The following is a 201,261-nucleotide window of genomic DNA, read 5'->3' on the forward strand; positions in this document are numbered from 1 at the left end:
CAAGCCAGCGCCTCCTACAGAAGCCAGTTCCCACAGGCTGCCCGATCAGAACAGGTCGATCGGTGCCGCTTCGTCCGCCGGCAGCGGGCTGCCCGGGGCGTTGCCGCCATTGCCCAGTTCATTGACCGACGGCGGCGTGTCTTCGCTCTTGAACAGCTCGAAGTAGGCATTGGGCGTCCCCGGCGTTGCCGCACGACCGCTGACCGGATCGACCCGCAGGCTGAGGATGCCTTCCGGCTCCGCCTGGGTGTGCGGCGGCATGCCCTTGAGTGCGGCCCCCATGTAATCCATCCAGATCGGCAGCGCCACCGTGCCGCCGAATTCGCGGCGACCGAGGCTTTCGGGCTGGTCGAAGCCGGTCCAGACGGTGGTGATGTAGTCGGCGTTGTAGCCGGTGAACCAGGCGTCCTTGGATTCGTTGGTGGTACCGGTCTTGCCCGCCAGGTCACTACGGCCCAGGGCCAGGGCGCGACGGCCGGTGCCGAGCTTGATCACGTCCTCGAGCATGCTGTTGAGGATAAAGGTGGTGCGCCCGTCGATGATGCGTTCGGCGACGGCCGGAGCCTGGGCGGCCGGAGCCGGAGCCTCGCCCGTGCTGTTGACGGTAAACGTCGGCTGGCCCGGTGCCGCGATGCCGCTGCTGGCCGCTTCGCCGGTCGGTACGCTGGGCGGGTTGGCGACGAACAGGGTGTCGCCATTGCGGCTTTCGATCTTGTCGATCAGGTACGGCGTGATCTTGTAGCCGCCATTGGCGAAAGTGCTCCAGCCGGTGGCGATCTCCATCGGCGTCAGGGTCGCGGTACCCAGGGCCAGGGACAGGTTGCGTGGCAGGTCCTGCTTGTTGAAGCCGAACTTGGCGATGTAGTCGATGGTCTTGTCGACGCCCAGGCTTTGCAGCAGGCGGATCGAAACCAGGTTGCGCGACTTGTACAGCGCTTCACGCATGCGGATCGGGCCGAGGAAGGTGTTGGTGTCGTTCTTCGGTCGCCAGACCTTGTCCAGGTACTCGTCGACGAACACGATCGGGGCGTCGTTGACCAGGCTGGCTGGCGTGTAGCCGTTGTCCAGGGCCGCGCTGTAGATGAACGGCTTGAAGCTCGAACCCGGCTGGCGCTTGGCCTGCATGGCGCGGTTGTAGTTGCTCTGCTCGAAGGCGAAGCCGCCGACCAGGGCACGAATCGCGCCGTTTTGCGGGTCAAGGGAGACCAGTGCGCTCTGCGCCGCCGGGACCTGGCTGAATTTCAGGCTGTTGTCGGCCTGGCGCTGGACGCGGATCAGGTCACCGACCTGGGCGACATCGGACGGCTGCTTCGGTGCGGCGCCGAGGCTGTTGGTGTTGAGGTACGGACGCGCCCATTTCATGGTGTCCCAGGCGACGAGCTCCGGGCCGTTGCGGGTCAGCACGTGCAGGATGTTCTTGTCCACCTGGGTGACGATCGCCGGTTCCAGGCCGCTGATGGGGCGCTGCTTGCCCAGTTCCGCGATCCAGGCATCGGTGGTCTTGCCGGGCAGGCGGGATTCGGGGCCGCGGTAGCCGTGGCGCTGGTCATAGGTGATCAAGCCTTCCTGGACGGCATGGTTGGCCAGCTCCTGGAGGTTGCTCGGGACCGTGGTGGTGACGCGGAAACCTTCGGTGTAGGCCTCGCTGCCATAACGACCGACCATTTCGGCGCGGGCCATTTCGGCGATATACGGCGCGTTCACTTCCGGCGTCGGCACGTGATAGCTGGCGTTGATCGGCTCGACGATGGCGGCCTGGTAGGCGGCTTCGTCGATCTTGCCCAGCTTGTACATGCGCCCCAGGATCCAGTCGCGACGTTCCTTGGCACGGACCGGGTTGGCCAACGGGTTGAAGCGCGACGGGGCTTTCGGCAGGCCGGCGATCATCGCCATCTGGGCCAGGGTGATGTCACGGATCGATTTACCGTAATACACCTGTGATGCGGCTTCGATACCGTAGGCGCGGTTGCCCAGGTAGATTTTGTTCACATACAGCTCGAGGATTTCATCCTTGGTCAGCTGGCGTTCGATCTGCAGGGCAAGAAGAATCTCGTTGGTCTTGCGCGAGAAGCTACGCTCGCTGGACAGGAAGAAGTTTTTCGCCACCTGCATGGTGATGGTGCTGCCGCCGGACTGGATGTGTCCGCTCTTGACCAATTGGGTCGCGGCGCGCATCAGGCTGCTGGGGTCGACGCCGTAGTGATTGGCAAAGTTGTCGTCTTCGGCACTGAGCAGGGCGTTGATGAAATTCGGTGGAATGTCGGCGAAGCGGATGGGGGAGCGGCGCATCTCGCCGAATTCGGCGATCAGTTTGCCATCGCTGGTGTAGACCCTGAGCGGAATCTGCAACTGGATGCTTCTCAGTGTCTCCACGGACGGCAAGCCCGGACTAAGATAAAGAAATGCGCCGCTCAGGACGAGCAGCAGCCCGCAGAATACGGCGACGAAAGACCACCCGAAAAACTTCAGCAGACGAATCAAGGCTTGTGGATTTCCAGATAAAAGAATGGGTTAGGCGTCAGGCTAAATTCACAGCAAGCGCTGGTTCGACGGCTCGGAGAAAAACGTGGGCATTATAAGCATTTTTTGGCGTTGAGCGTCATTTGCGCTTATGTCAAGACTGCTATTAAATGCCCATCATCATAAAGGGTCCGTAAGTCGCGGATAGTAATAGGGAATCGGTAGTGCTTGGACTCTTTGGCAAAAAAGCGCATTCGCTCCTGGGGATCGACATCAGTTCCACCTCGGTAAAACTCCTCGAATTGAGCCGTTCAGGCAATCGATATCGGGTCGAGTCCTACGCCGTGGAACCGCTGCCGCCTAACGCCGTGGTCGAGAAAAACATCGCCGAGCTCGAAGGTGTCGGCCAGGCCCTGACGCGGGTGCTGCTCAAGGCCAAGACCAGTGCGCGCCATGTGGCCGTCGCGGTCGCCGGTTCCGCGGTGATCACCAAGACCATCGAGATGGATGCCGGGCTTTCCGATGACGACATGGAGAGCCAGCTCAAGATCGAGGCCGACCAGTACATTCCCTATCCCCTCGAAGAAGTGGCCATCGACTTTGAAGTCCAGGGTTATTCGGCGCGCAATCCCGAGCGTGTCGAAGTGCTGCTGGCCGCCTGTCGGAAAGAAAACGTCGAGGTGCGCGAAGCGGCCCTGGCGCTGGCCGGGCTCGATGCCAAGGTGGTGGATGTCGAGGCCTATGCCCTGGAGCGCTCCTTTGGCCTGCTCGCGGCCCAGTTGGCCAGCGATCACGACCGGTTGACGGTCGCGGTGGTCGATATCGGCGCGACCATGACCACCCTCAGCGTGCTGCACAACGGCCGGATCATCTATACCCGTGAACAATTGTTCGGCGGTCGCCAGCTCACCGAGGAAATCCAGCGGCGCTACGGCCTGTCCAACGAAGAGGCGGGCCTGGCGAAGAAACAGGGCGGCCTGCCCGACGACTATGTCGCCGAGGTCCTGCAGCCCTTCAAGGACGCCGTGGTCCAGCAGGTGTCGCGTTCCCTGCAATTCTTCTTCGCTTCGGGCCAGTACAACGATGTCGACTACATTCTGCTGGCAGGCGGCACCGCCTCCATTGCCGGCCTCGATCACCTGATCCAGCAGCGGCTCGGTACGCCTACCCTGGTGGCCAACCCTTTCGCTGACATGGCGTTGAGCAGCAAGGTCAATGCCGGGGCACTGGCCAGTGATGCGCCGGCCCTGATGATCGCCTGCGGTCTGGCGTTGAGGAGTTTCGACTGATGGCGCGGATCAACCTTCTCCCCTGGCGCGAGCAACTGCGCGAAGAGCGGCGCAAGCGCTTCCTCACGGCCCTGGTCGGTGTGCTGGTGGCGGCCGTCGGCCTGGTGCTGATGACTGACCAGTACATCAGCAACTCCATCGATCACCAGACCGCGCGCAATGCCTACATGAACAAGGAGATCGCCCAGCTCGATGCGCGGATCAAGCAGATCAGCGAGCTCAAGGCGCGTCGCCAGCAATTGATCGAGCGGATGAAGATCATCCAGGACCTGCAAGGCAACCGGCCGATCAGCGGGCGGATCTTCGATCAACTGGCGCGAACCCTGCCTGATGGCGTGTATTTCACGGAAGTGAAGATGACCGGCAAGACCATTGCGCTCACCGGCGCGGCGGAGTCCAACAACCGGGTCTCGGACCTGATGCGCAACCTCGATGCCTCCGATTGGCTTGAAGCACCGAGCCTGACCGAGGTCAAGGCGACGACCGCCGGCGCGGTCGACCAGGCGAACGTGTTCCAGCTGAGCGTGCGCCAGACCCAGCCTCCGGTTCCGGGGGCCGCCAAATGAATGTCTCCGAATGGCTGGAAAACCTGCGCAAGATCGACCTCGCCGATCTCGACATGCAAAACATCGGTTCCTGGCCGGCGGCGGTCAAGGGTGCCTGCGGCGTGATCGTCGCGGTCCTGGTGCTGACCCTGGGCTACAACTTCTATATCAAGGACCTGACCGACCAGTTGGACCAGCAACGGGCCACGGAAGTCACCCTGAAGGAGCAGTTCGCGACCAAGGCGCACCTGGCGGCAAACCTGGAGGCCTACACCCAGCAGATGCTCGACATGGAGGCGTCCTTCGGCGCGCTGCTCAAGCAACTGCCCAGCGACACCGAGGTGCCGGGGCTGCTGGAAGACATCACCCGTACCGGGCTCGGCAGCGGACTGGAGTTCGAAGAGATCAAGCTGTTGCCCGAGGTGGCGCAGCAGTTCTATATCGAGCTGCCGATCCAGATCACCGTGACCGGTGCCTACCATGACCTGGCAACCTTTGTCAGTGGCGTGGCCAGCCTGCCGCGAATCGTCACCCTGCACGATTTCGAGATCAAGCCGGTCACCGCGAACAATGGCAACAAGCTGCGCATGAGCATCCTCGCCAAGACCTATCGCTACAACGACAAGGGGCTGCAGAAATGAGCCGCTTGCACGGGTTGTGCGTAGCAATGGCCGCGGTGCTGCTGGCCGGTTGTGGCAACAGCAATGACTTCAGTGACCTGGATGCCTACATGCGTGAAGTGCGTGCGCGGCCGGCCGGCAATATCGAACCGACACCGAAATTCATTTCCTACGAGGCGTTTACCTACAACGCCTCGTCGCTGCGCAGTCCGTTCCAGCCGCCGGTCAAGATCGACCTGGTGAACCGCCAGAAAGGTTCCCACGAGGTCAAGCCGGACCCGAACCGGACCAGGCAGTTTCTCGAAGGCTTCAATATCGAGCAGTTCGAGATGGTCGGTACGCTTTCCAATGCCAGCGGTACCTACGCCTTGCTGCGTGGGGCCGGTGGCGTCCATCGTTTGAAAGTGGGTGATTACCTGGGACGCAACGAGGGTCGGATCGTGGCCATCACCGACTCCCAGGTCGAGGTGATCGAAATCGTTCCGGACGGTGAAGGCACCTGGCTGGAACGGCCGCGCACCATCCCTTTGAAAGAGCACTCATAGTGGAACTCGATATGAACAGGATTATTTCCACCTTCGGCATTTCGCTATGGATGGCGCTGGTGTCGCCGATGGTGCTGGCCGCCAACCTGAAGACCCTCGATGTGGCGGCGCTGCCCGGGGATCGGGTTGAGCTCAAGCTGGCCTTCGACAGCGCACCCGCGGCCCCTCACGGCTACACCACCGATCAGCCGGCGCGGATTGCCCTGGACCTGACCGGGGTGGCCAGCCAGTTGACCACCAAGACCCGTGACCTGGGCGTGGGCAACGCGCGCAGCGTGACCGTGGTGGAAGCCAAGGATCGGACCCGGCTGATCATCAACCTGACCAAGCTGGTGCCCTACAGCACCCGTATCGAGGGTAACAACCTGTTCGTGGTGGTCGGCCAGGGCGCGGCGCTTGCCGCTCCAGGCCAGGCCAGTGCCGCCCGGCCGGCGGCTGCGGTGGCGCAACCGGCGCGTGCGGCACCCAAGCCCTACGTAGCGGCGGGCAAGGCCATTCGCAATATCGACTTCCAGCGTGGCGAGCAGGGCGAAGGCAACGTGGTCATCGAACTCTCCGACCCGTCCATCAGCCCGGATATCCAGGAAAAAGGCGGCAAGATCAGCGTGGAGTTCCCGCGCACCCAACTGCCCGACCCCCTGCGTGTACGCCTGGACGTGAAGGATTTCGCCACGCCGGTGCAATTCGTCAATGCCACCGCCTCTGCCGATCGGGCGAGTATTTCCATCGAGCCGAGCGGCGCCTTCGACTATTCGACGTACCAGACCGACAACAAGTTGACCATCAGTGTCCGCCCGCTGACTGTCGACGACCTGCAACGGCGTAATGCCGAGCGGTTTGTCTACAGCGGTGAAAAGCTCTCGCTGAACTTCCAGGACATCGACGTGCGCTCGGTGCTGCAACTGATCGCCGACTTCACCAACCTGAACCTGGTGGCCAGCGACACGGTGCAGGGCGGGATTACCTTGCGCCTGCAGAACGTGCCTTGGGACCAGGCACTGGACCTGGTGCTCAAGACCAAGGGCCTGGACAAACGCAAGATCGGCAACGTCCTGCTGGTGGCGCCGGCGGACGAGATCGCCGCGCGTGAACGCCAGGAACTGGAATCGCAGAAACAGATCGCCGAACTGGCGCCGCTGCGCCGCGAGCTGCTGCAGGTCAACTACGCGAAGGCGGCGGATATCGCCAAGCTGTTCCAGTCGGTGACCAGTGCCGAAGCCAAGGGCGACGAGCGTGGCTCGATCACCGTGGATGACCGCACGAACAACATCATTGCCTACCAGACCCAGGACCGCCTCGACGAATTGCGGCGGATCGTGGCGCAACTGGATATTCCGGTGCGCCAGGTGATGATCGAGGCGCGTATCGTCGAGGCCAACGTCGGTTATGACAAGCAGCTGGGCGCCCGTTGGGGCGGCAGCATCTCGGGCGGCAACTGGAAAGGCAGCGGCGGTTCGCCGACGTTGTCGAAGTTGACTGGCCAGAGCGCCAGCACACCGTTCGTCGACCTGGGTGCAACCACGGCGACCTCCGGTATCGGCATCGGCTTCGTCACCGACAACACTATCCTCGACCTGGAACTGAGCGCGATGGAGAAAACCGGCAACGGTGAAGTCGTGTCGCAGCCCAAGGTGGTCACCTCCGACAAGGAAACCGCGAAAATCCTCAAGGGCACGGAGATTCCGTACCAGGAATCCAGCTCCAGCGGTGCCACCTCGGTGTCCTTCAAGGAAGCGTCGCTGTCCCTTGAGGTCACGCCGCAGATCACCCCGGACAACCGCATCATCATGGAAGTGAAGGTCACCAAGGACGAGCCGGACTACCAGAACGTGCTCAACAACGTGCCGCCGATCAAGAAGAACGAAGTCAATGCCAAGGTGCTGGTCAACGACGGTGAAACCGTGGTGATCGGTGGCGTGTTCTCCAATACTCAGAGCAAAACCGAAGAGAAGGTGCCATTTCTTGGCGATGTGCCGTATGTTGGCCGCCTTTTCCGCCGAGACATTGTCTCGGAAGCAAAATCCGAGCTGCTGGTATTCCTGACTCCGCGTATCATGAATAACCAGGCGATTGCTGTGAGTCGTTGATTCTGTGCGAAATTTGATTCTTGTTGGGCCTATGGGGGCTGGAAAAAGCACCATAGGCCGCTTGCTGGCCAAAGAGCTGCGCCTGCCTTTCAAAGATTCCGATAAGGAAATTGAACTGCGCACGGGCGCCAATATCCCGTGGATCTTCGATAAGGAAGGCGAGCCGGGCTTTCGCGATCGTGAGCAAGCGATGATTGCCGAGCTGTGCGCAGCCGACGGTGTGGTCCTGGCCACGGGCGGCGGTGCGGTCATGCGCGATGAAAATCGCCAGGCCCTGCACGCCGGCGGACGGGTCGTCTACCTGCATGCTTCAGTGGAGCAGCAGGTGGGCCGCACCGCCCGTGATCGCAACCGTCCGCTGTTGCGTACCGCCGATCCGGCCAAGACCCTGCGGGATCTGTTGGCGATCCGTGATCCGCTTTATCGGGAAATCGCCGATCTGGTGGTGGAAACCGATGAACGGCCGCCACGCATGGTGGTACTGGATATCCTTGAACGCTTGCAGCAGCTACCTCCCCGTTAAAGCGCAGGGCGAAATGCGCTATCCTCGACGCCCGCCATGCTCGGTGTCGGTCATGGCTCAAGGCCATTGGGGGGCGCCGGAAACGGACGCCGCCAACAATCGTTAATCCTGAGACTGGACGCCCGCGTCCATCTTCACTGTGGGGACACATGCAGACACTTAAGGTCGATCTTGGCGAGCGTAGCTACCCGATTCATATTGGCGAAGGGCTGCTGGACAAGCCTGAGCTACTGACGCCGCACATTGCCGGTCGGCAAGTCGCAATCATCTCCAACGAAACCGTCGCCCCGCTCTATCTTGAACGCCTGAGCCGTAGCCTGGCGGCCTATTCGGTGATCTCGGTGGTCCTGCCCGACGGCGAAGCCTTCAAGACCTGGGAAACCCTGCAACTGATTTTCGACGGCCTGCTGAGCGCCCGGCACGATCGCCGGACCACGGTCATCGCCCTGGGTGGCGGCGTCATCGGTGACATGGCCGGTTTCGCCGCGGCCTGCTATCAGCGCGGGGTGGATTTTATCCAGGTTCCGACTACCTTGTTGTCTCAAGTCGATTCGTCGGTGGGCGGCAAGACCGGCATCAACCATCCGCTGGGCAAGAACATGGTCGGTGCCTTCTATCAGCCCAATGTGGTGCTGATCGATACCGCGACCCTGAACACGCTGCCGGCGCGCGAACTGTCGGCGGGGCTGGCCGAGGTCATCAAGTACGGCCTGATCTGCGACGAGCCGTTCCTGACCTGGCTGGAAGAGCATGTCGATGCCTTGCGCGGCCTCGACCAGGCAGCCCTGACCGAGGCCATCGAGCGCTCCTGTGCGGCCAAGGCGGCCGTGGTCGGCGCCGATGAGCGCGAGACCGGGGTGCGCGCCACCCTCAACCTCGGGCACACCTTCGGTCATGCCATCGAAACCCATATGGGCTACGGTGTCTGGCTGCATGGCGAAGCCGTGGCGGCGGGGACGGTGATGGCGCTGGAGATGTCCGCGCGCCTGGGCTGGATCACCGACGCCGAGCGCGATCGCGGTATCCGCTTGTTCCAGCGCGCGGGATTGCCGGTCATTCCTCCCGAGGAGATGACCGAGGCCGATTTTCTCGAACACATGGCAATTGACAAGAAAGTGATCGACGGTCGTTTACGTCTGGTGTTGTTGCGCCGCATGGGCGAAGCCGTAGTGACCGACGATTATCCGAAAGAGGTTCTACAGGCCACGCTGGGGGCGGACTACCGCGCTCTGGCTCAGCTTAAAGGTTGATAAGATTCCGATGACTAGTTTGCATGCCGACGAGGCTTTCCTCGGCCATTATCAGTTGAGTCACGACCCTTTTGCTCCACGGGTGCCTGGCTTCAAATTTTTCCCGGCCCAGCGCAAACCGGTGCTGGGGCAATTGCATCACCTGGCCCGCTACAGCCAGTTGCTGCTGGTGGTGACCGGCCCGCAGGGCAGCGGCAAGACCTTGCTGCGCCAGGCGCTGGTGGCGAGCACCAACAAGCAGTCGGTGCAGAGCGTGGTGGTGTCGGCCCGTGGCGCCGGCGACGCGGTGGGTGTGTTGCGCCAGATCGCCCAGGCCCTGAATGTGGCCCAGGCCGAGATCGGTTCGATCCTGGCGCAGGTGGTGCAGTTGGCGCTGACCGGCCAGGAAGTCTATCTGCTGGTGGACGACGCTGAACAACTCGACGATTCCGCGATCGAAGCCTTGCTGGCATTGGCGGCTGGTGCGCCGGAAGGCCGTCCGCACGTCTTCCTGTTCGGCGAGTCGTCGATGATTGCCGGCCTGGAGCAGCAGGGCGCGGAGGAAGAGCGCTTCCACGTGATCGAGCTGCAGCCCTACACCGAAGAGGAAACACGCGAATACCTGGCCCAGCGTCTTGAGGGCGCGGGCCAGGGAATCGAACTTTTTTCCGCTGAGCAGATCACTGAGATTCACGAAAGCGCCGAGGGCTGGCCTGGCAATATCAACCAGGTCGCTCGTGACGCCATGATCGAGGCCATGATTGCCAGCCGCTCCGCGGTCAAGCGACCAAGTATGGGGTTCAAGATGTCGAAGAAATACGTGTTGGCATTATCCGGGGTGGTGGTGGTCGCTATCGCCGCGGCCTGGATGAGTTCCGGCCGCAGCAAGGCGCCAGTGACCGCCGGTACGCCGGCCAGCGAGCAGGCCCAGTTGCCGCTGGGGCAAACGCCGAAGCCGAATGCCGCGGGTGGTCCCGCGGTGGAGTTCGCCGGTAATTCGCAACCGATGCCGCTGCCGTTGGTCGGTCAGTCGCAGCCGGTGATGCGTGGTCCGCTGGCCGAAGCCGCGGGTGGCATGACCGAAGGTGACGACGGTGGTGCGCCAGCGGTTGACGGCGGTGTGGCCCAGCCGCCGACCGTCACCACCACGGCGCCGCCCCTCGGTGTTCCGGCCGGCCCGACCCCGACTCCGGCAGCCCGTCCAACGCCTGCCCAGGTCGCTGCGGCCAAGCCGGCAGCGCCTGTCGCCAAGCCTGCGCAGACACCGGTACCGGTGCCCGCCAAGCCGGTGGCCAAGGCCGAGAAGCCGGTCGAGAAGCCGGTAGCGGCCGCCAAGCCTGCCGCCGGTGGCAGCTGGTACGCCGGCCAGACGCCGAGTCACTACGTGGTGCAGATCCTCGGCACCAGTTCGGAAGCCACGGCCCAGAATTTCGTCAAGGAACAGGGCGGCGAGTACCGTTATTTCAAGAAAGTGCTCAACGGCAAGCCTCTCTACGTGATCACTTATGGCAGCTTCCCGAGCCGCGATGCGGCAGTTACTGCTATCAAGGCCTTGCCAGCGAAGGTTCAGGCTGGTAAACCTTGGCCTCGCACTGTCGCCAGCGTCCAACAGGACCTCGCCACAACTCGCTGATGATTCGGCGGCCTTACCCAGGCCGCCCTCCCGGCACCTCAAAATTTCCACCTGAGCGCGCAGCCTCAAAGCTGCGTGCCTTGTGGTGTCTGCGTCACGGTAGATTTGAGTCGTAGCGGTCAGAATTCAAAAATGTTTTGACTAGCACGAGATATCGCTTTAAACCTTTCATAAATGCGACATAGATTTGCGACATTTCGTCGCTAAATTTGTGAGCTTCTGTGTCGGTGTGTACAATGACCTCCCTTTTGCCCCTGCAAAGCCGGCGTACGTTCGGCGTGGATGGTAAGTGGTTGAATTGAAAAGAAATTTGCCTCGATAAGAGGCAGCCTGGTGAGAAAGTGTCTATGAAAGCAGGTCTGTACCAACCAGATGAATTCAAGGATAACTGCGGTTTCGGCCTGATTGCTCACATGCAAGGCGAGCCCAGTCATCACCTGTTGCAGACGGCCATTGAGGCCCTGACCTGCATGACCCACCGTGGTGGGATCAACGCCGACGGCAAGACCGGTGACGGTTGCGGCCTTCTGATTCAGAAGCCGGACCAGTTCCTGCGTGCCGTCGCCAAATCGACATTCGGTAGCGATCTGCCCAAGCAGTACGCGGTGGGCATGGTGTTCTTCAACCAGGACCCGGTCAAAGCCGAAGCAGCCCGCGAACACATGAATCGTGAAATCCTCGCGGCCGGCCTGCAACTGGTGGGCTGGCGCAAGGTGCCGATCGATACCAGCGTCCTCGGCCGCCTGGCCCTGGAGCGCCTGCCGCAGATCGAGCAGGTATTCATCGGCGGCGAAGGCCTGAGTGACCAGGCGTTCGCCATCAAGCTGTTCAGTGCCCGTCGTCGTTCGTCGGTGGCCAACGCCGCCGATACCGACCACTACATCTGCAGCTTTTCGCACAAGACCATCATCTATAAAGGCCTGATGATGCCGGCGGACCTGACCGCCTTTTATCCGGACCTCAACGATCCGACGCTGCAGACCGCCATCTGCGTGTTCCACCAGCGTTTCTCCACCAACACCCTGCCGAAATGGCCGCTGGCGCAACCGTTCCGCTTCCTGGCGCACAACGGCGAGATCAACACCATCACCGGCAACCGCAACTGGGCCCAGGCCCGGCGCACCAAGTTCGCCAATGACCTGATCCCCGATCTCGACGAACTGGGCCCGCTGGTCAACCGCGTCGGCTCCGACTCCTCGAGCATGGACAACATGCTCGAACTGATGGTGACTGGCGGTATCGACCTGTTCCGCGGTGTGCGCATGCTGATTCCGCCGGCGTGGCAGAACGTCGAGACCATGGACGCCGACCTGCGCGCGTTCTATGAATTCAACTCTATGCACATGGAACCGTGGGACGGCCCGGCGGGTGTCGTGATGACCGAGGGTCGCCACGCGGTCTGCCTGCTCGACCGCAACGGTCTGCGCCCGGCGCGCTGGGTGACCACCAAGAACGGCTATATCACCCTGGCGTCGGAAATCGGCGTGTGGAACTACAAGCCGGAAGATGTCATCGCCAAGGGCCGCGTCGGGCCTGGGCAGATCTTCGCCGTGGACACCGAGACCGGCCAGATCCTCGACACCGATTCCATCGACAACCGCCTGAAGTCGCGTCATCCGTACAAGCAGTGGCTGCGCAAGAATGCCTTGCGCATCCAGGCGACCATGGAAGACAACGACCATGGTTCGGCGTTCTACAACGTCGAGCAGCTCAAGCAGTACATGAAGATGTACCAGGTCACGTTCGAAGAGCGCGACCAGGTGCTGCGTCCGTTGGGCGAGCAGGGCTACGAGGCGGTCGGCTCCATGGGCGACGACACGCCGATGGCGGTCCTGTCCCAGCGCGTGCGCACGCCGTACGACTATTTCCGCCAGCAGTTCGCCCAGGTGACCAACCCGCCGATCGATCCGCTGCGTGAAGCCATCGTCATGTCGCTGGAGATCTGCCTCGGTGCCGAGCGCAACATCTTCGAAGAGTCGCCGGAACACGCCTCGCGGGTGATCCTCAGCTCGCCGGTGATTTCCCCGGCCAAGTGGCGCTCGCTGATGAACCTGGAGCGTCCGGGCTTCGAACGCCAGATCATCGACCTGAACTACGACGAGAGCGTCGGCCTGGAAGCGGCCGTGCGCAACATCGCCGACCAGGCCGAGGAAGCCGTGCGCGCCGGACGGACCCAGATCGTCCTCAGCGACCGCCATATCGCTCCGGGCAAGCTGCCGGTGCACGCGTCTCTGGCGACCGGTGCCGTGCACCACCGCCTGACCGAAAAAGGCCTGCGTTGCGACAGCAACATCCTGGTCGAGACCGCCACCGCCCGCGACCCGCATCACTTCGCGGTGCTGATCGGTTTCGGTGCGTCGGCGGTCTATCCGTTCCTCGCCTATGAAGTGCTGGGCGACCTGATCCGTACCGGTGAAGTGCTGGGCGATCTGTACGAAGTCTTCAAGAACTACCGCAAGGGCATCACCAAGGGCCTGCTGAAGATCCTCTCGAAAATGGGTATCTCCACCATCGCCTCGTACCGTGGTGCGCAACTGTTCGAGGCCATCGGCCTGTCCGAGGAAGTGGTCGGCCTGAGCTTCCGTGGCGTGCCGAGTCGGATCAAGGGGGCGCGTTTCGTCGACCTCGAAGCCGAACAGAAGCTGCTGGCGACCGAAGCCTGGAGCGCGCGCAAGCCGATCCAGCAAGGCGGCCTGCTGAAGTTTGTCTACGGTGGCGAATACCACGCCTACAACCCGGATGTGGTCAGCACCCTGCAAGCCGCCGTGCAGCAGGGCGACTACAGCAAGTTCAAGGAATACACCGCGCTGGTGGACAACCGTCCGGTGTCGATGATCCGCGACCTGTTCAAGGTGAAGACCTTGGACACGCCGCTGTCGATCAGCGACATCGAGCCGCTGGAGTCGATCCTCAAGCGTTTCGACTCGGCGGGTATTTCCCTTGGCGCCTTGTCGCCGGAAGCCCACGAAGCCCTGGCCGAAGCCATGAACCGCCTGGGTGCGCGTTCCAACTCCGGTGAAGGCGGCGAAGACCCGGCACGCTACGGCACCATCAAGAGCTCGAAAATCAAGCAGGTGGCGACCGGCCGTTTCGGTGTGACCCCGGAATACCTGGTCAATGCCGAAGTGCTGCAAATCAAGGTGGCCCAGGGCGCCAAGCCCGGTGAAGGCGGCCAGTTGCCTGGCGGCAAGGTCAACGGCCTGATCGCCAAGCTGCGTTATGCGGTGCCGGGCGTGACCCTGATCTCGCCACCGCCGCACCACGACATCTATTCCATCGAAGACTTGTCGCAGCTGATCTTCGACCTGAAACAGGTCAACCCGCAGGCGCTGGTCTCGGTCAAGCTGGTGGCGGAAGCCGGCGTCGGCACCATCGCTGCCGGCGTGGCGAAAGCTTATGCCGACCTGATCACCATCTCCGGTTACGACGGCGGCACCGGTGCTTCACCGCTGACCTCGATCAAGTACGCCGGTGCGCCGTGGGAACTCGGCCTTGCCGAAACCCACCAGACCCTGCGCGGCAACGACCTGCGCGGCAAGGTCCGGGTACAGACCGACGGTGGCCTGAAAACCGGCCTCGACGTGATCAAGGCGGCCATCCTCGGTGCCGAGAGCTTCGGCTTCGGCACTGCGCCGATGATCGCCCTGGGCTGCAAGTACTTGCGCATCTGCCACCTGAACAACTGCGCCACCGGCGTGGCGACCCAGAACGAGAAGCTGCGCAAGGACCACTACATCGGCACCGTCGACATGGTGGTGAACTTCTTCACCTACGTCGCCGAGGAAACCCGCGAGTGGCTGGCGAAGCTCGGCGTGCGCAGCCTCGAAGAACTGATCGGGCGTACCGACCTGCTGGAAATCCTCCAGGGCGAAACCGCCAAGCAGAATCACCTGGACCTGACGCCGCTGCTGGGCAGCGATCACATCCCGGTGGACAAGCCGCAGTTCTGCCAGGTCGACCGCAACCCGCCGTTCGACAAGGGCCTGCTGGCCGAGAAGATGGTCGAAATGGCCAAATCGGCGATCAACGACCTGAGCGGTGCCGACTTCTCCCTGGATATCTGCAACTGCGACCGTTCCATCGGTGCGCGGATCTCCGGTGAAATCGCCCGTGTCCACGGCAACCAGGGCATGGCCAAGGCGCCGATCACCTTCCGCTTCAAGGGCACTGCCGGGCAGAGCTTCGGCGTGTGGAACGCCGGTGGCCTGAACCTGTACCTCGAAGGCGATGCCAACGACTACGTGGGCAAGGGCATGACCGGTGGCAAGCTGGTGATCGTTCCGCCCAAAGGCAGTGCCTACAAGACCCAGGACAGCGCCATTATCGGCAACACCTGCCTGTACGGTGCGACCGGAGGCAAGCTGTTCGCCGCCGGTACCGCGGGCGAGCGTTTCGCCGTGCGTAACTCCGGTGCCCACACCGTGGTGGAAGGCACCGGCGATCACTGCTGCGAGTACATGACCGGTGGTTTTGTCGCGGTACTGGGCAAGACCGGCTACAACTTCGGTTCGGGCATGACCGGCGGTTTCGCCTACGTGCTGGACCAGGACAATACCTTTGTCGACAAGGTGAACCACGAGTTGGTGGAGATCCAGCGGATCAGCGGCGAAGCGATGGAATCCTATCGCAGCCACCTGCAACGCGTGCTGGACGAGTATGTCGAGGAGACCGATAGCGAATGGGGTCGTAACCTCGCCGAGAACCTGGACGACTACCTGCGGCGCTTCTGGCTGGTCAAGCCGAAGGCGGCGACCCTGAAGTCGTTGCTGTCCAGCACCCGTGCCAACCCGCAGTGATGCGCCTGAAGAGTTTGATGAGGTTTTTGTAATGGCTGAACGTCTGAGTAACGACTTCCAGTTCATCGATGTCGGGCGCAAGGATCCGAAGAAGAAACTGTTGCGTCAACGCAAGAAAGAGTTCGTGGAGATCTACGAACCCTTCAAACCCCAGCAGTCGGCCGACCAGGCCCACCGCTGCCTGGGTTGCGGTAACCCGTATTGCGAGTGGAAGTGCCCGGTGCACAACTTCATTCCCAACTGGCTGAAGCTGGTGGCCGAGGGCAATATCCTCGCCGCCGCCGAACTGTCCCACCAGACCAACACCCTGCCGGAAGTCTGCGGCCGGGTGTGCCCGCAGGACCGCCTGTGCGAGGGTGCCTGCACCCTCAACGACGGTTTCGGCGCGGTGACCATCGGTTCGGTGGAGAAGTACATCACCGATACCGCCTTTGCCATGGGCTGGCGTCCGGACATGTCCAAGGTCAAGCCAACCGGCAAGCGCGTTGCGATCATCGGCGCGGGCCCGGCGGGCCTGGGTTGTGCCGACGTGCTGGTGCGCGGCGGGGTGACGCCGGTGGTGTTCGACAAGAACCCGGAAATCGGTGGCCTGCTGACCTTCGGTATCCCCGAGTTCAAGCTGGAAAAGACCGTGCTGAGTAATCGTCGCGAAGTCTTCAGCGGCATGGGCATCGAGTTCCGCCTCAATACCGAGGTGGGCAAGGACGTGACCATGGAAGCACTGCTCGCCGAATACGATGCGGTGTTCATGGGCATGGGCACCTACACCTACATGAAGGGTGGTTTTGCCGGCGAGGACCTGCCGGGCGTCTATGACGCCCTGGATTTCCTCATCGCCAACGTCAACCGCAACCTGGGCTTTGAAAAGTCGCCGGAAGATTTCGTCGACATGAAGGGCAAGAAGGTCGTGGTACTCGGTGGTGGCGACACGGCGATGGACTGCAACCGCACCTCGATCCGCCAGGGTGCCAAGTCGGTGACCTGTGCCTATCGTCGTGACGAGGCGAACATGCCCGGCTCGCGCAAAGAGGTGAAGAACGCCAAGGAAGAAGGCGTGAAGTTCCTCTACAACCGCCAGCCGATCGCGATTGTCGGTGAAGACAAGGTCGAAGGCGTGAAGGTGGTCGAGACCCGTCTCGGCGAACCGGATGCCCGTGGCCGCCGCAGCCCCGAGCCGATCCCGGGTTCCGAAGAGATCATCCCGGCGGATGCCGTGGTCATCGCTTTCGGTTTCCGCCCGAGCCCGGCACCGTGGTTCGAGCAGTTCAGCATCCAGACCGACAGCCAGGGCCGCGTGGTGGCTCCGGAGCAGGGGCAGTTCAAGCACCAGACCAGCAATCCGAAGATTTTTGCCGGTGGCGACATGGTGCGCGGTTCCGACCTGGTGGTGACGGCGATCTTCGAGGGGCGTAACGCCGCCGAGGGTATCCTGGACTACCTGGGCGTCTGACCAGCATTCCAATATTGGAATGCGCTACCTGTGGGAGCTGGCTTGCCAGCGATGAACGATAACGCGGTGTACCTGATGATCGTTCCCACGCTCCAGCGTGGGTATGCAGCCCGTGACGCTCTGCGTCACGGAAGCGGACGCAGAGCGTCCATGGCGGCGTTACCACGCAGAGCGTGGGAACGATCGGAAGTCCAGTGTCGCCCTTGATACCCGCGACAAATTGACCCGATAGACAAAAGGCACGGCTCTTGCCGTGCCTTTTGCGTCGCGCTCTGAGAAAATGCCCGCACTTTTTTTCCGGATGCCGACATGACTGCCCTGAAGAACGACCGTTTCCTGCGCGCCCTGCTCAAGCAACCCGTAGATGTCACTCCCGTGTGGATGATGCGTCAGGCCGGTCGCTACCTGCCTGAGTACCGCGCCAGTCGCGCCAAGGCCGGCGATTTCATGAGCTTGTGCATGAACCCGTCGTTCGCTTGCGAAGTCACGATGCAGCCCCTGGACCGTTACCCGGGCCTGGACGCCGCCATCCTCTTCTCAGACATCCTGACCATCCCCGATGCCATGGGCCAGGGCTTGTATTTCGAGACCGGTGAAGGCCCGCGCTTCAAGAAAGTCGTCAGCACCCTGGCGGATATCGAAGCGCTGCCGATCCCTGACCCGCAGAAAGACCTGGGTTATGTCATGGACGCGGTCAGCACCATTCGCCGTGAACTCAACGGCCGCGTGCCGCTGATCGGCTTCTCGGGCAGCCCCTGGACCCTGGCGACCTATATGGTCGAAGGCGGCTCGTCGAAAGACTTCCGCAAGACCAAGGCGATGCTCTACGACAACCCTCAGGCCCTGCACCTGCTGCTGGACAAGCTGGCCCAGTCGGTGACCTCGTACCTCAACGGCCAGATCCTGGCCGGTGCCCAGGCGGTACAGATCTTCGACACCTGGGGCGGCAACCTGTCGGCGGCGGCCTATCAGGAGTTCTCCCTGGCCTATATGCGCAAGATCGTCAGCGGGCTGATCCGCGAACATGAAGGACGCAAGGTGCCGGTCATCCTGTTCACCAAGAACGGCGGCCTGTGGCTGGAAAGCATTGCCGAGGCCGGCGCCGATGCCCTGGGCCTGGACTGGACCTGCGACCTGGGCGAAGCCCGTCGCCGGGTGGGCGCCAAGGTCGCGCTGCAAGGCAACATGGACCCTACCGTGCTGTACGCCAAGCCTGAAGCGATCCGTGCCGAAGTGGCGCGGATTCTCGGCAGCTACGGCGAAGGTTCGGGTCACGTGTTCAACCTGGGTCATGGCATCACCCCGGAAGTCGATCCGGAACATGCCGGCGCCTTTATCAACGCCGTGCACGAGTTCTCCGCGCAATACCACCGCTGAGTGACCGACCACAGCCCCGTTCCGGCGGGGCATCCGGTCTTTCTTTCGATTCCCTCTGTTTTCTCCCGCCTTGTATCTTTTTTCTCCTGGAAAACGGGTTTTCCGGGGGGAGAGTTCCTTATTGCTGACCATTCCTTCCTCATAGTCGGAGTTATCCGACAGCTAAAAAACTAAATATTCGTACAATGCAAAGCCTGATTCTCATTCGGAAAGTTACAACGGCTCGTATTTAGACAGCTTCGCTGTAGGACTATTTGTTTTTGCTTGTGCGAATAATGAGAAATTTTCTCTCAAGGTCCTTGGCATTCTGGCGTCTTGTGTTTTTCAGGGTCTTATAGTTTTGAATTCATGGGGTTGATCATCATGAACATGATGTTCGTGATAATTAAGAGCAGTATCAATAAGGAAGAGGCGTGCCTCGCGCAGGGATAGTGTGTTTCATCGCCCAATATGACTCTGGAGTTGGATTGCATGATAAAAAGACTTTCAAATTCGGTATCAGGAAGGGCTTCTTCCCTGGCCATGCTGACGGCGCTTGTCGCTTCGCAGCAGGTGACGGCGCATGGTTACCTGAGTGATCCACCTTCACGGGCCTATGCCTGCCAGCAAGGTCTCAACAAGGACTGTGGCGGTGCCCAGTACGAGCCGCAAAGCGTCGGCGAGACATTCAAGGGATTCCCGGCAGGAGTGGGAGGTAGTCCGCTTCAAGGTCCCGTCGACGGCAAGATTGCCAGTGGCGGCTCCGCCAACTTTTCCGCGCTGGACACCCAGAGCGCGACGCGTTGGCACCTGAGCGAAATCAAGGACCGCGATATCGAATTCGCCTGGCAGTACACGGCGGCGCACCCGGCGACCAAACATGAATATTTCATTACCCGATCCGGCTGGAACCCCAATCAACCACTGAGCCGTGCCTCGTTCGACAGCACGCCCTTCTGTGCGGTCGACGGGCGAAACGCACTGCCGGTTTCCGGCGCCCGGCATGCCTGTGTCATTCCCGCGGACAAGACCGGCCAGCACATCATTCTTGGCGTCTGGACGGTCGGCGATACCGATGCGGCCTTCTACAACGTGGCCGATGTGAACATCCTGGCCGAGGCGGTCGCGCCGGACGGCTGGAACACCGTCGGCCACATCACGCCGGCTCCGGCCGCCTTGCTGGTGGGCGATGCGGTCAAGGCCCGGGCGTTTGGCGCCGAGGGCGAGATCAATGAACGACGTGTCGAGATCGCCATCGGTAGCGCCGAGGAAGGCCGACCCGAGAACTGGTCGTTCAAGCTGGCCGAGCAGATCAATCGCACCCAGGAGCTGGTCCGCGCCGGTGTGCGTGACGAGGACGGCAATATCCATCCGATCAAGGGCGCGAACAAGGTCTTTGCCAAGGCCGAGAGTGGCGTCAAGCGCTACGAGTTGCAGATGGAGCTGAAGGAAGATGCCGATGCCGACCTGCGCATCTCGGCGATCAGCAACGATTATGCGCTGGACAAGGGGCGGGTGAGCTTGCCCGTGCCGATCCTGGGCAATCGTCCGATGAACGTCGAGGTCACGGTCTTCGGTGCCGGCAACAAGCCGGTGGGTTCCACCACGCAGCAGGTTGAAGCCGGTGCGGCCTGGTTGAACGTGGATGTGCACAGCGCACCGGGTACTCATCAGCTCAAGCTGGTCGGTACTACGGTCGACGGCCGGACCACGCGGCAGGACCTGGTGTCCATCGAACTGGGCGGCGAAGGCAGCGACCAGGAATACGACGCGGTCTATCCGCAGGGTATTGCCGACTACAAGTCCGGCACTACGGTACTGCAGGGTGACAAGGTCTACGAGTGCAAACCTTTCCCGGCAGGGGATTGGTGCAAGATCAATAGTCACCACTATGTGCCAGGACATGGTTCCAATTGGCAGGATGCCTGGATGGTCAAGTAACACGAATATAAGTGGCCTGGGGCAACTTCTGGAGAAGTTGCTTCAGGTTCATGTGGCTGTTTTTTATTTTCGAGATTTATTGTTTTCAATTTTATTTGCGAGTGCCTCTTCTGGTTTTAATTGAGTGGTTTATATAAGTGATGGATTTATATCTTCGGATAGTGTGGTGGTATTTGTGAGTATGCAGAATGCAATTCTCTGGCGTATAGACTGGTGAATATCCGGGCGGGGAGATATACCACGGTCCTGCTGCGGATCCTACTATGCTCGGCACCGCTGATCTATGGCGCCTGGTTGGGCTGGCAGGAGTGGCTGTTTCGCCGGGAGCTGCCTCCGGCTCCGGTCTTCAACTTCATCGCGACAGCACCGGCACCAAGGCCTGAGCCTCTCGACCCGATGGCAGTGGCAACGGTGCTCGGCCTGTCGACCCCCGATGCTCTGGCCCGTAGCGCCGAGCCGCTGCAACTGCGTGCCAGTTTCGTCGCCAGTTCGGGCGTGTCCCGGGCGTTGCTGGCCGGGGCACAGGGGCAGCAAATCTATCAGGTCGGCGACCGTCTGCCCGGCGGCAGCGTCCTGCGCCGGGTCGAGGTCGGGCGCGTGGTGCTCTGGCGCAACGGGCGCGAGGAGTTGCTCGCCCTGGAGCAACCCGCCACGCGCCTGTTACTGGCGGCCGGCCACGGTGCTGGTACCGGTGCCGAGTCTTCCCTTTATCTGCGGCCAACCACCGCCAAGCATCAGAGTGAGTGAATGAACCCGTCCGCCGGAACCGCTGCGGGGTGCCTGATCGTCCCCGGCCTGCTGCTGTCGATGCTGCTTCTGGTCACTGCGGCGGGTGCCGAGGAGCCTCAATGGCAACTGGCGATGAACGATGCCGAGTTGCGTGATGTGGTCCGCGAGATGTCTTCGATACTCGGCACCACGGTGGTCCTCGACCCGCGGGTGCAGGGTCGTATCACCGTACTTTCGGAACAGGCACTGGATCGCGAGGGTGTGCGGCGGCTGTTCTATTCGGTACTCGATGCCCACAACTTCACGGTCATCGATGAAGGTGACCGTATCCTGGTCGCGCCGGTGGCGGATGCGCGCACCCGTGCCGGCGACACCGACAGCCGCAGCGCCCGGACCGGGCAATTCGTCACCGAGGTGGTGGCGCTGAACAACAGTGTCGCCACCGACGTCGCCGGGTTGGTGCGTCCGCTGGTATCGGTCAATGGTTATGTCGGTCCTTCGGCATCGGCCAATGCCCTGGTCATCACCGACGGGGCCGCCAACGTCCGGCGTGTCGCGAAGATCGTCCGGCAGCTGGACGCGGGCCACAAGAATGCCCATGCCGTCGTGCAACTGAAACACGGCCTCGCGGCTGACCTGGCCCGCGTGATGGAACAGTCCCTGGGCAAGCAGGGCGCCGAGTCGGGCAGCCAGGTGATTGCCGATACCCGCAACAATCGCCTGCTGCTGATCGGTCCCGAAGTGGTGCGCAAGCGCCTGGGCGAACTGGCGCGCTCGCTCGACACACCGGCGCCGACGCTCTCGGACAACGCCCGGGTGATTCGCCTGCGGCACAGCGATGCCCGGCAGTTGGCCGAAGTGCTCGATGCCATGGGTCAGGGGCTCGGCCAGGATGCCGGTGGCGCCACCAGCCGTGACTCGACGCCCGGCAAGGCCGTGGTCAAGGCCGACGAAAGCCAGAATGCGCTGATCCTGATGGCCGAGCCGGCTCAGGTGCGCACCCTGGAGAGCATCGTGCGTCAGCTTGACCAGCCGCGTTCGCAGGTGCTGATCCATGCGGCGATCGTCGAGATTTCCGGGGATATCAACGAAGCCCTCGGGGTGCAGTGGGGCGGCAAGTCCGGCAGCGCCAAGGGTGGGATCCTCTTTGCCGGCGCCAACATTACCTTGCCGAAATTCAGTGATCCCAAGGCAACCTTGCCTGACGGTGCGGTGCTACACATCGGCAATGATCGTTTTGGCATGCTGGTGTCCGCCCTGGCCAGCAATACCCGCAACAATGTGCTGTCCACGCCCAGCCTGCTGACCCTGGACAATCAGGAAGCGGAAATCCTCGTCGGCCAGAACGTGCCCTTCAAGAGCGGCTCCTACCAGCCCTCCGACGATGGCAACGGCAAGCCCTATACCACGGTCACGCGCCACGATATCGGGATCAAGTTGAAGATCCGCCCGCATATCAACGAGGGATCGACCCTGCGTCTGCAGATCGAGCAGGAAAACTCCGAACTGACCAAGAGTGCGGAGATTACCGATGATCTGATCACCAACAAACGCGCCCTGAAGAGCACCATCCTGGCCGACGATGGCGAAATCATCGTGATCGGCGGCCTGATCAAGGACAGCATCCGCAGCCAGGAAAGCGGTGTGCCGTTGCTGCGCGATATCCCGTACCTGGGCGCGCTGTTCCGCTGGAACAGTGAAAAACACGAAAAGACCAACCTCATGGTGTTCCTCCGGCCGAGCATCGTGCGCGGCAAGGAGGACCTGGTCGAGGTCAGTGCGCAGCGCTACAACCGGCTGCGGGACCTCAGCCGGCCTTCGGTGCGCCAAGGCAACTCGCTGTTGCTACCCAGCGATCCGCAGCAACTGTTCGACGGTCGCGACGGTGAAGCGGCAATCGATCTGCGCCGGGACAAGGCGGCCACACCATGACGCGACAACTGCCGTTCGGCTTTGCCCGGCGTTTTGGCGTGCTGCTGGAGGCGCAGGGCGCGACGGCGCTCCTGTCGATACGCGACGACACCCCACTGACGGCCTTGTCCGAGGCGCGGCGAATGCTCGGCCGGGAGTGGCCTGTGCAGGTGCTCGACGGGCCGACGTTCGCCGCTCGCCTGGCCGCCTGCTACAGCGATGGCCAGAGCGCCGCCGAGCAGGTCGCCCAGGGCCTGGACGACGAACTGGACCTGATCAGCCTGGCCGATCGGCTGCCACAGACCGCCGACCTGCTGGAGCAGGAGGGCGACGCGCCGATCATCCGGCTGATCAATGCCCTGCTCAGCGAAGCCGTGCGCGAAAAGGCCTCGGATGTACACCTGGAAACCTTCGAGCACAGCGTCTCGGTGCGCCTGCGGGTGGACGGCCAGTTGCGCGAGGTGCTCAGGCCAAGGCGCGAACTGGCGACCCTGCTGGTGTCGCGGATCAAGGTCATGGCACGGCTGGATATCGCTGAAAAACGCGTGCCCCAGGATGGCCGGATGGCCTTGCGGCTGGCCGGGCACGAAGTCGATGTACGGGTCTCCACCCTGCCTTCGGCCCATGGTGAACGGGTGGTGTTGCGCCTGCTCGACAAGCAGGCCGGGCGTCTTGAACTCGAGCGCCTGGGCATGCCGGCAGAAACCCTGGAGCGTTTCCGGCGCATCCTCGGCAAGCCCCACGGGATCTTCCTGGTCACCGGCCCGACCGGCTCCGGCAAGACCACCAGCCTCTACGCGGCACTGAGCCATCTCAACGACCAGACGCGCAATATCCTCACCGTCGAAGATCCCATCGAGTATCACCTACCGGGCATCGGACAGACGCCGGTCAATCCCAAGGTCGAGATGACCTTTGCCCGTGGGCTGCGGGCGATCCTGCGCCAGGACCCGGATGTGGTGATGGTCGGCGAGATACGCGACCGGGAAACCGCCGCGATTGCCGTGCAGGCGTCCCTGACCGGGCACCTGGTGCTCTCGACCCTGCACACCAACAGCGCGGCGGGCGCGGTGACGCGTCTGCTGGACATGGGTGTCGATGCGTACCTGCTGGCCTCGTCGCTGGTGGGGGTATTGGCCCAGCGCCTGGTGCGCACCCTGTGCCCCGCGTGCAAGGCGCCGGATGTCGTCGACAGGGCGGCCCGCCAGCGCCTCGGCCTGGACCCGCATGCCCCGGCGACGCTGTTCAGGGCCGTGGGCTGCGAGTTCTGCCAGCAGGGTTATCGCGGGCGGACCGCGATCCATGAACTGATCAGCCTGACCCCGGCCCTGTCCGGCTTGATCCACAGCGGTGCCGGTGAACCGGAACTGTCCAGGCAGGCCCGGTGTGTCGCGCCCAGCCTGTTCCAGGATGGGCAGCGGCTGGTCCTGGAAGGTCGCACCAGCCTCGATGAACTGCTGCGCGTCACGCAGGAGGACTGAGAATGCCGACCTTCGAGTACCACGCCCAGGACGCTCACGGCCGCCGCTGTCGTGGTCAACAGCAGGCCGAGAGTGCCCGTCATGCGCGGCAGTTGCTGCGCGAGCGAGGGCTGCTGCCTACCGAGTTGAAAGCGGCGCGAAGCCAGTCCGTCGCCTTCGGCGGCCATGGCGCCGGTACGCGGCTGGGTGCTGCTGAACTGGCGCTGTTGACGCTGCAATTGTCGACCCTGATCCAGGCCGGGCTGCCGCTGGAAGAGGCCTTGCTGGCGGTGGCGGTGCAGAGCGAAAAGCGTCGGGCTGGCAGCCTGCTGGCGGCCGTTCGCGGCCGGGTCATGGAGGGCTATGAACTGTCCTCGGCGCTGGCGGGCTTCCCTCGGGCCTTCCCCGAATTGTTCCGCGCCACCCTTGCTGCCGGCGAGCGCTCGGGGCACCTCGGGCAAGTGCTGGAGCAACTGGCCCACTACACCGAAGCCCGCCAGCAATCGCGGCAGAAGATCCAGCTGGCGCTGGTCTATCCGCTGATCCTGCTGCTGGCGTCCCTGGGCATCGTCGGTTTTCTGCTGGGCTATGTGGTGCCGGATGTGGTGCGGATCTTTATCGACGGCGGTCGTGAACTGCCCTTGCTCACCCGTGGGCTGATCAGCCTCAGCGATGGCCTGCGTGATTACGCGCTGTTGCTCCTGTCCGCGGCGGTCGGTCTGGTCCTGCTGCTGCGTGCTGCCCTGAGCCGGCAGCCGGTACGCCTGCGCTGGCATGCCTGGCTGTTGCGCGCGCCCCTGGCCGGCGGGGTATTGCGCGCGGTGGAGGCGGCACGTTTTGCCAGCACCCTGGCGATTCTCTGCAAGAGCGCCGTGCCCCTGGTGGAGGCCCTGGAAATCTCCGCCACGGTGATCGGCAACCTGACGATTCGCGGCCGCATGCTCGAGGTCGCCCGTTCCGTGCGCGAGGGCGGCACCCTGACCCGCGGCCTGGAGCAGAGCGGCGATATCCCGCCGCTGATGCTGCACATGATCGCCAGCGGCGAGCGCGCGGGCGAACTCGACAGCATGCTGGCGCGTGCCGCCGAGCAACAGGAGAAAACCCTCGCGGCCCGCATCGCGCTGGTCGTGAGTCTGTTCGAACCAGCGATGCTGGTGGTGATGGGTGGCGTCGTGCTGCTGATCGTCATGGCGATCCTGCTGCCGATTCTCAGCCTCAACCAAATGGTGAATTGACCCATGAAAACTTCTCGAACCTTGCGGCAACGCGGCTTCACCCTGATTGAAATCATGGTCGTGGTGGTGATCATCGGCGTGCTGGGCGCCCTGGTGGTCCCGCAGTTCATGGGGCGGACCGATCAGGCCAAGGTGACCGCCGCGCGCACCGATATCCAGGCCATCGGTACCGCGCTGGAGATGTACCGTCTCGACAATTTCAACTATCCCTCGACGCAGCAAGGGCTGGAGGCTTTGGTGCAGAAACCCTTGGGCACGCCGGAAGCGAAGAACTGGAGTCCCCACGGCTACCTCAAGCGCCTGCCGACCGATCCCTGGGGCACGCCCTACCAGTACCTGAACCCGGGCACCCGCTCCAAGGGTTATGACCTCTACTCCTTCGGTTCGGACGGTGTGTCCGGCGGCGAGGAACTGGCCGCCGATATCGGCAATTGGGGGAGTTGACCGATGCACGGGCGTTCGCGTGGCTTCACCTTGCTGGAGTTGCTGGTGGTCGTGGTGATCATGGGCGTGGTGGTCGGCCTGATCGGTTTCTCCATGAAGCCCAGCCCGGCCCGCCAGGCCCGCGATGAGGCCGGCGCACTGGTGCAACTGCTGCAACAGTTGCGTGAGCAGGCCGTGCTCGATGGCCAGGAGTTCGGCCTGCGGATCAATGCCGGTGGTTATCAGGTGGTGGTCTTCGAGCGTCCTGACTGGCGTTCGGCGGGCGCGCCTTATCGCTTGCCCGATGGTTTGTACTTCCGTCTGGAGCTCGAAGGGCGGCCGCTGAAACTCGGTGATCGGCTGAATCAGCCACAGTTGCTGGTGCTCAGCAGCGATGAAATGAGCGCGTTCACCCTGCACTACGAAACGGCGCAACGGCGCTGGCTGAGTGTCTCGGGAGACGGCCTTGGCGATCCGGCCATCGATGAAAGCTGAGCGTGGTTTTACCTTGCTGGAAGTGATGGTCGCCCTGGCGGTATTCGCTCTGCTCGCCGCCGCCGTATTGTCGGCCAGTCAATATGTGCTGCGTCAGGCCGGCATGTTGCAGGAGCGTCTGTTCGCCAGTTGGCTGGCGGACAATCACTTGGCTGAGCTGCGCCTGCAATCCGCGCTGGAGCCGGGTCGGCAGCAGTGGGTCCGGCATTTTGACCGGCGTGAGTGGCGCTTGAGCCAGAACCTGATACCGGCGTTCGACAAGCGTCTGATCAGGGTGGAACTGGAAGTCCGCCTCGGCGACAGCCCACAGGTGGTGCATCGCGGCACAGGGTGGTTGCCGATCGCGGATGCTGTGTCCCGGGATGAATAGGCAGGCTGGCTTTACCCTGCTGGAACTGGTTATCGCCCTGGCGATCTTCAGCCTGCTGAGTCTTGGTTGCTGGCGGCTGTATGACGGGCTGGTGCGGGTCCAGAGCCAGGTGTCGTTGCACGAACAGGCGTTGCGCAGGCTGCAACGGGCGATGGGTGTGCTCGAACGGGATGTCCTGCAGCTCGTCGTGCCGGTGGACACTCCGCCGCTGGTACTGCGCCAGAGTGTACTGAGCCTGCAACGGGGTAACTGGCGCAACCCGCTGGACCAACCGCGCAGCGAGCGCCAGGAAGTCAGCTATCGCTTCGAAGACGGCCTCTTGTGGCGCGACAGTCGCAGTCCCGAATTGGCGACTATCCAGCAGCAGGTCCTGCTCACGGATGTACGGCGATTGCAGTGGCGATTCTACGACGCGAAGGCTGGTTGGCGGGCTGATTGGCCGAGTACAGCCGGTCGGCCGCGAGCCCTTGAGATCACCTTGTCCGCCGGGCGCTTCGAACAGATCCGTCGGGTCATCCCGCTGCCGGAGGGCCCGTGATACCGGGGCAGCAGCGCGGTGTGGCGCTGATCACCGTGCTGTTGATCATGGCCCTGGCGCTGCTGCTGACCGCCAGTCTGCTGCGCAGCCACCACCTGACTCTGCACAGCAGCACCCGGCATATTCACCAAGTGCAGTTGCGCCAGTGGGCATTCGCGGTGGAAGACTGGGCGGCGCAGCTTCTGCGCAATACCGAACTGACAGCGTCACGGAACATCAATCTGGCCCAGGAGTGGGCACGGCCGCCGGTGGCTTTTGCGATGGCCGATGCCGACGTGCGCCTTGAGATCGAAGACCTGGCCGGACGCTTCAACCTGACCCCGCTACTCAGGCCCGGCAAGGCCGATGAGATCATCCTCGCTCGCTGGGCGCGGTTGCTGCAATTGCTGGACATTCCACCCATCGATCTGGCGCCGCTGCGCGGCACCGAGATCCGCGACCCGAGCCAACTGCGGCTGCTTCCCGGTGTGGACAAGGTGGGTTTGCAGCGCCTGTTGCCCTGGGTTGTCCTTTTGCCTGGCGACGCGACCCTGAATATCAACACCGCCGGAGCGACGCTGTTGTCGACGCTGGAAGGGCTGTCCGCCATCGAGGCTCAGGCGCTGGTCCAGCAACGCCCTGCCGAAGGTTACCCCGATGCCGGCGCATTCGCCCTGGCCTCCGGTCTTCAGGGGCGGGGTATTGCCAGCCATGGCCTGGGTGTCGACAGCCGCTGGTTCCGGGTCGCTGTGGACGTGAGCGCCGGACGCAGTCGCCTGCGGCTGGTCAGTGACCTTGAGCGCGATCCGAAAACCCATCGCGTGCGTGTGGTACAGCGCCGTTTCCCGCCTCCGACCGACAGTGAACCGCCGTCATGAACCATTGGCTTTATCTTTATCCCAGCGGGCTCGCCATGCCGGGTACCGACTGGCCGGTTGCCTGCTGGCGGGAGGCTGCCGAACCGCAAGACATGACTCTGGCTGGCGCTGCCCAGCTACTGGCGGGGCAGTCCGTACGAGTGGTCCTGCCAATGGAAGCGTGCAGTTGGTTACGCAGCGAGCCGTGGCCCGGGCGGCGGCAACCGACGGTCCAGGCGCTGGCCTATGCCATCGAGGAGCAATTGGCCGATGACCTGGACAACCTGCATATCGCCGTGGGCACGGCTGATCAGGCGCGTCGTTACCCGTTGCTGGTGATCGACAAGGCGCTTGTGCGTGGCATTGTCGATTTGCTGCGGGGATTGGACCTGCAACTCGCCAGCCTTCAGGTCGATGCCGAATTGCTGCCGGCTGACCGGGCCTACGGCGCCTGGTGGGGCGGTCGCTGGTTGCTGGGCGGGGCACTGGAAGCGCGCCTGGCGTTGTCGGAGTCGGCGCTGCAATGCCTGCGCCCACGATTGCCGGACGATCTCTGCTGGCTGGATCCGCAGCGAGCGCCCGAGATCAGCACGTTGCTGGGTTCGGGGCAGGGCACGGACCTGCTCCAGGGCGAGTTTCGACGCACTGCCGGGCGTTGGCCCCGGGCGCTGTTGCTGGTTTCGGCGTTGGCGCTGTTCGCCTTGTCCTGGGGTTTTACCCTGGCCCGCAGCCAGTACCTCGAAGATACCGCCGCGCATTTGTATGAGCAGAGTGTCCGGCGCTTCCAGGTGCTGTATCCGGAGCAGACCCGTATTGTCGATCTGTCGGCGCAGCTCAAGGCCCTGGGCGCTGCCGATACACAGCAGCCCCGGCAGATGGCGCGCCTGGTGCAACTGGTCGAACAGGTGATCGGTGGCAGCGCCGTCGAAGTGCAGCGTATCGAGTACCGCGCCGGTACGGGCTGGACGGTGTTGCTGGCGGCGAACAGCTTCACCGAGTTGGAGCAACTGCGCGAACGCGGGCGCCAAAGCGCGCTGCCGATCCATCTGGGCAGTGCAAGCAAGGACCGCACGCGGGTGCAGGCGGTGCTGACCCTGGAGGAAAATGGATGACCAGGCGTCTGCATATCGCGGTTCCGCCCTTGCTGAGGGAGCGCTGGCAACGCCTGGCCCGGCGCGAGCGCCAGCTGTTGATCGGCTTGGGTATTTTCCTGCTGGCGGTGGTGTTGTTCAGCGGCCTCTGGCAACCGGCGCAACAGCGCCTGACGCAGGCACAACGGCTGTATCAACACCGCTGGGCCCTGGCCGCCGAAGTGCAGCGTGCCCGCCCGGCAACCGTGCGCTCGACGTCGTCGCAACCGCTGTCGACCCGCCTCGGCGAGACTACGCTGGCCGCCGGACTTGAATTGCAGCAACTGGACCAGGATGGGCAGTCGCTGCGCGTGACGATCTCGGGAGAGGCCCTGGCCCTGTTCGGTTGGCTGGACCAGATCGAACGGGGTGGCGCGTTGTTGCAGACCTTGAGTCTGGAGAAGCGTGACAAGCTGCTGGAGGCGCGGGTGGTGTGGCTCACCGACTAGTGTTTACGCCCTGATCAGTTGTTCCGCATAGCGTGCGATAACGTGGCCGAACGATACTTGGCGGTCGTTTTCGAGCGAGCGGAAAAATGCGACAGTCCTATGCAGGTCCTCTTCGGTGGCATCGATCAGGAAATCGTTATCGAAGAAGCCCAGCAGTTGTTCTTCCCGGCGATTGTTGAGATAGGCGATATCTAGAGCCAGCACGTCGATCATTTTCGTGGCGCAGGCATCGTTGGCGGATGCTTGTATTTCGCCTGTGAGCCGGTAGCAAAAGCGCTGCTCGCAGTTTTCCTCGAGGGGCGAGATATGAAGCTCTTCCTCGAACCAGTTGTCCTTGCGATGACCGCAATGCAGCGGGTTGCCCGGCTTGGTTTCCCTGAGGCAGGAGGCGTGCAGGTTTTCGTAGTCCAGCGCCAGGTGCTCGAAGTGTTCCTGCGGCCGGAAATGCTCTATATGGCTGCTTTCCAACTCAATTTCCCGACCGCAATAGCAACAGGCATAGCGTTGTTCCAGTAGCAGTCGCAGGTGCAGATCGCGCTTCTGTGGGTTTTGCAGTGTTTCGTAGGTGGGCTGCCAATCTTCGTTTGCGCAGGCTTTCCAGTCGGTGAATGAAGCAGGTTCAGTTCCTTTGATCACTTGCCTCATTTGCCAAGTATCTCCTTGCGCTTTAGCAGGGCTTCGGCCCTGGCGAATTCGGGGAGGTCGGGGGCTTCTGTTTTCAGGTTGAGCAGACACGCCTTGGCGTCTTCCAGATTGTTGTTTTCCAGTGCGGAGAACAACGCGCTCAACAGGCTTTCTACTTCAGGTTCCCGTTGGGGGGCGCCCATGATTTCTTCAAGCACCCGGCTTGAGTCGAGTCCGTAGGAGACGCGCGGGTGCGAGCTGTCACCGTTGTCCAGCACGATGATTTCTTCCGGGCGCAGGCTACCGATGATCTGCGGCGAATGGCTGGCGGCGATGAACTGGACTTTCGGAAAGGCGGTTTTCAAGGCGCGGACGATAGCGCGTTGCCAGGCCGGGTGAAGATGGATATCCAGCTCGTCGATGATGACCACGCCCGAGGTGTTCTGCAGGACGTCCTTGCCCATATGCGGGTTGAGAATACACATGCGGCGGGCGATATCGGCGATCAGCGCGATAAGGCCGCGTTGGCCGTCGCTGAGGCTATTGAAGGGAATGGTCCTGTCAGAGCCTAGATCAACCAAAAGAGTTTGGGCTCTTAGGTCGTAGCGTAAGTCATGTGCCTCGGGGAGAGCAGTCTGGATCGCTCGATTCACCCAGGCCAATTCGTCGTCTAAGTTTGCAGGGTTGGGTGCAGCTTCCAGAATGTTTTGCATCCGCTCTAGCGTTTTACCGATGAACCAGCTTTCAAAATCTTTCAGGTCAGTAACTGCATTGGACCAGTTTGCATAACCATCAAAGCGAGATATTTTTTGTTGTGCGGCGTATTCGGCGGAAATGCCGGCACTTTCCCAGCGTCTGTTAGCGCGATAGAAAGCCAATATCGATAAGTCGATCAATCCTCCGTCGTCTACGTCCTCCACCAAATCATCGGTAGAAAGCCCAAGGCTGTCGTCACTAGTATCTGAATCCTTTTCCAGTTTTAGCACCACCCTCCATTCGTCAAGGCTCACAGCTTTGCCTTTGGCGTGTATGGACATTGGATAGGAGCGGTCTAAGCGGACTCTTCCTTCAAACTTGCTCATGACAAGACGTATATTTTCGACACCAAAGGATGTGGTAGATGTGTCGACTGTATTGCCATAGTCAATAAACGCGAGCGCCGCCGCCTGCAACAACGAAGTCTTCCCACTCCCATTGACCCCCACCACCAGATTGAACCCAGGCTGGAAGTCAAAGTGAGCGTCTTCGTAGCAACGAAAATTCTGGATATGCAGATGGTCCAGGCGCATGCCGGCTTCCCTTAGCAAAACGGACAGATGCGCTCAGTGTACCTTGGCGCGCCGCAACCGCTAGCGGCGCATTTGTCTCTAGGCTTTAACGTTACCCGCCAGCACCGGCAGCCGCGCCAGCTTCAGCGCCACCAGCAAGGCCAGCACCAGCAATCCACCGATAAACAGGCCGATACCGTTCCAGCCCGCGTAGTGCCAGGCCACGCCGCCCAGGGTGCCGGCGACGCTGGAGCCGACGTAGTAGCAGAACAGGTAGAGCGACGACGCCTGGCCCTTGGCTGTCAGCGCCCGACGGCCGATCCAGCTGCTGGCCACCGAGTGCGCGCCGAAGAAACCGAAGGTGAACAGCAGGACGCCGACAATCACCACCGGCAGTGGCATGGCCATGGTCAGCGCAATCCCCGCCAGCATCATCACGATCATCGCCCACAGCACCTTGCGCCGGCCCAGTTTGTCGGCCAGAGAACCGATCTGTGCCGAGCTGTAGATCCCCGACAGGTAGACGATCGACAGCAGGCCGACAAAGGCCTGGCTCAGGCCGTAGGGTTCGGCCAGCAGGCGATAGCCGATGTAGTTGAACAGGGTCACGAAGGCACCCATCAGCAGGAAGCCTTCGACAAACAGCCACGGCAGGCCGGCATCGCGAAAATGGATGGTGAAGCCATTGAGCAGGTTACGGGTATTGAGTTTGCTCGGGCGGAAGTTGCGCGATTCCGGGAGGATCCTCCAGAACACGGTCGCCGCGATCAGCGCCAGGCCGCCGATCACCAGTAGGGCGGTGTGCCAGCTGACGAAGTCGATCAGTACGCCGATGATCAGTCGCCCGCTCATCCCGCCGATGGCGTTGCCACCGATATACAGGCCCATCGCCAGGCCGATGTGCTGGGGATGGATCTCCTCGCTCAGGTAGGTCATGCCGACCGCCGCCAGGCCGCTCAACGACAGTCCCACCAGCGCCCGCATCAGCAGCACGCCCTGCCAGTTGGGCATGAACGCGCCGAGCAGGGTGAACAGCGCCGCGCCGAACAGAGCGATCACCATCACCGGCTTGCGCCCGAGGCTGTCGGAAATCGGTCCGGTGATCAGCAGGCCGATGGCTAGCATCGCGGTCGCCACCGAGAGGATCAGGCTGCTCTGGGCAGCATTGATGCCGTACTCCCTGGACAGCACCGGCATCATCGGCTGCACGCAGTACAGCAGGGCGAAGGTGGCGAAGCCGCCGGAGAACAGCGCCAGCACCGTGCGCATGAACGCCGGGGTGCCTTTTTCAATATAGGTATCGTTGAGTTGGGCGACAACATCGTCCAGCGCGCTGGGGGGAATTTCGTGGGCCAGTGGAGCGACAGCAGTTTTCACGGGGGACCTCGGGAGGAGCAGCCGGTCAGGTAATGGAAAAAGCATATAGCTGGCTAACTATTCTTTCCAATATATTGTTCGACCTGTTTGATAGGTTTTGCGACTCAATGAGGTGTTTATGGAATTGCGGCATTTGCGCTACTTCATTGCGGTGGCCGAGGAGCTGCATTTTGGCCGTGCCGCAGAGCTGCTGGGGATCTCCCAGCCACCCTTGAGCCAGCAGATCCAGGCGCTGGAGCAGGAACTGGGGGCGCGGTTGTTCGAGCGGACCAATCGTCGGGTCGAGCTCAGTGAGGCCGGTCGCCTGTTCCTGGAAGAGGCGCGGCTGGTGCTGGTGCAAGTCGACAAGGCGGCGGATGTGGCCCGACGCGCCCAGTTGGGCGAGTTGGGGGAGCTGAAGATCGGCTTCACCTCGTCGGCGCCGTTCAATTCGACGATTCCCCAGGTGCTCTTTGCGTTTCGCCAGTCCTTTCCGGCGGTGCACCTGAATCTGCGGGAAATGAGCAGCAAGATGGTCGCCGATGGACTGATGGATGAGTCGATCGAGGTCGGCCTGATGCGCCCGTTGCCATTGCCCGAGGCGCTGGATGTCGTCGAGTTGATGCATGAGCCGCTGGTGGCGGTGCTCAGTTCCAATCACCCGCTGGCAACGGGCAGCGAGGCTGGATTGCACCTGTCGGAACTGGCGCTGGAGCCCTTTGTGTTTTTCCCGCGCAGCTATGGCAGCGGGTTGTATGCGCAGCTCATGACCCTGGCGCGCCAGGCCGGCTTCAGCCCGCACTTTGCCCAGGAAGCCGGCGAGGCGATGACCATCATCGGTCTGGTGGCGGCGGGCTTGGGGGTGTCGGTACTGCCGGCGTCCTACCAGCGGATCCGCATCGACGGTGTGGTCTATCGGCCCTTGCTCGATCCGGATGCGGTGTCGGCGGTGTGGCTGGTGCAGCGCAAGGACCAGAAGTCGCCGATGGCCAAGGCGTTTGTCGAGTTGCTGACGCGGCAGACAAAGGATCAGGTCTGATTCTGTTGGGCTCATGAGAGATTTCAGACAGAGGGCGCTTATTCGGCTGATCCATCTTTTGTAGCCTAAAGTTCCGCTAGCTCTGCGCTTTGGATACCAAGTCACGACGTAGTAGCCAAAGCCCCGACGTTCTTAGCGCGGCTCTAACACCAAAGACCCAGCAGGGGTTTTCATGACGGTTAGCCGATGGTTGCTCCGCATTTCACGAAATTCGCAGTAAATTGGCGCTTTGTTAACGATCATGCTCGCTATGTGTTGCGGAACATCGTCAATGCTCATGCAGCCGTACTTAGCTAAATCTACCTGGTGAGCCTCCCAAATCAGGCCTGCCAGTCCTCCATGCTCTCCAGGCCCGGGGCCCAGGCGCGCCATTGGGCGATATTGAAGTTGATCACTGAGTGTCTTCCCGCCCCTGCGGGCTTCCTTGAACGCTACGGTTGGTTCCTTGACCGATACCAACCTTGGCGTGGCGCTGTGGCCGAGTGGCGCGCATTATCCCGGTGCGGCGGACTTGTAGCAAACAATTGGCTACATTTTGCACGATAAAATTTACAAATGGCGAGAGCGTCATGTGTCATATGGCCATTATCGATGTTTTCAGGGATGCGTCTGTCGGCTGTTTCCCTGGTTTGACTGGAATAGTCGAGGGTTTGCACCGCTATTGCTGATGATGAAGTAGTACTTGTCTCTCCGAGGTGGCGAAGCAGCGGCCAAGCCCTCTACACTCGATCATTCATTGATACACGGAGGTCTTGTCATGCGGCGTGTGGTGTTCAATCAGAAGGGTGGGGTCGGCAAATCGAGCATTGCCTGCAACCTGGCGGCGGTCAGCGCCAGCGAGGGCTATCGGACCCTGTTGGTGGACCTCGATGCCCAGGCCAACTCCACGCAATACCTGACCGGTCTCACCGGTGAGGACATTCCCATGGGCATTGCCGACTTCTTCAAGCAAACCCTCTCGTCCGGGCCGTTCTCGAAGAAGGGCCAGGTGGATATCTACGAAACCCCCTTCGACAACCTGCATGTGATCACGGCCACTGCCGAACTGGCCGACCTGCAGCCCAAGCTCGAGGCGAAACACAAGATCAACAAGCTGCGCAAACTGCTGGACGAACTGGCGGAGGATTACGACCGGATTTACCTGGATACGCCGCCGGCGCTGAACTTCTATGCGGTTTCAGCGCTGATTGCCGCTGATCGTGTGCTGATTCCCTTCGACTGTGACAGCTTCTCCCGGCAGGCGCTGTATGGCCTGCTGGCGGAAATCGAAGAGTTGAAGGAGGACCACAACGAAGGCCTGCAAGTGGAAGGCATCGTGGTCAATCAATTCCAGCCCCGGGCCAGCCTGCCGCAGCAGATGCTCGATGAGCTGATCGCCGAAGGCCTGCCGGTGCTGTCGGTGTACCTCAACAGCTCGGTGAAGATGCGCGAATCCCATGAAGCCAGCAAGCCGCTGATTCACTTCGACCCGCGCCACAAGCTGACCCAGCAGTTCGTCGACCTGCACAACCTGCTGGAAGACAACGCTTAAGCGGCGATCCCCTGGCTGCGCAGCCACGCCAGCAGTTGCGGCAAGGGGAATGCCCCGCTCTGGCGCGCAACTTCCCGGCCGTTCCTGAACAGGATCAGGCTGGGGATCGAGCGAATCCCCAACTGCGCGCTGAGTTGCTGGTTGGCTTCACTGTCGAGCTTGGCCAGTCGGCATTTGCCCGCCAGCTGGCCTGCCGCCTGTTCGAATATCGGTGCAAAGGACTTGCACGGCCCGCACCAATCCGCCCAGACATCCACCAGTAACGGCAGGTCGCCCTTGATCTGGCTGGCGTAGTCGCCCTGTTTCAGCTCGAAAGGTTTGTCCAGCAGGACCCCGGCCTTGCAGCGCCCGCATTTTGGCTGGTCGCCCAGGCGGTCGGCAGGGATGCGGTTGAGGCCGTTGCAGTGGGGGCAGGGGATCAACAGGGGTTCGGACATCAGAGGGGCTCCGGATAAGTGGCCAATGGTTCTCTATCTGGAGTCGTGGGCGGGTTTTATCAAGGCTTCAGGGGCTTGTCGCATACCCTCACATTTTCGCCGACCGGTGTTCTGTCCGGGAATCTAGTCTGGAAGAGCGTACCGTCAGTCGGATTTTATGTATATCAAATTGCGATATTTTGACGGCGAGCTTAACCTCCATAGCAATATGCGATAGGGAGATTGCATGCGTGTCATCACTGAGAAACGTATTTGGGAAGCCAAGGGCCGCTGGCCCGATTCGGCCTCTGCGCTGGATGCGTGGTATCGCCGAATCAAAAACTGTCATCCCGCCCATTTTGCGGCGATGAAGGCGATGTTTCCGGCCACGGACAAGGTCGGTGATTTCCATGTGTTCGATATCGGCGGGAACAAGTTGCGCCTGATCGCGGTGGTGCATTACACGGTGCGCCGGCTCTATATCAAGCAGGTGCTTGATCATCGCGAATATGACAAGGGTAAATGGAGGGAGGAACGGTGATGAGCGTCATGACCCAACAGGCTTTCGAGCATTGGCACTTTGTCGAGCCGCTGCTGCGCAAGCCGAAAAACGAAGCCGACTACGAGGCATTGGTCGCCATGCTCGATGAATTGCTTGAGCTGATCGGCGAGGACGAGTCGAGCCCGCTGATGAGCCTGGTGGATATCCTCAGCGATCACATCGAAGCCTATGACCAGGAGCACCGGCCGATGCCGGTGGCCAGTGGCGCCGATGTGCTGCGGGAAATGATGTGCGAGCATGGCCTGACCCAGAGCGACCTGCCGGGCGTGGGGCCGCAATCGGTGGTTTCGGAAATCCTCAGCGGCAAGCGTGAGCTCAATCTGCGCCAGATCCGCTGGCTGGCCGAACGCTTCGGGGTGCGCGAGCAGACCTTTATCTGAATGGGGCCGAACGCATGGCGTTCGGACCCGGTCGGCGGTTACTCCGCGTTCACGACGCTTTCCAGCGAAGCGTCGACCAGTCCTTTGCTCATCTCGACCAGTTGCAGCATCACCCAGTTGAGGGTGTGGCAGACATGCGGTTTTGCATCCTGGCTTTCTTCCGCGACCATGGCCGCGCCGTTGAGCAGCAGCGAGGCTTGTTCAAGGGCGTGCTGGACTGAAATGTCGGGGTTGACGCTGAACATATAGTCGCCGGTCAGGCTGCTGCCGAATGGTGTGTGGCGGGTTCTAGTGCTCGTGCAATCCTTCATGGTTGTACCTTCGCGTAAGGGTGGGTAGCCACTGAGTTCGCCGTCAAACGAGTTTGGGTGGCAGCTGTACGTGGGTTGACGGACCGGTTACGCAAAGAACCCGGCGCACTCGAAAGTGCCCCACGCACAGTTGCCATAAGCACGGCGATTCGAACACGTGGGTGTACGAGCGCGGTGAAAGACACTGAGCTTTGCGTAAATCCGGACCGTCAAATCCGATCACGAATGAGTCGTGAAGCCGCGAGGATAGGGACTGGAAAGCGACGGGTCAACCGCACGGGTTGTTACGAAGTTGATCGTTCCCACGCTTCGCGTGGTAATGCAGCCTGTGACGCTCCGCGTCACAAAGGCGGACGCAGAGCGTCCAGTGAGGTATTCCCACGCCGGAGCGTGGGAACGATCGGTCAGCGTCGTGTTCGGGCCTGAGTCATCACGACGAACAACTGATCTCCAGATGCTTGCCCCACTCCGGTGGCCGTTCGGCATAGGCTTGCATGCCCGGTTGTTCCTCGAACGGCTTGCTCAGCACCGCGTGTAGCCGTCGCACTTGCGAGTAGTCGCCGCCTTCCGCCGCATCGATGGCCTGCTGCGCCAGGTAGTTGCGCAGGATGTAGAGCGGGTTGACCGCGTGCATGCGCGCCCGGCGCCGGGTTTCGTCCTGGTCCGGTTCGCGGGCGACGCGGGCCTGGTAGCGCGCTGCCCAGGCATCGAAGCCCTTGAGGTCGATAAAGTCGTCGCGCAGGCGGGCCGTGGCCAGGGTCGCCGACTCATTGCCCAGGCGGCGGAAAAACAGGGTGTAGTCGACGCCGCCGACCTGCATCAGTTGCAACAGGTTTTCCACCAGCTTCTGGTCGTCATCTTCCGCCGTGGTCAGGCCGAGGCGGTGGCGCATCAGGTCCAGGTAGTGGGCCTGGTACAGCGGCAGGAACAACCCCAGGGTTTCGCGCAGGGCTTCGACGGTGATAAAGGGCGTCAGCGCCTGGGCCAGGGCGCTGAGGTTCCACTGGCCGATCGGCACCTGGTTGCTGAAGGAATAGCGCCCCTGGTCATCGGAGTGGTTGCAGATGAAATTGGCATCGAAATCGTCGAGGAAGGCGAAGGGCCCGAAATCGAAGGTGATGCCGAGAATCGACATGTTGTCGGTGTTCATCACCCCATGGCAGAAACCGTAGGCTTGCCATTTGGCGATCAACCCGGCGTTGCGTTCGACGATTTCCTTGAACATCGCCAGGTACGGCTCCGGCTGTTCCAGGCATTCGGGAAAGTGCTGCGCCAGCACCTGTTCGCCGAGTTGCTTCTGCTGCTCGGCTTGCTGGGTGTAGTAGAAGTATTCGAAGTGACCGAAGCGGATATGGCTCGGCGCCAGGCGCAGGACCATCGCCGCGCGCTCCTGCTTTTCCCGCCAGACCGGGGTGTCGGAGCCGATCACGCACAGCGCCCGGCTGCTGGGAATACCCAGGGCGTACAGGGCTTCGGAGGCGAGAAATTCGCGGATCGACGAGCGCAGCACGGCGCGGCCATCGCCCATGCGCGAGTAGGGGGTCTGGCCGGCGCCCTTGAGGTGCAGGTCCCAGTGTTCGCCCGCCTGGTTGTAGACCTCGCCCAGCAACAGGCCGCGGCCGTCGCCCAGGCGCGGATTGTAGGAGCCGAACTGATGCCCCGAATAGACCATCGCCCGGGGTTCGGCTTCGGCCCAGAGCTTGTGGCCGCCAAACAGCTGGGCAAACACCGGGTCTTCGGCGGTCGCCGGGTCGAGGTCGAGCAGCGCCATGGCCGCGGGGCTGGCGACGACAAGGCGCGGGTTGTCGATGGGCTCTGGCAGCACATGGGTGGAAAAGCCGTCACCCAGGCGGGCGAAGCGGTTATCGAAGGTCAGTTCGTCGAGGGCTTTCAACGGCCATCTCCAGCAGAATGTCCGAGCATTCTGCTGGGATTAGGTGTTCGGCGCTAGTCGAGCTTGCTCAGCGGCGACTGCTGATCCGGCGAGGCAGGGGGCTTGGGTACCAGGCTATCCGCTTCACCCTCGACCGGCACCAGCTTGTATTCCTGGCCATGCAGGTTCTTGAGATAGACCTCCATCTGCCGGAACGAGATGTTGATGTGTTCTTTCTTGAACTCGCGGTTGATAAAGCGGTTGACCTCGTCGATCACCGGGTTGCGGTCACCCAGGTCGCGCACGTGCATACGCAGTTCGTGGTCCAGGGTGCTTTCGCCGAAGTTGAGGAAATACACATGGGGCTCGGGCTCCTTGAGTACCCGCGGGTTGTCACGGGCGGCCTTGAGCAGCAGTTCCTTGACCCGGTCCAGGTCGGAGCCGTAGTCCACGCCGAGCTTGAGGGTCACGCGGGTGACGGTGTCGGTCAGCGACCAGTTGATCAGTTGCCCGGTGATGAAGGTCTTGTTCGGGACAATGATGTCCTTGCGGTCGAAGTCGGTGATGGTGGTCGCGCGGATGCGGATCTTGCTGACCGTGCCCGACAGGGTGCCGATGGTGATGGTGTCGCCGATCCGCACCGGACGCTCGAACAGGATCATGATGCCGGAGATGAAGTTGGCGAAGATTTCCTGCATGCCGAAACCCAGGCCGACTGACAGGGCGGCCACCAGCCACTGCAACTTGTCCCAGCTCACGCCCAGGGTCGACAGGGTGGAGACGAAACCGATGCCGGCGATGACATAGGACAGCAGGGTGGTGGTGGCGTAGGCGCTGCCCTGGGCCAGTTCGAGCTTGGACAGCACCAGGACTTCCAGCAGGCCGGGCAGGTTGCGCGCGAGGGCGAAGGTGATGCCGACGATCGCCAGGGCGCCGATCACGTTACCGATGGTGATCGGCACCATGCTCATGGCGGCGCCGGTGCCGCTGGTATATTCGTAGAGGGTGATGTTGTCCAGGTACGAGAACACCGTGATCAGGTCCGACCAGACCCAGTACAGCGCGGCGACGAAGCCGCCAAGCAGGGCCAGGCGGATCAGGCGCAGGGACTGCTGGTTGACCTGCTCGATATCCAGGGTCGGTTCTTCGACCACCGGTTCGCCATCCCCGGCTTCCTTGGCCGCCTGGCGTTTGCTCAGGGCGCGCTGGTAGGCCAGGCGCCGTGCCGCCACCGCCAGGCCGCGGACGAAGGTGGCTTCGATGACCAGCCAGAACATCAGCAGGTAGAGCGTGTTGATCAGCCGGTCGCTGAGCTTCAGGGCGGTGTAGTAGTAGCCGAAGCAGACCGCGACGAACAACGCGATAGGCAGCGCGGTGAACACCACGCCCACCAGTTTGCGGAACAGCGAGGCATTGTGGTGGTTCGGGCTGCCCAACAGCAGGCGGCTGAGCAGCCAGGCCATCAGCGCATAACAGGTCAGGACCACGGCGATGCCGAGCACGTCGTCGGCCAGCGAGGCGGGTTGGTGTTCGGCCACCGCCACCACGGCCACCAGCGCCATGACCACGAAGCCGAGGCGCCGGACCCAACCCTGGAGAAACTCGACCTGGGGTTTTTCCCAATGGAAATGCAGCTCGGCCACGCCGCCCGGCGCGAGGATCCGGTAGGCGGTGTAGAACACCAGCCAGGCCTGGGACATCTGCAACAGCGCGGCGCCGAGGTTGGCGTTCTGGCCGCGGGCGTCGATCTGCAGGGCATAACCGCAGAGCGCCAGGGCGAGGGCGATCGGCATCGCCAGCGACACGTTGACCAGGATCGCCAGCGGCGTATGCCACTGGCTGTCACGCTTGAAGTGGCCGATGTCCTTGTGGACCTTGGTCAGTCGCCCGTACAGGTAATTGCGTTTCCACAACAGTGCGCCGATCAGCAACAGCAGGGGCAGGAACAGCAGCGGTCGTTGCAGCAGGCCGTCGGTCAGTTCGCTGATGCTGGAGAGCCAGGGCAGGGTGGTGACCTGTTTTTGCAGGCGATTGGGCACGCCTTCCAGCCATTCCAGGTCCAGCGGCTTGTTGCTGGGGATCCAGAACATCTGCTCGTCCAGGGTCGAGCGCAGGCTCTGAGCGGTGCTGAGCAGCTGTTTCTGGTTCAGTTGCAGGGTGATGGATTCATTGAGCAGCGCGCTCAGCTCACGGTTCAGGCGTTCCAGCAGGTCGCTGCGGGTGACGGCGAGGTCGAGCAGGGTGCGGCGCAGTTGCGGGTTGACCTGTTCCGGCGGCTGGGTCGCCAGCAGGTTATCCACATAGGTGGACGGGCTGCTGATCAGCTCGCGCTGCTGGTTGACCTCGAACTGGTACAAGCGGATATCGGCGATCTCGTCCGCCAGGTCCTTGTCCACCTGCAGGCGCGGCAGGGCCTGTTTCTGCTTGTAGAGAATCTTCGACAGCAGCAGGCTGCCCTTGAGCACGCTGATCTGTTCGTCCAGGGCCTGGTCGCTCTGGGTCACGCTGTCGAGCTGCTGCTTGGTCTGCAGGTTCTGCTGGGTCAGTTCGTTGAGGCGATCGGTGCTTTTCAGCAAGTAGTCGGAAAGCTTGAGGTTGGTCGCGCTCTCGGTCGCCAGCAGGCTGCTGTCGCCGGCCTTCTGGGCTTCGATGGATTGCTGGGTGACGGTCTGCTGGGACTGGGCCAGGCGCTTCTGGTTGATCAGCGTCTGCATATCCTGGATTTCCTGCTCCAGGCGTGCGGTCTTCTCCATCAGCAGGTCGTGCTGGCTGTTGCCCAGGTCCTGCAACTGGCTGTTGCCCGCCAGCTCCTGACGGCGCAGGAGGATCAGGGCGTTGATCGAGGCCAGTTCGGCGTTCAACTGGTTGCGCTGATCGTTGCTCAGGGTCTTGCCGTTGTCCTTGCCCAGCTTCAGGGTGGTGTTGATCTGCTGGATGCGGGTCTGGCTGCTGCTGATTTCCGACTGCGCGCGCTCGGGACGGGTCTGGGCGGTGATGATCAGGCTGTTGGCATCGGCCAGGGCCTTTTGCAGATCGCCCTGCTGGGTGGTGCGCTCGGCCAGCAGTTGTTCGAGTTGCGGCACCGATTGGCTGGCATAGCGCTGGGCTACCGGGACCACCTTGGTGACTTTCAGGCGCGCCAGCTCACGCTGGTTTTCGGCGGTCTGGCGCGGGGCCTCGGTCACTTGCTGCTTGGTCGCGGTCAGGCGCTTGTCGTAGTCGTCGGCGCTCGACAGCCAGGTCAGGGTCTGTTGCAGCACCAGTTGCAGGGCTTTCTGATCGGCGTCAGGCAGCTTGCGGTCGGCAATCTTGTCCAGGCTCTGCTGGACCGACTCGCTGGTGGGCGGCTCGGCGGCCTGCAGCGCGCCGACGGAAAGACTCAGGCCCAGCAGGGCGGTAACGAAAAGAGAGCGCAAGAAGGACATAGGTACCGGTCGAGCAAGGTGAAGAGAGTGGGCAGTTTAGAGGAAGAGTCCCGGCCCCGGGCGACTTCCTTCGGGGAATCTGACGCCCACTTTGCCGATCTTGTTCCCGTCCATGACTGCAACCGTCCAGATGGTGTTGTTCCACTCCACCTGGTCGCCGACGATCGGTGCGCCGCCAACCTTGTGGGCGATAAAGTTGCCCAGCGGCGTGTTCGGGTCGTCGCCTTCGAGTTTCAGGCCATAGAGGGCCGCGACCGCGCCCAGCTGGGCGTCGCCTTCGAGGACAAAGTCGCCGAAGAAGCGCAGGTCGAGGCCGCGTTGCGGGGCCTGGCTGAACAGTTTGCCGAGGGCCGGCAGGTTGTGTTCGTGGCCGATGACACACAGCAGGTCGTCGACTTCCAGGGTGGTACTACCCGACGGATGGAGCAGTTGCTGGCCGCGGAACAGCGCGGCGATCCGCGTGCCCTCGGGCATTTTCAGCTCGCGCAGGGCGGCACCGATGCACCACTTCTCCGCGCCCAGACGGTAGACGAACAGCTCCCACTCGCTGGTGACATGCACTTCCAGGGCGGCCCGCGAGATCGGCGCCGGCTCCGGCGGTACCGTGACCTTGAGCAGCTTGGCGACCCATGGCAGGCTGGTGCCCTGCACCAGCAGCGATACCAGGACGATAAAGAACGCCAGGTTGAAGTACAGCTGCGCATGGGGCAGGCCGGCCATCAACGGGAACACCGCGAGGATGATCGGTACCGCGCCGCGCAGGCCGACCCAGGAAATAAAGGCTTTTTCCCGACCATGGAAGGCCTTGAACGGCAGCAGGCCGACCACCACCGACAACGGCCGGGCAAACAGGATCATCCACAACGCCAGGCCCAGGGCCGGCAGGGCGATGGGCAGCAGGTCGTGGGGCGTGACCAGCAGGCCCAGCACCAGGAACATACCGATCTGCGCCAGCCAGGCCATGCCGTCGAGCATGTGCAGGATGCCGTGGCGGCTGCGCACCGGGCGGTTGCCGATCACCAGGCCGCACAGGTACACCGCGAGGAAACCGCTGCCGTGCAGGGCGTTGGTCAAGGCGAAGACCACCAGGCCGCCGGCGATCACCAGGATCGGGTACAGGCCGTTGGCCAGGTTGATCCGGTTGACCAGTTGCAGCATCAGCCAGCCGCCGCCGAGGCCGATGATGCCGCCGATGCCGAATTCGCGAACAAGGTGGCCGAGCAGGCTCCAGTGCAGGCCGGTCTGGCCGCTGGCGAGCATGTCGATCAGGGTCACGGTGAGGAACACCGCCATAGGGTCGTTGCTGCCGGATTCGATTTCCAGGCTGGCGGTCACCCGTTCGTTGAGGCCCTTGCCGCCCAGCAGGGAGAATACCGCGGCGGCGTCGGTCGAGCCGACGATGGCGCCGATCAACAGGCCCTGGATGATGTTCAGGTCGAACAGCCAGGCGGCGGCCATGCCGGTCAGGCCGGTGGTGATCAGCACGCCCACCGTGGCCAGCGACAGCGCCGGCCAGAGGGCCACGCGGAAACTCGCGACCCGCGTGCGCAGGCCACCGTCGAGCAGGATCACGGCGAGGGCGAGGTTGCCCACCAGATAGGCTGTCGGATAGTTGTCGAAGATGATGCCGCCGCCGTCGACGCCGGCGGTCATGCCCACGGCCAGGATGATCACCAGGATCGGGATGCCGAGGCGCGAGGACAGGGAGCTCACCAGGATACTTGCGCCTACCAGCAACGCGCCGATCAAGAACAGGCTGTTGATGGTCGTCGCATTCAAAGGCAGTACTCCAGGAAAGCTAGAAAGGCGGTGCGCAGACTGACCATGCAGTCTGCGTGCCAGCGATTCTAACCTGTTGAAATGTACTGCTGTCAAAAAGCTTTAGAACCAATCGTCCTGCATCGACAGGCAGGTATCGTCGCGTGCTTCGAGAATCGCCAGCTCATGATGGCAGCCGGGCACCTCCCAGGTCAGGAAGTAGCGCGCGGCTTGCAGCTTGCCCTTGTAGAACGCCCGATCCGCCGGGTTGCCCCTGGCCAGGCCTTCTTCTGCCCGTACCGCCTGTTCCAGCCAGCGCCAGCCGATCACCGTGTGGCCGAACGCTTTCAGGTACAGCGCCGAGTTGGCTAGGCTGCTGCTGACCTTGCCCTGGGCCAGGTCGGTCAGCAGGCCGATGGTCACCGCCTGCAGGCGCGCCACCAGTTGTTCCAGCGGTTCGCGCAGGGCGTCCAGTGAAGTGTGCGCCGCGGCTCGTTTGGCGGTGTCGGCAATCAGCCGGATCAGTTGTTTCAGGCCGGCACCGCCATTCTGCGCCAGCTTGCGGCCCAGCAGGTCCAGCGACTGGATGCCGTGGGTGCCTTCGTGGATCGGGTTGAGGCGGTTGTCGCGGTAATACTGTTCCACCGGATATTCGCGGGTATAGCCGTGGCCGCCGAGGATCTGGATCGCCAGTTCGTTGGCCTTCAGGCAGAACTCCGATGGCCAGGATTTGACGATCGGGGTCAGCAGGTCGAGCAGTTCATGGGCCTGGCGCCGCTCGGCTTCCGACTCCAGGGTCGTGGTGTCGTCGAACAGCCGGGCAGCGTACAGGCCGAGGTCGAACGAGCCTTCGACGTAGGCCTTCTGGGTCAGCAGCATGCGCTTGACGTCGGCGTGCTGGATGATCGCCACCGGCGCGGTGGTCGGGTCCTTGCTGTCGGGCAGGCGGCCTTGCGGGCGCTCCCGTGCGTACTCCAGAGAGTAGAGGTAACCGGCATAACCAAGCATCACCGCGCCCATGCCGACGCCGATACGTGCCTCGTTCATCATCTGGAACATGTAGCTCAGGCCCTGGTGCGGCTTGCCCACCAGATAGCCGACACAGCTGCCGTTATCGCCGAAGTTCAGTGCGGTGGAGGTGGTGCCCCGCCAGCCCATCTTGTGGAACAGGCCTGCCAGCAGCACATCGTTGCGCGGGCCCAGGCTGCCATCGTCGTTGACCAGGAACTTGGGCACGATAAACAGCGAAATGCCCTTCACTCCGGGTGGTGCGTCCGGCAGCTTGGCCAGGACCATATGCACGATATTTTCCGACAGCGGGTGATCGCCGCCGGAAATGAAGATCTTGTTGCCTCTGAGGCGATAGCTGCCGTCGGGCGCCGGTTCGGCACGGGTACGGATATCGGCCAGCGACGAGCCGGCATGGGGTTCGGTCAGTGCCATGGTGCCGAAGAAGCGGCCGTCGATCATCGGCTGCAGGAAGCGTCGCTTCTGCTCATCGCTGCCGAAACTCTCGATCAGGTTCGCCGCGCCCATGGTCAGGAACGGATAGGAAGTCGAGGCGGCGTTGGCCGACTGGAAATGCGCGAAGCAGGCTTGCGACAGCAGCGTCGGCAATTGCATGCCGCCTGCCTCGAAGCTGCGCGCGGCGTTGAGGAATCCGGCTTCGAGGAAGGCATCCACCGCCGGCTTCACTTCCGGGATCAGGATCGCCTCGCCGTTTTCGTAGCGCGGTTCGTTTTCATCGTTCTTGCGGTTGTGCGGGGCGAAGAATTTTTCGGCGATGGTGCGGGCGGTGCCGAGGGCGGCGTCGAAGGTTTCCCGTGAATGTTCGGCAAACCGCTCGCGCTGGGTCAGGCCTTCGGCATCGAGGACTTCATACAGCTCGAAAGCCAGATTACGGGAACTGAGCAGCGTCTCGGACATGGCGGTCTACCTTTGATGGGATGGACCGAGTCTAGGTGGCTGAATGGGCAGTGCCTAGCAAGATTGATCTGGGTGATGGAGGGTCAAAGCAGTGACAGGGGCGTCGCTTGGGTTTGTAGTATTTGTCGGCGCGCGCGAGCGCCGTGTAGGGGTTTTTTCTGATATTTGAACGAATCGGTTGCCGTCAAAGTGGTCCTTCGAGTTTTTTTGATGGAGCGCTCCATGCTGGAAAAACTGTCAACCACCCCGTCTCTCAGCGTCGGGCCTTTGAGGGATGCCTTGCCTTCGGTCTTGTCCGAGTCGCTGAAAGCAGTCGCGAACAGCCCCCAGGCGTTTCAGAAAATCCCGGCGCAATTCGTATCGTCCGCTGCCGGCCCCGGATTGTTGTATGCCGAAGCGATTCAGGCCGTGGCGGACCGCTACGGCGTCGTGCTCGGCATTCGTGCGCCCAACCCCCTGAGTGCGAGCCTGCTCAGGGAAGGGTTTTCCTCGAAGAATTTTCACGTCAAGGCCAAATCCAGCAGCACCGGGCCGACAGCCGGTTTCATCCCGTTGAATCCTGCCTACTCGAAGGTGGCGTCAGGGCAAGTCGCCAGGCAGCAGCGCAGTATCGAGGGGGCATTGGCCGGCGGGGCGAAGGCGGTGAGCCTGATGTTGTCCCCGGCACGCGTTGAAGAGTTGCTGGCGACCGGGCACATGGCGGCGCGGGGCTCAGGCTATCGGGCCGAGTACCCGTCAGGTGCATCCGCTCATTTCAGTATCGACGCGAAAGGCCAGGTCTTCGACGAGGCCGGGCCGGTGAAGGTGTTGAGCAATCCGGGCAGCGACAGGGCGATCACGGCGGACTATGACCTGTTTTCGATTTATCCGCGCAGGGCCCAGGGTGACAACGTACGGCCGCTGCGGGTTGCACCGATGTTCGTGGGGAACGCCTGCGAGGAACTGAGACAGAGGGCCAGGCCGCTACTCACCGGGCAGCCCGCTTTCGACGGGGCGCAGGAGCATATGGATATGGGTAATATCCATCGTTTCGGCATCGCTATCGTGCAAGCGCTGAACCGGGAAATTGCCGGGGCGGGTTACACCGGTGGCAACCTGGTCTGGCACAACGATGAGACCGGCAATCCCTTTTCCCCCGGGTTCGATGCGCGGGATGCGCCGATTTTCTTTTTTCCCAGGGATCGCGGGAGTGGAGAGACGCCTCGGCCTCGACAGGTGTCATCCAGGGAGGAGTTGCTGGCGCTGCAGGGGCAGTTGAGGGGGGCGGGGTTTCAGGTTGAATACAGTCCCCGGTTCGGGTTCTGAGCGAGAGTGGAAACAGGCGCCCGTTGCGGGCGCCTGGTCTTTCAGGTGGTTCAGCCGATGGTCATCAGGCTGGCGTTACCGCCTGCGGCGGCGGTATTGACGCTCAATGCCCGCTCGATCACCAGGCGTTCCAGGGCAATGCCGGTTTCGCCCTGGGACAGGCCTTGCACGCCGACAATCGCCCCCGCGCGCTTGGCTACCTGCTGGCAGACCGCGCGCAACTGGTCGGAATGACCGTGATGCAGCACGGCATCGAAGATCACCTCGTCCTTCTGCCAGTCGGCCACCCGCTGGATGCGCGCCTGTACTTCTTTGGGCAGGCGGGTATACAGGGCCTTGCCCGGCTCGCCTTCCGGCCATACCGCCGAGCTGCCCACCGCCAGGACGGCGGCGAGTTGGACCAGCAGGTCCGCTTCGACGTCGGCCAGACACAGCACATGCTCGCGGGGCAGGATGGCATAGGTGTTGCGCTCGCCGGTCGGGCCGACCAGAGGGCGGGTAATGCCGCTTTGCGATTGTGTGGCGAAGCGGGTGCACCGTTCTGCCAGTTCCGGCAGCTGGTTGGCGCTTGCCCAGGCCTGCAGCGCGGTGAGTGGTTTGCTCATGGCATCGCGCAGGCGCACATCCGGTGCATTCACGGCATCGACCCGCACGAATGATTGCTCGATGGCATCGCTCGGTCGGGTGGACAGCAGGCGATACAGGTACAGCGGACCGCCGGCTTTCGGGCCGGTGCCCGACAGGCCTTCGCCGCCGAACGGCTGCACGCCGACCACGGCGCCGACGATATTGCGGTTGACGTAGACGTTGCCGGCATTGACGTTGTCGATGACCTTGGCGATGGTTTCGTCGATCCGGGTGTGCACGCCCAGGGTCAGGCCGTAGCCCGAAGCATTGATCTGGGCGATCAGTTGGTCGATTTCCTTGCGCTTGTAGCGCACCACGTGCAGCACCGGGCCGAAGATTTCCCGCTGCAGTTCGTCGAAGCTTTCCAGTTCGATCAGGGTCGGCATGATGAAGGTGCCGCGCTTGCATTCCTCGCTGTCGGCGATGGCCACCTGGTAGACGCTACGACCCTTGTCGCGCATGGCCTGGATATGTTTCTCGATGCCGGCCTTGGCCTCGGCGTCGATCACCGGGCCGATATCCACGGACAAGCGCTCCGGGTTGCCGAGGCGGCACTCAGCCATGGCGCCCTTGAGCATTTCGATCACGCGGTCGGCGGAGTCTTCCTGCAGGCACAGCACGCGCAGGGCCGAGCAACGCTGGCCGGCACTGTCGAAGGCCGAGGAGACGACGTCGATGACCACCTGTTCGGTCAGCGCCGAGGAATCGACGATCATCGCGTTCTGCCCACCGGTTTCGGCGATCAGCGGAATCGGTCGGCCCTGATTGTCCAGGCGTCCGGCGACATTGCGCTGGAGCAGGCGGGCGACTTCGGTGGAGCCGGTGAACATCACGCCCTTGACGCGATCGTCGCCGACCAGACGGGCGCCGACGGTTTCACCGCGGCCCGGCAGCAGTTGCACCACACCTTGCGGAATGCCGGCTTCGAGCAGCAGGCGCACGGCCTGGGCAGCGATCAGCGGGGTCTGTTCGGCCGGCTTGGCCAGCACCGGGTTACCGGCGGCCAGAGCGGCAGCCACCTGGCCGCTGAAGATCGCCAGGGGGAAGTTCCACGGGCTGATGCAGACCACCGGCCCCAGCGGGCGATGGGCATCGTTGCTGAAGTCATTGCGCGCCTGCACCGCGTAGTAGCGCAGGAAGTCCACGGCCTCGCGGACTTCGGCGATGGCGTTGGCGAAGGTCTTGCCGGCCTCGCGGACCAGCAGGCCCATCAGCGGCTGGATCTCGCCTTCCATCAGGTCGGCGGCACGCTCGAGGATCGCGGCGCGTTCGGCCGGCGGCGTGGCCTGCCAGATCGGCGCGGCGTTCAGGGCGCACTGGACGGCATTGTCGACGTCTTCGACCGTGGCTTCCTGGACATGACCGACCTGGTCACGGTGATCCGATGGGTTGAGTACCGCTGCCGCGGTTTCGTTACTGGACTCGCAGCCCAGCATCGGTGCGGCTTTCCAGTGGTTGTGGGCGCTGGCGAGCAGCGCGCAGGACAGCGAGGCCAGGCGATGTTCGTTGGCCATGTCGATGCCCGCCGAGTTGGCGCGCTCGGGGCCGTACAGCTCGCGTGGCAAGGCAATGCGAGGATGTGGCAGGCCGAAGCCGCCTTCCTGCAATGCCATCTGCTCGATGCTGCTGACCGGGTCGGCCACCAGTTCCTGGATGGAGATGGACTGGTCGGCGATACGGTTGACGAAGGAGGTATTGGCGCCGTTCTCCAGCAGTCGGCGCACCAGGTAGGCCAGCAGCGTTTCATGGGTACCGACCGGGGCATATACGCGGCACGGACGGTTCAGCTTGCCTTCGGACACCTTGCCTACAACCTGTTCGTACAGCGGTTCGCCCATGCCGTGCAGGCACTGGAACTCGTACTGGCCCGGGTAATAGTTCTGCCCGGCGATATGGTAGATCGCCGACAGCGTGTGGGCGTTGTGGGTGGCGAACTGCGGGTAGATGACTTCCGGCACCGACAGCAGCTTGCGTGCACAGGCGATGTAGGAAACGTCGGTGTACACCTTGCGGGTATACACCGGGTAGCCTTCCAGGCCTTCGACCTGGGCGCGCTTGATCTCGCTGTCCCAGTAGGCACCTTTCACCAGGCGGATCATCAGGCGATGGCGGCTGCGGCGCGCCAGGTCGATGACGTAGTCGATCACATACGGGCAACGCTTCTGGTAGGCCTGGATAACGAAGCCGATACCGTTCCAGCCGGTCAGTTGCGGTTCGAAGCACAGGCGTTCGAGCAGGTCCAGCGACAGTTCCAGGCGGTCGGCTTCCTCGGCGTCGATGTTCAGGCCGATATCGTATTGCTTGGCCAGCAGGGTCAGCGACAGCAGGCGCGGGTACAACTCGTCCATCACCCGCTCGTACTGGGCGCGGCTGTAGCGCGGGTGCAGGGCCGAAAGCTTGATGGAGATGCCCGGACCTTCATAGATGCCACGGCCGTGGGAGGCCTTGCCGATGGCGTGGATGGCCTGTTCGTAGGACGCCAGGTATTTCTGTGCGTCGTGTTCGGTCAGCGCCGCTTCGCCGAGCATGTCGTAGGAATAGCGGAAACCCTTGGCTTCGAAGCGGCTGGCGTTGGCCAGGGCCTCGGCGATGGTTTCGCCGGTGACGAACTGTTCGCCCATCAGGCGCATGGCCATGTCGACGCCCTTGCGGATCATCGGTTCGCCGCTCTTGCCGATGATGCGGCTGAGGGACGAGGTCAGGCCCGCTTCATTGTGGGTGGCGACCAGCTTGCCGGTCAGCAGCAGCCCCCAGGTGGCGGCGTTGACGAACAGCGACGGGCTGTTGCCCAGGTGTGGCTGCCAGTTGCCGGTACTGATCTTGTCGCGGATCAGCGCGTCGCGGGTGCCCTTGTCCGGGATGCGCAGCAGGGCTTCGGCCAGGCACATCAGCGCCACGCCTTCCTGGGACGACAGGGAGAATTCCTGCAGCAGGCCCTGGACGATACCGGCACGGCCGCCGGCGCTCTTCTGGTTGCGCAGCTTCTCGGCGATGCTCGATGCCAGTTTGTGCGTGGCGTCGGCCATGGCGGCCGGCAGGCGCGCCTGCTCCAGCAGCATCGGCACCACTTCCGGCTCGGGGCGACGGTAGGCGGCGGTAATGGCGGCGCGCAGGACTGATTGCGGGAGGATGCTTTCGGCGAATTCGAGGAAGCACTGATGGGCGTGGTCTGCCTGGACCTCACCGGCGTCGTCGCTGTCGCCACGGGTCGAACCGCTGAGTTCGGTCAGGGTTGCACCGCTCTCGAGTTTTTCCAGGTAGTTGAAAATGGCCTGCTTGATCAGCCAGTGGGGGGTGCGATCAATCGAGTGGGCCGCGGCTTTAAGACGCTCGCGGGTCGGGTCGTCGAGTTTGACCCCAAGGGTGGTCGTAGCCATTTTCTTATCCTCATGGTTGCCACTACGGCGTGGCATCAGCTGGCAGCAAGATTAGCTTCAGGGATAGCAAAGGTGCAACCGGGTGCAACCCTTTTTTAAGCGGAAAAAATCGATCGTGATCGGGAAAATTTTTCCGGTTGCCGTTCGTTGCCCTGGTTTGCAGCGTTTTAATTATCAGCGCCTGGGTTTTTGCTCCGAAAAGGAGCAAGAAACAGTCGGAAAAGGTGGAAATACCCCAAGGTGCAACTTAAACGGACAAAACAGGTTGCACCTTGTTTGTTATGTTTAATAGCATGCGCGACCAAGGTGCAACCTCCTACAAAGGGAGGCATCGACTGATGGTTTTCCTGGGGGAATATCAGTCATAAATGCCCGGTCCGCTCAGCCGTCTGACAGACAGCAGTCGTTGTGTCGGTCGCGGACCGCCGCTAAATAAAAACAATGCCAGGGCTTTTCAATGAGTGTAAGCAACCCAACCTTGATCACATTTGTGATCTACATCGCTGCCATGGTGCTGATCGGTCTGATGGCCTATCGCTCGACCAACAACCTTTCCGACTACATTCTCGGCGGCCGTAGCCTCGGCAGCGTGGTGACCGCGCTTTCGGCCGGCGCTTCCGACATGAGTGGCTGGTTGTTGATGGGCCTGCCGGGTGCCATCTACCTGTCCGGCCTGTCGGAAAGCTGGATCGCCATCGGCCTGATCGTCGGCGCCTACCTGAACTGGCTGTTCGTCGCCGGTCGCCTGCGGGTACAGACCGAGCACAACGGTGACGCGCTGACCCTGCCAGACTACTTCTCCAGCCGTTTCGAGGACCACAGCGGCCTGCTGCGGATCATCGCCGCGGTGGTGATCCTGGTGTTCTTCACCATCTACTGCGCCTCGGGCATCGTCGCCGGTGCGCGGCTGTTCGAAAGTACCTTCGGCATGTCCTACAGCACTGCGCTGTGGGCCGGCGCGGCGGCAACCATTGCCTACACCTTTGTCGGTGGTTTCCTGGCGGTGAGCTGGACCGATACCGTGCAGGCCACGCTGATGATCTTCGCGCTGATTCTCACGCCGATCATCGTGTTGCTGGCCACCGGTGGTGTCGATACCACCTTCCTGGCAATCGAAGCCAAGGACCCGGCCAACTTCGACATGCTCAAGGGCACGACCTTTGTCGGTATCATTTCGCTGATGGGTTGGGGGTTGGGCTATTTCGGCCAGCCGCATATCCTGGCGCGCTTCATGGCGGCGGATTCGGTCAAGTCGATCGCCAAGGCTCGCCGTATCTCGATGACCTGGATGATCCTGTGCCTGGGGGGTACGGTGGCGGTGGGCTTCTTCGGTATCGCCTATTTCTCGGCGCATCCGGATGTGGCCGGCCCGGTCAGCGAAAACCACGAGCGGGTGTTTATCGAGCTGGCGAAAATCCTCTTCAACCCGTGGATTGCCGGTGTGCTGTTGTCGGCGATCCTGGCGGCGGTGATGAGTACCCTGAGCTGCCAGTTGCTGGTGTGTTCCAGCGCTCTGACCGAAGACTTCTACAAGACCTTCCTGCGCAAGTCCGCCTCCCAGCTTGAGCTGGTCTGGGTCGGCCGGGCGATGGTGCTGCTGGTGGCGGTGATTGCCATCGCACTGGCGGCTAACCCGGAAAACCGCGTATTGGGCCTGGTGAGTTATGCCTGGGCCGGCTTCGGCGCAGCCTTTGGCCCGGTGGTACTGATTTCGGTGATCTGGAAGGACATGACCCGCAATGGCGCCCTGGCCGGGATCCTGGTCGGCGCGATCACGGTGATCGTCTGGAAGCACTTCAACCTGCTGGGCCTGTACGAAATTATCCCGGGCTTCCTGTTCGCCAGCATCGCGATCTATATCGTCAGCAAGCTGGGCAAGCCTTCGGCGCTGATGCTGCAGCGTTTCGACGCGGCAGAGAAACAGTTCCGCCTGGAACATTGATCGAAGCGAGTATTCGCTGATCGGCAAGCGGCCCGTCTCCCTGGAGACGGGCCGCTTCGTTTCAGGCGCGCAGTGCCTGTTGCAGGTCTTCGAGAAGGTCTTCGATCGCCTCGATGCCGACCGACAGGCGAATCATCTCCGGTTTCACGCCGGCCTTGGCCTGTTCCGTCGCGTTCATTTGCCGGTGGGTGGTGGAGGCCGGGTGGCAGGCCAGGGACTTGGCGTCGCCGATGTTCACCAGGCGCTTGAAGATCTGCAACGCATCGTAGAAGTGCACACCGGCTTCATAGCCGCCCTTGAGACCGAACGAAAGAATCGCCGAAGGCTTGCCCTTCATGTACTTGAGCGCCAGCTCGTGGTGCGGATGATCCGGCAGGCCGGCGTAGCTGACCCAGGCGACCTGGTCGTGGGCCTTGAGGAATTGCGCCACCTTGAGCGCGTTTTCGGTATGCCGCTCCATGCGCAAGGCAAGGGTTTCCAGGCCTTGCAGCAGCAGGAAGGCGTTCATCGGTGCGAGTGCCGCGCCGGTATTGCGCAACGGCACGGTGCGGGCGCGGGCGATAAAGGCTGCCGGACCGAATTTTTCCGTATAGACCACGCCGTGATAGGCGGCTTCCGGGGTATTGAGTCCGGGGAATTTTTCCGCATGATCGGCCCAGGGGAAGGTGCCGGCATCGACAATCACCCCGCCCAGGGAGTTGCCATGGCCGCCGACGTACTTGGTCACCGAGTGCACGACGATATCGGCGCCGAACCGGATCGGCTTGCACAGGATCGGCGTCGCCACGGTGTTGTCGACCATCAGCGGTACGCCGCTGGCGTGGGCTACCTCGGCGAAGCGTTCGAGGTCGACGATATTGCCCGCCGGATTACCGATGCTTTCGCAATAGACCAGCTTGGTGTTCTCGTCGATCAGTTCGGCGATGGCTTCGGGCGAGTCGTCGCGGGCGAAACGCACATCGACGCCGAAACTCGGCAGCAGGTGGGCGAACAGGGTGTAGGTGCCGCCGTACAACTGCGGGGTGGAGACGATATTGTCGCCGGCCCGGGTCAGGGTCTGGATCGCGTAGTGGATCGCCGCGCTGCCGGCGGATACGGCCAGTCCGGCGATACCGCCTTCGAGGGCTGCCAGGCGCTGTTCCAGTACATCGTTGGTGGGGTTCATGATCCGGGTGTAGATATTGCCCGGGACATCCAGGTTGAACAGGTCGGCGCCGTGCTGGGCGTTATCGAATTCGAAGGCGACGTTCTGGTAGATGGGCACGGCCACGGCCTTGGTGGTCGGGTCCGACTTGAAACCGTGATGGAGCGCAATCGTTGCGTCTTTCATAAAGTCTCGACTCAGTGAAATTCCATTAGTGAGCACGCCAGGCGGCTGCGGTCGCTCAATGGTCTCGTGTGTCTGAGTCGCCAATGACCTTGGGATCTACGTCCGTTATCGGACCGCAAACCGGCGCGCCAGTGTCCGATACTGGCGCGCGGTCGGCAAGTCACCCGGATTAAGCCAGCTCGTTGTCCGCCTGATTGACGAAGATCAGCACACCGATGATGGCCATGTAGAACCTGAAGGCGCCTTCCTGGCCGTTCCAGGTATGCGATTGCCACATCAGGAACCCTTCGCCGCCCACCACCATGAAGCCGAAGAACCAGACCAGGAAACCCACGGTAGCACCGCCGACGACCCATTTCCTGGCGCGGCCGAAGGTGGCGGCATCGGCCTTGCGCGCGCGCCACAGTGACAGTGCGCCCAGCGCCAGCAACACGGCGGTCAGGCCTTCGCCGAAGATGATCAGCCAATAGGCGGCGTGCCACAGGACCGGCGTGGTGATCGCGCGGTACATTGCGGCATTGTTGGGGAAGGTGGTGTCCATGCTCAGCACGTGGCTGACAAAGGCGAAGTTGGAGCCATAGTCGGTAATGTTGTTGAAGGTGACCATGAAGGCGAAGGCGGCGAGTGTGAGGCTCAGGACAATCTTGGCGTAGCGGACGGTCATGGTTTTCAGGTCCTTCGTGGGCGGGAAAGGGACGTTATCACGACCGATGGCCGGAAATATGTCAGCATCCGGCACCGCCGTTTGTACGTTGCGACCTGACGGCGGGTGGACCACAAGGTAAACTTCGCCTCCTTCGCAGGAGTCGCCATGAACTACCGTCACGCCTTCCACGCCGGCAATCACGCCGACGTCTTGAAACACCTGGTCCTGACCCGCCTGATCGCCCTGATGGCGCGCAAGGAACAGCCGTTCGCCTACCTCGACAGCCATGCCGGCATCGGCCTGTATGACCTCAAGGGCGACCAGGCCAGCCGCACCGGCGAATACCTGGAGGGGATCGCCCGCTTGTGGGGCGAGCAGGACCTGCCCGCGGTGACCGCCGATTACCTGCGCGTGCTGCATGAGATGAACCCGGATGGCGAATTGCGCTATTACCCCGGCTCGCCGGAACTGGCGCGGCGCCTGAGCCGTGCCCAGGACCGTGTGTTGCTCAATGAAAAGCACCCGGAAGACGGCAAGCTGCTCAAGGACAACATGAAGGGCGACCGGCGCGTGGCGGTGCACCTGGGTGAGGGTTGGCACGTGCCGCGGGCGTTGTTGCCGGTGCCGGAGAAGCGCGCGGTATTGCTGATCGATCCGCCGTTCGAGCAACTGGACGAGATGCAGCGCTGTGCCGCGTCGTTGAAGGAAGCCATTGGTCGCATGCGCCAGACGGTGGCGGCGATCTGGTATCCGATCAAGGATCAGCGTGCCCTCAAGCGTTTTTACCAGGACCTGGCGGGCACTGGTGCGCCGAAGTTGCTGCGTGTGGAGTTGCTGGTGCATCCGCTGGACACGCCGGCCAGCCTGAACGGTTCGGGCCTGGCGATTGCCAACCCGCCGTGGGGGCTGGAAGAGGAATTGCGCGAATTGCTGCCGTGGCTGGCGCAGAAGCTGGGCCAGAGCCAGGGTGACTGGCGGATGGATTGGCTGATTGCCGAGTGAGTGGCGTTTCTGCTCTTGGGTGTTCCCCCCAATACTGAAAACACCACCCACCCTGTAGGAGCCGGCTTGCTGGCGATCCGCCGAAGGCGGCCATCCACCCCGGATCTTCGGCGATAGCAAGAGCGCCGTCGCCGGCAAGCCGGCTCCCACAAGAGAGCGGTGGATCAGATCGGGCAGGTCACGCCAGTGCCACGGATCCCGCAATAACCTTCGGGGTTCTTCGCCAGGTATTGCTGGTGGTAGGCCTCGGCATAGAAGAAGGTCGGCGCCTCGTCGATTTCCGTGGTGATGCTGCCCAGGCCGGCCTTGGTCAATTCAGCCTGGTAGACCTGCGCGCTTTTCTTTGCCGCCTCCAACTGGTCCGGCTTGGTGGCATAGATGACCGAGCGGTACTGGGTGCCGATATCGTTGCCCTGGCGCATGCCCTGGGTCGGATCGTGCAGTTCCCAGAACAGGGCCAGCAGTTCTTCATAGCTGACGATTTCCGGCTCGTAGACCACCAGCACCACTTCGCTGTGGCCGGTCAGGCCCGAGCAGACTTCCTCGTAGGTGGGGTTCGGGGTATAGCCGCCGGCGTAGCCCACCGACGTGCTGTAGACGCCCGCACGCTGCCAGAAGCGCCGTTCCGCGCCCCAGAAACAACCCAGGCCGAAGATCGCGAATTCGACGTTGCCGGGGAAAGGGCCCAGCAGCGGGTTGTCATTGACGAAATGTTTGTCCGGGACCGTGATCGGGGTTTCGCGGCCAGGCAGAGCTTGTTCTTTGGTAGGGAGCACGTTTTTGTTCACCAGGATTTCCGAGCGCAAGACCATATCGCAGTCCTCTCAGTCAGGTTGGGATGAGCTGTAGCTTTGCAGTAGACCGACAGTGTGCCCGAGTGTTACAGCGCTGTCAGGCCAAAGGGCCGCGCGGATAACGTTTGAGCTGCCGGACCAGTTCGGTTCCGGGGATCGGTCGGTCGAACAGGTAGCCCTGGCCGACGTCGCAACGGTGGCGGCGCAGGAACGCCAGTTGCTCGGAGGTCTCGATGCCTTCGGCGACCACTTTGAGCTTCAGGTTGTGGGCCATGGCGATCACGGCCGAGGTGATTTCCATGTCGTCCTGGTTGTCCGGGATTTCATGGATGAAGCTGCGGTCGATCTTGATGATGTCGATCGGGAATTTCTTCAGGTAGCTCAGGGACGAGTAGCCGGTGCCGAAATCGTCCATGGCCAGGGTCAGGCCGAGCTTCTTCAACTGGTCGAGTTGCTGGCGGGTGTCTTCGGTGGCTTCCAGCAGCAGGCCTTCGGTCAGCTCAAGCTCCAGCAGCGACGGCGGCAGTTGCTCTTCCTTGAGGATGCTGGCGATGGACGCCACCAGGTCCGGATCGGAGAACTGCTTGGGCGACAGGTTGATCGCCACCTGCAGGTTGCCCAGGCCGTGGGCGGTCAGCTCCTTGCTCATGCGACAGGCCTGGCGGGCGATCCACTTGCCGATCGGAATGATCAGGCCGGTCTCTTCGGCGACGCTGATGAACTGGTCCGGGCGGATCATGCCCTTTTCCGGGTGGTTCCAGCGCAACAGCGCTTCCATCCCCAGCAGGCGTCCGCTGCGCAGGCACAGCTTGGGCTGGTAGAACACGTCCAGTTCGTTCTGGGTCAGGGCGCGGCGCAGGTTGTTCTCGACGAACAGCTTGTAGCTGGCTTCGGCGTTCAGCGCTTCGGTAAAGACCTGCACCTGGTGCTTGCCGTTGGCCTTGGCCTTGTGCAGTGCGAGGCCGGCGTTGCGCATCAGGGTCTGTGGGTCGCGGCCGTGCAACGGCGCGCTGGCCAGACCGACGGAGCCGGTGACGCTGATCAACTGGTTGTCGACGAACATCGGCTTGTCGAGGGTGGTCAGCAACTGGCTGGCGATCTGTTGGCCGGTTTCCAGGTCGGTATCGTCCAGCAGCACCGCGAATTCGTTGCTGGCAAAGCGCGCCAGGCTGCCGCTCGGGCTCAGGCTGTTGCGCAGGCGCCGGGCCAGGCTGATCAGCAGCTTGTCGCCGGTCTGGTGGCCGAGGCTGTCGTTGATTCGCTTGAAGTTGTCGATATCCACCAGCAGCAGGCTGATGGGCGAATCGCTGTCGCGGGCGAAGCGCTCGTCGAGGTTGCGGATAAACGCCGGGCGGTTGCCCAGGTTGGTCAGGTTGTCGGTGTAGGCCAGGCGTTCGATACGCTGCTGGGCGAGCTTGGTCTGGGTGATGTCTTCGTAGATGCCGATGTAGTGGGTCAGCTCGCGGTTGTCACCGTAGACCTTGGAGATCGACAGCTGGCCCCAGTAGGGTTCGAGGTTCTTGCGCCGGCTCTTGAACTCGCCCTGCCAGCTGTTGCTCTTGGCCAGGCTCGACGGTGCATCGAACAGCAGTTCACTGAGGTTTTCCAGGGCCGGCAGTTCGGAGAGCTTCTGGCCGTGGACTTCCTCGGTGCTGTACTGGGTGATGGCGGTGAAGCTCGGGTTGACGTACTCCACCACGCCGTCGCAATTGACCAGCAGGAAGGCGTTGGCGCTTTGCTCCACCGCGCGCTGGAACAGGTGCAGGGCGCTGGTGGCGGTGCGTCGGTTGTGGTTGTTGATGACCTGGGCGAACTGGTCCGCAAGCTCTCCGGCAAACGCGATTTCATCCGATTGCCAGGCGCGGGTCTGGCCGGTCTGTTCCAGGCACAGCACGCCGACCACCTGGCCGTCGATGCGGATGCTGGCGTCGAGCATGGCGTTGATATCCCGGGGCCGCAGGCGCTCGGCCATTTCCCGGGTGCGCGGGTCGCGAATGGCGTTATGGGCGTCGATGGCGCGGCTGGTGTGCAGGGCTTCCAGGTAGTCGGGGAAGTTGCTCGCGTCGATCACGTCCGGCAGCACGTATTCCTGGCTGGCGCGGTGATAGGCGGAGATCGGCACCAGGCGCTGGTCTTCGAGATTCCAGATACTCGCACTGTCGATTTCGTAGATATCGCAGGCGCTGCGGGTGATCAGCTCGGCAGCTTCCTGCAGCGAGTTGTTCAGGCTGTAGCGCTGGCGGGCCAGGCGCAGGATCAGGTCCTGTTGGGCGCGCACCCGGTCCAGGTGCAGCAGTTGTTCCTGCTGGGCGCGCTGGTTCAGTTCGAGAGCGATCTGCAGGCGGCTGTTCTGGGTTTCCAGGTCGGCCACGGGCAATCCCGGCTCCTGGCCGAGCAGCCCTTCGACCACCAGCAGGTAGCCGCGCAGCAGGTGGCGGTTGTGCTGTTTGTAGGCTTCGCCGAGCTCCAGCAGGGTCAGCGGGCCCTGGGCGGTATGCAGGGTGTAGCGGATCAGGTAATGCGGGGTCTCGACCAGTTGCGCCTGGATCGCGTCGTGCAGGCGATAACGGGCCTCGGGCTCCATCAGGCTGGCATAGGGCGAGCCGACCAGGGCGCAGAGCTCGATGGCCGGCAGGCCGAACTGGCGTTCACAATTGGGATCGAGAAACAACAGCGCCCAGCTTGCTTCATTCAGCCGTTCGAAACGCAGCATGCCGAGCCGCGAGGGCACCGGTAATTGCGTCACTACCTCGGCCGCCAATCTATTGGCGACATCGGGTTGGCTTTTCATTGAGAGCTCGCTTCAAGAGTACTGATCACGCGGGGTAATGACCCTTTTTCTGGCGCGTTGGGCAAGGTTGCATTAAGCGGGTCGGGCTGACAAGCAGAACAGTGGCTCCGTGCCTTCAATGTATCGGCCGGGGTGTGAAAATCTTCAGAAAAGGGCGATGGGCGGAGGGCGATCGGTGTTCTACCCCGTACCTTTGAACGGTACCTTTGCGCGGGGCCGCACGACGGGCAAAAAAAGCCCCGCCAATGGCGGGGTTGAGGTACGAGCGTGGCGCTCGGAAATCGCTCCGACGACCCGGCTTCCTCGCGAGAGAAAGCCGGGTTGCGGGTTACAGCAGGATAGTACGGATATCCGCCAGCAGGTCGCTCAGGCGCTTGGTGAAGCGCGCTGCCGCGGCACCGTTGATCACGCGGTGATCGTAGGACAGCGACAGGGGCAGCATCAGCTTCGGCTGGAAGGCTTTGCCGTCCCAGACTGGCTGGATGGTGGCCTTGGAAACGCCGAGGATCGCCACTTCCGGTGCGTTGACGATCGGCGTGAAGCCGGTGCCGCCAATGTGCCCGAGGCTGGAGATGGTGAAGCAGGCGCCCTGCATGTCGTCGGCGGAGAGCTTCTTGGTCCGGGCCTTTTCAGCCAGGGCAGCCGCTTCGGCAGCGAGTTGCAGCAGGTTCTTCTGGTCGACGTTCTTGATGACCGGTACCAGCAGGCCATCCGGGGTGTCGACGGCGAAGCCGATGTTGACGTACTTCTTGCGGATGATCGCCTTGCCGCTAGGGGCCAGCGAGCTGTTGAAGTCCGGCAGTTCCTTGAGCAGGTGGGCGCAGGTCTTGAGCAGCAGCGGCAGGATGGTCAGCTTGACGCCAGCCTTCTCGGCCACGGCCTTCTGGGCTACGCGGAACGCTTCCAGCTCGGTGATATCCGCCGAGTCGAATTGGGTCACGTGTGGCACGTTCAGCCAGCTGCGGTGCAGGTTGGCGGCGCCAGCCTGCATCAGGCGGGTCATCGGCACTTCTTCGGTTTCGCCGAAGCGGCTGAAGTCCACGACCGGGATCGGCGGGATGCCTGCGCCACCGGTTGCACCGGCAGCGGCGGCCGGGGCTTCCTTGGCCTTCTGCATCATCGCCTTGACGTAGACCTGCACGTCTTCCTTGAGGATGCGACCGTGCGGGCCACTTGCGCTCACCGCGTTCAGCTCGACGCCGAATTCACGGGCCAGCTGGCGGACTGCCGGGCCGGCATGCACCTTGGCGCCGGAGTTGGCCGGTGCGGTGACTGCTGGCGCGGCGGCTGGAGCCGCTGCAGCAGGCGCCGGAGCAGCGGCCTGGGCCGGAGCGGCAGCTGCGGCAGCCGGTGCGGCAGCCGCGGCTGGAGCTGCGCCCTTGACCTTCAGTTTCAGGATCAGGTCACCGGTGCCGACTTCGTCGTCCAGCTTGATCGAAACGCTTTCCACCACGCCGGCAGCCGGCGAAGGGATTTCCATGCTGGCCTTGTCGGATTCGAGGGTGATCAGCGATTGATCGACCTCGACTGTGTCGCCGGCCTTGACCGAGACTTCGATGATCTTGGCCTTGCCCGACGAACCGATATCCGGCACGTGGATGTCCTGGACGCTGTCGGCTACCGGAGCGGCCGGTGCAGCGGCTGGCGCTGGAGCGGTGGCAGGCGCGGCGGCCTGGGCCGGAGCCGGAGCAGCAGCCGGAGCGGCGCCCGCGACTTTCAGGACCAGGATCAGGTCGCCCGTACCGACTTCGTCGTTGAGCTTGACGCTGATGCTCTCCACGACGCCGGCAACCGGCGACGGGATTTCCATGCTGGCCTTGTCGGACTCGAGGGTGATCAGCGATTGATCAGCCTCGATGCTGTCGCCGACCTTGACCGAGATCTCGATGATCTGGGCCTTGCCCGACGAACCGATGTCCGGCACGTGCACTTGCTGGGTCGAAGCGGCGGCAGGAGCGGCAGCCGGTGCCGGCGCAGCGGCTGGAGCCGCCTTTGCGGCAGCAGGTGCAGCGGCCGGCGCAGGTGCCGCGGCAGCGGCGCCCTCGACTTCCAGCTCAAGCAGTTCGTCGCCTTCTTTCAGGCGGTCGCCCAGCTTCACTTTCAGGCTCTTGATGATACCGGCCTTGGGGGCGGGCACTTCCATGCTCGCCTTGTCCGACTCCAGCGTCAGGATGCTCTGGTCGGCTTCGATGCGATCGCCGACTTTGACAAACAGTTCAATTACTTCACCTTCACCGCTGCCGATGTCAGGTACGCGAATGAGTTCGCTCACAGGGTGTCTCCTCAGCAGTCCAGTGGGTTGCGTTTTTCCGGGTCGATCCCGAACTTGACGATGGCTTCGGCCACCACCTTGGGTTCGATGTCGCCACGGTCAGCCAAGGCTTCCAGGGCTGCCAACACCACGAAATGACGGTCGACTTCGAAGAAGTGACGCAGCTTCTTGCGGCTGTCACTGCGGCCGAAACCGTCGGTACCCAGGACTTTGAATTCCTTGGATGGGACCCACTGGCGGATCTGTTCAGCAAACAGCTTCATGTAGTCGGTAGAAGCGATCACCGGACCTTTGCGGCCGTTGAGGCATTCTTCGACGTAGCTCAGCTTCGGCTTCTGGCCAGGGTGCAGGCGGTTGCTGCGCTCCACTGCCAGGCCGTCGCGGCGCAGTTCGTTGAAGCTGGTGACGCTCCATACGTCGGCACCGACGTTGAATTGCTCGCGCAGGATCTTCGCCGCTTCACGTACTTCGCGCAGGATGGTGCCGGAGCCCATCAGTTGCACGTGGTGAGCCGCTTCCTTGGTGTCTTCCTCGAGCAGGTACATGCCCTTGATGATGCCGTCTTCCACGCCGGCCGGCATGGCTGGCTGCTGGTAGGATTCGTTCATCACGGTGATGTAGTAGAAGATGTCCTGTTGCTCTTCGGTCATCTTCTTCATGCCGTCCTGGATGATCACCGCCAGCTCGTAGCCGTAGGTTGGATCGAAGGTGCGGCAGTTCGGAATGGTGGCGGCCAGGATATGGCTGTGACCGTCTTCGTGTTGCAGGCCTTCGCCGTTCAGCGTGGTGCGGCCGGCGGTACCGCCGATCAGGAAACCACGGGTACGGCTGTCGCCGGCAGCCCAGGCCAGGTCGCCGATACGCTGGAAGCCGAACATCGAGTAGAAGATGTAGAACGGCAGCATCGGCTGGTTGTGGCTGGAGTACGAAGTACCGGCAGCGATGAAGGAGCTCATGGCGCCCGCTTCGTTGATGCCTTCTTCGAGGATCTGGCCCTTCTTGTCTTCCTTGTAGAACATCACCTGGTCTTTATCGACTGGCTCGTAGAGCTGGCCGACGGAGGAGTAGATGCCCAACTGGCGGAACATGCCTTCCATACCGAAGGTACGGGCTTCGTCCGGGATGATCGGGACGATGCGCGGGCCGATTTCCTTGTCCTTGACCAGTTGCGCGAGGATCCGCACGAAGGCCATGGTGGTGGAGATTTCACGGTCGCCCGAGCCGTCCAGGATCGCCTTGAGGGTATCGAGGGACGGGGTCGGCACGCTGAAGCTCTGGGCGCGACGCTGTGGCACGAAACCGCCCAGTGCGGCGCGGCGCTCGCTCAGGTAGCGGGCTTCGGCGCTGTTTGGCTCGGGCTTGAAGAACGGCAGGTTCTCCAGTTCTTCGTCCTTGACCGGGATGTCGAAACGATCGCGGAACAACTTCAGGCTGTCGACATCGACTTTCTTGGTGTTGTGCGCGGTGTTCTTCGCTTCGCCGGCACCGGTGCCATAACCCTTGATGGTCTTGGCCAGGATGACGGTCGGTTGTTCCTTGTGGTTGACCGCTTCGTGGTACGCCGCGTAGACCTTGTACGGGTCGTGGCCGCCACGGTTGAGCTTCCAGATCTCGTCGTCGGACAGGTCGGCAACCATCGCCTTGAGTTCAGGCGTGTTGAAGAAGTGCTCACGGACGAACGCGCCGTCCTTGGCCTTGTAGTTCTGGTATTCGCCGTCGATGACTTCGTCCATGCGACGTTGCAGGATACCGTCGACGTCCTTGGCCAGCAGTGGGTCCCAGAAACGGCCCCAGATGACTTTGGTGACGTTCCACTGGGCGCCACGGAACACGCCTTCGAGTTCCTGGATGATCTTGCCGTTGCCGCGAACCGGGCCATCGAGGCGCTGCAGGTTGCAGTTGATGACGAAGATCAGGTTGTCCAGCTTCTCGCGGCCGGCCAGGGAGATGGCGCCGAGGGATTCCGGCTCGTCGCACTCGCCGTCGCCCAGGAAGCACCAGACTTTCTGCTTGCCTTGCGGAATGAAGCCACGGGCTTCCAGGTACTTCATGAAGCGTGCCTGGTAGATCGCCTGGATCGGGCCCAGGCCCATGGATACAGTCGGGAACTGCCAGAAATCAGGCATCAGCCAAGGGTGCGGGTAGGACGACAGGCCCTGACCGTCGACTTCCTGGCGGAAGTTGTTCATGTGTTCTTCGGTGATGCGGCCTTCCATGAACGCACGGGCGTAGACGCCTGGCGAGGTGTGGCCCTGGAAGTAGATCAGGTCGCCGCCGTGTTCGTCGGTCGGGGCCTGGAAGAAATAGTTGAAGCCGATGTCATACAGGGTGGCGCTGGAGGCGAAACTGGAGATGTGACCGCCCAGGTCAGAATCTTTCAAGTTCGTGCGCATTACCATGGCCATCGCGTTCCAGCGCACCAGCGAGCGAATGCGGCGTTCCATGAACAGGTCGCCAGGCATGCGTGCTTCGTGGGTGACGGGAATCGTGTTGCGGTAAGGCGTGGTGATGGCGTAGGGCAGTTGCGAGCCGCTGCGGGTCGCGAGTTCGCCCATACGGGTCATCAGGTAGTGAGCACGGTCTTCGCCTTCTTTGTCGAGAACCGATTCCAGGGCGTCCAGCCATTCCTGGGTTTCGACGGGATCGAGGTCTTGCATGGCTTGCTCCAGGGCGGAAAGGCTTCCAGAATCGGTTGCCTGAGTTTGCGACTGGCCTTGTGGGCAGACGACATAAATTCTTGGATGGTCCGGAGGTTGTTCCGGGGGTTCTGTAGTTTTACTACAAATCGTCAAGCATTTCAGCCTTCTGAATGTATAGACGAGTAGTAAAACTACAGATCAGCGAGCGAAAACTTCCTATTACGTTGTGAGAAAAATCGATATTGTTGGTCGAAAATAAACATTATCAGGTGGGCGCTTGATGCTGGCTGCCAAGAAAAACCGATTATCAGCTATTTCTAACTTTTGTTCGACAGTCCTTTTCAGAGCGTGTTTCTCGCCATCACAGTTTGCGGCTGCTTGTTCGCCGATCAAGGATAGACCATGAGCCTACCTGCACTGGCCGTTTTACCGGCCATTCTCCTGCCTTTTGCCAGCCGTGCCGAGCAGTCGCTGCGTACTGCCGTCGCCGCGCTGGACGACGATCACGGCCTGGCCGGCTGGTCGCCCGAGCGCTGGGCGGACTTTGCCAGGGTCAGCGCCGCGAGCGACTTCTTTATCGAGCAGTCGGTGCGTGATCCCTTGATGTTGCTGGAGTTGGTGCAGTTCGGCGACCTGGACCGCGGCTTCGCCCCCGGGGAGATGTGTGGGCAGATCGCCGCCGCAGTGCAGCAGGCGCAAAGCGAGGATGAGCTGGGGCGCCTGTTGCGACGCCAGCGGACCCGCCAGCAGGTGCGGATCATCTGGCGCGACCTGACGCGCCAGGCGGATCTGGTGCAGACCTGTCGCGATCTTTCCGACATGGCCGATGCCAGTATCGACCAGGCCTACCAGTGGTTGTACCAGCGTCATTGCCAGCAGTTCGGCACGCCCACCGGTCGGCGCAGTGGCGAGCCACAGCAGATGGTTATCCTCGGCATGGGCAAGCTCGGTGCCGTGGAGCTGAACCTGTCCTCCGATATCGACCTGATCTTCGCTTATCCGGAGGGCGGCGAAACCGTGGGGGTAAAACGCCCGCTGGACAACCAGGAGTTTTTTATCCGCCTGGGGCAGCGGCTGATCAAGGCGCTGGACCCGATTACCGTCGACGGTTTTGTCTTCCGTGTCGATATGCGCCTGCGGCCCTACGGTTCGGCCGGGGCGCTGGTGCTGAGCTTCAACGCGCTGGAGCAGTACTACCAGGACCAGGGGCGCGACTGGGAACGCTACGCGATGATCAAGGCGCGGGTGGTGGCCGGCGACCAGGTGGCGGGCGTGCAGTTGCTGGAAATGCTGCGGCCGTTCGTCTACCGGCGTTACCTGGATTTTTCCGCGATCGAAGCATTGCGCACCATGAAGCAACTGATCCAGCAGGAAGTCCGTCGCAAGGGCATGGCCGAGAATATCAAGCTGGGCTCCGGTGGCATTCGCGAGGTCGAGTTCATCGCCCAGGCGTTCCAGCTGATTCACGGCGGGCGCGACCTGAGCCTGCAGCAACGGCCATTGCTGAAGGTCCTGGGTACCCTGGAAGGCCAGGGGTACCTGCCGCCGGCGGTGATTGCCGAGTTGCGCAACGGCTACGAATTCCTGCGCTACACCGAGCATGCGATCCAGGCGATTGCCGATCGCCAGACCCAGATGCTGCCCGATGATGAAAAAGACCAGGCGCGTATCGCCTTCATGCTCGGCTTCGATAGCTGGACGGCGTTCCATGAGCAATTGATGTACTGGCGTGGTCGGGTCGACTGGCATTTCCGTCAGGTGATCGCCGATCCGGACGAGGAAGACGGCGAAGAATGCCAGGTCGCCGTGGGCGGAGAGTGGTTGCCATTATGGGAAGAGGCCCAGGATGAAGAGGCCGCCAGTCGCCAGTTGGAAGAAGGTGGTTTCAAGGATGCGCCCAAGGCGCTGAAGCAGCTTGCGGCCTTGCGCGGCAGTCCGCAGTTGCGCGCGATGCAGCGCCTCGGTCGCGAGCGCCTCGATGCCTTTATTCCACGGCTGCTGGCCCAGGCGGTCGAGCACGCCGATCCGGACCTGGTGCTGGAGCGGGTGCTGCCCCTGGTCGAGGCGGTCGCCCGGCGTTCCGCCTATCTGGTGCTGCTCACGGAAAACCCCGGTGCGTTGCGTCAGTTGCTGACCTTGTGCGCCGCCAGTCCGTGGATTGCCGAACAGATCACCCGCTTCCCGATGCTGCTGGACGAATTGCTCAACGAAGGCCGGCTGTTCAAGCCGCCATTGGCGCCGGAGCTGGCCGCCGAATTGCGTGAGCGCCTGACGCGGATTCCCGAGGACGACCTCGAACAACAGATGGAGGCCTTGCGCCACTTCAAGCTGGCGCACCGGCTGCGGGTTGCGGCCTCGGAAATCTCCGGCAGCCTGGCGCTGATGAAGGTCAGCGACTACCTGACCTGGCTCGCCGAGGCGATCCTCGAACAGGTGCTGGCCCTGGCCTGGCGCCAGACCGTCGGCAAGTACGGCTCGCCGCAGCGGGCGGACGGCACCCTGTGCGATCCCGGCTTTATCATTGTCGGTTATGGCAAGGTCGGCGGGATCGAACTCGGGCACGGATCGGACCTCGACCTGGTGTTTATCCATGACGGCGACCCGAATGCCGAGACCGATGGCGCCAAGCCCATCGACACGGCGCAGTTCTTCACCCGGCTGGGGCAGCGGATCATTCACCTGCTGACCACCCAGACCAACTCAGGCCAGCTCTATGAAGTGGATATGCGCCTGCGGCCATCCGGGGCTTCCGGCCTGTTGGTCAGCTCCCTCGGAGCCTTCGAGCGCTATCAGCAGAACGAGGCCTGGACCTGGGAACATCAGGCGCTGATTCGAGCCCGGGTGTTGGTGGGTTGCAAGGACGTCGGCGGTGCCTTCGAGAAAGTCCGCGCGGCGGTACTGGGGCGTGAGCGCGACCTGCCGACCCTGCGCCAGGAAGTCAGCGAGATGCGCGCCAAGATGCGTGACAACCTCGGCAGCAAGGCGACCGTGGCCGGCACCGCGGCGAATGCCTTTGACGCCACGGCGCCGTTCGACCTCAAGCAAGACGCCGGAGGTATCGTCGATATTGAATTTATGGTGCAATACGCGACCTTGGCCTGGTCGAAAGAGCACCCGGCGTTACTGCGTTACACGGATAATATCCGCATTCTCGAGGGCTTGGAGCAGGCCGGGTTGATCCCCGCGACCGATGCCGCCCTGCTGCGCGAGGCCTATAAGGCCTACCGTTCCGCCGCCCATCGCCAGGCCTTGCAGAAAGAAGCCGGTGTCATCGGCGGCGACCAGTTTGTGGTCGAACGGCGCGACGTGATGCGGATCTGGGCTGAGCTGGGACTGAGTTAGTACTAAGCTAGGACGGCCATACGCAAAGACCGGGGAGGCCACAGGCCTCCCTGATCGTTTCCGGGATATTTATGAAAATTCTCATCGTTGGGCCCAGTTGGGTCGGTGACATGGTGATGGCTCAGACACTGTTCCAGTGCCTGAAACAACGCCACCCGCAGTGCGAGATCGATGTGCTGGCCCCCGAGTGGAGCCGCCCGATCCTCGAACGCATGCCCGAAGTGCGCGCGGCCTTGAGCTTTCCGCTCGGCCACGGTGCCCTGGAGCTGGCCACCCGGCGCCGGATCGGCAAGTCCCTGGCCGGCCAGTATGACCAGGCGATCCTCCTGCCCAACTCGCTGAAGTCGGCGCTGGTGCCGTTTTTCGCAGGTATCCCGAAACGCACCGGCTGGCGCGGCGAGTTCCGCTACGGGCTGCTCAATGATGTACGCAGGCTGGACAAGGAACGCTATCCGCTGATGATCGAGCGGTTCATGGCCCTGGCCCATGAGCCGGGGGCCGAGCTGCCGACGCCTTATCCGCGGCCGTGTCTGCGCATTGATCCGGCCAGCCGCGCGGCGGCATTGGGCAAGTTTGAGCTGGCCCTGGATCGCCCGGTCCTGGCCTTGTGCCCGGGGGCCGAGTTCGGTGAGTCCAAGCGCTGGCCGTCCGAGCACTACGCGAAAGTCGCCGAGACGAAGATTCGCGAAGGCTGGCAGGTCTGGCTGTTCGGTTCGAAGAATGACCATGGGGTGGGCGAAGACATTCGCCAGCGGCTGATTCCCGGCCTGCGTGAAGAAGCGGTGAATCTCAGCGGCGCGACTTCGTTGGCCGAGGCCATCGATCTGTTGTCCTGCGCCGATGCCGTGGTGTCCAACGACTCCGGCCTGATGCACGTGGCCGCGGCGCTGAACCGCCCGTTGGTGGCCGTCTATGGTTCGACCTCCCCGGGCTTTACCCCGCCGTTGGCGGACAAGGTGGAAATCGTCCGGTTGGGCCTCGATTGCAGCCCGTGTTTTGACCGGACCTGCCGGTTCGGGCACTACAACTGTCTGCGCCAGCTGATGCCGACACCCGTGAACGAAGCCTTGCAGCGCCTGCAGGGCGCCCCGGTCGAGGTCGAGTAAGTTGCGAGTATTGCTGGTCAAGACGTCTTCCCTGGGGGACGTGATCCATGCCCTGCCGGCCCTCACCGATGCGGCCCGGGCCATTCCCGGTATCCGTTTCGACTGGGTGGTCGAGGAGGGTTTCGCTGAGATCCCGAGCTGGCACCCGGCGGTGGACAAGGTGATTCCGGTGGCCATCCGGCGCTGGCGCAAGAACCTCTGGCAGACCGTGAAAAGCGGCGAGTGGAAGCGTTTCAAGCAAAGCCTGCGCGCAAACAAGTATGACCTGGTGATCGATGCCCAGGGCCTGGTGAAAAGCGCTTTCCTGACTCGCTACGCGAACGCTCCGGTAGCCGGGCTGGACAAGCAGTCGGCCCGCGAACCCCTGGCCAGCCGTTTCTATTCCCGGCGCCTGGCGGTGGCCCGTGGGCAGCACGCGGTCGAGCGGGTGCGGCAATTGTTCGCCGTGGCACTGGGTTATGACCTGCCCAAGGGCCTGGGCGACTACGGCCTCGACGTCGACAAGCTGGTGGCACTGCCGCGCAGCAAGGTGCCGTTCGTGCTGTTTCTCCATGGCACCACCTGGGACACCAAGCACTGGCCCGAGGCTTACTGGCGCGAACTGGCCGAACGCATGGGGCAACTGGGCGTCGAGGTGAAACTGCCCTGGGGCAATCCTGTCGAGAAGGCCCGTGCCGAGCGTATCGCCCGTGGTCTCAAGCACGCGGTGGTACTGCCGAAGCTGAACCTGGCCGGGGTGGCGAAGGTCCTTGCCGACGCCAGTGCCTGTGTCGCGGTGGATACCGGCCTGGGGCATCTGGCCGCGGCGCTGGATGTGCCGACGCTGTCGCTGTTCGGCCCGACCAACCCGGGCCTGACCGGTGCCTACGGCAAGTCGCAGATCCATCTGGCGAGCAACTTTCCCTGCGCGCCCTGCCTGCAAAAGAAATGCACCTATGTGCCGACTACTGAAGACCAGCAGCGCTTCGACCTGAAGCGCGAATGGCCGCTGTGTTTCACGCGGCTCAATCCCGAGCGTGTCGTCAGCCGACTGAGCGCGTTGTTACTGGCTGAGGAGCGACACTGATGCAACTGGCTTTTGTCCTGTACAAGTACTTTCCCTTCGGCGGCCTGCAGCGGGATTTCATGCGCATCGCCCTGGAGTGCCAGCAACGTGGTCATCAGATTCGTGTCTACACGTTGATCTGGGAGGGCGATATTCCGCCAGGTTTCGAAGTGCTCGTAGTGCCGGTCAAGGCATGGTCCAACCATCGGCGCAACGAAAAGCTCAGTGCCTGGATGGCGGCCGACCTGGCCAGGCGCCCGGTGGATCGCCTGATCGGTTTCAACAAGATGCCCGGCCTGGACGTGTATTACGCCGCCGATGGCTGCTTCGAGGACAAGGCGCAGAACCTGCGTCACTCCCTGTACCGTCGCTGGGGTCGCTACCGGCACTTCGCCGAATACGAACAGGCGGTGTTCGCCAAGGGGGCGAACACCGAAATCCTGATGATTTCCGAGGTCCAGCAGCCGCTGTTCATCAAGCACTACGACACGCCATTGGAACGTTTCCATCTGCTGCCACCGGGGATTGCCCAGGACCGTCGGGCACCGGCCAATGCCGCCGAGATCCGTGCCGGATTCCGCAAGGAATTCGAGCTGGCGGATGACGACTATCTGCTGGTGCAGATCGGCTCCGGGTTCAAGACCAAGGGTGTCGATCGCAGCCTCAAGGCCCTGGCGGCCTTGCCGTCGGCCCTGAGAAAACGCACCCGCCTGTTGGTCATCGGCCAGGATGACCCCAAGGTATTCCAGGTGCAGAGTGCCGCGCTGGGGTTGGGCGAGCACGTGCAGTTTCTCAAGGGGCGCAGCGATATCCCGCGTTTCCTGCTGGGGGCCGACCTGTTGATCCACCCGGCCTACAACGAGAACACCGGCACCGTGTTGCTGGAAGCCCTGGTCTCCGGGCTGCCGGTGCTGGTCAGCGCGGTCTGCGGTTATGCCCACTACATTGCCGAGGCCGATGGCGGCCTGGTGCTGGATGAACCTTTCGAACAAAACCAGCTCAATCAATACCTGAACCGGATGCTGTCCGACGAGACGGCACGCATGGCATGGAGCCGCAACGGTCTGGCCTTCGCCGAGACGGCCGACCTCTATAGCATGCCGCAGCACGCGGCGGATGTGATTCTGGCGGAGCAACACCGATGAAGTTGATCCTTGCCGAGCCCTTCAAGAGCCTCTGGGCCGGACGCGACGCGTTCGCCGAAGTCGAGCGGTTGCAGGGCAAGGTTTACCGTGAGCTGGAGGCTCGTCGGACGTTGCGCACGGAAGTCGCCGGACGTGGCTATTTCGTGAAGATCCACCATGGCATCGGCTGGCGCGAGATCTTCAAGAACCTGTTGACCGCGAAAATGCCGGTGCTGGGTGCCGGCCAGGAGTGGCGGGCGATCCAGTGCCTGCACAGCGCTGGGGTGCCGACCATGACCGCGGTGGCCTATGGCGAGCGCGGCAGTAATCCGGCCGGCCAGGATTCGTTTATCGTCACCGAAGAGCTGGCGCCGACCATCAGTCTCGAGGACTATACCCTGCAATGGCCCGTGCAGCCGCCCGAGCCCCGGCTCAAGCGTGCGCTGATTGCCGAAGTAGCGCGCATGACCGGTGGCATGCACCGGGCCGGACTCAACCATCGTGACTGTTATATTGCCCATTTCCTGCTGCACACCGACAGGCCGGTGATGGCCGCTGACCTCAAGCTTTCGGTCATCGACCTGCACCGTGCACAGGTTCGCCCGAGCATCCCGCGTCGCTGGCGCAACAAGGATCTGGCGGGGTTGTATTTCTCGGTGCTGGATATCGGCCTTACCCAGCGCGACAAGCTGCGCTTCCTGCGGGGCTATTTCCGCCAGCCGCTGCGTCAGGTCCTGCGTGACGAGGCGGCGTTGCTGACCTGGTTGGAAAGCAAGGCCGACAAGCTGTACAAGCGCAAGCAGCGCTACGGGGACGCACTCTGATGTCGGGGTGGAAACTGGAACCCGAATACGCGGCGCTGGCAGATGATTTTGGCAGCCTCGAGGCGGTGTTCGCCCTTGAGGGAGAGCATCTGACCCGCGATCCGCTGTCCGAGGTCATCCGGGTCAACCGTGATGGAGTCAACTACTACGTCAAGCGCTACACCGGCGCGGGCAAGGGCTTGCGTCAGTACCTCGGCAGGCCCAGGGTGCGATCGGAGTGGCAGAACCTCAAACGTTTCGCCAAGTGGGGTATCCCGACCGCCGAAGTGGTGGGATGGGGACTTGAGCGGCGGGGCGCGGCCTATCACCGTGGTGCGATGATCACCCGTGAGCTGCCCAATACCGAGGATCTTTCGGCGTTGGCCAATCGCAACGATCCGTTGTTGCGCGACCGTGCCTGGGTCGATGGCATCAGCCGGCAGTTGGCGCGATATACGCGGACCATGCACGATCAGCGTTTTACCCATAACGACCTGAAGTGGCGCAACCTGTTGGTCGATGACCAGGCCCGGCTGTTCCTGATCGATTGCCCCAACGGCGAGTTCTGGCGCGGCTTCTGGTTGCGCTACCGGATTACCAAGGACCTGGCCTGCCTGGATAAAGTCGCCAAGTATCACTTGTCGGCCACCCAGCGCCTGCGTTTCTACCTGCAATATCGTCAACGCACCCGGCTGAATGCCGCTGACAAAAAGCGCATCCGGCATGTGTTGAGATTTTTCGAGGGACGGGAATGACCGATTTCCTGGCGGCAACGGACCGCGCATTGCTGGAGCGTAACGGCCTCGGCAACTTTGATGCCTTGTGGGCTACCGAGCTCGATGCGGTGGATGAGCCCAACACCAGCGGTGGCGGCTGGAGCAGCGTGTTTCGCCTTGAGCTGGAGGGCCAGGGGTTCTACCTCAAGCGCCAGAGCAATTACCTGACGCGGACCTTGCACAGCCCGTTGGGCGAGCCGACCTTTGCCCGCGAGTTTCGCAATATCAGTCGTTACCAGCAGTTGGGTATTCCGGCATTGCAGGCGGTGTTCTTCGGTGAGCGCAATGTGCGGGGCGAGCGCCGGGCGATGTTGCTGACCCGCGCGCTGGATGGCTGGAACGACCTGGATTCGCTGCTGGAACAGTGGGCGCAACTGACGCTGGATCAGCGCCAGGCCATCCTGCGTGCCTGCGGCCAACTGGCCCGGCAGCTGCACGCCTTGCGCCAGGTCCATGGCTGTTTCTATCCCAAGCATATCTTTTTGCAGGCGGCGGCTGACGGTTATCAGGCGCAGTTGATCGACCTGGAGAAAACCCGGCCGTTGCTGTTCGGCCGGCGTGACCGGGTCAAGGATCTGGAGCCCCTGTTGCGTCGTGCGCCGATGTGGAGCGAGGGCGAAATCCGTACCTTGCTGGCGGCTTATCTCGATCAGCCGGTGGACAGTTCGCTGGTGGACACCTGGCTTCAGCGCCTGGGTGCGCGTCGCAGCAAAAAAGGAAATCGTTGATGCGTTTGTCCGAGTTGAAGTCCGCCGGGCGTACGCCGGTTCTGCCCTTGAGCATCGAACTGGCGGACGCCGCCGGCCCCGGGCAGTTGCAACTGCTCAGCCTGTTGCGGGTGCTACCCGGCCAGCGTTATGTCGGGGCCGGGGTCTGGCGCGGACGCACGGTGCTGGCCAAGCTGCTGGTGGGCAGCAAAGCGGCCCGGCACTTTCAACGGGAATTGCGGGGTGTTCGCCTGCTCGCCGAACAGGGACTGACCACACCACTGCTGCTGGCCGACGGTTTGCAGGAAGGTGAGGGCGGTTGGTTGCTCTTCGAGTTCCTGGAAGGTGCCGAGAGCCTGGGCGAGGCCTGGAAACGGGTCGAGTCGCTGCCGGTCCTGGCGGATGAACAGCAGCAGGTACTGGGCGAGGCCTTGAGCGCCATTGCGCAGATGCACGGCAAAGGTGTGTGGCAGGAAGACCTGCACCTGGACAATCTGCTGCGCCATGGCGGAAAACTGTATCTGATCGATGGCGGTGGTGTCTGTGTCGAGCAGGCCGGCCAGCCGTTGTCGCGGCAGAAAGTGCTGGAAAACCTCGGGGTGTTCTTCGCGCAGTTACCCAAGTCCTTCGAGCCGTTTATCGAAGAGTTGCTGGTGCATTACCTGCTGAGCAACGCCGAGCACGCCTTGCCGCTGGAGGCCTTGCTCAAGCAGGTCGAGAGAATTCGTGGCTGGCGCCTGAAAGACTTCCTCGCCAAGGTTGGGCGCGAATGCACGCTGTTCAGCGTGCAGCGCGGGCCGTTCGCCCTGCGTGCCATCCGTCGCGAGGAAGAGGCCGCCATGCTGCCGGTACTGGCCCAGGCTGATGTCTTGCTCGACCAGGGGCATCTGTACAAGACCGGCGGCGCGGCCAGTGTCGGCCGGGTCGACGCGGGCGGGCGCACGCTGGTGGTCAAGCGCTACAACATCAAGGGCTTCGCCCATTGGCTCAAGCGTTTCTGGCGCCCGAGCCGCGCCTGGCATTCCTGGCGCGAAGGCAATCGCCTGGCGTTTCTCGGCATCGCCACGCCCAAGCCGCTGGCGGTACTGGAGCGGCGTTTCTGCTGGCTGCGCAGCCGGGCCTACCTGGTGACGGAGTATCTGGCCGGTCCCGATATCATCGAGCGCTTTGCCCCTTATGTGCAGTCCGGCGCGGCGCCGGAAGCGGAACTCCAGGCCCTGGACCAGTTGTTTGCCGAGCTGATCCGCGAGCGTATCAGCCACGGTGACTTCAAGGGCCACAACCTCTTCTGGCACGAAGGTCGCTGGGCGCTGATCGACCTGGACTCGATGTGCCAGCACCACTCCAGCAGCGGCTTTGCTCCCGCCTATGCCCGCGACCGTGCGCGCTTCATGCGCAACTGGCCCGAGAGCAGCGCCTTGTACCAGGTCATCGACGCGCGGCTGCCGAAGGTCGGCGCGCCGGCGAACTGACCACGGGATCGCTCCGGCGCTTTGCTCAGGAGCGATCAGCAGCCGCTAGAGGCTTGCCGCTGCTTTTACGCTATAATCCCGCCCTTTAGCTGTTTCTCGCCCCTTGCGAGATCACATTTTCTCAGGCGCACTGCCGCCTGCATGCAGACTTTAAAGAGGCTAGACCCCTGTGGCATTGACGATTCTTGGCCTGTCCGGCGCCCTTAGCCATGATCCTTCCGCAGCCCTGTACATCGACGGCAAGCTGATTGCGGCCGCCGAAGAAGAGCGCTTCGTACGCGATAAACATGCAAAGAACCGCATGCCCTACGAATCGGCGAAGTTCTGCCTGGAGCAGGCCGGCATCAAGCCGTCCGATGTTGACGTGGTGGCGATCCCGTTCGCCCCGATCAGCCTGTTCGGCAAGGCCCGCTGGCACTACGCCAAGCGTTACTGGTATGCCCCGGATCGTGCCCTCGACGCGATCCTGATGGGCAACCGCCGCTACAAGCGCTATCGCAACAAGATCGTCTGGTGCCTGGAGCAACTGGGCTTCGATCCGAAGAAAATCAAGATCGAGCCGGTCGAACACCACCTGGCCCACGCCTCCAGTGCCTATCACTGCTCCGGCTTCAAGGAGAAGACCGCGATCCTCGGGATCGACGGCAAGGGCGAGTACGCCACGACCTTCTTCGGCTACGGCGAAAACGGCAAGATCCACAAGATCAAGGAATTCTTCGACCCGGACTCCCTGGGCGGCCTGTATGGCGCGATCACCGAGTTCCTCGGCTTCGAAATGCTCGACGGCGAATTCAAGGTGATGGGCATGGCCCCTTACGGCGATGCGAGCAAGTACGACTTCTCGCGCCTGGCCTCGTTCGAGAACGGTGAATTGGTGATCAATACCGACTACGCCAACGTGATCGGCCTGCGTCGCTACAAGGAAAAGGGCAAGGGTTTCTACTTCTCGCCGAAACTGATCGAATGGCTGGGGCCGAAGCGCGAAGGCGATATCGCCGACGAGCCGTATATCCACTACGCGGCCAGCATGCAGGCGCTGTTCGAGAAGCTCGCGCTGCAGATGATCGACCATTACCTGGGTGACGTCCTCAAGGAAACCGGCAAGCTGGCCTTCGCCGGCGGCTGTGCGCTGAACGTCAAGCTGAACCAGAAGATCATCGCTCGCGACGACATCAAGGAGCTGTTCGTGCAGCCGGCGTCCGGCGATGCCGGTACGGCGGTCGGTGCGGCGGCCTATGTGTCCCACGCCCGCGGCGTGCCGGTGGAGAAGATGGAACACGTCTATCTCGGCCCGTCCTACAGCAACGAAGACGTGATCGCGGCGTGTGCCCGTCATGCCAATGCGCCGAAGTGGCGCAAGCTGGACAACATGCCCGAGCAGATCGCCAAAATCATGGTCGACGGCAACCCGGTGGCCTGGTTCCAGGGGCGCATGGAGTTCGGTCCGCGTGCCCTGGGCGGTCGTTCGATCATCGGTTGCCCGAGCATTGCCGGCGTGGCGGATCGGATCAACCACCAGATCAAGTTCCGCGAGCGCTGGAGGCCTTTCTGCCCGTCGATGCTCGACACCGTCGCTCCGCAGATGATCAAGATCGATCATCCGGCACCCTTCATGACCTTCACGTTCGAAGTGGCGGAGGAGTGGAAGACCCGGGTGCCGGAAGTCGTCCATGAAGACGGTACATCGCGGGCCCAGGTACTCAAGCGTGAGTACAACCCGCGCTATTACGACATGATGAAGGCCCTGGAAGTCCTCACCGGCAACGGCGTGTCCCTGAACACCTCGCTGAACCGTCGCGGCGAACCGATGATCTGCTCGCCGACCGATGCCCTGAACATGTTCTTCGGTTCCGACCTGCAGTACCTGATCATGGAGGACATCCTGGTGGTCAAAGACGGCGCGGATGCTTATGACTCGCTCGGCTGAGCGCCATGTCCTGCAGCTCTGCCACGGTTATGACGGGCCGTTCCTCGACTGTGCCCGTCAGTACGCCAGCCTGTTCAGTGGTACTGGCTATCGGGTGACCACGGTGTTCCTCACCGGTGCTGCCGATGCGGAGGTCGCCGCTGGCTGCGCGTCCGACGAGGTGCTGTTCATGGAGTACAGCTCCAGGGCCATTCGTGGCCTGAAGCTGGGGGCGATCCGCGACCTGCGCAAGATCGCCGCTTCGCGCAACTTCAGTTTCTGCATCGCCCACCGTTTCAAGCCGGTCTATATCGCCCTGCTCGGCACGGCGCTGCCGGTGATCGGCGTGCACCATGCCTTTGGCGACTACGTGCGGGGCAGCCGCCGGCTGTTCGCGCAGCTGTTTCGCCGCCGTCTGAGTCTGCTCGGCGTGTCCGATGCGGTGCGCGACGATATGCGCAAATGCCTGCCGAAGTGGCCGACCGGACGGATCCGCACGCTCTATAACCGGATCGATATCGAGGCTCTGCAAGCCACTCAGGTTACCGTCGCCGAAGCGCGTGAAGCCCTGGGGCTGCCGGTCGATGCCTGGGTGGTCGGCAACGTCGGCCGCCTGCACCCGGACAAGGACCAGGCGACATTGATCCAGGGATTTGCCCGGGCGCTTGAGCGCTTGCCGGCCAACAGCCGGCTGGCGATTCTCGGTACCGGGCGCCTGGAGCAGGACCTGAAGGAACTGGCCGGTGAACTCGGGATTGCCGAGCAAGTGCTGTTCCTCGGCCAGATCCCGGAGGCACGGCGTTATTTCCGCGCCTTCGATGTGTTTGCGCTGAGCTCCGACCACGAACCGTTCGGCATGGTCCTGCTGGAGGCCATGGCCGCTGGCGTTCCGCTGCTGGCAACCGCCTGCGGCGGGGCCCGGGAAGTGGTCGAGGGCGTGGGCATCCTGTTTCCTCTTGGCGATGCCGAACATCTGGCCCAGGGCCTGCAACACCTGGCCGCGCTCGATGACGAGCAACGCCAGGCCTGTGCCGGCCTGATGCTGGCGCGCCTGCACGAGCGATTCTCGGATCAGGCGGTCCGCGAGGCGTTCTGGCGTCTGCCGCAAGTCACCGACCTGACCGCGGAGGCCTGATGCTCAAGCGATTCCAGGGCTGGCGCGAGCGTGGCTGGTCGGTGGTCGATGCCAAGACCTATGCGCAGGCCTGGCAACGTTTTGGCGGCAGTGTCGCGACGCATCCGCTGGTGGTCGAGCGTCTGGCACAGTTGGCGCAGATCCCCGTGCGTTACCTGGCGTTCGAGCAGGGCGACGAACTGAAGGCCGCGATTGCGACCTGGGGGCGTGACCTGGCCCTGTCCAAGGATGTGCTCAAGCGCCATGGCAAGAAGGGCCTGTTCGACCTTGGCAACGCCGAGTTGATCTTGCCCGCCGCCGCCGACGCCCAGGCTCCCCTGCGTCATCGCGGGCGTTATCTGTCCGAACTCAACGGCGGACGTTTCAGCACCCTGCAACCGCAAGCCGAACAATTGGCGATGGCGCGTACGCCGGAAGAGCTGTCGAAGAAATTCCGCTACAACCAGCGCCGCGAGCTGCGCCTGCTGGAAGAGGCGGGCGGCGTGGTGCGCCCGGTCGGCGAGTTCTCCAGTGTCGAACTGGCGGCGATCTACTGCGATCTCTTTCAGCGACGCTGGGGCTTTCCGGCCACCGGAGCGGCACGCATGGCCGAGGTCATCGAACTGCTGCGCGAGTTGTTGATCGGCTCGGTGATCTTTCTCGACGATGCGCCGATCGCGGTCCAGTTGGTCTATCGCGTCGAGGCGCCCGAGTGGGTCAGCGTCGAATACATTAATGGCGGTGTCGATCCCGAGACCCGTTCGTTCAGCCCTGGCAGCGTGCTGAGCTTTCTCAATACCCAGAGTGCCTGGGAAGACGCCCGGACCCTGGGCAAGCCCCTGCGCTTTTCGTTCGGGCGGGCGGATCGCGAGTACAAGGATCGTTGGTGCAACCCCGTGCCGGTATTCAAGGTATGAGTCGTAAACAGCAATTGCTCAAGCGCCATCGGCGGACCAAGCGCCTGGCGTTGTTGATCAGCCTGGTGTTGCTGGTCGCGGTCGGCCTGCTGGTGACCTGGTGGTTGCCGCTGGTGCTCGCGGTGCTCGCCTGGGTCGCCCATGAAGCCTGGTTTGCCGATCATCTGTTCTATTCGCCGGGCGACGATTATCAGTACGCATTTCCCGAGGATAGCGAACGCCTCGGCGCTCGCCTGGAGGCTGGGGGGCTGAAGCTCGAGGTACCCTTGAGCCTGGTCGGCGATGAAACCCTGGTCCTGGCCGTGCGGCTCAAGAGTCGCTGGCTGGGGCGTTTTTGCGATCCGGCGGTGGAGATCCAGGGGGATGGGTTCGCGGATCGTCAGACGTTCGAGCGCGGAGTCAACGGCCTGCGTTATCTCAATCTCGGCGGGTTCGCATCGGCATTGGCGACGGGTTCGCTGCGCCTGCGTGGACGTTTCTGTCGCCTGCTCGGCGAGCCGGTCCTGTGGGTTTTCCGCCAGCCGGACCTGCGACGCCAGCGGGTCATGGTGATCGCGCCCCATGCCGACGATGCCGAGCTGGCGGCCTATGGCTTCTACAGCCAGGCCGACGAAACCTGGGTGGTGACCCTGACCGCCGGTGAAATCGAAGCCGAATATTACCAGGCGATGGGCTTGCCCCGCGCTGAAGCGGCACGGCTCAAGGGGCGCCTGCGCGCCTGGGACAGCATCGCGGTGCCGCGTTGGGCCGGTGTGCCGGAGGCGCACTGTGTGCAACTCGGCTACTTCTGCCTACAATTGCCGGCCATGCAGGCCGCTCCGGATCAGCCGGTTGCATCCCGCGAGGCGGATCTGGGCGATATCCGTCTGTTTCGCCAGTTCAACCCGTTTGCGTTACCCGGTGATCGGGACGGTGTTCCCAGTTGGAACAACCTGCTGGCCGACTTGCGTGAGTTATTGATGCGGGCCCGCCCGCAAGTGATCGTCCTGCCGCACCCTTCTCTTGATCCGCACCCGGATCATATCTGTGCCCAGGCGGCGGTCATGGAGGCTCTGCAAGGGCTGGAATGGCAGCCGACGACGCTGCTGGGGTATGCCAACCATCTGCATGACAATGATCGCTGGCCCATGGGCGATTCGGGAGCGGGCATTGCCTTGCCGCCGGTGTTTGATACGGCACAGAGGTTGCAACCCTATTGCCTGCCGCTGTCTCTCGAGCAGCAACGTGACAAGGCAATGGCGTTGGGCATGATGCATGACCTGCAGCCGCGTGCCCCTTTCAAGCGCCGGTTGCGGCGGTCGATACAGTGGCTTCTGGCCAGTAGGGTACAATCCCCCTACGGCGAGAATGAGTTCTTTCGTAAAGCGGTCAGACGGCATGAGCTGTTCTGGTTGCTGAAACGTCAGTGACGTCGTCCGGGGGCATAGCGTTGTCCCTGAATTCCAGAAGCTTACAGTGAGTTCCAAGTGATCAATCCATCCCCGCGCATTCTGTTTATCATCCCTTATTTCGGGCGTTGGCCGTTCTGGATGCCGTTTTTCCTGGAAAGCTGTCGTCACAATCCGGATATCGACTGGTTGTTGTTCAGCGATTGCGGGACTCCGGAAAATCTGCCGCCCAACGTTACCGTCGAGGCGATCAGCTTCGGCGATTACTGCCAGTTGGTGTCGCGTCGGCTGGGTATCGATTTTGCGCCCAAGGCCGCCTACAAGCTCTGCGATATCAAGCCCGCGCTGGGTCATATCCATGTCGACCGTCTCGAGGGCTATGATTTCTGGGCCTTCGGTGATATCGACCTGGTGTTTGGCAACTTGCGCGAGTATTTCACCGCCGAGCGCCTGGCCGGCTACGATCTGTTCTCCACTCACGAGCGGCGGGTCGCGGGGCACTTGTGCCTGATGCGCAATACCGCGCGCAAGCGCGAGTTGTTCATGCGCATCGAAAACTGGCGTGAGCGGTTTACCGATGAAAAGCACCACGCCCTGGACGAAGGCGCTTTCAGCCGTATTTTCCTGTGGCGCAAGAACTTTCCCAGGCCGCTGTTCAAGCTGGTTGGCAAATTCAATCCCTGGCGGCGACGCAGTGAGTTCACGGAGTGTTTCAGTACGCCGGGCGGCGTGATCAAATGGCACGACGGAACCTGCAACTTTCCTCATCACTGGTATTGGCGCGAAGGGCGTCTGACCAACGACCGTGATGGTGATCGCGCTTTTCCGTATTTTCACTTCGTGTGCTGGAAGCGCAATGAGTGGTCCAGACTGCCCGAGCCCGAACCCGAGCAGCTCAAATACCTGGCCCTGGAACCGGCATGGATCATCGATGCGACAGGGTTTCAGCGGGGAGATTTATGAGTCAACGTTTCAAGGTCCTGCAATTGCAGCCTGACTACAACGTCAAGTCGCACGATTTTGCCGACCTGGCCGAACAGATCGTCAAGGCCCTGCCTACCGAGCGCTTCGAGGTCACGGCCGCGTTTCTGCGTGGTCGGCCCGGACCGGGCGCAGCGGTGAGCCGGGCCGATCACTCGGTGTATTTCGAGTTCTCCGACAAGTCGCTCAAGGGCATGCGTCTCAGGGCCATGTGGCAGTTGTACAAGTTCTGCCGCAAGGAGCAGTTCGATGTGGTGGTGTGCAACCGTTTCAAACCGGTGAACATGCTGCTGCAACTCAACCGCTGGTTGAAGATTCCCCTGTGCATCGGGATCTCCCACGGCTTTGGCGAATATGACCGTTTTTACCGGCGTCGGCAGACACAAGGACTGATCGATAAAAGCTGGCGTTTCGTGGGCGTTTCACCCGCCGTGAAACAGTACCTGCTGGATTGCCGGTGCGGCTTTACCGAGGCCAACACCTATGCCATCACCAACGCGATCGATATCGAGCAGGCCGAAGGCCTGCAGCACTCGCGCGAACGGTCCCGGGAACTGCTCGGATTGTCGCCCTCGACCCGGCTGATCGGCGCCCTGGGGCGCCTGGTGCCGGTCAAGGGGCATACCTATCTGCTCCAGGCCTTTGCCGCGCTCAAGGACAAATACCCGGACACGCAACTGGCAATCATCGGCGCCGGCCGTGAGGAGGGGCGCCTGCAGCAGGAAATCGAGCGTCTCGGCCTGGGCGGTCGTGCCCATCTGCTGGGCTTTCGCGAAAATGCCCTGCAATACGTCCGGGCTTTCGACATCTGGACCATGCCTTCCCTCGCCGAGGGCCTGGGCCTGGCGTTGCTGGAGGGCATGAGCGGGCACCTGCCGGTTATCGCCTCCAACGTCCCTGCCATGTTGCCGTTGATCCAGGGGGCCGGTGGCCTGGCGGTGGAACCGGCCAATGTGCCGGCCCTGATCGCGGCGCTGGACAACTACCTGGGGCTTGCGGATGACGAACTGCGGGCCAAGGGCGAGCAGGCCTACCGTTATCTGCAGGACCAACACGATATCGAGGTGTTCCGTCGGCAATACCTGGATTTGATTGAATCAGGCCTGGCCGAGGCCGGTAAGGAACATCCATGACAGACACCCAGCCTCTGGTGACGGTGATCATCGCCTCGTACAACCACGCTCCCTACATTGAGCAGAGCATTCTCAGTGTGTTGAACCAGACTTACCCGAACATCGAATTGCTGGTGGTCGATGACGGTTCCACCGATGACAGCGTCGAGCGTATTCGTCGACTGCAGGCGGAGCATGGGTTCGATTTCCAGGTCCAGAAGAACCAGGGCCTGACCAATACCCTCAACGGAGCGATTGCCCGTTCGCATGGCAGTCTGATTGCACCGTTCGGTTCCGATGACATCATGTTGCCGGAGCGTATCGCGGTCCAGGTCGCCTATATGGAGGGCAAGCCCGAGGTCGGGATCTGTGCCGGCAATATCGAACTGATCGATTCCGAGGGCAACCTGTTCCCGGAGAAGCGTCAGCGCCGTGACGTGCCGTTCCGCCGCCTGGATTTCGATGACATGTTCCTCGAGCGCAAACCCTATCCGCCGGCTCCGACCTTGTTGATTCGGCGCGAGGCGCTGGAAAAGGTCGGCGGGTTCGACCCGAAGATCCGCCTGGAAGACCTGCTGATCGAGCTGAAGATTACCCACGCCGGCTACTTTATCGACGGGCTTGGCGTTGTTATGGCGCGTTATCGCAAGCACGCCACCAACTCCTACAAGAACCACCGGTTCATGATCGACAACATCCTGCGTTCCTATGCGCTGTTCAGTGAACATCCGTTGTATGAGGCGGTGCGCTACAAATTCCTCAACTCGATGTTCCTGAAGACCTCCAATCGCGACCGCAAGCTGGCTCGTGAGCTGTTGGCACAGATTCCCTTCAAGGCCTGGACCGGAAAAACCTGGCGGGCCCTGGCACGCCTGTATTTTTCCCCTCTGGAAAAAGATTGAGCGGAGCTTGAGGCATGGGGTGGATTCAGCGTTTTCTCGATAAGCGGGCCAAGCGGGCCATCCGCAAGTTACCGAAAATCGAACGGGGGGCCGCGCGCTTCAAGCAGCGTTATCCCGATTATGGCTTTGGTCGAGGCAGTTACGGACTGCCTCAGGTACATGACTGGCAGGAAGGCTCGACCCTGAATATCGGTGCCTATTGCTCCATTGCCGAAGGGGTGCAGATTTTTCTCGGTGGTCATCATCGGGCTGACTGGGTGACGACCTTTCCGTTTCCGGCCATGGTTTCCTAGGCCGCGCATATCGGTGGATACAGCGGCACCCACGGTGAAGTGACGATTGGCAGCGATGCGTGGCTGTGTTCCAACTGCACGCTGCTTTCCGGTGTCACCGTCGGCAGCGGGGCCATCGTGGCGGCGGGTGTGCTGGTGACCCGGGATGTCGAGCCTTATGCGGTGGTCGGTGGCAATCCGGCGCGGTTTCTGCGCTGGCGTTTTCCCGAAGAGCAGCGCCAGGCATTGCTGGCGAGTGCCTGGTGGGATTGGCCGGAAGAAGAGCTGCATGGCCTGTGTGACAGGTTGTGCAGCGATAACATCGAAGGGTTTCTGCAATATGCTCGACAGCGCCAGGATTGATGGCTTGTCGATGATGCGCAGCGCCGGACCCGGCGCTGCGCGGGTTCATCAGGCTCTTTCTGCCTGGCGCAGGAGCAGGGCTTCCTTGTGCAGGGACGCGGCCGATTGGTCGGAGGCCGTCGAGGCATAACCCTTCAATAGTGCCGGTAGCTGTTCTTCGAACAGCCAGCCACGATCTTCCTGGTAGCGTTGCATGTGGCGCAGGTTACGCTGGCGCAACGACTGTCGCAGCGGCGAAGGGTAGATCCGCATGTCGGCCAGATCGATCAGGCCAAACTCGCCGTCATCCATCAGCAGGACATTCCCCAGGTGCAGCGAGCGGAAGTACACGCCACGTTCGTGCAATTGCCCGAGGAACTTGCCAAAGCGCTCGACCAGGGCCTCGCGTACCGCCGGGGCAGCCATCGATTGCAGCACCTGGCGCAAGGTCTGGCCCGGAAGGGGGTCGTATTGCACCGAGCTGCTGCCGTCTTCCAGTTGGTGCAGTCCGAGAATCACGGGGGTCGCAATTCCCAGGGGCCGCAAGCGCTCGCTGTTGATCGCGAAGCGTTCCGACAGTGGGTTGAAAGCGCCGGAGCTGTAGCAACGGCGACGGCGGAACAGTTTTAGAAAACTGCCGTTTTCCAGGCTCAGGACCTTGGGGCCGAGGCCGTCTTCCTCGATGATCTGGGCGTTTCGACTCAGCTCGGCGAACCCTGCGGTACTAAGCGACTTTACCGGCCTGTCCAGCAATCGATGGCTGCGCCGTGCAACGGTCAGGGCCAGGATCAGGGCGAGAGGAATCCAGAGCAGGTACCAGTGTTCTTTCGGCCGTGACAACGTCCCGCCACCTTCGGTAAGACCGGCGCCGATACCGAACACCAGCCAGCTGGAGGCGAGCACGAAGAGTGGCTGGGCCCGTTGCCGCCAACTGCTGAACAGGCCCCAGGCGAGCATGAAGATCCAGGGGATGAAACCAATGATTCCGGCGTAGAAGAGCACGCCCAGGGCGAAGTTGTGGGGCTCGCTCAAGTTGTAGCCGGTTCCGGGGTCGATGCTCAATTCCGCGTTATAGCCGTGGCCGATCCAGGGGTGGAAGGCGATCTGTTCCAGGGTCATGCGCCAGAGTTCGAAGCGGAACGAGTTGCCGCGTTCGAAGAGCATTTCGGAGAAAAACGCGAAGACGGCGGTGCCGCAGACCAGCATGGCTCCCAGCACCATCAGCGAGCGTCGATTCCAGCAGATGAAACTCAGCCACAGCGCGGCAAGTGTCAGTGCTACCAGCGGCGTTCGCGAACCTGTCGCGATCACCGCGCAGAACATGATGGCCAACGCCGGCAGGCTCAGCCACAGGGTCTGCGGCCGCTTGCACGTCATGCTCAGGCTCATCCAGTAGGCACAGAAGAAACCAAAGGCATGGGAGCTGAGCAGTGGGTTGTCGAAAGCCCCTGCGCCGATCATTCTCAGTTCCGGGGTGTGGATCCGCCAGAAATGAAACAAGTTGTACAGGGTCGCGATCAGGGCAATGGTCGCGGCGCTGAAGATCAAGGGCTGCAGACTGTCGGGACGGTAACGCACCAGCAGGCTGCAGCCGATGAACAGCATCAGCGTGTGCAATGGCGGCTTCGTGTCGCCCAGCGCATCCGGTACGGGCGGGCTCCACAACAAGCTGAGGATGGTCCAGAGCACGAAGGCCAGGATGCCGATGAATAATGGCTCGCGCACCAGTTCCTTCAGCTCGCGAGGACGAAGCAGGATGGCTATCAGGGCCGGGGCACTGAACAGTGCATAGTAGATCTTGTGATGCACGCCGCGGCCAGGAAGGAAAAACAGGTCGCTTAACAGCAGCAGGTAACCCAAGGGCAGCAGCCACAGACAGATAAAGTCGAAAACTCGATTCGAGGTGTTGTTCAAGCTGCTGAATTGCATGCTAAAAAGTTCATTCCATAGAGTGAAAGGCCATACTAACGTACTGGCTATTTAATGTCGTCTGCCGGGCTGATGGGGGCGTTGAACCAAGCGGCTGCCAGTACAGCAGAGAAGCTGTGCTAAAGTCAGCCTCCTTTTTCAATTACCGCCGCGTGATATGACCGACTCCAGTCTCTCCGCAAGCCCGTCAAGCTTGAAAATCTACTTCCGCCTGCTGGGTTATGTACGGCCTTACATCGGCCTGTTCATGCTCAGCATCGTCGGCTTCCTGATTTTCGCTTCGACGCAGCCAATGCTGGGCTACATCCTCAAATACTTTGTCGATGGCCTGTCCAATCCCGACGCCGCACTCTTTCCCACCGTGCCCTATCTGCGCGACCTGAAGCTATTGCAGGCAGTGCCGTTGCTGATCATCCTGATCGCCGCCTGGCAGGGCCTGGGTTCCTACCTGGGCAACTACCTCTTGGCCAAGGTCTCCCTCGGCCTGGTTCATGACCTGCGGGTGCAACTGTTCAACAACCTGCTGACCCTGCCCAACCGCTACTTCGACCAGCATAACTCCGGTCACCTGATTTCGCGTATCACCTTCAACGTCACCATGGTCACCGGGGCGGCGACAGATGCGATCAAGGTCGTTATCCGTGAAGGCATGACGGTGATCTTCCTGTTCGCCTCGCTGCTGTTCATGAACTGGCGCCTGACACTGGTGATGGTCGCCATCCTGCCGTTGATCGCAGTCATGGTACGTACGGCCAGCAAGAAATTCCGCAAGCAGAGCCGCAAGATCCAGGTGGCGATGGGCGACGTGACCCATGTGGCATCGGAAACCATCCAGGGCTATCGCGTCGTGCGCAGCTTTGGTGGCGAAACCTATGAACAGAAACGCTTCCTGAATGCCAGCCAGAGCAACACCGACAAACAACTGCGCATGACCCGCACCGGGGCGATCTACACGCCGATGTTACAACTGGTGATCTACAGCGCCATGGCGGTACTGATGTTCCTGGTGCTCTACCTGCGTGGCGACGCATCGGCGGGAGATATGGTCGCCTATATCACCCTGGCAGGACTGTTGCCCAAGCCGATCCGCCAGTTGTCGGAGGTCAGTTCGACCATCCAGAAAGGCGTGGCCGGTGCCGAGAGTATTTTCGAGCAACTGGATGTCGAGCCGGAAGTGGATCGTGGCACCGTCGAGCGTGACCTGGTCAAGGGGCGGCTGGATGTGCGTAACCTGAGCTTTACCTATCCGGGCACGGACCGGCTGGTACTGAATGACATTTCGTTCAGCGCCGAGCCTGGCCAGATGGTGGCCCTGGTGGGGCGTTCCGGCAGCGGCAAATCAACCCTGGCCAGCCTGATCCCGCGGTTCTATCACCACGAAACCGGTGAAATCCTGCTCGACGGGGTTGAAGTCGAAGACTACCGCCTGCTGAACCTGCGTCGACATATCGCCCAGGTGACCCAGCACGTGACACTGTTCAGCGATACGGTGACCAATAACATCGCTTATGGCGACCTGGCGGGAGCACCTCGCGAAGACATCGAGAAAGCCGTCGCCGATGCCTACGCCAAGGACTTTATCGATCAGTTGCCCAAGGGCCTGGATACCCAGGTCGGCGAGAACGGTGTCCTGCTCTCCGGAGGCCAGCGCCAGCGCCTGGCAATCGCCAGGGCCTTGCTCAAGAACGCACCTTTGCTGATTCTCGATGAGGCCACCTCGGCGCTCGATACCGAGTCCGAGCGGCATATCCAGGCCGCTCTGGACAAGGTCATGAAGGGGCGCACCACATTGGTGATCGCCCACCGGCTGTCGACGATCGAAAAGGCCGATCTGATCCTTGTCATGGATCAGGGGCGCATCGTCGAGCGTGGTACTCATTCTCAATTGCTGGAAAAGAATGGCTACTACGCTCGCCTGCATGCCATGGGGCTGGATGAGCCGACTTCTGCTGGAACGGCGTGAACCAGGCGCCCGGGAGTGAATGATTCACTCCCGGTCAGGTCCGACGTGCAATGTGTCAGGGCTTTGTATCGGGAAATTTACACGGCTTGACCATCGCTAAATATTTTCAGACACCTCGATTGTTATGGTTTCGCAACGAACCATTGATATCAACGGAAGGGCTATCCCTTTCGCGCAGGTACTGGAATGTTGCAGCGCTACTTATGGAAACTCATGCCCAAGCCTCAGCGGGAGTTCCTCCTGGGGCGCTTGTCGGTCGTCGACCGGCAGGTCGTCAACAAGGCCATGTCCGGCAACGTTCAGTTTCCCGAGCTGTTTACCGAGCGTTCCTGCCTGTTCATCCATGTTCCCAAGTGTGCGGGCAGCAGCGTCTGCGGGGCGCTGTTCGGTGGCTGGCGCCCCGGGCATCTGCCATTGCACTGGTATGAACATCAGTTCCCCGAGCAATACGCCAGCAGTTTCAAGTTCGCTTTTGTGCGTGACCCCCTGGAGCGTGCCTACTCGGCCTATGCCTTTCTCAAGGGCAACGAACCTTGCCGCCGGGATATGGCTGCGCGCCACCTGGTGACTTCGTACCGTGATTTCGACGACTTCGTTCATCGTTGGCTGCACCCCGAGAACGTACAGAAGCAAATGCATTTCGCTCCCCAGACGGACTTTCTCGTGGACTCGCTCGGACACCTGGCGCTGGACTTCATCGGCTACCAGGAGCATCTGGAGCAGGACTTCCGATCTGTCTGCGAGCGAATGGGTATCGACTCAACACTGCCTCACCTCAATCATTCACGCCAACGACGTCAGGAGCCGGTCAGGGATTTCTGCTCGGTGAAAACCCGTCGACTGGTACGTCGTGTCTACCAACGAGACTATGAGCTACTGGGCTATGAATAGACTGGCAACGATCCCCCTGGAAAAACCGCAGATCCGTCCCTATACCCTGGCGTTGTCAACGCTCGAGCGGGCTGCGATCAAGCATCAGCGACCGTGCTGCATCTGGCTCACAGGGCTGTCGGGCTCCGGCAAGTCGACCTTGGCCAACGAGCTGGAATTGCAACTGAACCAGCGCGGCCTGCACACCTTCCTGCTCGACGGCGATAACGTGCGCAACGGTTTGTGCAGTGACCTGGGGATGTCGGCCAAGGCCCGCAAGGAGAATATCCGTCGTGTGTCCGAGGTGGCACGGTTGATGGTCGATGCCGGGTTGATCGTGATCGTCTCGGCAATCTCGCCGTTCCGGGCTGACCGTGAGGTTGCCAAATCGCTGTTCCGGCCGCAGGAATTCTCCTGCGTCTATGTCAGCACGCCGTTCGATGTCTGCGCCCAACGCGACCCCAAGGGACTGTACAAGGCGGCGCTGGCGGGTCGGATCAAGGACTTCACCGGCCTTGACAGTCCTTACGAGGCGCCGCTGGATGCCGACTGTGAAATTGATACGACGTCGATGTCCCTGGAAGATTGTACCCAGGCACTTTTGGCATTTCTGATCAATAAACGCTCAATTTCCGACGGCGAGGCCAGTCACTTGAAGCCATAGAACTAGCCTGCGGCAACCCTGTGTTAATATCGCGCCCCTGTTCATTTTGTATGTGGGTTGCTCCATGAAGTTGTCCATGCCGCGATTCGATCAAGCCCCTGTCTTGGTGGTCGGCGATGTCATGCTCGACCGTTACTGGCATGGTGGTACCTCACGGATTTCCCCTGAGGCGCCGGTACCGGTAGTCAAGGTCGAGCAGATCGAAGACCGCCCGGGCGGTGCTGCCAACGTTGCACTCAACATTGCCGCCCTCGGCGCGCCGGCTTCCCTGGTGGGTGTCACCGGTGACGACGAGGCCGCCGACAGCCTGGCCAACAGCCTCAAGGGCGCGGGCGTGCGGGCGTTGTTCCAGCGCATTGCGCACCAGCCGACCATCGTCAAGCTGCGGGTCATGAGCCGTCACCAGCAACTGCTGCGCATTGATTTCGAGGAGCCGTTCGCCACCGACGCCCTGGCGTTGGGGGCTGAAGTGGATGGCCTGCTCGAAGGCATCAAGGTGCTGGTGCTGTCCGACTACGGCAAGGGTGCGCTGAAAAACCACCAGGCGCTGATCCAGGCGGCGCGTGCCCGGGGTATTCCGGTGCTCGCCGATCCCAAGGGCAAGGACTTCTCGATCTATCGTGGAGCCAGCCTGATCACGCCGAACCTCAGCGAGTTCGAAACCATCGTCGGCGGTTGTGTCGACGAGCATGAACTGGTCGCCAAGGGCGCCAAGCTCATGCAGGACCTGGATCTTGGCGCCTTGCTGGTGACCCGTGGCGAGCACGGCATGACCTTGCTGCGTCCGGATCATCCGGCGCTGCACCTGCCGGCCCGGGCCCGTGAAGTGTTCGATGTGACCGGTGCCGGCGATACCGTGATCTCCACCCTGGCGGCGGCGATCGCCGCGGGCGAGGAATTGCCGCACGCGGTGGCCCTGGCCAACCTGGCGGCGGGTATCGTGGTCGGCAAGCTGGGGACGGCGGCCATCAGTGCGCCGGAACTGCGTCGCGCCATCCAGCGTGAAGAAGGGTCCGAGCGCGGTGTGCTGGGGCTTGAGCAACTGCTGTTGGCAGTGGATGACGCCCGGGCCCATAACGAGAAGATCGTCTTCACCAATGGCTGCTTCGACATCCTGCACGCCGGTCACGTGACGTACCTGGAGCAGGCGCGGGCCCAGGGCGATCGACTGATCGTCGCGGTCAACGACGACGCTTCGGTCAGTCGCCTGAAAGGTCCGGGGCGGCCGATCAACAGTGTCGACCGACGCATGGCGGTGCTGGCCGGTCTCGGTGCGGTGGATTGGGTGATCAGTTTCCCCGAAGGCACTCCGGAAAACCTGCTGACGCAGGTCAAGCCCGACGTGCTGGTCAAGGGCGGTGACTATGGGATCGACCAGGTGGTCGGTGCCGGTATCGTCACGGCCTACGGCGGCACGGTGAAAGTGCTGGGCCTGGTGGAAAACAGTTCGACGACGGCGATTGTCGAGAAGATCCGCAGCAACTGACACGTGCCAGGCCCGCCCGACGGCCCTGTGTCGACGGTCCTACAGGGGACGTTTTTTCCTGTCAGCGCCGGGCCTTGGCCGGTACGATCTTGCGCAGGATCTGCCGGGCCTTGCCGGTCAGGCGCTTGAGTTTCGAGTCCTTCTCCACGGGCGCCAGCCCTTGCTGGCGTACCCAGTCCTTCCAGCGAATACGCTCATCACGCACCAGCCAGCCCTCCTGCCGGGCAAAGCTTTCCGCCAGGTACAGGCCGCGGGTGCTCGCCGCAACCAGTTGGTCCTTCTTCAGGGTGTACAGCTCGGCACAGGGCTGTCCGTCTTTCAGCGGCATCAGGTACAGGTCTGGACGCCCGCGATCCAGACGGGCCACCAGTTCATCGTTTTCCAGTCGCTCATCGACATGGAACAGACTCAGGGACTTGGCTTCCCTGGGCACATCCAGCCGCAGGTCGTAGATCAGTTGCAACGACGCGGTGGGCAGGTGCACATAGGCCCGTGGTCGCTCCATCAACTGTTGCGCGCCACAGCGCACCGGCAATGCCGAACCCGACAGCGGCGTCAGGCGAAAGGGCAGCGCCTCGCGGTAATGCAAGGCCGCGGAGTAGGGCGCCGGCAGCCAGGTGTCGTTGAAGCGTCCGCTCAACCAGCCTTCCGGGGTCTCCAGTAGGCACTCCTCGGCGATCTCCTGGATGGCGGTGTGCAGTGGCAGGTTCAGTTCCTGCGCCGGGACATAACCGGAAATCAGCTTGAGCACCACATCGCCACGGTCTTGCCGGCGTTGCCGGACCAGTACCCAATAGTCGCGGTTCTGCCAGTGCAGGGTCAGGCGTACCGACACACCGAGGTTGGCCAGCTCCAGGGCAAAACGTTCGGCATCGGCGACGCTCACCGGCTTGCGCTTGTGCAGGGTTTGCGCGAAGTTCAGCGGCATCCCGACACTCTGGTAGCTCAGGCCTTCGGGCGTCGCTTCGACGAATAACGGCAGGGTCTTGAAGTTACTGGGGTTCTTTCTTATCAGCGTTCGCGGCATGTCGGCTCCTTCTTGCGTCGGGGTCGGCCGCGTGGGCGGCATCAGTTCTGGCGAATGACCCGGGCTACTGTCGCAACGTTATGGGCGAGGTGCAGCGGGTTGATGGTGCCGACAATAGCACTGGCAACGCCGGGCTGCGCAAACAACAGTTCGAAGCTGGCCTGCACCGGATCGATGCCGGGGCTCAGGCAGGCATGGCCGCTGGCCAGGGCTTTCTTGACCAGGATCGCCTTGCCGTGGGCCGTTGCATAGTCAATGACCGGCCGCTCGCCCTGTTCGTTCAGATTGTAGGTGATCATGGCGCAATCGCCTTGTTCCAGAGCCTTCAGGCCGCCTTCGACGGTTTTTCCGGAAAAACCGAAACCGCGGATCTTGCCTTCGCGCTTCAGCTCGGCGAGGGTCTGGTAGACGCCGCTCTGTTCGAGGATCGCCAGGTCGTTGCCGTCGGAGTGCACCAGCACCAGGTCGATAAAGTCGGTTTCCAGGCGTTGCAGGCTGCGTTCGACGGAAAGGCGGGTGTGTTCGGCGCTGAAGTCGTGGCGCGACTGGCCGGCCTCGAACTCTTCACCGACCTTGCTGACGATCACCCATTCGTGACGCTGCCCGCGCAGCAGCGGGCCGAGACGTTCTTCGCTGCGGCCATAGGCCGGGGCGGTATCGATCAGGTTGATCCCCAGGTCACGGGTCAGCTTGAGCAACTGACGGGCTTCCTGGTCGTCGGGGATCTGGAAGCCGCTGGGGTATTTGACGCCCTGGTCGCGGCCCAGCTTCACGGTACCCAGGCCCAGCGGCGAAACCACCAGGCCGGTACTGCCCAGGGGGCGGAGCAGGTCATGCAGGGTCGGCTGGCTCATGGCAGCAGTTGCTCCCAGGCGGTTTGTGTCATGGGCGGCCTTGGCAATTCGGGCAGGGCCGGCGGATGGCCGGGCTGGATGCCGTCGCGTTGCAGGCTGGCGAACACCCGGTCGGCGAAGTCCGGCGCCAGCGCCAGTTTGGTCGGCCAGCCCACCAGCAGGCGATCCTGTTCGGCGAGAAAGGCGTTGTCCGGACGGGTCAGGCCGGACTGCAGGGGTTCGGCGCGATCGACGCGCAAGGTGGCCCAGCGGGCCTGGCTCAGGTCGATCCAGGGCAGCAGGTTGCCGAGTTCCTTGCGGGCCGTGGCGATCTGCTCGGCGGGTTCGCGTGCCACGCCTTCGGCCTCGGAAATATCGCCACCGAGATACCAGACCCACTGGCCATCGGCAGCCGGGTGGGTGGTCACGGTGATCCGTGGCTTGGGGCCGCCGCCCAGGCAGTGGGCATACAGCGGCTTGAGGCTCGGGCCCTTGACCAGCACCATGTGCAGCGGCCGCTTCTGCATGGCCGGTTGGCTCAGGCCCAGGGCGTCGAGCAGTTCGGCATTGCCGGCACCGGCGCTGAGCACGATGCGCTGGGCGCGGATCTCGCGCTCGTCGACGCGCAGACCGACCAACTGGCCATTTTCCAGTAACGGTTCGATCTTCTGCCCGGCCAGCAGGCCGTCACCCGCCAGTTCGGCGAGGCGTGTTATCAGGCTGGGAACGTCGATCACCAGTTCGGCCAGGCGATAGACCTTGCCCTTGAACTTCGGGTGTTGCAGGGCGGGCGGCAACTGGTCGCCCTTGACCTGGTCGACGCGCCCGCGCACCGCCTTGCTGGCGAAGAAGCTGGTGAGATTGCCGGCCAGGGTGCCGGGGGACCACAGGTAGTGGGCCTCGGACAGCAGGCGTACACCGGACAGGTCGAGTTCGCCATTGCCGGCCAGGGCTTCGCGCCAGCGGCGGGGCATATCGGCAATGGCTTCCGAGGCCCCGCTCAGAGCACCGTGCAGCGCATATTTGGCGCCGCCATGGATGATACCCTGGGACTTCACGCTTTGCCCGCCGCCGAGGCTGGCGCTCTCCACCAGTACCGTCGAAAAACCCTGGCGACGCAGGCGCGCGTTCAGCCAGAGGCCGGCGACGCCGGCGCCGACAATCAGGACATCGGTGGATATAGCGGATGGCATGCGGCGACCTCGGTTCTCATGAGCAGGGTCGCAGTATACAGATTCGCGGGAATCGGCGATTTGCCTGCCATCAATGCCCGGCGGTTTTCGAGAACAGCTGTATCACCACCACACCGAGGACGATCAGCGCCATGCCGAGCATGGCCGGGATATCCAGCTTCTGCCCGTAGAGAAACAGCGCGGCGACGCTGACCATGACGATGCCCATGCCCGCCCACACCGCGTACGCCACGCCCACCGGCACTGTGCGCACCACCAGGGTCAGCATCCAGAACGCCGTGGCATAACCGACGATGATCAGTGTCAGGGGCAGGGGCGTGCTCAGGCCTTTGACCGCTTTCATGGAGACGGTGGCGATGACTTCGGCGCAAATGGCGATGGCGAGGTAGTAGTAAGCATTCATGGAGCGATCTCTCGTGTCTGGGCCTTCTGATGTGATCGGTATTTTAGACATCGGTCAGATGGGGTAAAGTCATTACCTATCTGAATATGAGATAGGTTGGGTGTCAGCATGCAATGGAGCCTGGAGCAGGTGCGCCTGTTTGTCAGCGTTGCCGAACAGCGTTCGTTTTCTGCGGTGGCGCGTCACCAGCGCAAGGCGCAATCAGCGATCAGTTCGGCGATTGCCCTGCTGGAGACCGACCTCGGGGTTAGCCTGTTCGAGCGTAGCAGCGGTCGCCAGCCGCGCTTGACCGAAGCCGGCGAGGCCTTGCTGGAGGAGGCGCGTGAAGTCCTGCGCCAGTGCGAGCGCCTCAATGGCCGGGCGTTGGCGCTGATGCGCGGCGAGGAAGCCAGTCTGCGCCTGGCGCAGGATGAGGCGATGCCCTATCAGCCGGTGATCGACAGCCTGGAAGCGCTGGCCAACCGCTTTCCCAGCCTCGAAGTGCAACTGACCAGCGCCGCCCAGGGCGATGTCGCGCGCAAGCTGGTGGAGCGGCGTGCCGACCTGGGCCTGCTGTTCTATCACGACCAGATTCCCGAGGCCCTGGAGCGGCGGGTGCTGGGCAGTATCGAGATGGTCACGGTGTGCGGCGTCGGGCATCCATTGGCGGCGACCCGTCGTGTCGACGCCCGGCAACTGGCACAGCACCGGCAACTGTTGATGTCGACGCCATCGAGCATGTATCCCGGCGGTGAGGCGGCGAGCCCGCAGGTCTGGCGCGCCGACAGTTTCTACGTGATGGCCGAGTGGCTGGCCCGTGGTCTCGGCTGGGCCTGGTTGCCGCGTCATGTGGTGCAGTACCCCACCTACCAGGAGCAGATGGTCGAGTTGATCAGCGAATGGACCCCGCCGGCGCTGGTGGTGGAAATGGTCTGGCGGCGTGACGAACCCCTGGGCCCGGCGGCACGCTGGCTGGCCGAACGTTTTACCGAACACCTGCAGGCGATCGGCTGAAAACACAGTAAACTCCGCCGCCATGAATAGAACTCTCTACACCTTGCTGTTTCATCTGGGGCTGCCGCTGGTGGCGTTGCGTCTATGGCTGCGGGCACGCAAGGCTCCGGCCTATGCCCGGCGTATCGGTGAACGTTTTGCCCGTGGCCTGCCACCGATGCGCCCGGACGGTATCTGGGTCCACGCGGTGTCGGTGGGCGAGAGCATTGCCGCCGCGCCGATGATCCGCGCGTTGCTGGCGCAGTACCCGCAGTTGCCGATCACCGTGACCTGCATGACTCCCACCGGTTCGGAGCGGATCAAGGCACTGTTCGCCAGTGAGCCGCGTATCCAGCATTGCTACCTGCCCTACGACCTGCCCTGGGCCGCGGCGCGCTTTCTCGATGCGATACGGCCCAGGCTGGCGGTGATCATGGAAACCGAGCTGTGGCCCAACCATATTCATCAATGCGCTCGCCGCGGGATTCCGGTAGCGCTGGCCAATGCCCGGCTGTCCGCACGCTCGGCGAGGGGGTACGGCCGGTTTGCCCGACTGACCCGGCCGATGCTGGAGGAAATGAGCCTGATCGCGGTACAGACCGAGGTCGAGGCCGAGCGCTTCCGGCAATTGGGCGCGCACGCCGAGTGTGTCGAAGTCACCGGTTCGATCAAGTTCGACCTGAGCATCGATCCGCAATTGCTGGCGCGTGCCGCCGAGTTGCGCGGGCAATGGCAGGCGCAGCAGCGGCCGGTGTGGATCGCCGCGAGCACCCACGAAGGCGAGGACGAGGTGGTCCTGGCGGCGCATCGGCAACTGCTGGCCAGTCACCCGGATGCCTTGCTGATCCTGGTGCCACGGCATCCGGAGCGTTTCAACAGCGTCTTCGAATTGTGCCGCCAGCAGGGTTTGCCGACCGTTCGGCGTTCGACCGCCGAGCCGGTTACCGCGCAGACGTCGGTACTGCTCGGCGACACCATGGGCGAGTTGCTGTTTCTCTACGCCCTGGCGGACAGTGCCTTTGTCGGCGGCAGCCTGGTGCCCAATGGCGGGCATAACCTGCTGGAGCCGGCGGCCTTGGCCAAGCCGGTCTTGAGCGGACCACACCTGTTCAACTTCCTCGAGATCGCTGCGTTGATGCGCGAAGCCGGAGCGTTGCAGGAAGTCGACGATGCCGACGGGCTGGCGGTGGCGGTGCAGCGCCTGTTCGAACTGCCGCGGGATGCGCAGAAGATGGCGGAGGCGGGGTTGAAGGTGATGCGGGCCAACCAGGGCGCGTTGCAGCGCTTGCTGGATGGATTGGGGCGCTTGCTGTCGCGCTAGACCCGATCAATCATCGCTGAACGCGATCCCCTGTAGGAGCCGGCTTGCCGGCGATGAGGCCCTTGAGGCTGCCAAAAGCTTTGGGGGCGAGCCCCCTCCCACAAGTTCTGCATCGCGAGCAAGCCCGGCTCCCACAGGTTTTGTTGTACTCTCAAGCGTTCATCAATAACCCGGATTGGCCTTCAGATTGGCCGCTGCCGCCTTCGCCAGGTCAGGTGGCAGGAAGTCCTTGTCCGGGTTGTAGTCGGCCTTCAGGTAACGCGCCAGGGCGCTCAGGTCTTCCGGACTCAGGGTCCCGGCCGCCTGCTTCAGGCGCAGGTTGTCGAGGATGTAGTCGTAGCGGGTGTTGTTGTAGTCACGCACCGAGGTGTACAGCTGGCGCTGGGCATCGAGCACATCGACGATATTGCGCGTGCCCACCTGATAACCGATTTCGGTCGCTTCCAGCGCGCTCTGGTTGGAGATGATCGACTGCTTGCGCGCCTGCACCTGTTCCACATCGGTATTGACCGCGCGATGCAGGTTGCGGGTGTTTTCCACCACCTGACGACGCAGGGCTTCACGCTGCTGCTCGGTCTGGCTCAGGCGCGAATAGGATTCGCGAACCTGCGAGCTGGTCAGGCCGCCGCTGTAGAGCGGGATGTTCAATTGCAGGCCGACCGTGGTCTGCTTCACCGGGCCGCCATAGTTCTGGCCCAGCGTATTGGGATTGCTCAGGCCGAAACCGTCGTTGTCGCCGGCCTGGTACTGGGCCACCGCATCCAGGGTTGGCGCGTGGCCGGCCTTGCGCTGCTTGAGGGTTTCCTCGGCGGCGCTGACCGCGTAGTTGCTGGCCAGCAGGTTGAGGTTCTGCCTGGCCGCGGTATCGACCCAGGCCTTGGCGTCATTGGGCGTGGGTGCCAGCACCGGCAAGGTATGGACGATGCCCTGGATCGAATTGTACTGGCGGTTGGTCAGGGTAATCAGTGCTTCGAAGGCGTCTTCGACCTGACGCTGGGCGACGATCCGGTTGGCCCGTGAGGTGTCGTAGCTGGCCTGGGACTGCAGCACGTCGGTCTTGTCCGAGAGACCGACGTCGAAGCGCTCGTTGGACTGGTCGAGCTGGCGCTTGAACGCCGCTTCCTCGGCCTTGGTCGAGGCCAGGGTGTCCTGGGCGCGCAATACCGCGAAGTAGCTTTCGGCGCTTTGCAGGATCAGGTTCTGTTCGGTGGCCGAGAGTTGCAGGGCGGCCTGCTCGTTGACGTCCTTGGCCGCCTGGAACTGGAACCAGCGGTCGGCGCGGAAGATCGGCTGGCTCAGGGTTGCCTGGTAGACATTGGCGCTGCGGCTCATGGTTGCCGACGGCCGGTCGATCGAGGTATGGACGTTGTTGCTGCTGGCACCCGCCGAGAGGTTCGGCAGCAGGCCGGCACGGGCCTGGGGCACGACTTCCTTGCGCGCATCGTAGTCGGCGCGGGCGGCGGCCAGGTCGGCGTTGTTGTCCACGGCTTCCTGATAGACGCTGACCAGGTCGGTCTTGGTCGACAAGGGCGCTTCAGCTGCCCAGACCATTCCGTTGGTCGCACAAGACACGGCCAGGGCCAGTGAGAGTTTGCGCAGCATGTGGCGATCCTTGGAGTAAATATTACGGTGATAATTCGGTGGCCGAGGCTACTGCGCGGTGCGGGCAGCGTCAAGCCGTAGGCGAGTGTAGTTGCCGTGGGGTTTTGCAACAATCCTGCATATCGGCCATTTATCCAGACGAACACGAGGGTGGTGGCGTTATGTCGCACTCTTGGTCTACACTCGGCCCGTTCTTGTCGGGGTGCCTTGCTATGGGGCTGAGATCGGATAATTCCGGATCCCGTTGAACCTGATCAGGTTAGCGCCTGCGTAGGGAACAAGATTTCTCGTCCCCCGGCGAGTCCTCTTGTGCTCCGTCCGGGATGTTGTTCGACAATCGAACAGCGTTCGCGAGGACAGAGCACAGCACCAGCCTTGGTGCGTCCGTGCCTTCAGGTTCGTCCCGACAATCCCCTGGATACCGTCTGGAGAGCCGTGATGAGTACAAAATTGAGAGATGCAGCGAACCTCAGCGATTCCGCCAAGGTCGACGAGCAATCCGTGCAGCCCTTCACCCGTTCGCAAAAAATCTATGTGCAGGGCTCGCGCCCGGACATCCGCGTGCCGATGCGCGAAATCAGCCTCGACGTGACCCCGACCGACTTCGGCGGCGAGATCAACGCGCCGGTGACGGTCTACGACACCTCGGGTCCCTACACCGATCCCAACGTGGTGATTGATGTGCGTAAAGGCCTGGGCGATGTGCGTTCGGCGTGGATCGACGACCGTGGCGACACCGAGCGCCTGAGCGGCCTGAGCTCGAACTTCGGTCAGGAACGCCTCGCCGATCCCGAACTGACCAAGCTGCGTTTCGCCCACGTCAACAACCCGCGCCGGGCCAAGGCCGGGGCCAACGTCAGCCAGATGCACTACGCGCGCCAGGGCATCATCACCGCCGAGATGGAATACGTCGCCATCCGCGAAAACATGAAGCTGCAAGAGGCCCGCGCCGCCGGCCTGTTGAAGCAGCAGCACGCCGGCCACAGCTTCGGCGCGAGCATCCCGAAAGAGATCACCGCCGAGTTCGTCCGCGAGGAAATCGCCCGCGGTCGCGCGATCATCCCGGCCAACATCAACCACGTGGAGCTGGAGCCGATGATCATCGGCCGCAACTTCCTGGTGAAGATCAACGGCAATATCGGCAACAGCGCCCTGGGCTCTTCCATCGAGGAAGAAGTGGCCAAGCTGACCTGGGGCATCCGCTGGGGTTCGGACACGGTCATGGACCTGTCCACCGGCAAGCACATTCATGAAACCCGCGAGTGGATCATCCGCAACTCGCCGGTGCCGATCGGTACCGTACCGATCTACCAGGCACTGGAAAAGGTCAACGGCGTGGCCGAGGACCTGACCTGGGAGCTGTTCCGCGACACCCTGATCGAACAGGCCGAGCAGGGCGTCGACTACTTCACCATCCACGCCGGCGTGCTGCTGCGCTACGTGCCGATGACCGCCAAGCGCGTCACCGGCATCGTTTCTCGCGGCGGTTCGATCATGGCCAAGTGGTGCCTGGCCCATCACAAGGAAAACTTCCTCTACACCCATTTCGACGAAATCTGCGAAATCATGAAGGCCTACGACGTCAGCTTCTCGCTGGGCGACGGCCTGCGTCCGGGCTCGATTGCCGACGCCAACGACGAGGCGCAGTTCGGTGAGCTGGAGACCCTGGGCGAGCTCACCAAGATCGCCTGGAAGCACGACGTGCAGTGCATGATCGAAGGCCCGGGCCACGTACCGATGCAACTGATCAAGGAGAACATGGACAAGCAGTTGGAGTGCTGCGACGAGGCGCCGTTCTACACCCTCGGCCCGCTGACCACCGACATCGCCCCGGGCTACGATCACATCACCTCCGGCATCGGTGCGGCGATGATCGGCTGGTTCGGTTGCGCCATGCTCTGCTACGTCACGCCCAAGGAACACCTGGGCCTGCCGAACAAGGATGACGTGAAGACCGGGATCATCACCTACAAGATCGCCGCACATGCCGCCGACCTTGCCAAGGGCCATCCGGGCGCGCAGATCCGTGACAATGCCTTGAGCAAGGCGCGTTTCGAGTTCCGTTGGGAGGACCAGTTCAACCTGGGCCTGGACCCGGACACCGCGCGCTCGTACCACGACGAGACCCTGCCGAAGGATTCGGCCAAGGTCGCGCATTTCTGCTCCATGTGCGGGCCGAAGTTCTGCTCGATGAAGATTACCCAGGAAGTCCGTGAATATGCGGCCAACCAGCGAATCGAAGCGGTCGATGTGGACGCCGCCCAGGGCATGGCGGAACAGGCCGAGCGCTTCAAGCGCGAAGGCAGCCAGTTGTACCAGAAAGTCTGATCGGGCCGGCTCCAGGGATGGGAGCCGCACCTTGTGGCGAGCGGGCTTGCCCGCGCTGGGGGCGCAGCCCCCTAAAACCTGTGACTGCGTTCTGCCTGACACAATGAAGGCGCTGATTCCAGGGCCGCTTCGCGCCCCAGAGCGGCGGTGCGGCGTTCCGACAAGCCCGCTCGCCACAGGTCCGTCTATATTGCAGAAGTTTTGCTTCTCTTGAGATAACCCTTTTGAACACTCCCAGCACCTACTCCCCCGATCTCGCGGTCCCCGCCGACAAGCGTGTGTTCGGCGCGCGTGATCTGTTTTCCCTGTGGTTCTCCCTCGGTATCGGCCTGATGGTCCTGCAGACCGGTGCCCTGCTGGCGCCGGGCCTGGGCCTGTCCGGTTCGTTGCTGGCGATTTTTCTCGGCACGGCGGTGGGCGTGCTGCTGTTGGCCGCCGTCGGCGTGATCGGCAGTGATACCGGCCTGGCGTCCATGGCCGCCCTGAAGCTCACCCTCGGCCAGCGCGGCGCCAGCCTGCCGGCGATCCTCAACCTGCTGCAACTGGTGGGCTGGGGTTCGTTCGAAATCATCGTCATGCGCGATGCCGCGAGCCTGCTCGGCACCCGGGCATTCAGCGAGGGCAGCCTGCTGGCCAATCCGTTGCTGTGGACCCTGGTCTTCGGCGCGTTGGCGACCCTGCTGGCAGTCAGCGGTCCCCTGACCTTCGTGCGCAGGATCTTGCGCAAATGGGGGATCTGGCTGTTGCTGGCGGCCTGCCTGTGGCTGACCTGGAACCTGTTTGCCAAGACCGATCTGGGCGCCTTGTGGGCCCAGGCCGGTGACGGTTCGATGCCGTTTGCCGTGGGCTTCGATATCGCGATTGCCATGCCCTTGTCCTGGCTGCCGCTGATTGCCGACTATTCGCGGTTCGGCAAGCGCGCAAAAAGCGTCTTCGGCGGTACGGCGCTGGGCTTCTTTATCGGCAATTTCTGGTTGATGAGCCTGGGCGTGGCCTACACCCTGGCCTTTGCGCCGAGTGGCGAGGTCAATGCCTTGCTGCTGGCCCTGGCGGGCGCAGGGCTGGGTATTCCGCTGCTGCTGATCCTGCTCGACGAATCGGAAAACGCCTTTGCCGATATCCACTCGGCGGCGGTATCCAGCGGCATCCTGTTGCGCCTGAAGGTCGAGCACCTGGCCCTGGGCATCGGCGTGATCTGTACCCTGATCGCCTGCTTCGCGCCGCTGGCGCAGTACCAGAACTTCCTGTTGCTGATCGGCTCGGTGTTCGCGCCGTTGTTCGGCGTGGTGCTGGTGGATCACTTCATCCTGCGCCGGCGCAGTGCCCAGGTGGCCTCATCGCTGCTGCGCTGGCCGGCATTGCTGGCCTGGCTGGGTGGCGTCAGCACCTATCACCTGTTGGCCAATCTCTACCCGGACCTGGGCGCGACCCTGCCGTCACTGGTACTGGCAGGGCTGTTGCAACTGCTGCTGGGCAAGGCCTTCACTTACGGACGGGAAACCGCTCGGGCCTGAGGATGCCATTGAGGCGCGAATAGTCGATCTTCAGCTCGATCAGGCCCATCGCGTAAGGGGCAATGGTCATCACGTTGTACTTGAGGATCACGCCATCGCTGGCCAGGGTGACGTTCGGAGTTTTCTGGAAGGGCCAGGCGCGGATGAAGTCCTGGTCCGCCCGGGTGCCGATCTGCCAGCTGTTGTGGGCGACCCTGGCCAGCTTCCAGAAGGCCTCTTCCTGGCCCGGCAGCAGCATGTCCTGCAGGTTCAGGGCCTTGTGCTCCTGGCGTGACCAGGTGATGAAGCCGCGCCCCGGCATGCCGTGGGCACTGCCATCGTCCAGGTAGCTGGACAACTCGATGATCACCAAGCCGTCATGCTGCTCGCGTACCTTGGCCTGCAAGTAGCTGCCGTAGCGGTTGGCCGAGGTGGCGAGGAACTGCTCCTGATAGACCTTGAGCGAAGGCGGCAACGGTGCATCGGGCGAGGTCCGGGCCATCTGCAGCAGGCTGCGCTCGATCAGCCCGTCCAGTTGCGGCTCGCTCGGAAAGTGCACCGTATCGATATTCACCAGCGGGCAATCGGCACCGTCGCAGCCCGGCTTGATCTGTTCGAAAGCGTCAGCCTTGAACTCCAGCGGTTTCTGCACGGCGGGCGGGAACAGGCTCTGGCAGGCACCCAGGGTCAGGGCGATGCAGGTCAGTGAGGTGATTTTTAGAAACGACATGTACGTCCTTCATCAGCGAAAGAAAGGCCAAAGTGATCGGGCTTCGACTCTCAGCAGCGTACTCGGTTCGCCACTAAGCTGATTAGAGTAGGTTTCAGGGCCAGCCGTCTATCCCGGCGATGGGAAAGGGGCTGCATCGGCAGGTGTCGGCGCGTTAGGATGGCGCGAAGTCGAGGGGGAGCCTCGCCGCCAAAGCAAAGAGGATCAGCATGAGCGATACCATCAAGGCCAGTCCGACGACCGTCGAGATCATCCGGCGGGAGAACTGCTTCAAGGGGTTCTACCAGCTCGATCGCCTGCATTTGCGCCATGAGCTCTTCGCCGGCGGCATGGGCAAGGAGATCACTCGCGAAGTATTCGTGCGCCACGATGCGGTCTGCGTCCTGCCTTACGATGCCCGGCGCGATGAAGTGGTCCTGCTGGAGCAGTTCCGCGTGGGCGCCATGCTGGGTAATGCCGACAATCCATGGATGGTCGAACTGGTCGCCGGTCTGATCGACAAGGATGAACAACCGGAAGAGGTTGCTCGGCGCGAGGCGCAGGAGGAAGCTGACCTGAATCTGCAGGCCCTGTGGCCGATCACCCGGTACTTTCCATCGCCGGGCGGCAGTAATGAATTCGTCCACCTGTACCTGGGGCGCTGCGAGACCGAGGGGGCTGGCGGCCTGTATGGCCTGGTGGAGGAGAGTGAAGATATCCGGGCAACGGTCTGGGCGTTCGAGGATGCCTTGCAGGCCGTGCGTGACGGGCGAATTGCCAATGCGGCGTCGATCATTGCCTTGCAATGGCTGGCACTGAATCGCGCTGAAGTGAGGGGGTTATGGTCGTAAGTCTGCTGCGTGAACGTTATCGGGTCGATCTGGTCGGGCTGCAGGCGGCCTGCGAGGCGAACTATGCCCGCCTGATGCGTCTGTTGCCCGAGATGCGCGACCAGCAGCAGCGTGCCCGGCGGATCGCCGTGACCCAGGGCGAGCAGATGCTCGGTGTACTGGCGCTGGAGGTTCTGCAGGACAACCCCTATACCACCACCCTGCTGGTTCGCCAGGAGCACAGCCTGCCCTGGTTGCCGGTGCCGGAACTGCAGGTGCAGGTCTATCACGATGCGCGCATGGCCGAGGTGATCAGCGCCGAACATGCCCGACGTTTTCGCAGCATCTATCCGTATCCGAACGCGGCCATGCACCAGCCGGACGAGAAGGCCCAGCTCAATGTGTTCCTCGGAGAGTGGCTGAGCCACTGTCTGGCCTGCGGCCATGAATTCGAAGCCGTACGCTAGTTTGGTGTTTCACAAGTACCGGTGAAAAAATCACGCACCTAACGCTCGTGCTGCGCGAGCTACTGAGGCGAGAATGTCTTCGGCCTTTTTGTGCCACCTGAACGGTTTCGGGTGCTGGTTGTAGGTCTCCAGATAGTGCTCAATCGAAGCTTCCAGATCTTTTACACTAACGTGCGCCTGTCGCTTGATCCACTTCTCGCTTAACGTTGAGAAAAAACGCTCGACCAAATTCAGCCAAGAGGCGGAAGTCGGCGTGAAGTGGATGTTGTAGCGCGGACGTGCCGCAAGCCACGCTCTGACTTTGTCGGTTTTGTGCGTTGCGTAGTTATCCATGATCAGATGAATCGGCATGTCATCAGGGACTGATGCATCGATTTCTTTCAGAAAGGCGAGGAACTCAGTGCTGCGATGCTGGCGCTTCAACCGACCGATGACTTCACCTGTTGCCACATCCAGAGCAGCGAACAGAGAGGTTGTTCCATGCCGTTTGTAATCGTGCGTGCGAGTTGCTGGGTTGCCTGGTGAGAGCGGTAATCCCGGCTGTGTGCGGTTCAAGGCCTGAATCTGGCTCTTCTCATCAACGCACAGCACCAGTGCCCTTTCGGGCGGATTCAAGTACAGACCAACGATGTCGTGAACCTTGTCGACAAACAAAGGATCTGTGGAAAGTTTGAAGGTCTTTTCCAGGTGCGGCTTAATTCCAAACGCGTGCCAAATGCGCATGATGCTGGCTGGAGAGAGGCCCGTCTCGCGGCTCATACGGCGCGTACTCCAGTGGCTGGAATCGTCGGGCTTACTTTGTAATACCTGATTCACCACTTGCTGAACTTGCTCATCCGAAATGGTGCGTGGCCGACCGGAGCGCGGTTCATCATTCAAACCTAACAATCCCAATTTAGAGAAACGCTGGCGCCATCGTGACACCACATCTTTGCTGGTGCCCAGGCGCTGAGCAATGTCGTTCCCTGACTCGCCGGCCGCACAGGCAAGGATTATCTTGGCGCGCAGGCATGCATCCTGGGCGCCCTTGCGAAGCTTGATACGGCGTAGCAGTTCCGCTTTTTCAGTTTCAGAAAGAGTGATAACAGTTGCTGGTCGGCCCATGTCGATACGCAACTCTTGATGAGTGGGTTTCTATGGAGCATAGACCAAGTTTTCCATGGTACTTGCGAAACACCACGCTGGGCTCGGTACGAAAACTGCCTGCGCGACGCTCATGCGGCGTTAAAAACACGCTCGCAATACTCATTCAGGGCCCTACACTCCGCTTGCCCACTTATTTTTGCCTCGCCTGATCGGCGCTCGGCGAGTTTTCGCACGGAGCCTGGGTTGTATCCGGCTAAATGTGAACTGTGCCCTGTTTCAGCCATTTCCTCTTTGCAAGTTCCCCGACCATAATTGCGCCCAACGCGGTTTTGAACGAACCGGTTCAAAACGGTCCAGCCAGTACTTCCCGGGAGAGCGCCTTGTCGAGCGTAGCCACTCAGTCGACCACCACGGATTCGGTGCTATTGGTGCAACTGTCCGACAGCCATCTGTTTGCCGAGGCGGACGGTACGCTGCTGGGCATGAACACCCGTGAGAGCCTGCAACGGGTGATCGATTGTGTCCTGGCCGAACAGCCTCGGGTCGACCTGGTGCTGGCCAGCGGCGACCTGTCCCAGGACGGTACGCTGGAGTCCTATCAGTGCTTTCGCCAGATGAGCGGGCGCATCCCGGCGCCGGCCCGCTGGTTCCCGGGCAATCACGACGAATTGCGGGAAATGGCCGAGGCGGCCAGCCACAGCGACCTGCTGGAGGCCGTGGTGGATATCGGCAACTGGCGCGTGACCCTGCTGGATTCCGCCGTGCCGGGTTCGGTGCCGGGTTATCTGCAGGACGAGCAACTGCAACGGCTGGTGCAGTCCTTGAGCGAGGCGCCGCAACGCCACCACCTGATCTGCTTCCATCATCATCCGGTGTCCATCGACTGCGCCTGGATGGAGCCGATCGGCCTGCGCAATCCGGAGGCGCTGTTCGCCGTGCTGGACCGCTTCCCCCAGGTCCGGGCGCTGCTCTGGGGGCATATCCACCAGGAATTCGACCAACAGCGCAATGATGTGCGGCTATTGGCCTCGCCCTCGACCTGCGTGCAGTTCGCGCCGGGCAGCGAGGACTTCAAGGTCGACGACAAGGCGCCGGGCTACCGCTGGTTGCGCCTGCATCCGGACGGACGGCTGGATACCGGTGTTTCGCGGGTGCAGGGCTTCGATTTCAATGTCGATTACGGCGGCACCGGTTACTGAGCTTCTCCAATATCGGTAGGAAATATCTCAGGGCGAGTCATGGCCTCGGACTCAGGCTAAACTGCGCGTCTTTGCCTGCGCGGTGTCGGGCGCCTTGAGCAGCCGGGCGACCTGAGCAAGGTCGCGCCAGTCTATGGAGAGCCTGCTTATGAAGAGCAACGAGATGACCGGTTCGATCCTCTATATCCACGGTTTCAACAGCTCGCCCGAGTCGCGGAAGGCCACGCAACTGATCGCGGTAATGACCCGCCTGGGCCTGGGCGAGCAATTGCGGGTCCCGGCGCTGCACCATCATCCGCGCCAGGCCATGCCTCAGCTGGAAGCCGCCATTGCCGAACTCGGTCGTCCGCTGCTGGTCGGCAGCTCGCTCGGCGGCTACTATGCGACTCACCTGGCCGAGCGCCATGGCCTGAAGGCCCTGCTGGTCAACCCGGCGGTCAGCCCGCACCGGATGTTCGACGGCCATCTCGGCCCGCAGCAGAACCTCTACAGCGGCGAAACCTGGGAGCTGACCCTCGACCACGTGACGGCCCTGGCCGAACTGGAAGTGCCGGCCCCCCGGGACCCGCAACGATTTCAGGTATGGTTGCAAACGGCCGATGAAACCCTTGATTATCGCGCGGCACAACAGTATTACCGGGCGTGTGCCTTGCGTATCCAGGCGGGCGGCGACCATGGTTTCCAGGGCTTTGCCGAAAAAATGCCGGCGTTGTTGAGCTTTGCCGGCATCGGTGCCGATAAGTACCAAGCGATCGATTTCTCTGTACTTTGAGAATGACCCCTATTCATAGACGACTGATGACGAGACCCCATGGCCACTCCCAGCGCTAGCTCTTATAACGCAGACGCCATCGAAGTCCTCTCGGGCCTCGACCCGGTGCGCAAACGCCCGGGCATGTACACCGACACCAGTCGGCCGAACCACCTTGCCCAGGAAGTCATCGACAACAGCGTCGACGAAGCCTTGGCCGGGCATGCGAAGTCGGTGCAGGTCATCCTGCACGCCGACCATTCCCTGGAAGTGTCCGACGACGGACGCGGCATGCCGGTGGATATCCACCCGGAAGAGGGTGTGTCCGGTGTCGAGCTGATCCTCACCAAGTTGCACGCCGGCGGCAAGTTCTCCAACAAGAACTACCAGTTCTCCGGCGGCCTGCACGGCGTGGGCATCTCCGTGGTCAACGCCCTGTCGACCCAGGTGCGGGTCCGGGTCAAGCGTGATGGCAACGAATACCAGATGACCTTCGCCGACGGCTACAAGGCCACCGAGCTGGAAGTGGTCGGCACCGTCGGCAAGCGCAACACCGGCACCAGTGTGTATTTCGCGCCGGACCCGAAGTATTTCGATTCGCCGAAATTCTCCGTCAGCCGCCTCAAGCATGTGCTCAAGGCCAAGGCGGTGTTGTGCCCGGGACTGCTGGTCAGTTTCGAGGACAAGGCCACCGGCGAGAAGGTCGAGTGGCATTATGAAGACGGCCTGCGTTCCTACCTGGTGGATGCGGTCAGCGGCTTCGAGCGCCTGCCGGACGAGCCGTTCTGCGGCAGCCTGGCCGGTAACAAGGAAGCGGTGGACTGGGCCCTGCTGTGGCTGCCCGAGGGTGGCGACAGTGTCCAGGAAAGCTACGTCAACCTGATCCCCACGGCTCAGGGCGGTACCCATGTCAACGGCCTGCGCCAGGGCCTGCTCGACGCCATGCGCGAGTTCTGCGAGTTCCGCAGCCTGTTGCCGCGTGGTGTGAAGCTGGCGCCGGAAGACGTCTGGGAGCGGATTGCCTTTGTCCTGTCGATGAAGATGCAGGAGCCGCAGTTCTCCGGGCAGACCAAGGAGCGCCTGTCGTCCCGTGAAGCCGCGGCATTTGTCTCCGGGGTGGTCAAGGACGCCTTCAGCCTGTGGCTCAACGCCAACCCCGAGCTGGGCATGCAACTGGCCGAACTGGCGATCAACAACGCCGGCCGACGCCTGAAGGCCAGCAAGAAGGTCGAACGCAAGCGCATCACCCAGGGGCCGGCGTTGCCGGGCAAGCTGGCCGACTGCGCCGGCCAGGACCCGATGCGCTCCGAACTGTTCCTGGTGGAAGGGGATTCCGCCGGTGGTTCGGCCAAGCAGGCACGGGACAAGGAGTTCCAGGCGATCCTGCCGTTGCGCGGCAAGATCCTCAACACCTGGGAAGTCGACGGCAGCGAAGTGCTCGCCAGCCAGGAAGTGCACAATATCGCCGTGGCCATCGGCGTCGATCCGGGCGCGGCGGACATGAGCCAGCTGCGCTACGGCAAGATCTGCATCCTCGCCGACGCCGACTCCGACGGCCTGCACATCGCGACGCTGCTCTGTGCCTTGTTCGTCCAGCATTTCCGCCCGCTGGTGGATGCCGGTCACGTCTACGTGGCGATGCCGCCATTGTACCGGATCGACCTCGGCAAGGAGATCTTCTATGCCTTGGACGAGGCCGAGCGCGACGGTATTCTCGACCGCCTGGTGGCCGAGAAGAAACGTGGCAAGCCGCAGGTCACCCGATTCAAGGGCCTGGGTGAAATGAACCCGCCACAATTGCGCGAAACCACCATGGATCCGAACACCCGGCGCCTGGTGCAGTTGACCCTGGACGATTTCGAGGCGACCTCGGAAATGATGGACATGCTGCTGGCGAAAAAACGCGCCGGCGACCGCAAGAGCTGGCTGGAATCCAAGGGCGACCTGGCGGAGGTCCTGGCCTGATGCGCAGAGCCCTTGCGGCGCTGTTGCTGCTGGTCGCCTGGCCGGCGTTCGCCGCTTCGCTCACAGAGCTCAAGCTGTTGTCCGAGCATCCGGTCGAAGGCATGCGTGGCGGCAACCTGTCCGGGTTGGCGCTGTGCGGCAAGACCTTGTGGACGGTCTCGGACCGCGACGACGATCGGCTCTACCGGCTGGATACCTCGAACCGGGTCTGGCAGGCCGAAGGCGTGCACCTGGAAGTGCCGTCGGTTCCGGCCAGCGGTTTGCCCTGGGGCTTGCAGGTACGCACCTGGGCGGCTTCGTTCGTGCGTGGGGGCGAGCTGGATTTCGAGGGTGTGAGCTGTGATGACGCGGGTAACCGCTATATCGTCAGCGAAGCCCATGCGGCGGTATTGAAGGTGCCCGAGAGCGGCGCGCCGGAATGGCTGAAAATCACTCCGAACCTGGTACGCCAGGCGCGGGGCAGTGGCATGTTGCTGCATTTTAATGCGATTTTCGAAGGCCTGGCCGTCAGCCCGGAGGGTGATCGCCTCTGGCTGGCGGCCGAGCGCGAGCGCCGTGGCCTGTTGCTGGTCAAGCGCCAGCAGACGGTGTGGGATTGCGATGGCGCCTGCGTGCTGCTCAGTGAGGGCGGTCGCGAGATGCAGCCGCCGCAGTTTCCCAAGGCCAAGGCGGCCACCCGGGACTTTGCCGATCTGTCATTGTTCGACGGCAAGCTGTTCACCCTGGAACGCAATGCCTACCGGGTCTGCCGGCGCGATGCGCGTAGCGGGCAGGTCGAGCACTGCTGGTCGTTTGCCGCCGAGGCACTGACCGCTCCGCGCCTTTACCCACAGAACTACGGCCTGGCCGAAGCCCTGGTGGTCGACGCCGAGGGGGCCTGGATCGGCCTGGATAACAACAACGGGGCTCGTGCCGATGGAGAGGCCCGACCGATTGTCTGGCGCTTCGCCGCGCCGGAAGGTGGCTGGAGCGGCGGGTCATGAGCCAGTCGGTGTTGTTGGACATGAGTGCTTTGAAAAAACCTGAACTCACCCAGCGTAGCGGCACTTTGCTGCTGCGCCAGACTACGAACTGATGAGGCCCGCATGAGCGACTCCCTTGATCTCAGCCTGGATGGCGTAGAACGCCGGTCATTGGCTGACTTCACCGAACAGGCCTACCTCAACTACTCCATGTACGTGATCATGGACCGTGCACTGCCGCATATCGGCGACGGCCTGAAACCGGTACAGCGGCGGATCGTCTACGCCATGAGTGAGCTGGGGCTGGATGCCGACGCCAAGCACAAGAAGTCCGCGCGGACCGTCGGTGACGTGCTCGGTAAATTCCACCCCCACGGCGATTCGGCCTGCTACGAAGCCATGGTGCTGATGGCGCAGCCGTTCAGCTATCGCTACACACTGGTGGATGGCCAGGGCAACTGGGGTGCGCCGGATGATCCGAAGTCCTTCGCCGCCATGCGTTATACCGAATCGCGGTTGTCACGCTATTCCGAAGTGCTGCTCAGTGAACTGGGCCAGGGCACCGCGGACTGGGTGCCGAACTTCGACGGCACCCTCGACGAGCCCGCCGTATTGCCGGCACGTTTGCCGAATATCCTCCTCAACGGCACCACCGGTATCGCCGTGGGCATGGCCACCGATGTGCCGCCGCACAACCTGCGGGAAGTGGCCAACGCCTGTGTGCACCTGCTGGACGAGCCCAAGGCCACCGTCGAAGAATTGTGCAAGTTCATTCCGGGTCCGGATTATCCGACCGAAGCGGAGATCATCACCCCGCAAGCCGACCTGCTGAAGATCTATGAAACCGGCCGCGGTTCGGTGCGCATGCGCGCGGTCTATCGCATCGAAGACGGCGATATCGTCGTGCATGCCCTGCCGCATCAGGTCTCGGGGGCCAAGGTGCTGGAGCAGATCGCCGCGCAGATGCAGGCCAAGAAGCTGCCGATGGTCGCCGACCTGCGGGACGAATCCGACCACGAGCATCCCTGCCGGATCGTGATCATTCCGCGTTCCAACCGGATCGATCTCGATGAACTGATGCAGCATCTGTTCGCCACCACCGATCTGGAATCCAGCTACCGGGTCAACATCAATATCATCGGCCTGGATGGCAAGCCACAACTGAAGAACCTGCGCACCTTGCTGGTGGAGTGGCTGGAGTTCCGGGTCAACACCGTCCGGCGCCGCCTGAAGTTCCGCCTGGACAAGGTCGAGAAGCGCCTGCACCTGTTGGACGGCTTGCTGATCGCCTACCTCAACCTGGATGAAGTGATCCATATCATCCGCACCGAGGAACACCCGCGGGCCAAGTTGATCGAGCGTTTCGCCCTCAGCGAGATCCAGGCCGACTATATCCTCGATACCCGTTTGCGCCAGTTGGCGCGGTTGGAAGAGATGAAGTTGCGCTCCGAGCAGGATGAGCTGCTCAAGGAGCAGGCCAAGCTGCAAGCGCTGCTGGCCAGCGAAACCAAATTGAAGAAACTGGTGCGTACCGAGCTGCTGGCCGATGCGCAAACCTATGGCGATGACCGTCGTTCGCCGATCGTTTCCCGTACCGAAGCCAAGGCGCTGTCGGAAAACGAACTGATGCCCACTGAGCCGGTAACAGTCGTTTTGTCGGAAAAAGGTTGGGTTCGCTGTGCAAAAGGCCATGATATTGACGCCACCGGTTTGTCCTATAAGGCCGGTGATGGCTTCAAAACCTCGGCAGCGGGGCGTTCCAACCAGTTTGCGGTCTTTATCGACTCCACCGGTCGCAGTTATTCGGTGGCGGCCCACACGTTGCCGTCGGCACGTGGCCAGGGCGAACCACTGACCGGTCGTCTGACACCGCCACCGGGCGCGAGCTTCGAATGCGTGCTGTTGCCGGAAGACGAGGCCTTGTATGTCATCGCCTCCGATGCCGGATATGGATTCGTGGTCAAGGGTGAGGACCTGCAGGCCAAGAACAAGGCGGGCAAGACATTGTTGAGCCTGCCCAACGGTTCCAGGGTGATGCCGCCCAAGCCGGTGGCTGACCGCGAGCAGAACTGGTTGGCGGCGGTGACCACCGAAGGTCGTCTGCTGATCTTCAAGATCAGCGACCTGCCGCAACTGGGCAAGGGCAAGGGCAACAAGATCATCGGTGTTCCTGGTGAGCGGGTCGCCAGCCGTGAAGAGTACGTCACCGACCTGGCGGTGATCCCGGACGGTGCGACGCTGGTGCTGCAGGCCGGCAAACGTACCTTGTCGCTCAAGGCCGACGACCTGGAGCACTACAAGGGCGAGCGTGGGCGACGGGGCAATAAACTGCCGCGGGGCTTCCAGCGGGTCGATGCGTTATTGGTAGAAGCTGGCAATTAAGCCGGTTTAGAGCGTTTGTCCTAGCTTTTTACCGCAGGATCGACGCTGCAACACTGGAGTCACGGCGCATATTCACGGATGATATGCGCCTCTTGGGTGCTCGCGTGGCGGTGTGCCCAAACGAATTTTCTGGATCAGACTGTGGCATGCCTTGTGGCGGCCACCTGGATGGGATGATGACTGTTCTGCGCCTTCCTTTTATGTTGCTGCTCACCGGTGTGCTCGGTTTGGCCGGCTGCAGCGTTCACCAACCGGTTTCTTTGTATCAATTGGACAGTGGCACGCCGGGCCAACCTCAACAAAGCACGGGCATGTCCGTGGTCCTGGGGCCCGTGTCCCTGGCTGATTACCTGCAACGCGAAACCCTGCTGCAACGCCAGCCGGATGGCAGCCTGACGGCGGCGACCGATGGCCGCTGGGCGGGCAGCCTGTCCTCGGACATCAATCAGTTGCTGGTTCGGCAACTGGCCTGGCGCCTGGATAGCCAGCGCGTGGTGCTGTCGCCGGCGACGCCGGGCACGACGCCGGATGTGCAGGTACTGCTGTCGATCACCCGCCTGGACTCCGGTGCCAAGCAACCGGCGATCCTGGACGCGCAATGGCGCTTGCTCGATCGGCGTGGGCAGGTGCGCGACAACCGCATCGTCCACCTCGAACAGCAACACGTCGGCACCTCGGCGGCGCAGGTCCAGGCCCAGGGCGAGCTGTTGCAGCGCCTGGCCGAACAGATGAGCGTGGCGCTCAAGCCGTTGGCCAACCAGCCACCCCTGGTGGAAGTACGCAAGCCTGCTGCCACGGCGGCACCTGCCAAGCAGGCTGAACCGGAGAAACCGAAGATCCCGATGGCTTCGCCGATCCGCACGGATATGGAAGTGTTTCGCTTCTGAGGCCCTGGTTTGAGGCCTGCATTCAAGATCAGGCGCCCGGACAACAAGCCCGTATCGACGCGTAGTACTGTTCAATCAAGGCCGAATGCGCCCCCTGTAGGAGCCGGCTTGCCGGCGATGGCGTCCGAACGGGCGCCGCATGGCTCAAGAGCTTCATCGCTGGCAAGCCAGCTCCTACACAAGCCAGTTCCTACACAAGCCAGTTCCTACACAAGCCAGGCTCCTACCGATCGTCGATCAGCTTTTGGCCCTTGTCTCGTGCATCCGCGCCAGTTGGCGTTCGAGCATCGACGGGTAAGGCTCCATCAGGCGTTCCACGCAGCAAGCGCCTTCAGGGCTGGCAATCGGACGGATACGCGCGCGCTGGCGGATCAGCGGATCGTCGCTGATCTGTCGTTCGACCAGCAGCAGGTTGCGGCTGTGCTGTGACAGCGCCAGGGCATCCTGGGCGGTTTCGGTCAGGAGCAGGTCGATCTGGCTCATGCCGAACAGCTCGTCTCCCAACGTAAGGCCAAGCTGCAGTTGCAGGGTGATGCCGCTGTCGGCGACTTCGATCTGCAGCTGGTGACCCAGCGCCCTGAGCAATTCGCCGCAGCAGATAGCGTTGGTCAGGTAGTCGTCGCCACTGTCCTCGGTATGGAACAGCATCAGCGTGCTGCCGTCATTCAGGGTGTGCAGTTCGCTCTGGTACAGCGAGGCGGCCTGGTCCAGGCAGTCGCGATAACGCTCCAGCAGTTCGGTCAGGCGCGCCCGTGGCAGGCGGCGCAACTGATCCTGGGCACCCAGTTGTACCGCGAGCACGGCACTGTGCTGGGGTTGTGCGGGCACGACCGGCTTGGGCGCGACGGTTGCCGCGGCGCGGGGGCTTTCCCGCAGGTCGGCGAACGGGTCTTCTTCATCCAGGTCCAGATCGTCTTCGGCGGTGCTGACGATATGCCGTGGTGCCGGCTTGGGCGCCGGGACCGCTGCGCTTTCATCGAAGCTCGGATCACGCAGGTTGCGGACCTGGAAGGCCGGTTCGTCTGGCTCTTCCTCGTAGTCGCTCTCGTCGTAGTCGATTTCCGGTTCGGGCTCGGGTTCCGGCTTGACCGGGGCAAAACGCGAGTGCAACTGGCGGGCGAGGTCGCCGATTTCGTCCTGGCGCTGGGTGGCCGGGGTGTGCTCGTCCATGTCCCGCAGCCAGACCCGCAGTTGCAGCAACGGCGTGGAGATATGCCGTCCCAGGCGCAGGCTCAGGGCCAGGGCCAGGGCCAGCAGGATCGCGCTGAGAATGCCCATGCTTTGCAGGCTGATGGTCATCGGCTGCTGGAACTGGGCCATGTCCAGGCTGATCCGCAGGTTGCCGGCGGTCACGTCCTGGAAGGTGATCCTGGTCTGGTAGACCCCTTCGGTCTCCCCCAGCAGGCCGCTTTTCGGGCGCTGGCCGGCCTCGGCGAGGATCCGGTTGTCGACGCTGTAGATCGCCGCATGGGCCACCAGCGGGTTTTTCGTCAGGTTGTTGAGCAGCACGTTGAGGCTGAGGATGTCGTTGGACACCAGCAGCTCGGTCGCGGACGTGGCGGTCTGGGTGGTCAGGCTCTGGCCGAGGGCGTCGGCCTGCTGGTGCATGGCCTCCTTGAACTGCAATCCCATCACGCAGGCGTAGATGACCAGTGCCAGCGCGACGAGAATCACGTTGTGGCTGGCGATACGCAATGCAAGCGGTACACGGCGGTGACGCAATGCCCGGAAGATCAGCAGGAAGAAGTTATCGGTTTTGACTGGCGTGGGCCGGTTCACTGAGCGCGGCTCTTTTGTCCGTGAAGTTGACGCGCAGTATAGCGAGAGGCCCTAGACCGGCAAAGCGCTGGCGGTGCCGATGGTCACTGAAAGTGAGTAGAATGCGACTTTTTTAACGAACGGGGGTGCGCTTTGCGCGAAATCGTCCTGATTAACATCACCGGTGAGGACCGTCCGGGTCTCACCGCGGCCATTACCGGCGTGCTGGCACAAGGTGGTGTGAACATTCTCGACATCGGTCAGGCGGTTATCCACGACACCCTGTCGTTTGGCATCCTGGTTGAAATCCCGAGCACCGAGCAGGCCTCGTCGGTGCTCAAGGATATTCTATTCACCGCCTACAAGCTCGACCAGCAGGTACGCTTTACCCCGGTGTCGGAAGCCGATTACCAGCATTGGGTCGACGGCCAGGGCAAGAAGCGCCATATCGTTACCCTCCTGACCCGCAAGGTCACGGCCGAGCAGTTGCAGCGGGTCAGTTCGATCACCGCGCAATACGGCCTGAATATCGATCATATCGACCGCCTGTCAGGACGCATGCCGCTGGACACCCCGGTCGACCAGGGCAAGGGCTGCATCGAGTTCTCGGTCCGTGGCGAACCGGCCGACCCGCAGGCGCTACGCGCCGAGTTCCTCAGCGTGGCCCAGGAGCTGAATGTCGATATCGCCTTCCAGGAAGACTCGCTGTTCCGGCGGAACCGGCGCCTGGCGGTGTTCGACATGGACTCGACGCTGATCGAGGCCGAAGTCATCGACGAACTGGCCAAGGCGGCGGGCGTGGGTGAGCAGGTGTCGGCGATTACCGAGCGGGCGATGGCCGGTGAACTGGACTTCCGCGCCAGCTTCAAGGAGCGCCTGGCGTTGCTCAAGGGGCTGGACGTGAGCGTACTGGATTCGATCGGTGCTTCGCTGCGCCTGACCGAGGGGGCCGAGACCCTGTTCGCCGAGTTGAAGCGCCTGGGCTACAAGACCGCGATCCTCTCGGGCGGCTTCACCTATTTCGCCCGGCAATTACAGGCAAAACTGGGTATCGACTACGTGTTTGCCAACGAGTTGGAAGTGGTCGACGGCAAGTGCACGGGGCTCGCCATCGAGCCGATCGTTGACGCCCAGCGCAAGGCTGACCTGCTGCGCGAACTGGCCCACAAGGAAGGCCTGCGTCTGGAGCAGACCATTGCGGTCGGCGATGGCGCCAACGACCTGCCGATGCTGGCGATTGCCGGGTTGGGTGTGGCGTTCCGTGCCAAGCCGCTGGTCAGGCAGTCGGCCAAGCAGGCGATTTCCACCCTGGGGCTGGATGGGGTGTTGTACCTGTTGGGGTTCCGCGATCGCGAAGGGCGGGACTGATTGTGGGAGCCGGCTTGCCGGCGATGATCGTTCCCACGCTCTGCGTGGGAATGCCTCACTGGACGCTCCGCGTCCGCCGTTGATGTGACGCGGAGCGTCACGGGCTGCACTCCCACGCGGAGCGTGGGAACGATCATCGATCTTGGCCTACAGGGTTTTCCACAGCGAGCCGAAATCTTCTTCGTGTCCCGCTGCACCGCCCGCCGCCGATTCGTTCTTGACCGCGACCGGCTGTTCGAACAAACGATATTCGAATTGATTGAAACTGCCGGTGCTGGCCAGGCGTTTGTTCAGCCCGCCACGGCGTTCGTCGCCGTTGGTGTTGATCATCACCTTGTGGCCCTCCTGGAATGGCAGGCGCGGCGCGAGCAGGGTGGCGGGAATGCCGATGGCACTGATTTCCGGCAGCAGCAGGGCGCGCAGGTACTGACTGCTTTCTTCGCTGCTGCGTACCAGTTGCAGGCCACAGGGCTGGGCATGGGGTGCCACCAGCTCGATGCCCATCTGCGTGCCGCCGCTGCGGACCTGGCGAATCCAGCGCACCACCGCGACACTCCAGCCCTGGGACGTCGAATCCTGGATGCCCACCAGTTCTCCCGCCTGCAACTGGCCGGGTACTTCCCTGGGCCACGCCAGGCAATAGCCGCCGGGACTGTGGTTGATGATCTGCAGGCCGAAGGTCGGGAAGTCCTCGGCGCTGTTGGCCGCGGCCTGGCTGACCTCGGTCTCCGTGGGGTGATACTGGATTTCCTCGTAGGGCAGCAGGGTATCGGCACTGCCGTGGCGTTCGGCATCGAAGGCGAGTGTCCAGCTGTCCTTTTCCGCGCTGTTGGCCATTTGCGCGGTGAAATGCGCCGCGCGGCTGGCGACCGGGCGCTTGAGGATCTCGCTGAAGGAGCGCTGTCCGCCCAGGTAGTAGTGCAGTGCGCTCATGCCGATACACAGCGTCAATTCGCCCTGTCCCGGCGTGCGCTGGAAGGTGCGTTCGGCGGCTTCGCCCCAGGCCGCGCAAAGGTGCTGCAGGGTGTCCAGGCTAAAGCCGGCGGGCACCAGCAGGCGTGACTGGCCGCGCTGGTCGGCGGCCAGTTCGAGGTAATCCTTCATGGCCTCGACCAGCGGCAGAGTGTTGATGCCCATCAGGCCCGGCAACTGCTCGTCGAGGAACAGCGAGGTGTAGCGCGGCGGGGCATCGGCGCCGGGGGCGATGGCGAAGAGGCTCGATGGCAGACCGGCGTCCTGCAGCTTGACCAGCGCGCTCCAGGGTTCGAGGACTTCCGCCAGGCGGGCGATGTTGTTCTGGCGCATCTGGTTGCTGCGCGAACAGCCCAGCAGCAATGCGACGATATAGGTCTGCTCGATGGTCAGCGACTGGGTCTGGCTGGCCAGTTCGTCGCGTACCGGGTTGCCTTGCACCTGATGGGCGATGGCCAGTTGGTAAAGCTGGTGGACCTCGAACCACAGGCTTTCCGGTACCGGGCAATACAGCTGGCTGGCGCGGATCAGCGGACCGTTGAGGCAGTGCAGGGCCCGTTGTATGGCCATGGTCATCAGTGCCGTGCGGTCCTTGCTGAAACGCGAGGCGACACGCATCGCGATCTGCTTGTAACCGATGGCCAGATGGTTCTGCAGGGCCTGGCAGAGATTGGCGACCTTGCGCGGGCGCTCATCGAGGACGATGGACTGATTGAGGAAGTGCCGCTCCAGGTGCTTGCAGACGTAATACACCTCGGGGCGCAGCAGTTCGAGCAACTGCAGGCGGTTTTCGCTGGGGGTGAGCAACTGGTTGAGTTCGCCCAGCCCCTGATACAGCAGGCGCGCGGTTTCTCCGAGATTGGCTTTCGGCAGTTCGGCGATCCAACGCTTCAGATCGCGCGGTGTTCCATCGCAGAAGGACAAGCTCAGCTGCGTGGGCGTTGGGGCGCGCAACAACAGGTGAGGACTCGGATTACTCATGTAGCGGGCCAGCTCCAGCAAAGAAACATACAGGCGCCATCCGTTGGCGGGGTGACAAAAGATTGGTGGCAATATAATGCCACGACTCTAGCAGCAATACGGAGAGGCCGCAGCCCTGTCGGTCGGATCAGGCTGCGACTCTTTGTCCGGCGGGTGGACCCGGCAAGGGTCACCCGTGGCTCAGGCTTCCCGGGGCAGGCCCAAGCCCTGGCCCATGGTCACCGGTGAACCGGCCACCAGGCCTTCGGCCCATTTTACCTGCTCCGGACCGAACAGCACGATAGCCGTGGAGCCCAGTTTGAAGCGTCCCAGCTCGGCACCTTTTTCCAGGTGGATCGGCGCGCGGGCGGCTTCGTCATAACGCACGCTCTTCAGCTCGCGCTTGGGCGGTGTCACCAGTCCGGCCCAGACGGTTTCGATCGAGGCGACGATCATCGCCCCGACCAGCACCACGGCCATCGGGCCGCGCTCGGTATCGAACAGGCAGACCACACGCTCGTTGCGGGCGAACAGTTCCGGGACGTTTTCGGCGGTGGTCTGGTTGACCGAGAAGATCCGGCCTGGCACGTAGACCATTTCGCGCAGGGTGCCGGCCAGTGGCATGTGCACCCGATGATAGTCCTTGGGCGACAGGTAGATCGTCGCGAAATCACCGCCCATGAATGGCGCGGCGACAGTGGCATCGCCGCCCAGCAGTTCGAGGACGCTGTAGCTGTGGCCCTTGGCCTGGAACACCCGGCCATGTTCGATCGGGCCGAGCTGGCTGACGGCACCGTCCGCCGGGCAGAGGATCGAACCCGGCGTCTGGTCCAGGGGCCGGGCGCCTTCTTTCAGGGCGCGGGTGAAGAAAGCATTGAAGTGCTCGTAGGCGCTCAGGTCTTCAACCAGCGCCTGGGACATGTCCACCTGGTAGCGCTTGGCGAACCAGGCGGTGAAGGCATTCTTGAACCAGCGCACGCGGCATTCGGCGATGCAGCCGGCCAGGCGCGACAGCAGGTGATGGGGCAGCAGGTACTGGCTGAGGATGAACAAACGCTTTTTCATCAAGGGTCCTTGGAAATCTCAAATCTCTACGGGGGTGTCGGGGTGGTTGCCCCATTCGCCCCAGGAGCCGGCATAACCTTTGACGCGCGGATAACCGAGCGCCTTGGCCACCAGGTAGGTGAAGCCGGAGCGGTGATGGGTCTGGCAGTGGGTGATGACTTCTTTGTCCGGGGTGATCCCCAGACTGTCGAGAATCTCCGGCATGTCCTTGCGGATGCGCAGGCTGCGGGCCTGGTCCATGCCGGCGGTCCATTCGAAATTCACGGCGCCGGGAATATGCCCGCCCTTGGCGGCGAGGACCTTCTCACCGGAATACTCCAGCGGGCCGCGGGCATCCCAGATCGCCAGGTCGGCGGCGCCCAGGCGCGACTGCAGATAATCGCGGGTGGCCGTCGGCCCGTCGTGCAGGGTCAGTGCCACCGGACCGCCGACCGCAGCCGGGGTGTCGGTGGACACCGGCAGGCTGTCGGCCAGCCAGGCCAGGAGGCCGCCGTCGAGGTAGTGGTAACGGCTGTGGCCGATGACATCCAGCAGCCAGATAAAACGCCCGGCCCAACCGCCGCCTTCATCGTCATAGACTACGTAGACCGCATCCGGATTGTGGCCCAGCTCGCCGAACAGTGCTTCGAGCGACGCCTGCGGTGGCATCAATCCCGGTGCGGGCGCTTGGCCCAGTTGGGTGCGCTTGGGGTCGACGAAGCGTGCGCCGGGAATATGCCCGGTGGCATAGCGGGCGCTGCTGGTCAGGTCCACCAGGATCAGCCCGGGCGTGTCGAGGCGCGGCAGCAGGTCGCTGGGCTCGATCACCAGCGGCAAGCCAGAGAAGTCAGGCATGTGAGGTCTCCTGGACGCAAAAGGGAGGATTGTAGCGCAAGCTTCAGGCGCTGCGGTTGGTAAAGGTCTGCAGGGCCTTCTCGATGCACTGGGCGGTCTTGCCGAAGGCTTGCACGGTGATTTCCGAAAGTGGCCCGCCTTCCTGGTCGGCCATGATCAGCATGATCACCCGGCCATTGTTGCTCAAGGAGCGCAACAGCAGGTGCTCGCCGGGGAACTGGGCGCGCAGGTTGCCGGGCAGCAGTGCGGAGAACTGGGCGTTGTTGGCCGGCGTCAGGCGAATCTGCGCCGGCTGGCTGAGCAGGCGCTGCAAGACGGTGCTCTGGGCCACCTGGAGAATCAGGTTGGCGGCTTCTTTCGGCAGACCGGCGATCTGGTTGACCCGCAGTGCGCTGTGGCTGCGGTCGGCCATCAGGATCATCACGCGGCGCATGCCGCACGCCACCAGGGCATCGCGGGCGACGGTGGTCAAGTGCATGGCATTGGTGAAGCGACCGGGCTCGGCCAGCAGTTGCGCACAGTGTTTGCGCCAGGTGCCCAGCGCCTCGGTGGTGGGCGCCGTGGCTGGTAGCAGGCCGGCATGCACGCGCCGGACATGCCAGGGCCAGATCAGGGCTTCGGCCGGATGCCAGAGATCCTCCATCGAATGCTGGTTGGCACTCTGGGCCGCCTGCTGGTGGATCTGTTGTTGCAACTCGTCCATCGGCTGTTGCAGGTAGAGGCTCGACAGCAGTTGCCAGCGCAGGCAGTGCGGGCTGTCCCAGGCTTGTTGCGCCGCGAGTGCCAGGCCATTGGCCAACAGGACGGTATTGGCCGGCTGGTTCAGCCAGCGGCGCAGTTCCGGATCGGCGTCCAGTTGCTGTTGCTGACGCAGTCGATTATCGCTGTCGCGGGCGATATGCAGGACCCTGGCCAGGGTGCGCTGTTCGCTGAGCAGCAACTGATAACCCTGGGTCACCCACACCGGCAGGCGCCAGATGTCAGCCAGGCCCTGGCACAACTCCAGCAGGCGGATACCGAACAGTTCCCGTTCGACGGTGGCGGCCGGTTCGTGCTTGTGCAGCACCCGCAGTTCCCAGTTTTCGAGGAGCTTCGGATGGGTCAGCGCCAGCGGCCAGAGGGGCGAGAGAAACAGCAGGCTGCCCCAGTGGATGTCCTGCCAGAGTCGCGCCAGGCGTGCGGCGAACAGGCCGTTGGCCTGCTGGGTGGCGTGCTGGCTGATCAATTGCAGTTGCCGCAGGGCCACCGGGATTTCTTCCGGGGGCCTGGCGGGCAGGCGTTCGAGCAACTCTTCGGTGCGCTTGAGGCCAAGGCGATTGATCGCCACCTCGAGATTCTCGGCCGGCTCGGTCATGCTGCCGTGGGTGTGATGGTTGGCTTCGCAGATCACGCTCAGTGCCAGCGCGGGGCTGTCCTGCATCAGTTCGGCGATGTCACGCAACGAGCTGCGGCTGTCGCGGATGGCCCGGCAGACGCGGTCATGACTGTCCTGGGGAACGGGCAGGCGCACGGCTTGCAGCAGCTTGATCCAGCCCTGCAACGTGTTGGGTGTCGGTGTGGAGACAGTCGTTTCGTTAGCCATATCAGAGCGCGATCATCATCACTGTAAACAGGCCCGTAAAGGGCTGGGCAGGCGCTGCGTAATCGGCCGGAGTTGCTGGCACATGGCCGGTTTTCTGGCTTTTCGCCTGAACTGGCTATAGTCTGGCGCAGATTCGCCGATAAGGAGAAGAAGAGATTTATTAACTTCCGAATATGACCTTGAACCCGACTCAGTAAGTGCTCTCTACCTATGGCTAAAATTATCGGCATCATCGTCGTATTCGCGAGCGTGCTCGGCGGGTACGTGCTTTCCCACGGCAAGATTGCCGCCCTGATCCAGCCCTTCGAGGTGATGATCATCGGTGGTGCGGCCTTCGGTGCGTTCCTGCAGGCCAACCCCGGCTACATGACCATGCACGTGATCAAGAAATCCTTGGGCATGTTCAGTTCGCGCTTTACCCACACCTTCTATCTCGAGGTGCTGGGGCTGATCTACGAGATCCTCAACAAGAGCCGTCGTGAAGGCATGATGGCGATTGAAGGCGATATCGAAGACGCCGCCGCCAGCCCTATCTTCGCCAAGTACCCGGCCGTGCTCAAAGACGAGCGCATGACCGCCTATATCTGCGATTACCTGCGCATCATGTCCTCCGGCAACATGGCTCCCCATGAGCTGGAAGGGTTGTTCGACATGGAACTGTTCAGCATGAAGGAAGAGCTGGAGCATCCGGCCCATGCGGTGACCGGTATCGCCGACGCGATGCCCGGCTTCGGTATCGTCGCGGCGGTACTGGGGATCGTGGTGACCATGGCCTCCCTCGGCGAGGGCGACCAGAAGTCCATCGGCCTGCACGTGGGCGCGGCCCTGGTGGGTACTTTCTTCGGTATTCTCGCGGCCTATGGTTTCTTCGGCCCGCTGGCGACTTCCCTGACCCATGATGCCAAGGAAGAGCTGAACATCTACGAAGCGATCAAGGCTTCCCTGGTGGCCTCGGCTTCCGGCATGCCGCCTTCGCTGGCGGTGGAATTCGGGCGCAAGGTCCTGTATCCGAAGCACCGTCCCAGCTTCGCCGAGCTGGAACAAGCGGTTCGCGGTCGCTGAGTCATGGAAAACAATCAGCCGATCATTATCAAGCGCGTCAAGCGCTTTGCCGGCGGGCATCATGGTGGCGCCTGGAAAATCGCCTTCGCCGACTTCGCGACGGCGATGATGGCGTTCTTCCTGGTGCTGTGGTTGCTGTCCACCGCGACCCCGGAACAGAAGATCGCCATCGCCGGCTACTTCAAGGACCCGATCGGCTTCTCCGAGAGCGGTACGCCCTACATCATCGACCTGGGCGGTTCACCGGTGCTGGCACCGGACAAGACCCTCAATCCGGAAGTCAAATCCCAGCCGCAACCGGACAAGATCACGGTCGACACCGATCAGGTCGAGAGCATGGCTGAACAGGTGGAGAAAGAGCGCCTGGAGTTGCTGCTGCAGGAACTGCACAAGAAGGTCGACGAAAGCCCCGAGTTGCAGAAGTTCAAGGATCAGATCCAGTTCGAGATCACCCCGGACGGCCTGCGCATCCAGATCATGGACGCGGAAAACCGGCCGATGTTCGACTCCGGCAGTGCGCGCCTGAAGCCTTATTTCGAAGACATCCTGCTGGCCATGGCCGACACCATCAAGGCGGTGCCGAACAAGATCAGCATCAGCGGTCACACCGATGCCAAGCCATACTCCGGCACGGGCGACTTCGGTAACTGGGAACTGTCGGCCAATCGCGCCAACGCGGCCCGTCGGGCCCTGGTGGCGGGTACTTATCCGGATACGCAAGTGGCGCGGGTGGTGGGTTATGCCTCGTCGTCGTTGTTCGACAAGGCCAACCCGTTCAACCCGGTCAACCGGCGCATCGATATCGTCGTGCTGACCAAGAAGGCGCAGAAGGCCATCGAAGGTGAGCAGGGCGCCGATGACGACAAGCCCGCTCCGGTCCCGACGCCGGGCCAGGGCGCGCCGGGCGAAGTGCCAGCCGACCCGAATGCGCTGCCGGCGGACAAGCAACCGCTGCCCGCCCATGAGGTGCGACAACGGCTGAATATCTTCGAGGATGGTGTCTTGAAGATGGACGAGCCGGGCAAGCCCAAGACCGGCTCATAAGCCAAGAAACAACAAGGCCGCGATCATCGCGGCCTTGTTGTTTCTGTCATGTGCTCGACAGGATTCAGTAGCTGTCTTGCGGCAGGCTGGCGATGATCGAGCGGTAGCTGTTCATCCGCTGTTGCTGCACGCGACCGTCTTCCAGGGCCTTGAGCAGGGCGCAGCCGGGTTCGCGATCATGTTTGCAGTCGCGGAAGCGGCAGGTGCCGATCAGGTCGTTGAACTCGATAAAGCCCGCTTCGACGTCGGCGCGGCTGACATGCCCCAGGCCGAATTCGCGAATCCCCGGGGAGTCGATCAGTTCACCGCCGCCGGGGAAGTGGAACAGCCGCGCGGTGGTGGTGGTATGGGTGCCCTGGCCGGACAGTTCGGAGAGCGGGCCGACGCGGGTGTCCACCTCGGGCAGCAGGCTGTTGACCAGAGAAGACTTGCCGACCCCGGACTGGCCGACGAACACGCTGATGCGCCCGTCCAGTTGGTGCTGCAACTGTTCCATGCCGTTGCCATGATGGGCCGACACTTCCAGCAGCGGATAGCCCAGTTGCCGGTAGACCGCCAGCAGTGCGTTCAGCGCCGGGGCGTTGTGCTCGTCGATCAGGTCGAACTTGTTCAGCAGCAGCAACGGGCGGATACCGGCATGCTCGGCCGCCACCAGGTAACGGTCGATCAGGTTGGCATGGGGCTCGGGCAGCGGCGCGAAGACGATCACGATCATGTCGACGTTGGCCGCCACCGGCTTGAGCTGGCCACGGCTGTCCGGGCGCTTCAGTTCGGTGGTACGCGGCAGTTGCGCGACGATCACCCCGATGCCCTGGTTGCCGGCACGCCAGACCACTTGGTCGCCGGTCACCAGTGCCGGCAGGTTGGCCCGCAGGTGACAGCGGAATACCTGGCCCTTGAGCTCGCCTTCCAGTGCCTCGACTTCGACCTGCACCCCGAAGTGGGCGATCACCAGGCCCGTCTGCTCGATGCCCAGGTCGCCGCCTTCCAGTGCCTCGACGGCCTGGGATTCGCGTTTGGCGGCGCGTGCGGCGCGTTCGCCCTGGATCTTTTCGATGCGCCAGTTCTGGCGGCGGTTGAGCTGGCGTTTGGCCATGGGTGTTCCGTGTCGTTGAATCGGCGGGGAGGAGCAAGCGGTCGCGAGTTTAGCACGCCCGGCAAGCGCGGCCTGCGCTAAACTGTGCGGCTACGCCGAGGAGCCAACCCATGCAAAACCCACAGAATCTGATCTGGATTGACCTGGAGATGACCGGCCTGAACCCGGACACCGACGTCATCATCGAAATGGCGACTATCGTCACCGACAGCAACCTCAATACCCTGGCCGAGGGCCCGGTGATCGCGATCCATCACAGCGATGCGGTGCTGGCCGGCATGGACGAGTGGAATACCCGTCAGCACGGCGGCTCGGGCCTGACCCAGCGCGTGCGCGAGAGCCGCATCAGCATGGCCGAGGCCGAGGCGCAGACCATCGCTTTCCTGGAGCACTGGGTGCCCAAGGGCAAGTCGCCGATCTGCGGTAACAGCATCTGCCAGGATCGGCGCTTTCTCGCTCGCCATATGAAGGCGCTGGAAAACTATTTCCACTACCGCAACCTGGATGTCTCGACCCTCAAGGAACTGGCCGCACGCTGGGCACCGGACGTGCGTGACAGCTTCCAGAAGGGCAGCACGCACCTGGCGCTGGACGATATCCGCGAGTCGATCGCCGAGTTGCAGCACTACCGCAAGCACTTCATCAAGTTCTGATCCGTATCGGTGCTTACCGCGCTGCGCTCTTTTGGGGCGCGGCGCAAGTCAGTAGACTGCGGGCCTTCTCCTGCACGGATCGCCATCATGTTGCTGATGCTCTACCTCGTCGCCATTACCGCTGAAGCCATGACCGGCGCCCTGTCGGCCGGACGCCGTGGCATGGACTGGTTCGGCGTGGTGCTGATCGCCTGCGTCACCGCGCTCGGCGGCGGCTCGGTGCGCGACGTGCTGCTGGGGCATTACCCGCTGACCTGGGTCAAGCACCCGGAATATCTGGTGTTGACCTCGGTCGCGGCGCTGGTGACGGTGTTCATCGCGCCACTGATGCGCCACTTGCGCTCGCTGTTCCTGGTGCTCGACGCCCTGGGCCTGGTGGCCTTTACCCTGATCGGCTGCCTCACCGCCCTGGAGATGGGCCAGGGCATGATGGTGGCCTCGGTCAGCGGGGTGATCACCGGGGTGTTTGGTGGGGTGTTGCGGGATATTTTCTGCAACGATATTCCCCTGGTCTTCCGCCGCGAACTCTATGCCAGCGTCTCTTTTGCCGCCGCCTGGTGTTTCCTGGGCTGTACTTATTGGCAACTGCCCAGTGAACAGGCGATCCTGATCACCTTGTTCGGTGGTTTTCTGCTGCGCCTTCTGGCGATTCGTTTTCACTGGGAAATGCCGAAGTTCGTTTATAATGACGAAGCCTAGTGGGCATATATATCTACTGTTTAAAGCCTTATTGTTGATCTGAACGGGCAGGATTCGATTAATAAATTGCGTTTTTCTTTTGAAAAGGACAGCGAGTAGCCTTGTGACTCATCAGTAGTGATAAGGATATTACAATGTCTGAGGCGTTTCTGTCTGGTTTCCTCCCTCCATGCATGATTGTGCAGGGCGGGTCAGTTATATGAATGTATTGCTTTTCGATTATGATCTGAATCGGTATGAGATGTCTGGCGATGCATTGAGTCAAGATGGCATGGCGTACCTTTCTGAAATAAAACGTGTTCTGGAGAAATATAAGGTCCGTTTTCCTGCTCTGTATCTGGAAGGTCAGGAAATACGTGCAGTCCAAGGTGGCAGGGTCTATACCTTGGGAGCAATATATACGCAGGGTGCGAATGAGCAGCGTATTATTTATCCATGCTTTCGAGATGAATTTGTATTTGATTTTGTTCGGGATATATCGTCCTTTTCTCTGTGGGGCGACATGGATGGAGAGTTGGCAGCCTCTTATGCGCAACTAAAATCCAACTTGATAAAGGAGGGGGCTGTCGACGAGCATCAGGCAAACCTGGTCCTGGCCCAGGATTTTATCGCCATGGCCAATCCAGAGGGCGAAAATTTCAGGGGTAAAAAAGCCGAGCTGGATTTTCTGAAAGGCTTGGTCTCTCTCTATCAATTCGGGGTCGCACAAGCGAAAGCCAGAAGCTTTCAGGGTGTGAGTCTGGTCAGCCTCGCGGTCTCGGATACAGGAACTCGGCGCACACGCGCCGTCGAGCACACGTTGAATCTGTTGGTAGGGGACGATGTTGCCGATATCAAACTTTATCAGGCGATTGCGGCGCAAAGTCCCGATTCCATTGCAAGCATGCGTTTGATTTCCCGATATTACACACGCTGGAAAGGACGTATCAATACAAGACAAGAGTTTTCCAATTTCTTGTTGTCGATGAATCTCGGATCAATGCCGCCGGCCCTGTTTGCCGGGTTCCGTCAATTGAATGCGTTACGCACGCGGCGCATGACGCAAATCCTTCTTACGTTGCCCAACGAAGGCTCCGCCGCCTGGCATACGATGCTGGTCAATATTCATGGTGAGTTCGATCAATTCAGGCGGCGAGCGCTGGGTAATATACTGAGGCCTGGTGGACGTTATTATCTGGAGCTGGGCGCTGACTATTCGATCAGCAATAATGATCTGGTCATAAAATACTCTGCCACGGCAGTGGAAGGCGTCGCGTTTGACGGGGTTGTCAACGTTATAGCACATGGAAATGATATAGAAAGGCGTTTGTCCGGCTATCCGGATAAGGTTGCGGATTGGTTGTACAGTAATATGCTCGCCACCTATGGATCAACGGGGTTTGGAAAATTAAAGGCTTTCAATTTTCAGGCCTGCTATGTTTCTCAAGCGCTGGCTACGCATATTACATGTCTTCTGCTGCAAAGGGCGTTGTCTTATTTTGGAAGAGATAGAATTCCCAATGTGCTGGTTATTTACAGCCCTAGGGCGTCTCTGGTATTGACTTCGCAGTTGCTGCTCGGCCGCCCTCGGTCGAGTACATGGCAAGAGCAGCATCTTGCTTTTCCGGGACATGTACTCAAAGCGTTCAGGCATCTCATCGATCATTCTTCGCAAATTCAGGTGGCGATCAGCGAAAATTTTGATTTTTCCTCTACTTCGGTCGATCCGAATAATCTTTCATTTGTGGACTATTTAAGGAGTACGCATGTTCTAGGGGTAAAGCGGATTATAACCAATGAAGATTATATCGATAAGGCGACACTGGATATTGTCACTGATTTTACACGAAAAGCATTTGAGCTGCGGAAAACAGGTTTTTCCGGGTGTGCTCAGCTGATCAAAGACAATTTTCCTGAAGCGGTTGGCGATATCCAGAAGCTGGTGGCGATTTCCTCCATAGCCGGAGAGTCGGGGTTGTTGCCAGTCGGTGAAGTCGAAACAGTCCGGAAAATGATTGGTTTTCTGGTAAGTTTGAAATCTGCAAGAGATCAGCGTGATTTCCTCGCGGGTTACAAGGCTTATAACGAGACGAAAGTAAAAATCCTGATTGACCCCTATGATCCCCACGGGCCTGAGAAGATAAAGCATTTCACTGACCTGATCTTCAGGTTGTGTGGCGCCCCGGTACCGAGCACTGAAGGCCGCTACAAGATTGCCTATAGAAAACTCTTCGTACTCGATAAGCAGGACTATCGGGCGATGACGGGTATCGATATTGATTTCGCGGCCAGTCGGTTTTTCAAGAACTATCCGGTTATACAGTTTGCTCCGAGCGAGTTCCATTCGTTTCAACTGGCCACCCCGCAGCCGGACATGATCACGGTGGACACTGCCCTGCGGCAGAGCCTCCTGGGCAGTGAACAGCTCGGGATATCGACACGAGAGCTGCGGAGACTGCTGGAGGCTGGCGACGAAACAAGGATCCTTCCTGCCATGAACCGGTTGGAAGGCAACCTGAACAAAAAGAAGCCGTTTCTCAATGGCTCCCGTTCGCTGAGAAACCTGCAAGAGACCCAGGACCATCTCGCTCGCACCAAGGCCAGTATCGAGAAAAAGCAACTGTCGCCCGCTACCCTGAAAACCACTGCGCGCCTGGCCACTGGCTCCAGTCGCTTGCTGGGGGCTTTCGGGGTTTTTGCGGATTTTCGTACCCAACCCTTTCACCTCGATTTTTCCTCGGTGAAGTCGGGCCTGTTCACCACCAGCGATTCGCTGGCGGTGGTCAAGGGGGTCTTTGATTTCACCACCGATGTCGGGCCGGCGCTGGCCTTGCGCCTGGCTTCCAGTGCGTCGCGAGCACTCTGGCAGCCGCGGCTGGATCAGCTGTTCTTCAAGATGAACAAGGTACTGTTGCCTCTTGATGTGCTGTTCACGGCGGTCAGCCTGTATCGCAACGTCGAAGGCGCGCGGTTGGCGAAGACGGTCGAAGAGCAGGCGCTGTATATCACCATGACGGTGATCGATGCCGCCTCGTTTGGCGTTAGCCTGGCGGGCTTTATCCTGATCGGTGTGCCGGGCGTCGGGGTTGCCCTGGTTCTTGTTGGCATGGCCCTGGCGGTGGTGAATATTCTCTTGAATGCCATCGTCAGCCTCTCACAACTGGATAACTATCGTTGGGACGAGAAAGTCGGCCTGTTCTTCGGCAACCTGTTCGGCTCTTCGACGCTGCACGGCATCCTCACCCAGCAGCAGATGCGCCAGGCGGCGGATCAATTGTTCATGGGCTTGCGGGATGAGGGCATCGATCTGCTGCTGACACCTATGATCAACGATGCGGACGACACGGATCAGACCAATCCGCTCAAGGACATCGGCTCGATCAGCCAGGGTGCCAGTCTGCGCCAGCAGCCTCGGGGTTATACCTTGTCACCGTTGGGGCTGAGGGCGAATGAGCTGAAGTCCTGGGCGGATGCCAGGGGCAAGGACAAGACCGAGCAGGTCTACAAGGGTTGGTACCTGCGGCGCCGGGCGCGGGCGCGCAAGTTGATGGTGAGCATGCCGTCCACGCCGAACACGCGGCTGGAGGTGCTGGATTTCGGACCGATCCCGACGATCCTGCTGTTCGGCGCCACCCCTCATCTGCTGCTGGAGGCCAGTCCGTTTGGCTGGGCGGCGGGAGAGTCGCCGCAGGAGCGGGCTCTCAATAAATACCGGGTCAATCTGCATCCCGAGACGCCCTACACCCTGCAGTTCAAGAAAAGCGTGATGACGTCAAAGGACCTTGATTCGAACTTTGGCGGCTGGGCGGAACTGGTTGTCCCGCAAGAGCTGTTCCAGAAGTTGCCGCAAGTGAGCCTGGACCTGTCCGGGCAGGGCCGCGAGACGCTGGCGGAACTGGATTTGTCGCGGTCCTCGCTGGAGCTCATCAAGTTCAAGGGCAAGAGCACGTTCCGGCTCGACCTGGTGAATGCCGATGATCACAGCGCTTGCGCGCTGGAGCAGGTGGTGCGGACCGTTCAACTGCCCGCGCATATCCAGTTCAAGAGCGGGGAGACGCACCCGGTGATGGCGGTGGTGGGCGAGGGCGCGCGGATCACGCTGAGAAACTCGACGGGGCACTCTCTGTTGTTGCTGAGACGGGAAGTCAGCCGCTGCGATATCGATCTGCAGGCCTCGGTCAGCGGTTTTGCGGTTTCTGTCTAGGTGAAAGCCTGACGTTATCAATAAAGTTCGAGCACTTTAAGGGAATACAAGTGATGAGTGACAGGAAGGTAGTAAGGATTACCGGTCATGCTGCCGCGACGGACTCCAAGTTGGAACAGGTCGAGTTGATCCTGACGGATACTTCGTTGAGGTATTATGATATCACCACGCAACTGGATCCACGGGTAACACCCGTCAAGAAACAATCCTTTACGGTGGAGGATCGTGATCAAGCCAAGGTGAAGATTTCCTTGGAGGGAAATTTTTTTGTCACTGAAGTCAAGCACGATGAATTGACTTTAAGAAAGAATATAGAAAGCAATTTAAAGCTTGTTCTGCAGAATCAAACCATTACCTTGAATCCTGATCTGTATTACGGGAAGCGCTTATACAACGTCCTGGAAATGGACCTGCCGGAACTGCTCGTTCCAGGCAATAACCAGCCTGTCATGCTGGGGAGTGCGGCCAGCCGGCCGTATGACTCGACAACACTGATATTCAACGCACAAAGGGAAGCGGATCTCGATCGGTACCTGCGTGATGCCATTGTCAGTTACGAAATCAGGCTGACCCGGCATGACGGGCTACCGACTAACCCGACTACGGGTTACCTGAGCTTCGCGGAGATAAAAAACAGCCAATCAAGAGGCTTCGTGCTGCTGCCGGGTGTGCCAACCTCGGCCTTCAATTTGAGTTCGATCCAGTTTTCCTACCGTATTACCACGCATGGAGGCGCTCGGATCGACGCTCTGGAGGATGAAAAAAAGGACTTTCTGCAGGTCCGGGTCAGCGCTTCGAGCCATCAGACCCTCGATATGAAGACCATCAATAAAGCCCATACCCTCGACTTTCTGGAAATGAAGTGCCTGCTGAATGGCGAAGGCCTGTTCAAGTACTTGAATGTAGACTTTCCCCGGTTCAGGGTGTTTTATGATTCAGGCAGTGAGACGAGCTATAACAGCGTTCAGCCTCTTGATCTTTCGGCGTCGGTTAAAAAGACACAACACGAACTGCTGATTGACATGGCGTCGCTCGTTTCCGTCGATTATCTCGATAAGAAATCGTTTTTGCGCATAAAGGGGTTGGTGTATTTTGAGCAGGCGCCAGCGGAGGTCGCCAATTTCTCGTATGAGATGTTCGGCGCGGATTATAAACCGCTAAGCGAGGAACACTACGTTGGCCGCTGCCATTTCAGAAAGGTCATCGAAGACGTTGCTTCGAGGCGGCTGTTGAGTCTGGATACACAGGGTGATCCGTATTTTTTCGAAATGGATATCAAGGATCCATTAAAGGAAAATAATTCGGTTTGTTATTATCGAATCAGTCTCAAAGATCCTTTTTCCTCGATAAAAACGGATCAGATATTTTTCTCCAGAGTCGATTTTTATTTCGATAGAAAATTGACCTTTGCCGCTATTACCCAGGGGCTGGATCTTCCCTACGAGGGGTTGGATATAGCGCCTGTGCTCCAGGGTTCCAGCCTTGAGGCGTTTCTTGCAGAACATACCTTGGCCTATACCGCCATTCCATTCTCTTTTGAGCGGATGGCGAAAGATGTCCGCATGGGCGGAAATTTTCCCGAAACGGTTGCCGGGAAGGTCTCTGTCCACGGCTATTCGAAAACGGGAAGAAAGCTGTTCAGCACGCCATGGTTGACGCGAAACAGCATCGAAGAGCCGCTCTCCTGGTGGCGCGGGGTGGAAGTGCTGGTGCTCTGTATCTGGATGAGAAAAGACGCCCTTTCGGCGATGCCTTCACCTTACACCTATCGCGCGGAAAGGGAGTTTGACGGTGGCACTTATGACGCGCCCTATTTTCTGGCCGTTGAGGGCAGGTTCAACCCGTATACCTATATCCCCTGTCTGAAAGGCAATCATGTCTATGAGCTGGACCCGCTTTTCTCCAACACCTTGTATATCGGGCAGGGGCGCAGCAGGGTTCAAGGTCGCGGCTCACCGAATACGATCTATCTGATGTGGGACTCCCACACCACCTTTGATTTCGCCGCTGAGGAAGACCTCCAGAGGAGCCTGGCGCCCTCTCGCCTGAAACTCATCGGGGTCGAGTTGGAGAACGTGGTGATACAGGTCCCGGGGCCGGAGGATGAGCGCTGGGGGAGTATCGTTCTGGAGTGGGCGTTGTTGGTCGATCCTGGAAAGGAACTGGCGGCGACCCGGGAGCCGGCGGTCCTGGCCAGGTTGCAGGGCAGCCGGGCAGCGCTCAAGGAGGGTTCGTTGACGCTGGTCAATTTCTTGAAGGAGCCGATTGGCGAGTTTCTGGAAATCGAGATAAGGGATCGAATTTATGTGTTGGAAGTGTCACCAAACGACGGAAAAATTCATTGGCGGCGACAAGTTGATCTCAGTCGTGAGGCGCTGGGTGAGAAAACCGTTCTCCGGCGCTGGAGCGACAAGACCGAGTACGTTTTGCGAAACAGTATTCTGGGGAAACCCAATACGCCGCTTTATCCCAGTGATGACGGTCAGGATATCCTGATCGCGCGTGGCGACGTGGCCTACCTGCATGGTGGTAAGCGCGAGACTCAATTGGTCGGCAATCTGCCCGAGAACTTCTTCTACCTCGACCAGGGGGGCACCGACAATGTGATCGCCAATGGCTACAGAAATACCATTGAAATTTCCAGCGCGCTGGGCGGGGACAAAGTGCTCTTCCTGTCGACAAAAAAACAGGCGATCAATTTTGTTTCAGCGGCCGGTGTCAGTTTCAGAACGGCGCAGATAAAGGACGACGACCTGTTGTTTTTCCTGGAGGCCGAAACCTATCTGCTGACGATTTGCCTGAAAGGCGTTGTGGCGTGGCCGCGTGCCGCGCAAAACCGACTCAGCCTGCTGCTTGAGGAGGGAATGTTCAGCGCCGATCAGTTGCTGGAATTCTTGCGGCTGTCGGAATCAAGTCAGCGTGAAGAGACCTATCGGCTCCAGTCTGTCTTGCCGGCACCGGCTCTTCAACGAGGGTTTGCTCAACTGGCCGATAGGGTTGTCGAGGACGAGCACTCGAAGGCGTATCTGAAAGATCAGATAAAACAGTATGACGTGGTCGAAAAGGAATAAGGAGAGTCCCTGATGTCTGCGCAAGCCAAGTTATTCGAGATGAACGAAGATCGCCATAAGGTGGCGTGTCCTTTTTATGGAGAAAAGGACTATGCGTTCACGTTTGAGTTTACCGCTGTCAACGCCGTCTGGCAGGCCCATGATGCCGATTCCGCTAGCCTTGTCGCCAAGCCGAATATCTGGATGGGCGAAGACAAAGAAGATCATCATGTTCTTGAGCAGCGACAGGATGCTGCCGATGAAAGGGTGTTCTCCTATCGGTTAGGCCGCAGCTTTACATTGGTCTGCCTGAACGATCAGTTGTACCTGATGCTCAGGGTCTGGGAGGAAAACCAGGAGGGAGAAGTTCTATCGGCAAGCCGGCGTAACAGAAGTGCGGTTAAAGTTGCGACCCGGATGGTCTCGGGAAAAGCCGAAGCGCTGATGCTTTCCCATGAGGATCCTTGTGTCATCAAGTTGGAAACCAGGAATGGCCTCTCGACAGTCAAGGTGTGGAATACCAGAAAGACCGGCGAGGCACCTTATACCCTGGGGGATTTCGGTGATGCGTTCAGGGATTTTTTTTCTGGTTTCAGCGAGTTCCAGTTCAATACCATTCCCGTGGACATCAAGAATGGCCGACACTCCTTGCGCCTGAAGAGAGCGGCGGCCTGGGTGGGTAATCCCCTGCCTGAGGGCGAGGAAAACTTCAGGGATTATCTGGAAGAAAAAGCACGGCAATTGAAGTGTTTTGGATACCGACAGTTACCCCTGGAGCAGTTGTCTGCCTATTACCCACTGCAAAAAAATCGCTGGGAAACACTGGGCAGCGATCCGCTTTGCTCCGTGGAAAACGCTCATTTCACCATCGAGTCGACTCAAGGGCTCTGCTTTGATGCACTCAGGAACAAATGCTCTCTTTCCCTGACGCCTTCGGCAGGTCATGGCGCCTCTGGCAGTTTCATGTTGAATCTGTTGCTGAAAGACGCGGGAGTGTCTGAAGTCCAGACAATGACCTCGTTGATTGACGCATGGAATAAATCAGAAGCTGTCTTCTCAAGGCGCAAGCACGGTCTGGACTTTAAAAGGATCGTGGAGGAGGTCGAGCGTTTTGATCCGGCTGAGCCCTTTGTGCCCGGCGCTCACTATAAAGATCGAGCCCTCGTGGACACGATCAGGACCAGCACCCTGGCGAACAGGTTTGCGCATTTCGTCGGGCAGCTGGAAGTGTCCGATTTTGTGGTCGAGGGGCAACTGAAGGCCACGATGAGTCAGCTTCAGCTCAAGCTGAACGAAGACAAGAAGACGCTTTATACCCGTCGGGCCGATATCGGTGTCCTTACCTGTAGAACCTCCGCGCCTGCGAGCAGCACCGTGTTCGCCATTCAGATTCTGAGGCGAATGCAGGTTGATTCGGCGAACGGCGAGTTGAGTTATGAGGAGCAAATGGTTTTCACCGACGGCCAGGGCAACGACCACGGTGCGATAGGCCTGAACGGTTTCCCCTGCTTCCTGCTGCTTTCCCTGAGTGACGATCGAAAGGCCTTCAATCTGTTTGTTGCGCGCGCTGACAGTGATCTTTCCACTGCGTTGGACGCTTCTTTGACTCATGCGGTTTCTCATGCGACCGGCCAGGCGGAGTCCCAAAAAAATCAAACCATTGATGAAGTCATTCTGACGCTCGGCGTGGGGAGTGGCGGCGATGAGGGGCCAATGATCTCGCTCAAGGATCTGAGCCTCTGGAGCGTTGCATTGTGGCAGCGTGAGGGATTGCTGACAGCGGGGAACAAGATTGACAAGGATTACAATGCAAAGACATTGGCCCATCTAAGTTTTTCGGGTTCGCTTGAGACTCTGGTCGCGCAATATAAAAGATCCCTGAAAGTCTAGGCGGGCCTCTGCGCAAGTTGTAGGGGGTCAAGGACCGGACTGCTTTTCGCGGTCAGCATGTTGATGCAGTGCCCATTGCACATGTTCCCTGACCAGGTCCGACGGATAGTCCCGGCGGGAATTGAGTGCTTCAAGTACCGGAATCGTCGACGGAGCATTGCCCAGGCCGACCGCCAGGTTGCGCAGCCAGCGCTCGTAACCGGCCCGGCGCAGCGGCGAGCCCTCGGTGTTTTTCAGAAAGGTTTCTTCGTCCCACAGGAACAGTTCGGCCAGCCCGGCATTGTCCAGGCTGTGCCGGGGCTTGAAGTCGCTCTCATCGGAGGCGCGGGCGAAACGGTTCCACGGGCAGACGATCTGGCAATCGTCACAGCCGAACACCCGGTTGCCGATCAGCGGGCGCAAATCCTCCGGGATCGCGGTTTTCAGCTCGATGGTCAGGTACGAGATGCAACGCCGCGCGTCCAGCACATAGGGGCCGACAAAAGCCGCCGTCGGACAGATATCCATGCACGCCGTGCAGCGCCCGCAATGTTCCGTGGCGTGGGGGGCATCCACCGGCAGCGGTAGGTCGACGAACAGTTCGCCGATGAAAAAATAGCTGCCGGCCTTGCGATTGAGCACCAGGGTGTTCTTGCCGATCCAGCCGAGCCCGGCCTGCTCGGCAATGGCCTTTTCCAGCACCGGGGCGCTGTCGACGAAGGCGCGATAGCCAAACGGACCGATGACCTGCTGGATGCGTTCGGCCAGTTGTTGCAGGCGCTTGCGGATCAGCTTGTGGTAGTCGCGTCCCAGGGCATAACGCGAGACATAGGCCTTTTCCGCTTGCCCCAGGCGCTGGGCCATTTGCGTGTCGCCGGGCAGGTAGTCCATGCGCAACGACACCACGCGCAAGGTTCCGGGCACCAACTCGTCGGGGTGCGAGCGTTTGCTGCCGTGGGCGCCCATGTAGTCCATGTCGCCGTGGTAGCCGGCGTCCAGCCAGCGTTGCAGGTGCTGCTCATGCTCGCCCAGTTCGACGCCGGCGATGCCGACTTGCTGAAAGCCCAGCTCGCGGCCCCATTCCTTGATGGATTGCGCTAGAGCGGGAAGGTCGACGCTATTTACAGGCATGAGACAGGAGAAACCTAGGCTTTGATGCGTATAATTCTGCCAGACATCAGAGCCGAACGACGCATGCCGCAGACTAAACCGCCTTTTCCCGCTATTCAGTCACTGACACTCGACACTTTGCCGAGCCTTCCCGCACGTCAGCCGGACGCCCACAAGGGCCAGTTCGGGCACGTGTTGCTGATCGGTGGTGACCGGCGTTTCGGCGGTGCGATCCTGCTCAGTGCCGAAACGGCCCTGCGGGGTGGGGCGGGGCTGGTTTCCCTGGCGACGCGACCGGAACACGTGGCCGCGGCATTGGCGCGCCTGCCGGAAGTGATGGTGGTCGGCGTCGAGTCGGCCAATCAGTTGATGGGCGTGCTTGAGCAGGCCACGGTGCTGGTGGTCGGTCCTGGCCTCGGGCAGTTCGCCTGGAGCCGCAGCCTGTTGTCGCTGGCCGCGAATACCGCGGTGGCGCAGGTCTGGGACGCCGATGCCTTGAACCTGCTGGCGACGGGGGAGGCGCTGTTGCCGGCTGATTGTGTGCTCACCCCGCATCCGGGCGAGGCTGCGCGCCTGCTGGGCTGGTCGACAGCGCAGGTGCAGGCGGATCGTGCCGGCGCGGCGCGGGCCTTGGCCGGGAAATACCAGGCGGTGTGCGTGCTCAAGGGCGCCGGTAGCCTGATTGCCGCGCCGGATGGACGACTGTCGCTGTGTGAACGTGGTCATCCGGCCATGGCCACGGCCGGGCTGGGGGATGTCCTCGCCGGCCTGATCGGCGCCTTGCGCGCCCAGGGGCTGGCGGGATTCGAGGCGGCCTGCCTGGCGGTCTGGCTGCATGCCGGTGCCGGCGAGCTACAAGGCAGAAACGGCCGTGGGTTGGCGGCCAGTGACCTGATTCCAACCATTCGCCAGTTGCTGGAGGAGCAATCGCCGTGTCTGAACTAACCCTTGCGAAGCTGACCCTTCAATTGCCTGACGAAGAAAGCATGGTGGCGTTTGGCCGGAAAATTGCCGAAGTGACCGCCGGCGTCGGGGTGATTTTCCTTGAGGGCGACCTGGGCGCGGGCAAGACCACCCTGTCGCGTGGGATCATTCGTGGATTGGGGCATGTCGGAGCGGTCAAGAGTCCGACCTTTACCCTGGTCGAGCCGTACGAATTCGCTGAAGTTCGTGCCTACCATTTCGATCTTTACCGGTTGGTCGATCCCGAGGAACTCGAATACCTCGGTATCCGCGACTATTTCGAAGACGATGCCCTGTGTCTGGTGGAGTGGCCCGGCAAAGGTGCAGGCTTTTTGCCAAAGCCCGACCTGACCATTACCATTAGCCCGCATAATGGCGGGCGTTCGTTGTGTCTGTTGTTCCAGGGATCGCGAGGCGAGGCCTGGTATGCCGCGTTGGCAATGGAATTCAAATAAATGATGGGGTTTGGTATGCGCATTCGCGCGCTGGTTGCTGTCGTAGGACTGTTACTTACGGCACTGGCCGTCGACGCCGTAGCGGCGACACAGGTCAAGAGTGTTCGACTGTGGCGAGCCCCGGATAACACACGATTGGTGTTCGACCTGTCCGGCACCGTCCAGCACAGTGTCTTCACGCTGACTGCACCTGATCGCCTGGTGATCGATATCAATGGCGCGACCCTGGCCGGCCCGCTGAACGTACCGACGGCCAATACGCCGATCACCAGTGTCCGCGCCGCCCAGCGCACGCCGACCGACCTGCGGGTCGTGGTCGACCTGAAGAAAGCCGTTACCCCGAAAAGCTTCACCCTGGCACCAAACGCCCAGTACGGCAATCGCCTGGTGGTCGACCTGTTCGACAATCCGGCGGATGCCGCACCGACGCCGACCCCTGCGTCCAACCCGGCGCCAAGCGTGGCGACCCTGCCGGCGGTGCCGGTGACGCCGACGGAGCCGGCCATCAAACTGCCGCCAGCTCCGGCCGGTAAACGCGACATCATCGTGGTGATCGACGCCGGTCACGGTGGCGAAGACCCGGGGGCGTCCGGCTCACGCGGCCAGCACGAGAAGGATGTGGTACTGTCGATCGCGCGTGAACTGCAGCGCCAGGTCAATGGCCAGAAGGGCTATCGTGCCGAACTGACCCGCACCGGCGACTACTTCATTCCCCTGCGTGGACGTACCGAGATCGCCCGCAAGAAAGGCGCCGACCTGTTCGTCTCGATCCATGCGGACGCCGCGCCGTCCGCCGCGGCGTTCGGTGCCTCGGTATTCGCCCTGTCCGACCGCGGCGCCACGTCCGAGACCGCGCGCTGGCTGGCGGACAGTGAAAACCGTTCCGACCTGATCGGCGGTGCCGGCAATGTCAGCCTCGACGACAAGGACAAGATGCTCGCCGGGGTATTGCTCGACCTGTCGATGACTGCCTCGCTGACTTCCAGCCTGAACGTCGGCCAGAAGGTGCTGAGCAACATTGGCCGGGTCACGCCGCTGCACAAGCAGCGTGTGGAGCAGGCCGGGTTCATGGTGCTGAAATCGCCGGATATCCCGTCGATCCTGGTCGAGACCGGCTTTATCTCCAACTCCAACGAGGCGTCCAAGCTGGCTTCCTCGAACCACCAGCAGGCCCTGGCACGCTCTATCAGTGCCGGCATTCGCCAGTTCTTCCAGCAGAACCCGCCACCGGGCACCTACATCGCCTGGCTGCGTGACTCCGGCAAGATCGCCGAAGGCCCGCGCGACCACCGCGTGGCGCCGGGCGAGACCCTGGCCATGCTGGCCGTACGCTACCAGGTCTCGGCGGCAACCTTGCGCAGTGCCAACAACCTGAGCAGCGACGAGTTGAAGGTGGGGCAGAACCTGACCATTCCCGGTGCTGAACTGGCGGCCAAACAATGAGCGATGCCATCCTGAACGACCGCGCCCGTATCGAGCTGCTCAGCCCGCGGCTGGCGAACCAGATTGCCGCCGGTGAGGTGGTCGAGCGCCCGGCCTCGGTGATCAAGGAGTTGCTGGAAAACAGCCTGGACTCCGGTGCCAGGCGTATCGACGTGGACGTCGAGCAGGCCGGGGTCAAGCTGTTGCGGGTGCGTGACGACGGCAGCGGTATCTCCGCCGATGACCTGCCGCTGGCCCTGGCACGGCATGCCACCAGCAAGATCCGTGACCTGGAAGACCTTGAACGGGTGATGAGCCTGGGTTTTCGTGGCGAAGCCCTGGCGTCCATCAGCTCGGTGGCGCGCCTGACCCTGACCTCGCGGACCCGTGATGCCGACCAGGCCTGGCAGGTGGAAACCGAAGGCCGCGACATGGATGCCCGGGTGCAGCCGGCGGCCCATCCGGTGGGCACTTCGGTGGAAGTGCGCGACCTGTTCTTCAACACGCCGGCACGGCGCAAGTTCCTCAAGGCCGAGAAGACCGAGTTCGATCACCTGCAGGAAGTGATCAAGCGTCTGGCCCTGGCCCGCTTCGATGTGGCCTTTCACCTGCGTCATAACGGCAAGAGCATTCTCAGCCTGCACGAGGCCCATGACGATGCGGCCCGCGCCCGGCGTGTGGCGGCGGTCTGCGGTGCGGGGTTCCTCGAACAGGCGCTGCCGATCGAAGTCGAGCGCAATGGCCTGCACCTGTGGGGCTGGGTCGGCCTGCCGACTTTCTCCCGCAGCCAGGCGGACCTGCAGTATTTCTATGTGAATGGCCGCGCGGTGCGCGACAAACTGGTGGCCCACGCGGTGCGCCAGGCTTATCGCGACGTGCTGTTCAACGGTCGGCATCCGACCTTCGTGCTGTTCTTCGAGGTCGACCCTTCGGTAGTCGACGTCAACGTGCACCCGACCAAGCACGAAGTGCGCTTCCGTGACGGGCGCATGGTCCACGACTTCCTTTACGGCACCCTGCACCGCGCCCTCGGCGATGTGCGTCCGGAAGACCAGTTGGCGGCACCGGCGGCGGTGACCGGTATCGTGCGTCCGAGCGGGCTCGAAGCGGGCGAGTTCGGTCCCCAGGGCGAAATGCGCCTGGCCGCCCACCTGCTCGAACAGCCGCAGTCGCAGCCTTCGCCGTCGTTTCCCCCGCCTGCCGGCTCGGGTTCCGGCGCCGGTTATCAGTATCAATACCGTCCACAGTCGACGCAGATGCCGCCGGCGGCAGAAACTCAGGGTGTCTACCGCGAGTTCTTCGCGCCATTGCCCGAGGCCGGCGTACCAAGCCTGCCCGAGGGCCAGGGCGATATTCCGCCGCTGGGTTATGCGCTGGCGCAGCTCAAGGGCATCTATATTCTCTCCGAGAACGCCCAGGGCCTGGTGCTGGTAGATATGCACGCCGCCCATGAGCGGATCATGTATGAACGCCTGAAGATCGCCATGGCCAGCGAGGGCCTGAGCGGCCAGCCACTGCTGGTGCCCGAATCCCTGGCGGTCAGCCAGCGCGAGGCCGATTGCGCCGAGGAACATGTCGGCTGGTTCCAGCGGCTGGGCTTCGAATTGCAGCGCCTGGGTCCGGAAACCCTGGCGATCCGGCAGATTCCGGCCCTGCTCAAGCAGGCTGAAGCCAACCGGCTGGTACAGGATGTGCTGGCGGACCTGATGGAGTACGGCACCAGTGATCGTATCCAGGCGCACCTGAACGAGCTGCTCGGGACCATGGCCTGTCATGGTGCGATTCGTGCCAACCGACGCCTGGCCCTGCCGGAAATGAACGGTCTGCTGCGGGATATGGAAAACACCGAGCGCAGCGGCCAGTGCAACCACGGTCGTCCGACCTGGACCCAGCTGGGCCTGGACGATCTGGACAAACTTTTCCTGCGCGGTCGCTGATGACGGGTTCCAAGGCATTACCCCCTGCCATTTTCCTTATGGGCCCGACGGCGGCCGGCAAGACCGACCTGGCCATCGAATTGACCAAGGTCCTGCCCTGCGAGCTGATCAGCGTCGACTCTACCCTGGTTTACCGGGACATGGACATCGGTACCGCCAAGCCTTCGAAAGCGCTGTTGGCACAGTTTCCGCATCGCCTGATCGACATTCTCGATCCCGCGCAGAGCTATTCGGCCGCGCAATTCCGCACTGATGCACTGACGGCCATGGCCGAGATCACCGCGCGGGGCAAAATTCCCCTGCTGGTCGGTGGTACGATGCTCTATTACAAGGCTTTGCTCGAAGGCCTGGCGGATATGCCGGCGGCTGATCCGCAGGTCCGCGCGGAGATTGAAGAAGAGGCTGCGCGCCTTGGCTGGCAAGCCCTGCACGAGCAACTGGCGAATATCGACCCGGAGTCGGCGGCGCGCATCCACCCCAATGACCCGCAACGATTGAGCCGGGCACTGGAAGTCTATCGGGTCAGCGGGTCGAGCATGACGCTCCATCGGCAGCGACAATCTGCGCAAAGTACTGACGCAGCCGCTTCGGGACGGCCGCAATTACCCTATACTGTGGCGAACCTGGCCATTGCTCCGGCAAACCGCCAGGTCCTGCATGACCGAATTGCACAAAGATTCACACAAATGTTGGAACAGGGATTCATTGACGAGGTCGTAGCCCTGCGTAGGAGAGGTGACTTGCATGTCGGGTTGCCGTCTATACGTGCTGTAGGCTACAGACAAGTCTGGGATCATCTGGATGGCAAGCTGACGTCAGCCGAAATGCAGGAGCGGGGCATCATCGCCACGCGCCAATTGGCGAAGCGCCAGTTCACCTGGTTACGCAGCTGGGCTGATTTACACTGGCTGGACAGCCTGGATTGCGACAATCTGCCACGCGCCTTGAAATACCTTGGGACGATCTCCATATTGGGCTGAGTCCCTGCAATTGCCGTCTATCCTTGGGGGAGTGGCGGCATAAGCCACCTGTTTACTCATTTTTTATTATTGATCCTTAAAGGAGTGCGGCACATGTCAAAAGGGCATTCGCTACAAGACCCTTACTTGAATACCTTGCGTAAAGAGAAGGTTGGGGTTTCCATCTATCTGGTCAACGGCATCAAACTTCAAGGCACGATCGAATCCTTCGACCAGTTCGTGATCCTGCTGAAGAACACCGTCAGCCAGATGGTCTACAAGCACGCTATCTCGACAGTGGTACCGGTTCGTCCAATTCGTCTGCCTAGCGCAACCGAATCCGAACAGGGCGACGCTGAGCCAGGTAACGCCTGATAGGAGTCTCCTTTGTTCTTTGAGCGCCACGGTGGTGGTGAACGGACAGTTCTCGTTCACTTGGAAGGTCAGGACCCTGAGGCGCGCGAAGATCCGCAGGAGTTTCAGGAGTTGGCACTATCGGCAGGTGCCGAGACCGTCGCGTTTTTCAACGTGCCGCGTCATCGGCCAACTGCCAAGTATCTGATTGGCACTGGCAAGGTCGAGGAGCTTCGCGACCTGGTCAAGGCCGAACAGGTCGATATCGTGATTTTCAATCACATCCTCACGCCCAGTCAGGAGCGTAACCTCGAACGTGCTTTCGAGTGTCGCGTGCTTGATCGTACGGGCCTGATTCTCGATATTTTCGCCCAGCGCGCACGCACCCATGAAGGCAAGCTCCAGGTTGAACTGGCCCAGCTTGAGCACATGAGCACGCGCCTGGTACGCGGCTGGACTCACCTTGAGCGGCAGAAAGGCGGTATCGGCCTGCGCGGCCCGGGTGAAACCCAGCTGGAAACCGACCGGCGCCTGTTGCGGGTACGCCTGCGCCAGATCAAGGGCCGGTTGGAAAAGGTCCGCAGCCAGCGCGAGCAATCCCGCCGCGGGCGCAAGCGCGCCGATATCCCGACCGTGTCACTGGTGGGCTATACCAACGCCGGCAAGTCGACGTTGTTCAATGCGGTCACCGAATCCGATGTGTATGCCGCCGACCAGTTGTTCGCCACCCTCGACCCGACCCTGCGCCGTCTCGATCTGGACGACCTCGGGCCGATCGTGCTGGCCGACACCGTGGGCTTCATCCGGCATCTGCCGCACAAGCTGGTCGAGGCTTTCCGGGCTACGCTCGAGGAGTCGAGCAACTCCGACCTGCTGCTGCACGTGATCGATGCCGCGGAGCCGGACCGGATGCTGCAGATCGAGCAGGTGATGGTGGTGCTGGGCGAGATCGGCGCCCAGGACTTGCCGATCCTCGAGGTGTATAACAAACTCGATCTGCTTGAGGGTGTCGAGCCGCAGATCCAGCGCGATGAGGACGGCAAGCCGCAGCGGGTATGGCTTTCAGCCCGTGACGGGGTCGGCCTGGAGTTGCTCGAACAGGCGATTGCCGAGTTGCTGGGCAACGATTTGTTCGTCGGCACCTTGCGCTTGCCACAGCGTTTTGCTCGACTGCGTGCACAGTTTTTCGAGTTGGGTGCGGTTCAGAAAGAAGAACATGACGAAGAAGGCACCTGTCTGCTGTCCGTTCGTTTGCCCAGGGCCGAACTCAATCGGGTGGTCTCTCGCGAAGGAATGAAGCCGCCGGAGTTCATCGAACAACACACTTTGCAATAAAAGCCTGACAAAGCGGTTGTGCCGCTGTAGCAGGCATTCTGTAGCATTGGTCGGCGCGCCGTGGGTGCGTCTTTGCTTTATCAGATGGAGAGCGCTATGGCTTGGAATGAGCCGGGTGGCAACTCGAACAATCAGGATCCTTGGGGTGGCAAGCGCCGTAACAACGGCGACCGCAAGGGGCCGCCGGATCTCGACGAGGCCTTCCGCAAGCTGCAGGAAAGCCTTAACGGGTTGTTCGGTGGCGGAAAGAAACGCAGTGACGACGGTGGTGGATCGGGCGGCAAGGGCGGTGGTTTCGGCCTGCTGGGCATCGGTCTCGTCGTGCTGGCGGCTGTCTGGCTGTACAGCGCGGTCTATGTCGTGGACGAGCAGGAGCAGGCCGTGGTGCTGCGCTTCGGCAAGTACTACGAGACAGTCGGCCCGGGCCTGAATATCTATTTCCCGCCGATCGACAAGAAGTACATGGAAAACGTCACGCGTGAGCGTGCCTATACCAAGCAGGGGCAGATGCTGACCGAAGACGAGAATATCGTCGAAGTGCCGCTGACCGTGCAGTACAAGATCACCAACCTGCAAGACTTCGTGCTGAACGTCGATCAGCCGGAAATCAGCCTGCAACAGGCCACCGACAGTGCCCTGCGCCATGTGGTGGGTTCCACCGCGATGGACCAGGTGCTGACCGAGGGACGTGAGCTGATGGCCAGCGAAATCAAGGAGCGCCTGCAGCGGTTCCTCGATACCTATCGCACCGGTATCACCGTGACCCAGGTGAACGTGCAGAGCGCCGCGGCGCCCCGTGAAGTCCAGGAAGCCTTCGATGACGTGATCCGTGCCCGTGAAGACGAGCAGCGTTCGCGCAACCAGGCCGAAGGTTATGCCAACGGCGTGGTCCCGGAAGCCCGTGGTCAGGCCCAGCGTATCCTCGAGGATGCCAACGGCTATCGCGACGAAGTGATCTCCCGCGCCAAGGGTGAGGCCGACCGCTTTACCAAGTTGGTCGCCGAGTACCGCAAGGCACCTGAAGTCACCCGCCAGCGTCTGTACCTGGACACCATGCAGGAAGTCTTCAGCAACACCAGCAAGGTGCTCGTGACCGGCAACAAGAATGGCCAGAGCAACCTGCTCTACCTGCCGTTGGACAAGATGATCCAGAACAGTTCGGGCGGTAATTCGCCAGTAACCGGTTCGGCCGCAGCCTCCAGCAACACGGATGTCGTGCCGCATATCACTGACCTGCCGCAAACGCGCACAAGGGAGAGCCGCTGATGAGCAATAAATCGCTGATCGCCCTGATCGTTGGCGTCGTCGTGGTACTGGTCGGCTGGAACTGTTTCTATATCGTGTCGCAGACCGAGCGGGCCGTACTGCTGCAATTCGGTCGTGTGGTCCAGGCGGATGTCCAGCCCGGCCTTCACGTGAAGGTTCCCTACGTCAACCAGGTGCGCAAGTTCGACGCCCGCCTGATGACCCTGGATGCCCCGACCCAGCGCTTCCTGACGCTGGAAAAGAAAGCCGTGATGGTCGATGCCTACGCCAAATGGCGGGTCAAGGACGCCGAGCGTTTCTACACCGCGACTTCCGGTCTCAAGCAGATCGCCGACGAACGCCTCTCGCGCCGCCTGGAATCGGGCCTGCGTGACCAGTTCGGCAAGCGCACCCTGCATGAAGTGGTGTCCGGTGAGCGTGATGCGCTGATGGCGGATATCACCTCCTCGCTGAACAAGATGGCCGAGAAAGAGCTGGGTATCGAAGTGATCGATGTCCGGGTCAAGGCTATCGACCTGCCTAAGGAAGTGAATCGCAGCGTGTTCGAGCGCATGAGCACCGAGCGTGAGCGTGAGGCTCGTGAGCACCGCGCCAAGGGTAACGAACTGGCCGAAGGCATTCGTGCCGACGCCGATCGTCAGCGTCGCGTGCTGCTGGCTGAAGCTTATCGCCAGTCCGAAGAGGCTCGCGGTGACGGTGATGCCCAGGCCGCTGCCATCTATTCCAAGGCCTACGGCCAGGACCAGGAGTTCTATGCGTTCTATCGCAGCCTGCGCGCCTATCGTGAAAGCTTTGCGAACAAGAGCGACGTGCTGGTCCTGGACCCGAGCAGTGACTTCTTCCATTACCTGGAAAAAGCCAAGCCCTGATCCACAGCGCATCAACACACCCGCCGGGCGGCTAAAACGCCTGGCGGGGTGATCCTTTCGGAAAACGTGTGTATGATGCGGCAGCCGGGAAATTCCCGGCTTTTTTGCGTCTGCATGGTTGATTAACCGGCAGGCTGGCAAAACCGAGTTGATCGACTCGACAGGTTTTTCGAGGAAAGTGGTAGGCGAAGCCGGTTTGCGGCTGTTCGTCGCGTCGTTCTTGCGCGCGCGTTAACCATTTTCTGCTTCACTCAAGGCTCGCCTGTGGGCTTGCCGCCCGGATCATAGGGGAAAGGCGTAATGGCAACGGTAGACCGCTGGCTCCTGCCAGATGGCATCGAAGAAGTACTTCCGCCTGAAGCGGCGCGCATCGAAGTGGCGCGCCGCCAGGTGTTGGATCTGTTCCAGAGCTGGGGCTATGAGTTCGTTGTCACCCCGCATATCGAGTACCTGGAATCCTTGCTGACCGGCGCGGGCCAGGATCTGGACCTGCGTACCTTCAAGGTGATCGACCCGCAGTCGGGCCGGCAGATGGGCTTTCGTGCCGATATCACGCCGCAGGTGGCGCGTATCGACGCCCACACCCTGCGTCGCGAAGGCCCGAGCCGCCTGTGCTACGCCGGCAGTGTGCTGCATGCGCAGCCGCGGGCCTTGTCGTCCTCGCGCAGTCCGATCCAGCTGGGCGCCGAGCTGTATGGCGATGCCAGTCCGAGCAGTGACGTCGAAGTCATCAGCCTGATGCTGGCGATGCTGCAACTGGCTGACGTGCCGGATGTCCACATGGATCTCGGGCATGTCGGCATCTACCGTGGCCTGGCCCGTGCGGCCGGCCTGTCCGGTGAAGTGGAGCAGCAACTGTTCGATGCTCTGCAGCGCAAGGCCATCGACGAAGTGATCGACCTGACCGAAGGCCTGCCGGCCGAGCTCGCGGCGATGCTGCGCGCGCTGGTCAACCTGTGCGGCGGTCGTGAAGTGCTGGCGGCGGCGCGGGTGCGCCTGGCAGGGGCTCCGGCTCCTGTCACTGCGGCGCTGGACGACCTGCTGGCGATTGCCGAGCGGCTGTCGGTGCGCTTCCCGGACCTGCCGTTGTACTTCGACCTGGGTGAGCTGCGCGGCTACCACTACCACACCGGTGTGGTGTTCGCGGTGTTTGTCCCCGGTGTCGGCCAGGCCATCGCCCAGGGCGGTCGTTATGACGATATTGGCGCGGACTTCGGTCGCGCGCGCCCGGCGACGGGCTTTTCCACTGATTTGAAAACCCTGGTGACCCTGGGGCGTGCTGAGATCGAGCTACCGTCTGGCGGTATCTGGATGCCTGACAGTGCGGATGCGGCACTCTGGCAGCAAGTCTGCCAGTTGCGCAGTGAGGGTCAGCGTGTCGTCCAGGCCTTGCCTGGGCAGCTATTGGCCGCCGCCCGTGAAGCGGACTGCGACCGGCAATTGATTCTGCAGAACGGGCTTTGGCAAGTATTGCCGCTGGCTTCTTGAGTTTTCCTGCCGGCGGCTGCCGGCACCAAGTTTGCGCGAATGAGGACAAGTGTTATGGGTAAGAATGTCGTAGTCCTGGGCACCCAATGGGGTGATGAGGGCAAAGGCAAGATCGTTGATCTGCTGACCGAGCATGCTGCCGCCGTAGTGCGCTACCAGGGCGGCCACAATGCTGGCCATACCCTGGTGATCGACGGCGAGAAAACCGTCTTGCACCTGATCCCGTCGGGCGTGCTGCGCGAAGGCGTGCAGTGCCTGATCGGCAACGGCGTGGTGGTTGCACCGGATGCCCTGCTGCGGGAAATCACCAAGCTGGAAGAGAAAGGCGTACCGGTGCGCGAGCGCCTGCGTATCAGCCCGTCCTGCCCGCTGATCCTGTCCTATCACGTGGCCCTGGACCAGGCTCGCGAGAAGGCCCGTGGCGAGCTGAAGATCGGCACCACCGGTCGCGGCATCGGCCCGGCGTACGAAGACAAGGTTGCCCGCCGTGGTCTGCGCATCGGTGATCTGTTCCACCGCGAGCGTTTTGCCGCGAAGCTGGGCGAGTTGCTGGACTACCACAACTTCGTCCTGGTCAATTACTACAAAGAGCCGGCCATCGACTTCCAGAAGACGCTCGACGAGTGCATGGAATACGCCGAGCTGCTCAGGCCGATGATGCTCGACGTTACCGCCGAGCTGCACAACCTGCGTCGCGCCGGCAAGGACATCATGTTCGAAGGCGCCCAGGGCTCGCTGCTGGATATCGACCACGGCACCTACCCGTACGTCACCAGCTCCAACACCACGGCCGGTGGCATCGCCACCGGTTCGGGCGTGGGTCCGATGTACCTGGATTACATCCTGGGCATCACCAAGGCCTACACCACTCGCGTGGGTTCGGGCCCGTTCCCGACCGAGCTGTTCGATGACGTCGGTGCCTTCCTGGCCAAGCGTGGCCACGAGTTCGGTGCGACCACCGGTCGTGCTCGTCGTTGCGGCTGGTTCGATGCCGTCATCCTGCGTCGCGCCATCGACGTCAACAGCATCTCGGGCATCTGCCTGACCAAGCTGGACGTGCTGGACGGTCTTGAAACCATCAATATCTGCGTGGGTTACAAGAACGAAAACGGTGCGGTCATCGACGCGCCGACCGATGCCGACAGCTATATCGGCCTGGAGCCGGTGTACGAAGAAATGCCGGGCTGGAGCGAATCGACCCTGGGTGCCAAGACCCTGGAAGAGCTGCCGGCGGCTGCCCGTGCGTACATCAAGCGCATCGAAGAGTTGGTCGGCGCGCCGATCGACATTATTTCGACAGGTCCGGATCGCAACGAAACCATCGTTCTGCGTCATCCTTTCGCCTGATAAGCTGTTGATGTAGATCACAAAGGGCCCCTTTTGGGGTCCTTTGTCGTTTCTGTCTGTTGTGCGGCACGACCCTTGCTGTGATTATCTTCTAAAAAGTGTGCCATCAAATTAATGGCGCCAAAGTGGAGGAGTCTCCAGTGTCGGCCATTCTCTCGCTGTTACAAAGCCGTTTACTGCGGCCCGTGTTCGTTACGCTCGGTATCGCCCTTTTGGTGCAAGTGCTGGTAGCGGTCGCCCTGACCCGAAGCACAGTCACTGCCCTTGAGGCCGATCTCGGCAGTCGCCTGGGTGTCGATAGCCAGAAGCTCTCCGGCGAGCTGGAGCAGGCTGGCAAGGAAGTGACGTCGAGCCTCGACAGTCTTTCTTCCAGCACGCGTCAGCGCCTGACCAGCGGTTTGTCCTCGCGGTTGAAGGATGAGCAGGCACAGCTGCGCGCCACCCTGGAGAAGGATCTGAAGGATTCGGCCAACGATATGGCGCAACTGCTCGCCTCCGTCGCTCCCCGGGCGATGTGGGACAGTGACGTACCGACCCTGTCCGAATTCGCCCGTCGCGCCCAGCGCAATCCGAATGTGTTGTTCGTGGTGTACGACGATGCCAATGGCGAGCATCTGACCCGTTACCTGAACCGAGAAAACCCGATCAACAAGGCCCTGCTGGAAAAAGGCCAGGGCGAGCGGGCGCTGGACAAGGTGCTGAATGCGGCGAAAAACGATCCCTCGGTCTATTACCTCGAGGCGTCGATCAATCCCAATGGCGTGGAGATCGGCAAGGTCCTGATGGGGGTCTCGACGGCCTCGGTCGAAACCGATCTGAAAGCCCTGGACCAGCGGTTCACGGCCTTGATCGCCAGCAGCGACAAGCTGGTGGGTGACAGCCTGCAGGGCGCGGCGGCCGACAGTTCGACGGCGATGCGTGCGCGTTTGCAGTCGGCACAGTCCACGGCTGCGCAAATGCAGGTGAATACCACCAGCACGGTCCAGGATGCGGCGCAGACCCTGCGTTGGCGGATCGGCCTCGGCCTGGCGCTGGTCGGCCTTGGCGTGCTGCTGTTGCTCGCGGTGGTGCTGGGGCGACGGGTGGTCAACAAGCTGCATCTGCTGATCGCCGCGCTGAACGACCTGGCGGCGGGCGAGGGTGACCTGACCAAACGGGTCCAGCTCAACAGTAATGATGAGATCGGTGACATGGCCTCGGCGGTCAATCGTTTTGTCGATAAGCTGCAGCCCATCGTGCGTGAGGCGGGAGATGTGGCCCAGCGAACCGGTGTCGAGATCGGTGCCATGAGTTTGCGCAATGCCGGTGCCGACAAGGCGGCCGAGTTGCAGCGTGACGAAGTGGAACAGAGTCTGCGGGCGCTGGAGCGTATGGCGGATGAGGCGCAGTCGGAGAGCCAGGCGATGCAAGCGGCGCTCAGGCAAGTGGTCGATATTCGCCAGGCTACCGACGAAAATACCCGGACCTCGGCCCAGGTCGGAGGTTTGATCGAGGCCTTGGCGGTGCAGGTCGATACCGGCTCACAGGTGATCGAGCGGCTGGCCCGGCAGAGCGAGCAGATCGAGGTGGTGCTGACGGTGATCCACGGTATTGCCGAGCAGACCAACCTGTTGGCGCTGAATGCGGCCATCGAGGCTGCGCGGGCGGGCGAGACCGGTCGCGGCTTTGCGGTGGTGGCGGATGAGGTGCGGGCACTGGCCAGCAAGACCCAGAGTTCCACCGGGGATATCCAGGCGCATATCGGCGCCTTGCAGCAGGGGGCTCGCGAAGCGGTGGCGGCCATCGGGCAGGCCGGGCGGCAGGCAAACGAAGGGTTGGCGGTGTTGCGCAACAGCGTCAAGTTGCAGCAGACGGTCCAGGCCTCGGTGGAGCAGGTGCATGCGGCCATCGGTCTGGCGACCCAGGCAGCGGCGCAGCAGGCCGAAGGCGCGCATGCGGTGCGTGGGCGGGTCGAGGTGATTCATGCCCAGGCCGAGCGTGCGGCACAGGCGGTGGTGGAAACCACGGCCAGCGGCAAGGTGCTCGACAGCCTGGCGGCGCAGCTCAAGGCCAGCCTGGGGCAGTTCCGGGCCTGATTCCGGTTGCCGTAATTACTGTAGGAGCCGGCTTGCCGGCGATGAGGTCTGCAAGTCTTGCATCGATCTTGCGGACGCCATCGACGGCAAGCCGGCTCCTGCACAGTATGTGGTGTATCTGATCGTTCCCACGCTCTGCGTGGTAACGCCGCTATGGACGCTCTGCGTCCGTTTCTGTGACGTAGGGCGTGCCACGCTGGAGCGTGGGAGCGATCATGAAACCGGCTCCTGCACAGTGCGTGGTGTATTCAGGGATTGCAGAAGGCAGAAACACAAAAACCCGCTTTCGCGGGTTTTGGGGGGCTTCAGAATTTCTGAAGTCTTGAATTGGTGCCCAGAAGAAGACTCGAACTTCCACGACCTTGCGGTCACCAGCACCTGAAGCTGGCGTGTCTACCAATTTCACCATCTGGGCAGCATCTTCAGCGTTGCCGCTGTTGATGTGGCGAACTATACGGAGGCTGTTTTGATCTGTAAACCCCTGTTTTGCTTTTAATAAATCAAATATCGGGGATAAGGGCGGCGGTCGCGGTTTTGTGGGGGGACCGAGGAAAGCGTCGGGTCAGAAACGCAAAAACCCGCTTTCGCGGGTTTCTGGAGAGACTTCAGAATTTCTGAAGTCTGGAATTGGTGCCCAGAAGAAGACTCGAACTTCCACGACCTTGCGGTCACCAGCACCTGAAGCTGGCGTGTCTACCAATTTCACCATCTGGGCAGCATCGATAACGTCTCCGTCGTCGATGGCGCGCACTATACGGAGGCTCTGTTGTACTGTAAACCCCTGCGTTCGAAAAAGTGAAAAAAATATCGCGAACGGTCTGCAGTGGCGCCTGAAGCCGCCGACAAAGGGGTTTTCGGGTGTCATCCGTGCCTGAAATTTCCCGTTTCAATACGCGTATGCCAAACTAACCCGCATATAGACAAGGTGAAATTTATCTAATGGCCGATTGGCAGTCCCTCGATCCCGAGGCCGCTCGTGAAGCGGAAAAATACGAAAACCCTATTCCTAGCCGTGAGCTGATCCTGGCGCACCTTTCCGAGCGCGGGTCGCCGGCGAGTCGCGAGCAGTTGGTGGAAGAGTTTGGTCTGACCACCGAAGACCAGCTGGAGGCCCTGCGCCGCCGCCTTCGCGCCATGGAGCGCGATGCCCAACTGATTTACACCCGCCGCGGTACGTACGCGCCGGTGGACAAGCTGGACCTGATCCTCGGTCGCATAGCCGGCCACCGTGACGGTTTCGGCTTCCTGATCCCGGACGACGGCAGCGACGACCTGTTCATGAGCCCGGCGCAGATGCGCCTGGTGTTCGATGGCGACCGTGCCCTGGCGCGGGTTTCCGGTCTGGATCGGCGTGGCCGGCGTGAAGGGGTCATCGTCGAAGTGGTGTCCCGTGCCCACGAAACCATCGTTGGCCGTTACTTCGAAGAAGGCGGTATCGGTTTTGTCGTGGCCGACAATCCGAAGATCCAGCAGGAAGTGCTGGTCACGCCGGGCCGCAATGCTGATGCCCGCGTCGGGCAGTTCGTCGAGGTGAAGATCACCCACTGGCCGACACCGCGCTTCCAGCCCCAGGGCGATGTGGTCGAAGTCGTGGGCAACTACATGGCGCCGGGCATGGAGATCGATGTTGCCCTGCGCACCTACGATATTCCCCATGTCTGGCCCGAAGCCGTGCTCAAGGAGGCGAGCAAGCTCAAGCCGGTCGTCGAGGAGAAGGACAAGGAGAAGCGCGTCGATCTGCGCCATCTGCCGTTCGTCACCATCGACGGCGAAGATGCCCGCGATTTCGACGACGCGGTCTACTGCGAAGCGATCCCGGGCAAGCTGCGGCTGTTCTCCGGTGGCTGGAAGCTGTACGTGGCGATTGCCGACGTTTCCAGCTACGTGAAGATCGGTTCGGCGCTGGACGCCGAGGCCCAGGTGCGCGGCAACTCCGTGTATTTCCCGGAGCGCGTGGTACCGATGCTGCCGGAAGAGTTGTCCAACGGCCTGTGCTCGCTGAACCCGCATGTCGATCGCCTGGCCATGGTCTGTGAAATGACCCTGTCGAAAAAGGGCGAGATGACCGACTACGTGTTCTACGAAGCGGTGATCCACTCCCATGCCCGCCTGACCTACAACAAGGTCAGCTCGATCCTGGAACAGCCGAAAACCACCGAGGCGAAGAAACTGCGCGGCGAGTATTCGGAAGTGATCCCGGATCTCAAGCAGCTGTACGCCTTGTACAAGGTGCTGCTGGCGGCCCGTCATACCCGTGGCGCGATCGATTTCGAAACCCAGGAAACCCGGATCATCTTCGGCTCCGAGCGCAAGATCGCCGAAATCCGTCCGACGACCCGCAACGATGCCCACAAGCTGATCGAGGAATGCATGCTGGCGGCCAACGTGGCCACCGCCGAATTCCTCAAGAAGCACGAGATTCCGGCCCTGTACCGGGTGCACGACGGTCCGCCGCCGGAGCGCCTGGAAAAGCTGCGGGCGTTCCTCGGTGAGCTGGGCCTGTCCCTGCACAAGGGCAAGGACGGTCCGTCGCCGAAGGATTACCAGGCCTTGCTGGCCAGTATCCAGAGCCGTCCGGATTTCCACCTGATCCAGACCGTGATGCTGCGTTCCCTGAGCCAGGCGGTGTACAGCGCCGATAACCAGGGCCACTTCGGTCTGAATTACGAGGCCTACACTCACTTCACTTCGCCGATCCGCCGCTACCCGGACCTGCTGACGCACCGTGCGATCCGCAGCGTGATCCATTCGAAGCAGGACACTCCGCACGTGCGGCGTGCCGGCGCGATGACGATTCCGAAGGCGCGGATCTATCCATACGACGAGGCGGTCCTGGAGCAGTTGGGCGAACAATGCTCGATGAGCGAGCGCCGTGCCGACGAAGCGACCCGCGACGTGGTGAACTGGCTCAAGTGCGAGTTCATGAAGGATCGTGTCGGCGAGTCGTTCCCGGGCGTGGTCACCGCCGTGACCGGTTTCGGCCTGTTCGTCGAGCTGACCGATATCTACGTCGAGGGCCTGGTGCACGTCACCGCCTTGCCGGGTGACTACTACCACTTCGATCCTGTGCATCACCGCCTGGCGGGCGAGCGCACCGGACGCAGCTTCCGCCTTGGCGACACGGTGGAGGTAAAGGTCATGCGCGTCGATCTCGACGAGCGCAAGATCGATTTCGAAATGGCCGAGAAAACCCTCGGCGCGCCGATTGGCCGCAAGAAGCGTGGTGCTGAAACCGGCGCTCCGGCAGCCGTTGAAAAAGCCGCCGAACCGGTCAAGACCGGGCGTCGTACCACGGCCGAGAAGAAGTCGAACGAGGCCTATCGCCCAAGCGATGCCGCCGCGAAAAACGCTGAAGTGCGCAAGAGTCGCGAAATGAAGCAGGCGCTGCTGGCTGAAGCGAAAAGCGGTGGCAAGGCCAAGGCCGATGGCAAGCCGGGTCGCGGTGCGGCCCTGGAAAAGCCGAGCAAACATCGTAAAGGTCCGCCCAAGGCGGGCACCGGTCCCGCGAAAAGCGGCGGGGCGCGTAAACCTAAGGCCAAGTCATGAGTCAGTTGGAAAAAATCTACGGCGTGCATGCCGTGGAGGCGTTGTTGCGTCATCACCCCAAGCGCGTCAAGCAGATCTGGCTGGCGGAGGGTCGCAGCGACCCGCGGGTCCAGGGCTTGTTGCAGTTGGCTGGTGAAAACAAGGTCTCCGTCGGCCAGGCCGAGCGTCGCGAGATGGATGCCTGGGTCGAAGGCGTGCACCAGGGCGTGGTGGCGGACGTCAGTCCGAGCCAGGTCTGGGGCGAGGCCATGCTCGACGAACTGCTGGATCGCACCGAAGGTGCACCGTTGATCCTGGTGCTCGATGGTGTGACCGACCCGCACAACCTCGGTGCCTGCCTGCGTACCGCCGATGCGGCGGGTGCGCTGGCGGTGGTGGTGCCGAAGGACAAGTCCGCGACCCTGACGCCGGCCGTGCGCAAGGTCGCCTGTGGCGCCGCGGAAGTGATTCCGCTGGTGGCCGTGACCAACCTGGCGCGTACCCTGGAAAAGCTCCAGCAGCGCGGTCTGTGGGTGGTCGGTACGGCCGGCGAAGCCGAGCAGGAGCTGTATCAGCAGGACCTGACAGGCCCGACGATCCTGATCATGGGCGCCGAAGGCAAGGGCATGCGTCGCCTGACTCGCGAGCACTGCGACTATCTGGTGAAACTGCCGATGGCCGGCAGCGTCAGCAGTTTGAACGTCTCCGTGGCCACCGGTGTGTGCCTGTTCGAAGCGCTGCGCCAGCGCAGCGTCAAGGCCTCCAGCAAAAAAGCCTGATGAGCGCAAAGCCTTCTGGGAGCTGGCTTGTGTAGGAGCTGGCTTGCCAGCGATGAGGCCCTCAAGTCTTGAGGTGCCCCTCCGGACGACATCGCCGGCAAGCCGGCTCCCACAGGGTTCCATGGACTCCCACAGGGCCGCATGGACTCCCACAGGGGGCGCGACTTGCGCCGGACTGTTCAAATAATCACCAATTGTCTTGCGCCCCTCGCCCCCCTTCTCTACAATTGCGCCCCTTGCCGTGATGGCTGGCGCATTTGTGCCTACTCGAAGGCAAGACACACCAGTGTCATTCACTCCTTGTCTGACCGCTTTTGAGCGGCAGGCTACAACCCGTAAGGAGCATTCATGCGTCATTACGAAATTATCTTTTTGGTCCACCCGGATCAAAGCGAGCAAGTCGGCGGCATGGTTGAGCGTTACACCAAGCTGATCGAAGAAGACGGCGGCAAAATCCACCGTCTGGAAGATTGGGGCCGTCGTCAACTGGCCTACGCAATCAACAATGTTCACAAGGCTCACTACGTGATGCTGAACGTTGAGTGCACCGGCAAGGCTCTGGCCGAGCTGGAAGACAACTTCCGCTACAACGATGCTGTGATCCGTAACCTGGTCATCCGTCGCGAAGAAGCCGTCACCGGCCAATCCGAGATGCTCAAGGCTGAAGAAAACCGCAGTGAGCGCCGTGAGCGTCGCGACCGTCCTGAGCACTCCGACGCCGAAGGCGTTGATGGTGATGACAGCGACAACAGCGATAACGCTGACGAGTAATCCACGGACCTTTTGAGGAGCCAATTACATGGCACGTTTCTTCCGTCGTCGTAAATTCTGCCGCTTCACCGCTGAAGACGTGAAAGAGATCGATTACAAAGATCTCAACACCCTGAAAGCCTACGTATCCGAAACCGGCAAAATCGTTCCAAGCCGTATCACCGGTACCAAAGCTCGTTATCAGCGTCAGCTGGCCACCGCTATCAAGCGCGCCCGCTTCCTGGCCCTGCTGGCCTACACCGACAGCCACGGCCGCTGAGACCGGGCAGTCGACAAGTAGTAAGGGATTGAATGCATGCGTGCCTTAGCTGACTTCATCATGCGGGGACGTGTGCAGGCCACGTTGGTTGTGGCCGGATCCGCGGCATTGCCGCTGTTGTTCTGGTTGAGTGCCGCCGCTGGATGCCTTGTGCTCCTGCGGCGTGGTTCGGACGCCTTGAGCGTCCTGGGTATCGGGTTGCTGTCAGTGCTGTTGAGCTGGCATTTCCTGAAAGACCCGACGGCGCTTCTGGTGCTGTTCGGGGCTTGCAGCCTGGCGTTGGTTCTGCGCGCCGGGCATACCTGGAACCGCGTGCTGCTATGCAGCATGGCCGTGGGATTGTTGTGTGCGGTGAGCCTGGGAACGCTGTTCAGTTCCTTCATCGAGTCACTGGCGCAGACGTTCGAACACGTCCTGCCGCTGGCGATGGGTGAGGTCTACGAGAAACTCTCGGCAGACCAGAAGGCGTTTCTCACTGCCCTGACCGTTCCGCTGATGATCATCTCGACAGCGATTTCGTTGCAGGTCTTTAGCGTGCTGTGCCTGATTCTTGGGCGCTATTGGCAGGCGTTGTTGTATAACCCCGGTGGTTTCGGTCGCGAGTTTCGCGCCATCCGACTGCCGAAGAACGTGGCGCTGTCGCTGCTGGCCGTCATGTGTGTGGCTCCGTTTTTCGGGCTGCACGCACTGATCCTGTTGCCGTTGTGCGGCGTACCGCTGGTCTTCGCCGGTCTGGCCCTGATTCACGGGCTGGTGGCGCAGAAACGACTGGCTGCTTTCTGGCTGGTGGGGATATACGTGACGTTGTTGCCTTTCATGCACTTGCTCGGTCCGTTGCTCGTGGTTCTGGCCATTGTCGACAGCCTGATTGATTTTCGCGGTCGTCTCGCGTCGAAAGACGCCGATAACGCGAACGGTGAAGGTTAAAAGTTAAGAGGATTTCCACATGCAACTGATCCTTCTGGAAAAAATCGCCAACCTGGGCAACCTGGGCGATAAGGTAAACGTTAAGGCTGGTTACGGCCGTAACTACCTGCTGCCTTTCGGCAAAGCCACCGCTGCGACCGCTGCCAACCTGGCTGCGTTCGAAGAGCGTCGTGCCGAGCTGGAAAAAGCCGCAGCAGACAAGAAAGCTTCGGCTGAATCGCGCGCCGCCCAACTGGCTGAGCTGGAAGTGACCATCACTGCCACCGCCGGTGACGAAGGCAAGCTGTTCGGTTCGATCGGCACCCACGACATCGCCGATGCCCTGACCGCCTCCGGCGTTGAAGTGGCAAAAAGCGAAGTGCGTCTGCCGAACGGCACCATCCGCAACGTTGGCGAATTCGACGTGGCCGTGCACCTGCACGCCGAAGTCGAAGCAACCGTACGCGTTGTTGTGGTGGCTGCTTAAGCAGCACTCGATCGTCTGGCGGCTTGCCCGCCAGGCGGTTAACATCGGGCACGACTCTGTTCATTCAGGTCGTGCCCTTTGTTTTTCTGCACTCACCATCTGATTTCAAGTGGCCATGAACGATATCTCCGCTCCCGAGCAATACGATCTGCAAACCGCTGCCCTGAAGGTGCCACCGCATTCCATCGAGGCCGAACAGGCCGTGCTCGGTGGCCTGATGCTGGACAACAACGCCTGGGAACGCGTGCTTGACCAGGTGTCGGACGGTGATTTCTATCGACATGACCACCGCCTGATTTTCCGTGCGATCGCCAAACTGGCCGATCAGAACATGCCGATCGACGTCGTCACCCTGGCCGAGCAATTGGACAAGGAAGGTCAGACCTCGCAGGTCGGCGGCCTCGGTTATCTGGGCGAGCTGGCGAAAAACACGCCATCCGTCGCCAACATCAAGGCCTATGCGCAGATCGTTCGTGAACGGGCAACGTTGCGTCAGCTGATCGGTATCAGCACCGAGATTGCCGATAGCGCCTTCAACCCGGAAGGCCGCACCGCCGCCGAGATCCTCGACGAAGCCGAGCGGCAGATCTTCCAGATCGCCGAAGCGCGGCCCAAGACCGGTGGCCCGGTGAGCGTCAACGATCTGCTGACCAAGGCCATCGACCGCATCGATACGCTGTTCAACACCGACAACGCCATCACCGGCCTGTCCACCGGCTACACCGACCTCGACGAGAAGACCAGCGGCCTGCAACCGTCCGACCTGATCATCGTCGCCGGCCGTCCGTCGATGGGCAAGACCACCTTCGCCATGAACCTGGTGGAAAACGCGGTGCTGCGCAGTGACAAGGCGGTGCTGGTGTACTCCCTCGAGATGCCAGGCGAATCGCTGATCATGCGTATGCTTTCCTCGCTGGGGCGGATCGACCAGACCAAGGTCCGTGCCGGTCGCCTGGAAGACGACGACTGGCCGCGCCTGACCTCGGCGGTCAACCTGCTCAACGACCGCAAGCTGTTCATCGACGATACCGCCGGTATCAGCCCGTCGGAAATGCGCGCGCGGACCCGGCGCCTGGTGCGCGAGCACGGCGATATCGCCCTGATCATGATCGACTACCTGCAGTTGATGCAGATCCCCGGCTCCAGCGGCGACAACCGGACCAACGAGATTTCCGAGATTTCCCGGTCCCTCAAGGCCCTGGCCAAGGAATTCAACTGCCCGGTGGTGGCCCTGTCCCAGCTCAACCGCTCCCTGGAGCAACGGCCGAACAAGCGCCCGGTGAACTCCGACTTGCGTGAATCCGGAGCGATCGAGCAGGACGCCGACGTGATCATGTTCGTGTACCGCGATGAGGTCTATCACCCGGAAACCGAACACAAGGGCATCGCCGAGATCATCATCGGCAAGCAGCGGAACGGGCCGATCGGCTTTATCCGCCTGGCCTTTATCGGCAAGTACACGCGCTTCGAGAACCTGGCGCCGGGCAGTTACAACTTCGACGATGACGAGTAAGGGCGCCAAGCCCTAGCGATTGGAGAGTAAAGCCTCCAGTGTCTGGATCTGCTCCCGTGTGTGGCCGTGATTCAGACGCAGCTCGGCGAAGTCGTAGATGGCCTGGTTGGTGAACAAGGCCGTGATGAAGTAGCGGTTTTTCTCGATGATGCCATCACTGCCCTTGACGTCGACCGCGAAAGCAACGGACTCCACGTTGTAGCCGTCCCTGGCTTGCCGGATGGGCACGCCGTTGCTGTATTCGTAGATCGTGTTGATTCTCGACAGGATGTTATCGCCCGACAGGCAGGGGGCTGCCGGTTCCGGTCGACCGTCGCGAAAGCGCAGCAGTTGCAGCGTTGCGTCCCGCCGGACCGGGATGGCGAACGGGTCCCGGCGATGATGGCTGACGATCAGCGGAATCAGCATGCCGCCGTAAACCCCGAGTATTTCACCGCGCCCGAGATATCGCCTGGCTGAAACCGCGTACCTCCCGACCAGATGCTCTTCCTGCGCTGTACGCATGTCATCGTGCTCGAACCGCATGATTTCCAACTTGTCTTCGTAGAGCCGGGCGACCTGTTCATGGCCTTGCGCCTGCAGATAGGGGAGGATCTTACGGGCGCGTGCCTCTGACTGGCGGCTGCCTTCGGTCCTGTCGTAATGGAGAGCGACAACGGTCACGGGATAACCGTCCAGATCACGCAAGGGGTAGCGGCCGTTGTCGACACGATCGTAGGTGATCGGCGAATTCAAATGGGATCGATAGGACTTGCGGCTGCGCATGCGCTGTCGTTCATCCGACGTGAAGCGCTTGTCGTCAGGTTGGCCTGACGTTGCACCGGGTTCTGCCTGGACCTGCAGGGTGCCTGTCCCCGGGAACCCGCAGGGTTCCGCGGCTCGCACGCCCCACTCGCCATCCGCTTTGCGCTGTAGCAACGGCTGATAAAAACTGTAGGGATTGCTCGCGTTCAGAAGTCGCCAGCCTTCGGGGGCCTGCCGGACCGGGTAGTAGCGGCCGCCGGCCCGGATGTAGTGCAAGTGGGCATGGCCGGCGAGAGGCTTGTCGTGGAGATTCCAGTAGATGCCGCCGTCGCGCAGGTCCAGGCCGGACACGATGGTTCCGCGTACGGCGAAACTTTCCGGCAGTGCAAGGGTGGCGCATGACGCGTGCTTGTCTGGTACCGCGCGCACAGCCGGCGTCTGGCTGCGCAGTGTCGAGGCTTGCCAGAAGAGTGCCTGTTGCAGATCCGGCGCCGCCCGTGTTTCGCTCAGGCTGACGTTATATTCACGATGCAGGGCTTGTTGCGTGAGTTTTGGCATCGCCAGCCAGGCACCCGTGTACAGGTCATGGGGACCGGACAGCGTCTTGCTCTGCCGGTCCTGCAGCAGGTAGAAGTCGCCCGTTTTCTTCAGTCGCCGGTAGGTCAGACTGTCGTGCTCGCCGATGGCTTCCAGGGCGGTGGCGGTATCGATATCGGGGTCCCACAGTTCGAGACGAATATCCTGTGGCCAACCATCCAGGGTTTCCAGCAGTGAAAAGGCCAGTCGATCACTTTGCTGGGCGTGCGGCCAACCGGGACAGAGGCCCTCGAATACCCGTGAGATCCGCACCTGCTCCAGGGCCCGCTCAATCTCCAGGCTCAGTACCGGCAGCGTTGCGGGTTCGCCTTGCTCCTGCGCGTCCAATGAGAAAATGGCATCGGCCAGATGACTGCTGGGCAGCTCGGGGTATTCCTGATGTATCCGTCGTTGCGAGGGTGTCTCGGGTTGTTCGGTCTCGCTATACAGGTGCTCGAACAGGGCCAGGCGTTTCAGTTGCGCCTGGGCCACCAGATTCAGCGCCAATTGGCTCAGTTGATCGGAATGGGCAGCACTGCTCTCCAGCAGCCCATCGATTTCTTCCTGATCGAGCGCCTTGAGTACCTCGTTGAGCAGCTTTCCGCTCACCCACTGCTCCTCGGAAATGCTCACCGGAGTCAAGCCCGCGCCATACTGGGCAAGCACCTGGGAGCCCTTGCGCAACACTTCCAGCGCCTTGTGCCCGGGCCAGCCCGGCAGCCTGGTCAGCAGATAGGCCTGGATCCTGGGAGACAGCCGGGAGGCCGTGTTGCCCTTGGCCTGGTCGAGATCGAAGTAGTGGATTTCCTGGAATACCCACAGGCGCTTGAGACTGTCGAGCAGCAGGGGCGGTGTTCGACGACTGTAGTGGTGAATATGGCGCAGGGTGTCAAGGCTTGTGCCGCTGAGCGTCAGGGCGGCGTCCGCAAGCGATTCGGACAGCCCTTCGGCATGTGGCCCCAGGCGTGCGATCAATTTTTGTTTCGACCAGGTCGAGACCTTCTCGTGGATCGTCCGCCAGGCGCCGACACCGTTGTGCCGCAAGGGGGGCGCATAGGCGCCTGGATAATCCGTCAGTACGATATGCCAGTGGTCGCTGTCGGCATGTTGCTCGACCTTGTAATACTGCCGGTCCAGTTTCAGGGCGGTGGCCCGGGCCCATGAATACAGGCCCGGCGAGTTCGCTAGCCAATGCTGGTCCGGCGGCCTGATCGCCAACTGGTAAGGTCCGAGGTCAGGCTTCCACAGGCGCGTGCGGCCCTGAAACCGCACGCGGATCAACTCGGGCAACCCGTCTGGTGCGCCGGCTGCCTGACGGGTTGTCATCGACTCGGCGACATTCAGCAAATGGATCAGCCCGGCGTTCACTTCCTCGGGGCTCCAGGTAAACCAGTCCTGATAGACCGTGGCGACGAGCTGGCTGCCTGGCGGCCTCAACAGGCTCTGCCGGAATCGGGGAACAAGGCCTTTCAGGGTGGACAGCAGGTCCTGGCGCGCGCTCTGGTATTCATTCAGCAGTTGTTCGCGGCGGATGGCATTGGCCTGCGCGCTGGGCGTGGCCAGCCTGCCGACGTCGCTTTCCAGGTGTTGCAGTCGCTGCCCATGGATCTCCTCGAACAGGTCGCCGTCAATCCTGGCAAGGCTGATCAGGCCGCGCAGTTGCGCAGGCGAGCGTCCGCTGGCGGCTTTGGCGATTTTTGTCGCCAGCAGGTTGCCCTGATGGTCAATCGGCATGAGCCGGCTGATCAACTGTCGGAAGTCCGCCGAGAGCAGGCGCTTGAGGTACTGATCCTGGAGCTCGGCCAGCGAAGGATATTCCTGAAGCGCGGATTCGGGGTGTTGAGGAAAGTAGAGGGCACAATGTCCGGTGTTGTCGTCCGGGTCGGAGGCGAAGTGAATGACGCCGGGCAATGGGATATCCAGAAACTTCACCTGATGGAACAGCGGGAGTTTGCCGGCTCTTTGACTGAGGGGGGAGAGGAAGTGTTTCAGCCGATCCCGACACTTGGGCTGGATGGTTTTCTGCAAGATTGCCATGTGCAGCAGGACCTCGAAGCGATTCTGCTCATGGCGTACGAAGTGCTCGCGCTTGCTGGCGAAGATCAGCAACTCATCAGCCGGGCGGTCGAAATCCAGTATCTGCTTGAGGTGTCGATGATATTCCCGGCCGAGGTCGAGACTGCGGCAATAGTGGGCGAATACCCCGGGTTTAAGTGCGCTTTCGAGGCCCTGGCTTTTCCCCGAGCAATAGATGGCCGAGCCGCTTTCGAAAGCGCTGTCGTAGGTTTCCCTGTCTTCGAAGTTGTACAGCGCCGCTTCCAGGAGAGAATGCTCGGGGCCGGTATCGTAGATGGGCAGCAGGCCCAGCAGGTTGTGCTTTTTCCTGCGGATGACCAGGGTGGCGGCTTGCATGTCGGTGAGGTCGGGGGCACGGCTCCTGATCTCCAGCTCCAGGATCGGTTCGGCAAAGACTTCGATGCTTTTGAGCGGGTCCAGGATGTTTGCGACCAGAAGCCCGGAGAGATTGCTTTTCAGCAAGGCCGAGCGCAGGTTGGCGCGTTGACTGGCTGTCGCGTTTTTTATCCACGCCGGCAAGCGGGACCTGATGAACCTGTAGTGGGGCAGGGTCCTGTGAGCGTTTTGTTCTTGTGTGGTGTGCATGGAGGGACTCGTTGTCGGTTTGGCGTTGGGTGACCAGGACTTGCGTGCCGCCTGCCTTCAAGCCTCCAGGCTCGTCTCGGGTTCGGCGAACGTGGTGCGCACTCCCGCCTCGGTGTAACCGTAATTCCAGCGCAGCTCTTCATCGGCGGGAATGTCCCGTGTGGTGAAGAAGGCGCTGAGGACGAACGGTTCCAGACGCCCGTCGCCGATATCGACATCGACGGGAAACGTCGCACCCTCGACGTTGTAGCCGCGGCTGGCTTGCCGGACCGGAAGGGGGCCCTCGTACTCGAAGATGGAATTGATCCGCGAAATGATGTTGTCCCCCGTCAGTACCAGCCGATCCCATTTCGGCCTGCTGACAGGAGGGCCGGGCAGGATGTCGATCACGAACGGATCCTTGCGGGCATTGCTGACGTGAAACGGGATGAAGTTGCCGCCATACACGCCGATGGCCTCTCCGGCTTTCAGCGGTTTTCTGGCTACGACCATGGCCTGGCCGATCATGCTTTGCTCCTGGGGAAACATGGCATCCTCCGCGCGGAACACCCGCAGCAACAGCTTCTCTTCGTAGAGCTTGGCGACCTCTTCATGCTTTTCCCATTGCAGGTACGGCAGGATGTCCTTGGCCTGGTAGCGGACTCCCGAGTCGGTGACTTCACTCTTGCTCTGGATCTTCTTGATGCGCAGTGGCTTGCCCTGCAGGTCCCGCAATGGGTAGCGACCATTGTCCGCCCGGTCATAGTCGCCCATCCTGTTGGGCTGGCGCTGATAGGACTTGATGGATTTCATGCGCAGCAGGTCTTCGCGGGTGAAGGGCTCGGGCGGGGTGTACTCATACGCCGTCGCCATGTCTGATTCACTTTCCACCAGCTCGATCTTGCTGTGTGCCGGCCCCGGAGCGCCGCCTTTCAAGCCGATATCGGTGTTGATTTCCCAGTGCCCGGCCCTTCGCCGCAATACCGGGCGATAAAAGCGGAAAGGGTTGCGGGCGTCGATCAGCTTCCAGCCAGGATCCGCAGACTCGACCTGGTAATACCGCTCTCCCTCACGGATGTAGTGTCGGGAAAAGCCCCCCTGATAAAGTTCATCGCCCATCTGCTCCAGGTCTCCCGGTGGTGTTTCCAGCGCGAAGTGAGTATCCAGTGCGCGACCGGGCCAGTAAGGTGGTGAAGGCAGGGCAGCCGGAATCTGGCGTACGACTACTGGCGAAGCACTCAACTGGGTGATTTTGTCGATCAACGCCTGCTTGAGGGCGGTGTTTCGATTCGGGCCGCTGAAGCCCAGGTTGTCGAGTTCGGTTTCGGGCAGGGCTCGTCCGATGGTCGAGTAGAGGTCGCCCGGTGCGAAGATGGGCAGGCTGTCGGCATCGTAGACCCGATAGCGCGAGCCTTCACGCAGCAGGCGCCTGACGCTCGTCGCGGTGTCGCTGCCGACGGAAGCGACAGGCGGTTCGGCCAGCGTGGCCGAATACAGTTCCAGGCGAACATTGCCCGACCAGCCTGGCAGCGCTTCAAGCGTCTGCAACGCCAACTGGTCCGAGGCCGGATTGAATGCCGTGCGCAGATAAAGGCCCTCATGGAGCCGGGCGGTATCCACGTTCTGCATGGAGAGCTCGGCTTCGTCCTTCAGGTAGGGCAGCAGGCTTTTCTGGTCGAGGATCTGTCGGGCTTCGGCAGGGGTGATGGATTTTGCCATGGCTTGGACATAGCTTTTCGGCAGGTCGGGAAAGTCCTGTCGGATCTGCTCGGGCAAGGGGCCTTCGACTTGTTCGCTCTGCTGATAAAGCGCTTCGAAGCGTTCCGATGCGTTTTGTCCGGCGGTCATGGAGGAGGTCGCGCCGAGGCTGTCCGGCAGTTGCTGATCCCGGACTCTCCTGTCGAGCTGGAAGCGTTTCAAGGTATCGATCAATTGTGCCGGCGGCGATTGGTTGTCGCGATGCAGCTCAAACAGCAGGTTCGAATCGCTGGCGCTGGCGTGCAGGATCGGCTCCAGGTCCTCAGGCCGGGTGTCCGCCGCGATCGGCCCCAAGCGCCTGAGTCGTTTCAGTTCGCTCCAGTCCTGTGGGTTTTCATGCAGTGTGCGCCAGGCCCCGCTGCCGTTTTGCATCAGGGGCGGCGAGTACGCCCATGGGTCGTCGGGGTGTCGAATGGACCACCCGGGCGGGCTGCCGTCGGTACCCACTTCATAGAGGTGTTCGTCCAGGGACAGATAGTGCTTGCCCTGATAGTCATAAAGGCCTTGTTCATCGGGGAGCAGCGTCTCGGGCAGTTCAAAAGGTTGGCGATAGGGTGTCAGGTCCGATTTCCACAAGCTGGACCAGGTGGGCGAAAGCCTCACGGGAATCAGCGAGCTGACGAACCCGCCAACCTTGATGGCGCCCGCGCTTGCGCCCATGAGGGCGACCTGCTCGGCGACGTCCATCAGGTAGTTGAGGGCTTCAACCTTGTCATCGCGTCTCCAGGCATCGAACCCCTGGTAGACCGCCCGGATCAACTGTGCCCCCGTAAAGAGCAGCAGGATATCGCCGACCACGGGGATGAACGATGCCGCGAGGATCAATACACCCAGGCCGGCCGTTTCGTACACCTGTAGCTGGCGCTGACGGGCTTGGGTGTCGATATCCGCCGTGGGGACGACGACCTCTCGCCCGTGCCGTTCGATCTGTTGCACTCGCCGCTCCCGCAGGCTTTTGAATGCGTCGCCCCTGATGGGGTGCAGCGCCAGCCAGAATGGTGCGGGCTGCGGAATCGGGCTGGTCTGCGGTCCCCATTTTTGCCACATGGCTTTCCTGATCAACTGGCTGAGTAGCTGTCCCCGAGCACTGATCGGGAGGAACCGTGAAAAGAAGCGCTGGTAGCTGCGTGAGAGCAGTCTGCTGCTCAACGCGTCTTCGAAATCCTTGAGCGAGTTGTAGCGTGCCAGGGGGGCGAACGGATCCTGCGGTATATAGACGATGCACGGATGTGTTCCATCCTCGGCATCCAGCCCGATCACCAGCACCTCGCTGACATCCAGGCCGAGGAATTCAAGCAGCGAGCAGGATTGCGTATCCTGCCTGACGACATAACGATCATTCAGTACGTCGAGCAATACCCGGTAGCAATCTGTCGAGATCTTCTGCTGGAGGATTGCCATGTGTATCGCTACGGCAAAGGCGTCTTTGTAGCTCTTGATCAGAGGGTCCCGGGTGCTGCTTTCGCGATCGTCACCGGGCACTGCGAGCACGGACCGCAGGTGCGCCTGATAAAGGCTGCCGAAATCAAGGCGGCGGCAGACCAGGGCGAACTCCTCGGGTTTGATCCGGGTCTTGTTGTCTCGGTTTCCGGCTATCGGGTAGATCCCCGATCCCGCGCCGTATAGGTCGGCACTGGTGAGCGCTTCCTCGAAGTTGCGCAGGGCGGCGGACAACAGTATTTGCTCGGTGGTCTGGCCCTGGACCGAGACCAATCCGAAGAAATAGTCGTTTTTGCGCACGTGAACGAAGTTGGCCCGCCCGACATCCAGGGTGAGTCGGAAATTGACGGCGATGGCCTGTTCCAGCAGCGGCTTGACGAATTGCTCGGGCGATTGCAGTTTTGCCATCATCCGCTGGACCTCGTGCCGGGAATTGCAACTGGCGAGCATGCTCTGGCGCAAGGCGTTGCGTTGCTCGCCGGGGGCATTGAGCAGCCAGGCTGGCAAATGCTCTTTGATCACGTCGAAATGAGACTGTTCGGTGGTGAGTTGGGGAGAGGTTGGAGTCATGACGGTAGCCTTGCCGGTTTTTTGAAGCGTCAGCTAACGACAAGGCGGTCGGGCGGCGGCACTAGATAGTTGTCGGCTTGCACCTGGGCGGATGGACGCAGGTAAAACCGACTGTTATCGTCGGACTTGATCAAAATTTGTGCTATATTGCGCGCCCCGCGAATTTCATCTCGATACTTTTCGTCTCCACATCGGTCATCGCCATGCAAGCAGCCAAGCCGTTATTTGACTATCCCAAGTACTGGGCCGAATGTTTCGGGCCCGCGCCCTTCCTGCCCATGAGTCGGGAAGAGATGGATCAGCTTGGCTGGGATTCCTGCGACATCATCATCGTCACCGGTGACGCCTACGTCGACCATCCGTCCTTCGGCATGGCAATCATTGGCCGGCTGCTGGAGTCCCAGGGCTTCCGCGTCGGGATCATTGCCCAGCCGAACTGGCAGTCCAAGGACGACTTCATGAAGCTCGGCGAGCCGAACCTGTTCTTCGGGGTCGCGGCCGGCAACATGGACTCGATGATCAACCGCTACACCGCCGACAAGAAAATCCGCTCCGACGACGCCTACACGCCGGGCGGCATGGCCGGCAAGCGTCCGGACCGTGCCAGCCTGGTCTACAGCCAGCGCTGCAAGGAAGCCTACAAGCATGTGCCGATCGTGCTCGGCGGCATCGAGGCTTCGTTGCGCCGGATCGCCCACTACGACTACTGGCAGGACCGCGTGCGCAACTCGATCCTGATCGACGCCAGCGCCGATATCCTGCTCTACGGCAACGCCGAGCGGGCGATTGTCGAAGTCGCCCAGCGCCTGTCCTACGGCCACAAGATCGAAGACATCACCGATGTCCGCGGCACCGCATTCATTCGCCGCGACACGCCACAGGGCTGGTACGAAGTCGACTCCACGCGCATCGACCGGCCGGGCAAGATCGACAAGATCATCAACCCGTACGTCAATACCCAGGACACCCAGGCTTGTGCCATCGAGCAGGAGAAGGGGCCGGTGGAAGATCCGCAGGAAGCCAAGGTCGTGCAGATCCTGGCCAGCCCGCGCATGACCCGGGACAAGACCGTGATCCGCCTGCCCTCGGTGGAAAAAGTCCGCAATGACGCGGTGCTCTACGCCCACGCCAACCGCGTGCTGCACCTGGAAACCAACCCGGGCAACGCCCGTGCGCTGGTGCAGAAGCATGGCGAAGTGGACGTCTGGTTCAACCCGCCGCCCATCCCGATGACCACCGAAGAGATGGACTACGTGTTCGGCATGCCGTACCAGCGTGTGCCGCACCCGGTGTATGGCAAGGAGAAGATCCCGGCCTACGACATGATCCGTTTCTCGGTGAACATCATGCGAGGCTGTTTCGGCGGCTGTACCTTCTGTTCGATCACCGAGCACGAAGGGCGGATCATCCAGAACCGTTCCGAAGAGTCGATCATTCGCGAGATCGAAGAGATCCGCGACAAGGTGCCGGGCTTTACCGGGGTGATTTCCGACCTCGGCGGCCCGACCGCGAACATGTACCGCATCGCCTGCAAGAGCCCGGAAATCGAATCCGCGTGCCGCAAGCCGTCGTGCGTGTTCCCCGGCATCTGCCCGAACCTGAATACCGACCACTCGTCGCTGATCCAGCTCTATCGCAGTGCCCGCGCGTTGCCGGGCGTGAAGAAGATCCTGATCGCCTCCGGCCTGCGCTACGACCTGGCGGTCGAGTCGCCGGAATACGTGAAGGAACTGGTGACCCACCACGTCGGCGGCTACCTGAAGATCGCCCCGGAACACACCGAGGAAGGTCCGCTCAACCAGATGATGAAGCCGGGCATCGGCAGCTATGACAAGTTCAAGCGGATGTTCGAGAAGTACTCCAAGGAAGCCGGGAAAGAGCAGTACCTGATTCCGTACTTCATCGCCGCGCATCCTGGCACCACCGACGAAGACATGATGAACCTGGCCCTGTGGCTCAAGGGCAACGGCTTCCGTGCCGACCAGGTGCAGGCGTTCTACCCGTCGCCGATGGCCAGCGCCACGGCCATGTACCACTCGGGCAAGAACCCGCTGCGCAAGGTCACCTACAAGAGTGACGCGGTGACCATCGTCAAGAGCGAGGAGCAGCGCCGGTTGCACAAGGCGTTCCTGCGCTACCACGACCCGAAGGGCTGGCCGATGCTGCGTGAAGCCTTGCTGCGCATGGGCCGTGGCGACCTGATCGGGCCGGGCAAGAACCAGCTGATCCCGCTGCACCAGCCGGCGACCGACAGCTACCAGAGCGCCCGCCGGAAGAACTCGACGCCGGCCGGCAGCCACAAGGTGGCGAAGGAAACCACGACCAAAATCCTCACCCAGCACACCGGCCTGCCGCCGCGTGCCAGCGACGGTGGCAACGCCTGGGACAAACGCGAGCAGGCCAAGGCCGCCGCGTTCGCCCGCAACAAGCAGGCCGCCAAGGAGCGCGCCGACGCGGCCAAGGGCAAAGGCAAGAAGCCGACCCGCAAGCCGGTGGTGCCGCGCTGAGATCAGGCTGCCCCGAGCAGGTTCATCGGCTCAGGCAACCCGATCAAACAGCTGTTGTGCCGTGCGCCCGTCGAAGGCTTCGCGCCAGATGGGCGTATGGGGCAGGCCTTGCTGTTGCTGGCGAATCTGGCTTTCCACGCCCAGGCCGCTTTGTTCCAGGGTTTTCAGGTGCCCGCCCCTGAGTTCGAAGTTGCGCGGTGCGGCATCCTTGCGGGCGTAGTGAAAATGCGCATGCCAGAGTTCATCCCCGCTGGCCTTGTCGCGTATTGAATAGACGTCGAGATAGCTTTTTCTTGTGCCTTTGCCGCGCTCACCCCGGTGTTTTATTTTGCTGACATCGATCTGGTCCTTGTCGATCAGATAGAGCAGACGCTGCACACTGAGTACATTCGGGTCTTTGTATAGCCTGAGCCTGATATTCTCGCCTTCGTTGCGCAGGCCGAGGCCGGCTTGCCTGAGGCTGGCGGCCAGCGTCTGCGCCTGTGGCGCCTCGGTGGCCGGCAAGGCCGCGATATCCGCGGCGTGCTGCTCCAGCCGCCCGGCCCTGGCGTCAAGGTATTCGACGATGTTGCTCGGGTTCTGCCTGGCCTGTTCATCCCGATGGGCGTTGGCCAGATAGGTCTGCACCTGGCCCAGCAGTTGATTGGCCTCATTGAGTCGGGTAGCCGGCAATTTACGCGGCTGTTCGGCAGGTAGCGGCGGGGTCGAGTCCTGGGTCCCGCGCCATTGGCCGTTGACCTGGTGATAGGACTGGAAGGGGACGTCCGGCTTATCCTCTTCGATGATATCGACCAGGGTTTCCCCATTGTCGGTGATGCGTTCCTGGCCGAGCTTGAGGTGATCCTCGCCGCCTCGCCTGACCTTGATCAGGCGCTTTCTCGGGGCCGGCGAATGGCTGGTTGACGGTTGGGCAGGCAGGAAGTCCAGGTCTATGGCGTCGAGACTGGTGGACAGCGCTTCATTGCTGCTGGCCCGCGCATAGCGTTGTTCCAGCTCGGCGACGATGGCGTTGTCGAAACCGCCGACGATATTGGTGATCGCCTTTTGATGAGCGGTCTCCGTTGAGGCTTCGGGGTAGTAGTTCATCGCCTCGAAGCTTTCCCGTATCGCCGAGGTTTGCTCCAGCAGGTTATCGAGCACGGCGATCTGCCTGTCCTCGGGGACCAGCCCGATCTGGTCCAGCGTCACGAATACTTCCCTGAAGCGGGTCATTTCCTGCGTCGCCTCGAAGTGGTAAATGGGCGGCGCGTTCAGATCGACCGGGTCGCCGACTGCCAGCAGATTGCTGAGGGCGACCAGCTTTCCCATGTCGATGGACCGGGGCGTGGCGGGCGTGCCCTGGCTCAACTGCTCGATCCTCTGCTCGGTCTGCCTGCCCGGGGCCAGTTCGAGAAGGCTGGCAATCGCGGCCTGCCGCTGTTCGAGGATGGGCGTTCGTTTCGTCAGGCTCGCCAGCATCTTTCTGTTGAAGTCACGGAACCGTCGCGGTTCGATCAATGGATCTGGCAGGGACGGGCCGGCCTGGGAGATAAAGTTGTCGTCCTCGACCAGGAACAGTCTGGAGTAGTACTCCACCTGGTTGAGTCGCATGGATTGCAGTTCGTTGCGGTAGAGGTCGTCAGCCTGTTTCCTGATCCAGAGTTGCCGGTGGGTTTCGTAGCGTCTGATGTGTTGCTCAAGCAGATTGAGATGGGTGCGCAGGTAAACCTCATGGGCGATCCTGGCCGCCCTGCGGGCGTTGCCGTCAGTCGCCCGGTTGATGGCGTCGAGATGTGAGGATAGCCGCGCCTGGGAGGCTTGCAGCGCGCGGTGGTGGGTTTCCAGTTCGCTGACAAGCTCGTTGTCCCGCTGCTTGAGTGTTTCCAGCCGGCCCATCTTGCGCGGCATGCCTCCCGCCCCGCCCACGACAATCCCGACCCATTGGCCGTCCGCGCGACGAATGATCGGCTCGCTTCTGCCGGGGCGTGTCGCGACATAGCGATTCTCGGGGTCCGTGGCCACCGGATCGCCCGGTTTGACGATACGGTAGACCTTGCGACCCGGGCTGGAGGCCTCGCGATCGTCCATGACCTGGTAGGCGCCACCATCGATGTTCACGTAGCGCTTGCCGGCAAAGTTGTACAGCGACTGCTCGTCGTCGCTGATGGGCAGGTGCTTTTCCTGGCGAAAATGCGCGAGCCGGCCAGGCGTGAGCAGGTACTGGTCGGCAATCGGGAGCAGGTCCTTGAGGTCTTCGCGATGGTCCTCGGCGAGTCGCAGCAGGTCGTCGACCAGACGCTGCGGCTCGTCGAGTCGATAGCCGAGGGCATCACGCCGGGCATCATTCAACGAGCGCAGCAGGCTGCCGGCCAGGTTGTGTTCGGCCGATGGTACGTAGATCAGGCCGCCGGTTGCATCGATACCCATGTAGCGCTCGCCGTTTCTGAACAACCTGAGGGTGGTCGTGGCATCCTCCAGCCCGTAGCTGCGCGAGGGCATTGCCGAGAGGATCGGTCGGCCACTGCTGTCGATTCCCGAGTCGATGCGGATCTGCAGGTGGCCGGGCCAGCGTGGCAGGGTGCACAACAGCCGGCAGAACAAGGCTTCGCTGTCTTCGCCAAGGCCGCGCTCGGCCTTGTCCGCCCAACTGGCCAACGCACTGATGATCCGGCTCTGCTGTCGGGATGCCTGAACCGCCGCCAGCACCGAGGGTTCGAGTCGGCTGTCCAGAGCGATCGCGTGGAGCGAGGAATACTTGTCCACAAGGTCGATGGCCGCCGCCTGGCTCAACCCGGGAAAGCGTTCCCGCAGTACGCCGACGGCGGGCTTGAGAGGCCGTCCGGTTTGGCTGACAGGAGCAAAGGCATGGGCCGGATGGCTTGGTTTGAGTTGTGAGCGCGTCTGGTTGTCGAGCAGGGCCAGGTACAGGGCGTGCTGGTGATTCCGGATATCCGTGGCGAGGGCCTTGCGCAAGTGTGTCAGGCGCTGTCCGAAGGTTTGTTCGGGCCTTGTTGCCGGCGTCTCGCTTATCCAGTTGCGCTGGTTGAGGTGCTCATAGGCCTTCAGGGTTGTTTCCAGCAATGCGCCCGTTTCGCCCGATTTCGGCTCATACGCGGGTCGATAGCGTCCCGGCTGGATTTCGACCAGCATGATCGTCGGTTTCGGCGCGGCATCCGGGCGTTGCCGGGCGGCGTAGCGGCTGAGCGTGCCCGGCGCGCCGCTCTCGATCTGCAGGGGGGCCTGCATCTGTCGGGCGAGCAGGGCGGGCAAGATCTTGTCGGCATAGGGGGGGAGTTCGGCATCGACGGTATCGAGGGTTGTTTGCAACTGATCGAGGCCCTTGCGCACCTGTAGTTCGCCGACGGCCTGGTTCGCTTCCCAGGGAGCCGTTTCGTCGCCCTGCCAGATTTTCTCCAGTTTCGACCGGGAAAGGCCTGACCATTTCATCAACCGACCCAGCTCCTGCTCGTTGAGGGACGGTAGATCGCGCCGCAGCATTTTCTGCAGCAACTGCGTATCGGAGAGTGTGCCGATATCGACCGGCGCCAGTTTCCAGAACCGGGTACCGGGGTCGAACACCATGGCCGGTCTGTAGCGATCGGCATCGGCGTGCATCAGGTGATAACGACCGGTGCCATGGTCCAGCATGACCTCGCCGACCCGGGTCTCGCTGCCGAGCCTGATCTGGACGTAGAACCTGCCGTCTTTCTTGAACAGGCCCCGGGCATCAATCGCCAGTCCGTCGATGGTGCTCCGGGCGAGTGGTGTGTAAGGCCGCAAGTCGCTCAACCAGAGGCTATCACCGGCCGCCTGTGTCACTTTACGAGGCCGGCCCAGGGACTCGATCAGTGTACGGGTGCGTCGGGCCGAAAGGCGTGCGCCGATCGCCTGGATTCGCGCCGTGATGACCAGTTCCGCGACATCGCTGATGGCCTGCACGAACTCCATTTTTTTGCCGCTGGCCAGCTCGGTGCCGGCCACGAGGCTTTGGTAGGCCAGGGTGCCGAGGCTGGCGCTGATCATGAGGTGATTGAGGCCCAGCGCTCCGCCAGGCAGGGGCAGCAGGAGCAGCTCCAGGGTCTCGCTGGCCATCCACTGAAGCGTGTTGATCAGCGTTTGCCAGTCGAGGCTGCGTCGGCTGGTGGCGGTATTGGCGATGTCGGCGATCAGTCTCAGGGATTGGGTCCGGGTCAGTGTCTCCAGCACGGAACTGCGTTGTTCGCGTTCCGGCTGCGGGGTCCTGACCAGATTGATGCGCCGGGCCGGTGGCTCGGTATCGCCAAAGGCCTTGTACAGCCACCGGGCAGGTGTGGTCAGTGCGCTTTCATCGACGCTCGGGGCCTTGAGCTTCCCGTAGAAGTCGGCCTGGTTCATCAACGACAGGGTGCGTGTAAGCCAGGTGATCCGGCCGGTGCCGGCATCCCTGCGTATTTGCTCGCGCAGATCCTTGAGCGCCAGCGCGGAAGTCAGGTGGTAGCGCAGGGCACCACCCGGACGGTCGGGGAAAAAACTGAACACGCCTTGAGGCGCTCCGCGTTCGAAACGCATCAGGCAGAAGGGGAGCGGCAGCGATTGCAGATCGCCGAAATTGGGCAGGTAGTCGCGACCGAAATCAAGGCTGTAGAACTCTGCGCTCATGAGCTGTCTGTCAGCCACGGCCTGCATGAGCTGTTCCACCGAAGGCCGATCGGCGCCGGACAGCATCTGGCGACGCAAGGCTTCCAGGGCGGCCAGTTCCAGACTGGCCTTCTGGTAGGCGCCCAGTTGGTCGTTGATGCGGCCGGTCATTTGTTCATGCAACTCGTGTCTCAGGCGCGCCCCCAGGTCCAGGGAGCGAACGATCGAGATAAAGCGTTCCACGTTCAGCGAGACGCTCTGCGTGGGGTCTTCGCAGACAGCGCTGATGGTGCTGTGTCTCTGGAAATCGAATCCTGAGGGAAACGAGGCCGTGGCCCCGGTGAAAGAGAAATTTTCCCTGGCGGCCTGCCACAAGGATATGGAGATGACCTCCTCTACCGGGGCACTCGGGTCCAAGGCTCTTCGGGGTCTGGTTTTCTGTTGTTGTTCGATGATTCTGTAGATCAGCTCGATCGGATCCTTGGCGTCGGTACGCGGGGGGATCTTCAGGGTTTTCGTATTCAGCCGAGACTTTTCCGGATCGATGTATCGACCGGTTTCCTGGTAGAGGGCCGTGCGCAGATCGTGCCTGGCGCTACGTTCGAAACGGGTCTTGAGCCCTTGCAGCGATTCGGCGAGCTGTTTCTTGAGCCGTGGTTCTTCCCGGCACAGCGCCAGGTAGCGTCTCTGTTCCTCGGGGGCGAGTGGCGCGAGGAAGGTGGTCAATTGCTTGGCGATGGTATCCAGTGCGTCGTGGTCGGACCAGGTGTCACTGGACATCAGATAGTCGCCAGGCAAGTCGACTACGGGGAGGGGGGCGGTTGCGGTCATGAAAATACTCTTTTCAGTGGCGCTGCCTGCATCAGTCAGGGCCAGAAATAGTCAGAGCGTCATCTAAGGGCGGCATGGCCTTGCCAGGGTGTTAGATACCTATTGTTCAACGGCTATTTGATCCTGTCGGCGCTGGTTTGCGGTTCGTGTCAAACGCCTCGTTGAAAGCGGCGTGCGAGCCTGATACTGGCGTTTTGGTTTCTATCGGAGACCTTGTGTGTTTGCTAAGGTGCGGCGAATTTCCCAGCGCTTGATTCAAGGATGAACACTGCATGAGCAACCCGCTCCCTGGCATCGGTATGGATTCCAGCCCTTCGCAGTTCCTCGCCCGTAAACGCATCGAAAGCCAGATCAACCTGCCGCAGCTGTTTGCCGCGATTGACGCCGATCCCGGTATCGTCGGGGCCGGCGTGGTCTATATCGACGCCGATTTCAACGTTGTCACCCTGCGCGAGTTCCAGCCGATCTGCAGCATCAAGCCCAAGCGCATCATCCTGCGCGAGGCGCAGAAGTACATCGCGCCGGTGCAGTTCGCCCAGCAGGTGCAGGACAATCCCCGAGAGTCGCGCCTGGTCGGCGAGGCGATCAATACCACCTTGTCTTGTACCGGAGCGGTATTGGGCTGGATTGTCGTGCTCAGTGGTTCGGTTGCGGTTCCCTTCAGTGCCGGCGCCAGTTCGGTGGTCGTGGCCCTGGGGTATACCGCTGCGGCAGCCAGTTCGGTGCAGTGTTTCGCCGGGAGCATCCGCACTGTGGCGCAAGTGGTCAATCCGGCGTTCAACGATAAGCTGGACAGTGAAGAGTGGTACCAATACGCCTCGATAGGCCTGGATGCAGCCTCTCTGCTGGGCGTGGGCGCTTCGACCCTGACTACCATAAAACTGGTGAAGGTGGCCAAGGCCACGACCGGTAAAAGCCTGCGTGAAGTGCTGCGCGGACTGACGCGCCAGGAACGCTCGAAGTTGACCAGGGAACTGCTCAGCATCAACGATCCGCGGCTGACACCGAAGATGCTCAAGCTCAAGCAGCTGGCTGGAGAACTGCCCAAGCGTTTTACCCCGACCCAACTGAAACATGCCACCGTCACCCAGATCAAGGATTCCCTGGGTGCGGCGATCGGCCTGCTTGGCAGCAGTTTGTCGGGCAATGTCAAAACCATTGCCGTTGGCTTGTACGAGGAGTTGGAGGAGTGATGGACGACCTGAGTCTGCCGCGTTTTCTGGCACGTTATTTCCCGACCTTTATCGGCGGTATTTTCTCGGCGCTGTTCTCATTGGCCTGTGCTATCCCCTTGATGGCAGCGTCCTATTTCGCCGGGGCCTCACTCGGTGAGCAAGCGACCTGGTCGGTCGTGGGCGGCGCGGCGGTGACACTGGTGGTGGTGCACTGCAATTTCATGGTGGTGCGTGGCAGGCCGCAGTGGGTCTGGGGATTGGTCGGGGTACTGGTGGTGTGCCTGTTGGGCGTATTGCCGACGCTCGAGGATCATCCGCATAAAGTCATCTACGCACTGGCTGTGCTGTTTCCGCTATTGGGCCTGCTGCTGCTCAACAGCACGCGTCATCGCGAAATGCGCCGCAAGCTCGTCGACATCCGCCACCAGCGCGAAGCCCTGCGCAAGGCCCTCAAGGTCCGGCGCAAGTCACGCCAGGGCTGATGTCCGGGCGTTCGCCCCGTTTCTGTGCGACTCTCTGCACTACGCCCTCAAGCTGGCGCCATTCTGGTGCTGTGCTTAGCTGAGCGAGCACGACTCACGCCGAAAGCGCAGGACTTGCCCGGGTGGCATAAGTCTTGCGCGCACAGGTATAAGCCCAGGCTCGCAGGAGGCACGCCGTGTCGATCCATGTCGCATTGCACCATGTCACGCATTACCGCTATGAGCGCGCCGTCGAGCTCGGCCCGCAGATCGTTCGCCTGCGTCCGGCGCCCCATAGCCGCACGCGGATTCTTTCCTATGCGCTGAAGGTTGCGCCCGAGCAGCATTTCATCAATTGGCAGCAGGACCCCCAGGGCAACTACCTGGCGCGGCTGGTGTTCCCGGAAAAGACCGACGAATTGCGCATCGAGGTCGACCTGGTCGCCGAGATGGCGGTGTTCAATCCGTTCGACTTTTTCCTCGAGCCCTACGCCGAGAAGATCCCGTTTGCCTACGCGGCCGATGAAAAGCACGAGCTGATGCCCTATCTGGAGAAGCTGCCGCTGACGCCCAGGTTCAAGGCCTATCTCGACGGCATCGACCTGACGCCCAAGCCCAGCGTGGATTTCCTGGTGGCCCTCAACCAGCGCCTGAGCGAGGACATCGGCTACCTGATCCGCATGGAGCCCGGCGTACAGACGCCCGAATACACCCTGGAAGCGGCGTCCGGCTCCTGCCGCGACTCGGCCTGGCTGCTGGTGCAACTGCTGCGTCACCTGGGCCTGGCGGCACGTTTTGTCTCCGGCTACCTGATCCAGCTGACCGCCGATGTGAAGGCCCTGGACGGTCCGTCCGGGACCGAGGTCGACTTCACCGACCTGCACGCCTGGTGCGAAGTCTATCTGCCGGGTGCCGGCTGGATCGGCCTGGACGCCACCTCCGGGCTGTTTGCCGGGGAAGGGCATATCCCGTTGGCCTGCAGCCCCGACCCTTCGTCAGCGGCGCCCATCAGCGGCCTGGTGGAGCCCTGCGAGTCCGAGTTCAGCCACGAAATGGCGGTGGAGCGGATCTGGGAGGCGCCCCGCGTCACCAAGCCCTACACCGAAGAGCAATGGCTGGCGATCCAGTCCCTCGGGCGACAGATCGACGCGGACCTGCTCGAAGGCGACGTGCGTCTGACCATGGGTGGCGAGCCGACCTTTGTTTCCATCGACGATCCCGATGGCGCCGAGTGGAACACCGCGGCCCTGGGCCCGGACAAGCGTCGGTTGTCCGCCGAACTGTTCCAGCGCATGCGCCAGCGTTATGCCCCGCAAGGCCTGGTGCACTTCGGCCAGGGCAAGTGGTACCCGGGCGAACAACTGCCGCGCTGGTCGTTGAATTGCTACTGGCGTCGCGACGGCGTACCAATCTGGCACAACAGCGCATTGATCGCCGACGAGCAGCAAGACTACGGCGCCGACGGCGACATGGCCGGGCGTTTTCTCGCCAGTGTCGCCGAGCGTCTGAAGCTGCCGGGCCGTTTTGTCTTCCCGGCCTACGAGGACAATTTCTACTACCTGTGGCGTGAGGGGCAGTTGCCGATCAACGTCAGCGCCGAAGATCCGCGCTTGGGCGACGAACTGGAGCGCGCGCGCCTGCGCAAGGTGTTCTCCCAGGGCCTCGACAAGGTGATCGGCCAGGTCCTGCCACTGGCGCGCACCGCCGCCAATGATCGCTGGCAGAGCGGGCGCTGGTACCTGCGGGACGCGCATTGCCGGCTGGTGCCGGGGGACTCTCCGCTGGGCTACCGCCTGCCGCTGGCGTCCCAGCCCTGGGTAACGGCGGCGGAATACCCGTTTGTACACCCGCTCGATCCGAACCAGGACCTGCCCGAGCTGCCCGGCACCGAGGCGCTCAAGACCCACGGCGCGCCTGCGCAGACCGACGAGCGTGTACCGCAGATCGATCAGTCGGCGAACTGGCTGACCCGGACCGCCTTGTGCGCCGAGGCACGGGAAGGCCGCCTGTACCTGTTCATGCCGCCGCTGGAGCGGGTCGAGGACTATCTGGAGCTGGTCGGCGCCATCGAAGCCACCGCCGAAGAGCTGCATTGCCCGGTGCTCCTGGAGGGCTACGAGCCGCCCGCCGACAGCCGTCTGGCGAACTTCCGGGTGACCCCGGATCCGGGAGTGATCGAGGTCAATGTGCAGCCGTCCGCGAGCTGGGACGAGTTGGTCGAACGCACCGAGTTCCTCTACGAAGAGGCGCGCCAGACCCGCCTGACCACCGAGAAATTCATGATCGACGGGCGCCACACCGGCACCGGTGGTGGCAATCACTTTGTCCTCGGCGGCGCGACCCCGGCCGATTCGCCGTTCCTGCGGCGTCCCGACCTGCTGCGCAGCCTGATCAGCTACTGGCATAACCACCCGTCGCTGTCCTACCTGTTTTCCGGGCTGTTTATCGGCCCGACCTCCCAGGCGCCAAGGGTGGACGAGGCGCGCAACGATTCGCTGTACGAACTGGAAATCGCCTTTGCCCAGATGCCCGCGCCGGGCGAAGAGTGCCCGCCCTGGCTGGTGGACCGGCTGCTGCGCAACCTGCTGATCGATGTGACCGGCAACACCCACCGTGCCGAGTTCTGCATCGACAAGCTCTACTCGCCGGACGGCGCCACCGGGCGTCTCGGTCTGCTGGAATTGCGCGCCTTTGAAATGCCGCCCCATGCGCGCATGAGCCTGACCCAGCAACTGTTGCTGCGGGCGCTGGTGGCGCGGTTCTGGCGCGAGCCCTATGCACCGCCGAAGCTGGCGCGCTGGGGCACCGAGCTGCATGACCGCTTCCTGTTGCCGCACTTTATCGAGCAGGATTTCGCCGATGTAATCGTCGACCTCAATGCCGCCGGCTACCCCCTGCGTGCCGAGTGGTTTGCCGCGCACCTGGAGTTCCGCTTCCCGAAAGTCGGCGACTACGCGGTCAACGGCATCGAGCTGGAAGTGCGCCAGGCCCTCGAACCCTGGCATGTGCTGGGCGAGGAGGGCGCGGTCGGCGGCACGGTGCGGTATGTCGATTCGTCCCTGGAGCGCTTGCAGGTCAAGCTCAACGGCTTGCCGCCGCAGCGTTACCTGCTGACCTGCAACGGTATCCCGGTGCCGTTGCAGCCGACGGGGCGGGTCGGCGAGTTCGTCGCCGGCGTGCGTTATCGCGCCTGGCAACCGGCCAACTGCCTGCAACCGACCATCCCGGTGCACGCGCCGTTGGTGTTCGACCTGCTGGACACCTGGATGCAGCGCTCCCTCGGCGGTTGCCAGTACCACGTCGCTCATCCGGGCGGGCGCAACTACGAGACGCTGCCGGTGAACGCCAACGAGGCGGAGAGCCGCCGCATGGCGCGCTTCTTCCGCCTTGGCCACACCCCGGGCGTGCTGGAGGTCCCGCTGTTGAAGATCAACGATGAACTGCCGATGACGCTGGATCTGCGCCACACATAAGCCTGACAGGGCGCACGGAGTTTTCGCATATCCGTGCGTCACATGTCTGCGTTAACCTGACTTCCCTTGCCGTCTGCCGAGCTTTCCATGCCTGACCTGCTTGACCGCTACCCGCTGACACCGGGTACCTATCACGAACTGCTGGACGACAGTGGCGCGGTCCGTGCGCACTGGCAGCCGCTGTTCGACCAACTGCAGCGCAGCACGCCGGCGCAACTGGCTCAGCGCCAGGCCCTGCTGGCCCGGCAGATCCAGGAAAACGGCGTGACCTACAACGTCTATGCCGACCCCAAGGGCGCCGATCGGCCCTGGGAACTCGACCTGCTCCCGCATATCATTCCGGCCGACGAGTGGCAGCAGGTGGCCGCGGGAATCGCCCAGCGCGCGCGCCTGCTCAATGCCGTACTGGCGGACCTGTATGGCCCGCAGACGCTGATTCGCGATGGCCTGCTGCCGGCTGAACTGGTGTTCGGCCACAACAATTTCCTCTGGCCCTGCCAGGGTATCCGGCCGCCCGATGGCGCCTTCCTGCACCTGTTCGCGGTGGATCTGGCTCGGACCCCCGACGGGCGCTGGTGGGTCACGGCGGACCGCACCCAGGCACCTTCCGGGGCCGGCTATGCCCTGGAGAACCGCACCATCGTCTCGCGGGCTTTCCCCGACCTGTACCGCGATCTGCGGGTACATCACCTGGCCGGTTTTTTCCGTACCCTGCAGGAGACCCTGGTACGCCAGGCACCCAGCGATGCCGAAGCGCCGCTGGTGGTGCTGCTGACCCCGGGGCGTTTCAACGAAAGCTATTTCGAGCACCTCTACCTGGCCCGCCAGTTGGGTTATCCGCTGGTGGAGGGCGGCGACCTGACCGTGCGCGACGCCACGGTCTATCTGAAGACCTTGAGCGGTCTGCAGCGGGTCCACGCGATCATGCGCCGGCTGGACGACGATTTCTGCGATCCGCTGGAGCTGCGCACCGATTCGGCCCTGGGCGTGCCCGGCCTGCTGGAAGCGGTGCGCCAGGGCCGGGTGCTGGTGGCCAACGCCCTGGGCAGTGGCGTGCTGGAGTCGCCCGGCCTGTTGGGTTTCCTGCCGAAGATCAATCAGCATCTGTTTGGCGAAGAACTGCTCCTGCCGTCCATCGCCACCTGGTGGTGCGGTGAGGCGCCGGTACTGGCCCAGGCCCTGGAAAAACTGCCGGAGCTGCTGATCAAGCCGGCCTTTCCGTCCCAGAGCTTCGTCCCGGTGTTCGGTCGCGATCTCGACGAGACGCAGCGCCAGGCCCTGGCCGAGCGGATGCGGGCGCGGCCTTACGCCTATGTCGCCCAGGAGCTGGCGCAGCTGTCTCATGCGCCGATCTGGCAGGAGCAGGACGGCAGCCTGCAACCCCGGGCCATCGGTATGCGGGTCTATGCGGTTGCCAGCACCGACGGTTATCGGGTGCTGCCCGGCGGCCTGACGCGGGTTGCGGCCGAAGCTGATGCCGAGGTGGTGTCGATGCAACGCGGCGGGGCGAGCAAGGACACCTGGGTCCTCAGCGAACGCATGCCGAGCGGCGAACAATGGCGTGCCCAGCGTTCCCTTGGCGTGCACGACCTGGTGCGGCGCGACCCCTACCTGCCGTCGCGGGTGGTGGAAAACCTGTTCTGGTTCGGGCGTTACTGCGAGCGCTGCGATGACAGCGCGCGGCTGCTGCGGATCATGCTCGCGCGGTATGTCGACGGCGACGACCCGCAAGCCCTGCAAGCGGCGGTCGACCTCGGTGAAAGCCTGATGCTGCTGCCGGACGAAGGCGAACTGCCGGAGCGCCTGCTGGCGGCCTTGCTCGGTGATGACTGGCATTTCAGCCTGCGGGCCAACCTGCAGCGCTTGCAGTGGGCGGCCTCGCAGGTGCGCGGCAAGCTGTCACGGGAAAACTGGCAGGCGCTGGTGGAGTTGCAACGCGAAGCCCTGAGCCTGGAAACCGAAGCCCCGGATTTTGGTGAACTGCTGGATTTCCTCAACCGGCTGGTGATGTCCCTGGCGGCGTTGTCCGGCTTTGCCCTGGACGACATGACCCGCGACGAAGGCTGGCGTTTCCTGATGATCGGGCGGCGTATCGAGCGCCTGCAATTTCTCAGCAGCAGCCTGGCGGCGTTCCTGCGCGGCATCGCGGTGTTCGACCAGGCCGGCCTGGAGTGGCTGCTGGAGCTGGGCAACAGCAGCATCACCTACCGTTCCCGCTACCTGGCGGTACCGCAGTTGATCCCGGTGCTCGATCTGTTGCTGCTCGATGAACAGAACCCCCACGCGGTGTTGTTCCAACTGAAACTGGTGAGCCGCACCTTGCGCCGCCTCAACGACGACTTCGGCGTGCCGCGTGAGTTGGGCCTGACTCAGTTGGTGGAGCGCCTGGCCCGGTTCGACCTGGGCAACCTGGAGGGCGCGCTGTTCGGCGAGAGCGGTGTGCGCGAGGTGCTCGACGGTCTGGCCGAGCTGTTGCAGGAGGTCGCCGATGCCAGCGGCCAGGTGTCCGACCGCCTGGCCTTGCGGCATTTCGCCCATGTCGATGATATCAGCCAGCAGACGGTGTCCGTGTGATGAGTGCCCAGTACCAGATCTTCCACGACACCCACTATCACTACGACAGCCCGGTGTCCCTCGCCCAGCAGTTGGCGCATCTGTGGCCGCGCGCCTGCGACTGGCAGCGTTGCAGCGCGCGGACATTGCAGATCAGTCCCGAGCCGACCTCGCGGCGTGATGAACTGGATGTCTTCGGCAACCCGCTGACCCGGTTGGCCTTCGAGCGGCCCCATGATGAATTGCTGGTCAATGCCTGCCTGACGGTGGAAGTGCTGGCGCGGCCGACGCTGGACTTCAACGGCTCGCCGGCCTGGGAAGAGACACGCAATGCGCTGACCTACAGCAGTCAGCCGGTGACGGCCGAGTTACTGGAGGCCTGCCGCTATCGCTTCGAGTCACCCTATGTGCACCTGAAGAAAAGCTTCGTCGAGTTCTCCGAGAGCTGCTTTGCGCCGGGAAGCCCGTTGCTGGTGGGTGTGCAGGCCCTGATGGAGAAGATTTTCCACGAGTTCACCTTCGATGCCGAAGCGACCCAGGTCGCCACGCCGCTGGTGGAAGTACTGGAACGGCGGCGCGGGGTCTGCCAGGACTTCGCCCACCTGATGCTCGCCTGCCTGCGTTCGCGCGGATTGGCGGCGCGCTATATCAGCGGCTACCTGTTGACTCAGCCGCCACCCGGCCAGCCCCGTCTGATTGGCGCCGATGCCTCGCATGCCTGGGTGTCGGTGTTCTGTCCGGTGCTGGGCTGGGTGGATTTCGATCCGACCAACAATGTGCAGCCGGCACTGGAGCACATCACCCTGGCCTGGGGCCGGGACTTCTCCGATGTGTCGCCGTTGCGGGGGGTGATTCTGGGGGGCGGCAGCCATGACCCGGAAGTGCGGGTGACGGTGATGCCGGTGGGTGAGGTCGGGCTTTCCTGCTGATCAAGCACCTGTGGGAGGGGGCTTGCCCCCGAAGCTTTTGATCGTTCCCACGCTCGGCGTGGTAACGCCTCGCTGGACGCTCCGCGTCCGCTTCAAAAGCTTCGCGGGCAAGCCCGCTCCCACAACAAGCCTTGATCCGATGGTCTCAGGCGTCCGGCGCCTGCTCTTTTTCTTCAGCGCCTTCAACGGTATCGCTTTGCGCTTCGGGGTTCAGCAACGCTTCGGCCTCGGCTTTCTTGCGTTGCAGCTTTTCCTCTTTCTTCTGTTCCTTGGCCAGGTCTCGTTGACGTTTGGCGAAGGAGTAATTGGGTTTGGCCATGGGCGATCCTCTGGGGTCGAAGGTGAGGTTGAGCGGCGCGTATTCTGCCTGTGTTCGTCACGCAGCACACGTAACAATGACACTGGAATCAGCGGGCTCGACCTCCAGAGTAAAGGCTGGCCGACCAGGCTCCAAGCTTTAACGCTCGCGCACTGGCGTTTCGCAGGTGCCGCAGGCACCGCAGGCGTAGGCGGCGAGCAAGCTGTACAGCAGGCTGTTGAGAGGCATGGCAGACGCTCCGGTAGATGGCGATGGACTAATGTTAGGCCGCGCCGGTTCGTCTGGCTGGTTGATTGTATCCATCGAGGCGATAGCTTAGGATTGTATACAATCTGTTGATTCAGATCAGGGGAACCTGGCCTGGTTTCAGGCAGTCTTCCCGTTTGATCCGTTGATTTTCATACCCTGCCTTGGAGATTCACCATGTTTGCCAAAGTCGTTGCGGTATCGTTGTTGACCCTGGCCAGCGGCCAATTGCTGGCCGCGGAGTGCTCGGTCACTGTCGATTCCACCGATCAGATGTCCTTCAACACCAAGGAAATCACCATCGACAAAAGCTGCAAGAGCTTCACCGTCAACCTGACCCACTCCGGCAGCCTGCCGAAGAATGTCATGGGCCATAACCTGGTGCTGAGCAAGACCGCCGACATGGCCGCTATTGCCGGTGATGGCATGGCCGCCGGGATCGACAAGAACTACCTGAAAGACGGCGACGACCGCATCATCGCCCACACCAAGATCATCGGTGCTGGCGAGAAGGACTCGGTGAGCTTTGATGTGTCGAAACTGGCTGCAGGCGAAAACTACGGGTTCTTCTGCTCGTTCCCAGGCCATATCTCGATGATGAAAGGCACCGTCACGCTCAAGTAACGGCCTTTGTCGCACCTGATCCCGCGCCCTGCGGGATCAGGACTGATCGCTCCTCCTCAATTCCAGTCGAATCCTCCTCCCCTCCAGCTCCTGGCGGCTGAATACCCCGCCCAGTTGTTTGCGCTTGTAGTCATTGCCCAGCATTTGCCATTGCTCGTCGACGCTGTAGCAGTTCAGGGTTTTCTGTGGCTCGATACCTGCCGGTGCGTCCTGCTCCTGCCAGTCGCAGAGGCCTCGGTAGTGTTTTTCCCCCGACGCCGGAAACCCCGATACGCCGGCGCGCAGATCATCGCGCAGAGTGATGGCACCGCTGTTGGTGATGCTGCGCTGATGGTTGTCCTGGCCATAGAATGCCTCGGTCTCGAAGCTCACCTCGCTCAGGGCGAGCTGGCAATCGGGCAGTTCGTAGCCGGTGGGGATATTGAAATCGAAGTCGCGGCCCGCGTCTCCCGCCAGGGTGTCGAAATGCAGCGTCGGATGCTGGTAGGGGCAGCCCGTCTGCTGGCGCTCGGGCGTATAGCGGGCACTGGCGCGCAAGGCCGTCTGGCTGGGCATGGCGCCGCTCAGGGTGAAGTGTTCCTTGCTGGGGCGACCGTTGGCGGAGCTGCCTGACTGGCTGGTGGCGGTAGCGATCCAGCACAGTGCTCCGATCAGCCCGATCAGCGGGATGAACCAGGGGCGCTGGAAGAGAGGAGTGGCTCGAACATGAGGGGCTTTGTGCTGGAACAACATCGGCGACAGTCCTGACCAACAAGGGTTGGCGCAGACTGCCGAGGTGTTTGCGCTGTCTCAAGAGTTGCCGAAGAAAACAGAAATTTCCTACGAGAAACAGGCCGTTGTTTCAGCCTTTCGACGCCGTCATCTTGAAAATGCCCTGGGCGTTGCTGCTGTCGAAGTTCAGGTCGAGCCGGTCGGTTTCCGGATCGATCCGGCGCTGGATGAATTCGACGAAGGAGCCGGGGACCGCATGCTCGCGGTACTGGCCCTGGGCGTCGATCAGCCCGCGGCTGACCGTGCAGGCGCGGTAGGCGGTCTGCATCACCCGGCCGGAAGCGGAGACTTCGATGCTGTCCTTCATCGGGCGCTGGCGTTGGCGCTGTTGCGCGACCGTGGCTTCCAGGTCGGCGACGCGGTCGGTGAGGTGGTTGAAGCTGTTGCCTTCGGTGGCGATCCAGGCCATTTCCGCGCTTTCGGCGAGCAACACCTGGTAGTCCGCCTGGTGTACCGCGCCGTGTTGCCGGCCAAAGGCCTGGTACAGCGCCGGCAGCAGGACCAGGGCTTCGCCCAGGCGGCAGTAACGGGTCAGGCGCAGGCGCTTGAGAATGCTCAGGTGCTCGGCCTGCAGCGGGTCGCGGCTGGAGGCGACCACGCGGCCGACGGCGTCCTGGAAGGTTTCGCTGAAACGCCCCGGGTGCAGTTCGGAAACGAAGAACTGGGCGATATCTTCCGGCAGGTCCATCTGGCGATACCCCCAGCCGGTCATTCCCAGCTTGGTCAGCGGGTAGGTACGGACATCGGTGAAGCCCAGGGGCTCCAGCAGCCGCGAGAAGGCCAGGCGACCGCGCGGCAGCTCGCCGTTTTCGCTCCAGTCGACGGTACGGATGGCGCCGTGATCGAACACCACCTTGCGCCCGTCCCCGGCTTGCTCTTCCACATAGCGACGGCCATCGGGCACCGCTTCCACCAGTTTGTGGAACAGGCACAGGTTCAGGGCTTCGGCCAGCCAGACCCGGTGCAGGGCGTCGTCGCTGCGGGAAAAGTCATGAAGCGCCGCCGGCACGTCGACGTGTTGTTCCAGCCACTGGGCGGCGGGTTGGCCGAGCACGGAAGCGACAAGGGAGAACAAGCCTTCGAAGGAGGACATGAGGGAGGACTCTGGCGGCAAAAATGAGTCCCTATGAAAGCCCCCGGACGGCAACCGGGCAAGCGAAAAAAAATGCTGGGTTCATTCCGTTTTGTCGGGTTGTGGTGTCTGGAAGGGATTTGTTCCTCGGGCTGGCGCTTTCGCGGGCAAGCCCGGCTCCCACAGTGATCGGGTCGAATCTGGATGATCGTTCCCATGCTCTGCGTGGGAATGCAGCCCTCGACGCTCTGCGTCGTCGCAGTAAGGCTGGACGCGGAGCGTCCGGTGAGGCGTTCCCACGCTGAGCGTGGGAACGATCAACTCTGCGAGAGCTCAAGGCGCGAAGGGCATCTCGCGCTTGTGGTGGGTCTTCTCAAAGGTCCGGCAGATGATATCGAAGGCTTCCTGACGCACCGCTTCACCGTGCAGGAAGGCATCGATTTCGGAATAGGTCACGCCATGGGACGCTTCGTCAGGTTTGCCCGGTGCCAGGTCTTCGAGGTCGGCGGTGGGGATCTTTTCCACCAGCGACTCGGGGGCGCCGAAGCTGCGGGCAATCGCCCTGACCTGGTTCTTCACCAGCCCGCTGAGGGGCGCCAGGTCGCAGGCGCCATCACCGAACTTGGTGAAGAAGCCCATCACCGCTTCCGCCGCGTGGTCGGTGCCGATCACCAGGCCATTGGCGGCACCGGCGATGGTGTACTGCGCGACCATGCGCATGCGCGCCTTGGTGTTGCCCAGCACGAAGTCCCGCGAGACCGCGGCCTTGCCTTCGAAGGCCGCGACTTCGCCGGCCAGCGACTTGACCGCCGGGCCGATGTTCACGGTATGGCGTTCGTCGGGGTCGATGAAGTTCACCGAGGCGGTGGCGTCGTGTTCGTCGAACTGGGTTTCATAGGGCAGGCGCACCGCGATAAAGCGGTACTGCGCGTCGCCAGTGCTTTCACGCAACTCACGCATGGCGCGCTGGGCCAGCAGGCCGGCGGTCAGCGAGTCGACGCCGCCGCTGATGCCCAGCACCAGGGTCTTGAGGCCCGAGTTCTGCAAGCAGTTCTGGATAAAGGCGATGCGCCGGGCCACCTCGGCCTCGAGGGCTGCCTGGTCGGCGAACGGCGGCTGGACCTTGAGCTGTTCAGCAATCTGGCGCTGTACGGCTTGCATGATTCACTCCTCACGTAATATTCAATCGAAAACGGATTAATCGGTCACCTGGAACACGTGGCGCAGGTAGGCGACGAAGTTCGGATCCTTGCACTGGGCCTTGCCCGGCTCGTCGGAGATCTTCGCCACCGGCTGACCGTTGCAGGCGGTCATTTTAAGCACGATGCTCATCGGTTCCACCCCGGGAATGTCACAGGTGAGGTTGGTACCGATGCCGAAGCTGACATTGATCCGACCGCGCAGGGCCCGGAATATCTCCAGGGCCTTGGGCAGGCTGAGGCTGTCGGAGAACACCAGGGTCTTGCTCATCGGATCGATGCCCAGCTGGTGATAACGGGTTATGCATTTTTCGCCCCACTGCACGGGGTCGCCGGAGTCGTGGCGCAAGCCGTCGAACAGCTTGGCGAAATACAGGTCGAAATCCCGCAGGAAAGCGTCGGTGGTGATGCAGTCGGTCAGGGCGATACCCAGCAGGCCGCGGTATTCGCGGACCCAGCAATCGAGTGCGGCGATCTGGCTGTCGATCAGTCGCGGGCCGAGTTGCTGGTGGGCCATGATCCATTCGTGGGCCATGGTGCCCAGGGGCTTCATATCGAACTCGCGAGCCAGGTGCACGTTGCTGGTGCCGACGAAACGTCCCGGGAAGTCATGCTTGAGCACGCTGACCACTTCCTCCTGGACCCGGTAGGAGAAACGTCGGCGGGTGCCGAAGTCGGCGACCTGCAGCTCGGCGAGCTCGTCGGGGGTGGCGTTGGCGCTCAGCCAGTCGAACTTGCGATACAGCTGCTCGCGGGCCTGGCTCAGCAGGGTTTCCTGATAGCGGTAGCGGTTGCGCACTTCACTGACAATCGCCAGCAGCGGCACTTCGAACAGGATCACGTGCAACCACGGGCCGCGCAGGCGGATGAACAGCTCGCCGTTTTCGATACCGGTGTGCACGTAGCGCAGGTTGAAGCGGAACAGGCCGAGGAAGCGCAGGAAATCCGGCTTGAGGAAGCTGATGCGTTCGAGGAAACCCAGCTGGTCGGCACTCAGGCTCAACTCGGCCAGGCGCTCGATCTGGTAGCGGATCTCCGCCAGGTACGGACGCAGGTCCTCACTGTTGCGACAGCGGAAATCCCATTCGACTTCGACGTTGGGGTAGTTGTGCAGCACCGCCTGCATCATGGTCAGCTTGTAGAAGTCGGTGTCGAGCAGGTTCTGCACGATGCGATCGCCGAAGGCCTTATCGCTCATAACGGGTATCTCCATGCCGGTCGCCGCCGCCGACGTCCTGGCAGTGTTTAAATGAATGCCGCTAGTGGCGCATACCCGTGGGCGGTTTTACCAGCGATTTTTGGCGGGAAATCGCGCCGGATCGACATTTGTGGCGAGCGGGCTTGCCCGCGCTCGGCTGCGAAGCAGTCGTAAACCCGGTCATGGCGGTCTGCCTGATACGCCCAGTTACCAGGTTTCAGGGGGCTTTGCCCCCAGCGCGGGCAAGCCCGCTCGCCACAGGGGATCAGGTGTGAAGGGACGGGTCGATCTGCTCCAGCATCCAGCGCACGAAATCGCGTACCTTGGGGACTTCCGCCGAATGTTCCGGATACGCCAGGTAATAGGCGTCATGGCTGGGCATCGCATGCTGCCAGGGAATGACCAGCTTGCCGTCGGCCAGTTCCTCTTCCACCAGGAACCGTGGCAGCAAGGCCACGCCGCAGCCGACCTGCGCCGCGCGAATGCACATGTAGAAGGTTTCGAAGCGTGGCCCGTGGTAACTGTGCTCGGTCTGGTAACCCTGGCTTTCGAACCAGTCGTGCCAGGCCTGGGGGCGCGAGGCGTTCTGCAGCAGGACCAGGTCGCTCAACTGCGTCGGGTCGGTGAACGGCTTGTCCGGCAGGCTGGAGGGCGCGCAGACCGGCACCAGTTCCTCGCTGAACAGCTTCACGCACTCGGTGCCCGGGCGCGAGCCCTGGCCGAAATAGAACGCCAGGTCGCTGCGGCCCTGCAGCAGGTCGTCGGCTTCCTGCTCGTTGCACAGGTCCAGGTGGATATGCGGATGGCGCAGGCGCCAGCCCTTGAGTCGTGGCACCAGCCAGCGGGCGCCGAAGGTCGAAGGCGTGGACACCCGCAGGACTTCGGTTTCGCCGCCGTAGGAACGCAGGTAATGCGTCGACATCTCCACCTGGGTCAGGATTTTTCGGACTTCCACCAGGTACAGGTCGCCCGCCGGCGTCAGTTGCAGGCGCCGCCGCACCCGGCGGAACAGCAGGTGCTGGAGCAATTCCTCAAGCTGCGCGACCTGTTTGCTGACGGCGCTCTGGGTGAGGTTCAGCTCTTCTGCCGCGCGGGTGAAGCTCAAATGGCGGGTGACGGCCTCGAAACATTGCAGGGCGGTGATCGAGGGCAGGTGTCTTTTATTCAGCATGAACGGGCCTTTTCTTCTGTTTCTTGCGCTGCATGAATAAACGGAATGATATCTCGCCTAAAGGTCGTTTGTTGGCAAGTCTCAAGGCCGCTACAACTAGAGGTCTGAAATGCCGTGTTTTTCCGGCTGAAGATTTCCGATTCCCGTTTGAAGGAGTGACCCCATGGTTGCCGCATTGCTCGATCGTCTTGGCGTGAACCCGGCGCTGTATCAACAGGGCAAGCAGCCCGTGCATTCGCCCATCGACGGCAGTCGCATCGCCTCCGTGAGCTGGGAAGGCCCGGCGGAAGTGGAGCAGCAGGTCAGTCGTGCCGAGCACGCCTTCGAGGCCTGGCGCAAGGTGCCGGCACCGCGTCGCGGCGAACTGGTGCGCCAGTTCGGCGAGGTGCTGCGCGAATACAAGGCCGACCTGGGCGAGCTGGTGTCCTGGGAAGCCGGCAAGATCACCCAGGAAGGCCTGGGCGAAGTACAGGAAATGATCGATATCTGCGATTTCGCGGTCGGTCTGTCGCGCCAGCTCTACGGCCTGACCATCGCTTCCGAGCGTCCGGGCCACCATATGCGTGAATCCTGGCACCCGCTGGGGGTGGTCGGGGTGATCAGCGCGTTCAACTTCCCGGTCGCGGTATGGGCCTGGAATACCACGCTGGCGCTGGTCTGCGGCAACGCGGTGATCTGGAAACCTTCGGAAAAGACCCCGCTGACCGCGCTGGCCTGTCAGGCGCTGTTCGAGCGTGTGCTGAAGCATTTCAACGATGCGCCGGAGTATCTCAGCCAGGTCATCATCGGCGGTCGCGATGCCGGCGAAGCCCTGGTCGACGATCCGCGCGTGGCCCTGATCAGCGCCACCGGCAGTACCCGCATGGGCCGCGAAGTAGCGCCGAAGGTCGCCGCCCGTTTCGCCCGCAGCATCCTCGAACTGGGTGGCAACAACGCAATGATCCTCGGTCCGAGCGCCGATCTGGATATGGCGGTGCGCGCCATTCTGTTCAGCGCCGTCGGCACCGCCGGCCAGCGCTGTACCACCTTGCGCCGGCTGATTGCCCACGAATCGGTCAAGGAAGAGATCGTCAGCCGCCTCAAGGCGGCCTACTCCAAGGTGCGCATCGGCCATCCGCTGGAAGGCAACCTGGTTGGTCCGCTGATCGACAAGCACAGCTTCGAGGCCATGCAGGACGCCCTTGAACAGGCCCTGAGCGAGGGCGGTCGGGTGTTTGGCGGCAAGCGCCAACTGGAAAACAAGTTCCCCGATGCCTATTACGTTTCGCCGGCCATCGTCGAAATGCCGGAGCAGAGCGAAGTGGTCTGCACCGAGACCTTCGCGCCGATCCTGTACGTCGTCGGCTACCGCGACTTTGCCGAAGCCCTGCGTCTGAACAATGCGGTGCCGCAAGGCCTGTCGTCGTGCATCTTCACCACCGACGTGCGCGAGGCCGAGCAGTTCATGTCGGCGGTGGGCAGCGACTGCGGTATCGCCAACGTCAATATCGGCCCGAGCGGGGCGGAGATCGGCGGTGCGTTCGGCGGCGAGAAGGAAACCGGGGGGGGCCGTGAGTCTGGCTCCGATGCATGGCGCGGGTACATGCGTCGCCAGACCAATACCGTGAACTACTCGCTGGAACTGCCATTGGCCCAGGGCATTACCTTCGACTGAACGGGAGTTTCACGGATCGTTCCCACGCTCTGCGTGGGCATGCAGCCTGTGACTCTCTGCGTCACAAGAGCGGACGCGGAGCGTGGGAACGATCAGGAAGTTCAGGAGTTTGTTGGGTTTCATTTTCGGAGTCTGGCAATGCCGTTACGCGAAGAGTGTCTATGGGAAAAACTGACGCCGCAGCGACCTGAGGCGGCGCGCTTCAAGGGTGAGCTGAGCGTTGATGTCTGCGTGATCGGCGCCGGTATCACCGGCCTGTCCGCCGCGATCCACCTGCTGGAACAGGGCAAGCGCGTCTGCGTGCTCGAAGCCCACCGCACCGGGCATGGCGGTTCCGGGCGCAATGTCGGGCTGGTCAATGCCGGGATGTGGATCCCCCCGGACGAGATCGAGGCCGGTTTCGGCGAGGCCGTGGGCAGCCAGCTCAATCACATGCTCGGTGCCGCCCCGGCACTGGTGTTCAGCCTGGTCGACAAATATGCCATCGATTGCCAGTTGCGCCGTGAAGGCACTTTGCACATGGCCCACAATGCCCGTGGCGAGGCCGATCTGCGCAGCCGCGAAGAACAATGGAAGCGTCGCGGAGCACCGGTGGAACTGCTGACCGGCAGTGCCTGCGAAACCGCCACCGGGACCACAAAGATTGCCGCCGCCTTGCTCGACCGGCGTGCCGGCACCCTCAATCCCATGGCCTACACCTCGGGCCTGGCCAAGGCTGCCGCCGGCCTCGGTGCTCAGTTGTTCGATCATTCGCCGGTTACCCGCCTGGAACGCCAGGGCCCGCGCTGGTCGGTGCAGACGGCTGATGGCGCGGTCAGTGCCGAGCAGGTGGTCATGGCCTCCAACGCCTACACCGAAGGTGAGTGGACCGAACTGCGGCGCAACTTCTTTCCCGGTTACTACTATCAGGTCGCGTCCAGCCCGCTGAGCGAAGACGCCGCGCGGCAGATCCTGCCGGGCGGACAGGGCTCCTGGGATACCCGCCAGGTGCTCAGCAGTATCCGCCGCGACGCCGACGGCCGGCTGCTTCTGGGCAGTCTTGGCAACGGCAACCAGAAACCCGCGTGGTTCCTGCGCGCCTGGGCCGATCGGGTGCAGCAGCACTATTTTCCCTACCTGAAAAAGGTCGACTGGGAGTGCACCTGGACCGGCTGCATCGCCTTTACCCCCGATCACCTGATGCGTCTGTTCGAACCGGCGCCCGGTTTGGTGGCAGTCACCGGCTATAACGGTCGCGGCGTCACCACCGGGACGGTGGTCGGCAAGGCGTTCGCCGATTACCTGTGTAACGGAAATCCTCAGGCCCTGCCGATTCCCCTCGCGCCGATGCGTCCGGTCCCGGCGGTGGGGCTGCGCAGCTGGCTGTACGAGGCCGGATTCTCGCTGTATCACGCGGGCCAGTGCCTGCGCATTGTTATTTGATACAACAAAAGCGCCAATCCGGACGGCGCTTTTACCCAATGCAGCTAGCCTGTAATGGTGCGCGATGTAGCAGTCGCGCACTGTGAGTGTGCACTTCGGTGACGCACGTTGTTACAGGGCGGTTGCACGCCTTTCGGTGCGGTGGTTGCAGTAGTGGCACCTTAAGGTTGCACCTTTTGAAAAAACGGGTTTCACCTTCCGCGGTTTAGACGGTTGCACGCCCAGTTAAAAAGGGCCCGAAACAGTCCATAAAACAATAAGACAGCGACTTTTTGCAGAACAAAAAACCTATGGCACGCCCCTTGCTCTGAGCATTCAGTGAAGTCGCAGTGCCAACTAAAAAAACCTTGGAGCACCACCTCATGTCCCAGACGTTTTACAAGAAAGGCTTTGTAGCCCTCGCAGTGGCTGCTGCGTTGGGTGTTTCTGCGTTTGCTCAGGCGGATCTGAAGATCGGTGTAGCGGGTCCCATGACCGGTGCCAATGCCGCATTTGGCGAGCAGTACATGAAAGGTGCACAAGCGGCGGCCGATGCGGTCAACGCGGCAGGCGGCGTCAACGGCGAGAAGATCGTCCTGGTCAAGGGCGACGACGCCTGCGAACCGAAGCAGGCGGTAACGGTCGCCAAGGACCTGGTCAACCAGAAAGTGGCCGGTGTCGTCGGGCACTTCTGCTCGTCCTCGACCATCCCGGCGTCGGAAATCTACGACGAAGCGGGTGTCATCGCGATCACCCCGGGTTCGACCAACCCACAAGTGACCGAGCGCGGTCTGTCGGCGATGTTCCGTATGTGCGGACGTGACGACCAGCAGGGCATCGTTGCCGGCGACTATATCGTCGATGTACTCAAGGGCAAGAAAGTCGCGGTCATCCACGACAAGGACACCTACGGCCAAGGCCTGGCGGATGCCACCAAGGCTCAACTGATCAAGCGTGGCGTGAACCCGGTGATCTACGAAGGCCTGACCCGTGGCGAAAAGGACTTCAGCGCCCTGGTCACCAAGATCCGTGCGGCCGGTGCCGACGTGGTCTACTTCGGCGGCCTGCATCCGGAAGCCGGTCCGCTGGTCAAGCAACTGCGTACCGAAGGCCTGAAGGACGTCAAGTTCATGTCTGACGATGGTGTCGTGACCGACGAACTGGTGACCACCGCCGGCGGCCCGCAATACGTTGATGGCGTGTACATGACCTTCGGCGCCGACCCGCGCCTGCTGCCGGACAGCAAGGCGGTCGTGGAGCAGTTCCGCAAGGCCGGTACCGAGCCTGAAGGCTACACCTTGTACGCCTATGCTTCGATCCAGGCCCTGGCCGCCGGCTTCAACGGTGCCAAGTCGAACAAGGGCGAAGATGCGGCCAAGTGGCTGAAGGCGCATCCGGTCAAGACCGTGATGGGCGAGAAGACCTGGGACGCCAAGGGCGACCTGAAGGTTTCCGACTACGTGGTTTATCAGTGGGACGCGACCGGCAAATACCATCAGTTGGAAAAACAGAAGTGACATGAGCCGATCTGGCTGGCGCCCCCGGGCGTCGGCCGGTCGTCATGAGTGTCCGTGCAGTACCTGTCTTTTCTCGTAGAACTGCACATGGCTGTGCTGCGACAGCGGTTGAACCCCGGTCTGTCGCGGCACGCTTCTGTGCAGTCTCTCAAAATGCGTGAGATTGCGTTATGGATGGTATTTTCCTGCAGCAACTGGTCAACGGCCTGACCCTCGGGTCGGTCTATGGCCTGATCGCCATCGGCTACACAATGGTCTATGGCATCATCGGCATGATCAACTTCGCCCATGGCGAGGTTTACATGATTTCCGCTTACCTCGCGGCAATCAGTCTGGCTCTGCTGGCTTACTTCGGTATTGAATCCTTCCCGCTCCTGATGCTCGGTACCCTGATCTTCACCATCGTCGTCACCGGCGTGTATGGCTGGACCATCGAGCGCATCGCCTACAAACCGCTACGCAACTCAACCCGCCTGGCACCCCTGATCAGCGCCATCGGTATCTCGCTGATCCTGCAGAACTACGCACAGATCGCCCAGGGCCCGAAACAGCAAGGGGTTCCGACGCTGCTCACCGGCGCCTGGCGCATCGATATCGGCACCGGCTTCGTCCAGCTGACCTACACCAAGGTCTTTATCCTGATCGCCGCGTTCCTCGGCATGGGCCTGCTGACCTATGTCATCAAGTACACCAAGCTCGGTCGCATGTGTCGCGCGACCCAGCAGGACCGCAAGATGGCCTCGATCCTCGGGATCAACACCGACCGGGTGATCTCCTATGTGTTCGTCATCGGCGCGGCCATGGCGGCCCTGGCCGGCGTGCTGATCACCATGAACTACGGCACCTTCGACTTCTACGCCGGCTTCGTCATCGGGATCAAGGCGTTTACCGCCGCGGTGCTCGGCGGCATCGGCTCGTTGCCGGGCGCGATGCTCGGCGGGGTGATCCTCGGGATTTCCGAGTCGCTGTTCTCCGGTCTGGTCAACTCGGACTACAAGGACGTCTTCAGCTTCTCGCTGCTGGTCCTGGTCCTGGTCTTTCGGCCGCAAGGCCTGCTCGGCCGTCCTCTTGTGTCGAAGGTGTAAGCAATGTCCTCAGCCACTAAAAAATCGCTCGATATCAAAAAAAGCCTGGTGGATGCCATTCTTGCCGGCCTGATTGCCCTGATCGTCTTCGGTCCCATTGTCGGGATCGTCCTGGAGGGCTACAGCTTCAACCTGGAACCGGCCCGTGTTGCCTGGCTGGTGGCCATCGTGATGCTCGGCCGCTTTGCCCTGAGCCTGTTCCTGCAGACATCGAAGGGCCTGCGCATTCTCGACGGTTTCGAGAGCAGCGGCTCGGGCGTGCATGTGCTGGCGCCGGACTACAAGTCGCGCCTGCGCTGGATCATCCCGCTGATGATCGCCATCGCGGTGATCTTCCCGTTCTTCTCCAACTCCTACCTGCTGGGGGTGGTGATCCTCGGCCTGATCTACGTCCTGCTCGGGCTCGGCCTGAATATCGTGGTCGGCCTGGCGGGCCTGCTCGACCTCGGCTACGTGGCCTTCTACGCCATCGGTGCCTATGGCCTGGCGCTGGGTTATCAGTACCTGGGGCTGGGGTTCTGGACCGTCTTGCCACTGGCCGCCATCGCCGCCGCGATGGCCGGCTGCATCCTCGGCTTCCCGGTATTGCGCCTGCATGGCGACTATCTGGCCATCGTGACCCTGGGCTTCGGTGAAATCATCCGCCTGATCCTCAACAACTGGCTGTCGCTGACCGGTGGCCCGAACGGCATGCCGGCGCCGCTGCCGACCTTCTTCGGCCTGGAGTTCGGCAAGCGGGCGAAGGATGGCGGGATTCCGTTCCATGAGTTCTTCGGGATCGCCTACAACCCGGATGTGAAGTTCTACTTCATCTACGCCGTGCTGTTCCTGGTGGTGCTGGCGGTGCTCTATATCAAGCACCGGTTGACCCGCATGCCGGTCGGCCGCGCCTGGGAAGCCCTGCGTGAAGACGAGATCGCCTGCCGCGCCATGGGTTTGAACCATGTGCTGGTGAAGCTTTCGGCGTTCACCCTCGGTGCCTCGACCGCGGGCCTGGCCGGGGTGTTCTTCGCCACCTACCAGGGCTTCGTCAACCCGACCTCGTTCACCTTCTTCGAATCGGCGCTGATCCTCGCCATCGTGGTGCTCGGCGGCATGGGCTCGACCATCGGCGTGGTGATCGCGGCGTTTGTCCTGACCGTCGCCCCTGAGTTGCTGCGCAGCTTCGCCGAGTACCGCGTGCTGCTGTTCGGCGTATTGATGGTGTTGATGATGATCTGGCGCCCCCGTGGCCTGATCCGCATCAGCCGTACCGGTGTCGCCCCGCGTAAAGGCGCTTTGCACGAGGGAGCCGCGCAATGAACGATGAAATCATTCTGTCGGTCGAGAAGCTGATGATGCACTTCGGTGGGATCAAGGCCCTCAGCGATGTCAGCCTGCAAGTCAAACGCAACTCGATCTTCGCCCTGATCGGCCCCAACGGTGCCGGCAAGACCACTGTGTTCAACTGCCTGACCGGGTTCTACAAGGCTTCCGGCGGCCGGATCGAACTCAATACACGTGGCCAGGTGACCAATGTCATCAAGCTGCTCGGCGAGTCCTTCCGGGTCAGTGACTTCGTGTCGCCGAAGACCTTCGCCAGCCGGCTCTACTACAAAATGTTCGGCGGCACCCACCTGGTCAACCGGGCGGGGTTGGCGCGGACCTTCCAGAACATCCGTCTGTTCAAGGAAATGTCGGTGCTGGAAAACCTCCTGGTGGCCCAGCACATGTGGGTCAACCGCAACATGCTCGCCGGCATCCTCAACACCAAGGGCTACCGTCAGGCCGAGAGCGATGCCCTGGACACGGCGTTCTACTGGCTGGAAGTGGTCGACCTGGTGGACTGCGCCAACCGCCTGGCCGGTGAACTTTCCTATGGCCAGCAACGCCGTCTGGAAATTGCCCGGGCCATGTGCACGCGACCGCAGATCATCTGCCTCGACGAGCCGGCTGCCGGTCTCAACCCTCAGGAAACCGAAGCGCTGAGCGCGATGATCCGGCTGCTGCGCGACGAGCACGATCTGACCGTGGTGCTGATCGAACACGACATGGGCATGGTAATGAGCATTTCCGACCACATCGTGGTGCTGGACCACGGCAACGTGATCGCCCAGGGCGGGCCCGAGGCGATCCGCAACGACCCGAAAGTGATCGCGGCCTACCTGGGTGCCGACGAAGAGGAGCTGGTATGAGTCAACCTATCCTCGAACTCAAGGATCTGGACGTGTTCTATGGTCCGATCCAGGCCCTGAAAAAGGTCTCGCTGCATATCGACGAAGGTGAAACCGTGAGCCTGATCGGCTCCAACGGCGCGGGCAAGTCGACGCTGCTGATGTCGATCTTCGGCCAGCCCCGGGCGGCGGGCGGGCAGATCATCTACCGTGGCGTCGATATCACCCACAAGTCCTCCCACTACATCGCCTCCAACGGCATTGCCCAGTCGCCGGAAGGCCGGCGGGTGTTCCCCGACATGACCGTGGAAGAGAACCTGCTGATGGGCACCATCCCGATTGGCGACAAGTTCGCCGCCGAGGATATGCAGCGCATGTTCGAGCTGTTCCCACGGCTCAAGGAGCGGCGCAACCAGCGGGCCATGACCATGTCCGGCGGCGAGCAGCAGATGCTCGCCATTGCCCGGGCCTTGATGAGCCGGCCCAAGCTGTTGCTGCTGGATGAACCGAGCCTGGGCCTGGCGCCGATCGTGGTGAAGCAGATCTTCGCCACCCTGCGGGAACTGGCGGCCTCGGGCATGACCATCTTCCTGGTGGAGCAGAATGCCAACCACGCCCTCAAGCTGTCGGATCGGGCGTATGTGATGGTCAACGGGCAGATCCGCCTCAGTGGTACCGGCAAGGAGCTGCTGGTCAACGAGGAGGTGCGCAACGCTTATCTGGGCGGGCATTAAGCCTTTACCGGAGAGGTAACAGCAGGGCACGGTCACTGTGGGAGCTGGCTTGCCAGCGATGAGGCCAGCAAGCCTTGCATGTCCAAAAGGACGCCATCGCCGGCAAGCCGGCTCCTGCAGGTTATGTGCAACCTTGAAACGCCCCGCGATCCTCGGATCCGGGGCGTTTTTCATATCCACAGCGGCGGCGCGAAATTGTGGACAACAAAATTGGAAACTTCGTAAAACGCGACATAAAGCCGCTGCAAACAGTTGTTTTGTCACAGTTTTGACTTGTCCCCGTTTGCTGTGGAGGCGGCTGTGGGTAACGTGGGAGTACCTCGCTGCAGGCCTTATGAATCGTGGCTTGCAGGGTGTTGTGTGTTTTTTGATCAGTGGTTTTTCCGCAAGTCTCCGAGGTATTTGTCAACAGATTTATTGCGGCGGGATCAGGCTCGGAAACAGTCTGTGCAGCCTGTGGATAACTCTGTGGGCAAACTCTGGAAAGACCGCCGTGGGCGGCGTAGTTACTGGCCTGGAGCCACCCCTTGGAAATCGGCTGGATGTGCGACTTCGGCGACCGCTGCATACGGGATCGTCCAGGGTCAAGCGAAAAACTTTTGAAACAGGGCTGCAGGCCCTGTGGATAGAGGGCTCGACACCTTTCGAGTTGCCCCCAGAGACTGTGGACGGGACTGTGGATAAGGTGCGCACATCCGCCGCCAGGGCCCGGCCCGGCTGCCTTGGCGGCGATTGAGTGTTTTTTGTACAGTTGCATTGGGTGGCGTGCCGATAGCGCACACAGTTGCTGGCCTCCCTCAGGCCGGGCATGCTGGGCAACGAACGAATTTATTTCTGGCTGTAACCGAGCCGAGCAAGGAGAACACGATGACATCCACGCTGTTTATCACAGGCGCCACTTCGGGTTTTGGCGAGGCTTGTGCCCGTCGTTTTGCCGAGGCCGGTTGGAAACTGGTACTGACCGGGCGTCGCGAAGAGCGCCTCAACGCCCTCTGCGCCGAGCTTTCCCAACAGACCGAAGTCCATGGCCTGGTGCTCGACGTGCGTGACCGCAAGGCCATGGAAACTGCCATCGCCAACCTGCCGCCGAGTTTCAGCAAGCTGCGCGGGCTGATCAACAACGCCGGCCTGGCCCTGGGCGTGGACCCGGCGCCCAAGTGCGACCTGGACGACTGGGACACCATGGTCGACACCAATATCAAGGGCCTGATGTACAGCACCCGCCTGCTGCTGCCGCGGCTGATCGCCCATGGCCGTGGTGCCGGGATCATCAACCTGGGTTCGATTGCCGGCAACTACCCGTATCCGGGCAGTCACGTGTATGGCGCGAGCAAGGCGTTCGTCAAACAGTTCTCCCTGAACCTGCGTTGCGACCTGCAGGGCACGGGCGTGCGGGTGACCAATATCGAGCCGGGGCTGTGTGAGAGCGAGTTCTCGCTGGTGCGCTTCGCCGGTGACCAGGCGCGGTATGACGCGACCTATGCCGGCGCCGAGCCGATCCAGCCGCAGGATATCGCCGACACCATCTTCTGGGTGCTCAACACCCCGGCCCACGTCAATATCAACAGCCTGGAGCTGATGCCGGTGAGCCAGACCTGGGCCGGATTTGCCATCGAGCGCAACAAGGGCTGATCAAGGGCTGCATGACAAAATCTGTAGGAGCCGGCTTGCCGGCGATGGCGTCCGCACGGGCGGCGAATGGCTTGAGGGCCTCATCGCTGGCAAGCCAGCTCCCACAAGTCTTCGGGTGCACCCGATATCCGGTGTTAACCCGGACCCTGTAGGAGCCGGCTTGCCGGCGATGGCGTCCGCACGGGCGGCGAATGGCTTGATGGCCTCATCGCTGGCAAGCCAGCTCCCACAAGTCTTCGGCTGTAGCCGATATCCGGGTTAACCCGGACCCTGTAGGAGCCGGCTTGCCGGCGATGGCGTCCGCCCGGGCGGCGAATGGCTTGAGGGCCTCATCGCTGGCAA

144 protein-coding genes, 2 tRNA genes, 3 pseudogenes and 1 riboswitch are annotated in these 201,261 nt (G+C 62.0%); of the genes and pseudogenes, 105 read left to right on the forward strand and 44 right to left on the reverse strand.

The annotated features are described in order from the left end of the window. Positions 1–45 precede the first annotated feature (45 nt). On the reverse strand, positions 46–2,481 hold the full coding sequence (locus HX851_RS21440) for a penicillin-binding protein 1A (protein ID WP_177062840.1): 2,436 nt from the start codon (positions 2,479–2,481) through the stop codon (positions 46–48). A gap of 203 nt (positions 2,482–2,684) precedes the next feature. Between HX851_RS21440 and HX851_RS21445 the strand changes: the two genes are divergently transcribed. The 23 genes from HX851_RS21445 to HX851_RS21555 all read left to right on the forward strand — a co-directional run bounded on the left by HX851_RS21445 (position 2,685) and on the right by HX851_RS21555 (position 30,050). Further along, positions 2,685–3,749 carry a pilus assembly protein PilM gene (locus tag HX851_RS21445; protein WP_177062839.1) on the forward strand — a complete coding sequence of 355 codons (1,065 nt, stop codon included), beginning with the start codon at positions 2,685–2,687 and terminating at the stop codon, positions 3,747–3,749. Next, on the forward strand, positions 3,749–4,315 hold the full coding sequence (locus tag HX851_RS21450) for a PilN domain-containing protein (protein ID WP_017126914.1): 567 nt from the start codon (positions 3,749–3,751) through the stop codon (positions 4,313–4,315). The genes HX851_RS21445 and HX851_RS21450 overlap by 1 nt, the downstream gene beginning before the upstream one ends. Continuing rightward, complete coding sequence (gene pilO / locus HX851_RS21455; RefSeq protein WP_177062838.1) at positions 4,312–4,935, forward strand: type 4a pilus biogenesis protein PilO; 624 nt, start codon at positions 4,312–4,314, stop codon at positions 4,933–4,935. Before HX851_RS21450 ends, pilO begins: the two co-directional genes overlap by 4 nt. Further along, positions 4,932–5,459: a type 4a pilus biogenesis lipoprotein PilP gene (pilP, locus tag HX851_RS21460; protein WP_177062837.1), complete on the forward strand. Its 528-nt coding sequence runs from the start codon at positions 4,932–4,934 to the stop codon at positions 5,457–5,459. Before pilO ends, pilP begins: the two co-directional genes overlap by 4 nt. 11 nt (positions 5,460–5,470) lie before the next feature. Beyond that, positions 5,471–7,546 (forward strand): type IV pilus secretin PilQ, encoded by a 2,076-nt coding sequence (locus HX851_RS21465; protein ID WP_177062836.1) that lies wholly within the window; start codon positions 5,471–5,473, stop codon positions 7,544–7,546. A gap of 4 nt (positions 7,547–7,550) precedes the next feature. Next, positions 7,551–8,069, forward strand: coding sequence for a shikimate kinase AroK (aroK, locus tag HX851_RS21470; RefSeq protein ID WP_042935610.1), 519 nt, complete (start codon positions 7,551–7,553; stop codon positions 8,067–8,069). A 149-nt stretch (positions 8,070–8,218) separates the two neighbouring features. Next, positions 8,219–9,319 (forward strand): 3-dehydroquinate synthase, encoded by a 1,101-nt coding sequence (gene aroB / locus HX851_RS21475; RefSeq protein WP_177062835.1) that lies wholly within the window; start codon positions 8,219–8,221, stop codon positions 9,317–9,319. A gap of 10 nt (positions 9,320–9,329) precedes the next feature. Next, complete coding sequence (locus HX851_RS21480; RefSeq protein WP_177062834.1) at positions 9,330–10,931, forward strand: SPOR domain-containing protein; 1,602 nt, start codon at positions 9,330–9,332, stop codon at positions 10,929–10,931. Between the two features lie 347 nt (positions 10,932–11,278). Then, positions 11,279–15,727, forward strand: coding sequence for a glutamate synthase large subunit (gene gltB, locus HX851_RS21485; RefSeq protein WP_177062833.1), 4,449 nt, complete (start codon positions 11,279–11,281; stop codon positions 15,725–15,727). A gap of 31 nt (positions 15,728–15,758) precedes the next feature. Beyond that, on the forward strand, positions 15,759–17,177 hold the full coding sequence (locus HX851_RS21490) for an FAD-dependent oxidoreductase (protein ID WP_177062832.1): 1,419 nt from the start codon (positions 15,759–15,761) through the stop codon (positions 17,175–17,177). Positions 17,178–17,486: 309 nt separating this feature from the next. Next, positions 17,487–18,554 carry a uroporphyrinogen decarboxylase gene (gene hemE, locus HX851_RS21495; RefSeq protein ID WP_177062831.1) on the forward strand — a complete coding sequence of 356 codons (1,068 nt, stop codon included), beginning with the start codon at positions 17,487–17,489 and terminating at the stop codon, positions 18,552–18,554. Positions 18,555–19,076: 522 nt separating this feature from the next. Beyond that, entirely contained in the window at positions 19,077–20,474 is a 1,398-nt protein-coding gene (locus tag HX851_RS21500; protein ID WP_256262567.1) for a lytic polysaccharide monooxygenase, read from the forward strand. A gap of 213 nt (positions 20,475–20,687) precedes the next feature. Beyond that, positions 20,688–21,221, forward strand: a complete 534-nt coding sequence (locus HX851_RS21505) for a type II secretion system protein N (protein WP_370590615.1) — start codon at positions 20,688–20,690, stop codon at positions 21,219–21,221. Continuing rightward, positions 21,222–23,135, forward strand: a complete 1,914-nt coding sequence (gspD, locus tag HX851_RS21510) for a type II secretion system secretin GspD (RefSeq protein ID WP_177064447.1) — start codon at positions 21,222–21,224, stop codon at positions 23,133–23,135. Continuing rightward, the gene (gspE, locus tag HX851_RS21515) at positions 23,132–24,595 is read left to right on the forward strand and encodes a type II secretion system ATPase GspE (RefSeq protein ID WP_177064448.1); all 1,464 of its coding nucleotides are present in this window, start codon (positions 23,132–23,134) and stop codon (positions 24,593–24,595) included. The genes gspD and gspE overlap by 4 nt, the downstream gene beginning before the upstream one ends. A gap of 2 nt (positions 24,596–24,597) precedes the next feature. Continuing rightward, a complete protein-coding gene (gspF, locus tag HX851_RS21520) occupies positions 24,598–25,809 on the forward strand; it encodes a type II secretion system inner membrane protein GspF (RefSeq protein WP_177062827.1) in 1,212 nt (403 codons plus the stop codon). Between the two features lie 3 nt (positions 25,810–25,812). Continuing rightward, on the forward strand, positions 25,813–26,253 hold the full coding sequence (gene gspG, locus HX851_RS21525; protein WP_177062826.1) for a type II secretion system major pseudopilin GspG: 441 nt from the start codon (positions 25,813–25,815) through the stop codon (positions 26,251–26,253). Positions 26,254–26,256: 3 nt separating this feature from the next. Further along, positions 26,257–26,727: a type II secretion system minor pseudopilin GspH gene (gspH, locus tag HX851_RS21530; RefSeq protein ID WP_177062825.1), complete on the forward strand. Its 471-nt coding sequence runs from the start codon at positions 26,257–26,259 to the stop codon at positions 26,725–26,727. Then, positions 26,717–27,097, forward strand: a complete 381-nt coding sequence (gspI, locus tag HX851_RS21535; protein ID WP_177062824.1) for a type II secretion system minor pseudopilin GspI — start codon at positions 26,717–26,719, stop codon at positions 27,095–27,097. The genes gspH and gspI overlap by 11 nt, the downstream gene beginning before the upstream one ends. Continuing rightward, the gene (locus HX851_RS21540) at positions 27,090–27,635 is read left to right on the forward strand and encodes a type II secretion system protein GspJ (protein ID WP_177062823.1); all 546 of its coding nucleotides are present in this window, start codon (positions 27,090–27,092) and stop codon (positions 27,633–27,635) included. Before gspI ends, HX851_RS21540 begins: the two co-directional genes overlap by 8 nt. Further along, complete coding sequence (locus HX851_RS21545) at positions 27,632–28,492, forward strand: type II secretion system protein GspK (RefSeq protein WP_439899233.1); 861 nt, start codon at positions 27,632–27,634, stop codon at positions 28,490–28,492. Before HX851_RS21540 ends, HX851_RS21545 begins: the two co-directional genes overlap by 4 nt. Continuing rightward, positions 28,489–29,583, forward strand: a complete 1,095-nt coding sequence (gspL, locus tag HX851_RS21550) for a type II secretion system protein GspL (RefSeq protein ID WP_177064449.1) — start codon at positions 28,489–28,491, stop codon at positions 29,581–29,583. The genes HX851_RS21545 and gspL overlap by 4 nt, the downstream gene beginning before the upstream one ends. After that, entirely contained in the window at positions 29,580–30,050 is a 471-nt protein-coding gene (locus HX851_RS21555) for a type II secretion system protein M (protein WP_177064450.1), read from the forward strand. The genes gspL and HX851_RS21555 overlap by 4 nt, the downstream gene beginning before the upstream one ends. A 3-nt stretch (positions 30,051–30,053) precedes the next feature. On the opposite strand, the gene HX851_RS21560 is transcribed toward HX851_RS21555, so the two are convergent. From HX851_RS21560 to HX851_RS21570, 3 genes are all read right to left on the reverse strand, one after another. Then, the gene (locus HX851_RS21560) at positions 30,054–30,695 is read right to left on the reverse strand and encodes a retron system putative HNH endonuclease (RefSeq protein ID WP_177064451.1); all 642 of its coding nucleotides are present in this window, start codon (positions 30,693–30,695) and stop codon (positions 30,054–30,056) included. Further along, complete coding sequence (locus HX851_RS21565) at positions 30,692–31,963, reverse strand: AAA family ATPase (RefSeq protein WP_177064452.1); 1,272 nt, start codon at positions 31,961–31,963, stop codon at positions 30,692–30,694. Before HX851_RS21565 ends, HX851_RS21560 begins: the two co-directional genes overlap by 4 nt. 78 nt (positions 31,964–32,041) lie before the next feature. Beyond that, positions 32,042–33,319 carry an MFS transporter gene (locus HX851_RS21570; protein WP_177064453.1) on the reverse strand — a complete coding sequence of 426 codons (1,278 nt, stop codon included), beginning with the start codon at positions 33,317–33,319 and terminating at the stop codon, positions 32,042–32,044. 118 nt (positions 33,320–33,437) lie between these two features. On the opposite strand from HX851_RS21570, the gene HX851_RS21575 reads away from it, so the two are divergent. After that, complete coding sequence (locus HX851_RS21575; protein ID WP_177062817.1) at positions 33,438–34,337, forward strand: LysR family transcriptional regulator; 900 nt, start codon at positions 33,438–33,440, stop codon at positions 34,335–34,337. A 323-nt stretch (positions 34,338–34,660) separates the two neighbouring features. On the opposite strand, the pseudogene HX851_RS21580 reads toward HX851_RS21575, so the two are convergent. Next, a pseudogene (locus HX851_RS21580) lies at positions 34,661–34,732 on the reverse strand (beta-ketoacyl synthase chain length factor); the annotation flags it as partial. Between the two features lie 362 nt (positions 34,733–35,094). On the opposite strand from HX851_RS21580, the gene HX851_RS21585 reads away from it, so the two are divergent. Beyond that, positions 35,095–35,868 (forward strand): ParA family protein, encoded by a 774-nt coding sequence (locus HX851_RS21585; RefSeq protein WP_017126871.1) that lies wholly within the window; start codon positions 35,095–35,097, stop codon positions 35,866–35,868. Here HX851_RS21585 and trxC read toward each other — a convergent pair. Continuing rightward, positions 35,865–36,305, reverse strand: a complete 441-nt coding sequence (trxC, locus tag HX851_RS21590) for a thioredoxin TrxC (RefSeq protein WP_177062816.1) — start codon at positions 36,303–36,305, stop codon at positions 35,865–35,867. The two genes, HX851_RS21585 and trxC, sit on opposite strands and share 4 nt — an antisense overlap. A 226-nt stretch (positions 36,306–36,531) precedes the next feature. Between trxC and HX851_RS21595 the strand changes: the two genes are divergently transcribed. Further along, positions 36,532–36,825: a type II toxin-antitoxin system HigB family toxin gene (locus HX851_RS21595; RefSeq protein ID WP_177064454.1), complete on the forward strand. Its 294-nt coding sequence runs from the start codon at positions 36,532–36,534 to the stop codon at positions 36,823–36,825. Then, a complete protein-coding gene (locus tag HX851_RS21600) occupies positions 36,825–37,226 on the forward strand; it encodes a helix-turn-helix domain-containing protein (RefSeq protein WP_177064455.1) in 402 nt (133 codons plus the stop codon). Before HX851_RS21595 ends, HX851_RS21600 begins: the two co-directional genes overlap by 1 nt. Before the next feature lie 38 nt (positions 37,227–37,264). Here the strand turns inward: HX851_RS21600 and HX851_RS21605 are convergent, their stop codons facing one another. The 5 genes from HX851_RS21605 to HX851_RS21625 all read right to left on the reverse strand — a co-directional run bounded on the left by HX851_RS21605 (position 37,265) and on the right by HX851_RS21625 (position 46,519). Continuing rightward, positions 37,265–37,537, reverse strand: a complete 273-nt coding sequence (locus HX851_RS21605) for a DUF3077 domain-containing protein (RefSeq protein ID WP_177064456.1) — start codon at positions 37,535–37,537, stop codon at positions 37,265–37,267. Positions 37,538–37,967: 430 nt separating this feature from the next. Next, on the reverse strand, positions 37,968–39,431 hold the full coding sequence (gene selO / locus HX851_RS21610; RefSeq protein ID WP_177064457.1) for a protein adenylyltransferase SelO: 1,464 nt from the start codon (positions 39,429–39,431) through the stop codon (positions 37,968–37,970). Between the two features lie 53 nt (positions 39,432–39,484). Further along, positions 39,485–42,835 (reverse strand): mechanosensitive channel MscK, encoded by a 3,351-nt coding sequence (mscK, locus tag HX851_RS21615; RefSeq protein WP_177062812.1) that lies wholly within the window; start codon positions 42,833–42,835, stop codon positions 39,485–39,487. 36 nt (positions 42,836–42,871) lie between these two features. Further along, a complete protein-coding gene (locus HX851_RS21620) occupies positions 42,872–44,614 on the reverse strand; it encodes a potassium/proton antiporter (protein WP_177062811.1) in 1,743 nt (580 codons plus the stop codon). 102 nt (positions 44,615–44,716) lie between these two features. After that, a complete protein-coding gene (locus tag HX851_RS21625; protein ID WP_177062810.1) occupies positions 44,717–46,519 on the reverse strand; it encodes an acyl-CoA dehydrogenase in 1,803 nt (600 codons plus the stop codon). A 222-nt stretch (positions 46,520–46,741) separates the two neighbouring features. Between HX851_RS21625 and HX851_RS21630 the strand changes: the two genes are divergently transcribed. Continuing rightward, positions 46,742–47,824, forward strand: a complete 1,083-nt coding sequence (locus HX851_RS21630; protein ID WP_177064458.1) for an anthrax toxin-like adenylyl cyclase domain-containing protein — start codon at positions 46,742–46,744, stop codon at positions 47,822–47,824. A 50-nt stretch (positions 47,825–47,874) separates the two neighbouring features. Here HX851_RS21630 and putA read toward each other — a convergent pair whose 3' ends face one another. Continuing rightward, the gene (gene putA / locus HX851_RS21635) at positions 47,875–51,828 is read right to left on the reverse strand and encodes a trifunctional transcriptional regulator/proline dehydrogenase/L-glutamate gamma-semialdehyde dehydrogenase (RefSeq protein ID WP_177064459.1); all 3,954 of its coding nucleotides are present in this window, start codon (positions 51,826–51,828) and stop codon (positions 47,875–47,877) included. A 457-nt stretch (positions 51,829–52,285) separates the two neighbouring features. On the opposite strand from putA, the gene putP reads away from it, so the two are divergent. Further along, complete coding sequence (gene putP, locus HX851_RS21640; RefSeq protein ID WP_177062807.1) at positions 52,286–53,770, forward strand: sodium/proline symporter PutP; 1,485 nt, start codon at positions 52,286–52,288, stop codon at positions 53,768–53,770. A gap of 61 nt (positions 53,771–53,831) precedes the next feature. On the opposite strand, the gene HX851_RS21645 is transcribed toward putP, so the two are convergent. Next, positions 53,832–55,100, reverse strand: a complete 1,269-nt coding sequence (locus tag HX851_RS21645; RefSeq protein WP_177062806.1) for an O-acetylhomoserine aminocarboxypropyltransferase/cysteine synthase family protein — start codon at positions 55,098–55,100, stop codon at positions 53,832–53,834. Positions 55,101–55,269: 169 nt separating this feature from the next. Continuing rightward, entirely contained in the window at positions 55,270–55,764 is a 495-nt protein-coding gene (locus tag HX851_RS21650; RefSeq protein ID WP_177062805.1) for a DUF2165 family protein, read from the reverse strand. Positions 55,765–55,911: 147 nt separating this feature from the next. On the opposite strand from HX851_RS21650, the gene HX851_RS21655 reads away from it, so the two are divergent. Continuing rightward, positions 55,912–56,748 carry a 23S rRNA (adenine(2030)-N(6))-methyltransferase RlmJ gene (locus HX851_RS21655; protein ID WP_177064460.1) on the forward strand — a complete coding sequence of 279 codons (837 nt, stop codon included), beginning with the start codon at positions 55,912–55,914 and terminating at the stop codon, positions 56,746–56,748. Positions 56,749–56,912: 164 nt separating this feature from the next. On the opposite strand, the gene msrA is transcribed toward HX851_RS21655, so the two are convergent. The 4 genes from msrA to aceE form a co-directional block, all read right to left on the reverse strand. Continuing rightward, positions 56,913–57,560: a peptide-methionine (S)-S-oxide reductase MsrA gene (msrA, locus tag HX851_RS21660; RefSeq protein WP_177062803.1), complete on the reverse strand. Its 648-nt coding sequence runs from the start codon at positions 57,558–57,560 to the stop codon at positions 56,913–56,915. A 79-nt stretch (positions 57,561–57,639) separates the two neighbouring features. Continuing rightward, the gene (locus HX851_RS21665) at positions 57,640–60,333 is read right to left on the reverse strand and encodes a sensor domain-containing phosphodiesterase (protein WP_177062802.1); all 2,694 of its coding nucleotides are present in this window, start codon (positions 60,331–60,333) and stop codon (positions 57,640–57,642) included. A 328-nt stretch (positions 60,334–60,661) separates the two neighbouring features. Next, on the reverse strand, positions 60,662–62,605 hold the full coding sequence (aceF, locus tag HX851_RS21670; protein WP_177064461.1) for a dihydrolipoyllysine-residue acetyltransferase: 1,944 nt from the start codon (positions 62,603–62,605) through the stop codon (positions 60,662–60,664). 11 nt (positions 62,606–62,616) lie between these two features. Beyond that, positions 62,617–65,262 (reverse strand): pyruvate dehydrogenase (acetyl-transferring), homodimeric type, encoded by a 2,646-nt coding sequence (gene aceE / locus HX851_RS21675; RefSeq protein WP_177062800.1) that lies wholly within the window; start codon positions 65,260–65,262, stop codon positions 62,617–62,619. 384 nt (positions 65,263–65,646) lie between these two features. Here aceE and glnE point away from each other — a divergent pair, with 384 nt between their 5' ends. The 16 genes and pseudogenes from glnE to HX851_RS21755 all read left to right on the forward strand — a co-directional run bounded on the left by glnE (position 65,647) and on the right by HX851_RS21755 (position 84,574). Beyond that, positions 65,647–68,586, forward strand: a complete 2,940-nt coding sequence (glnE, locus tag HX851_RS21680; protein ID WP_177064462.1) for a bifunctional [glutamate--ammonia ligase]-adenylyl-L-tyrosine phosphorylase/[glutamate--ammonia-ligase] adenylyltransferase — start codon at positions 65,647–65,649, stop codon at positions 68,584–68,586. A 71-nt stretch (positions 68,587–68,657) separates the two neighbouring features. Continuing rightward, positions 68,658–69,692, forward strand: a complete 1,035-nt coding sequence (waaF, locus tag HX851_RS21685; protein WP_177064463.1) for a lipopolysaccharide heptosyltransferase II — start codon at positions 68,658–68,660, stop codon at positions 69,690–69,692. Between the two features lies 1 nt (position 69,693). Next, positions 69,694–70,758: a lipopolysaccharide heptosyltransferase RfaC gene (rfaC, locus tag HX851_RS21690; RefSeq protein WP_177062797.1), complete on the forward strand. Its 1,065-nt coding sequence runs from the start codon at positions 69,694–69,696 to the stop codon at positions 70,756–70,758. Beyond that, entirely contained in the window at positions 70,758–71,882 is a 1,125-nt protein-coding gene (locus HX851_RS21695) for a glycosyltransferase family 4 protein (RefSeq protein ID WP_177062796.1), read from the forward strand. Before rfaC ends, HX851_RS21695 begins: the two co-directional genes overlap by 1 nt. After that, entirely contained in the window at positions 71,879–72,685 is an 807-nt protein-coding gene (rfaP, locus tag HX851_RS21700; protein ID WP_177064464.1) for a lipopolysaccharide core heptose(I) kinase RfaP, read from the forward strand. The genes HX851_RS21695 and rfaP overlap by 4 nt, the downstream gene beginning before the upstream one ends. Beyond that, positions 72,685–73,419: a lipopolysaccharide kinase InaA family protein gene (locus tag HX851_RS21705; protein ID WP_177062794.1), complete on the forward strand. Its 735-nt coding sequence runs from the start codon at positions 72,685–72,687 to the stop codon at positions 73,417–73,419. Before rfaP ends, HX851_RS21705 begins: the two co-directional genes overlap by 1 nt. Beyond that, positions 73,416–74,168: a lipopolysaccharide kinase InaA family protein gene (locus HX851_RS21710; RefSeq protein ID WP_177064465.1), complete on the forward strand. Its 753-nt coding sequence runs from the start codon at positions 73,416–73,418 to the stop codon at positions 74,166–74,168. The genes HX851_RS21705 and HX851_RS21710 overlap by 4 nt, the downstream gene beginning before the upstream one ends. Then, positions 74,168–75,619 (forward strand): lipopolysaccharide kinase InaA family protein, encoded by a 1,452-nt coding sequence (locus HX851_RS21715; protein WP_177064466.1) that lies wholly within the window; start codon positions 74,168–74,170, stop codon positions 75,617–75,619. Before HX851_RS21710 ends, HX851_RS21715 begins: the two co-directional genes overlap by 1 nt. A 169-nt stretch (positions 75,620–75,788) precedes the next feature. Continuing rightward, a complete protein-coding gene (locus HX851_RS21720; RefSeq protein WP_177064467.1) occupies positions 75,789–77,546 on the forward strand; it encodes a carbamoyltransferase family protein in 1,758 nt (585 codons plus the stop codon). After that, a complete protein-coding gene (locus HX851_RS21725) occupies positions 77,530–78,660 on the forward strand; it encodes a glycosyltransferase (RefSeq protein ID WP_177064468.1) in 1,131 nt (376 codons plus the stop codon). Before HX851_RS21720 ends, HX851_RS21725 begins: the two co-directional genes overlap by 17 nt. Then, positions 78,660–79,556, forward strand: a complete 897-nt coding sequence (locus HX851_RS21730; RefSeq protein WP_177064469.1) for an antimicrobial resistance protein Mig-14 — start codon at positions 78,660–78,662, stop codon at positions 79,554–79,556. Before HX851_RS21725 ends, HX851_RS21730 begins: the two co-directional genes overlap by 1 nt. Then, the gene (locus tag HX851_RS21735) at positions 79,553–80,965 is read left to right on the forward strand and encodes a PIG-L deacetylase family protein (RefSeq protein WP_177064470.1); all 1,413 of its coding nucleotides are present in this window, start codon (positions 79,553–79,555) and stop codon (positions 80,963–80,965) included. The genes HX851_RS21730 and HX851_RS21735 overlap by 4 nt, the downstream gene beginning before the upstream one ends. A 57-nt stretch (positions 80,966–81,022) precedes the next feature. Next, positions 81,023–81,907, forward strand: a complete 885-nt coding sequence (locus HX851_RS21740; protein ID WP_177064471.1) for a DUF6625 family protein — start codon at positions 81,023–81,025, stop codon at positions 81,905–81,907. Continuing rightward, entirely contained in the window at positions 81,904–83,058 is a 1,155-nt protein-coding gene (locus tag HX851_RS21745) for a glycosyltransferase family 4 protein (RefSeq protein ID WP_177064472.1), read from the forward strand. The genes HX851_RS21740 and HX851_RS21745 overlap by 4 nt, the downstream gene beginning before the upstream one ends. Next, positions 83,055–83,939 (forward strand): glycosyltransferase, encoded by an 885-nt coding sequence (locus HX851_RS21750; RefSeq protein WP_177064473.1) that lies wholly within the window; start codon positions 83,055–83,057, stop codon positions 83,937–83,939. Before HX851_RS21745 ends, HX851_RS21750 begins: the two co-directional genes overlap by 4 nt. 14 nt (positions 83,940–83,953) lie before the next feature. Further along, positions 83,954–84,574, forward strand: a pseudogene (locus HX851_RS21755) (CatB-related O-acetyltransferase). Between the two features lie 48 nt (positions 84,575–84,622). On the opposite strand, the gene HX851_RS21760 reads toward HX851_RS21755, so the two are convergent. Next, entirely contained in the window at positions 84,623–86,482 is a 1,860-nt protein-coding gene (locus HX851_RS21760; RefSeq protein WP_177064475.1) for a bifunctional O-antigen ligase/aminoglycoside phosphotransferase family protein, read from the reverse strand. Positions 86,483–86,639: 157 nt separating this feature from the next. Here HX851_RS21760 and msbA point away from each other — a divergent pair, with 157 nt between their 5' ends. From msbA to hldE, 4 genes are all read left to right on the forward strand, one after another. After that, positions 86,640–88,445, forward strand: a complete 1,806-nt coding sequence (msbA, locus tag HX851_RS21765) for a lipid A export permease/ATP-binding protein MsbA (RefSeq protein ID WP_177064477.1) — start codon at positions 86,640–86,642, stop codon at positions 88,443–88,445. 186 nt (positions 88,446–88,631) lie between these two features. After that, on the forward strand, positions 88,632–89,336 hold the full coding sequence (locus tag HX851_RS21770; RefSeq protein WP_177064479.1) for a sulfotransferase family 2 domain-containing protein: 705 nt from the start codon (positions 88,632–88,634) through the stop codon (positions 89,334–89,336). Further along, positions 89,329–89,979 carry an adenylyl-sulfate kinase gene (cysC, locus tag HX851_RS21775; RefSeq protein ID WP_177062780.1) on the forward strand — a complete coding sequence of 217 codons (651 nt, stop codon included), beginning with the start codon at positions 89,329–89,331 and terminating at the stop codon, positions 89,977–89,979. Before HX851_RS21770 ends, cysC begins: the two co-directional genes overlap by 8 nt. A gap of 64 nt (positions 89,980–90,043) precedes the next feature. Beyond that, entirely contained in the window at positions 90,044–91,465 is a 1,422-nt protein-coding gene (hldE, locus tag HX851_RS21780; RefSeq protein WP_177062779.1) for a bifunctional D-glycero-beta-D-manno-heptose-7-phosphate kinase/D-glycero-beta-D-manno-heptose 1-phosphate adenylyltransferase HldE, read from the forward strand. 61 nt (positions 91,466–91,526) lie between these two features. Here the strand turns inward: hldE and HX851_RS21785 are convergent, their stop codons facing one another. The 4 genes from HX851_RS21785 to HX851_RS21800 form a co-directional block, all read right to left on the reverse strand. Further along, positions 91,527–92,492: a metal ABC transporter ATPase gene (locus HX851_RS21785; protein WP_177062778.1), complete on the reverse strand. Its 966-nt coding sequence runs from the start codon at positions 92,490–92,492 to the stop codon at positions 91,527–91,529. Positions 92,493–92,533: 41 nt separating this feature from the next. Next, on the reverse strand, positions 92,534–93,346 hold the full coding sequence (locus HX851_RS21790) for an aldo/keto reductase (RefSeq protein WP_177064481.1): 813 nt from the start codon (positions 93,344–93,346) through the stop codon (positions 92,534–92,536). Beyond that, positions 93,343–94,518 carry an NAD(P)/FAD-dependent oxidoreductase gene (locus HX851_RS21795; RefSeq protein WP_177064483.1) on the reverse strand — a complete coding sequence of 392 codons (1,176 nt, stop codon included), beginning with the start codon at positions 94,516–94,518 and terminating at the stop codon, positions 93,343–93,345. The genes HX851_RS21790 and HX851_RS21795 overlap by 4 nt, the downstream gene beginning before the upstream one ends. 70 nt (positions 94,519–94,588) lie before the next feature. Then, positions 94,589–94,921, reverse strand: a complete 333-nt coding sequence (locus HX851_RS21800; RefSeq protein ID WP_017125103.1) for a DMT family transporter — start codon at positions 94,919–94,921, stop codon at positions 94,589–94,591. A gap of 108 nt (positions 94,922–95,029) precedes the next feature. Between HX851_RS21800 and HX851_RS21805 the strand changes: the two genes are divergently transcribed. Both HX851_RS21805 and waaA read left to right on the forward strand, forming a co-directional pair. Next, entirely contained in the window at positions 95,030–95,914 is an 885-nt protein-coding gene (locus HX851_RS21805) for a LysR family transcriptional regulator (protein WP_177062774.1), read from the forward strand. 22 nt (positions 95,915–95,936) lie between these two features. Next, the gene (waaA, locus tag HX851_RS21810; RefSeq protein ID WP_177064485.1) at positions 95,937–97,214 is read left to right on the forward strand and encodes a lipid IV(A) 3-deoxy-D-manno-octulosonic acid transferase; all 1,278 of its coding nucleotides are present in this window, start codon (positions 95,937–95,939) and stop codon (positions 97,212–97,214) included. 162 nt (positions 97,215–97,376) lie between these two features. On the opposite strand, the gene HX851_RS21815 is transcribed toward waaA, so the two are convergent. Next, positions 97,377–98,816: a TolC family outer membrane protein gene (locus tag HX851_RS21815; protein WP_177062772.1), complete on the reverse strand. Its 1,440-nt coding sequence runs from the start codon at positions 98,814–98,816 to the stop codon at positions 97,377–97,379. Between the two features lie 188 nt (positions 98,817–99,004). Then, a riboswitch (TPP riboswitch) is annotated at positions 99,005–99,110 on the forward strand. A gap of 144 nt (positions 99,111–99,254) precedes the next feature. On the opposite strand from HX851_RS21815, the gene thiC reads away from it, so the two are divergent. Both thiC and cytX read left to right on the forward strand, forming a co-directional pair. Further along, positions 99,255–101,144 (forward strand): phosphomethylpyrimidine synthase ThiC, encoded by a 1,890-nt coding sequence (gene thiC, locus HX851_RS21820; protein WP_177062771.1) that lies wholly within the window; start codon positions 99,255–99,257, stop codon positions 101,142–101,144. A 224-nt stretch (positions 101,145–101,368) separates the two neighbouring features. Beyond that, positions 101,369–102,658: a putative hydroxymethylpyrimidine transporter CytX gene (cytX, locus tag HX851_RS21825; protein WP_177064487.1), complete on the forward strand. Its 1,290-nt coding sequence runs from the start codon at positions 101,369–101,371 to the stop codon at positions 102,656–102,658. Here the strand turns inward: cytX and HX851_RS21830 are convergent. Beyond that, positions 102,627–103,367 (reverse strand): RsiV family protein, encoded by a 741-nt coding sequence (locus HX851_RS21830; RefSeq protein WP_177062769.1) that lies wholly within the window; start codon positions 103,365–103,367, stop codon positions 102,627–102,629. The two genes, cytX and HX851_RS21830, sit on opposite strands and share 32 nt — an antisense overlap. Before the next feature lie 209 nt (positions 103,368–103,576). Here HX851_RS21830 and HX851_RS21835 point away from each other — a divergent pair, with 209 nt between their 5' ends. Both HX851_RS21835 and HX851_RS21840 read left to right on the forward strand, forming a co-directional pair. Further along, entirely contained in the window at positions 103,577–104,197 is a 621-nt protein-coding gene (locus HX851_RS21835; RefSeq protein ID WP_177064488.1) for an NUDIX domain-containing protein, read from the forward strand. Beyond that, the gene (locus HX851_RS21840) at positions 104,188–104,643 is read left to right on the forward strand and encodes a DUF1249 domain-containing protein (RefSeq protein ID WP_177062767.1); all 456 of its coding nucleotides are present in this window, start codon (positions 104,188–104,190) and stop codon (positions 104,641–104,643) included. Before HX851_RS21835 ends, HX851_RS21840 begins: the two co-directional genes overlap by 10 nt. 30 nt (positions 104,644–104,673) lie before the next feature. Here the strand turns inward: HX851_RS21840 and HX851_RS21845 are convergent, their stop codons facing one another. Further along, on the reverse strand, positions 104,674–105,747 hold the full coding sequence (locus HX851_RS21845; protein ID WP_177062766.1) for an IS630 family transposase: 1,074 nt from the start codon (positions 105,745–105,747) through the stop codon (positions 104,674–104,676). A 362-nt stretch (positions 105,748–106,109) separates the two neighbouring features. Here HX851_RS21845 and cpdA point away from each other — a divergent pair, with 362 nt between their 5' ends. The 7 genes and pseudogenes from cpdA to HX851_RS21880 all read left to right on the forward strand — a co-directional run bounded on the left by cpdA (position 106,110) and on the right by HX851_RS21880 (position 113,875). Continuing rightward, positions 106,110–106,928, forward strand: a complete 819-nt coding sequence (gene cpdA / locus HX851_RS21850; RefSeq protein ID WP_177062765.1) for a 3',5'-cyclic-AMP phosphodiesterase — start codon at positions 106,110–106,112, stop codon at positions 106,926–106,928. Positions 106,929–107,091: 163 nt separating this feature from the next. After that, positions 107,092–107,700 carry a YqiA/YcfP family alpha/beta fold hydrolase gene (locus tag HX851_RS21855; protein WP_177062845.1) on the forward strand — a complete coding sequence of 203 codons (609 nt, stop codon included), beginning with the start codon at positions 107,092–107,094 and terminating at the stop codon, positions 107,698–107,700. Positions 107,701–107,739: 39 nt separating this feature from the next. Then, positions 107,740–109,644, forward strand: a complete 1,905-nt coding sequence (parE, locus tag HX851_RS21860) for a DNA topoisomerase IV subunit B (protein WP_177062764.1) — start codon at positions 107,740–107,742, stop codon at positions 109,642–109,644. Beyond that, complete coding sequence (locus HX851_RS21865) at positions 109,644–110,627, forward strand: esterase-like activity of phytase family protein (protein WP_177064490.1); 984 nt, start codon at positions 109,644–109,646, stop codon at positions 110,625–110,627. Before parE ends, HX851_RS21865 begins: the two co-directional genes overlap by 1 nt. Before the next feature lie 8 nt (positions 110,628–110,635). Beyond that, positions 110,636–110,719: pseudogene (locus HX851_RS21870) on the forward strand (TIGR02281 family clan AA aspartic protease); the annotation flags it as partial. A gap of 10 nt (positions 110,720–110,729) precedes the next feature. Beyond that, a complete protein-coding gene (gene parC / locus HX851_RS21875) occupies positions 110,730–112,988 on the forward strand; it encodes a DNA topoisomerase IV subunit A (protein WP_177062762.1) in 2,259 nt (752 codons plus the stop codon). 176 nt (positions 112,989–113,164) lie between these two features. Continuing rightward, entirely contained in the window at positions 113,165–113,875 is a 711-nt protein-coding gene (locus HX851_RS21880; RefSeq protein WP_497563405.1) for a PqiC family protein, read from the forward strand. Between the two features lie 237 nt (positions 113,876–114,112). Here the strand turns inward: HX851_RS21880 and HX851_RS21885 are convergent, their stop codons facing one another. Further along, the gene (locus tag HX851_RS21885) at positions 114,113–115,654 is read right to left on the reverse strand and encodes an AhpA/YtjB family protein (protein ID WP_177062760.1); all 1,542 of its coding nucleotides are present in this window, start codon (positions 115,652–115,654) and stop codon (positions 114,113–114,115) included. 132 nt (positions 115,655–115,786) lie between these two features. Between HX851_RS21885 and serB the strand changes: the two genes are divergently transcribed. Then, positions 115,787–117,001: a phosphoserine phosphatase SerB gene (gene serB, locus HX851_RS21890; RefSeq protein WP_177062759.1), complete on the forward strand. Its 1,215-nt coding sequence runs from the start codon at positions 115,787–115,789 to the stop codon at positions 116,999–117,001. 147 nt (positions 117,002–117,148) lie between these two features. Here serB and HX851_RS21895 read toward each other — a convergent pair whose 3' ends face one another. From HX851_RS21895 to HX851_RS21910, 4 genes are all read right to left on the reverse strand, one after another. Further along, entirely contained in the window at positions 117,149–118,954 is a 1,806-nt protein-coding gene (locus HX851_RS21895) for a cyclic-di-GMP receptor FimW-related protein (RefSeq protein WP_177062758.1), read from the reverse strand. A gap of 180 nt (positions 118,955–119,134) precedes the next feature. Beyond that, positions 119,135–119,998 carry an archaetidylserine decarboxylase gene (gene asd, locus HX851_RS21900; protein WP_177064492.1) on the reverse strand — a complete coding sequence of 288 codons (864 nt, stop codon included), beginning with the start codon at positions 119,996–119,998 and terminating at the stop codon, positions 119,135–119,137. Between the two features lie 18 nt (positions 119,999–120,016). Further along, on the reverse strand, positions 120,017–120,832 hold the full coding sequence (locus HX851_RS21905) for a rhodanese-like domain-containing protein (protein ID WP_177064494.1): 816 nt from the start codon (positions 120,830–120,832) through the stop codon (positions 120,017–120,019). A gap of 43 nt (positions 120,833–120,875) precedes the next feature. Next, complete coding sequence (locus HX851_RS21910; protein ID WP_177064496.1) at positions 120,876–122,414, reverse strand: HDOD domain-containing protein; 1,539 nt, start codon at positions 122,412–122,414, stop codon at positions 120,876–120,878. A gap of 210 nt (positions 122,415–122,624) precedes the next feature. Between HX851_RS21910 and motA the strand changes: the two genes are divergently transcribed. Together motA and motB are read left to right on the forward strand one after the other, a co-directional pair. Beyond that, positions 122,625–123,476 carry a flagellar motor stator protein MotA gene (motA, locus tag HX851_RS21915; RefSeq protein ID WP_177062754.1) on the forward strand — a complete coding sequence of 284 codons (852 nt, stop codon included), beginning with the start codon at positions 122,625–122,627 and terminating at the stop codon, positions 123,474–123,476. A gap of 3 nt (positions 123,477–123,479) precedes the next feature. Next, positions 123,480–124,520, forward strand: coding sequence for a flagellar motor protein MotB (gene motB, locus HX851_RS21920; protein WP_177064497.1), 1,041 nt, complete (start codon positions 123,480–123,482; stop codon positions 124,518–124,520). A gap of 64 nt (positions 124,521–124,584) precedes the next feature. On the opposite strand, the gene rsgA is transcribed toward motB, so the two are convergent. Beyond that, the gene (gene rsgA, locus HX851_RS21925) at positions 124,585–125,616 is read right to left on the reverse strand and encodes a small ribosomal subunit biogenesis GTPase RsgA (protein ID WP_177062752.1); all 1,032 of its coding nucleotides are present in this window, start codon (positions 125,614–125,616) and stop codon (positions 124,585–124,587) included. A 110-nt stretch (positions 125,617–125,726) separates the two neighbouring features. Here rsgA and orn point away from each other — a divergent pair, with 110 nt between their 5' ends. From orn to HX851_RS21950, 5 genes are all read left to right on the forward strand, one after another. Continuing rightward, on the forward strand, positions 125,727–126,269 hold the full coding sequence (gene orn, locus HX851_RS21930; RefSeq protein WP_177062751.1) for an oligoribonuclease: 543 nt from the start codon (positions 125,727–125,729) through the stop codon (positions 126,267–126,269). Positions 126,270–126,353: 84 nt separating this feature from the next. After that, complete coding sequence (locus tag HX851_RS21935; protein WP_177062844.1) at positions 126,354–126,968, forward strand: trimeric intracellular cation channel family protein; 615 nt, start codon at positions 126,354–126,356, stop codon at positions 126,966–126,968. A gap of 199 nt (positions 126,969–127,167) precedes the next feature. Beyond that, on the forward strand, positions 127,168–131,151 hold the full coding sequence (locus tag HX851_RS21940; protein WP_256262785.1) for a hypothetical protein: 3,984 nt from the start codon (positions 127,168–127,170) through the stop codon (positions 131,149–131,151). Positions 131,152–131,204: 53 nt separating this feature from the next. Beyond that, complete coding sequence (locus HX851_RS21945; protein ID WP_177064499.1) at positions 131,205–134,222, forward strand: hypothetical protein; 3,018 nt, start codon at positions 131,205–131,207, stop codon at positions 134,220–134,222. A gap of 12 nt (positions 134,223–134,234) precedes the next feature. Next, positions 134,235–136,091 carry a hypothetical protein gene (locus HX851_RS21950; protein WP_177064501.1) on the forward strand — a complete coding sequence of 619 codons (1,857 nt, stop codon included), beginning with the start codon at positions 134,235–134,237 and terminating at the stop codon, positions 136,089–136,091. A 27-nt stretch (positions 136,092–136,118) separates the two neighbouring features. Here the strand turns inward: HX851_RS21950 and queG are convergent, their stop codons facing one another. After that, on the reverse strand, positions 136,119–137,201 hold the full coding sequence (gene queG, locus HX851_RS21955) for a tRNA epoxyqueuosine(34) reductase QueG (protein ID WP_177064503.1): 1,083 nt from the start codon (positions 137,199–137,201) through the stop codon (positions 136,119–136,121). Positions 137,202–137,264: 63 nt separating this feature from the next. Here queG and HX851_RS21960 point away from each other — a divergent pair, with 63 nt between their 5' ends. The 12 genes from HX851_RS21960 (at position 137,265) to HX851_RS22015 (ending at position 151,650) form a co-directional block, all read left to right on the forward strand. After that, positions 137,265–138,125: an NAD(P)H-hydrate dehydratase gene (locus HX851_RS21960; protein WP_177064505.1), complete on the forward strand. Its 861-nt coding sequence runs from the start codon at positions 137,265–137,267 to the stop codon at positions 138,123–138,125. Further along, a complete protein-coding gene (gene tsaE / locus HX851_RS21965; protein WP_369680918.1) occupies positions 138,113–138,598 on the forward strand; it encodes a tRNA (adenosine(37)-N6)-threonylcarbamoyltransferase complex ATPase subunit type 1 TsaE in 486 nt (161 codons plus the stop codon). The genes HX851_RS21960 and tsaE overlap by 13 nt, the downstream gene beginning before the upstream one ends. Before the next feature lie 3 nt (positions 138,599–138,601). Continuing rightward, positions 138,602–140,041, forward strand: a complete 1,440-nt coding sequence (locus HX851_RS21970) for an N-acetylmuramoyl-L-alanine amidase (protein WP_218170754.1) — start codon at positions 138,602–138,604, stop codon at positions 140,039–140,041. After that, positions 140,038–141,957 (forward strand): DNA mismatch repair endonuclease MutL, encoded by a 1,920-nt coding sequence (gene mutL / locus HX851_RS21975; RefSeq protein ID WP_370590547.1) that lies wholly within the window; start codon positions 140,038–140,040, stop codon positions 141,955–141,957. The genes HX851_RS21970 and mutL overlap by 4 nt, the downstream gene beginning before the upstream one ends. Then, positions 141,957–142,937 (forward strand): tRNA (adenosine(37)-N6)-dimethylallyltransferase MiaA, encoded by a 981-nt coding sequence (gene miaA / locus HX851_RS21980; protein WP_177062746.1) that lies wholly within the window; start codon positions 141,957–141,959, stop codon positions 142,935–142,937. The genes mutL and miaA overlap by 1 nt, the downstream gene beginning before the upstream one ends. A gap of 93 nt (positions 142,938–143,030) precedes the next feature. Beyond that, positions 143,031–143,291, forward strand: a complete 261-nt coding sequence (gene hfq, locus HX851_RS21985; protein WP_010221594.1) for an RNA chaperone Hfq — start codon at positions 143,031–143,033, stop codon at positions 143,289–143,291. A gap of 12 nt (positions 143,292–143,303) precedes the next feature. Next, complete coding sequence (gene hflX, locus HX851_RS21990; protein WP_177062745.1) at positions 143,304–144,605, forward strand: ribosome rescue GTPase HflX; 1,302 nt, start codon at positions 143,304–143,306, stop codon at positions 144,603–144,605. A 96-nt stretch (positions 144,606–144,701) separates the two neighbouring features. Beyond that, positions 144,702–145,871: an FtsH protease activity modulator HflK gene (hflK, locus tag HX851_RS21995; RefSeq protein ID WP_177062744.1), complete on the forward strand. Its 1,170-nt coding sequence runs from the start codon at positions 144,702–144,704 to the stop codon at positions 145,869–145,871. Continuing rightward, complete coding sequence (gene hflC / locus HX851_RS22000; protein ID WP_017133325.1) at positions 145,871–146,740, forward strand: protease modulator HflC; 870 nt, start codon at positions 145,871–145,873, stop codon at positions 146,738–146,740. Before hflK ends, hflC begins: the two co-directional genes overlap by 1 nt. 300 nt (positions 146,741–147,040) lie before the next feature. Then, positions 147,041–148,228: an ATP phosphoribosyltransferase regulatory subunit gene (locus tag HX851_RS22005; protein ID WP_177064507.1), complete on the forward strand. Its 1,188-nt coding sequence runs from the start codon at positions 147,041–147,043 to the stop codon at positions 148,226–148,228. A gap of 54 nt (positions 148,229–148,282) precedes the next feature. After that, positions 148,283–149,575: an adenylosuccinate synthase gene (locus HX851_RS22010; protein WP_177062742.1), complete on the forward strand. Its 1,293-nt coding sequence runs from the start codon at positions 148,283–148,285 to the stop codon at positions 149,573–149,575. A gap of 140 nt (positions 149,576–149,715) precedes the next feature. Beyond that, positions 149,716–151,650: a methyl-accepting chemotaxis protein gene (locus tag HX851_RS22015; RefSeq protein WP_177064509.1), complete on the forward strand. Its 1,935-nt coding sequence runs from the start codon at positions 149,716–149,718 to the stop codon at positions 151,648–151,650. Between the two features lie 328 nt (positions 151,651–151,978). Here HX851_RS22015 and HX851_RS22020 read toward each other — a convergent pair. Beyond that, positions 151,979–152,065 (reverse strand) — tRNA-Leu (locus HX851_RS22020). A gap of 213 nt (positions 152,066–152,278) precedes the next feature. Beyond that, positions 152,279–152,365: transfer RNA gene (locus HX851_RS22025), tRNA-Leu, on the reverse strand. Between the two features lie 224 nt (positions 152,366–152,589). Here HX851_RS22025 and rnr point away from each other — a divergent pair. The 7 genes from rnr to dnaB all read left to right on the forward strand — a co-directional run bounded on the left by rnr (position 152,590) and on the right by dnaB (position 159,890). After that, entirely contained in the window at positions 152,590–155,196 is a 2,607-nt protein-coding gene (rnr, locus tag HX851_RS22030) for a ribonuclease R (protein WP_177064511.1), read from the forward strand. Next, on the forward strand, positions 155,193–155,954 hold the full coding sequence (gene rlmB, locus HX851_RS22035) for a 23S rRNA (guanosine(2251)-2'-O)-methyltransferase RlmB (protein ID WP_177062739.1): 762 nt from the start codon (positions 155,193–155,195) through the stop codon (positions 155,952–155,954). Before rnr ends, rlmB begins: the two co-directional genes overlap by 4 nt. Before the next feature lie 348 nt (positions 155,955–156,302). Continuing rightward, positions 156,303–156,725 (forward strand): 30S ribosomal protein S6, encoded by a 423-nt coding sequence (gene rpsF, locus HX851_RS22040; protein WP_008035342.1) that lies wholly within the window; start codon positions 156,303–156,305, stop codon positions 156,723–156,725. Positions 156,726–156,753: 28 nt separating this feature from the next. Then, a complete protein-coding gene (gene rpsR / locus HX851_RS22045; protein ID WP_002551829.1) occupies positions 156,754–156,984 on the forward strand; it encodes a 30S ribosomal protein S18 in 231 nt (76 codons plus the stop codon). 36 nt (positions 156,985–157,020) lie between these two features. Further along, positions 157,021–157,911 carry a YybS family protein gene (locus HX851_RS22050; RefSeq protein WP_177062738.1) on the forward strand — a complete coding sequence of 297 codons (891 nt, stop codon included), beginning with the start codon at positions 157,021–157,023 and terminating at the stop codon, positions 157,909–157,911. 19 nt (positions 157,912–157,930) lie between these two features. Then, positions 157,931–158,377 (forward strand): 50S ribosomal protein L9, encoded by a 447-nt coding sequence (gene rplI, locus HX851_RS22055; RefSeq protein ID WP_017125059.1) that lies wholly within the window; start codon positions 157,931–157,933, stop codon positions 158,375–158,377. 115 nt (positions 158,378–158,492) lie between these two features. Next, entirely contained in the window at positions 158,493–159,890 is a 1,398-nt protein-coding gene (dnaB, locus tag HX851_RS22060; protein ID WP_177062737.1) for a replicative DNA helicase, read from the forward strand. Positions 159,891–159,902: 12 nt separating this feature from the next. Here dnaB and HX851_RS22065 read toward each other — a convergent pair whose 3' ends face one another. Together HX851_RS22065 and HX851_RS22070 are read right to left on the reverse strand one after the other, a co-directional pair. Beyond that, entirely contained in the window at positions 159,903–163,871 is a 3,969-nt protein-coding gene (locus HX851_RS22065; protein ID WP_177064513.1) for a dermonecrotic toxin domain-containing protein, read from the reverse strand. A gap of 57 nt (positions 163,872–163,928) precedes the next feature. Continuing rightward, the gene (locus HX851_RS22070; protein WP_177064515.1) at positions 163,929–167,618 is read right to left on the reverse strand and encodes a dermonecrotic toxin domain-containing protein; all 3,690 of its coding nucleotides are present in this window, start codon (positions 167,616–167,618) and stop codon (positions 163,929–163,931) included. Between the two features lie 203 nt (positions 167,619–167,821). Here HX851_RS22070 and HX851_RS22075 point away from each other — a divergent pair, with 203 nt between their 5' ends. Next, positions 167,822–170,125, forward strand: a complete 2,304-nt coding sequence (locus HX851_RS22075; protein WP_177064517.1) for a YgiQ family radical SAM protein — start codon at positions 167,822–167,824, stop codon at positions 170,123–170,125. Positions 170,126–170,155: 30 nt separating this feature from the next. Here the strand turns inward: HX851_RS22075 and HX851_RS22080 are convergent, their stop codons facing one another. Continuing rightward, on the reverse strand, positions 170,156–175,552 hold the full coding sequence (locus HX851_RS22080) for a dermonecrotic toxin domain-containing protein (protein WP_177064519.1): 5,397 nt from the start codon (positions 175,550–175,552) through the stop codon (positions 170,156–170,158). Between the two features lie 272 nt (positions 175,553–175,824). Between HX851_RS22080 and ssp4 the strand changes: the two genes are divergently transcribed. From ssp4 to HX851_RS22105, 5 genes are all read left to right on the forward strand, one after another. After that, complete coding sequence (gene ssp4 / locus HX851_RS22085) at positions 175,825–176,745, forward strand: Ssp4 family T6SS effector (protein ID WP_177062732.1); 921 nt, start codon at positions 175,825–175,827, stop codon at positions 176,743–176,745. Next, positions 176,745–177,209, forward strand: coding sequence for a hypothetical protein (locus HX851_RS22090; protein WP_177062731.1), 465 nt, complete (start codon positions 176,745–176,747; stop codon positions 177,207–177,209). The genes ssp4 and HX851_RS22090 overlap by 1 nt, the downstream gene beginning before the upstream one ends. Positions 177,210–177,385: 176 nt before the next feature. Then, positions 177,386–180,661, forward strand: coding sequence for a transglutaminase family protein (locus HX851_RS22095; protein ID WP_177062730.1), 3,276 nt, complete (start codon positions 177,386–177,388; stop codon positions 180,659–180,661). Positions 180,662–180,748: 87 nt separating this feature from the next. Then, on the forward strand, positions 180,749–183,235 hold the full coding sequence (locus tag HX851_RS22100; protein ID WP_177062729.1) for a circularly permuted type 2 ATP-grasp protein: 2,487 nt from the start codon (positions 180,749–180,751) through the stop codon (positions 183,233–183,235). Continuing rightward, complete coding sequence (locus tag HX851_RS22105; RefSeq protein ID WP_177064521.1) at positions 183,235–184,143, forward strand: transglutaminase family protein; 909 nt, start codon at positions 183,235–183,237, stop codon at positions 184,141–184,143. Before HX851_RS22100 ends, HX851_RS22105 begins: the two co-directional genes overlap by 1 nt. A gap of 145 nt (positions 184,144–184,288) precedes the next feature. Here the strand turns inward: HX851_RS22105 and HX851_RS22110 are convergent, their stop codons facing one another. Continuing rightward, positions 184,289–184,462, reverse strand: a complete 174-nt coding sequence (locus HX851_RS22110; protein WP_177064523.1) for a hypothetical protein — start codon at positions 184,460–184,462, stop codon at positions 184,289–184,291. A 423-nt stretch (positions 184,463–184,885) separates the two neighbouring features. Between HX851_RS22110 and azu the strand changes: the two genes are divergently transcribed. Continuing rightward, a complete protein-coding gene (gene azu / locus HX851_RS22115) occupies positions 184,886–185,332 on the forward strand; it encodes an azurin (protein WP_177062726.1) in 447 nt (148 codons plus the stop codon). 36 nt (positions 185,333–185,368) lie between these two features. Here azu and HX851_RS22120 read toward each other — a convergent pair whose 3' ends face one another. The 5 genes from HX851_RS22120 to HX851_RS22140 form a co-directional block, all read right to left on the reverse strand. Further along, complete coding sequence (locus HX851_RS22120; RefSeq protein ID WP_177062725.1) at positions 185,369–186,064, reverse strand: hypothetical protein; 696 nt, start codon at positions 186,062–186,064, stop codon at positions 185,369–185,371. Between the two features lie 109 nt (positions 186,065–186,173). Continuing rightward, entirely contained in the window at positions 186,174–187,196 is a 1,023-nt protein-coding gene (locus HX851_RS22125; protein WP_177062724.1) for a DUF1338 domain-containing protein, read from the reverse strand. Between the two features lie 312 nt (positions 187,197–187,508). Continuing rightward, complete coding sequence (gene nadE / locus HX851_RS22130) at positions 187,509–188,336, reverse strand: NAD(+) synthase (protein ID WP_177064527.1); 828 nt, start codon at positions 188,334–188,336, stop codon at positions 187,509–187,511. Between the two features lie 36 nt (positions 188,337–188,372). Next, a complete protein-coding gene (pncB, locus tag HX851_RS22135) occupies positions 188,373–189,572 on the reverse strand; it encodes a nicotinate phosphoribosyltransferase (protein ID WP_177062722.1) in 1,200 nt (399 codons plus the stop codon). A 265-nt stretch (positions 189,573–189,837) separates the two neighbouring features. Beyond that, a complete protein-coding gene (locus HX851_RS22140) occupies positions 189,838–190,743 on the reverse strand; it encodes a LysR family transcriptional regulator (protein ID WP_177064528.1) in 906 nt (301 codons plus the stop codon). A gap of 163 nt (positions 190,744–190,906) precedes the next feature. Here HX851_RS22140 and amaB point away from each other — a divergent pair, with 163 nt between their 5' ends. From amaB to HX851_RS22180, 8 genes are all read left to right on the forward strand, one after another. Then, a complete protein-coding gene (gene amaB / locus HX851_RS22145; RefSeq protein WP_177062720.1) occupies positions 190,907–192,397 on the forward strand; it encodes an L-piperidine-6-carboxylate dehydrogenase in 1,491 nt (496 codons plus the stop codon). Between the two features lie 138 nt (positions 192,398–192,535). Next, positions 192,536–193,819 carry an L-pipecolate oxidase gene (gene amaA / locus HX851_RS22150; RefSeq protein WP_177064529.1) on the forward strand — a complete coding sequence of 428 codons (1,284 nt, stop codon included), beginning with the start codon at positions 192,536–192,538 and terminating at the stop codon, positions 193,817–193,819. A 362-nt stretch (positions 193,820–194,181) separates the two neighbouring features. After that, on the forward strand, positions 194,182–195,315 hold the full coding sequence (locus HX851_RS22155) for a branched-chain amino acid ABC transporter substrate-binding protein (protein WP_177062718.1): 1,134 nt from the start codon (positions 194,182–194,184) through the stop codon (positions 195,313–195,315). Between the two features lie 170 nt (positions 195,316–195,485). Then, the gene (locus HX851_RS22160) at positions 195,486–196,400 is read left to right on the forward strand and encodes an ABC transporter permease subunit (protein ID WP_177062717.1); all 915 of its coding nucleotides are present in this window, start codon (positions 195,486–195,488) and stop codon (positions 196,398–196,400) included. A 3-nt stretch (positions 196,401–196,403) separates the two neighbouring features. Next, the gene (livM, locus tag HX851_RS22165; RefSeq protein ID WP_177062716.1) at positions 196,404–197,702 is read left to right on the forward strand and encodes a high-affinity branched-chain amino acid ABC transporter permease LivM; all 1,299 of its coding nucleotides are present in this window, start codon (positions 196,404–196,406) and stop codon (positions 197,700–197,702) included. After that, positions 197,699–198,574, forward strand: a complete 876-nt coding sequence (locus HX851_RS22170; RefSeq protein WP_177064531.1) for an ABC transporter ATP-binding protein — start codon at positions 197,699–197,701, stop codon at positions 198,572–198,574. Before livM ends, HX851_RS22170 begins: the two co-directional genes overlap by 4 nt. Then, complete coding sequence (locus HX851_RS22175; RefSeq protein ID WP_177062714.1) at positions 198,571–199,287, forward strand: ABC transporter ATP-binding protein; 717 nt, start codon at positions 198,571–198,573, stop codon at positions 199,285–199,287. The genes HX851_RS22170 and HX851_RS22175 overlap by 4 nt, the downstream gene beginning before the upstream one ends. Before the next feature lie 867 nt (positions 199,288–200,154). Continuing rightward, on the forward strand, positions 200,155–200,919 hold the full coding sequence (locus tag HX851_RS22180; RefSeq protein ID WP_177062713.1) for an SDR family oxidoreductase: 765 nt from the start codon (positions 200,155–200,157) through the stop codon (positions 200,917–200,919). Positions 200,920–201,261: the final 342 nt, after the last annotated feature.

The sequence above is a fragment of the Pseudomonas gingeri genome (assembly GCF_013385635.1).
GTDB lineage: Bacteria > Pseudomonadota > Gammaproteobacteria > Pseudomonadales > Pseudomonadaceae > Aquipseudomonas > Aquipseudomonas gingeri_A.

Excerpts from the sequence above, each read along its gene's own strand:
- HX851_RS21450 (WP_017126914.1), top strand. The coding sequence starts at position 3,749 with ATGGCGCGGATCAACCTTCTCCCCTGGCGCGAGCAACTGCGCGAAGAG.
- pilO (WP_177062838.1), top strand. The coding sequence starts at position 4,312 with ATGAATGTCTCCGAATGGCTGGAAAACCTGCGCAAGATCGACCTCGCC.
- pilP (WP_177062837.1), top strand. The coding sequence starts at position 4,932 with ATGAGCCGCTTGCACGGGTTGTGCGTAGCAATGGCCGCGGTGCTGCTG.
- HX851_RS21465 (WP_177062836.1), top strand. The coding sequence starts at position 5,471 with ATGAACAGGATTATTTCCACCTTCGGCATTTCGCTATGGATGGCGCTG.
- aroB (WP_177062835.1), top strand. The coding sequence starts at position 8,219 with ATGCAGACACTTAAGGTCGATCTTGGCGAGCGTAGCTACCCGATTCAT.
- HX851_RS21480 (WP_177062834.1), top strand. The coding sequence starts at position 9,330 with ATGACTAGTTTGCATGCCGACGAGGCTTTCCTCGGCCATTATCAGTTG.
- gltB (WP_177062833.1), top strand. The coding sequence starts at position 11,279 with ATGAAAGCAGGTCTGTACCAACCAGATGAATTCAAGGATAACTGCGGT.
- HX851_RS21490 (WP_177062832.1), top strand. The coding sequence starts at position 15,759 with ATGGCTGAACGTCTGAGTAACGACTTCCAGTTCATCGATGTCGGGCGC.
- hemE (WP_177062831.1), top strand. The coding sequence starts at position 17,487 with ATGACTGCCCTGAAGAACGACCGTTTCCTGCGCGCCCTGCTCAAGCAA.
- HX851_RS21500 (WP_256262567.1), top strand. The coding sequence starts at position 19,077 with ATGCTGACGGCGCTTGTCGCTTCGCAGCAGGTGACGGCGCATGGTTAC.
- gspD (WP_177064447.1), top strand. The coding sequence starts at position 21,222 with ATGAACCCGTCCGCCGGAACCGCTGCGGGGTGCCTGATCGTCCCCGGC.
- gspE (WP_177064448.1), top strand. The coding sequence starts at position 23,132 with ATGACGCGACAACTGCCGTTCGGCTTTGCCCGGCGTTTTGGCGTGCTG.
- gspF (WP_177062827.1), top strand. The coding sequence starts at position 24,598 with ATGCCGACCTTCGAGTACCACGCCCAGGACGCTCACGGCCGCCGCTGT.
- gspG (WP_177062826.1), top strand. The coding sequence starts at position 25,813 with ATGAAAACTTCTCGAACCTTGCGGCAACGCGGCTTCACCCTGATTGAA.
- gspH (WP_177062825.1), top strand. The coding sequence starts at position 26,257 with ATGCACGGGCGTTCGCGTGGCTTCACCTTGCTGGAGTTGCTGGTGGTC.
- gspI (WP_177062824.1), top strand. The coding sequence starts at position 26,717 with ATGAAAGCTGAGCGTGGTTTTACCTTGCTGGAAGTGATGGTCGCCCTG.
- HX851_RS21540 (WP_177062823.1), top strand. The coding sequence starts at position 27,090 with ATGAATAGGCAGGCTGGCTTTACCCTGCTGGAACTGGTTATCGCCCTG.
- gspL (WP_177064449.1), top strand. The coding sequence starts at position 28,489 with ATGAACCATTGGCTTTATCTTTATCCCAGCGGGCTCGCCATGCCGGGT.
- HX851_RS21555 (WP_177064450.1), top strand. The coding sequence starts at position 29,580 with ATGACCAGGCGTCTGCATATCGCGGTTCCGCCCTTGCTGAGGGAGCGC.
- HX851_RS21560 (WP_177064451.1), bottom strand. The coding sequence starts at position 30,695 with ATGAGGCAAGTGATCAAAGGAACTGAACCTGCTTCATTCACCGACTGG.
- HX851_RS21565 (WP_177064452.1), bottom strand. The coding sequence starts at position 31,963 with ATGCGCCTGGACCATCTGCATATCCAGAATTTTCGTTGCTACGAAGAC.
- HX851_RS21575 (WP_177062817.1), top strand. The coding sequence starts at position 33,438 with ATGGAATTGCGGCATTTGCGCTACTTCATTGCGGTGGCCGAGGAGCTG.
- HX851_RS21585 (WP_017126871.1), top strand. The coding sequence starts at position 35,095 with ATGCGGCGTGTGGTGTTCAATCAGAAGGGTGGGGTCGGCAAATCGAGC.
- trxC (WP_177062816.1), bottom strand. The coding sequence starts at position 36,305 with ATGTCCGAACCCCTGTTGATCCCCTGCCCCCACTGCAACGGCCTCAAC.
- HX851_RS21595 (WP_177064454.1), top strand. The coding sequence starts at position 36,532 with ATGCGTGTCATCACTGAGAAACGTATTTGGGAAGCCAAGGGCCGCTGG.
- HX851_RS21600 (WP_177064455.1), top strand. The coding sequence starts at position 36,825 with ATGAGCGTCATGACCCAACAGGCTTTCGAGCATTGGCACTTTGTCGAG.
- HX851_RS21605 (WP_177064456.1), bottom strand. The coding sequence starts at position 37,537 with ATGAAGGATTGCACGAGCACTAGAACCCGCCACACACCATTCGGCAGC.
- mscK (WP_177062812.1), bottom strand. The coding sequence starts at position 42,835 with ATGTCCTTCTTGCGCTCTCTTTTCGTTACCGCCCTGCTGGGCCTGAGT.
- HX851_RS21625 (WP_177062810.1), bottom strand. The coding sequence starts at position 46,519 with ATGTCCGAGACGCTGCTCAGTTCCCGTAATCTGGCTTTCGAGCTGTAT.
- HX851_RS21630 (WP_177064458.1), top strand. The coding sequence starts at position 46,742 with ATGCTGGAAAAACTGTCAACCACCCCGTCTCTCAGCGTCGGGCCTTTG.
- putA (WP_177064459.1), bottom strand. The coding sequence starts at position 51,828 with ATGGCTACGACCACCCTTGGGGTCAAACTCGACGACCCGACCCGCGAG.
- putP (WP_177062807.1), top strand. The coding sequence starts at position 52,286 with ATGAGTGTAAGCAACCCAACCTTGATCACATTTGTGATCTACATCGCT.
- HX851_RS21645 (WP_177062806.1), bottom strand. The coding sequence starts at position 55,100 with ATGAAAGACGCAACGATTGCGCTCCATCACGGTTTCAAGTCGGACCCG.
- HX851_RS21650 (WP_177062805.1), bottom strand. The coding sequence starts at position 55,764 with ATGACCGTCCGCTACGCCAAGATTGTCCTGAGCCTCACACTCGCCGCC.
- HX851_RS21655 (WP_177064460.1), top strand. The coding sequence starts at position 55,912 with ATGAACTACCGTCACGCCTTCCACGCCGGCAATCACGCCGACGTCTTG.
- msrA (WP_177062803.1), bottom strand. The coding sequence starts at position 57,560 with ATGGTCTTGCGCTCGGAAATCCTGGTGAACAAAAACGTGCTCCCTACC.
- HX851_RS21665 (WP_177062802.1), bottom strand. The coding sequence starts at position 60,333 with ATGAAAAGCCAACCCGATGTCGCCAATAGATTGGCGGCCGAGGTAGTG.
- aceE (WP_177062800.1), bottom strand. The coding sequence starts at position 65,262 with ATGCAAGACCTCGATCCCGTCGAAACCCAGGAATGGCTGGACGCCCTG.
- glnE (WP_177064462.1), top strand. The coding sequence starts at position 65,647 with ATGAGCCTACCTGCACTGGCCGTTTTACCGGCCATTCTCCTGCCTTTT.
- waaF (WP_177064463.1), top strand. The coding sequence starts at position 68,658 with ATGAAAATTCTCATCGTTGGGCCCAGTTGGGTCGGTGACATGGTGATG.
- HX851_RS21695 (WP_177062796.1), top strand. The coding sequence starts at position 70,758 with ATGCAACTGGCTTTTGTCCTGTACAAGTACTTTCCCTTCGGCGGCCTG.
- rfaP (WP_177064464.1), top strand. The coding sequence starts at position 71,879 with ATGAAGTTGATCCTTGCCGAGCCCTTCAAGAGCCTCTGGGCCGGACGC.
- HX851_RS21705 (WP_177062794.1), top strand. The coding sequence starts at position 72,685 with ATGTCGGGGTGGAAACTGGAACCCGAATACGCGGCGCTGGCAGATGAT.
- HX851_RS21710 (WP_177064465.1), top strand. The coding sequence starts at position 73,416 with ATGACCGATTTCCTGGCGGCAACGGACCGCGCATTGCTGGAGCGTAAC.
- HX851_RS21715 (WP_177064466.1), top strand. The coding sequence starts at position 74,168 with ATGCGTTTGTCCGAGTTGAAGTCCGCCGGGCGTACGCCGGTTCTGCCC.
- HX851_RS21725 (WP_177064468.1), top strand. The coding sequence starts at position 77,530 with ATGACTCGCTCGGCTGAGCGCCATGTCCTGCAGCTCTGCCACGGTTAT.
- HX851_RS21730 (WP_177064469.1), top strand. The coding sequence starts at position 78,660 with ATGCTCAAGCGATTCCAGGGCTGGCGCGAGCGTGGCTGGTCGGTGGTC.
- HX851_RS21735 (WP_177064470.1), top strand. The coding sequence starts at position 79,553 with ATGAGTCGTAAACAGCAATTGCTCAAGCGCCATCGGCGGACCAAGCGC.
- HX851_RS21745 (WP_177064472.1), top strand. The coding sequence starts at position 81,904 with ATGAGTCAACGTTTCAAGGTCCTGCAATTGCAGCCTGACTACAACGTC.
- HX851_RS21750 (WP_177064473.1), top strand. The coding sequence starts at position 83,055 with ATGACAGACACCCAGCCTCTGGTGACGGTGATCATCGCCTCGTACAAC.
- HX851_RS21760 (WP_177064475.1), bottom strand. The coding sequence starts at position 86,482 with ATGCAATTCAGCAGCTTGAACAACACCTCGAATCGAGTTTTCGACTTT.
- msbA (WP_177064477.1), top strand. The coding sequence starts at position 86,640 with ATGACCGACTCCAGTCTCTCCGCAAGCCCGTCAAGCTTGAAAATCTAC.
- HX851_RS21770 (WP_177064479.1), top strand. The coding sequence starts at position 88,632 with ATGTTGCAGCGCTACTTATGGAAACTCATGCCCAAGCCTCAGCGGGAG.
- cysC (WP_177062780.1), top strand. The coding sequence starts at position 89,329 with ATGAATAGACTGGCAACGATCCCCCTGGAAAAACCGCAGATCCGTCCC.
- hldE (WP_177062779.1), top strand. The coding sequence starts at position 90,044 with ATGAAGTTGTCCATGCCGCGATTCGATCAAGCCCCTGTCTTGGTGGTC.
- HX851_RS21785 (WP_177062778.1), bottom strand. The coding sequence starts at position 92,492 with ATGCCGCGAACGCTGATAAGAAAGAACCCCAGTAACTTCAAGACCCTG.
- HX851_RS21790 (WP_177064481.1), bottom strand. The coding sequence starts at position 93,346 with ATGAGCCAGCCGACCCTGCATGACCTGCTCCGCCCCCTGGGCAGTACC.
- HX851_RS21795 (WP_177064483.1), bottom strand. The coding sequence starts at position 94,518 with ATGCCATCCGCTATATCCACCGATGTCCTGATTGTCGGCGCCGGCGTC.
- HX851_RS21800 (WP_017125103.1), bottom strand. The coding sequence starts at position 94,921 with ATGAATGCTTACTACTACCTCGCCATCGCCATTTGCGCCGAAGTCATC.
- HX851_RS21805 (WP_177062774.1), top strand. The coding sequence starts at position 95,030 with ATGCAATGGAGCCTGGAGCAGGTGCGCCTGTTTGTCAGCGTTGCCGAA.
- waaA (WP_177064485.1), top strand. The coding sequence starts at position 95,937 with ATGAATAGAACTCTCTACACCTTGCTGTTTCATCTGGGGCTGCCGCTG.
- HX851_RS21815 (WP_177062772.1), bottom strand. The coding sequence starts at position 98,816 with ATGCTGCGCAAACTCTCACTGGCCCTGGCCGTGTCTTGTGCGACCAAC.
- thiC (WP_177062771.1), top strand. The coding sequence starts at position 99,255 with ATGAGTACAAAATTGAGAGATGCAGCGAACCTCAGCGATTCCGCCAAG.
- HX851_RS21830 (WP_177062769.1), bottom strand. The coding sequence starts at position 103,367 with ATGTCGTTTCTAAAAATCACCTCACTGACCTGCATCGCCCTGACCCTG.
- HX851_RS21835 (WP_177064488.1), top strand. The coding sequence starts at position 103,577 with ATGAGCGATACCATCAAGGCCAGTCCGACGACCGTCGAGATCATCCGG.
- HX851_RS21840 (WP_177062767.1), top strand. The coding sequence starts at position 104,188 with ATGGTCGTAAGTCTGCTGCGTGAACGTTATCGGGTCGATCTGGTCGGG.
- HX851_RS21845 (WP_177062766.1), bottom strand. The coding sequence starts at position 105,747 with ATGGGCCGACCAGCAACTGTTATCACTCTTTCTGAAACTGAAAAAGCG.
- HX851_RS21855 (WP_177062845.1), top strand. The coding sequence starts at position 107,092 with ATGACCGGTTCGATCCTCTATATCCACGGTTTCAACAGCTCGCCCGAG.
- parE (WP_177062764.1), top strand. The coding sequence starts at position 107,740 with ATGGCCACTCCCAGCGCTAGCTCTTATAACGCAGACGCCATCGAAGTC.
- HX851_RS21865 (WP_177064490.1), top strand. The coding sequence starts at position 109,644 with ATGCGCAGAGCCCTTGCGGCGCTGTTGCTGCTGGTCGCCTGGCCGGCG.
- parC (WP_177062762.1), top strand. The coding sequence starts at position 110,730 with ATGAGCGACTCCCTTGATCTCAGCCTGGATGGCGTAGAACGCCGGTCA.
- HX851_RS21880 (WP_497563405.1), top strand. The coding sequence starts at position 113,165 with ATGACTGTTCTGCGCCTTCCTTTTATGTTGCTGCTCACCGGTGTGCTC.
- HX851_RS21895 (WP_177062758.1), bottom strand. The coding sequence starts at position 118,954 with ATGAGTAATCCGAGTCCTCACCTGTTGTTGCGCGCCCCAACGCCCACG.
- asd (WP_177064492.1), bottom strand. The coding sequence starts at position 119,998 with ATGAAAAAGCGTTTGTTCATCCTCAGCCAGTACCTGCTGCCCCATCAC.
- HX851_RS21905 (WP_177064494.1), bottom strand. The coding sequence starts at position 120,832 with ATGCCTGACTTCTCTGGCTTGCCGCTGGTGATCGAGCCCAGCGACCTG.
- HX851_RS21910 (WP_177064496.1), bottom strand. The coding sequence starts at position 122,414 with ATGGCTAACGAAACGACTGTCTCCACACCGACACCCAACACGTTGCAG.
- motA (WP_177062754.1), top strand. The coding sequence starts at position 122,625 with ATGGCTAAAATTATCGGCATCATCGTCGTATTCGCGAGCGTGCTCGGC.
- motB (WP_177064497.1), top strand. The coding sequence starts at position 123,480 with ATGGAAAACAATCAGCCGATCATTATCAAGCGCGTCAAGCGCTTTGCC.
- rsgA (WP_177062752.1), bottom strand. The coding sequence starts at position 125,616 with ATGGCCAAACGCCAGCTCAACCGCCGCCAGAACTGGCGCATCGAAAAG.
- orn (WP_177062751.1), top strand. The coding sequence starts at position 125,727 with ATGCAAAACCCACAGAATCTGATCTGGATTGACCTGGAGATGACCGGC.
- HX851_RS21940 (WP_256262785.1), top strand. The coding sequence starts at position 127,168 with ATGAATGTATTGCTTTTCGATTATGATCTGAATCGGTATGAGATGTCT.
- HX851_RS21945 (WP_177064499.1), top strand. The coding sequence starts at position 131,205 with ATGAGTGACAGGAAGGTAGTAAGGATTACCGGTCATGCTGCCGCGACG.
- HX851_RS21950 (WP_177064501.1), top strand. The coding sequence starts at position 134,235 with ATGTCTGCGCAAGCCAAGTTATTCGAGATGAACGAAGATCGCCATAAG.
- queG (WP_177064503.1), bottom strand. The coding sequence starts at position 137,201 with ATGCCTGTAAATAGCGTCGACCTTCCCGCTCTAGCGCAATCCATCAAG.
- HX851_RS21960 (WP_177064505.1), top strand. The coding sequence starts at position 137,265 with ATGCCGCAGACTAAACCGCCTTTTCCCGCTATTCAGTCACTGACACTC.
- HX851_RS21970 (WP_218170754.1), top strand. The coding sequence starts at position 138,602 with ATGGGGTTTGGTATGCGCATTCGCGCGCTGGTTGCTGTCGTAGGACTG.
- mutL (WP_370590547.1), top strand. The coding sequence starts at position 140,038 with ATGAGCGATGCCATCCTGAACGACCGCGCCCGTATCGAGCTGCTCAGC.
- miaA (WP_177062746.1), top strand. The coding sequence starts at position 141,957 with ATGACGGGTTCCAAGGCATTACCCCCTGCCATTTTCCTTATGGGCCCG.
- hfq (WP_010221594.1), top strand. The coding sequence starts at position 143,031 with ATGTCAAAAGGGCATTCGCTACAAGACCCTTACTTGAATACCTTGCGT.
- hflK (WP_177062744.1), top strand. The coding sequence starts at position 144,702 with ATGGCTTGGAATGAGCCGGGTGGCAACTCGAACAATCAGGATCCTTGG.
- hflC (WP_017133325.1), top strand. The coding sequence starts at position 145,871 with ATGAGCAATAAATCGCTGATCGCCCTGATCGTTGGCGTCGTCGTGGTA.
- HX851_RS22005 (WP_177064507.1), top strand. The coding sequence starts at position 147,041 with ATGGCAACGGTAGACCGCTGGCTCCTGCCAGATGGCATCGAAGAAGTA.
- HX851_RS22010 (WP_177062742.1), top strand. The coding sequence starts at position 148,283 with ATGGGTAAGAATGTCGTAGTCCTGGGCACCCAATGGGGTGATGAGGGC.
- rnr (WP_177064511.1), top strand. The coding sequence starts at position 152,590 with ATGGCCGATTGGCAGTCCCTCGATCCCGAGGCCGCTCGTGAAGCGGAA.
- rlmB (WP_177062739.1), top strand. The coding sequence starts at position 155,193 with ATGAGTCAGTTGGAAAAAATCTACGGCGTGCATGCCGTGGAGGCGTTG.
- rpsF (WP_008035342.1), top strand. The coding sequence starts at position 156,303 with ATGCGTCATTACGAAATTATCTTTTTGGTCCACCCGGATCAAAGCGAG.
- rpsR (WP_002551829.1), top strand. The coding sequence starts at position 156,754 with ATGGCACGTTTCTTCCGTCGTCGTAAATTCTGCCGCTTCACCGCTGAA.
- HX851_RS22050 (WP_177062738.1), top strand. The coding sequence starts at position 157,021 with ATGCGTGCCTTAGCTGACTTCATCATGCGGGGACGTGTGCAGGCCACG.
- rplI (WP_017125059.1), top strand. The coding sequence starts at position 157,931 with ATGCAACTGATCCTTCTGGAAAAAATCGCCAACCTGGGCAACCTGGGC.
- dnaB (WP_177062737.1), top strand. The coding sequence starts at position 158,493 with ATGAACGATATCTCCGCTCCCGAGCAATACGATCTGCAAACCGCTGCC.
- HX851_RS22065 (WP_177064513.1), bottom strand. The coding sequence starts at position 163,871 with ATGCACACCACACAAGAACAAAACGCTCACAGGACCCTGCCCCACTAC.
- HX851_RS22070 (WP_177064515.1), bottom strand. The coding sequence starts at position 167,618 with ATGACTCCAACCTCTCCCCAACTCACCACCGAACAGTCTCATTTCGAC.
- HX851_RS22075 (WP_177064517.1), top strand. The coding sequence starts at position 167,822 with ATGCAAGCAGCCAAGCCGTTATTTGACTATCCCAAGTACTGGGCCGAA.
- HX851_RS22080 (WP_177064519.1), bottom strand. The coding sequence starts at position 175,552 with ATGACCGCAACCGCCCCCCTCCCCGTAGTCGACTTGCCTGGCGACTAT.
- ssp4 (WP_177062732.1), top strand. The coding sequence starts at position 175,825 with ATGAGCAACCCGCTCCCTGGCATCGGTATGGATTCCAGCCCTTCGCAG.
- HX851_RS22090 (WP_177062731.1), top strand. The coding sequence starts at position 176,745 with ATGGACGACCTGAGTCTGCCGCGTTTTCTGGCACGTTATTTCCCGACC.
- HX851_RS22100 (WP_177062729.1), top strand. The coding sequence starts at position 180,749 with ATGCCTGACCTGCTTGACCGCTACCCGCTGACACCGGGTACCTATCAC.
- HX851_RS22105 (WP_177064521.1), top strand. The coding sequence starts at position 183,235 with ATGAGTGCCCAGTACCAGATCTTCCACGACACCCACTATCACTACGAC.
- HX851_RS22110 (WP_177064523.1), bottom strand. The coding sequence starts at position 184,462 with ATGGCCAAACCCAATTACTCCTTCGCCAAACGTCAACGAGACCTGGCC.
- azu (WP_177062726.1), top strand. The coding sequence starts at position 184,886 with ATGTTTGCCAAAGTCGTTGCGGTATCGTTGTTGACCCTGGCCAGCGGC.
- HX851_RS22120 (WP_177062725.1), bottom strand. The coding sequence starts at position 186,064 with ATGTTGTTCCAGCACAAAGCCCCTCATGTTCGAGCCACTCCTCTCTTC.
- HX851_RS22125 (WP_177062724.1), bottom strand. The coding sequence starts at position 187,196 with ATGTCCTCCTTCGAAGGCTTGTTCTCCCTTGTCGCTTCCGTGCTCGGC.
- nadE (WP_177064527.1), bottom strand. The coding sequence starts at position 188,336 with ATGCAAGCCGTACAGCGCCAGATTGCTGAACAGCTCAAGGTCCAGCCG.
- pncB (WP_177062722.1), bottom strand. The coding sequence starts at position 189,572 with ATGAGCGATAAGGCCTTCGGCGATCGCATCGTGCAGAACCTGCTCGAC.
- HX851_RS22140 (WP_177064528.1), bottom strand. The coding sequence starts at position 190,743 with ATGCTGAATAAAAGACACCTGCCCTCGATCACCGCCCTGCAATGTTTC.
- amaB (WP_177062720.1), top strand. The coding sequence starts at position 190,907 with ATGGTTGCCGCATTGCTCGATCGTCTTGGCGTGAACCCGGCGCTGTAT.
- amaA (WP_177064529.1), top strand. The coding sequence starts at position 192,536 with ATGCCGTTACGCGAAGAGTGTCTATGGGAAAAACTGACGCCGCAGCGA.
- HX851_RS22155 (WP_177062718.1), top strand. The coding sequence starts at position 194,182 with ATGTCCCAGACGTTTTACAAGAAAGGCTTTGTAGCCCTCGCAGTGGCT.
- HX851_RS22160 (WP_177062717.1), top strand. The coding sequence starts at position 195,486 with ATGGATGGTATTTTCCTGCAGCAACTGGTCAACGGCCTGACCCTCGGG.
- livM (WP_177062716.1), top strand. The coding sequence starts at position 196,404 with ATGTCCTCAGCCACTAAAAAATCGCTCGATATCAAAAAAAGCCTGGTG.
- HX851_RS22170 (WP_177064531.1), top strand. The coding sequence starts at position 197,699 with ATGAACGATGAAATCATTCTGTCGGTCGAGAAGCTGATGATGCACTTC.
- HX851_RS22175 (WP_177062714.1), top strand. The coding sequence starts at position 198,571 with ATGAGTCAACCTATCCTCGAACTCAAGGATCTGGACGTGTTCTATGGT.
- HX851_RS22180 (WP_177062713.1), top strand. The coding sequence starts at position 200,155 with ATGACATCCACGCTGTTTATCACAGGCGCCACTTCGGGTTTTGGCGAG.